This window comes from Chryseobacterium sp. L12 (assembly GCF_056133985.1).
Window position 1 is genome coordinate 57,672 of the sequence record NZ_JBVYOF010000001.1, and the last position, 230,686, is coordinate 288,357.

A 230,686-nucleotide genomic window follows, 5' to 3' on the forward strand; every position below is an offset into this window, starting at 1 on the left:
AAAAATAGCAGAAGTAGAGTAGTTAACCTGAAATTCATTTTTGGTGTTGTATTAAATTTAAACAAAAATAAAGTTTCTCAACGAAAGAGAAACTTTTTTGATGTAATTAAATGGTTAAATCATCCCGATCTTCTTCAATACTTATACAGAATTTTTTGAAATCTTTTGGATTTAGTTTTTTATCACTTTGTATTTTAAACACTCGCAGGGCTTTATAGTAATCAAGAATTTTTATTTTTTTAAGATTTAAAAATTCCCTGAATTCTTCGGAGTCAACATCGCTTTTCAAAACGGCGAGATAGGTTTTCATGCCTAGATGATTTGGATTAAACCACTTCCTATATCCCTATATTTCAATCCTTCAATAGGTTTTGCCTGAGTTTCAATCAGTTTCCATATCTCTTTCGCTGTTTTTTCCGGAAACTGTTCAATCAGTAGGGCTGCAAGACCTGAGACATGAGGTGTTGCCATACTGGTTCCGCTTAACGGTGCATAATAGTTTTTATTTTTAATATTTTTGGAGTAACTGCTGAAAATATCCACTCCTGGAGCGCAGACATCAATGTTTCCGCCTTCCAAAGGATTGATGCCTGCGTTGGAAAATCTTGCAATTTTCATTTGTCCGTCAATCGCTGCAACTGCCATAATAGAAGGCGAATTTGCCGGTGCAGAAACCGGTTTTGGAAGAGAAGGTCTGCTGCTGTCATTTCCCGCTGCCGCAATAATGAGACAGTTGTTTTCCAAAGCTCTGTTTCCTACTGTTTCAAAAAGTACGGACGGTTTTTCGTTGATTCCGACCGGAGCAGCAAGTGAAAGTGAAAGTATTCTGAATTTTTTTGTAATAGCCCAGTCGATGGCATCAATCACGCTGCTTGTTGTTCCTTTTCCCTGATTTGAAAGTACTTTGGCAACTTTCAGATTACAGTCTTTTGCGATCCCGTAGCGTTTTCCGGTATCAGATCGTAAATTTCCGGCAGCAATTCCTGCGCAGTGAGTTCCGTGACCATTCGGATCAGAATTCCAGTCTTCGCCTTCAATGAAAGATTTTCCTTCAACGGTTCTCGCTGAAAAGTCAGGATGGGTCATTTCCAGTCCGGTATCCAGAATGCAGATATCGATTCCTTTTCCGGTAAATGATGTTTTGTCAATGCCAATTGCTTTAAGTCCCCATTCCAGTTCAATTAAGCTTTTTGGAGGAATCGGTTTGTTGTTGATGAAATTTTCCAGTTCACTGATTTTATCGGAAAGCTCAGCCGTTTTTTTCTTGAGTTCGGCAATAATTTTCATTTCATCTGCCGGAAAAAAATCCCTTTCTTTCTCAAAATACATGATAGGATTAGATTCGTTTTTCACGGCTTTTTTCAGCTGGTCTTCATCCATGTTTTCTACTACCATTACTCCGAGATTTTTGTATAAAACTCCGTTGTCCTCATCAATCACTTCGTAAGAACGGTTGTCTTTCGACAGAAATTCTGATGAGGTAATGCTTACTTCCAGTTCTTTTTCCACTTTTTTGATGGAACTTTTCGCCTGATCCTTCAAAAGGACGATGTATCTTTCGTTTTCCATGGCTGATGTATGTTTATGTGATCTTGGTTAGTATTTTTTCAATAATGAGATAAATGTCTTCTGATAAAAGGCTCAGTCTCAGTTTTTTGTTGATTCCTGCAATAGATGTATTCTGTGAAAGCAGCTGTTCCCAAAACTGACCTATTTTTATAACAGAATTCAGCTCTTTAATTGTAGCATCATCCAGAATATTGTTTTGATAAAGCGAAATCATCAAGCCTGAAAGTAATTCTTCCGATTCATCAATTTTTTTCTGTTCTTTTGCGAGCAGCTCAGTAAGAAACCCGTGAATCATTTCAATTCCGTTAAAAGAAAAACCGTACAACAAATTTCGTTTTCCGGAGCTGATATTTTCAAGTTTCACTGGATTAAAGCCACGTTTTACTGTTTCAATCATGCTCATTATTTTCAGAACTTCAGATTCGCGAGTCGTATTTCCTTTGGCTTTAAAATAATCAAGCAATTGATGAAGAAAAGCATCAAACTGGCTGTCAAAATCAAAGGATTTCGCAAGATATACTTCCTGAACTTTATTAAGTTGATCCAGATGAAACTCCAAAGTCTGCGTCGTATGATGAATCAGTTCCTGCATTACTCAAATGTTATTTGTTCTACTTCTTTACCGTCTTTATCTTTGTAAGACACGATGCGGATTCCTTCCGCTTCCATCGAAACCTGAAGATTTATAAATAATTTGTCTTTATCTTCTGCGGATGTTGTGTTAGGATCAATATAGATATTATTCAGTTTGGAGTTCACAAGCTTATATTTATTCAGTAACACACTAGAGAAGATTTCCTTTAGCTCGTTGACTTCTGTATCTGAACTTCCGTCCTGTGGCCGGAAAATTCCAGTATTTAAAGTTTTTATCTGTGATTTTAAATCTAATTTCACCACCTCTGTTGTGGGAAGCTTTCCAAACTTCTGATCGGTAGACTCCAGTTTTTTAAATATTGATTTAAAGTCTTCAGTCTGAATCTGCTTTTTAGAAATTTCTGTGATATTAAGCCTTTTTTCTCTGTTGACGAGACGGATTCTTTCATTTACTTCACCAATCAGCTGATCTTCATTTATTTTAAAATTATACTTTTCATCTGCATCAATATCAGTAATTTTTAGAGGGATTTCCATTTTTACGCTGGGTAAAGCATATCTCGGAGCTGTAAAATATTTCAGATATTCATGTTTGGCGTATTCTTTTGCGATGGCAATAGCGTTTTCGTCTGCTCTTTTACGAGCCTGAATTATCTCATTGTTGAGATAATCCAGGTAATCTGATAATTTTATCATAGTCGTAAAATTTAAAATTTACTGAGCGAGCAAACCTAAAACTTTTTCCAGTCCTGCAGGCATTTCATCGTTGGTTGCCCGTACTTTTACTCCTAAAGAATATTCTTTTTCCACTTTAATTCCTGTGCTTGAAGAACGTTTGTAAGAAACATTTACACTGAATTTTACCGGACCCCATCCTCCCGAAGCACCTGCATCAATCCCAAAATTGCTGCTTACATCTTTGGTGTATGTAGAATTGAGCTTCACATTAAAATCTACTTCACAGGATTCTATTCTGAAGCACGGAACATTCAGTAACGCAATAAACGGAACCGAAAGTTCAACATCCTGCTGAATTGTTTTTGGATTAGAATTGCTTTCAGGTTTTGTGTCATCAAAATCAGGGTTAGGCACATTTTTTTTGTATTTAAAATCTGCCATTCTCAGTTTCTTAGGACTATTGGGATTGTTGGGATCAGTAGCTTCAAAACCAACCTCATTAATAAAACTTACTGTAGAAACTGAAGCATTGGATTGTGCTTTCACACAAGCATCAAGCGGACCTCCGATTACGGTAGCAAAGTCTATACTCCCCAGTTCGGCAGCAAAATCTGCATTGGAGGCATCAGAAGTTCTGAAAATTTCATCATCTGCAGCCATTCTCATAGAAATCATTTTTAAGACTTGTGATGATGCGCTGGCTAAAGATTTTTCCCATTTTTCGTCATAAGCAGATTTGAACTGATCAATGATCGAAAGAATTTCTTTTGTTGAAAGATCTTTCAGTTCAGAGATTTCCACTCCTGAAATTTTATCATACACATTCGGAGAAATTATTTGCTGTACTCCGGATAAAAGTTCAATTAATTCGTTTTTTGATTTTTTGGTGTGATTGGCTTCCAGCACCGATTTCAATGTTTCCATTTTGATTTTGTTTTGGTTAATACTAATTTGTAGTACAAATGTATCTCGCTAAAAAAGAAAACATTGCAGGTAAATCACCGAAATTGAAAGGGTGTTTTTCCCTAACGGAAAATGTATTGTTAAGTAAATGTTAGTGGTAACTAATAAAAAACTCTTTTAAAAATTTTTAAAAGAGTTTAATGGTATTAATAAAGTTAGAAATTATAGTTAATTCGATTTTTTTGCTTTAATCATTGCTTCCAGCGCATCCCACATTTCCTGCGGAATATCTTCCAGCATGTTAAATTCTCCTGCACCCTGAAGCCATTCTCCACCGTCGATGGTTACTACTTCGCCATTCATATAAGCAGAATAGTCAGAAACCAGATATGCTGCAAGGTTTGCCAGTTCCTGATGTTCACCGACTCTTCTCAGCGGCACTTTTTTTCTCATATCAAATTTCTCCTGCAAATCTCCCGGAAGCAGTCGGTCCCATGCTCCTTTTGTAGGAAAAGGACCGGGCGCAATCGCGTTGAAACGGATTCCGTATTTTGCCCATTCAACAGCTAAAGATCTTGTCATTGCCAAAACTCCTGCCTTTGCACAAGCAGACGGAACAACGTATGCTGAACCCGTCCAAGCGTAAGTTGTAACAATATTCAATACTGTTCCAGGAGTTTTAGAATCAATCCAATGTTTTCCTACAGAAAGCGTACAGTTTTTGGTTCCTTTCAATACAATATCCAAAATAGAATCAAAGGCAGAATGCGTTAATCTTTCTGTTGGTGAAATAAAATTTCCGGCAGCATTATTCAGAAGAATGTCAATTTTTCCGAATTCCTTTAAGGCAGCCTCTTTCATGGCTTCTACTTCATCCCAGTTTCGTACATCGCATGCTACGCAAAGTACTCTTCCTCCGGTTTGTTCTTCAAGCTCTTTGGCGGTAATTTGTAATTTTTCCAGATTTCTGGATGTGATAACTACTTTTGCGCCCAGTTCAAGAAAGTATTTGGTCATTGCTTTGCCAAGTCCGCTTCCGCCTCCTGTAACAATGGCAACTTTATCTTGTAATGCGCCTTCACGCAGCATAGGTTGTGTGTACAAATTCATATTTTGAATATTTTAACGATAATCAGATAATGTGTGTTTTGTAAATTTAGCATAAAAATTTCTTTTAGCGGTTCGGAAAAGCTATGCTCAAGATATTAACCCTAAAAAACATAAAAGCCTGATAAATAATTATCAGACTTTTTACAACTATAAAACTAAATTAATGTTATTTATCAGCAATTACAACTCCTTTGAATGCAAGTGTTTTAGGTGTTTTGCTGTCACTTGTAGTTACATTGACGGTTTTGGTAAAAGCTCCCGGATTTGCAGCATTATAACTTGCTTCTACAAAGCCTTTTTTGCCGGGTTTAATTTCTGTTTTGGTATAATCGGCAGTAGTGCAGCCGCAAGATGGCGCAACATTTTCTATCATAATTGGCTTTCCGGAAGTATTGGTAAATTCAAATCTGATCAGTTTTGGTTTTCCCTGCGGGATATTTCCCACATCAATAGTCTCTGCTTTCCATTTGATGGCATCAGCTATAACTTTAATAACAGAAGAGCTCTCAACAGGAAATACATTAGCATAAATAGGTGAAAATGCTAAAGCCGCCAAAAGCGCAGAAATGGTAAATTTTTTCATAGTATTTCGATTTTTAAATTAATAATTATTCTAAATATTTTATTTTGATATGACAAATATATATCTCATAAAGGATTAATTTTGTTAATTGCTCTCTAATGTTTGTTAATAAGTTGTTAATGATGTATTTCTCATTATTTTTTTAAATAATATTGTTTCATAATATGGAAATAAAAAAACTTAATATCATTATCAGTTTAGGTATTGTGGCGATTATCGGAATTTTGATTGCCCAGCTTTTGTGGACGAGACAAGCCTATCATCTGGAGGATAAAAAGTTTAATCAGAAAGTTAATATTGCATTGTTGGAAGTTGTAAAAAAACTCTACGGCTCCAAAGCGTCGTTTACGGAAAATCCGGTACAGAATATAGCAAATGACTATTATGTAGTAGATATTAACAACGAATTTGACCCTACAATTCTGGAGCATTATTTAAAAACGGAATTTACCAGATTTCAGATCAACACAGATTATGTTTATGCGGTTTACAACTGCCACAGTGATCGCATGGTGTACGGAAGATATATCTCAACTAAAGATCAGGAGCCGGAAAGAAAGATGATCAGCTTTCCGAAACATGAAAATCTGGTGTATTATTTTTCAATACGGTTTCCTGATAAAACAACTTATCTTGTAAGCTCACTGAAATTCTGGTATGTATTGACGATTGCTCTCATTGTGATACTTTTTGTTTATGTGTATTCTATTTACACCATTATTCAGCAGAAAAAATTCTCCGAACTTCAACGTGATTTTATCAACAATATGACTCATGAGTTCAAGACGCCATTGTCATCTATTCTTTTGGCAGCAGAAGCTTTGGGTAAGCAGGAAACAATTCAAAGCAGCCAAAAATTAAAGACTTATACAGCCATCATTGCCAATCAGGGAAATAAGCTGAATCATCATATCGAAAAAATTTTGAATATTGCTAAAAATGATGCTTCCGGACTAAAATTAAATCTTCAGGAAATAAATATTTCATCTTTTCTGAATGATATTAAACAACAGATCAGTCAAAAAAATGAAAACGTAAGGATTGATATAAAAATTGAAAATGAAACAACTATACTGGCAGACGAATTCCATTTCAGCAATGTGGTGCATAATATCATAGATAATTCAATAAAATACTGTGACAGAAAACCTCATATTGAAATTTCTGAAACCAAAGATTCAAAAGGATTTTATTTAAAATTCAAAGACAACGGAATAGGAATTCCGGATAAAAATATTTCATCTGTTTTTGATCAGTTTTACAGAATAAATACCAGAAAATCTGATGAAGTCAGTGGGTTTGGGCTTGGATTATTTTACGTGAAAAAAATTGTACAGCAGCACCGGTGGAAAATCTCGGTTGAGAATAATCCAGATCAGGGTATTACTATTATGATCTTTATTCCCTTTCAAAATTAACAGATATGGAGAAATCTAAAATTTTATATGCCGAAGATGATCAGACGATTGCATTTCTGATTCAGGACAGTCTGGAAAATCATTATGACATTCACTATTGTGCGGACGGAAAAACTGCATTGGAAGCCTTTCGCAATTACGATTTTGATATTTGTCTTCTGGATATCACGATGCCCGGAATGGACGGTTTTGAACTTGCAGAACACATCAGAAATGCAGATTCTGAAATTCCTATTATTTTTATTTCTGCCAAATCTTTAAAGGAAGACCGGATTAAAGGTCTAAGGCTTGGAGCCGATGATTATCTGGTAAAACCTTTCAGTATTGAAGAACTCATTCTCAAAATTGAAATTTTTCTGAAAAGATCAAAAAAGGCACAACCCGTCTCTCTAAATTACGGAGTAGGCAATTTTTCTTTCGATCCTCAAAACTATATATTAAAAGATCAATCAGGCAAAATGGTTTCTCTTACTCAGAGAGAATCAGAATTATTACTTTTTTTTATTAAAAATAAAAATAAGGTTCTGAAAAGACAGGAAATACTTAAAGCAATCTGGGGAGATGACGATTATTTCATGGGACGGAGTTTAGATGTTTTTATTTCCAGGCTGCGAAAGATTTTTTCTTTTGAAGAAAATATAAGAATAGAAAACATTCATGGAATCGGCTTCCGGTTTTCAGAGAAATAATCTTTTTCTGGCTTTATATGATTGTTTCTAATTGAAACTTAGGCTAAAACCAGAAATTTAAAAAAAATAATTCAACAATCTTTTAATATTTTCAGATTTCAAATTATTAGATTATTGGTTTTGGCTACAATAATCTTTGATTTGGTCACATTGTTCTGTTTATCAATCATCAACTTTGTACTGTAAATAATTAACCCCATTAAAAACAATCAAAATGAGTACAAAAAAAGTATGGTTTGTAACAGGCGCTTCAAAAGGTTTAGGACTAACATTAGTAAAAAAATTAATAGCTGAAGGTTATTTCGTTGCGGCAACTTCAAGAAATATTTCAGAATTACAGAAAGTCATCAGCGCAGAAAATTCTGAATTTCTTCCACTGGAAGTGGATCTGGTGAATGAAAATTCTGTTTCAGAAGCGATTTCTAAAACAGTTGAGAAATTCGGGAAGTTAGATGTAATTGTGAATAATGCCGGTTACGGACAATTGGGAACTTTGGAGGAGCTGACCGACAAAGAAAGCCGCCAGAATTTCGATACCAATGTCTTTGGTTCTCTTAATGTTATCAGAAAATCAATGCCATATCTTAGAGCACAGAAAAGCGGTCTTGTTATCAACATTGCATCCATTGGCGGATTGACCGGAGATTTTCCTGGTTGGGGAATCTATTGCGCAACCAAGTTTGCAGTCGTAGGCTTCACGGAAGGTTTGGCTGCTGAGGCGAAAGAATTTGGCGTGAATGCTACGGTGGTTTATCCCGGATATTTCAGAACTGAATTTCTTACCGGAGGTTCACTTCGCACTCCTGAAAATGAAATTGATGCGTATACGATGACAAGACAAATCCAAAAAGCACACGAGCAGGACATCAATGGCAATCAGCCCGGCGACCCGGAAAAAGCAGCGGTGGCGCTTGTAGAATTAGCAGCAATGGAAAATCCGCCGGTTCATTTAGTTTTAGGTTCCGATGCTTTTCAAATGGCAAACAATAAATTAAGCACACTTCAGAATGAAATTTCTGATTTCAAAACATTAAGTATTTCAACAGATTATTAATTTTGTAAGGCAGCAGTTGACGGACTGTTGCCTTTAATTCTTCAGGTTATGACTAACAGAAAATTATACACTATAGATACCGTTGCTGAATTTCACAGGATTTGCGGATTGTCTCAGCCTCAGCATCCGCTGGTTAGTCTGGTGGATTACAGCCAGGTAGAATATCAAATTGATGAGCCTGAAATCAGCTGGGTTCAGGAGTTGTATTTTATGGGATTCAAGCGGAATCTGCAAGGTAAGTTGCATTACGGACAGAGCCAGTATGATTTCGATGGCGGTCTAATGTGCTTCATTGCGCCCAGACAATTGGTTAGGATGATTATTGACAAGTACGACACAAAACCTTCGGGATTTCTTTTGGCTTTTCATCCAGATTTCATTTGGAATACCCCTTTGGCAAAGACCATTCACAATTATAAATTCTTCGGTTACGATGTGAATGAAGCTTTGTTTCTTTCCGAAAAAGAAGAGGAAACTTTAATCGGTCTTTTTAAAGGCATTGAAAGAGAATACCAATCTGGAATTGATGAATTCACTCAGAATATCATCATTTCCCAAATTGAAGTGATTTTGAATTACTGCGAACGGTTTTATCAAAGACAATTCATCACCAGAAAAAAGAGCAATCACCAGATTTTGGATAAATTGGAAAATATTCTGGAAGATTATTTCAATAATAAAGTCATCAAAAAAGGTTTGCCAACCGCCAATTATATTGCTGAATCACTAAATATTTCCACTAATTATTTAGGAAGTCTTTTGAAGTCTTTGACGGGGCAAACGACGCAGCAACACATTCACGAAAAACTGATTGAAAAAGCAAAAGTAAAGCTTTCCACGACTGAACTTTCAGTGAGCGAGATTGCTTATGAATTGGGATTTGAGCATTCGCAGTCTTTCAGCAAATTATTTAAAGCTAAAACAGATATTTCACCTTTGGAGTTTCGGAAGTCGTTTAACTGACATCAGTAATTCTCATACAACATTCGTCATTTTGCATACATCCGATTTTAGATTTCTCATCAACTTTGTCTTATTAAAAATCAAGATAAATGAAAAAAGTAAAATTAGGAAACCAAGGATTAATTATCCCGAATATCGGTTTGGGATGTATGGGAATGACAGGTTTTGGCGATGCTGATATGTATGGAAAATCTGATGAGAAAGAATCAATTGCAACCATTCACCGTTCTTTGGAATTGGGCGGAAATTTTCTCGACACGGCTGATTTGTACGGTCCTTTTAAAAATGAACAGCTGATTGCAAAGGCCATCGAAGGAAATCGTGACCAATACATTATTGCGACGAAATTCGGATGGGAAATTGATGACAATGAACAAGTCACCTGGAAAATCAACGGTCAAAAAGATTATGTAAAAAAATCGGTTGAACGTTCTTTGAAAAATCTGAAAACTGATTACATCGACCTTTATTATATGCATCGTCTCGATAAAAATGTTCCGATTGAAGAGACCGTTGGAGCGATGAGCGATTTGGTAAAGGAAGGGAAAATCGGTTATATTGGTTTGTCGGAAGTTGGTTCGGAAACCGTGAGAAGAGCAAACGCTGTTCATCCGATTTCCGCAGTACAAAGTGAATATTCTTTATTTGAAAGAACAGTTGAAGAAAAAGGGGTAATTAAAACTCTGAATGATTTGGGAATTGGCTTTGTGGCGTATTCTCCTTTAGGAAGAGGATTTTTATCAGGAAACATTAAAACCATTGACGATTTGCCGGAAAATGATTTCCGACGAGGAATTCCTCGTTTTCAGGAAGAACATTTTTATAAAAATATTGAACTAGTAAAAGCGATTGAAATTATGGCGAAAGAAAAAGATATTACATTTTCACAATTGGCTTTGGCATGGATTATCAGCAAAGAAATTGTTCCGATTCCGGGAACGAAACGCAGAAAATATCTTGAACAGAATATTGAAGCGACAAATATCCAATTGAATGAATCTGATTTACAAAAGTTGGAAAGTATTGTACCTTTAGGAACGGACACAGGAGCGACTTATGATGAGTTTGGAATGGGACTTTTGGATTATTGATTTTTTGCCACGAATGCACGAATTTTATTTAAATATGAACACCATAAAATCTATTTCACAGTTTCATCGGTTATTATCACTTCCCGAACCGAAACATCCGATGGTAAGCGTCATCAATCTTTCGGAAAGTGTTTTCATTGAAGATGATGTGTGGAAAGGATTTGTAAGCCATTATTATTGTGTTGCCTTAAAACGGAAAGCGACCGGAAAAATAAAATACGGACAACAACATTACGATTATGACAAAGGAGTTTTGAGTTTTACGGCGCCGAATCAGGTACAATATCTGGATTTAAAGACGATGGATTGTGAAAATACAGGTTATCTTTTGATTTTTCACGAGGATTTTCTGTTGAAACATTCTTTAGCAAAAACGATTCCATCTTACGGATTTTTCTCTTATGCTGTGAATGAAGCGTTGCATCTGTCTGAAGATGAGGAAAATAATCTGTTGGAAATTTTGAATAAAATTGATAAGGAATGTGAACGTATCGACCAGCATACGCAGGAAATTATTCTGTCACAGATAGAGTTGCTGCTAAATTACTCAAAGCGGTTTTATGAGAGACAATTTATTACCAGAAAAAGCGGAAATCATCAGATTTTGGCGAAGTTTGAGACGTTTCTGAATAATTATTTTGCTCAAGAGTCGGCTCAAAAAGGTTTACTGACTGTCCATCAGATTGCCGAAGCAATGAATCTTTCTCCTAATTATCTGAGTGACCTTTTGCGGGTTCACACCGGACAAAACACGCAGCAACATATTCACGAAAAGCTTATCGGTAAGGCGAAAGAAAAACTTTCTACGACTGAGTTATCAATAAGTGAGATTGCTTATGAACTGGGATTCGAGCATTCACAGTCTTTTTCTACACTTTTCAAAAAGAAAACAAGTATGTCACCACTGGAATTTCGGCAGTCATTTAATTGAGGTTTTTCTTGCAGAATGAACAGGTTTTTCAGTTTAATCTTCGGGAGATCAGAATAAAAAATGCAAATCTGCAGTTGTGCAAATTTGCATTTTAAAATTATTCTTCTACTTCAAAAAGCAACCGCTCCCCGAATTTTTCTTCATTGATTATTCCGTTATCGTAAACTAAATTTCCATTAACGAAAGTATGGGTGACTTTTGAACGAAAACTCATCCCTTCCATTGGGCTCCAGCCGCATTTATACAATATGTTTTCTTTTTCAACAGTCCAGTTGGTATCCAAATCTACCAAAGCCAGATCAGCTTTGTAGTCTTCTCTGATGAAGCCTCTTTTTTCAATTCTGAATAAAACTGCAGGATTGTGACACATTTTTTCGACAATTCTTTCCAAAGAAATTTTGCCTGTATGGAAATTTTCTAGCATTGCAGCTAAAGAATGCTGTACTAAAGGTGCACCGGAAGGACATTTTGTATAGACATTCTGTTTTTCTTCCCAGGTATGTGGTGCGTGATCAGTAGCAATTACATCAATTCTGTCGTCCAGCAACGCCTCCCAAAGTCCGTCTTTATCTTTTTGCGTCTTTACAGCAGGATTCCATTTGATAAGTCCGCCTCGTGTTTCGTAATCTTCATTGGTGAAAGTCAAATGATGAACACAAACTTCCGCCGTAATTTTTTTATCCTTTAATGGAATGTCATTTCTGAAAAGTTCCATTTCTTTTGCGGTTGAAAGATGAAATACGTGCAGTCTCGCCCCGGTTTTTTTGGCAAGTTCAATAGCTTTTGATGATGATATGTAGCAGGCTTCTTCGCTTCTTATTAAATGATGAAAATTAACCGGAATATCTTCACCGTACTCTTCAAGATACTTTTCGGTATTGGCTCTGATGGTCGCTTCATCTTCACAATGAACGGCAATCAGCATTTTGGTGTTGCTGAATATTTTTTCCAGTGTTTCAGGATTATCAACGAGCATATTTCCTGTAGATGAGCCTAAAAATAATTTTATTCCCGGAACATTTCTGGGGTTGGTTTTCAGAATTTCTTCCAGATTATCATTGGTTCCGCCCATCATAAAGCCGTAATTGGCGAAAGATTTTTGCGCAGCAATCTCATATTTATCCGCCAATAATTCCTGAGTAACGGCATTAGGAACCGTATTTGGCTGTTCAATAAAACTTGTGGTTCCGCCCGCAATGGCAGCACGGGATTCAGATTCAATATCGCCTTTGTGGGTTAAACCCGGCTCGCGAAAATGTACCTGATCGTCAATCACTCCGGGTAAAAGATATTTTCCGGAAGCGTCGATAATCTGATCTACATTGTCTTCAGAAATATTGTTGGAAATTCTGGAAATCAAATCGTTTTCGATAAGGATGTCGTTTAGAGAAACAATTCCTTCATTTACGATCTTTGCATTTTTGATGAGCGTTTTCATTTTACTTCAGTTAAATTGATATTTCACAAATTTAATCTTTTCAGAAGTTATTTTTAAGACATCAATCAGAAAATTGTGAATTCTAATATTTACATTTGCATTTTAAAAAACAAGTTTTGTATAAGAAATTATTCGGACAGACCGCTGTATATGGTTTAAGCTCAGTTTTGATAAGGGTTTTCCCGTTTTTAATTGCTCCGATTGTTACCAATGCATACGGTCCGGCTGCATCCTCTCCGTTTGTAGACTGGTATTCTGTTGCAGGGGTGATTACGGTTTTTCTTACTCACGGAATGGAAACTTCCTTTTTCCGTTTTGCTCAAGAAGATAAGATTGATAAAAAAACGCTTGTATCTACCTGCGCAATGAGTATTCTTACAGCAGGTTTCATATACCTTATTTTAGGGTATGTTTTCAGGCAGGATCTGGCAAATGCTTTTGAAACGCCCGATCAGGTCAATTATCTGGTGATTTTCCTTTTTATTCTTTCCTTTGACGCATTTTCAACGATTCCTTCTGCTGTTTTAAGGCTTGAAGGAAAGCCGATTTTGTATATGTTATCAAAAGTCATCGGTTCTTTGGTTTACTATTTTCTTGTTGTTTTCTTCATAGAATGGCTACCAAATTATCCTAATGGAATTTTAGGAATAAAATACGATCCTGAAATAGGGGTAGGATATGTATTCATTGCCAATTTGGTGCAGAGTATTATTACATTAGCAATTGTAGGAAAAGAATTTGTGAATTTCAGTTTCAGAAAATTTGATTTTAAGCTCTGGAAAAGAATTATGAATTATTCATGGCCGGTAATGATTGCTGGTTTGGCAGGAATCGTTAATCAAACCTTAGATCGGCAGTTCCTTAAGTTTTTACTACCGAAAGAAGAGGCTAAGCATCAGATAGGAGTATACGGAGCGGTGTATAAAATCGCAACCTTCATCACAGTTTTTAGACAGGCTTATCAACTGGGAATTGAGCCTTATTTTTTCTCAAGTTTCAAAGATAAAAACAATCATAAAACCTATGCTGTTCTGATGGATGTTTTTGTAATCTGCAACTGCCTGATCTATATCGGGCTGATGGTGAATCTGCAATGGATATCAGAAAAATACTTAAAAAACCCTTTGTACTATGAAGGTATTGAAATTATTCCTTTTGTAATGTTGGGTGCATTGTTTTTAGGAATTTATCTGAATCTTTCAATTTGGTACAAACTTTCTGACCAAACCAGAGTAGGACTGTATATTTCCTTAATTGGTGCGGCAATTACAATTCTCATCAACTTTATTTTCATTCCGAAATACGGTTATTGGGCAAGTGCATTTGCCACTTTAATTACTTATTCAAGCATGATGATTATTTCATATATTTGGGGAAAAATACAATATCCTATTCATTATAATATCAAGAAAATACTTATTTATTTATCATTATCTGTTGTCATTTCAATGATCTCGTTCTACTATTTCAGAGAAAACTATTTTGTAGGAAACGGATTGTTTCTTTTGTTCATAGCCTTTTTAGCTTACAATGAAAGATTGATGATTAATAAAATACTCAGGAAAAATTAAACTATTAAATTAACTATAAAAAAAATAAGCATATGAGAATAATCGTTCCTATGGCGGGGAAAGGCTCCCGACTAAGACCACATACTTTAACTGTTCCTAAGCCGCTGATTCCAATTGCAGGAAAACCTATTGTGCAGAGACTGGTAGAAGATATTGCTAAGGTAGCGGGAGAGAAAATTGATGAAGTTGCTTTTATTATCGGAGATTTTGGAGCTGAAGTTGAAAGCTCTCTGATTAAAATTGCAGAAAATTTAGGAGCAAAAGCGAGTATTTATGTGCAAAACGAAGCTTTGGGAACAGCGCATGCTATAAAATGTGCAGAACAATCTATGCAGGGGAATGTGGTAATTGCGTTTGCAGATACGCTTTTCAGAGCAGATTTTACTTTGGATACCAATGCAGACGGTGTAATCTGGGTAAAGAAAGTAGATGATCCTTCTGCTTTCGGTGTTGTGAAGTTGGATGATTATGGTTTTATTACAGATTTTATCGAAAAACCGCAGACTTTTGTTTCTGATCTTGCCATTATCGGGATTTATTATTTCAATTCTGCGGAAAAACTGATGGCTGAAATTAATTATATCATGGATAACGATATCAAAGTAAGTGGAGAATATCAGTTGACAACAGCATTGGAAAACCTTCGTCAAAAAGATGCCAAGTTTTCTTTAGGAAAAGTAGATGATTGGATGGATTGCGGAAATAAAAACGCAACTGTAGAAACCAATGGTAAGATTCTGGAATATGAGAAAAATCTTTTTACACAATATCCTGAGTCGGCAAATATTCAGAATTCTTTGATCATTCAGCCGTGTTATATAGGAGAGGGAGTTGAAATTTCAAACTCGAAAATTGGTCCTTATGTTTCTTTGGGTAAAGGAACAAAAGTAATTAATTCGAATATTGACAATTCTTTAATTCAGGAGAAAACAGTGATTGATCACGGGAATCTTTCCAACTCAATGATCGGAAGTTCAGCGCAGTACTTTGGAGTAGCCAGAGAAATTTCTTTAGGAGACTTCTCGGTTCTGGATTTTTTATCTAAATAAACTAAAATAAATGATGTCTAAAAACCACACAATACTATTTTGTGTGGTTTGGCGTTAATATTGCAAAAAAATCATTGAATCTGAGTATAATGCAAGTTTTGAATCAGGTTAAAAAATGTTTCTTATGAAAAAATGGACTCTTTTACTCATTATAATATTAACGGTACTTTCGTGCAAGTCTAAAAAGGGATTGACTCAGAACTCCTCAGAAACCGACAGTACTCAAATATCAACCGATCAAAACCTGCCTAAAGACGCAAAGAATATTCAGGACAGACTTACTTTTTACGAGAAAATTTTTATTCATCCAAAATTTGAATCGGTAAAGATCAATAGTAAAATCACGGCAGATCAGTTAAGGGTAAGTCCACTTGACGCAACCATCTATATAGAGAATGATAAAAAAATATGGTCAAACATTAGTTTTCTCGTATTTCCTGCTGCAAGAGCTTTGATAACACCTGAAGGAATTAAGGCAATTGACAGATACAACAAAAATTATATTGATTCTGATTTTGATTATCTCAACAACCTTCTGAATGTAAATTTTATTGATTACAAAACTTTGGAAAAAATACTGATGGGACGCACTTTTATGCATATTACCAACAGTAATTCCAATATTGTGAAAAACTCTCTGGGTTATCAGCTTACTTCTATTGCCAATCAGAAAATAGTAACGAATGATGTTGTAAGAGAATATAAAATGGAAATGCAGTACACAGATGATTTTAATTTATATTGGGTCAAATTGAATGATGTGAAATCCAATGATGCAATTGAAATCGTATATGAAAACTGGGAGACCTTTCCGAATGAAGTAAAGCTTCCGAAAAATGTTAAAATAATTATAAAAGGATCAAAATCAAGTCAGATTTTACTGGAAAATACGAAATTTGAATTTTCCAGAATGGAGACACCTTATTCCGTTCCGGGCAGCTATAAGAAAATTGATATTAAATGATTAAAAGAATTAGCATTTTAATAGGCATTTTGACGTTCGGATTGCAGTTTGGTCAGCAAAATAAGGAGCAATTGCAAAAGCAGAATGCAGATCTGAAAAAACAGATCGCCCAGATAAATTCAGAACTGGCGAAAACCAGAAATGAATCAAAATTATCACTATCATATCTTAATAATGTTAATCAGAAATTAGCACTAAGAGAAAAAGTTTACAATAATACACAGAAAGAAAAAAGATTCATTGAAGATGAAATTTATCTTCGTCAGTTAGAAATAAACAGGCAAAACCGGGAGCTGGCTGTTCTGAGAAAAAATTATGCTCAGGTTTTGGTAAATGCTTACAAAAACAAAGGAGTGCAGAATAAAGTTACCTTTATTCTTTCATCAAAAAGTCTGGGAGAAGCGCTCAGAAGAGTACAGTATTTAAAGGAATATTCTGAGTATCAGGATAAAAAAGCGGCAGAAATTACTACCGCAGCACAAGAACTCAAAAAATCTGTTGAGCAAAAGAAAAAATCAGCAGTAGAGAAGGAGGTTTTGCTGGTTAATCAACAAAAAGATCTTACAACGATCAATGTTGAGAGACAGCAGAAAGAGCAATTGGTGAATGAGTTTAAGAAAAATGAAAATAAGCTAACTGCCGAACTGAAGCAGAAGCAGGCTCAGTCTAAAGCTCTGGAAGGAAAAATAAGATCTATTATTGCTGAAGAAATCAGAATTGCAAAAGCTGAAGAAGAAAGCCGAAAGAAGGCTGAAGCAGAAAAGATACGTTTGGCAAGGCTTGCTGCAGAGCGGGAGAAAGCAAGAATTGATGCAGAGAATAAAGCAAAAGCAGAAGCATTAGAAAGAGAAAGAAAGCTTGCTGAGGCAGAAGCAAAAAAAGCAGCTGATTTGGCCGCTAAAAGAGCAGAAGAAGAAAGAAAAAGAAATGAAGATGCGGCAAGAAATGAAGCTACAGCTAAAGATGAGGCCAGAAAGCTGGCTGCCAAAAAAGCGTCAGATGAAGCCGCATTGAAGTCAAAAGAAGCAAATGATAAGCTGATTGCGGCTAAAGCTGCGGAATCTGATCTGGCGAAGAAAAAAGATGCTGAGAAAAAAGCAGCAGAGACAAAAGCAATGACCAATTTTGGGGTGTCAACTGCTGCCGGAAACAATTTTGCTGCCAATAAAGGGAGAATAGCAATGCCGGTATCAGGAACAATTACCCACAGATTCGGAAGACAGCAACACCCTGTTTTCAAATCTATCTGGGAAGAAAATAATGGGATTAAAATAGCAGTGTCAAAAGGAACTTCTGCAAGGGCTGTTTTTCCCGGAACCGTAGCACAGGTAATTCCTTCTGCTGATGGCACAAAGACGGTAATGGTAAAACATGGTGATTATTTTACGATTTACTCAAACTTAAAAGACAATACTGTTTCTAAAAATCAGCAGGTGTCTGCAGGAACCATAGTAGGAACTGTCGCTGAAGATTTTGACGGTACATATACTTTAGATTTCCAGATTTGGAACGGAAATAATGCAGTAGATCCATTAGGTTGGGTTACATATTAAAAAAAGATTAACTTTGTAAAAAATATAGCGATGCATACATTAACAATATTAGCTTTATCTTGGCAGCATATTCTTATCGTTGCGGTACTTTTACTGATTCTTTTCGGAGGTAAAAAAATTCCGGAAATGATGAGAGGAATGGGATCCGGGATCAAAGAATTTAAAGATGCAATAAAAGAGGACGAAAAACCGGAATCAAAAACGGAAAATACCTCTTCGAGTACAACAACAAACAGTAATTAAAATTCTTTTATTAAATGAATTTTTCGGATACTGCCTGGAAAGTCTTCAATCTATCAGTTGAAGACTATCATATTTTAGACAATATAGAAACATCAATAACCAATCCTTTTCCGGAAGGAAGTTTGGAACGGATTTTGTATGCTAAAAACTGGATTGATACCGTTCAGTGGCATTTAGAAGATATTATCAGAGATGAGAATATCAATCCTGTGGAGGCGCTTCAGCTGAAGAGAATGATTGATGCTTCCAATCAGAAAAGAACAGATTTGGTAGAGTTTATAGATGGTTGGTTTTTGGATCATTATAAAGATGTACATCCTAAAAAAGATGCTAAAATCAATACTGAAACGCCTGCATGGGCTGTAGACAGGTTGTCTATTTTATCGCTTAAAGTTTTTCATATGGCTTTGGAAGCAAATCGAGAAACTGCAAGTGAAGAACATAGAATAAAATGTCAGGAAAAACTGGATGTTCTGCTTTCCCAAAAAGAAGACCTGTCAGTTTCAATAGATCAGCTGCTGAAAGATATAGAAAACGGTGATGTTAAGATGAAGGTGTACAAACAGATGAAAATGTACAATGATGAAAGTCTTAACCCAATCCTTTATCAAAAGGAGCAAAAATGAAAAGACTTTTTATTGTCGGAATAATTTCAGTATTTATTACTTCATGTGCCACCGAAAAGCTTAATCTGTCACCTCTTTCAGATAGTGCATCAGGAAGTAATTCGGAAGGCTCTAAAGGAGTAGGGATTAATATTACTGAAAATATAAATGCTTCTGAAATTACCAATCTTATTTCTTCATTTCCCAGATTTTCCAATTCAGCCTTAAACGAAGAGGTTACGGTGTTGAAATATACATTGCAGAACTATCTGTATGCTGTGGAATCTGGAAATGTTTCAGGAAAGAGCAAGGCAATAAAAAACTTAGAAAAATCTTACAAAAGCATTCAAAAGCTTAGAAGATTCCTTAAAAAAGATGATGACGAGGTATTAAACCGATATCTGGTAAGACTTAAGACCAATATCTCCGTTATCGAAGATTCTGTAAACGGAAAAAAATAAACACAATTATATTCAATGATCAAAATTCAGGCGGAAGCTAATGTTCCTACGGAGCACGGTAATTTCCGGATGATAGCCTTTTCGGAAGATGAAAATGACTGGATGCCTCACTTGGCGATAGTTTCCGAAACTACAGATTTTTCAAAGCCCGTTAATGTTCGTTTTCATTCGGAATGTATAACAGGAGAAGTCTTTCATTCTAAAAAATGCGAATGCGGTCAGCAGCTTGATTCAGCAATGAAATTTATGCATGAAAATGGCGGGGTAATCATTTATCTTCGTCAGGAAGGACGAAATATAGGGATTATCAACAAACTCAAGGCGTATTCGCTACAGGAAAAAGGATTAGATACAGTACAGGCAAATCTCGAATTGGGACTTCCAGCCGATGATCGAAACTTTTGGATTGCTATTGAAATTCTCAATCAGCTTAATATTAAGGATGTTAATCTTTTAACCAATAATCCTGAAAAAGTGAAGTTTGTAGAAGAGAGTAACATTAATCTCAACTCAAGAATTCCTCTTCAGATTCCGGCAAACGATATAAGCCGGAGTTATCTGCAGACGAAGAAAACCTTTTTCGGTCACTTTTTAGATGACTGAAACAAATTAAAAGCTCCAAATTACATAGTAATCCGGAGCTTTTTTATTATTACAGGTCTTTTAACTTTAAAAATTAGTAGAGTAATTCCATGATTATTTTTTTATAGTTTACCTTATTTTAGATAAATTGCTTCAGCCTCTAATAAAATCGTTTAAATTTTAATGAAAACAATTGTCATATTTTTAATTTTAACTTTAGTTTCATGTGAAAAACTTTGCATAATGAAATTAAGATCTATCCTGTAATCAATAAGAAGGACTCTCTGCTTATCTTAACCATTAAGAATGATACAGATTCTAATGTAATGATTGAATTTCCTGCTCTAGATAATTTTAATTATAAGGACGAATTTGAGGAGAGTACGCCGGAGGTATTGTATTTTCAACAATCTGTTGAAGGTTTAGATGACGAAAACGATTTGATGATTTATAAAAATAATCAGTGCAAAACAGTATCGAAAATAATGAATTCAAATTCCATTATCATTCCTAAGTTCATTAAAAAAAATAGTAAAAAAAAATATTACCTTAAAATAGACCGATATAGAAAAGGTGAAACTTTGGTTTTTAGCGATGCTGGCTTTGATGAGCTAAATATACCTAAGAAAAAACCAACGCTCAATAATATTAAAACCTATAGCTGTGCCGGATATAAATATTTTACAGGTAAGTTTTCTTTTTATCCGAATAAAATTGTTTTAGAATAAAAAGCTATTCAAAATATTAAAGCTCCGGATAATTATTCATCCGGAGCTTTTTCATTATAAAAATTTGAAAAGATTCTTAATTGAGTTTTGTTTTAGTAACATTGGAATCATTAATGTTATAATATTTTATCACGGCATTGTAATCATCATGATTTACAGGATTTGAAGTTTTACCAGCAATACCTGGAATTAAAACAATTCTAAAAGTCTGATTTACAAGAAAGCTTGACGTTTCAACATTAGTCATTTGAGTTGCCTGATCAAAATTTGCTTCTGTTCTAATTTCTACATCTCCCGTAGTAAAATCAAAATTATAATCTAATTCTCTGTTTGCTGGAAAGGCAAGATTATCATCCAAATAAAAAGTCTTAGGAATTAATTGCCAAATAGGGTTATTAGATGCGCCTACATTTCTGTAAACTAAGACTACTGTTGTATTGGATATACTTAGTCCTTGAGTTAGTTTATAACCATTAGATGAACTAAATGTTCCGGTAACATCCTTTACTTGTGCGTATACTGTATTGTCAACAACTGCAACCTCATCGTTCCCATTATCACAACTGAAGATGAAAAGACTTGAAAATGCAAGTGCGGCTATTGGAAATAGTTTTTTCATTAAAAAAGTTTTAAATTAATTAAATGAGATCAAAACATATACCAAAAATTATAAAAACTTTAGTACTGATCTTTTTTTTAATTGTATTTTTGTTCATATTCAAAATCTCATGAGGAAATTTGTTTTTAGCTGCCTTTCGGTGATGATCATTTTCACTTCAACGGTTTCGGCTCAATATCAGCCTAAAAACCTGTCTAAAGCAGATTTGAGAAAAGCTCAGGATTGGGTAAACCAAACCTATAACAGCCTTTCGCAGGAAGAAAAACTAGGGCAGCTTTTTATTGTTGCTTTGTATACCAATAAAGGTGATGATCATATCAATCAGGTAAGAAATATTGTTCTGAATGATAAGATAGGAGGTTTAATTTTAATGCAGGATGATGCAGCAAAGGAAATTACTTTGGTGAATGAATTTCAGCAAAAATCAAAAGTTCCGCTCATGATCGGAATGGATGCCGAATGGGGGCTTTATCAAAGAATTGCAAAAGCACATAAATTCCCATGGGCAATGACTTTAGGAGCCATTCAGGATAAAGAGCTGATCTACGAAATGGCAGCCAAAATAGCAGAAGACTGTAAAAGAATGGGCATCAACTGGGATTTTGCTCCTGTTGTAGATGTAAATACCAATCCGAATAATCCTATTATCGGAAACCGAAGTTTCGGATCTGAGGTTTCCAATGTTACCAAATCTGCACTGTCTTATGCCAATGGTCTACAGGATCATCATATTCTTGCCGCTATCAAACATTTCCCAGGGCATGGCGATACCAGCACAGATTCTCATCTGGATCTGCCTGTAGTTTCGCATGATCTAGACAGATTAAACAAAGTAGAGCTGGCTCCATTTAAATCATTGATGAATAAAGGAATCGGGGGCGTCATGGTGGCTCACTTGTATGTTCCGAGTCTTGAACCCGAAAAAGGTATTCCTGCATCTGTTTCTAAAAAAATTATCACAGGGCTATTAAAAGAAAAATTGGATTATAAAGGTTTGATTATTACTGATGCTCTCAATATGGGCGCGGTGGCTAATAAATACAAACCTGGAGAATTAGATGCTTTGGCTTTTAAAGCGGGCAACGATATTATGCTGTTTTCTCAGGGGGTCGCAGAAGGCAAAAAACTCATTCAGAAAGCGATAGATATTGGAGAAATTTCTCAGAACAGAGTAGAGGAAAGTGTGAAAAAGATATTGCTCACCAAATATTTTTTAGGGTTAAATGAATACATACCAAGAAATCCTGAAAATATTAACCATGATCTCAATAACGATTTCCACAAAAAGCTGGTTCAGAATCTTTATTCAAATGCTTTAACTTTATTAAAAGACGAAAAGAAGCTGCTTCCTCTAAAGCATGAAAATACTTACTATTACATTCCATTGGAAGAAGCTCCTTATCAAACTTTTGCTGATAGACTAAATGTAAATTCAAATATTATTATTAAGAAAGCTTCAGAAATATCTTCCATTCCTGCAAATTCTACGGTAATTGTTGGTTTTCACAAAGATAATTCTACGGCATATAAACCGTATAAAATCTCAGCAGAATCTAAAAAACTGCTTACACAGTTAGAGAAAAATCAAAATGTTATTTTAAATGTGTTTGGAAGTGCGTATGCTTTGAAAGACATTAATCTTTCTAAAACGTCTACGGTTCTCGTTTCATACGAAAATAATGAAGATTCTATGAATGCAACTGCCGATGCACTTAATGGTAAAACAAAAATATCAGGAAGGCTACCTGTTTTGGTTAATGAAAGTTTAAAAGCCGGAATGGGAATGGACTTAAAATCCTGTTCAAAATAAATAATAAAAAAGAAAAATGAAAATAGGAATACTTTGCTACCCGACTTACGGTGGAAGCGGAATTGTAGCTACAGAACTCGGGATGTCTCTAGCTAATAAAGGGTATGAGGTACACTTTATCAGTTCGGCACTTCCGGCAAGATTAGATATTACCAATCCTAATATTTTTTTTCATAAAGTAAATGTACAGACATATCCGCTTTTTCAATATCAGCCTTATGATATTGCGCTGAGCTCCATGATTTACCGCGTTGTGAATCTTTATAAGCTGGATCTGCTTCATGCCCATTACGCAATTCCTTATGCGTATGCTGCTTTCACTGCAAAGCAGATGCTGAAAGAAGACGGAAATGATATTCCTCTGGTAACTACACTTCACGGAACAGATATAACTTTGGTAGGTCAGCATCCAAGCTATAAACATGCGGTGGAATTTTCAATCAATCAATCGGATGCCATTACATCGGTTTCTGAAAGTCTTAAAAAAGACACACTGCAGTTTTTTAATATTAAAAAAGAAATTCAGGTGATTACCAATTTTATTGATAATTCTGAATTTAATGTAATTAATGAATGTCAGCGAACACAATTCGCTGGTCCGGATGAAAAAATCCTTATCCATGTTTCCAATCTCCGTCCGGTAAAAAGGGTAGAAGAAGTTCTGAATATTTTTAAAAATGTTGAAAAGAAAGTTAAGTCTAAGCTGATTATCATTGGTGAAGGTCCTGAAATGGAAAAAGTAAACCAATTTCTGGAAGAAAATCCGCACTTGATTTCAAAAATAAGACTCTTAGGGAAAGTCAATGATCTGTATAGGATTTTGCAGCTTTCAGATGTGTTTCTGCTTCCGTCTGAGCAGGAAAGCTTTGGTTTGGCGGCTTTGGAAGCTATGGCGGCAAATACCCCGGTAATCAGTTCGAATGCAGGAGGGATTCCTGAAGTTAATATTCAGGGTGAAACAGGTTATCTGGCTGAAATAGGAAACGTGGAAGCCATGAGTAATTACTGTATTAAATTGCTGAGCAATGACGAGCTTTTAGCCCAAATGAAACTGAATGCTAAAGAACAGGCAATAAAATTTGACCTTAAAAATATTCTCCCGATTTACGAGCAAATGTATAAAGCAACAATCGAAAAGTTCAGAGGAGCGCTTGCTTTGTAGCAATATTTGTATTGGATGTAAATTTATCCAGAATTGAAATTTTTAGAACAAATAATCCACTGCTTTTGCTGTGGGTTTCATAACCGTGTTTTTTTAATAGTTTATTTTTGAATTTTTCAAATATAAATGATTTTTTTAATGTATAATTCACCCATGTTCTTTATTGGTTTAAGATTTTTTCACGCAAAGATTTATTTTGAAAATGTTTTATTTTAAGATGCAAAGGCAATCAATTGTTTCGCAAAGTCAAATATAGCTTCATCAAATCAACCTGTTGATTCAATTTTGCTCCTTGTATATAAGATTATTTTGATAAAACTTTGCGTTAAATATGCGTGAAATTTTCCTGTAATAAGTTTGTTGTAAATTTTCACGCAAAGATTTACTTTCAAAATGTTTTATTTTAAGTTGCAAAGGCAATCAATTGCTTCGCAAAACGTGAAAATATTGCTTCATCAAATCAAACTGTTGATTCAACTTTGCTCCTTATATATAAGATTATTTTAATAAAACTTTGCGTTTAAAATATGTATTGAATGTCCATAGAATAAGTTTTTTGTTATTTCTGCAAAACTAAATCGCTAATGCGACAAAACTTAAAGTATTTGGAATCAATATCGTTTTTAATTTCTATTAATCTTTTTGATATTACTTAAGAAATACAATAATTATTAAATCGCAATAATTTTAAAAATAAATGGAACTTATAAAATAGTTTTAATAATTTAGTGTTGATTACAAAAACACCCGATGAACGAAAAACTTTTACAGTACCTCTGGAATTACAAGATTTTTACGGACTATAATTTTAAAGACATAGATGGTAATTCTATTGAAATTATAGACTACGGGAAGTGGAACTCAGATTCCGGGCCGGATTTTTTGATGGCAAAAATTAAAATCAATGACTTAATCCTGGTGGGAAATATAGAGCTTCATATCAAGTCTTCTGACTGGATTTTTCATCAGCATTCCCAAAATCCCGATTATAAAAATATTATCCTTCATGTTGTTTTTCAGAATGATGCAGATATTCAGGAACATAAAAGTAGAAATATTCCCACACTTGAACTCAGACATTATGTGGATGAAAATGTCTTCAGAAAATATGAGCATTTGATGGATGAAAATCAATTTATTCCATGTGAAAAGATTTTCAGTCCTGATAAAATCCCCGTAAACTTCCATGAGGAAAATTTACTTAGAAGGCTGGAAGAGAAATCTCTAACGATAGAACAGGATCTTAAAATTCATAAAAACAATTATGAAGCAGTGTTGTTTCAGCACTTGGCTTATGCCTTTGGTCTGAAAATAAATGCAGCTGTTTTTAAGCAATTGGCGGAAACCATAGATTTTGTGGTTGTTAATAAAATCAGGCAAAATAAAACGCAGTTGGAGGCCTTGTTTTTCGGAATTGCAGGCTGGCTTCAAAATCCTGGAGATGAGCGATGAGAATATGGAAAAGAGAGTTTGATTTTTTAAAAGCTAAATATAATCTTCCAGAAATTACAGTTGCTCCGAAATTTCTCAGGCTTCGTCCTCCAAATTTTCCTACGATTCGTTTGTCACAGTTGGCAGATTTATATTTCAGGCATCAGAATTTATTTTCAAAAATTATTTCGGCTGAAAGTATAGATGAGATACTTCTTATTTTCGGCGATGTACAGGCTTCTGAATATTGGAATAATCACTTCAGTTTCGGAAAATTATCTACCATAAATCATCCAAAAATTCTGACGTCTGAGTTTATTGAGATTGTTATTCTTAATGCTGTTTTACCGGTAAAATTCACGTATGAAAAACATCTAAATGAAAGCATTACAGATCATATTCTTAGTTTTTATACGGGGATTCCGGCAGAAAAAAATTCCATAGTGCAGCAATGGAAAAATTTAGGCTTAAAAATTGATCATTCTTTAATAAGCCAAAGCCTGATTTATCACCACAAACATTTTTGTGAAGTGAAAAATTGCTTAAATTGCGGGATCGGATTTAAAATTTTAAAAGATTCTTATCATGTTTGATAATCTTCGTCATAAAATGGAGCGCGAATGGTTCGGGGTTCTTACCAGAATGGGAGCCAAATTGGGAATTCCTGTATCCAAACTCAGGGTATTTTTTATTTATTCCACATTTGCAACGGCAGGATTTTTCTTTTTAATCTATCTGGGTCTGGCTTTCACGCTTTGGGTAAAAGATATTTTTATAACAAGAAGACCAAGTGTTTTTGACCTTTAAAAAAGATGGAGTTTTTACAAGTTACTTCGGCTGATGATTACAGAATCAAAAAAATATTTGATTCTTATTCTTCCACTTTTCCGGAGGATGAGAGGAGAGAGTGGTTTCAGTTTGTGAGGCTATTTGTACATCCCAAAGTAAAGGTATTCTCTGTTTTGGATGAAGCTCAAAATATAGGCTACCTTATTATCTGGGAACTTTCCCAATTTACTTTTGTTGAGCATTTTGAAGTTTTTGATGAGTTCAGAAGTCGTAACATGGGGTCTCAGATTACAGCATTTTTACTAAAAAGCTACCCGAGAATCATTCTGGAAATAGAGCCGGAAAGCCTGAATGAAAATGCCAGACGAAGGTTTTCCTTTTATCAGCGGAACGGTTTTAGTCTTATTGATGAAATGTATATTCAGCCCAGTTACGGAGAGGGTAAAAAAAATATTCAGCTATGGCTTTTAGCCAATTATAAACCAGAAAATATTCAGCAGATAAAAGACGAAATTTATGATGTAGTTTATCATTAAAATACTTCCGTCTGCAAAATTACAATGTTGATTGTTATTTCTGAGCCTGCGGAGTTTTATAAGACATAATTCTGGTTAATACCGCTCTCTGGAATCTCATCAGATCACCATCAGTCATATAACCGTACTTCAAAATGTTTTTTCTTTCAAATCCTCCCTGGAGAACGTAGGTCACGAAATGATGGATAAACGGCTGCTCAATCTGTAAATCAGTAAAGTACTGAGTTCCCAATGCAGCAACAATATAGATTGTCATATCCAGATCATCCCATTTATTTTTTACTTTTCCAATAGAGAAACCCTGTCCTTTTGGCTGTACAAATTCCCCGGGTCTTGCAGCTAAAATTCTTGGATCTGACTTTTGAGAGATGTACTGAGCTATATCTTTTTTCAGTTTTGCTACTTTTTTAGATTCATTGAGCGAGTTGGCGTCACTCTTTAGATCTCCGGTAATGCCTTTTTTGATTTCAACTTCTTCAATTAAAATTGCAGATCGTATCATATTAATATTTAAAGAAGACTTTGCATTTTCCGGAATGACTTTATGATCCAGTCTGTCGAAGCCTATTTTTATAAATCTAAGAATGTCTCCTGCTTTTCCGGAAATCATGAAATGCCCGTCTTTATTGCTGAAAACCCTCTCATCAGTCCGGATATTGATCACGGTAACATCAGAGATTTGCAGATTTTGTTCACCCACAATTTTACCGAAAATATATTCCTGAGCTTGGGCGTTCAAAGCGAAAAAACAAAGAAGAATAAAAAATAGTTTAATTTTCACAGATTATTGTTTTGATAGACAAAGCTAAAATTATTTTTCATTTTAAATTGAAGTTTAACCAGACTTAACGGCATTTAGGACTTTTTTTGATTGTTGGCATATAACTGTTAAAATATTGAGCCTTAAATGTTAAAATTATCAGCTAAATTTTATTTAAATTGCACAAAATCCTTTAGTTCGAAATGTCAAATTCTTATACAGTCATTAATGCTTCTGCCGGATCAGGGAAAACCTATGCTCTTGTACAGAGATTGTTGATGATTTGTCTCAGGTATCCCAATCAGCAGCAGATCATCAGAAATATTCTGGCTCTTACCTTTACAAATAAGGCTGCCAACGAAATGAAAGAAAGAATTCTTTCGTGGCTAGGAAAATTCACAGCAGAAAACTATACGGATAATAATGATCTTAAAAACATTCAGAAAGCATTTGAAAACGAAGGTTTAAAGATAACACTGGATGAGCTTCACCATCGCTCAAAAAAACTTCTGGATTATATTCTTCATAATTATTCCACATTAAACATTGGAACAATAGACCGTTTTAACTCCAGATTAGTACGCAGTTTTTCTTACGAACTCGGTTTGGCAAAAAATTTTAATCTGGAAATTGATGCAGAACCTTTTTTGATTGAAGCGGTAGATAAAATGCTGGATCAGATTGGTGAAAATGATAAAATTTCAGATTCTTTTATGGATTATGTAGATTACAGTCTTGATAATAATGAAAGAATCAATCTCAATAAAAGCCTGTACGATTCTGCAAAGGAATTTGTGAAAGATATTCATTATGAACATCTTAAAAATAATAATGAGTTTGATGACCATAATTATGAAAATATCAAAAACAGTTTACGGACTGAGATTTCTGATAATAAAAAAAGATCTTTAGCACTCGCTCTGGAATCCATACAGCTCTATAAGAACAGGAATATTGAAATAGAAGATTTTGCACAGGGTAAAAACGGATTGGGCGGTTTTTTTGTAAAAGCTGTAGAATTTTATGAGAAAAAGAGAATAGGATTTCCCTTTCCAAGCTCAACCGAAGAATCTGTCGTAGAAAAATACAGGAAAGGCTGTTCTGCAAAATCAAAACATAAAGAAGCCGATATTTCAGAAATTCTGGAACAGCTTCTGGAAAACCGGATGAAGCTCATTTTACTCTACATTGAAACTCAAAAAAAAGAAAAAATTCTTTCGGCACTGCTTCCTTTGAAGGTGAATAAAGATATTCAGGATCAACTCAGACAAATTGAGAGTGAAAATGATCTGGTTCTATTGTCTAAGTTTAATATTTTAATCAATGAAAATCTGAAAAACGAGCCGTCTGCATTTATTTATGAAAAGGTGGGATCTCAGTTTCAGCATTATTTTTTTGATGAGTTTCAGGATACTTCAGAATTGCAATGGCAGAATTTTGTTCCGTTGAGAGATCACAGTATTTCAACAGAAAACACTTCTTTTACTTTAGTGGGCGATCCCAAACAGAGTATTTACCGCTTTCGGGGCGGCGAAAGTAAACTGATGCTTGATATTATTAATAACACCGAGATTTCTCCAAAGCAGGCAGATTTACTTGTACTGAAAGATAACTGGCGCAGCGCAAAAAATATTGTGAAATTTAATAATGAATTGTATCATTTTCATTCTCAGAATCTTCATGATGAGCATCGGCAGATTTTTGGATCTGATGGAGAACAAAACCCCAAATCGTCTATTGATGGAAGGGTAAAGGTGAATTTGGTTGAGAATTTAACCAATGAAGAATTTTATGATGATGTTTCAGTGAAAATGCAGAAAGATATACAGGAATGTCTGGATAATGGATTTCGATTTTCTGATATCACTATTCTGTGCCGCGGAAATTTTGATATATTTTCATATTCACAGAAGCTTGGAAACCTTAAAGTTACTTACAACGGAACAGAAAATAATATTAAAACCATTTCAGACAAAGGTCTTACTCTCGAATTATCAGATACTATACAAGCGGTGGTTCAATATCTTAAATGGGAAGCCAATCCCAAAAACAAACCGCATCTGATGATGATGATGTTTTATCTCAACAGGTTGGGAAGAATTACGATGCTTGATTTTACTTTTGGGATGAAAGAAATTCTTTCTTTAGATGCACACGAGGAAATTCTTGATTTTATAGAAAAGAAATACAGTCTGCATCTCAGACAGGATAAATTTCCCAAATTTAACCTGTATAATTTTATAGAATATTACATCAACGAATTTTCTTTTGAAAATAAGGAAACTGATTTTCTCCTGAATTTTTTGGAAATGCTTTTTAATTTTACCCAAAATGCAGGAGCAAGTACCAAAGAATTTTTGAAATACTGGGACGAAGAAGCTTCTAAGCATACCATTCAGGCATCAGAAAATATTGATGCTATTCAGATCATGACAATTCATAAAGCAAAAGGACTTGAATTCCCTGTCGTTTTTATTCCTATGATGAACAAAAACAGGGACTCTGAATTTAGCAATTGGTTTGAGACTGACACAGAAAGTGCTTTGAAATCGGTTAATATTAATCAGTTCAGCAAAAATCTGGAAGCGTATGATGAGGGGATCGAAAAATTTAATCTGGAAAACTCATATAAAAATCTGGTTGACAGGCTGTGTCTGCAATACGTAGCAACTACAAGACCTGTAGAACAGTTGTTTTTTTATCTTCAGAAACAAAACAAAACATCCAATAATCTGGAAATTCTGGAATTTGTTCAATCTAAAAATCCTCAGGATCTTGATGAGTTTGATCTGTACGAAACTTCTCCTGAAATGCTGAAAAAGCAAATTGCTCATCCTTATTCCGAATTCAAAACCCAGAATATTCAGAAACTACGTAACAAGCACGAAGAAACAGATTCCGTAAAAATAGCAACGCCGTCAAAAAATTATCAGGTAAGAAATGAAAAAGTGAGAATCGGACTTTTTGTGCATGAGTTGCTGTCAAAAATAAATACTGAAAAAGATATAGATAAAGTTTTGGAAGCTTATGTTTTGGAAGGTCAGATTACACTTGACGAAAAAACTGAAATTAATTCGGATTTAATGAAAATCATTACAGAGCATTCTGAATTTTTTGATGAAAAATGGAAAGTCATCAATGAAAAAGACATCATGATTACTGAAAACGGAATCAGCCAGATTTACCGTCCCGACCGTATCCTGCAAAATGATGAAGGCTACGTTATTTTAGATTTTAAAACGGGTCAGCCAACGGAGAAAGACGAAAGGCAGATTCAGACTTATAAAAATGTTCTTGAAAAACTTGGCAGGAAAGTTTTGAAAACGAAGCTGATATATTTGTAGTTATGATATTCTAAATTTTCGGCGGAGCCAAAGGCTCCGCCGAAATAGATTTTTAAATTTTTTTACGCTGTTGCATCAGGAGAAAAAACTCTTTTTGCCAATTCCTGATCAAAAAGATACAGAGCAGAAGGGTTGTCAGAAACCATTTTGATTTTAGTCACCAATTGTGATGCGCTCGCTTCTTCTTCTACCTGCTCATTGATAAACCACTGCAAAAATGACGTTGTAGCAAAATCTCCTTCTTCGTTGGCGTTTTTAACGATGTTGAAAATACTTCTCGTCACTTTTTTCTCATGTTCCAGCGCTTTTTCGAAAATATCGGTCGCATTTTCAAAGCTATGCGGAGGTTTCGGAATCTCGCCTAAAATAATTTCACCGCCTACATCATTCAGATAATCAAACATTTTGTCCGCATGCATGAGTTCTTCTTTGCTTTGCACGCGGAAATAATTGGCAATGCCATCCAGATCTTTTGCTGAAAACCATGCAGACATTGAAAGATAATATTGTGCTGCGTATTGCTCGTGAGCAATCTGCTCGTTGATGAGCTGTGCAATTTTTTCACTTACCATAATATAAATTTATATTCAAAATTACTGATTAAAAGGCAAAATCAAAAGTTTTGACCTAAATTTAGGTTTAGAATGAATACAAAAAAGGACAGGAAAAAATCCTGCCCTCCAACATTAAAAATCAAAAATTATAAACTCTTTTCTTCAATTACATCGCTGTTCCAGACTGGCGTTTCTGCATCATTCTTCTTTCACTATTGGCTCTTTTTTCTTTCATCATTGCTCTTCTTTCTTTCATTTTTGCTTCTCTGGAAGCCTGCCACTTTTCGTATTGCTCAGTAGAAAGAATGTTTTTCATCTCACTGTCCATCTGCTGCTGTCTCGCTTTCATGCGCTCCATTTTTGCCTGTCTTTCTCCTTTGTTTTTTTCAAACTCGGCTTTCATTTCAGCTCTCCGCTTCTCGTGAAGATTTTTTATTTTATCTACTTGTGCCTGATTCAGGTTCAGTTCTTTCTGCATTTCAGCCATTCTTTCCTGTTCCTTCATCTGCATCTTTTGCTGCATTTCCTCTTTATTAAATTTTCTTCCATCCTGCTTTGTCTGCGCTATGGCTAAAGTTCCTGTAGCAATAAATAACGCTAATACTAATTTTTTCATGTGTTATGATTTATTTGTTTGTTATATCTTTTTGATAAAGTTTTTTAGAAAAAGTTAAAAATTAAATTCATAAAATAAGTTAAATTTTATTATCATATTTTTAATATATTATTTGAATTAAAAGAGAGTGAATAAAAATATTCACTCTCAACACCACTCAAATATAATATATGAAAAACTAAAAAAACTAATTTCTTACTAAACTGCCTCTAAAACCTGAACCTCTTCCTTCACCTCTGTTATTTTCCTGTCTCGGAGCATTATTCTGAATTCTCGGACTCGAATTTTCTCTTTTCGGCTGATTTCTGAAACCTTCATTATTCCTTGGAGGAGTAGTATTGCTTTCAGATCTCATACCGCCATTGTTTCTAGGTTCGTTATTTCTAAACCCTCCGTTGTTTCTTACGCCGTTGTCAGCTTTATTTCTTGATCCGCCATTATCAGAATTTCTGAATCCGTTATTAGGTCTTGTGTTTCCATTGTCATTTCTGAATCCTGAAGAATTACCGTTTCCATTTCGGAACCCTGAATTTCTTACCACATTCAGCGTAGGATTATCTGCACGTCTGAAACTGTTTCTGTCAACACGGTAAACATTGATGTTTACATTTCTGTAACGCGGCATTACTCTGAATCTCGGTACATAATATGTTCTTCTGTAATTCTGAAAATAGACAATCGGATGAGCACCCTGAAAATAATTGTTTTGGAAAATTACAAAGACTCTAGGTCCCAAAATCCTTTCCATTGCATAGTATCTGTCATAATACCATCTGTCCGGATTAAATCTGTAAAAATTATTCCATGCTGCAAAACTGGAGTATAAATTATTCAGATACAGAATCTGGTCTATTTGCCAGCGGTTGAGTCTGTGCTGTACAAAAAAACGATTCCAGTTGATATTTATAATGCTTTGTCTGTAATCATTATAATAACTTTGGTAATAATCCTGAGGATAATAATCTTGCGGATAATTGTAATAATAATCGTCCGGGAAAAAATTTCGGTCATCCTCATCACTATAATATCCGTCATTATTTCCGTAATATCCATCGTTGCCCCATCCGTTGTTCGGATATTGCTGAGCAAAGGTTAAAGTTGCTAAGCTGAGTGCAAATCCTATAAATATTCTTTTCATTTTTTCAGTAATTAATTGGTTAAATAAAAACTTTCGTTCTTGTCTTTTTGATGCAGATAAAAAAAAGAAGTTAAATCCTAAGATAAAACTTCAATATAATAAATTTTTAAGTTATTGATAATCAGTATTAATATTTTTCTAGTTTCTTCCGCTGTCTTTCACCCAATCTAATATTTTATGATTAAATTCTGAATAATTAATAATGTTTTCCAGTTTTATGTGCATTCTGTAACGCCAATAGTGTGGAAATACTGCGGGATTATTAATTCGTTCATTATCTGTTTTTCTGTTAATGAGATTCTCATCTGTTGCAAAAAACTCCTGAATAGGAAAAATAGCCAGCATTGCATCATTGTAAAGATGTTGTTTCATAATAATTTCTGCCAGATACGGTTCCAGATTTTCCGGTGCTTTTCCAAACTGACCAAGCTGCTGATTAAAATATTTTTGAATTAATGACGGGTTTTCTTTCCACCATTGTCTGAGTGTTGAGCTGTCGTGAGAAGAAGCCGTCACAACATTCATATAATCAGCTGTTTTAGGATTGTAAAACGGAATGTTTTCCGAAGGCATTCTCTGTACTTTAAGTGCAACTATAGCAAGTTCATCCATTACTTCAGGAACACAGTCCGGAACCAATCCCAAATCTTCACCGCAAATCAGCATATCGGTTGCATTCAGAATAACAGGGAGTTTTTCCATTGCACTTTGTTTCCATAAATAATCCTGACGTTTAAAGAAGTAGTCCTGATATAGTTCGTATACCGAAGTTTTTTCCCAGTCAGACAGAAAATGATAAGATTCTGTTTTGAATGCGTTAAATCTAGGATGATAAACCGTTTCTCCATTTCTCTCTTCAGTAAGAAACAATACATTGGCACACAGTGTAATCAGTTGATCGGAAAAATCATCAATTTTCCCCTGAAAGTGTTCTGATATTTTTCTTTGGGTATTAAAATTTTCTTTAAACTGATAAGTACCATCTGATTTTCTTTCTAAAAAATCAAGTGCTTTGCCGGTCTGGTCTCCAAAATATTTCCATAAAATTTCGTCATTAATGTAAGGCTTGCAGTATCTTTCGAAATCAAAAGGAATGTGACGGGCTTTGAACTCATCCCAAGTAACAGGAATTGCAGGATAAAAATAGCCTAAAATGCCTTGTGTTGCTGAAACAGGCATTCTCCAGATTCTGAAAAAACCGAGAATATGATCTATTCTCATAGCATCAAAATACTGCTCAAGGGCTTTGAAACGGTTTTTCCACCATTGGTAGCCATCGGCTTTCATGGCTTCCCAGTTATAAGTAGGAAATTCCCAGTTCTGACCAATTTCTGTGAACTGATCTGGTGGTGCTCCAGCCTGAAAATCCATTCCGAAAAGTTCAGGTTCAGTCCATGCTTCTACAGAATACCGGTAGATTCCTATCGGCAAGTCTCCTTTTAGAGAAATTCCGAGACTGTGAATATATTCAACAGAATTTTTCAGCTGTTTATCAAGTTGATACTGTACCCACGAGTGCAGCATTGCAGCGTCATAATCTTTGTTTTTTGCATTAAAGAAAGGTGCAATTTTTCCTGCAATATATTTTTTGTGAGTTTTCCAGAGATTGTAATTCGGTGATTTGTATTTATCTCTCAATACACAAAAAGCAGAGTAGGGAAGAAGCCAGCTTTCGTTATCTTTAAGAAATTTTTTAAAATTTCTGTCTTTATAGATTTTCTCTTTTTCGGTAGTAAAAATAGCTTTCAGATATTTCCACTTAGAAGCAATCATTTTTTCGTAGTCAATGAGTTCTAACGAATTTAGATGTTCCTTTTCCTGAGCAAAACTCTCTTCTAAATTTTTTGGTATTTTAAAATCAAGATTTTCCAGCGAAATATATTGCGGATGCAATGCATATACAGAAACGGCAGCGTAGGGATAAGAATCTGTCCATGTATAGTTTGCAGTTGTATCGTTGATCGGCAGAATCTGTATAATTTCAAGCGAAGTATTTTTAGCCCAGTCTGCAAGCTTTTTTAAATCTAAAAATTCCCCGACTCCAAAACCGTCTTCTGTCCGCAATGAAAAAACTGGTACAGCGACTCCGGCTGCATGATACATCTGATAAGACTTAAATCTGAAATAATGATCAGATATAATCTGCAGTACCTCTTTCTGACTATTTGGAAAAGCAGATCTGTTATCACCTGTTTCTACATCAATTATTTTCTGAATTTTTTTGTCAAAAATAGAATATTTGTATTCAATAACATAGTTTTCGGGTACTTCAACAGCTGCTTCCCAAATACCGGGATCGGTTTGTGTTAAGCGAATTGCATCTTCATAATTCCAGTTTCCTAGAGAAGGCGTGCTTCCAATAAGTGCAATTTCCCAGTCGGGATTATAAATTGGAGCTTCTATTTTGAAAAGATGAGTATGTTTTTTTAAAATAGAAATTTTCTGTGACCCTTTTTGTTGAAGTTTATTCTTTAAAATTTTGTTGTTGAGATAATTTTCCGGAAGATTTTTAGAATTCCATTCGTCAAAAATCAAAAATTCTTTATAGTTGTGAGGGAAAGTATGATGATGCTTTACTGGCTCTTTTCTAAGAACTTTTCCATGGTCATCGCATAGCTGATAATGGTATTCTATGTTTTTAGAAAAAAAATCTATTTCGCATTTCCATTCACCATTTCCGGTATGAAACATTTTATGAACTCTTTCTGTATGGTCGCTTTCATGGGTGATAAGCTCTAAATTTTCGCCCGGTTTTGTGTAATAATTAAGGTTAAAATACAATTTCATCTCATATATTTTTGTCTAAAAATACGGTTTAAATTTTAAAAATAAATACTTGATGAATCAAATTTAAGATAAGAAGCCTTTTCCTGAGAGTGGAAAAGGCTTCAATATACTGAATATAGTTCAGATTTTATTTTGTAACTAAAATCTTTTTTGTAAGTAAAGTTTTTCCGGATTCTTCGGTGATATTCACAATATAAGCACCTATTGAGAAATTTCTCAGCTGAATCTGCTGATTGAGGTTGCCGTCTTTTACTGAAAGACTGATATTGAAAACAGATTTTCCTGAAATATCAAATAAAGTTACTTTGATATTTCCTTTAATGTTTTTGTCGTTTACATTTACGGTAATTGTCTGATCTTCCACTTTTGTAGGATAAACATCAATGTTTGCCATTGTATTTGCCTGCGTAACTTTGTCATTGGCAAAATATCGGCTCGCCAAATCATAAATGTGGAGGTTTTGTTCACCGGAAAGTTGTTTTGCCTCAAGATTTTTCAGGCTAAACTCGTACATGGGAGCACCTTTTGCGCTTGCTACAACTATATTTCCTTTAGAGTTTACCGCAGCACCGTTTACGGAGTAGTTTTCCGGCAGCCCCGTGATTTTTCCTGCAAATTTTGCAGTTAATTCTTTTGTTGAAATTTTAAAAACATTTCCTGTCACAGAAAAAACGTAGAAATTATTGTCGGCATCAGCAATCATATCTCCGCCAAAACCTGTTTCCATTGCAGTAAAAGAGTTTTTACCATTAGACTCGTCGTCTTTGATGATGCCAAGATCTTTTACGGTAAACTGATCATTCTTTTTGCTGATCTCAATAAACTGCGTTCCTGAATTGTTGATCGCATAAATATTTCCGTTGTATCCTGTCGCCATTCTTGTAATGTGTGAATTGATATCACACGGTGTTACTCTTGCTACATTATTTTCAACTAACGTTATTTCTTTGGTTTTTTGGTTTAATACATAAATGTTTGAAGAGAACATCGGCATATAAACCAGATTGTTTCCTGAAGAATCGTATGCTAAAGCAGCAAGATTCATCGCCTGAGAGTTATGATAAGAATTTTTATCTTCCGAAACGGCAGATTTTCGTGCCTGCGATATGACACTGGCAGAAGAAGAAACTCCGAAAACGGTTTCGCCGGATGTTCCGTCTGCATTCATTGTGCGGAAATCATTAAATTCAATTCTTGGGGAATTTTTACCGGTAAGTGCAAAAAAATCCTGCTGTGCATTTACGGTATTTCCAAGTAAAACCAAAAGAATAGGAAATAAATGTTTTTTCATAGTTTATATATTTTATAATTAATCATTTTAGTATGACTAAGTTACATATTTTTTAGATTGAATGAAATAAATGAAAAAATTTAAATGGAATTTTTTAAAATTGATCACAACTCCTGAAATTTTCAAATCTTCATTTAATAGAAAAAGCATCCAAATCATTGAATGCTTTTAAAATTTATTTAATAAAACCTCTGTTCCTTAGTAAAGGTTTAATGTCAGGGTCATGACCCGTGAAATCTCTGAATGCCTGATTAAGATCGACAGAATTTCCTACAGAAAGAATATATTTTCTAAATCGGTCGCCATTTTCCCGGGTAAGCCCGCCATTTTTTTCAATCCATTCCCAGGCATCGCTGTCTAAAGTTTCAGACCACAGATAAGCATAATATCCTGCTGAATAACCGCCGCCCCAAATGTGCGCAAAGTATGGAGTGTGGTATCTTGGCGGAACAGTTCCTAATGTGAAACCGTGTTTTGCTAAAGATTGTTTTTCAAAATCCAACACAGGAAGAAGCTGTGTTTCGCTGGTTACGGAATGCCAATCCATATCCACAGAAGCTGCAGAAACAAGTTCTGTTGTCATATATCCCTGATTAAAAGTTGAAGCTTTTTTAATTTTATCAACTAGACTTTGAGGAATGGGCTGTTTTGTTTCGTAATGAATAGCATAATTTTTCAGTACGACAGGATCTAAAGCCCAATGTTCGTTGATTTGTGAAGGGAATTCAACAAAATCTCTCGGAACATTTGTTCCTGAAAGAGATGGATATTTCTGGCTCGCAAACATCCCGTGAATAGAGTGTCCAAATTCATGGAAGATGGTTTCTACATCGTCAAAACTGATTAGTGACGGTTTTCCTTCTGCTGGTTTCTGATAGTTGTAGCAGTTGACAATCACTGGTTTTGTTCCTAAAAGGTAGGATTGCTCAACAAAGTTACTCATCCACGCGCCGCCATTTTTAGAATCTCTGGTATAAAAATCAAGGTAATAGATCGCCAGAGATTTTCCGTCATGATCAAAAACTTCATAAGTGACCACATCAGGATGATAAACAGGAAGATCTGTTCTTTTTTTGAAAGTGAGCCCGTAGAATTTTTCAGCAGCAAAGAAAACGCCTTTTTCCAGAACCGTTGTGATTTCAAAATAAGGTTTAATTTCGCTTTCATCAAGATCAAATTTTGCTTTTCTTACCTGCTCTGCGTAATAATTCCAGTCCCATGGCTGTACTTTAAAGCCTCCTTTTTGCTTATCAATGAGATCCTGAATATCTTTAGCTTCACGCTTTGCGGTTTCCACAGCCGGGATAGCCAGCTGATTCATAAGTTTAACTGCAGCTTCAGGGTTTTTTGCCATCTGATCCTGCAGCTTCCATTCTGCGAAGCTTTTATTTCCTAAAATCTGCGCTTTTTTGAGTCTTAAAGCAGCCAGTTTTTCAATGGTCTCTCTTGTGTCATTTCCATCGTTTCTCTCTGCTCTTTCCCATGATGCTTTGAAAAGTTTTTCTCTGGTTGCTCTGTTGTTGAGATTTTGCAGAAGAGGCTGCTGAGTGGTGTTAAGTAAAGTAAGAAGATATTGTCCAGGTTTACCTGCATTTTTCGCATCATTTGCAGCAGCTGCAATTTCGTCAGAAGAAAGTCCGTCAAGTTCTTTTACATCAGTAAAGAAAACTCCGCCCTGTTTTCTTGCTTCCAGTAGTTTGTTGGAATATTGTGTGGAAAGAGAAGCCAGTTCCTGGTTGATTTGTTTTAGTTTCTCTTTATCAGCAGCAGAAAGATTAGCTCCTGCAATTTCAAAATTTTGTTTGTAATACTGAAGCAGTCTTTTACTTTCTGAATCTAATCCATTTTCTGAAATTGATTTTATTCTTTGATAAAGATTTTCATTCAAATACATCTTGTCAGAATGGGCTGCAAAAACAGGTGCATATTCTTCGTCTAAAGCCTGCAATGTAGGATTGGTATTCGCACTTGTAAGATTTGAGAAGACAATCACAGCTCTCTTTAAAACCTCGCCGCTTTTTTCAAGTGCAACAAGGGTATTCTCGAAAGTTGGCTTTTCAGGATTATTGGCAATTTTCAAAATCTCTGCATCATGCTGTTTTAGTCCAAATTCAAAAGCAGGTTTAAAATGTTCATCTTTAATTTTGTCAAATTCCGGAGCTTCGTATTGAAGTTTGCTTTTTTTCATCAAAGGGTTTGAGGAAAGCGAAGCATCAGGAACGGGAATTTCTTTTTGAGTGTCGGGTGTTTTCATTGTGGTGCATGAATAGTTAAATGCTAAAGCAGAAATTAGCAGTGCCGAGGAAATGTTTTTTATATACATCTACTTTATTTTTTAGAATAATATATGAAATCAGGTATTTTTTAATTTACATTTCGCTGTCAATTGTAACAGATTTCATATTTTAGTTGTTATTAAAGTATAAAGATATTAAAAACTAAACTTTTAAACATCATATCATGAAATCTAGTACAATTTTAATTTTTTCAGGACTTGTTTTGCTGGCTTCCTGTAATAAGAATGACAAGAGAGAGCAAAAAAACGAATGGCTTCCTAATGCCACCAATTCTGATCATGGACCTGTAAAGCAAAAAGAATTTGCAGGAGATTTTGATAAGGTTGAAGTTTCGCAGGCTATTGAAGCTGAAATCATAAAATCAGACGTGGAAAAAGTAGTGATTTCTGCTCCTGAAAATATCATTGATGAGGTTTTGGTAGAAAATAATGGGGGAGAACTCCATATTCATTATAAAAGAGGATTTCGCGTAATAAACAGCTCTAAAGTAAAGGCTAAAATTTATGCAAAGGATTTTACAAAACTTGCGGCTAATTCAGCAGCTGTTATTGCGGTTAAAGATCAGTTTACTCAGGATAAAACAGATCTGGAGATGTCAAGTTCGGGAGAAATATCAGGAAAGCTTGAAGCCAATGAATTTACCATTAATGCAGGAAGCAGTGGTAACTTTACAGGAAAGATCTGGGCAGTAAATCTTTCTGTGGAAGCTTCTTCAGGCGCAACTGTTGAAGTTTCAGGAAAAGCTAAGACTGCTGATTTGAAAGCATCTTCCGGAAGTGATATTGCGGCAAAAGAAATGATTGCAGATTTTGTGAAGGCAGAATCTTCCAGCGGAGCAGGAATAGAAGTATGAGTAGCATCAAGGTTTGAAGCCCATGCTTCGTCTGGCGGAAGTGTGAACGGCATTAAAAAAGGAAATGTGACGACAGTTTCCAAAGAAGAAAGCAGTGGCGGTAGCGTCAGTCTGCAGTAATTTAAAGCTGAATATCAGTTTCTTCATCTTCTGAAGCTAATGTTTCCCAATCTTTTCGGTCAAAATTCAAATTATCAAAAGCTAATAAATCCTCCTCTATCTGGAGGATTTCTTTTGTGGTAAAAAGATGCATTTCTTCGTCTTTATCTGTTTTTGCCAGTCTTCGTACCGATGCTTTGTCAATAGCCATAAATCTTTGTCCCAATCTTCTGGCAGCGTATTTTCTCATTCCTGTTTCGTGGAGCACATCTACTGCCATATCTACCGCAGTTCCCAGTGTTTCACGGTAAATATTTTCTATTCCGTTATCCAGATAATCATAGGCGTCAATTCTGTTTTTAGCACGAACAAATATTTTTACATTAGGATATTGTTCTCTTACCAAATCGGCGACAAATTTATTCATTTCGGGGTCATCCAGACAGAGGACGAGAATTTTTGCATCTTCAATTCCGGCAGCTCTCAAAACAGGAAGACGGGTTGCATCACCATAATAAACTTTAAAACCGTAGCTTCTCAGCATTTTTACACGATCCGAATCTCTGTCCAGAACAGTAGCTGTTACCTTATTTGCTTTTAAAAGCCGTCCTACAGTGCTTCCGAAATGTCCGAAACCTACGATGATAATTTTCTTCTGATCAATATTTTTCTCAAGAATATTAAAGTCAGAATCAGAATCCGGAACTTCTTTGATGAATCTTGGTGTGATAATTTTGTCATTAATAATTAAAAGAATCGGAGTAATACACATGGTAATTGCCGACACAGCCATTAACTGTGCATTGAGCTCTGCTCCGAATAAATACAGATCTGAAGCATAGTTGATCAGTACAAAAGCAAATTCTCCTACCTGTGAAAGTGCAAAGGCATAAAACAAAGTCTGTGGATTATCAAGCTTAAAAAATTTTCCAATCGCAAACAGCACGAGAAATTTTACAGCCAGAACTACAAAAACAGTACTGAAAATAAAGACTGCGCCATTCTGAATAACATTAAAATTCATCGTAGAGCCTACACTTACGAAAAAGACGGCAAGCAACAATCCTTTGAACGGGTTGATCTGTGCTTCAAGCTCATGACGAAATTCACTGTTTGCCAGCATCACACCTGCTAAAAAGGCTCCTAAAGCCGGAGAAATACCAATCGCAATCATTAATTCTGAAACGCCGATAACCAGAAAAAGCGATGAAGCGGTAAGAAGCTCGGGCATTCCTGCTTTGGAAACATACCTTAAGAAAGGAACAAAAACATACCTGCCTAATAAAATTAAAATGATAACCCCAAAAATTACGGTACCTGCCTGAAGCCATTCCGGGAGTTTCTGAATGAGAATCTGCACTTCATTATCCTGATGTCTGGCTTTATAATTGGCAATTATCGGCAAAATTGCCAGAATGGGAATCACGGCAATATCCTGAAACAGCAGAGTGGAAAAAGATGCTTCACCTGCTGTAGTTTTCAGATTGTTTTTTTCCTGTAAGGTCTGAAGTACAATGGCAGTAGAGGAAAGTGCAAAACACATGGCAATCGCAATAGATTTATCAACCTTCCAGCCAGCCCAGATGAAAATCAGAAAAAGTATGGAAATGGTTAACGCCATCTGAGTGAGTCCCAAACCAATAATTTTTTTCCTCATCTCCCAGAATTTCCTGGGTTCTAATTCGAGTCCGACTAAAAAAAGCAGCATGATTACCCCGAATTCACTGGCGTGCATGATGTCGTTTACATCATTTCCGGTCAGTTTTAAAACATAGGGACCAATGATAATACCTCCTAAAATATATCCGATAACCGAGCTTAAACCCAATTTCCTTGCGAGTGGAACCATAATGATGGCTACACCTAAGAATAAAAGGGTGTTCATCGCTAGAGTGTTTTCCATATTATTGATTCAGGATTTCTACAAATTTCTTTTTCTGTAAAATAATTTCTTTTTTAGATAATTTGTTGGCTTCGTAAACGATGGTAATATCTTTTATGTTAGCTTTAAAAACATTCAGTGATACAATAAGTCCGCTGATTATTTCGTCGATTGTATATTTATAGGTTCCTTCTTTAGAGAAGGATCTTTCTTTGCCACCTGTTGTAACGACAATATAGACTTCTTTATTTTCTAATGGATTGATTTCCCCTTCGTTCAGCCAGTTGCGGTCAAAAACCTCATCAATCCACAATTTCAGCAAAGGCGGAACTCCAAACCAAATGATCGGAAACTGAAAAATAAAACGGTCATAATTTTGAAGTCTTTTTCTTTCTCTGAAAGCGGCAATATGAAAGTCGGGATATTCTTCGTATAAATCGCGAAGTGTAAAATGCTGATGACGCACGTAGAAATTGATGAGTTCTACGTTTGAATTAGAATGTTCAAGATAAGGATGAGCAAAAATAACTAGCGTTTTCTTCATACAACCCGTTTTTCGTAAATATAATGAAAAATGAGTAAAATAGGAATGGATGAGGTAAGTTTAATCATTTTTAATTAAAAAAAAGATAAGAAGTTATTTGAATTTATTTACCGTCAGTAAGCTTGAATATTTTTTTGTTTTGGATTTTTTGATTATGAATATCCGTTATTGATCATAATGCTTTTTTTAACACAAAGGAACATAAAAGTTTTTTAAACGGTTCGCCGATTTAAGCTCGCAAAGGCGTTTGACTTCGTCGAATCTTCGATTTCACTTAGCAAAGTTCTCGTAGTTTTTTCAAATACGATAAAATGCTTAAAATCATATGGTTAACAGTTATCTTCTGCAAACACTCCTTCATAATTTTATTATCGAAGATTTTCTCTGATGTATTATATCTAATTAAATCGAAGGTTATTCTTAAATTAAAATTTTAAACAAACCATTTCCAAAAGCCAATAATTATTGAAGACGTTCCAAGTAAGAAAATAAACATTGCAGAGTACAAAAACTTTTCTGATTCTTTATTCTTAAAAGCTGATATTAAAAAAAACAATGAAACGAATGAAATAATTAAATAGTAATATTTATAAGAGTATTTCAACTCTAAAAATCCATATAATATCTGAGTTTTTCCATCAGTAGACCAATAATCTTTTAGAATATGTGTATTGATTTTAACAGTAGCAGTAAAGTTAAAAATACTCAGAAGAATTGATATAATTGAAAATTTCATGTAACACGTAATTACCATCCTCCTGAAGCACCGCCACCGCCAAAACTTCCTCCGCCGCCGAAGCCTCCAAATCCGCCACCGCCACCACGGGAACTTCCGCCACCGAAACCACCACCGCCAAAACTTCCAGGAAAAGGAAAGAATCCTCCGGGATAATTTCTGCGTCCTCTTCTGCTGAGAATAATGTCTCCGTCGTCATTATTTCCTCCGCCTTTGCTCGTAATGATAACAATAATAATGAAGATAATAAATGCGATAATAATCAGTTTAGCTTCTCCGGAATTGGACTTCCGATCTTTCTGCAAAGGTTTAAATTTCCCCTGAACTGCCTCCATAATGGCAGACGTTCCGCCATCAATACCTTCGTACCATTTTCCTTTTTTAAATTGTGGAGTTACAATATAGTCTAAAATCTGTCCGGCAACAGAAGCGGTAAGATATTGTTCAACGGCTCTTCCTTGCTGGATAGACATAGTTCGGTCTTCTTTTGCAATTAGAAAAACCACTCCGTTATCAACATCTTTTTGTCCGATTCCCCATTTTTCACCGAAAGTTGCAGCCAGAAAATTAATGTCTTCACCTTTTGTTGAAGGTATAATGATGACCTCAATTTCTGTAGAAGTAGAATCTGCAAAACGGATGAGTTTGTTGTTTAATGCATCTTTTTCCTGTTGGGTAAGAAGATTAGCTTCATCATACACAGGATACAAAACAGCAGGTTTTTCGGGAATTGTATATTGTGCTGAAATAATATTAAAACAGCAGGAAATAAAAAAAGTAAAAAATATTTTAAGAGAATGTAATCTCATCGGGTAGTTCGTTATGATTTTTTCCGTTGGCTGGAAAATGTTTTTTCAGTTTTTTTCCGGTTTCCAGAATAGCACTTTTTAAAGCCTGATAAAAGTGTCCTTTTGCAAATTCTGAAGTAATATAGTCGTGAAGGTGATCCCAGAAAGACTGATGTACTTTTTCATGAATTCCTGTATCACCAATTATGGTGAGATATTTCTGCTCAAAATTAACATGAAAAAGTACTGCGTTTTTTTCTGCTGTTTTGTCTTTACAGAGTTCTTTAAAAACTTCAAAAGCCGCTTCGGCAACCTTGTCATCAGTTGTAGAATCTATATGTACGCGGATTTCTCCGGTAGAAAGACTTTCTGCCGATTGAATAGCTTCCACAAGGGAAGCTATTTGATGGTCTGTTAAAAAGCGATTCATTACTCGGTAAATACGCTTGGTGCATTTTCAGCTCCTGCCTGTGCTTTGAATAATGGCTTTTCTTTAAAATTGGTAAAATTTGCCAGAATATTGTTCGGGAACTGTTTGATCAAAATATTATAATCTCTTGCAGCATCATTATAATTTACCGTTTCCATTCTGATGCTGTTTTCAATCGCAATATATTCTCTCTGGAAATTAATGTACTGCTGGTCCGCTTTCAGATTAGGATAAGATTCTACTACTGCCATCAATCTGTTCAGAGCTCCGGTCAATTCACCTTGTGCAGCCTGGAATCTCGCCATGTCTTCTTCCGTAAGGTTGGTAGGATTGATATTGATTGAAGTTGCTTTAGAGCGGGCTTCAATTACTTTTGTTAAAGTTTCCTGCTCAAATTTGGCATAAGATTTTACGGTTCTTTCCAGATTCGGAATGAGGTTGGCTCTTTTTTGATATACGGTTTGTACATTAGACCACTTTGCATCTACCGTTTGTTCCTGAGCTACAAAATTGTTGTAACCGCTTTTACCCCAGAAAAATACTAATACTAAAATAATAAGTAATGCAATGCCGATGGTTCCGGCACTGAAACAGCCTTTGTTTTTCATGTTTGAATTTTGTTTAATTTTTTTAATGCTTTTTGTGCTACTCAAATATACAAATTAAGTGCTAATTTTGCATAAAATTTAATAAATGACAACAATTGTGGTTGCAATGGGGGAAAATAATGAAATTGGTTCTGATAATCAATTGTTATGGCATCTTCCCAAAGATTTAAAACATTTTAAAGAAATTACTTCCGGACATCCCGTGATTATGGGAAGAAAAACATACGAAAGTATCGGAAAACCTCTTCCCAACCGTACCAACATTGTTATTTCCAGAAAAAAAGACTGGTTTGAAGAAGGAATTTTAATTATAGGAAGCATCAAAGAGGCTGTAAAGTTTGCAAAAAAGATAGATGAAGACATTTTTATCATTGGTGGTGGTACTATTTATGACCAGACAATGGAAATTGTTGATAAGCTGGAAGTAACTTTGGTAGAGGCAAACCTTGAAGCTGATACCTATTTTCCTAAAATTGATTCTAAAATATGGAAAAAAACAAACGAAGTATGCCACGAAAAAGACGAGAAAAATCAATATGATTTTTGCTTTCAGACTTTTGAAAAAATTTTAAAAGAATAGTTGCCGTAATTCTAAGGCTTAACTTTTAGCATCTAACCTTTAAATGTTTTATCTTTGCACTTCTAAAATTTAATCATGAATAAAAACATAAAAATCATAGTGGCTGCGCTTCTTATTTTAGGCGGTCTTTACATGATGTTTTATACCAGAAGTTTGGGATGGGGAATTGTTGTTTTTCTTCTTTCTGCTTTGCCAATTTTCTTATTTTTCAAAAATGAAAATATCTTGCTTGCTTTCTGGCAATTGAGAAAACAGAATATGGTAAAGGCTTCCAAATTTTTAGGTAATATCAAAAATTACAGAACAGAGCTTCACAAAAACCAATATGGATATTATCATTATCTGCAAGGTTTGATTTTGGCACAGGATCATCCAACCAAAGTAGAACCTTTGATGAAAAAAGCTTTAGATTATGGTCTGAATATGAAACACGACCGTGCAATGGCTACCTTAAACCTCGCAGCGGGTGCAATTTCTAAAGGCAGGAGACAGGAAGGTCAAAAGCTTTTGGAAGAAGCTAAAAGATTGGATTCTGCAGGAATGATGGCTGATCAGATCAAAATGCTGAAAGATCAGCTGAAAATGCCGACCATGCAAAAGCATATGCATAATCCCAATATGAGAAACAGAGGAAAATTCTTTTAATATTTTAGGAATAAAGATTAAGCACTTGAGAAATCAGGTGCTTTTTTGTTTAAATGGTGATGATTTTATTACGATATTCAATTAGGGTATTTTGTTTAAACAAATTGGTGGTAGTTTTGATAAAATTCAGTAATACTGGGGGCTTGTGCATGTATTCTGTAAAAATCTAATTTATTTGATTTTTAAATTTACAATATAGCCTATGAAATAGCTTGGTTCTCTCTCGTTGTCAATTGTGGTTCATAATATTTACATTTCTGAGTTTTGTTCGTATCCGTAAAATTTAGGCATTTGCCAATGGTATTTTACAGCCAGAGTTCTTACTGAAACAATAAGAAGAATAGTGAAAATCTGGATGAATGTATAAGAAAGATTGGTGAAACTGGTAAGGAGCAAAAAAACTGATCCGCCAATAATACATGCACTTGCATAGATTTCTTTCCTGAAAATTAAAGGAATTCGATTGAGCAGAATATCCCGGATGATTCCGCCAAAACAGCCTGTAATTGTTCCTAAAGCAATACAAATTAATGGATGAATTTCTGCATTGAGCCCTTTCTGAACGCCAATAATGGTAAATAAACCTAATCCGAAACTGTCGAAAATAAATAAGGTTACTTTAAAATTCTTTTCGATGGATTTGAAAACCATTGCGAAAATGCTTGTTGCCAGAATCAATCCACACATCAATAAATCATGCATCCAAAAGACAGGAATGCCAAGCAGTAAATCTCTTACCGTTCCTCCACCCACTGAAGTCACAAAAGCAATAATCAGAACTCCGAAAGGATCTAATCTTTTCTGCATCGCAGCAAAACTTCCCGACATCGAAAAAGAGATCGTTCCAAGAATTTCTATAATAAGGCTGAAGTTTTCGTGCATTTATGATTGGTGCTGATAAAGACTCAAGTTAAATTTTGTATATTTTGATCTTACCTATTATTTATTTTCAATTCTCACCGCTTCAGGAACCAAAAGTTCATATTCTCCTTTATGATTGATGATTTCTCTTACGATGCTGCTGCTGATAAAAGATTTTCCTGATGAAGTTAAAAGAAAAACGGTTTCCAGCTTTTTGTGAGCCAGAGTCCTGTTGGTATGAGCAATAGCTTTCTCAAATTCAAAATCGGCAGGGTTTCTGAGTCCGCGGATGATGTACTGTGCATTTTTTTCAAAACAATAATCAACAGTGAGTGCTTCAAAAAAATCGACTTCCACATTTGGAAATTCCGCTACAGAATTCCGGATAAATTCCATTCTTTTTTCAAGAGGAAACATATATTTCTTCTGAGAGTTCTGCCCGATAGCAATGATTAATTTATCAAAAAGAGGTGCTGCTCTTTCAATGATGTCGTAATGTCCTAATGTAATTGGGTCAAAAGATCCCGGGAAAACGGCAATTTTCATGCGTAAGAATTTTGTTTTTTTATTTTTGAATTCATCATTAGGTTTTTTAAGAAAAGTTAGTTTTGCATAACTTCTAACTTCTAACTTCTAACTTCTAACTTTATCTAAAGCCTTCTCAACTTCATTCCCACAAAGATCTTTAATAGAAATTCCGTAATGTTTTGCCTGTTGCGGAAGAATGCTTGCCGGAGAAAATCCAGGATTGGTATTCATTTCCAGCATATATGGAATTCCGTCCATCAGAATAAATTCGCTTCGGGAAAATCCGCTCATTCCGAGAGAGTTGTAAGCTCTTTTTGCAATTTCTTCCACACGGATTCTGGTTGCGTCGTTTATTCTTGCTGGGGTAATTTCTTCTGAAGCCCCTTCATATTTAGCCTCGTAATCAAAAAACTCGTTTTTAGGAACAATCTCAGTAATTCCGAGTACGATAGTTTCCCCTTTAAAGTCTATAACTCCCACCGAAACTTCCATTCCGTTGAGGAAACTTTCAATTAAAATCTCATCATCTTCTTTAAAAGCAAGCTCTGTAGCAGCAATTAATTCAGATTTTTCTTTCACTTTAGAAATTCCCAGAGAAGAACCGGATTGGTTGGGTTTAACGAAAACAGGAAGCCCCAGATTTTCTATAATCTCATCCGTTTTAATTTCTTCACCTTTTCTCAGGTAAACACTTTTCGCAGAAGGAATTCCGTATTTTGAAAGTACGGCTAATGTATCTTTTTTATTAAATGTTAAAGCGCTCTGATAAAAGTCACAACCGGTATATTTTTGTCCGATAGCGTCCCAATACGCCTGAAGGACACCGTTTTCTCCCGGAGTTCCGTGGATGATATTGAAGCAGACATCAAATTTTAGATTTCCGTTATCTGTATTTACAGAAAAATCTCCTTTGTTGATGGTTTTTTTCTCGTTGTTTTCATTTAAATAATACCATTCGTCTTTCAGGATAATTACTTTATAAACATCGTAAAGATCACGATCAAGCGACTCGTATATCAATTGTCCGCTTTTTAGAGAAACTTTATATTCATCAGAATAACCGCCCATAACCACGGCGACTTGCTTTTTGCTCATATATAATTGTCAATAAAGGCAAAATTAAACAATTTATGTGTGCAAATACACAAGTTTTCAATTTTAAAATGTAAACTGACCGGTTAAAAAATTAAATGGCTTACTCAAAAAATGATGATTTTATATAAGATTGCTCATTTTCTATTATTGTTTGTTTTGCAGAAGAATCAGGTCTCTGTCCGGAATTCTTTTTCAAGAATGAAATCAGTTTTGACGATTAAATTAAAACATCAATAAATTTCTTTCCTGCTTTGTTCATTTTTAGTAAATTTGTCAACCTTTAAATTTTAAAAAATTAAATACTAAAAATAATATGAATCTTCACGAGTATCAATCAAAAGAGATTTTATCAAAGTATGGAGTAGCTATCCAACGTGGTTTCGTTGCAAACAACGTAGATGAAGCTGTAGCAGCTGCTGAAAAACTAACTGCCGAAACCGGAGCTCAGGGATGGGTAGTAAAGGCTCAGATCCATGCAGGTGGACGTGGAAAAGGAGGCGGTGTAAAGTTTTCTCCAAACATGGATAAACTTAAAGAAAACGCTCAGAACATCATCGGAATGCAGTTGGTAACTCCACAAACTTCTGCTGAAGGTAAAAAAGTAAATTCTGTTTTGGTTGCAGAAGATGTATATTATCCGGGGGAAACTGAAACTAAAGAATTTTATGTTTCTATTCTTTTAGACAGAGCTGAAGGTAAAAACGTAATCGTGTATTCTACTGAGGGTGGGATGGATATTGAGCATGTTGCTGAAGTAACTCCTCATTTGATCCATAATGAATTAATTGATCCTGCAATCGGTCTTCAAGGTTTCCAGGCTAGAAAAATTGCTTTCAATTTAGGTCTTGAAGGAAATGCTTTCAAAGAATTTACGAAGTTTATTTCTAATCTTTATGCAGCTTATACAGGAATTGATGCTTCTCTTTTTGAGATCAACCCTGTTTTGAAGACTTCTGATAATAAAATTATTGCTGTAGATGCTAAAGTAACTTTAGATGACAACTCATTGTTCCGTCACAAAGATTTAGCTGAATTGAGAGATACAAGAGAAGAAGATCCTATGGATGTAGAAGCTGGTGAAGCAGGTCTTAACTTCGTGAAACTAGACGGTAATGTTGCTTGTATGGTAAACGGAGCAGGTCTTGCAATGGCTACTATGGATATCATCAAATTATCAGGTGGTAATCCTGCAAACTTCCTTGATGTAGGTGGTACAGCAGATGCTCAGAGAGTTCAGACTGCTTTCGGGATTATCTTGAGAGATCCAAACGTAAAAGCAATCTTGATTAATATCTTCGGAGGTATCGTAAGATGCGACAGAGTTGCGCAAGGTGTTGTAGATGCTTACAAAGCAATGGGAAGTCTTCCTGTTCCTTTGATCGTGAGATTGCAGGGAACGAATGCTGTTGAAGCTAAAAAATTAATTGATGAGTCTGGTCTTCCGGTTCACTCTGCAATTACTTTGGAAGAAGCTGCAAATAAAGTAAAAGAAGTTTTAGCTTAAGACTAAGATTTTTTCAGATAAAACAAAACCGTTTCATTTTTGAAGCGGTTTTTTTGTAATAACTCATAAAGTAATGAAAGCCGTTTTCTGAAGTAAAATTGTTATTACCGTCCACACTCATTAAAAATGCTTATTTTTGCAAAAATTTCGGAGTAGTATCCGGAATTAAATTTTTTAAAACTTCCCTATGGAATTGATACACAGAAACCTTGCAATCGGTATTCACGATGCTTTACAGGAAACTTTTTTCGAAAAAAACAAATACGCAGATAAAGTTATTGAAAGACTTTTAAAAGCCCACAAAAAATGGGGCAGCCAAGACAGAGCCGTTGTATCTGAGATTTTCTACAATATTATCCGCTGGAAAAAGCGTCTGGAATATTATATGGGAGAAGGCGTAAAGCCGAACAATGTTTATAAACTGATGCTCGCATATCTTCTTTGGAGCAAAACCAATTATAAAAAGTTTGAAGAATTTGACGGAATAAAAATCGCAGATATTCTTACAAAACTGAAGAAAGGAACAGTTCCTACCAAAGCTATTGAACATTCTATCCCCGAATGGCTTGCTGAAACTCTGGAAAAAGAGCTGGGCTCAAGATGGGAAAGAGAAATGCAGGCTCTTAATGAGCAGGCTCCTACAGTTTTAAGAGCAAATTCTCTGAAAACGACCACAAAAGAGCTGATTTCTGATCTTGCTGATGAAAATGTAGTGTCTTATCCGGTGAGAAACTATCCCGATGCGGTACAGCTGGAAGAGAAAAAAAATGTTTTTCTTACTACCGCTTTCAAAGAAGGTTTGTTTGAAGTGCAGGATGCGTCTTCACAAAAAATCGCTTACTTTTTGGATGTGAAAGAAGGACAGCGTGTCGTGGATGCATGTGCAGGAGCGGGCGGGAAAACACTTCATTTAGCAGCTTTGATGGGCAATAAAGGACAGATTATCGCTTTAGATATCTTCGAATGGAAGCTTGCCGAGCTTAAACGCCGGGCAAAAAGAGCAGGAGCCCACAATATTGAGACAAGAGTTATTACAGACAATAAAGTAATTAAACGTCTTCATGAGAAAGCAGACCGTCTTTTGATTGATGCGCCTTGTTCAGGATTGGGTGTTTTAAAAAGAAATCCCGACAGCAAGTGGAAAATAGATCAGGATTTTATCGACAGAATAAAAAAAGAACAGCAGCAGATTATTCAGGATTATTCTAAAATGCTGAAAGTAGGCGGAAAAATGGTCTATGCAACATGTTCCGTTCTTCCTTCTGAAAATAACGAACAGGTAACAGAATTCATCAAAAATAATCCGAATTTTAAGCTCATAAAAGACGAAAAAGTAATGCCGAGTGAAGGTTACGATGGTTTTTATATGGCTTTAATTGAGAGAATGTCTTAATTGTTTCAATAAAATATCAAAAATGCAAACTACTTTATCCTGTATGAAGTAGTTTTTTATTTCATAAAACAAGAACAATTCATCATCAGCAGAATTTTTGTTGCAGTAATTCGTTTCAATAAAAACTTCAATATAAAATTATTATTTATCTTTGCCTTAATATTAAAGTATTTTAAAGTATGCTTAAATCACTTTTCAACTGGAAAGTTTTACTTAATTTAGTTCTTGCTGTAGGCGTTTTTATAGGATTGGTTTATCTTACTTTCCGTTGGCTGGAGCACCATACCAATCATGGGCAGGAAGTTCCTGTGCCGAATGTGATCAATAAATCAGTACATGATGCTGTAAAGATATTAGAGGATGCAGGACTTGATTATGAAGTTGACAGTGCAGCTTATAATCCCAAATACAGACCGCTTCAGGTTTTGAAAGTTTATCCTTCGCCCGGCTCACGTGTAAAAGACGGAAGAGCAATTCAGCTCATGGTAAATCCTAAAAGCTGGGCTCCGGTCGCAATTCCGGATGTAATTAATAAATATTCAGGTTTAGCTTTTCAAAGGCTGGAACAGGTAGGGCTGAAAGTTTCTGATACTATCTATGAGCCGAGCATTCAGAAAGATGCTGTTCTTAGAATTTTATTTAAAGGAAATCCGATAAAACCGGGAACCAAAATTCCGAGATTCTCTTTGGTGGATGTTGTAGTAGGTTCCGGTCCTTTGCGAAATATTTCTGTACCGAATGTTGTAGGTTTAACTGTAAAAGAGGCAAAAATGGTTATTGCAAGAAATCTTTTTGAATTGGGATCAGTTAATCATGAAGATGGAGGTAATGATGATTCGGATATTGTATATTATCAGGATCCTGCTTCAGGAGATATTCGTGATCAGGGAATGCAGATTGATCTTTGGGCGAGTAAGAAAATTCCTGCTGAATTACGTAGTAAAATTGAAGAGCTTAATTCTATGTATCGAATGAAAATAGATACCACTTTGCCGCCAATCAGGTACGAGGAAGTACCGTATGTTGATGAACCGGTGATTACAGAACCTGCTCCTGCTCCCGTAGTTCCTCAAAGGAAAGAAGTTCCTAAACAGGATCCGGCAAAATCTGGAACATCTGCTGCAAAAGCTTCCACAGATAAACCTAAAGCTGCAACTACACCAGCTTCACAACCACAGGATAAGCCAAAAGCTAAAAAAGTAATTAATTAATATAATTAAAATATAATAATGGCTTCAACTGTAATAATGTTGAAGCTTTTTATATAAGGAAAGTAATGACAGACGATAACGAAGATTTTTTGGACGAAGAATTTTTAGATTCTCATGCAACGGATATTGATGATGAAAACAAAGGTCTCTACGAGCACTTTAACATCACAGCCGATAATAAACAGGAGCCTCTGAGAATTGATAAATATCTTCTTATTTTCAGGCAGAATTCTTCACGGAATAAGATTTCCCAAACTTGTCGTGCCGGAAATGTAGTAGTCAACGGTGTTCCTGTAAAGCAAAACTACAGAGTAAAGCCGGGCGATAAAATTTCTGTTTTGCTTGCTCATCCTCCACGTCAGAATGTCATTATTCCACAGGATATTCCCATTAATATTGTATATGAAGATGATGATTTAATTGTTGTAGACAAAGATGCAGGAATGGTGGTGCATCCCGGATTTGGAAATTGGGACGGAACACTGGTAAATGCATTGGCTTTTCATTTTCAGAAAAAAGGTGAAAAATCTGACCTTGACAGAGTAGGATTGGTTCACAGAATTGATAAAGATACTTCCGGGCTTTTGGTGATTGCGAAGAATGAATACGCTTTAAGCTTTCTAGCCAAACAGTTTTTTGAAAGAAAAACCCGAAGATTATACTGGGCTTTTGTCTGGGGAAATGTACAGGATGATGAAGGTACAATTACAGGACATATAGGCAGACATCCGAAGAACCGCATGCAGATGCACACTTACGTTGACGGAAGCCAAGGTAAACACGCAGTTACCCATTACAAAGTCCTAGAACGTTTCAGGTATATGACATGGGTAGAGTGCAAGCTTGAAACGGGTAGAACGCATCAGATCAGGGCGCATTTTAAGCACATTGGTCATACTTTGTTCAATGATGAGAGATATGAAGGAAATATCGCTTTGAGAGGAGTTAATCTTCCAAAATACAAACAATTTATAAAGAATGTTTTTGAAATTTTACCAAGACATGCTTTGCACGCTCATACTCTCGGTTTTATACACCCCACAACTAAAAAGGAATTGTATTTTGAGAGTCCGATGCCGAAAGATATGGCGGATGCCGTAAAAAAATGGAGAAATTATTTAGAAAACTAAAAATATATTGAGAATTTTTTTATATTTGTTGAATTGAAATCAAGATTTGTTATGAGAAAACTATATGCTATCGTATGTTTAGCTCTTTTGTCGAATGCATACAAAGCACAAGAATCATTACCATACTATCAGCAATATCTTTTGGATGGTGAGTTCCTGTTCAACCCTGCACAATACGGTAAAACGGACTATGTACAGCTTAATCTAAACTATCAACAGCAATTTTCAAAATTCAGCGAATCTCCAAACGTACAGTCTGTGGGGATCAACGCTAATATTTTTGACAGAGTTGGAGCGGGTATTTCCGTTTTTAGAGACAGCAATGGTCCTATTTCTGCGGGTGGTATCACAGCAGGAGCATCTTACTTTATTCCGCTAAGCAGTGAAGGAGAGAGAAAAGATCAGTTTTCTTTTGGTACGAGTGTTAATTTTTACAATATGAATTTTGATTATTCTAAAATTAATACAGAAGACGGTTTTGACCCTTTGTTACAAGGTAACGAGAGCAACATCTTTATGGTATATGCCAACTTTGGTTTAGCTGCTACGTACAGAGGAATCTTCGGAGGCGTATCAGTAAATGATATTGCTTTGAGTAACGACGAATCTATTGTAAATAATTATGAGCCTTCTCCAATCAAATTCTTTTTAAATTTAGGATACGACTGGAAGCTTGCAGACAATATTGCACTTACGCCTTCTGTTTTGGTTAATTTGAATACCAACTCTACAAGAATGACAGATTTCAACCTGATGGCAACTTTTTCAAATGACATCAATGCATTCTCTATCGGAGCAAGTTACAGAGCTGTTCAAAACAGATTTGATAATCAGCAGTTGAGTATTTCACCAATTGTAAAAGTTAGATTCAACAAATTTATGGTGGGAGCTACTTATAACCTTGGAATGTCTGACATCCAGACTTATGGAGGAAACAGCTTTATGATCGGACTTGGTTATAACTTCGATAACTTTATCAACCATAGAGGATTTAGATACTAATATCAATTTAATTTGAATAAATTTGAGCTCTGAATTTTTTTCGGAGCTTTTTTTATGATTTACATTCACATTCCCTTTTGCAAACAGAAATGCAGCTACTGCAATTTCCATTTTTCAACATCTTTACAGTTTAAAGATGAAATGATTGCTGCGATAAAGAATGAAATAAGGCTTCGAAAAGATGAACTCCAAAACAAAAGTTTGAAGTCACTGTATTTTGGAGGTGGAACACCTTCAATTCTTTCAGCTAATGAAATTAATTCTTTAATTGATGAAATTTTAAAATATTTCAGCTTTGATAAAGACATAGAGGTAACATTGGAAGCAAATCCGGATGATTTAGACAAAAACTTCTTAAAAGCACTATCAGGATCACCTGTAAACCGTCTGTCTATAGGGACACAAAGTTTTTTTGAAGAAGATCTCAAGCTTATGAACCGCGCACATGACGCTTCACAAGCAGAAAGTTCAATCAAAAGAGCTCAGGATTTCGGATTTGAAAATTTAAGTATTGATTTGATCTACGGTTCGCCAACTTCCAACTTAGAAATTTGGAAGCAAAATTTAAGTAAAACCATTGCCCTTGAAATTCCTCATATTTCTTCTTATGCTCTAACTGTAGAACCCAAAACAGCTTTGGAAAACTGGGTAGCAAAAGGGAAAGTTGCTACTCCAAAAGAAGAAGAACAGAACCATGAATTTTATTATATGAAAGACTTTCTGAGAGAAAATGGTTTTGAGCATTATGAAATTTCCAACTTTGCCAAACCTGGTTTTCATTCAAAACATAATTCTGCGTATTGGAAGTATCAGGAATACCTCGGCATTGGTCCTTCAGCGCATTCATATAACGGAAATGACGTTCGAAGCTGGAATGTAGCTAATAATCAGCAATATATTAAGAAGCTGAATTCCGGGTTACTGGCTGCAGAAACGGAAATTCTTTCTCAGAAAGATCAGTTTAACGAAATGATCATGATTGGTGTCAGAACAATTTGGGGAGTAAATATCAATCATTTGAAACAGAAATTTTCTGATGATATATTATATCATTTTCATAAAGAAATTCAAGATAAATTAGCAGAAGAAATTCTGAAAATTGAAGATGATCATCTTAAAATTCCTGAAAAGCATTGGTTTATGGCAGACGGAATTGCTTCTGATTTGTTTATTGTTTAGTCTTAAATCTTGAAACCCCGATCTGGAAAACGGTATTTGAAAAACTTGTGATATCCATCTTCCTGCATCCAACAAATTGTTTATTTTTGTATAAAATTTCAGTTCAGTTTTGAAAAATAAAAAGCCGGATTATTCGCATCTCTCCCCTGATCAGCCTATCGGAATTTTCGACAGCGGTGTGGGAGGGCTTACTGTAGCCAAAGAGATCAAAAGATTGCTGCCCAATGAGAATCTTATCTACTTTGGCGATACCAAACACCTTCCTTATGGTGAGAAGTCAAAAGAAGCGATTATTGGGTACTCTACAAAAATTTCAAACTTCCTTTTAGAACAAAATTGCAAAGCGATTGTTATTGCCTGTAATACAGCTACAGCAAATGCTTTAAATGAAGTAATGGATTCTGTACAGGGAAAAGTTCCCGTGATCGACGTAATCAATCCGGTTGCTGAAAAAGTTTCGTACGAAATTCACAATAACGTAGGGGTAATTGCTACCAAAGCAACTGTAAATTCCGGACTTTACAAAAAATCAATACGGAAACACAACAAATTTATCAAAGTTGATGAACTGGCAACGCCGCTTTTGGTTCCTGCTATTGAGGAAGGGTTTAAAAATCATCCCATCACTCATTCAATTATTTATAATTATCTCAGCAATAGCAAGCTGAAAAATATTGAAACTTTAATTTTAGGATGTACACATTATCCTTTATTGATAGATGAAATCAAGCAGTATTACGGCAATCGTGTGCGCGTTATAGATTCTCCTAATATTGTTGCCAATCAGCTGAAGATTATTTTAGATAAATATCATTTGCTGAACGAAAACAATTCCAGACCAACTTATCAGTTTTATCTTTCAGATATCACCAAAAATTTTGAAAAAATTTCTAAGAAGTTCTTTGGGAAAACAATAGATTTGGAACTTCGGGTTCTATAAATAATAAAAGACTCATTTCAGAGTCTTTTTGCTTTATTCAGGTTGAATGTCTGTGCTTTCTTCCTGGTTTGGTTCATAGAAGCTGAAGCTCACATTACCGTATTTTCTTGTAGACTTAAAATTCGGATGATCCAGTTTTAATCTGCTTTGGTGTTCTACAATCAGAATTCCGTTCGTTTTCAGGTATTTATTATTCAAGACTAAGGAAATTAATTCCTGATATTTCTTTTCATCCGTTTCAAAAGGAGCATCCGCAAAAACAATCTCATAGGATTTCTTATGACGGAATTTTTTGAGCCAGTCGTAAACATCGCCACGCTGCGTATTGATTTGCAAACTCATATCCAACTCTGAAGCAGTTGAATTTATAAAAGCAGTGTGTTTGGGATTCATTTCCACAGAAGTCACGTCCTGACAGCCTCTTGAAGCAAATTCAAGACTTATTGAACCAATTCCTGCAAATAAATCAAGCACAGAAATCGACTGCATATCGTATGTATTTTCCAAAATACTGAATAGAGCTTCTTTCGCAAAATCCGTCGTAGGTCTTACGTCAAAATGTTTTGGGGCGGCTATTTTTTTAGCTTTCCATCTGCCGGAAATGATTCTGTACATAGTTTATTTTTGTAAATAATAATTACCTTTCAATATTTTCATCGTACTTCATAATAAATGTCTTTATTTTTTCCTCATCCAACTTACAATTATTTAAAACTTTACTTTCTAATAATTTTTCAATAAGTAACTTTTTGCCAAAAATATAGGACTGTGATGTAAGTGTAAGACTTTGATCTAAAAATGTAATTTTATTATATAATGAACCATATCTTGAGTTATGAACAAATTTCAAGAAAATTATCTCATTTCCATTTAAATCAATAAAAGATACGTTATTAGAATCTCCAGTAATTTTTAAACACTCTTTTGCATCTAAATATACAATATCCTTTTTAATTGTTACTTTTTGAGAAAATATAAGTATACCTAGTGTAAGGAATAATAAAGATAAAAGTTTTGTATTCATAAAATGATTAAGTATTTATAATAAAGTTTTTATTCGGAATATTATCAAAAACAATCTTTATATTCTTCACAAACTTCTGAAGCTCTGAGATAAATGTTTCATTTTCCGTAGTCTCACCATACACATAAAATTGAGTCTCATTGATTCCGAAGCCGATTTTGCTTAATGTAAACATCACAAAATAAAGAAAATCTACTTCCGAATTTACATCCAGATTGTTGTATAAAATCACTTTCTTGCTATCAATGGCAAAAAACTCACACTGATTATGATAAAGATTGATATGAATTTCCTTTTTATTCTTATGATGAATAGAATTTAAAAACTTTTCTCCCGAAAAATTAAACTTCACAGGGATTGAAAGATCTTTAATTTTATGATAAAAATCTTTGGGAAAAGTATAATAAAACTGAACTTTGAACTTTTTATTCACAGAAAGCATCAGTTCTTCATTTTCCTTATCAACGGGAGCGTTGTATGCAATCAGGTCATATCCGGATTCATGGTCGTTAAAACCTTCAGGCATCAATGTAAAATGATTCAGTGCAGAAATGACGGAAATCTCATCATATCTCTGTTTTAGTAAAACCTCTTCCAGTTTACCGGAAATAAAATTTTCGGGAGATTCTTCGTTGACGAAAAAAGATTTTTCCTCCAGAATGCTTTTATTTTTAGCAATCTGGTAAATCAATCCGTCTTTTGTAAAAAGTAAATGTAGTACGTTCATATTGCAATTGATGCAAATTTAGTGAAATTCTACCATTATTGCCCCCGATTGATGATGCAGAATCTCTTTATTGTAAAAATCCAGACTGGTCTGGCTTTCAAGAACGTCCCACACCATTTTCTGCAAGACACCGTCACCGATTCCGTGTACAATTTCCAGTCTTTTCAAATGATTTTTCCGGCAGAAATTAATGGTTTCAATTAATTTTTCTTTCTGAATGAAAAGTCTCTCAAAACTGTCATAATCATTGGGGTTTTTAACCAGATTATGGAAGTGCAGATCAAGAATTAATGGATTTTTGTCATGCTTTTTAGAAATCACTTTTCTTGGTTCAGCTTTTCTTACGACTTCTATGTTTTCGTAGATAGAAGCATTTTTCGGCACCAGCTTTTCTTTCGGATATTGATAGGTGAAACCATATTCGTCTTTAAAAGTCACGATATTTCCATTCACGGAAGTAATGATTCCGCTCAAATCTTCATCCAATACAGATATTTGATCTCCAATTCTCACACGATAATTTTTTAGAAGCCGGGAACCTGCTTTCCGCTCATACTCCTCACTCCAAGCTTTTTCCTTCGCTTGTTGCGGGGTAACCGCTGCAATCAGGGCTAATTTTATCCTGACAAATTATATTACATCAATAATTATTTAAACCTTCATTCCGAGTTCAATAATAGCCAGATCTTTTATTTCTTCGCCGTCAATCACAAACTGCATCATGGTTCTCATTTTATGCCATCCCTGTTTTCCACAAGCTCCGGGATTGAGATGCATTAATTTGTTTTTATCATCATACATTGCCTTTAAAATATGAGAATGTCCGGAAATAAATAATCTTGGGGCACTTTCCGATAGTTCTTTTTGGGCTAAAGGAGAATATTTTCCTGGGTAACCGCCGATGTGAATCATCATTACTTCCGTATTTTCACACATAAATCGGTTCACTTCAGGAAATTCCGAACGGATTTTTGCGCCGTCAATATTTCCGTAAACACCTCTTAAAGGTTTTATTTTCTCAAGCTGCTCAATGATTTCAAAACTGCCAAAATCGCCGCAATGCCATATTTCATCAGCTTGCTGGGCGTATTCTAAAATTCTGTCATCAATATAAGAATGAGAATCGGAAAGGAGAAGAATTTTGGTCATTTTCAATTTTTTATACAGCAAAAGTTACATAAGATAATGGATAGTATTTCAAAAGATTACAAGATCGTTCACATAGGTTTTTTGGGAACTTTGGAACCTTTAACAAATAAAATCTTTTTTGTTTCTTTTGCGGTTTAAACAAGTCACAAATTTACTCAATAATCCCGAATTGATTAACTTTGGAAAAATTAAAAATAATGAAGCAAAATTTCTCTTTCTTCTTTCTTCTTGTATCTCTTATTTGTTTTGGGCAGATCGAAGAAAAAAAACTGGACGAACTCATTCAAAATACAATAAAAACATTTGATGTTCCGGGAATGTCGGTTGGTGTCATCAAAGATGGCAAAATTATATATTCCAAAGGTTTCGGAGTTCGTTCTTTAACAACCAGACAGCCGATGGATGATAATACTCTGGTGGGAATTGCTTCTAATTCAAAAGCTTTTACCTGTGTTGCTCTGGCAATTCTGGCTGATGAAGGGAAGTTGAATTGGGATGATAAAGTTTCAAAATATATTCCTGAATTTCAGATGTATGATCCGTATGTTTCACAAAATGTTACCATCAAAGATTTGGTTACTCATAGAGCAGGATTGGGTCTGGGACAGGGAGATCTCATGTTTTTTCCGGAAGGCGGAAGTTTAACGGTAAATGATATTGTACATAATGTGAGATATTTGAAGCCTGAGAATCCTTTCAGAACGACTTTAGATTACAACAATATCATGTTTATCGTTGCCGGAGAAGTAATTACCAGAATTTCCGGATTAAGCTGGGCTGATTTTATTGAGCAAAAAATTATGAAACCTGTCGGAATGACATCAAGTTTCGGAAGTTACAACAGAGCAAAATCAGTTACCAACAAAATTGATGCGCATGCTCCGGTAGACGGAAAAGCGATTGCTGTTCCGCACGACTGGAACGAAACAGCCAATGCAGCAGGAGGGATTATGAGCAACATCAAAGACATGACGACATGGGCAGAATGTCTTCTGAATAATTTTACAACAAAAGACGGAAAGAAACTGGTTTCCGATAAAAATATTCAGCAGCTGTGGAGCCTGCAGATTCCGAGTGGAGTTGCAATGAAAAATCCTTATGACACAAGTTTCTACGGATACGGTTTGGGCTGGTTTCTAAGTGATGTAAAAGGTCATAAGCAAATTCAGCATACAGGCGGACTGATCGGAACCGTAACGCAGTTTACCCTGATTCCGGATATGAAATTGGGAATTGTTGTTTTAACCAATCAACAGTCGGGTGCAGCATTCAACACGATTACAAATACAGTGAAAGATTCTTATCTGAACATTGCCGACAGAAACTGGCTGAAAACTTACAGCGAAAGAATGAAAAAACTGGAGGAAGAATTTAATAAGCAGAAGAAAGAAGCATTTGCCAAATCTGAAGCATTCAGAAAAGAGAAGCATCTTCATCCAAAACCTGAACAGTTTACAGGAACTTATAACGACCAATGGTTCGGAGATGTTGAAATTTCTCAAACGGGAAATACTTACAGGATTTTTTGTAAAAACTCACCAAGATTAAAAGGTGAAATGCTGCCTTATTCAAACAACACGTTCATCATCAAATGGGATGACAGAAGTTATGATGCCGATGCTTATCTGATTTTTAACTATAATGAAAATGGTAAAGCCGAATCAGCAAAAATGAAAGCGATTTCTGATGTTACAGATTTCAGTTTTGATTTTGATGATCTGGATCTGAAAAGGAAGTAGTTTTTTTGTAATATTTATCAATAGAAAACGGACTTGTAGTCCGTTTTTTATTTGTATAAATTGGCTTAAATTTAGTCTTAGAATAGAAAATATTTAACCACCCCGTCAAAAATTCTGTCGAATTTTCGCCACCCCTCCAAAGGAAGGGAATTTTTTCTTTAAACTTTTATCTTCCCGGGTTCGTAGAAAAAAAGAAGTTTCTTTTTTGCTCCGTCAAACTGTGACCAGGAGTCACATTCAATCTCAAAACCGGCAACTCCGCAGGTAGGAAAATGAAAAATATCTTCAGAAATAGAATTGGCAAAATTAGAAATTCCGTTATTGTGAGAGAATAAAGCAACAGAATTCAGGCTGTCATCAAGATCATAAATTACAGACAAAAAATTACTTTCAGATGGATGATAAAGCTTGTCATTGGTGGTTAATTCCAGATGATAAGTCTGATTAAAAATTTTACACGTATTTAAAGCTCTTACAGCAGGACTGGAAATTAAATAATCTATATCAATATTGTTGGTCTTTAGGAATTTAGACATTTTCAAAGCATCCTGCAAACCTTTATCAGCCAAAGGTCTGTCAAAATCATCAGTTTCTTCCGGCCAGTCACTTTTTGCATGTCTTACGAGTATAAGTTTTTTCATATATAGTTTTTTATTGTTTATTTGCCATGTATTTTGCTGTATTCTATGGTGCTAATGACTCAAATAGGATTATGACAGTTTCATAGCATTGATTTTGAGGAACATAAAATTAAAGAAAAATTAATTAAAAAAAATATGATTTCACAAAAAAAACTGTGTAATAAATAAAATCAGTAAATTTTATTAAATTTGCAGACTTATGGGACAAATCCTTGCGATTGATTACGGAAAAGCCCGTTGCGGCATTGCAGCAACAGATGATTTGCAGATTATTGCAAGCGGACTTGATACCGTAGAAACCAAATTCTTAATGGAATTTTTTACGGAATATCTCAGTAAAAATAAAGTAGAAACTCTCGTAGTAGGACTTCCTGTAGATTTGAAAGGTCAGCTATCTGAAGTAGAAAAGGATATTTTAAGTTTCATTGAAAAATTTAAAACAGAATATCCTCATATTGAAGTAGAAAGATTCGATGAGCGCTTCACTTCAAAAATGGCATCATTTTTTATATCCCAAAGCGGAAAAAGTAAAAAGCAGCGACAACAGAAAGGTTTGATAGATAAAGTAAGCGCAACAATTATATTGCAGAATTTTTTAGAACAGAAAACAAGATGATTTTACCAATAAGAGCTTTTGGAGATCCGGTTTTAAGGAAAACAGGAAAAGAAATAGATAAAAATTACCCTGACCTTCAGGAGCTGATTGATAATATGTTTGAAACCATGTACAGTGCCAACGGAATTGGTCTGGCTGCGCCGCAGATTGGTTTGGATATCAGATTATTCATCGTAGATGTAACTCCTTTGGCAGAAGATGAAGATTATGAAGATATTGCAGATGAGCTGAAGGAATTCAGAAAAGTTTTCATCAATGCAAAAATTCTTGAAGAATCCGGGGAAGAATGGAAGTTTAATGAAGGCTGCCTTTCCATTCCGGATGTGCGGGAAGATATCAAAAGAAAAAGTACAATTCTGATCGAATATTTTGATGAAAATTTTGTGAAGCATACAGAAACTTTTTCCGATATTAGAGCCCGCGTAATTCAGCATGAATATGATCACATAGAAGGTACGCTTTTTACAGATCATCTGAGTGCCCTCAAAAAGAAGCTTGTAAAGGGTAAGCTTACAAAAATTACGCAGGGAGATGTCTCTATCAATTATAAAATGAGATTCCCAAAATAGATATATAACTAAGTAAATTATAAAATAGAAAGCCGAAAGCTTTTGTTGAAATTAAAAAATAAAAAAAAATTATGCTGTTAGAAAAAATAATTTCAATTTCCGGAAAACCAGGACTTTACAAGTTGGTTTCGCAATTGAGAAACGGATTTATTATTGAAGATGTTACTTCAAAAAAGAAAGTAAGCATCGGTAACTCCAGTCAGGTAAGTCTTTTGGATAATATTGCCATGTTTACATTCGACAAAGAAGTGCCTTTGTTTGAAGTTTTTGAAAATATTGCGAAAAATACCGATTACAAAGAAACTATTTCTCATAAAGCATCAGAAGCAGAGCTTACTGAGTTTATGTCGGTTTCTCTTCCTAATTATGATACGGAAAGAGTGTATACATCAGATATTAAAAAACTCGCTCAATGGTATAATATTCTTCACAAAGCAGGATATATCACTCCTGAAAGCTTTGTAAAAGCAGAACCTGAAACTACAGACGGAGAAAAAGCTGAAGAAGTAAGTCTTGATCAGGAAGCTCCGAAGAAGGCCGCTCCAAAAGCTGAAAAACCTGCAGCTCCAAAAGTAAAAGCAAGTACAGGAGCAAAAGCAGCTGCAAAAAGCACACATAGAAAAATGGGATAATTTATTTATCTTTAACTAATATAAGCCTCGTCAGAAATGATGAGGTTTTTTGTTTGAGGGGTTACCGATTATTTTTAATAAATACGATTTAAAATCTTTTCTGTCTCTGCTAAGTGCAACGGCTTTGCGAGCTTAAAATAGGTAATAATAAAAATCTTGTTGACTTTGCGTTAAATTTAGGATTATCAATAAAAAATATTTAATTTTTAACATAAGTTTTAAGTCCTGAAGTTTTGTTCTTTGTTTGACTTCGTTGAATCTTTTATTTCACGTCAAAAGCACTTTCACAAAGATTTCCCGTAAATTTGCAATACTTTGAATTCTCAATTTATGAATACCAAACAGGAAAAACTGGAAGCTTTCGGAAGATTATTGGACATTATGGACGATCTGCGTGAAAAATGTCCGTGGGATCAGAAACAGACGCTGGAATCGCTTCGTCATTTAACACTGGAGGAAACCTACGAGCTTTCGGATGCCATTTTGCAGAATGATCTGCAGGAAATAAAAAAGGAGTTGGGAGATGTACTGCTTCATCTGGTTTTTTATGCTAAAATAGGCTCTGAGAAAGGAAGTTTCGATATTGCGGATGTCATTAATTCTTTAAATGAGAAATTAATTTTCCGCCATCCTCATATTTACGGGGACACAGAAGTGAAAGACGAAGAAGAGGTAAAACAGAACTGGGAAAAACTAAAACTGAAAGAAGGAAACAAGTCCATTTTGGGCGGCGTACCGAAAAATCTGCCGAGTCTGGTAAAAGCCTACAGAATTCAGGATAAAGTGAAAGGAATAGGTTTTGAATTTCATGATGCGGAAGATGCGTGGAAAAAAGTAGATGAAGAGATTCAGGAGTTTCATGCAGAAACAGATTTGGATAAAAAAGAACAGGAATTGGGTGATGTATTTTTCTCATTAATCAATTATGCCCGAATTTCGGGAATCAACCCCGATTCTGCACTCGAAAGAACCAATCTTAAATTCATTTCAAGGTTTCAGAAGATGGAAACCTTAGCTTTGGAACAGGATCTGAAACTTGCCGATCTTTCTTTGGAAGAAATGGATGTTTTGTGGGAAAAAGCTAAACGTCTACAATAAATGAAAGTACAGAACCCCACACAGAACAGATTTCAGTATTTATTGGAGTTCAAACAAACGGAAAGGAAATGGCATTTTCCTTTTCTTGCTGCGCTTTGCATCGGGAGCTGTCTTTTTATAGGATACTTTTCAGGAAAACCCAATTACGGTGCGCTTTCAAGTTTAGGAGCTTTAACGATTTTATATTTTACTTCAGCTCCGATCACGCAGAGGATGATTCATCTCGCCATCTGTGCTTTCGGAATTGTTTTCTCTTTTACGGTAAGTTCTTTTTTCGGGTTTAATATTTATTTTGCAGCTTTATCGGTCGGAATTATTTCTTTTCTGGCACATTTCATTTCCTCTTATTTTAAAATCCCGCCGCCGGGAAACTTTTTCTTCATCATGGTCGCCGCAATGGCGAGTACATATAAATTTAATCTTGAAATGATTCCCACAAGAGTCGGACTGGTTGCAATTGGAGCTATATTATCGTGTTCTTTTGCCTTTCTGTACTCGGTTTTCATAGAGAAAAGCAAAGTGGTAACAGTTCCGAGAAGAAGCTTTAACAAACGAAGGTATACAAAATTTGTTGAAAGTACGATCATCGGATTTTTTATGGCTCTTACTTTGGTTATCGGTCATCTTTTGGAATTTAAAAACACTTACTGGATTTCCATTGCAACGGTTGCCATCATTCAGGGAAGGAATTTTGAGCATGTCCGACAAAGAAATATGCACAGGATTCTAGGAACATTCATAGGAATTGGTTTTGTATGGCTGATTCTTTTGTTTAATCCCGAAAAGCTTGAAATAATTTTTATGATTACGGTTTTACAGTTCATTATTGAATTGCTGATTGTAAGAAATTATGGCTTTGCGGTAATTTTTATTACTCCTTTAACCATTCTTTTGGCAGAAACTGCAAGTGAAACTTATCATGATGTGGAAACGTTAATGACGGCAAGACTCATTGATACCGTTATTGGAAGCCTTATTGGCTTAGCGGCAGGATTTTTCCTGCATCATCAGCAGATTATTAATAACTTAGAGAAAAATATCAGATTCTCTTATTTTCAGTTTAAAAAATTAAAAAAATAGATATGTTGCGTGTTGTAGTTTTATCATCATTCTTACTGTTGAGCTGTAATCCCAAAGCTCAGGATTCTTCAAAAGCAGATGAGTTGAAGGTTGAATTTTCTCTTCCTAAAAAACTGAAGGAAGTTTCCGGAATTGCTTTGTCTAAAAATAAAAAAACGATTTGGGCAATTGAAGATGCAGGTAATAAGAATGTAGTCTACGGTTTGGATCCGGAAGGAAACCAAATTGCAGATGTTTTGGTAGAAAATGCTGAAAACCATGACTGGGAAGATATTACGACAGATTCAGCAGGAAATATATATATTGGTGATTTTGGGAATAATGATAATGACCGACAAAATCTTTCGATCATTAAAATTGATCTGAATAACGAAAATCAGACATCCACGAAAGTTATCCAAACTACAACATTTCATTACGAAGGTCAGACTGAATTTCCACCAAAAAAATCCAACTGGCTGTATGATTGTGAAGCTTTTATAGAAAAAGACGGCTACTTTTATTTGTTTACAAAAAACAGAAGCAAAGGCTTTGACGGAACTTTTCTGGTGTTTAAAATCCCGAATCAGCAGGGTGATTTTGAGGCAAAACTTGTTGGCAGATTAAAACTTGAAGGAGGATATAATGATGCTGCGATTACTTCGGCAGCGATCAATTCAAAAAATCAGATTGTTCTTTTAACCCACAAAAACATTCATGTGGTAACAGGTTTTACCAAAGATGATTTCAATGCGGCTACTATTCAGAAAATATCTTTAGATCATAATTCCCAAAAAGAAGCTGTTGTATTTATTGATGATAAAACACTGATGATTGCCGATGAAAAGGATAAAAAGGAAGGCGGAAATGTGTATCGGTTTGGATTGTAAGATATAAATAGTTTATTTTCACAACTCTTAAAGCGAATCATGAAACAGCTATTCTATTTTTTATTTATTTTCAGTCTAATTTCCTGTGGTGGAAATGATTCTTTGAACGAAGATATTCCACAAAATAATCCTTCAGATTTAGAACCGAAAAAGATTCTTACCTATCTTGCAGAACTGCCAGTTTCAACAAATTTTAATCCTGATTGGTATTATGAGTTTTTTTACGAGAACGGACGACTAAGAAGAATGAATGGACGATTGAGTAAAGTCGATACAGGATCTTCCAGTTTTTACCTTTTTTATAATGATAAGCAAACTAATATTACTTATACCGCTAACCAAGCTACAGTTCAGTATGATGAGCCTCAAAACGGAATCAAGAAAATTGTTTACAGCTTTCAAAATAGTAAACTTATAAAAGCTGAAATCTATAATACTCAGGATGAAGTTTATAAGGTTAAAAACTATTCATACCAAAACAATAAGATTTTAATCCATACGAAATGGTATACATGGGATACTTATGAAACCTATTTTTTTGATGCAAATCAGAATTTGGAAAAAAGTGAAAAACTAGATCTTTCAAATAGTATTGAAACAAAACTAACGACGACTTACTATATGAACTTCGATCAGTCTGAAAATCCTTACAAAAAGCTTTACTTAATGAATGATAATTTCTTCGTCAAGAGTTTATCAAAAAATAATTACAGAAAAATTAGTTATTTGGTTCAGGATCTCCAGAATCCTCAGTATACTCCAGGTTCAGGGCATAGTGAATGGACGTATCAGTATAGCTCTACTGGACAGGTTATTTTGTATTAAATAAATCATAAATAAAGAGGAAATCAAATCTTGATTTCCTCTTTATTTATTCTAAAAATTCATTCCAAGACCACCGGAAATTCTTCCGCCATCTTCTCCTACAAAGTACTGAATTTTGGCGGAAAAAGATTCCAGAATATTTAGCCAGAAACCTGCACCTGCACCCTGATGCCACTTTCGGGAATATTCATTGTCGATCCAGACTCTTCCAATATCATATCCTACTAAAATTCCCATATTTACCGGAACGATATTATTTTTTACCCTTCCAAAATCCCATCGTATTTCCGAATTATTGGCAAGGTAAGATTTACCTGCAAATCTTTCGTTTCTGTAGGCTCTCATCGCATTATTACCACCAATTGCAGCTGCCTGAAAAAACTCAAATTGATTATTGTTGATCATCATGGCATGAGTAGAATTGGCAAAAACAAATTTTCCTTTCTTGTCAATTCTGTGAAAGAGGCTCATTTTCCCGGAGAGTGCAGCAAAATTTCTGTCGAGTTCCTGAAGATTGGTTTTCCATCCTGCATTGATAAAAAATTCCATTCCCAATGTTGGAAAAGCATTGTTATCAAAATTTTTGAAACTGAAGGTATAATTGGCTCCTCCAAATTGCTGGTCGTTAAAAACTTCGGGTCTTACCTCATCGGAAACAGCAATAAACCGGTCATCATTTCTCTGCACTTTGGAGTTTTCAAAACTGAGCTGAAACTGGTGTCTGAAACTCAGCCAGCTGGTTGTAGAAACAGAAGGCGCAAATCTGAACTGCGAAATTCTCACCCTGTTATAATTTCTGTCATCTTCGTCAGTGTTATTAATGCTTTCATTTCCTAAGCCAAAAAATGTTCTGGCAAAATATGGCGTGGTGTAGGAAGCATCAATCCCCGCATCCCATCCAAAAACAGCTTTTTTGAAAATCCCTTTGTATTTGAGATTAAACCCTCCTGTTGCAGTATAAAAATTGGCACTGAGACTATGTTTCTGAGTAAAAGGATCTCTGATAAAATTATTGACGGTATAATTGGCTACAAATCCCAGAATTACTCCGTCGTCGGGATTAAAATTAGCATTAGGATATCCTGCCACAAAATTGTATTTCGGATGTTTCCAGTTATAAGTATTGATGTTATAATCGTCTGTTATTCTTTTAGAAGTGTTTTTGGTGTTGTATGTATTCTTTTGTGATTTAAAATCATAGATCTTCACTTTGCTTCCGTTGGAAACCTGGTAAGTATCATGATTATAGCCGCCGATGAGACGAATGGTGGTTTTAGACTTTCCGTTTCCGGAAACTTCATAGATATCATCTTCTTCAAGCCCGTAAATCCAGAGTTCTTTTGTCTGCTTTGAGTGATAAACTTTTTCAAAAACCAGCTCTTCAGATTGATCTTTATTGAATTTGAATTGCTTTACTTCTACAGAATCTTTATGCTTTATAATGACAAATTTGTCACGGTTCACAGTTCCTGCTAAAGGAACTTTTTCCTGGAGAATGTGATAGTAGTCATTGGCATACACGTGTACTTTTTCCTTTCTGAGCTTTAGTTTTCTTTTAATATCAGCAAGAGTTTCATCATGCACTTCTTTGGGAAGGTTATTGAACGCTTCATCAATATCTTTATCAGAAAGGTTTTGCTGAATGTATTTTGCCTGATTTTCCCAGTCTTTTTCATAAGAGTCTTTCAGGAAGATTAAATCTAAAGGATAAGGCTCCATATTCATCCACCGTACATTTTTGATGTCATCTTTAAAAGACTTCATGTGGCGGATCATCGGGATATTCATGATGATTTTGAAAGCTGCTCCATCGTAATTGCTGAACGCCTGATCCCGGTCTTTAGGAATCGGTTTGTAGATGATCTGGTCACCTTTTTTATATTCTGCCCATTTCCATTGATCTTCGTGACGGTCCCAGTCACCGATCAGCATATCAAAAATTCTTGCACGGATATACGTCTCTTTATCTACAGAATATTTGCTGTCTTTACGCATGTTTTTCAGTACATCTGCCGTAGAAAGTATATCTGAAGCGTTGTCTAAATACTGCAGCGTCTTTTGGTCGGAAGAAAACCGCTCTTCAATCATATAAAGCTCATCACCGTAATGCTCGTTATACCTTCCGAGAGTTTTTTGTTTCGGAATAAAATACAGTTTCGGATTGCTGTGAAAAAGCCCGATTTTATCAGCCATATTATTGACCGCAAAACCGGTGAACGGATGATTGGTCGTATAAAAGTCAAGAAGAAATCTCTCAGGGAAAGTATTGGTAAGTTCGTTTCCGAAAGTGTTTTTCTTGAAAGCCTGTGCGTTGAGAAAACGGACAGCACTTTTTTTAATTCCGCGCATCACAAATTCCTGCCCGTCATGAGCTTTAAGACGAAGACTGTTTGATTGGTTTCCTCCGCCTTCTCTGAAAGGCGTAAAACCGTCATTTAAAGCAGAAAGATCTCCAACCTCAGCTTCAATGGGCATTGCGTAGTATTTTCTGTAATGATTTCCCCAAAGCCAACGGTAAACCCCACCTCTTTGAGTAAGCTTTTCAGGATAAAGGGTTGAGATCTTACTGTCGGGAAGTTTGTCAGGAAAATTGTTTTCAAAATCTTTAGGTTTTTCGATCACCGAAATTTTGGTAAGTTTTTCAAGTGTATTATTTCTTGTAGAGAAAAATTCGACTTCGGAGCTGCGATCTTTTTTTAGATTCAACACCGCAAAACCACTTCCTCCATAAGAAAAGTCGGTGTTTTTTACAATTGTGGAAGGATCTGTTTTTGAGCCGGCGCCGCTGATAATCTGGCGGATGTTCCTGTCCTGATGATACTGCAGATTGTGATCGTGCCCGGAAACCAGAATGACATTATCCTTATCCTGAATAATGCTTTTGATCCTGTTGGCAAAATCAGTATAATGTCTGTTGCTGAGATCTTCCATGCTAACTCCGGAAGAACTTCTCAGAATATTGATTAATGTAGTAATTCCCGGAATTGGAATCTTCCCTCTGAGCGGAAAAAGTTGAGATTTTGCCGAATTGAAACCTGCATGAACTCCCGAGCTGATTACCGGATGATGAAGCGCAACAATAATTCTTTTATCCTGATTTTTTATAATTAAATCTTTAAACTCTGTGTAAAAATCTTCCTGTGTTTTGATGTCGCAGTTTTTATTGATTCCCGGATATTTGTCCCAGTCAACTAACGACCATTCAGAATCTATGACGATAAGCTTGATGTCTTTTGTTAAGCTGATATCATCAATAGGGCAGGAGTTTTTAGGGAGAAAAGATTTCTTGTCTTTCAGGTAAGACTTTACAAAATCTTCCTGTGCCTTCAGACCTTCCAGACCGTGATACCAATCGTGATTTCCGGGAATTACCAGTGTTTTTCCCTTAAAATCTTTAGTAATGGCAAGCTGGTTTTCCATTTTCTGCTTTGCCAAAGCATATCCTTTATCTGATTCTTTTGGCATTCCCAAAGGATAGATATTATCGCCTAAAAAAATGACCATAGCATTCTGATCTGCTGAATCTAATTTGTTTTTGAGAAGCTGCAATGTCTGCTGAGCCTGAATTTCTTCTGCATTTCCGGCATCACCAATGAGAAAAATTTGAAAGTCATTGGCAATTTCTGCGCTGTTATTTTGTATCTCCGGCAAGTTTTTTCCCTTTTTTACGTTATAGGTAGCGCAGGATATAACAAGTGCCGAGAACAGGGTGAGTTTTACAAGTGCAGAAAGATTTTTGAGAATATATTTAGAAGATAAATTCATACATTTACAATTAGAAAAATTTGGTGATGAACATATTAGACAAGGCTAAAAATTATGTTGAAAATTTATTCAAAGATAAGTTATCTTCAGTATACTTTTATCACAATTTTATCCATACCTCTTTTGCGGTCAGCAAAGCGGAAGAAATTATAAAACATACCGGAATTTCTGATGCAGAAAGAGAAAAAATAATTCTTGCGCTTTGGTTTCATGATGTAGGATTTACCGACTGCAATGCAGAAGGACACGAGAAAAGAAGCGCAGAACTCATGAAAGATTTTCTCCTGAAAGAGCATTATCCGCAGGATTATATTGAAGAGGTTTATCAGCTTATTCTTTCCACCGAAAAATATTATCAGCCTCAGAATATATCTGAAAAAATAATGAAAGATGCAGATTTCAGTCATTTTGCAAGTCCGTCTTATCATGATACTTCCGAAGCCTTACGAAAAGAGTGGGAACTTACGGGCGAAACCTGCTTTTCTAATGATGAATGGAATGAGCTAAATATTGATTTCTTGAAAAATAAGCACCAGTATTTTACCGATTACGCTAAAGAACACTGGGAACCGCTGAAGATGAAGAATGTAAAAAAACTTGAAAAAAAGCTGAACAAAGAAGAGAAGCAGAATAAAGATAAAGAAGCAGATAAGAAAGATCCTAAATCTGACAGAAGTATTGATACCTTATTCAGAGTTACTCTCAACAATCACACCCGCCTGAGCGATATTGCCGACAGCAAAGCCAATATATTACTTTCAGTAAATGCCATTATTATCTCGGTCTGTCTTTCTGTATTGGTTCCGAAGCTGGATACTCCTAAAAATGTGCACCTGATTATCCCCACATTTTTATTGCTTTTTTCGAGTGTGCTTACCATTGTTTTTGCCATACTTTCCACAAAACCGAATGTCACCAAAACTCAATTTACACAGGACGATGTTGCCCAGCGAAAAGTAAATCTTTTGTTTTTCGGAAATTTTCATCAGATGCTTTTTGATGATTACCAGAATTCTATGCGCGATATGCTGAAAGACCGTGAGTATATCTACGATTCTATGATCAAAGATCTGTATTTTCTGGGCAAGGTTTTAGACAGAAAATATAAATTGCTTTCGATAACCTATACTATTTTCATGGCAGGAATTATTATTTCTGTGCTGGCTTTTGGGTATGCGTTTCTGAGCTTATAATTCAGGTTTTAAACAAAAAAACATGGCTCTTCGCCATTTTGTGTGGAAATTATTTTATTTTTATAATGGCAATTTTACTCAATTTTAGAAAATATTCTTGTATTTCTTTTTTAAACGAAGTGCCTTTGTTTAACTTTAAATAATACGAGTGTATTTCAAAAATACTTTGTTTATCCTTGCGATATTTATTAATCGCAATGGTAAACAAAGATTAGTATTGGTGAATGTTTAAAATAATTTTAGGATAAACAAAGGCGTAAACTTATCAATGGAATACCAAAATTGAAGAACACAGAAAACAAAATCCATAGTTTTTGGCGAAGAACAAAAAACATCCGCATTAATTTTTAACTAATGCGGATGTTTTGTATATAGAAGCCTGTTCCTTTTTATGCCTGTGGATTTTCGGGAGCAGGATTAGTTGAACTGTCGGTTCTGTTGACCAGCAGCCTGTTGTACTGATCGGTAAGAGCATTGAGCTGATTGATCACTTTCTCATAAGGAGAAGGCGGAGTTTCTACCAGAAGATGAAGTGCATCAATTCGGTCACGCAGGGCGTAATAGGCAGCATTGGTTTCTTCTCTTTTCATTTTGATGGTTTCCGGACTGGCGTCACCATATTCCTGCGTTCGTGAAAGGTATTGGGTGTTGAATTCTTCATTGGCGGCTTTCAATTCGCTTACCCATGATGCAAGACCGAAAGACGTAACGGCAGCAGCAAGCTCGGGTTTGTTTTCCCAGTCGCGCAGGAGATTGTTGAGGGTTGCGGTTTCTGCCATATAATTCAATCTTGCGATACCGCTGCCGTACAGCTCCATATTAGAGAGGAGCAGCTTTGCATTTTGCTGCTTTTCGGTTTCAAAATGGTAGGTATTGCCGAGCAGGAAATAATAGATACCGTTGATGGCGCTGTCCCTTCTTTCATCAAGCTTTAGCAGCTCCTGTGTTTTTTCGCTGGCAAGGGCTTTTTTGTACAAGGCTTCAAGCTCAGAGATTTTTGCCGTAAAGGCAGAGAGTTTTGTGTCAATCCCAAGCTGTGTAGGGTTATTCAGGTTAATGATTCCCAGATAGTCTTTTACATACTGCAGATATTCTGCGTTGCGGAGTAATTTTAATTCAATTGCATTCATATTTTTAAAATATTATGTTTTGTAGTTGAGGGAGAAATGTTGTTACGCGGGTGGGTCAGCCTTTCCCGATTACCGGAAAGTCTGCCGCAGGGGTGCGTGGAACTTTCCCGGTTTCCGGAAAACCTGTTGCACGGGTGCAGGATCCTCTCCGGAAGGGTGTTTTATGATTTGCTGTCCTGCGACCGGCTTTTCCAGAATTCTACCTGCTCTTTCAGCTCTTTGATGCGCTCTTCGTATTGCTCGACCAGTTTTTCAGGAAATTGATTTTGATAGATGAAGCCATTATTTCCTCCTTGAGTGTTATCATAATTAAATGAAATAGAATCGCCACTCAGAAAATCGAGTACACTGGTCTGCAGTGCCTGTGCAATGCTTTCTACCTGCTGAAAATCGGGCTTGCTTTTATCGTTCTCGAAATTGGAGTAGGTCTTTTGCGAAACCTGCAGCAGATCGGCAAGATATTCCTGCGTAAAGTTTTTGCTGATTCTCGCTTTTTTCAGTTTTTCCCCTAATGTCATAGCACCGTGTATTTTTTTCAAAAGTACATAAATTTTCTTTTAGTAAAATAATACGGAAACCAGTAATTTTCTTCCGTTTGTTTTTTAGATTTTTGTCACATATTTGCAGCGTAATAAAAAAATTATATCTTTAACCATTCAATTTTTCAGCACATGATGAAAAAACATTTATTTCTCAGGCTCTGCCTGATGCTCTCAGTCGGTTTCTCGGTGTTCTCCTGCCGCACAGACCTGCTTCCTGAAGCAGATACTTATGAAAACGGAGCGAAGTTCCATCTCACCTCGAAAAGAATTTCCCTCAGTGAATCCGTACACCGGGAACAGCTTTCAGCCGGTCTGGAAGAGGCGCAAGCCAGATTCAAAGAAATCGGAAAGGTAAATCTGAGCGGGCGGACGGTAAACTATGCCAACGGAGTTTCTATCAATACCAAAAGCGTGATCTATATAGAGAATGGAGCCAACTTCCATACCTATACCTTTCATATCGAAAGACAGAACGCACCTGCCGATGCGCCATTAGAAAATCTTTTGCTGGTGCCGGAAACCGATGGCAGCTATAAAGAGTTTCTGGTGACCTATGCCCTTACTGCACAGGAAAAAGAAAAAGTAAAAAACAGGGAGCCTGTAAACACGAAAGGAAAAACCACGATTACAGAACTGGCAAAAGGTAGTTTTAACCCGGGAGGTTCTCTTCTGAATGCAAGAACTACCTGCAGCTGGACTGATGTAACCATTGTTTATGGCTGCAGCCAGATCAATAAATCTACAGGTCAGTCTGTACACAACGAAACCAATATGTCTGACTGGCACAACTGTACAGCAGAGACCAAACCAATGGCAGTTACTGCAGGGGTATGGAACTGTGTGCCGGAGAAGGAAGACAACTACCTCAGCCCGGGGAGCGGAAGCGGAAGTGGCGGTCCTGGTGGCGGAGAAAATACAGATGCCGGAACGCCACCCAATCAATGTACTTCTATAGCCACAGATCCTACACAGATAGGTTTGGTAGACGCTGACGGTTGTATTATCGGTATGCCGAGCCAGCCGAATAATCCTGACCAGCAGGATGATAGAACTCCTTGCCAGATATTAAAGGATAATGCTGAAAATCCTGAGATACAGTCTAAAATAGATACGCTAAAGAAATATGTAGATCCCACAAATCCTAAAAAACATACACATGAAACAGGGATTACCATCACCAAAAGAGGAGAACTTTTAATACATAATGTGTTTGATAAGCCCATTGATATTGGTGTAGCGGGTGCCGTAACGGTGGAAATAATGCATAATACCTGGGATATTCTTGTAGCGCACAATCATTACGAAAATACTTTCCCGGTTCCGCAGTTTGGCGATATACAGGATCTGTATGTGGGATATAAAAGATTGGCTCCGCCAAGAAGAAATACTTATGTTGCCTACACCGTTAATTTTAATGGTACGGAATATGCGTTCAGGATGAATGATACAACGGCATTGGATGCACTGTTTGCCGGTCTTCATCAGGGGCAATCCTCTACAACAGATGAAGATAAAGTAGCTCGTGGGAAAGTTTATAAAATTTTTAAAGCCAATGGATTTAATCCCAAAAAAGATTATTCTGAGTCTAATGCATTAAAAATACTAATGAATGTATTAAAGGATCCTGATTTAGGCAGCGGAAACAGTGTACATTTGTATCGAAAAGATAAGAATACTAAGCGTTGGGCAAAACTTAAATTAAACCCTGATGGAACAGTAGGGCAAGATGATTGTCCGCTATAATCATTAACAGATAAAATCAACAATATGAAAATGATAAATAAATTAATATTAATAATAATTACAATATTTGCCATCTCTTGTAAAAGCCAAAGTAATATCATAGATCTTGTAAATAGATGTAATTATCTTCCATTAGATAGAAAAAGTGGTAATACGTACTTAAAAGATATAAGCAATATTTACATTCCATACGTAGGAACTTGGAAATGGTCATCAGGAAACAAGGAAATGACCTTAGTTTTAATAAAACAAACTAAATATCATTATTACAACAATACAGATAATTACTATGAAGACCGCTTGGTAGGCTATTACATTTATAAAGAAAATGGAATCATAATAGTAGATACCTCAACGGATAATCTTGAGAGCGATTTTGACTTAAATGTTTCATTTGATATTACTTGCGATTCAACAGTAAACACTGCCATGTTTATAGATGTGAAAAAAGAGAAAATGATTTCTGTAGGATTAGAAATATTATCCCCAACCCAAATGAAATTTGATGGTGAGATAGACCAGCATAGTTCATACATTAATGGAGATAAGCAAAGGACTTTGTACAGCGGTTCTACTTTTCCTTTACAGATGATTTTTACGAAGCAATAGATTAAAAAGCAAGCTAGAATTTTTAACCGTAAGATTTTATATTTTACGGTTTTATATTGTTTAATGATTACCAAATAGGAAATGGAAACGGTGTACATTTGTATCGGAAAAAGAAAGACAGTAACCAATGGGCAAAATTAAAACTGGAAACCAACGGAGAAATTGGAGAAGATAAATGTCCTTTATAACTTTAAAACAGAAAAATAATGAATAAAATAATTTTAATACTAATAACTATTGTGTCTTTATCCTGCAAGGGGCAAACAAATATTATCAATCTCGTAGAGAGATGTAATTATACTGATTACAATAGTTCTGATGGTAGTACTTATCTAAAAGATGAAAGTAATATATTTAATCAGTATACAGGAACCTGGAAATGGGTTTCTGGAAACAAAGAAATGACTTTAGTTCTAATGAAACAGACAAAGTTTCATTATACACAACATACATTTAACGTTTATGAAGACCGTTTGGTAGGGTACTATATCTATAAAGAAAACGGGGTTTTAATAGCAGATACTTCGGGAGATGATCTCCAAAGTGATTTTGGTCTGAATGTCTCATTTAGTACAGAATGTGATACTCAATTGGTAGGTACAGCTATGTTCATAGATGTGAAAAAAGAAAAAATGTATACCGTGATGCTAGAAAAGTTGTCCCCCACTCAAATGAAGTTTAGAGGTAAAATAGACCAGCACAGCTCATACATTAATGGGGATAAACAAAGGACTTTGTACAGTGGTTCTACTTTTCCTTTACAGATGGTTTTTACGAAGCAGTAATGAGTAAATTAATTTTAATGCTAATCACTATTGTGTCTTTATCCTGCAAGGGGCAAACAAATATTATAGATATTGCTGATCGATGCAATCATCTTCCCTTGGAAAGAAATAACGGAAGTACCTATATGAAAGATATAAGCAACGTCTATGCTCCTTATGTAGGAACCTGGAAATGGTCATCTGGAAATAAGGAGATGACTTTAGTACTAATTAAACAAACAAAGTTTCACTATACACAACACACTCACAATTATTATGAAGACCGTTTAGTTGGGTATTATATTTATAAAGAAAATGGAGTAGTTTTAGCTGATACTTCAGGAGATAATTTACAAGATGATGTCGGTATAGCTGTTTCTTTTGATATTTCTTGCGACTCGACAGTAGACACAGGTTTTTTTGTGGATAGAAAAAAAGAGAAAGTAATTTCTGTAGTTTTAGAAATATTATCTCCTACTCAAATGAAGTTTAAAGGCAAAATAGATCAGCATAGTTCTTATGTAAGCCCTACAAAGCCGAGAACTTTGTATACTGGTTCTACTTTTCCGTTGGATATGGTTTTTACAAAGCAATAGATTAAATTAAGCTTAAATTATTAACCGTAAAATTTTATATTTTACGGTTTTATATTGTTTAATGATCCCCAAATAGGAAGTGGAAATGGAGTACATTTGTATCGAAGATATAAAATCACTAAACGTTGGGCAAAGCTTAAATTAAATGCAGATGGGACAGTGGGACAAGATGATTGTCCTTTATAACTTTAAAATTAAAAAAAATGAATAAAATTGTTTTAGTATTTTTAATAGTATTTTGTTTTTCTTGTAAAAGTCAGACAAATATAATTGACATTGTGAATAGATGTGATCATACACCTATAAATAGAACAAACGGTAATACATATCTCAAAGATATAAGTGGTTTATATTCCCCATTTGTTGGCAGCTGGAAATGGTCGTCTGGAAATAAGGAGATGACATTAGTACTTATAAAGCAGATAAAATTTCATTATAACACAACTTCTGAAAATTATTATGAAGATCGTTTAGTTGGATATTATATTTATAAAGAAAATGGTGTAGTGGTAGCCGATACTTCTGGAGATAACTTGAACTCACCCTTTATTAATGCTATGTTTAGTGCTGACTGCTTTTCTCAAGTAGGAACAGCCATGTTTATAGATGTTAAAAAAGAAAAAATGATCACCGTAATGCTGGAAAAACTTTCTCCAACACAGATGAAGTTTAGAGGGAAGATAGACCAGCATAGTTCTTATGTAAGCCCCACAAAACCGAGAACTTTGTATAGTGGTTCTACTTTCCCGCTGGAGATGATTTTTACGAAGCAATAGATTAAAAAGCAAGCTTAAATTTTAACCGTAAGATTTTAAATTTTACGGTTTTTTATATTGTTCAATGATTCCAAAATAGGAAATGGAAACGGCGTACATTTGTATAGGAAAAAGAAAAACAGCAACCAATGGGCAAAATTAAAACTGGAAACCAACGGCGAAATTGGAGAAGACAAATGCTCTTTATAACTTAAAAATAGAAAAATGAATAAGATAGTTTTATTAATAATAGCAATTTTCACATTGTCTTGTAAAGCGCAAACAAATATTATAAATTTTGTTGAAAGATGTAATCACAATTCGATAAATACGAGTGATGGAAATACATATTTGAAAGATATAAGCAACGTCTATGCTCCTTATGTAGGAACCTGGAAATGGTCATCTGGAAATAAGGAGATGACTTTAGTTTTGTTAAAGCAAACAAAACATCATATGAATGAATCTCCGTTCAATTATTATAAGGATCGTTTAGTTGGCTACTATATTTATAAGGAAAATAGAGTTGTGATAGCCGATACATCTGGAGATGACCTTCAAAGTGATTTTGGAATAAGTGTCTACTTTGGAATTTCTTGTAGTTCAAAAGTAAATACAGGAGTTTTTACAGATGTCAAAAAAGAAAAGATGATTTCTGTAGGATTAGAAATATTATCCCCAACCCAAATGAAATTTGATGGTGGGATAGACCAACATAGTTCATACATTAATGGAGATAAGCAAAGAACTTTGTACAGTGGTTCTACTTTTCCTTTACAGATGATTTTTACGAAGCAGTAATGAATATGAAATCACTCATTCTTATTTTTCTTTTTCAGTGTATATTTTTGTTCGGTCAAAAGTATGAGCAATATGATCAGATTTTTTTCATAGGTGAAAAGATTAAAACTAAACACTTAGAAATCAAGAGAAGTTATAAGCTTTATCAATCAAACAGAAAAGATTGTGTAATCGATAAAGATGATAATTGTTATCCAGAATCTACCCAAAGTAATTATTTCAGAATGGCAACAGAATCGTATTCTACTTATAAAATTATCAAACTGATTAAAGGTAAGTATGATAAAGATACCATTGAGTATAGGAGTATAAGGTATCATGAAGAACTTCCTATTTTTGAAAGTCAGGAAGCAAACAAAAGCAAATATGCACTAATTGGCGTATATTGGTCAGGAGGTAAATGGTTCCAGTCTTTTGCAGAGAAAGTATATCCAACAAAAAACAATCGGTGGATCTTACCATATAAAGATACTTACCCTTTTATCAATTATGAAAAATTATTTCCCGAGAAGTTAAAAAGATCAGAAAGGGTTAAAATTATAACTGACGATACCTTTTATAATACAGAACATTATTCCAAACCCAATTTAGTAAAGCCATACTATAAGAAGAAAGAAAAATATGCAGTAGTAACTAATGCCTTTGTTTTCTAGAGAAAGTTATATATAACTTTTACATGAATTTATTTTTCCCAGTAGAAAAGATTTTCATAAAGCATAAAGTAAGCTTAAATTATTAACCGTAAGATTTTATATTTTACGGTTTTTATGTTGTTTATAATACCTAAATTATTTTGTGTATTACGTATAAAATCTACTGACAACTTCTTTAGTTCAACGAAACCCTCAAAGCAAGCAGTCCTGAAATTCCTTGCAGATCTTCTACCTTCAGAAATTCGACATCATTTTTCAGAATGTTTTGTTTTTGAAGGGCATTGATGTATTGAAGGTATTCTTTTTGGTTTTCCATTCCGAAATATACAATGACGATTTTCCCTGGTGCGGTGATTCTTTCCTCGCTGCCTTTGATGTGGGCTTTGTCAAGTCTTTTTTTTATGATTTCGTAGTAAGAATTATAAGCGCCGTCTACATCAAATCGTTTTTCGTCCATTCGGAAACGGATGTCTATTTTTTCGTTATAAACAAAAACCAATGATGCAATATCCAGCGAAATCGGAAGAGATGATTTGAATTTTCTGAACTCGGCTTCCATTTTGCAAATGGTTTCCAGCTGCCAGAAACGGAGCTGATTCAGATATTTTTGTGAATAGTCCAGATTGGGTGCAATATTTTGACCGATGTACAGATTATGCTCAATTCCGTCAGACTTAAAACGCTCGTAATAATGCGGAAAAATCTCCTGAGCTGTAGTTTGCCTATTGTCTAAAATGTCCGCAAGCTTCCGGTTGACTAGTGTTATTGATTCATCAAGATTTTTTCGTTGGTGATAAAAAAGCTGATTCTGAGTGTTGATCTGCTTAAAATAAGTTTTGATATTTTCTTTAATTTCTGCTCTTGGATCAGTTTCTACTTTTGCCTGTAGATAGGGGTGGATTTCATCCTGAAGAAGACGTTGAAATCTTTGTTCAGTATCGGCTTTAATTTCATTATTCAGTTCGTTTTCAAAAATTTCAATTGCTAGAAGGTATTTTTCAGAATCTGAATTGATCGTTGTAAACAATGCATACAGTACATCAAGCTGTGCATTGAGATCTTCTTTCATCAGGTTAAAACGTTTTTCAGAAGAAGAACGAATGTCTGAGAATCCAAAAAGAGGCGACAGATTTTTGAACGAAATTTCTTTGAGTGTATAGATTTTTCTAGACAAAACAGCATTGAAGTATTTCTCTGCTTCATTTCTGAACTTCCAAACGACACTGTCATGAATGGTCGTGTATTCTCGCTGAATAATAGCTTCAATCTGGTTATTTCTTTCAGAGTTGAAACGGGAAACCGAAAACAGAATCATTTCGGTAAAAAATTCAATTTTTTTAAGTTTTAAACCATTCAGGCTATTCGGCTGTGATGAGGTAAACTCCATAATTGCCATCAGTTCGCCGTTTTTCATAATCGGAATGATGATAAAACTGTTTACATTCGCCTGCTTCAATAGCTGAAAAGACGGCAGTTTTTTGATTTCTTCATCCATCTTGTCAACGTTGGCAACCACGATAGGCTTCGAGTTATAGCTTATGTTTTCAAGAGTAGTTTGTCTTATTTCTTCATTGAATGTTTTCAGCCAGAAATCGAGAATGTAACTCGTAAATACATTTTCGTAAATAGGAACGTTTTCGAGTTTCCTATCTTTTTTATTGTAAATCATCAATCCGAAATTAAGATCGGGAACATCAAAGTAAGATTTGAAGATTTCCAGCAGATTTTCGTTAGGTTGAGGATTTTCAATATCAATCTCAATCATGGTTGATTTCAGATCTGATAAGGCTACTTCTGATGTGCAGTCTACAAGTGAAATAATCGCAAAACCGCACATAACCCAAGACTTCGGAGGAAAATGTTTTTTCCAGAGAGAAATATCATCCATGTTTTCCAGAAGCATTTCTACAGTATCCAAATCAGGAATCTGTGTATCTTCCTGAGGATAAATATCCGTAAAATCTGAATTGACTGTTATTTTATAATGCTTCATGATCCCGTACTTATTGGGAATGTCATAATACAGCGGAAGACTGGCTTTGAAATCTGTATTGTAATGAACCTGAAGAATAATGCAGCAGCAGAAAATATAAAATTCGTTTTGGTTAATATCTCTTAGCTTTATCTCAAAATCTGTTCCTGCATCGGCAAGTATATTTTTAAATCTCTCCGTATAATTGAAGGTTATATCAGCCAAAGGAATACTTGCAGCTTTAATTTCGTTATGAGTAAGACCGGTAGGAAAGAGATCTGCAAGAAGAAGCCTTATCAGTTCAGAATGTTTTTCCAGGAGGGAAAGATCCTGAAAACCCTCTCTCAGTTCCGGAAATTTTTTAGTTTTTTCGATTAAAGATTCGGCATAGTTGGCTCTGTATTCCAAACGGTCATTGTACCTGATATGTTCCAGAACATCCAAATATTTTTTGAATGAAATGAAAATCTGAAACGGAGTATCTTCTGTGTACAGTTCTGCCAAACCTGATTGTTTTTGTGGCACAAAGTTATAAAAAAAGCACAACCCGATGGCTGTGCTTTTGTTTATTTTAAAGGATTTCTATAATCCGAACTGCTTGGCAAACAGATCAGGGAAGATACCCAGGATAACCAGTGAAGCAATAATTACAACGGCTACAATATTGTACGTAATGGTGACTCTTTCTGTTGTTTTAAAACTGGATTCTTTGTAGAAAAACATAGCAATAATCAGTCTTAAATAATAAGCAATAGAAATCGCCGAGCCTAGAACAGCTACAATAACCAAAAAAGTATTATCGTCTTTTGCTAAAGCCTGTGCAAATAATGAAAACTTACCCATGAACCCTGCAGTTAATGGTATTCCTGCCATTGACAATAAAGAAATGGTAGCAACCACAGCTAAAAGCGGTTCAGATTTAGCCAAGCCTTTAAAGGCTCCGTAAGATGTTTCTCTTTTAAGTTTTTCAACCCAGATTAGACACATGAAAACTCCAACGGTAGCTAATGAATAAGCGAATAGATAAAAAGCTAAAGTATAGGTTGATAATGCATTCATTCCAAAAAATACCAAACCAATGTAACCGGCATGAGAAACAGAAGAATATGCCAGCATTCTTTTAGCATTAGTCTGTGCAAGACCCATTACGTTTGCCAACAATAAAGTGATGATTAGAAAAACGCCTAAAATATGGATCCATTCGTGGGTAATGCCGGAGAAACCGATGGTCATTAATCTGAATAATGCGAAAAAACCAGAAATTTTTACCACACTTGCCATGAAAGCCGTAATCAGTGAAGGTGAACCCTGATAAACATCCGGACTCCACATGTGGAAAGGTGCTAAAGCTACTTTGAAAGCCATTGCGCATAGCATTAATACTGCACCAAGAATCAGCATTCCGTTTTTAGGATTTACTGTACTGAAATCCTGTATTCTGTATAAATCAAATGTTCCTGTGCTTCCGTAGATAAATGCAATTCCCAGCAATAAAAAACCTGTGGCAAACGCTCCCATCAGGAAATATTTTAAAGAAGCTTCGTTTGATCTTAGGTCTGTTTTGTTAGCTCCCGCCATTACGTATAAAGGTATAGACAGGATCTCAACTCCGATGAACAAAGTAACTAAATTTTGAAACCCGAATAATACGAAACCTCCGCAAAGTGCAAAAAGCATCAGCGCATACAATTCTGACTGGTGATTTCTGTGGTTGCTGAATGCAAATCCTCCAAGGAAGAATAACAGCAAAGTTGTTACAATAGAAATTTTTGTAAATAAAGCTGTATTAGCTCCGTATTCATACATTAATCTGTATTTTTCAAAGAAAGAAGCTTCCGGTAAAAAACTTACATACAAGGCGATGATTAATCCAAAAATCCCGATGTATCTTGCGAATTTTCCTTTTTCAAAAACTCCCGAGAATAGTGCAGCAACCGCTGTAAGGAAAACAATAATTAAAACACTCATAATTTATATTTGAGATTTGAGATGCGAAATTTGAAGTTCAAGGTTCAGAGTTTAAGGTTTGATACCTTTTACTTTTATCTTGATTCTTTAATTCCTCTCTCTTAATTCTTTACTCTTTAAAATTAATTAACCATTGATGAATATACAAACTTCAACGAACTTCCTACCATATCAATAATCGGCTGAGGAAATATTCCCAGAAGAATTACAAATACTGCAATACTTGCCAGTACAGAAAATTCTACAGCTGACAAATCTTTAGCCGTGCTTAAAACTGCTGCATCACCTTCACCAAACATTGCTTTACCATAAAATCTCAAAAGATAAACTGCACAAAGAATGATCGTTAAACCAGCAATTACTGAAGCTAAAACATTAAAATCAAAAACAGACTTAATGAGGATAAATTCACCAATGAATCCATTAGTCAACGGAACTCCCATTGATCCCAAAATAATCAAAAGGAAAAGTACAGCAAATTTAGGAGCTACTTTTGCAAGACCTCCCATTTGTCTGATATCTCTCGTTTTAAATCTTTTGTATAAAATATCAGCACAGAAAAACAATCCTGCTACGTTTACACCGTGAGCAAATGTCTGTACCAAAGCTCCTTCAGCACCTTCAATGGTAAATGTTCCTCTTAATGTAAGAACAGCTGAAGCAAAAATACCGGCAACCATCAATCCAACGTGTGAAAAAGAAGAATACGCAATGATTCTTTTCATATCATTCTGAATGATGGCAATTAAAGCTCCATGTACGATTCCGATAATAGCCAGAATAATTACAATTTGTCCGGAAATTCCTAATATCGCTGTTGGAGTGATAGGCAATAAATATCTTATTACTCCATAGATCGCCATTTTCAGCATAATTCCTGATAAAAGCATAGATCCCTGAGTAGGAGAGTAAGTATAGGTATCCGGCTGCCATGTATGGAAAGGGAAAACCGGAAGTTTTACTGCGAATGCAAAGAAAATAAACCAGAATACTACAATCTGTTGAGTTTCGTTAAGATCCGCATTGTAAAGATCTGTCAAACCAAAAGAAGCGGAATGAATTCCTACATATATAATTCCAGCCAGCATAAACAAAGATCCTACAAATGTATACACAAAGAATTTTGTAGTAAATTCAAATCTTTTGTTTTCTTGTCCCCAAAGTGCTGCAATGAACCAGATCGGAATTAATGTTACTTCCCAGAAAATATAAAATAACAAACCATCTAAAGCTGTAAATACTCCGACAAGACCAAATTGCATCATCAGAATCAGCCCGTAAAATGAGTTTTTGTAGCCAGTGTTTTCGTTAAATGATGATAAAATAATTAGAGGCGAAAGAATGTTGGTCAGCAGCAAAAGAAGCATACTCATTCCGTCTATTCCGAAACGAAGGCTGCTTTTTATAAATTGTGACCAGGGATAATTGATTTCGTGCTGCAAAGTACTATCAACTGTCGGTTCAAAACTGAAATCCGAAAGCACATAAAATGTAAGCAGCATCTGTATCAAAGCAATTCCCAACGCCAAATATTTGCTGGAAGCATTTTTCCAAGCAAAAACTAATCCCGAACCTACAAGAGGTAATAGTAATAATGTTAATAGTAAATAAGACATTATTGTAGTATAAAGTTAACAATCAGTATAATTCCCACAGCTAAAGTCATGATAAGAACATAGTTCTCAACATTTCCGTTCTGAATACGCTTCATAGATCTACCGCTGTCTTCAGCACCTTCTCCTATGTAATCTACAAAACGGTCTAGAACGCCTTTATCAAACATTTTTCCGCCACGCCCAAGTCCTTCAAAAGTTTTTACAATCAAAGCATTGTAAAGCTCATCCACATATAATTTCTTGGCAGAAAGTTTTTCCCAGCCGGTGTAATCTTCTTCTGCTTTTGCTACTTTCTTTTTGTTGACATAAATGTTTTTAACAATAAACCAAACGGTAAAGAACATTAAAACTGTAGCTCCTAAAAGAATCATTTCGGTATTAAAATCAACACCCGAAAGAGTTGCTTCCATTTGTTTGAAGCTTTCTTCTGTTAAAACAGGTTTCAGCCATTCCATCAATTTAGCATAATGACCGTGACCTATAAAGTGAGGAAGATTAATAAAACCTCCTACTACGGAAAGTACTGCCAGAATAATCAGAGGTAAAGTCATGTTCAACGGACTTTCATGCAAATGATGTTTTTGCTCTTCTGTTCCTCTGAATTCTCCGTGAAAAGTTAAATAATACAGCCTGAACATATAGGTTGCCGTAACAGCAGCTAAAATAAATAACATAACCCAGTAAATTGGATTTTTAGCAAAAGCCGCTACTAAAATTTCATCTTTAGAAATCATCCCTGATAATAATGGGAAACCTGAAATTGCCAATGTTCCGATAAGGAAAGTAATGTGTGTAAGAGGAATATATTTCTTTAAACCTCCCATGAAACGCATATCCTGTTCGTTACTCATCGCATGGATTACAGAACCAGCTCCCAAGAATAATAGTGCCTTAAAGAAAGCATGCGTCATTACGTGAAACATTGCTGTTGCGTAAGCACCAAGACCTAAGGCGATAAACATAAAACCAAGCTGCGAAACGGTAGAATATGCCAAAACTTTTTTGATGTCGTTCTGACGAAGAGCGTAGAATCCCGCCAAAGCTGCGGTTAAAAATCCTATGAGTAAAATTCCGTCCTGAACAGTTGGTGCTAAAGTAAATAAGAAGTTTGATCTTACAACCAAATAAATACCAGCGGTAACCATCGTCGCTGCGTGAATCAACGCAGAAACAGGAGTAGGACCCGCCATCGCATCCGGTAACCATGTATATAATGGAACCTGAGCTGATTTACCGATTGCTCCGATAAATAAACTTGCAGTAATAAAAATAATGATATTGCCGTCCAATTCAAATTTAGCAGCGTTTTGTGCTACCGAAATATAGTCTACAGAGTTGGTCTGAGACGCGATCATAAAGATTCCAATCAATAGACCAAGGTCACCAATTCTGTTCATGATAAAAGCCTTTCTTGCTGCCTTACCATATTCCTGATTAGTATACCAGAATCCGATTAATAAATAAGAACAAAGACCTACACCTTCCCAACCGATGAATAAGATCATGTAATTGCTTCCCATTACCAAAAGCAACATTGAGAAGATAAAAAGATTCAGATAAGTAAAAAACTTATAAAAACCTTTGTCATGGCTCATATATCCGATAGAGTAGAGGTGAATTAACGACCCGATTCCTGTGATAATCATGACCATCATTAATGACAGCTGATCAATCTGAAAACCAAAATTAATCTGAACTCCGTTTACTCTGAACCATTCAAAAGCTTTAACGACAACTGCCGGACTTTCTGAGTCAAAATTTAAAAATAAGCTTACCGCAATACAAAAAGAAGCAAAAACTGCTGCTGTTGCCAAACTTCCGACTACGATCTTTGGAAGATTTTTGCCAAAAAGTCCGTTGATAAGAAAACCTATAAGTGGTAAAAGTACTATTGCATAAATTAAATTCTCCATTCTTTCTTATCCTTTTAATTTATTAAAAATTCCTACATCTACAGAACGGGTATTTCTATACAACATCGCAATAATTGCAAGACCAACCGCAACTTCGGCTGCAGCAACGACCATGATGAAGAAAACCAGCAGCTGTCCGTCGCTGTTCCCGTTGTATGCCGCAAATGCAGCCAATAAAAGGTTTACAGAATTAAGCATAAGCTCTACACAACCCAAAATTACAATCGCATTTTTTCTGAGCAATACTCCCAAAACTCCCAGACAGAATAAAACTGAGCAAAGAGTGATGAAATATTCCAAAGGGATGCTTTGCATAAATGTATTAACTTCTCCCATAATTTTATAAATCTTTTTTACCGATTAGTACCGCACCTACAATACCTGCCAAAATCAGGATGGAAGCAAGCTCAAACGGTAAAACATATTCATTGAATAAAAGTCTCCCGAGATTTTTCGTAAGACCTACACCCTGATCAACATTTTCAACCAAAATGTGTTTTTCCTGAACTCCTCTGAAGACTCCCAGAACACCTACTAATAAAATACCGGCAGTAAAAACTCCAATAAATTTTAAAGTATTGTTCTTCTTACTTTCGTCTTCCTTATTGAGATTAAGCATCATTAAGATATAGAGGAATAAAACCATGATGGCTCCTGCATAAACGATGATCTGGATAATAGCAAGAAATTGTGCATTCAAAAGAATATACATTCCGGCAATTGAAAACATTGTAACAATTAATGACAAAATAGCATATAAAGCATTTTTTGCAAATACAAAATAAACGGCACTTGCCACTGCTAAAAACGCCACCAAGAAAAATAAAAACTGATCCATTATTTTACCGCATTTTTTTGTTTCTCGGATTGTCTTTCAGTGATATCAATCCTTTCATTTATTTTTTCAACCAATTTATCTTTTCCGTAGATGAAAGAACCTCTGTTGGTTTCTACGTCTACCAGTCTGTCTGTAAGATAAATTGCAGATTTAGGACAAGCTTCTTCGCACATACCGCAGAAAATACATCTCAGCATATTGATTTCATATACTGATGCATATTTTTCTTCTCTGTAAAGATGTTTTTCTTCCTTCGTTCTTTCTGCTGCAGTCATGGTAATTGCTTCAGCAGGACAGGCTACAGCACACAATCCGCAGGCTGTACATCTTTCTCTTCCCTCTTCATCTCTTTTCAGAACGTGCTGACCTCTCCAGATTTCAGTTCTTGGTTTTTGTACTTCAGGATATGAGTAAACTGCAGGAGCACCTTTCATCACTGTTCTTACAGCATGTTTGAAGGTAATCCCCATTCCTTTGAAAATCGCCGGAAGGTAGATTTTCTCAGAAAAGGTCATCTCCTTATTTGAAACAACTTTAGATCTGTTTGTAAGTTTCATTTAATTATAGATATTAGATGTTAGACATTAGATTTAGACTAATCTTGTCTGTTATCTTAATTATTTACTATTATATTTTAAAATGATGATAATGTTAACTTTTTAAATTATCTTATCATCAGATTTCAAATACTTTCTTAATTACCGAACGCTAAAATTACAGCTCCTGTAATCATCAGATTTAATAATGCAAGCGGAATTAAAGTTTTCCATCCTAAATGCATCAACTGATCGTATCTGAATCTTGGTAACGTCCATCTGATCCACATGAAGATCAAAATTCCGACAACCGTCTTCGTTAAAAATGCTACAATGCTTAATATTCCTGCTGTATTTTCTCCCCAGTTTTGAGTTACCCATTCAATTCCAGGATAATTGTAGCCCCCGAAGAAAAGTACAACTAAAAATGCGTTGGCAATAAACATATTCACATATTCACCAAACATATATAAACCTAATTTCATAGATGAATATTCTGTTGAGTAACCTGTTACCAATTCAGATTCACATTCAGGTAAATCGAAAGGGTGACGGTTGGTTTCTGCCAAAGCAGCCACGAAGAAAATCAGAAATGCTAAAGGTTGGTAGAAAATATTCCAGTTAAGACCGGAACCAATAGGTATAATTCCCCAAAGTTTTCCTTCTGCTTGATTTTCGGTTATAACTTTTAAATCTAAGCTTCCACTCATCATAATGATTGCTAAAAGAGATAAACCCATTGCTAGTTCATAGGAAATCATTTGCGAAGATGCGCGGATAGCTCCTAATAAAGAATATTTGTTGTTTGAAGCCCATCCTCCGATCATCATTCCATAAACACTTATAGAAGCCATTCCGATAATAAATAGTACACCTATATCAATATCTGCAATTTGCAGATCGAAAGAAGTGCCTCCAATATTAAGTGTTTTCCCCCAAGGAATAACAGCTCCGGTAATTAATGAAATGAACATCACCAATGCAGGTCCCAATACGAAAAGAAACTTTTCAGCATTAGCAGGTGTAAAATCTTCTTTAAAGAAAAATTTACCACCATCTGCAAGAGGCTGCAGCAAACCGAATGGTCCTGATCTGTTGGGTCCTATTCTGTCCTGCATGATTGCTGCCACTTTTCTTTCTGCCCAGGTAGAGTAGGCGGCTATCGTTAATGATAACAGGAAAAGCGCAAATACAAGTATTAATTTAAATGTAATTAAATCCATTTTATTTTTATAGATATTAGAAATTAGAAGTTAGAAATTAGAATTACAAAAGTCTGTTATCTAATGTCTGAAATCTGAAATCTTATTAATTATTTTTCGTCTTTTTCGCTGATTTCTTTAGCCATCGGATTGTCTAAAACTCGTAATTCGTCTTTTGGCTTTTCATAATGGTTTAAAGAAATTACCGAGTGTCTGTCGATATGTCTTGGCCCTTCAATATTCCAGTCGCTCAGATTTTTTCTTTCAAAACGGCAGGTATCACAGATAAACTCTTCAACTTCTCCCCACTGATCTTTTCTTGCAGTTACTCTTACGATCTCGTCACCTTTCATCCAAACCGTGGTTTTTCCTGAACATTTATCGCATTTACAAGAAGCATTCATAGGCTTTGTAAACCAAACTCTGCTTGCAAAACGTGCAGTTCTGTCTGTTAATGCTCCCACAGGACAAACGTCGATTACGTTTCCGATGAAATCATTATCCAAAGCTTTATTCAGATAAGTAGAAATTTCAGCATGATCTCCTCTGAAAAGGATTCCGTGTTCGCGTTCTCCTGTTAATTGGTTTGCTGCTAATACACATCTCGCACACAAGATGCAACGGTTCATATTTAATTTGATGTTCGGACCTAAGTCGTCTGCATCATAAGTGTTTCTTTCAAATTCGGTTCTGGTTTCCAGATTTCCATGCTCGTAACCCAAATCCTGAAGATGACATTCTCCTGCCTGATCACAAACAGGACAATCTAAAGGATGGTTTACCAATAGAAATTCGGTAACTGCCTTTCTGCCTTCCTGTGCTTTTTCAGAAGAAAGGTTTTTCACTTCCATGCCATCCATCACATTGGTTCTGCAGCTTGCTACCAATTTGGGCATAGGACGCGGGTCTGCTTCAGATCCTTTAGAAACTTCCACAAGACAAGTTCTGCATCTGCCTCCACTGGTTTCCAGCTTGCTGTAGTAGCACATTGCAGGAGGAACAGATTTTCCGCCGATTTGTCTTGCAGCTTCCAAAATAGAAGTTCCAGGTAAGACCTCGGTAGTCTGTCCGTCTATAGTTATTTTGAATTTTTTAACCTCTTCGCTCATATTCTATGCTTTTCGCTTATGCTGTTAAAAGCTTTTAAGCTCTATTTAATTATACTTTTTCGTATTAAATGTATATCCTATTCCGAAATTAAACTGTGCAAAGACAAAATCCTGCATGGCTTTATCTGGCTTATTGTTCAGCGTAGTTTTTATATCAGGCATATTAATGTATCCTAATTTACCTTCTGCCTGTACAACAATATGTCTTAAGGCAACCACACTTACCGCAGCTCTTGCATCCAGTCCGAAGCCTGCGAGATGAAATCTGTCACTTCTTTCATTCCCCATCAGTCTCACATTAGATTTAGGCAGTAAAGCTCCTAATCCTGCTCCGTAACTCAAAAATATATCAACATTTTTTTTGTTTAAAACATTGTGATATTTCTGTGCTCCAATATTGATATAATTAAGACCGTCTGTATGCTCGAATGTTAAAAATTCTGCATCACTAAGGTCTACTTTACCATTATTTACCATTTCCGCATATTTAGGATCATCAATATGTCCTTGAAAGTTTACGGTCTGGTTTTGATCCATCACATATTTCATGTGATCCATCCCTAGGCTAATTCCGAAATTATCTTTCGGGAAAAAGGTAATCCTGTAATTTACCTGAGGAATGGTAAGGTTTGCCGGATTAAAATATACATTCCATTCAAACTTTGTCTGTCTGTCATTAGCAACCACATTGTCAAGCTGAAAATCATATCCTTTTCCCTTAAAATGAATATCAGAGTTTGAATATTTTGCATTGTTCCAACCCCAGAAAATCATTACAGATCCTTTTTTGAAGGGCTCTGTTTGTGCGCTTGCAAATGAAGCTACTGCTAATAACAGCAGTAATGAAAACCTCTTTTTCAATTTTGTGCTTAAACTAAAATTATAACTAAACGGCAGGTGATGGAATTGGATCTGCATAATTTGCCAATCCGTAGTTTTGTGTTAAACACAATTCCGGATTTTTGATATGCCATTCAAATTCATCTCTGAAATGACGGATCGCCGCTGCAACAGGCCATGCTGCTGCATCACCCAACGGACAAATGGTGTTTCCTTCAATTTTTCTCTGGATGTCCCAAAGAAGATCAATATCTTCCATTTTACCCTGGCCATTTTCTATTTTCTTTAAAATTTTGTACATCCATCCAGTTCCTTCACGGCAAGGAGTACATTGTCCGCAACTTTCGTGATTATAAAATCTCGCCAAAGTCATTGTATGTTCTACGATACACTGATCCTCATCTAAAACAATAAAACCTCCCGAACCCATCATAGTTCCGGTAGCAAAACCACCATCAGCAAGAGATTCATAGTTCATGTATCTTGGTTCACCGTTTACGGTTTTTAATAACAAGTTAGCCGGAACGATCGGAACTGAGCTTCCTCCGGGAATACAGGCTTTTAATTTTTTTCCGTCCTTAATTCCACCGCAATATTCGTCAGAGTAAATGAATTCTTCAACGGTAATCGTCATATCAATTTCATAAACTCCAGGTTTATTGATGTTTCCACAGGCAGAAATTAATTTAGTACCTGTAGATTTCCCAACTCCTATTTTAGCATATTCACCTCCTGTAATATCTATGATAGGAACAACTGCTGCAATAGATTCTACATTATTCACAACCGTTGGTCTTTCCCAAAGCCCTTTTACAGCCGGGAATGGTGGTTTTAGTCTTGGGTTGCCTCTTTTACCTTCAAGAGATTCAAGCAATGCAGTTTCTTCACCGCATATATATGCTCCACCACCTCTTTGAACGTAAATTTCACAATCAAAACCGCTTCCCAAAATATTTTTCCCTAAAAATCCTGCTGCTTTAGCCTCTTCAATGGCTTCTTCTAAAATATCAGGAATCCATGAGTATTCTCCACGGATATAGATATAAGAAACATTTGAGCCTAAACAGTAAGATGAAATCAGCATTCCTTCGATCAACAAATGAGGAAGAAATTCCATTAGGTATCTGTCTTTGAAAGTTCCCGGTTCAGATTCATCAGCATTTACTACCAAGTGTCTTGGAACGCCTTCCGGTTTAGCCAAAAAGCTCCATTTCATACCGGTTGGGAAACCTGCACCACCACGTCCACGAAGTCCGGAAGCTTTTACTTCTTCCAGAATTTCGTCCGGAGTCATCTTCAAAGCTTTTTCTGCCGCTCCGTAACCTCCCTGTTTGCGGTAAGTTTCAAAGTAGCGGATACCTTCTATGTGTGCGTCTTTAAGTAAAAGTTTTTTACTCATTGTTATATGCTTTTAGCGAATGGCTTTACACTTCGATGAACTTAGTGTGATAGCTGTACGCCTTTTTAATTAATTTAAAATTTATTTTTAGTCTAAAGCGATTTGTCCTTCTCTGCATAGATCAAGGATTTCATCTACTTTCTCTATCGTTAAATTTTCATGATAGAATTTTCCTAACTGCAGCATTGGAGCATATCCACATGCACCTAAACATTCAGCTGGCTTCAGAGTAAACATTCCGTCTTCAGTAGTCTGTCCGTCTTTGATGTTGAGCTTGGTTCTGATATGGTTAAGAATTTTTTCACTTCCTGAAACCATACAAGGTCCTGTTCTGCAGACTTCCAAAACATATTTGCCGACTGGTTTCATGTTAAACATAGTATAAAAAGTAGCCACTTCGTATACTTCAATTGGCTTAATGCTTAATAATTCTGCAACATAATCCATGACAGGAACATCCAGCCAGCCTCCGAACTCCTTTTGTGCTAAATGCAGTACAGGAAGAAGAGCAGATTTTTGTTTCCCTTCCGGATATCTTGCAATAATTTTGTGAACCTGTGCTAAACTTTCCGGTTTAAAAGCTATTGTTTCGCTCATTTTTTATCTAAGATTTCAGATGCCAGATTTCAGACATCAGATTTTAAATTTTATATATAAGGTAAAGAGTCTAACATCTAAAATCTGATGTCTGACGTCTTCTTTTTATGCATCTAATTCTCCGGCAATAATATTCATGCTGCACATCGTAACGATAGCATCAGATATTACAGAACCCGTAATCATTTCAGGATATGCCTGATAATATATAAAACAAGGTCTTCTGAAATGTAACCTGTAAGGGCTTCTTCCTCCATCACTAACAAGATAAAAACCTAATTCTCCGTTTCCACCTTCTACAGCATGATACACTTCACCTTTTGGTACATCTGTTTCTCCCATTACAATTTTGAAATGATAGATTAATGCTTCCATTTTTTGATAAACATCCGCTTTTTCAGGAAGGTAAAAATCAGGAACTTCAGCGTGGAAATCTCCTTCAGGAAGATTTTCGTAAGCCTGTTTAATAATTTTGATGGATTCCCAGACTTCCTGTTGGCGAACCATAAAGCGATCATACGTGTCACCCGCTGTTCCTACAGGAATAATAAAGTCAAAATCCTGATAAGATGAATATGGCTGCGCAACTCTTACATCGTAATCAACTCCCGCTGCACGTAAATTTGGTCCCGTAAAACCATAGCTCAAAGCTCTTTCTGCTGAAATTGCTCCAGTTCCAATGGTTCTGTCCATAAAAATTCTGTTTCTTTCTAAAAGGTTACAGAATTCCTGAAATCTTGGTGGGAAGGTTTTAAGAAAATCTTTGATCAGCTCATGGAATTTTGGAGTAAAATCTCTTTCAAAACCTCCGATTCTTCCCATATTGGTTGTCATTCTTGCTCCACATATCTGCTCGTACATATCATAGATACGCTCTCTTTCGATAAACATATAGGTAAGACCAGTAATTGCTCCTGAATCCATTCCAGTTACACCGTTGCAAATCAGGTGATCTCCGATTCTCGCCAATTCCATTAGGATGACACGCATGTAATCTACACGTTTAGGAACCTCCACTCCGATAAGTTTCTCTACCGTCATGTGCCATCCGAGATTATTGATTGGGGCAGAACAATAATTCATACGATCTGTAAGGGTAGTGATCTGAGAATAGTTTCTTCTTTCAGAAATTTTCTCAAATGCTCTGTGAATATACCCAACAGTTTGCTCAGAATGCAGAATTCTCTCTCCGTCCATCGTAAGTACGTTCTGGAAAATTCCGTGTGTTGCAGGGTGGGTAGGTCCCAGATTCAGGGTATATAACTGCCCGTCAATCTGCTCCTTACTGTCGTAATGATTAAGTATATTAGATAATGAGTTGTCTTTCATATTTAAATGCTTTAGGCTTTAGGCTTTAAGCTTATTGCTTACTGCTTATTGCATTATTTTTATCTTCCGAACATGGCATCGTCCTTATCTGTTCTTGTTCCGTCTTCCAAACGGTATTCTTTCAACATTGGATGATAACCAAGATCTTCCATATTCAGAATAGGTCTCAGATCCGGATGACCTTTAAATTTAATTCCAAAGAAATCATAAGTTTCCCTTTCCATCCAGTTGGCTCCTGCATATAGTTCAGTCATAGAGTCAACTTCAATGTTTTCTCTGGACATGAATATTTTCAGACGTATTCTGAAATTGGTCATCATATTATGAAGATGATAAACTACACCTATTTCTTTTTCCGGAAACTCCGGATAATGAATTCCACAGATATCTGTAAGGAAATTGATTTCTAAAGAAGAATCTCTAAGATAATGAATTACTTTTTTGATGTCATCTTTTTTAATTTCAAGAGTTAGCATTCCGTAAGGTTCCGAACTGGAAATTACAGATTCAGGAAATTCTCTTGTGATGGCTTCTAATACAAATTCGTTAGTCATTTCTTAGTTGCTTATGTTGTAAGAATCTAAAAGTTTCTGATATTCGGGGGTGTCTCTTCTTCTGATGCTTTCACTTTCTGCCAAAGCCTGTACCTGCATTACACCTTCTATTATCTGCTCTGGTCTTGGAGGACATCCCGGAACATATACATCAACCGGAATAATCTTATCTATTCCCTGTAAAACGGAGTATGTATCAAAGATACCGCCACTGGAAGCACAAGCACCAACAGCAACCACCCACTTCGGTTCTGCCATCTGTGTATATACTTCTTTCAATACAGGTCCCAGCTTTTTAGAAATGGTTCCGCAGACCATCAGCATATCTGCCTGTCTCGGCGAGAAAGAGTTTCTTTCCATTCCGAATCTTGATGCATCGTAAGTTGGGTTTAATGTTGCCATAAACTCAATTCCGCAGCATGAGGTAGCAAAAGGCAAGGGCCAAAGCGAAAATTTTCTCGCCATTCCTATTACGCTGCTTAATTTAGTTGCGAAAAATCCTTCTCCTTCATAACCTTCCGGAGCTGGTGCATCTGTTCTTATTATTGGTTTTTGATCTGACATTTTTGATTGTTTTAAGATTTTAATTTAGATCAGAAATCACTGTTAATGTTAACCTGAAATTCAATTGAGTTGATCTAAATGTCTTATTTAAAATTATAATTGATATTATTTATCCCAGTCTAGTGCACCACGTTTCCAAACATAAAAAAATGCCAGGAAAAAGATTGCAACAAATGTGAGGACAGCAAAAAAACCTTCAAGACCAAATTCTCTGAAGTTTACTGCATATGGATAAAAAAATACGATTTCGATATCAAAAAGTACAAATAATACTGCTGTAAGGAAATATTTGATGGAAAAAGGAGTTCTTGCGTTTCCTTCAACTGCGACACCACATTCCCAGCTCTGGTTTTTTACAGAATTTCCTTTTTTCTGCTTTGGCCCTAAAAAGTGAGCGCCAAGTAAAGAAATGGCTACAAAGCCCACTGCCACACCAGCTTGTATGAGTATCGGAATATAACTTTCAGGTAAATTCATTTTTACATTATTATCTCAAGTTGCAAATTTAGGGAATAAACCATAAAGCATAAAATTAATCAACTTAAAAGTCTGATTAAATTAGGAAAAAGCGATAATTTAGAATCAATAAAAATAACTTTATTTCTTCATTTTTTTCAGCAGCATAAAAGCCATAAAAGAAATATAGCCGAAGAGAATACTTGCATAAATGATGTTAATTATAGTATTAAGTCTGTCATCATTTACTGCAAAAAATAAATTGTAAATTACAAAACCAGCAATAAGCAAAGCAAAAATGAAAAGATGTATTTTCATACTAAAATTTTAAGGAATATGTTCTTCTTCTTTTATGATTTACCGGATTGTAATCCTGCCAAAGCAGTTGGATGCTTTTATTTTCTTCTAATTCAGGATTGGTCTCAAGGTATTTTACTCCTTTTTTTCTGAAAATTTTCCAGATTTCTTTAAAAATAATTGAGGTTACACCACGTCTTTGATAATCTGGATGAATTCCTATTAAATAAAAATTTGCCCTGTCATTTTTTCTTCCTGCCTGCAAAAAATACCACCATCCGAAAGGTAGCAGCTTTCCTTTTGATTTTTGTAAAGCTTTGGAGTAAGAAGGCATTGTAATGGCAAAAGAGATAAGATTGTTGTTTTCATCTGCAATACATACAATAAAATCTTTATCAATCAGTTTGAAGTACTTTTCTTTATATGTTTTTCTTTGCTCATCTGAAATAGGAGTGTAAGTAGAAAGATGTTTGTAGGTCTCGTCTAATAGATCAAACATAGGATCTACATACTGTAATATTTCTTCTTTATTTTTAAAATTCAGGACTTTCAGTTTGTATTTCTGAGAAATTAATTCATTGAATTTATGAATTTTTTCCGGCAGAATTTCAGGAAACATCAATTCAAATTCCACCCATTCCTTTTCTTTTGTAAGACCTAGCTTTTCTAGATGTTTTGGATAGTATTCATGATTATAAATACCGATCATTGTTGCAAGTTTGTCAAAACCCAACGTAAGCATGCCGGCTTTGTCGAGATTAGTAAATCCCATAGGACCTTCAATCATGCTGATTTGCTTTTCCTTTGCAAAATTAATGGCAGTATCAATCAGCGCTTTTGAAACCTCTATATCATCAATAAAATCAATCCAGCCAAAACGCACTTTTTTTATACCCAGTTCTTTTTCTTCTTTATGATTGATGATAACTGCAATTCTTCCAACTGTTTTTCCGTTTCTCTGAGCTAAAAATTTTTTGGCTTCAGAATACTTAAGTGCAGGGTTTTCGTCAGGATTCCAGATGTTTTTTTCATCATTGATAAAGGATGGTACAAAAAAAGGGTTATTTTTGTACAAATCCATAGGGAATTTCACAAACTGATTAAGTTCATCTTGCGTTTTTACTTCAAAAATTGAAATTTCTGACATGATATTCAGGTAATTTGAATGACAAATATAATTAATAATACCTAATGTTTTGGCACAATTTTTACTTGGATTAAAAGATTATTATTATTTAAAATTTATAAGAAAATGGGAGGTTATTATCTTATTATAGGAATTATCATGCTGGTAAGCTGGCTGGTTTCCTCAAGATTAAAATCTAAATTTGAGTATTACTCCAACGTTCATCTAAGAAACGGAATGTCCGGAAAAGAAGTTGCCGAAAAAATGCTTAGAGACAACAATATACATGATGTACAAGTGATTTCGGTTCCCGGTCAGTTAACAGATCATTATAACCCCGCAGATAAAACTGTTAACTTGTCCGAAGCTGTTTATATGCAGAGAAACGCTGCGGCGGCTGCGGTTGCCGCACACGAATGTGGTCATGCGGTACAGCATGCAGTTGGTTATTCTATGCTTCAATTAAGATCTAAGCTTGTGCCGGTTGTAAGCATCAGTTCCAATCTCATGCAGTTTGTAATTTTTGCAGGAATTGCGGTAATGATTGCAAGCGGAAGTAAATTATTATTAGCAATCGGAGTTATTATGTTTGCAGTAACTACATTGTTTGCTTTTATAACATTACCTGTAGAATATGATGCAAGCAACAGAGCGATGAAATGGCTGAGAGATACCGGAACGGTTACTTCGGAAGAGTTTGTTGGAGTAAAAGACAGTTTAAAATGGGCAGCAAGAACTTATGTAGTTGCGGCTATCGGGTCTTTAGTTCAGCTTCTTTATTTTGCATCATTGCTGATGGGAGGAAGAAGAGATTAGTTTTTAAATTCAAAAGAAATATGCTGCATCTCAGACAATTTGTCTGAGATGTTTTCTTGTAATAAAGTTTTGACAGATGCGGTAAGAGTACAGTGTTCTTCAGCTTCAAAGCTCAGAATTTTTGCATCAAATTTAGAAAGCAAAGTAAAAATGATGTTTTGCTGACTAAAATTAAATTGAATTTCTATCTCTGTTTCCAGTTCTTTTGTAATAACATCAGCTTCTTCCAGAGTAATTTTCGCAGTTTCTTTGTATGCTTTGACAAGACCTGAAACACCTAATTTTGTTCCGCCGTAATATCGTACAACGATCACAAGGATATTGGTAAGTTCATTCCCTAAAAGCTGATTATAAATTGGTAATCCCGCACTTCCGGATGGTTCGCCGTCATCATTAGCGCGGTAGTTTTCTCCGTTTAAACCTATTCTGAAAGCGTAACAGTGATGAGTTGCTTTCGGATGCTCAGATTTTATTTTGTCTAAAGCTGTTTTGAGTTCTGTATCATTAATTACGGGAAACGCGAATCCGATAAACTTGCTGCCTTTTTCTTTTAACAGAATGTTTTCAACAGGCGTGTTGATTGTTTTGTATTCGTACAGCATTTGTATTAGTTTGAATTTTTATAAAATTCAATACAGTTGTCTCTGAAATCCCCTGTTTCAACAGGAATTTCATGGAATTTCGGAGCTTTTGTTCCGTTCTCCAGAATAAGATTATTATTTCTTATAATCAAAGTTTCATCCCACAAACCGGCATCTATAAATTGTTGTAAAACATGTCCGCCTCCTTCAATAATAACAGATTGTATCTGCATTTCGTGAAGTTTTTTTAAAAGATTAAGGATAAAGTTTTCTCTTGATGTTTTGATGAATTTAACATTTCCTTCCTCTGAGTCTTTAATAGAATTAAATATAAGAGTTTCAGCTTCATGATTGAATATGTGATAATCAGTGGGAACTTTCAGATCAATATCTATCAGAATTCTTACGGGGTTTCTTCCGATAATTTCTCTTGTCGTAAGGCTTGGGTTGTCTCGCAAAGCCGTCATTGTTCCTATTAAAATCGAATGCTCGTTATTTCTCAGCTGGTGTACAAACTGTTTGGTAAGAGAATTACTGATTTGTGTAGGCCTAAAATCTTTATCCATAAAATGATCTTTAGATTCTGCCCATTTCAGTATAATGTACGGACGCTTTTTATTATGGTAAGTAAAAAATCTCTTATTCAGCGCAATGCATTCATCTTCAAGTATTCCGGAGATTACTTCAATACCTGCATCCTGAATTATTTTTTTTCCTTTTCCGTTTACCTTGTCATGAGAATCCATTGCACCTATCACTACCTTTTTAAATCCCATTTCTACAATTTTTAAAGCGCAGGGTGGTGTTTTCCCGTAGTGTGCACAAGGCTCAAGTGAAACATAAATGGTAGATTCAGGAATAAGGCTTTTATCTTCAACAGAATGAATGGCATTGATTTCTGCATGGTTATCTCCGGCTTTCTGATGATAACCTTCACCAATAATTTTTCCGTTGTGGACAATCACACTTCCTACTAAAGGATTTGGGTAAGTATTTCCTGTGGCTTTCTGAGCCAGCTCAATACATCTTCTGATAAAAATTTCGTGCTGCATAAGACAAAAAAAGCGAATACAAAAATTTTGCTTCGCCTTATAAGATCAATATTTTATTTTAATTATTCACCGGAAATAATACTGTGAAGATTCTGTTTTAAGGTCTCGAGGTGAGCTTTCTTGTCATCTATAGTATTATAAGTATCTCTAAGGAGCGGGTTTTCTCTTGTTGGTTTGTTGAAGAAGGCTAAGTTATTTTCAAGCTTTGCAATTTCTGATTCCAGATCGGCAATCTGGCTTTTAATTTTTCTGGCTTTATCAGTTAACTGATTTTCAGATAATCCTTCTTCTTTAAGCTCCAGTTCATTCGTTTTATTAAGCTTAAGCTTTTCTCTTAATGTACGGTTGAATTCTGAATTGATAGCCATCTTGTCTCTTGGTACTTTACCGATATTGTTCCAGGAAGTTTTGATTGCCTCAATTTTTTCGATACTGCCTTCATCATTGGAGATTGCTTTCAACTCTTCAAGAAGATCTTTTTTGAGCTTGTAGTTTTCTTTCCAATTATCGGTAGAAGCACTGCTTTTTTCGCGATAATTATTAAAGAATATATTACACGCATCACGAAATTCATCCCAGATTTTGTTGGTCATGCTTTTTGGGACGTGTCCTATTTTCTTCCAGTCTTCCTGAAGTTTTTTAAACAAAGCAACGGCAATATCCCAGTCCTCAGAATGCATATTATCCTTAGCAGTCTGAATGAGCTTCATTTTTTCTTCCAGATTTTGCTGCTGTGAACCTTTCAGGGATTTATAATAATTGTTTTTTGTAGTATTAAAACTTCTTAAAGTAGTTTTAAAATCGGTCCAGTTAGTATTAGAAAGCTTTCTCGGAACGCTGCCGGTCTTCAGAAATTCTGTGCGGAGTTCTTCAACCTTTTTAATAGCATTCTGCCAATAGTTATGATTAGGATTTTCCTGCGGTTCAGAAAGTTTTTTTATTTCGGCTATAATTTCGTTTTTCTTCTCAAGATTAGCATTTTGCTCAGTCTCAATTGCGGCTGAAAGTTCAGTTTTTCTTTCGTGAATTTTGTTTGAAATTTCCTTAAATTCTTCCCATGTTTTTTCACGGAACTCTTCTGCCACAGGTTCTGCTTCTTCTTTCCAGAGCTTGTGAAGATATTGAAGCTCATTTAATGCTTTTTGTACCACCGGTTCGTTTTCCAGTTCTTTAGCACGGGCAATAATATGCTGTCTTTTTTCTAAATTGTGGCTGTATTCCTGCTCCAGAAACTCTTTATTCATATCCAGCATCTGATAAAACTGATTCAGATGATGGAAATAATTGTTGTTCAGGATTTTGAATTCAGATTTGGCAACCTGACCTGCGTTGGTCCACTCTTCTTTAATCTCTCGGATTGATTTGAATAAATTGATACCGGGCTCAGAATTAGTGTAAAGATTTTTAAGTCTCTCAATAATTCCCTGACGGTGTTCAAGATTCTTTTTATGCTCTTCCTCCTGACTTTTCTGAAAGTTGTCGTGTTTCTCTCTGAAAATATTAATCAGCGCAGAAAGTTTTGACTGTAGCGGATGTTCGTAGCTGAAATCTTCTAGCGCATTTCCAGCATCAGTATATTCGTGTTTTTTGTCTTCTATCTCATCATGGATAGAGTGATTTGCTTTTTCTTTTAGTGCATTAAACTCGCGGAATCTTTCCCCGGCATTGCTGGAATTGATGATTTTTTCCATTTCCTTTAATGTGTCGGAAAGAGACAGTTCGGCAACAGGATCATGTTCATTATCGCCATGATCATCATGATGATTTTCCTGGTTGTCGATGTTTTGTTCGTTTTCCTGAACTTCTACAGAAGGTTTGTTTTCTTCGTTTTCAGAAAGATTATTTTCTGTTGTCATAGCAAATCTTTTATGATAATGGCATTAAATTTCTTAAAAATGAGTTGATACAGCCAATTAAGTTACTAATTTATGTTATTTTTTTTGAAATGACCAAATTTCCCATGCTTTTTCTGCCTGTTGTTCCAGCATATAAAATCCGTTGACTGTTTTTGCGCCTTTTTCGGCTGCATTGAGAATAAATTTTGAACATTCAGGATTGTAGATAAGATCAATTACTAAATGTTGCTCTGTAAGTGCTTCAAAAGGAAATTTCAGGCAGTCTTGTGTGTTGGGAAAAGTTCCTACAGGTGTACACTGAATGATCATTTTATTCTGAGAAACAATATCAGTATCTAAATTTTCAAAATTGATTTCAGATTTTCTGGATACTGTTTGAAATGGAATCTGATGTTTGTTTAATACGTATTGTACCGCTTTTGCTGCACCGCCATTTCCCAAAACAAGCGCAGACTGATGATGATGTTTCTTATGGGCAATTAATGTCTTCTCAAAACCATATGCATCTGTGTTATATCCTGTTGTTTTACCGTTTTCAAACAAAATACAGTTTACTGCCCCAATTTTTTCGGCTTCGTCGCTTATATCATCCAAATATGATATAATTGCCTCTTTATATGGAATGGTAACATTCAGCCCGGAAATAGTTGGATCTGAGAAAATTTTTTCTATCTCATCAATGTTCTGAACATCAAAAATGTCATAAGAAAAATCTGTCAGTTTTTTCTTTTTGAATTTATCCTCAAAATATTTTTTTGAAAAAGAATAGGAGATATTCCTGCCGATTAATCCCAGTTTATGTGTTGTTTCCATAATTCAAAATTAGTAAAAAGGCTGATAAGATTGTAATTTTCAAGAATAATTATTCATTATCTTAAAGGTGAAATTTATCAACCTTAAATGACTGAAAAAAAGTTTGGTTTCTGGATTATTAGGATTTAACTATTTCATTGACAAGCAATATGTTGGTGCGAAATTTGATTTTGTACTGATTGAAATCACCAAATCATTTAGTTATGAAATTTAAAGCTAATTATCTTCTGCTTGCTTCGGCATTTTTTTTTGTAAGCTGTTCAGACAGTCTTGAGCAGGTTATTGAGGAACCTATTAATGAAGCAATTTATCCGCCGGTGGAGAGCAATCCGGCAAATACGAATTATCCTCCCGCTTTTGCCGGACAAACAAGAGCAAACGGCGTCAAAACTACAACTCCTTTTACGAGTGCAATCATTACATCCTCATTAAACTCGCCTTGGGGAATCACAGCTCTGCCGGATGGGCGGCTTTTAGTTACTCAAAAAGGCGGAACCATGAGAATTGTTACCAATACAGGATCTGTAGGAAATCCTATCACAGGAATTCCTTCTGTAAATTCAAACGGACAGGGTGGCTTGCTTGGAGTCTGTATTGATCCCCAATTTTCTTCTAACAGAATGATCTATTGGCTTTTTTCTGAAAATGTTGCAGGAGGAACTGTAACTTCCGTTGCTAAAGGAACGCTTTCAAGTTCTGAAGCAGCCATACAGAATCCTACTGTTATTTACAGAGCAAACCCTTCTTCCTCAGCTGGGAATCTGCATTATGGCGGAAGAATTTTATTTGATCCTACCGGAAACCTTATGATAAGTGTTGGTGAAAGATCAGATTTATCTACAAGACCTTTGGCGCAATCTGTTACAGCAGCAATTGGAAAGATTATAAGAATTACTAAAGACGGAAATCCTGCGCCGGGAAATCCTGCATTTTCTCAATCTGGAGCATTACCAGAATTATACAGTATAGGACACAGGAATCCGCAAGGTATTGCATTGCATCCTGTAACTGGAGAGTTGTGGCAGGGAGAGCATGGGCCGAGAGGCGGCGATGAGATCAACAGGGTCTTACCGGGAAAAAATTACGGGTGGCCTACGATTACGTACGGTATTGAATATAGCGGAGCGGTTATTGGAAGCGGAATTCAGCAGCAGAGCGGAATGGAGCAGCCAGTGTATTACTGGGATCCGGTTATTTCGCCAAGCGGAATGACTTTTTATCGTGGAAACAACATTCCTGAATGGCAGAATAATCTTTTCGTAGGAGCTTTGAGCGGTCAACATATTGTAAGATTGGTAATTAAAGATAATAAAGTAATGGGAGAAGAGCGTCTGCTTGAAAACGAAGGACAGCGTTTTAGAGATATTGTTCAGGGGACAGACAATGCTTTATATGCAATTACCGACGGAGGGAGACTGTACAAAATTCAGAGACAATAAAGCTTGGAAATATATTATAATTAAAAGAGAGCCTTTCAAATAAAGGTTCTTTTATTTTTTTGGATCTCTCTAATATTTATATAAGCTCAATTTATTTTCTTCAAGAAAGCAAAAGTTTGTTGAACTTGATATTTTCTAAGTTTTTAAGTAACTTTAGAAAAAATAAAAATATGCAGATAGAAACACGAACGCTGAAAGTGGAAGACTATGATGAGCTGGTAGACACCATGAGAAGAGCCTACCCTCAAATGTCAGAGTACGTCTGGTCAAAAAAAAGTATTGCAAAACTCAATAAAATCTTCGAAGCAGGACAGATCTGTATTACTGTAGATGATAAAATTGCTGCGGTTGCTCTATCTATCATTGTGAATTATGATGAATTTGGTGATGATCATACCTATAGTGATATTACCGGTAATTACACATTCAATACACATATTTCAACAGGAAATGTTTTATATGGAATCGAAATATTTGTAGATCCTCAGTATCGGGAACTGAGATTGGGAAGAAGGTTATATGATGCCAGAAAAGAGCTTTGTGAGCAGCTCAACCTCAAATCCATTATTCTGGGCGGTAGAATTCCTCATTATCATAAATACAGTCATGAGCTTTCACCCAGAGAATACATTAGAAAAGTGAGAGATAAAGAAATGTATGACCCTGTGCTTTCATTCCAGCTTTCCAATAATTTTTTGCCGATAAAAGTTCTTAAAAAATATCTTCCAGAAGATGAAGCTTCCCGTGAAAATGCGGTTTTAATGCAGTGGAATAATATCTATTACAGCAAAAAACCCAACACGATGCAGGATAGTGTTGTGAGACTTGGGTTGGTGCAATGGCAAATGAGGCATTTCAAAGATATTAATGAATTTTATGAGCAGGTAGAGTTTTTTGTTAATGTAATGGGAGATTATAAATCAGATTTTGTACTTTTTCCGGAGCTATTCAATACACCTTTGCTTGCACCTTTCAATAAGCTTTCGGAGAGAGACAGTATGATTGAGCTGGCAAAGCTGACAGAACAGATTAAAAATAAAATCTCAGAATTAGCGATCAGTTATAATGTCAATATTATTTCAGGAAGCATGCCGATTTATGAAAATAACGAATTGTATAACATCAGTTACCTGCTGCATCGTGACGGAAGAATAGATGAATACAGAAAAGTGCACATCACACCCAACGAAAGGAAATATTATGGGATGAAAGGCGGAAGCGAAATCAGAGTTTTCGATACCGACTGCGGGAAAATAGGTTTGGTAATCTGTTACGATGTGGAGTTTCCGGAACTGCCGAGAATTCTCGCCGATCAGGGAATGAAAATTCTTTTTGTTCCTTATCTAACTGATACGCAGAATGCATATACCAGAGTTCGTCATTGTGCTGCGGCAAGAGCCATAGAAAACGAATGTTATGTTGCTATTGCAGGATGTGTAGGAAATTTACCGGGAGTAAATAATATGGATATTCAGTTTGGTCAGGCGGCGGTTTTCACGCCTTCAGATTTTGCCTTTCCGTCAAATGCCATAAAGGGAGAAGCAACACCCAATACAGAAATGACCTTAATTGTTGATGTTGATTTGAATTTGCTGAAAGATCTTCACTATAATGGTTCAGTTCAGATTTTGAATGATCGTAGGAAAGATTTGTACGAAACATATTTAAGGTAAATTATAATTCTAAAATGAAAAAAATAGGAATAATCGGTTGCGGCTGGCTGGGTTTAAGATTAGCCGAAAAATGGAATTCGGTTTTTGAAATATTTACTACGACGACAAATAGCGAAAAAGCAGAAGTCTTAAAGGTGAAAAATCTCAATCCCACAACCGTAAGTTTTCCGGATGATAAAATCATTGACAATATCAATCAATGGAAAAATATTTCAGATCTGGATGCTGTAATTATTACTGTTCCGTTTTCTCATAAAAGATATTCAGAAGAAACTTTACAAAATCGGTTTCAGAATTTATTTTCATTCATTGGAGATTATGACGGACAAATGTTTTTCATGAATTCTACGGGAGTCTATCCAGATCAGCTAAAAGAATTTTCAGAAGAAGATTTGCCTTCCCGACAAGTTACGGAAGAAAGAATAATTAAAGCAAAATATCCGCAGATCAATATTTTGAGATTGGCTGGTTTAATGGGAGACAACAGATTGTTGAGCAATTATAATGTATCAGATACAAATGCACGAGTCAATCACATCCATTACGAAGATATTGCTTTGGTGATAGAATTGATGATCAATCAGAGGCTGCATTCAAAATTATACAATGTGGTAGCTCCCATCCATCCGACTAAAGCTGAAGTAATTTCCAGCCAGAAAAATCTTCCTTTGCCCGATGAATTCAATCCTGAAAACAGAATTATTTCTTCAGAAAAAATCATTTCAGAGCTTGGATATAGCTTTAAGTATCCTGATCCGAAATTTTTTCATCTCAAAAAAAATGATTAAAATACAAAAAGCTCACTTCAAAAACGAGGTGAGCTTTATATTTTATATGTTTTTCAGATTAAATTACCTTTAATGCAGATTCCAGAGCCAATTCTATCATGGGTTTTAAAGCTCTTTCTCTTTCGTCAGCAGAAATTTGTTCATGAGTAGGGATAATATCCGAAACGGTGAGAATAGTCGCTGCATTTTTCCCTAATTGTTTAGCATTGGCAAACAAACCAAAAGCTTCCATTTCTACAGCAGGACAGTTGTATTTTGTAGCAATTTCAGGAACGGCAGGGTCTTTTCTGTAAAAAATATCACTGCTGTGAATATTGATAGGTCTTGATGCTAATCCCAGTTCTTTTGAAGTCTCATTGATAATATCAAAAATATTTCCCTGGTGCGAAAGGATATCTTCCTCAAATCCCCATGCAAATTTTGCATACGTACTCTCGCTTGCTGCATTTTCCACGTTCAGGAGATCAAATAATTTCACATCATTAGAATATCCGCCGCAAGTTCCGATTCTGATGATTGTATCTACCTCGTATTCCGTAAAAAGCTCAAAAGAATAAATTCCGATGCTTGGAAAACCCATTCCGCTTGCTCCGATAGAGATTTCTTTACCTTTATAAGTTCCTGTGTAATAAAAAATGCCTCTCGTCTGACTAACCAATTTTGCATTTTCAAGGAAATTTTCTGCGATATATTTTGCTCTTAAAGGATCTCCCGGCTGTAAAACTACTTTTGCGATTTCTCCTTTTTTGGCACTGATGTGAATGCTCATTTTTTTAATTTAAAAATTTTCACAAAGATAATAATTAACTGAATTATCAGACTTATGTATTTTTAATGTATTTTCATAGTAAGACTTTTATAAGAAGTTTTTTGATAAGATCGAATATTTTTTTAGAAGCTTTTTCCCGCTTTCCGCTGTATCTTTTTTGCGGCAGCTCCGTTTCACTTCGCCGCCACAAAAAAGGATGCCGCTGCAATCGGGGCTAGAATTCAGGATTTTTCATCAAAAGACATCTTTAAAAGATGATAAAATCAACATGTTAAAATTCAGATAATTCGGAAAAAATTTTAAATTTGTTCAGCAATGCAAAATAAATCTCCATTTTTAGATACAATTTTACAACTCAGAAAAGACGGCTCACTGATCGTCTATTCAGATCTTCACCAAACTTCTGCAAAAGAAGAACAGGATGCAGCAGATTATCTTCAATCAGAATTTGAAAGAGAAAGACTCAATTTTCTTGCAGATACAATATCATTTAGCAAAAATGCAGCAATTTGGGCGGCAAAAGTTGTTTATCATAGTGCACAGTTGTACCTTATAAGAAAAGATACGACAAAAGATTTGCAGAAATTAATTGTAGATTTTCAGAGTGAAAAAGATATTTCGGCAATTATTTCGGCAGATTTAACTTTAAGATTTTTATCGCAAATTTATGATGCATTACAGGTTGCAGATTCCGAAGATCCATTGATTAAAATGCTGGAAAATATTTTAAAACAGTTTCACTATTCAGCGGTTGGATGTGATCTGGATCTTGAAGAAATCAACTGGGAAGAAGAGTTAAAAGACAAAATTTACCGAAAACTATATCTCGAAAGAATCGTTGAGAAAAAAGATTATAAACTTGCTGAAATTCCATACATCAATCAATTACTGATTGCGGAATTTGGCATTTATAAAGATATTTATTGGAAAGAACTGAAAACAACAGAAAATTAAGCTTTATTTTTTGCTAAGTGAACGCCTTTGCGAAATTAAAAACAGTTAGTAGTCAAAAGAAACTTTGCGGACTTTGCGTCTAAAAAACAGTTCAGAAAAGAAATAATTTTTATCAAAAAAGAAAAATAACTATAAATGTAGAACTTTGCTCGCTTTCTTAAGTGAAATCGAAGATTCGACGTAGTCAAACGCCTTGGCGAACTTAAAAACCATTAGTAGTCAAAAAAAAAACTTTGCTGACTTTGCGTCAAAAAAAACAGTTGCAATTAAAAATGAAGTCAAAAATTATTATATAAAAACACATGACTCAAAATATAGAAAAATTAAACAAGGTTTTAACCTTCGTAAAAGATACATTTGTCGGAAAAAATGACGTCGTCGATTTATTGGGAATCTGCCTTTTGGCAAGAGAAAACGCATTTTTGTACGGACCTCCCGGAACCGCAAAATCTGCCATTGTAAGAACGTTGGCAAAAACAGTAAAAGACGGAAAAAATTTCGAATATTTATTAACCCGTTTTACCGAGCCGAACGAAATTTTCGGTCCTTTTGATATCAGAAAATTAAAAGAAGGAGAATTATTAACCAACACAGAAGGAATGATGCCCGAAGCATCCATGGTTTTTCTGGACGAAATCTTCAATGCTAATTCAGCCATTCTGAATTCCCTGTTGATGGCTTTAAATGAAAAGATTTTTAAAAGAGGAAAAGAAACCAAACATCTTCCTGCGCTCATGTTCGTGGGAGCGAGCAACGTTCTTCCTGAAGACGAAGCATTGAATGCGTTGTTCGATCGTTTTCTGATCAGAATTAATGTAGATTATGTTCATCCTGATCTTCTTCAGCAGGTACTTTTAGCCGGAAGAAAACTGGAAAACAATACCGAAACAGAAACTCCGGAAATTCTCTCCCACGAAATAAAAGAACTTCAGAATTTGTGTAAAACAGTCGATCTGAGACCGATTTACGAAGTATATTTAAATACAATCATCAATCTCCGAAATACAGGAATTGCTATTTCTGATCGTAGAGCCGTAAAATTACAGAACCTCATCGCAGCAAGTGCTTTAATTTGTGGCAGAAACGAAGCCATTTTGTCAGATTTGTGGGTGCTGAAACATATTTGGGATACCGAAGAACAGATTGAGATTTTAGAAGGCATCATCAACAGAACGATTGAAATAGATGACAACCCCAAATCTCATCCTCAGGCAATGCAAAACAAAACGCCGAATCCGGAAGAAGTGATGAAAGATGTAAAAATCCTGATTGAAAGATGGAATCAGGGTTCTTTAAGTTTTGAAGAGCAGAACGTGATCAAAGATAAACTAAGATATCTTCAGACGCGATGCGAGTGGATCAGAAATCCTGAACAGAAACAGTACATTCAACAGGAAATTGAAAGTCTATGGCAAAAGATCCTTCAAACAGTCTAAAAGAGTTCTGGGCAGAAATTCCGCGTGCAGATGAAGATTTTCTGGGTTCCATCCGTGACTGGAAAAATGTTCAGATTGCCTTGGAGGAAGACGTAGTTTGGCTGAAAGGTTTTACCGACGAACAGGCTGTTTCATCTGAAATTCAGCAGTTGCCTAATTTTCTGCTTTATGAATTAAGAGACGGACTTTTATTCAGGAAAGAGGCTCTGGTTCCAAGCAAAAAAATGAGAACGGCTTTGCTCTGGACTCCTATTGATAAAGCTTTAAGGCTAAAATTTCCTATTTCCAACAATAATTTTTTTGGAATTGATGGAAAAATTGAAGTCAAACTGAAACCCAGCGAAGAAGAGCATCCTGCAACGGTTTTATTATGTTCGATTGCTGAAATTAAGGATGTAATGATAACCTTGCCTAAATTTAAATTAGAAAAAATCAACTGGATTGTGGTTGGAAATAAGGCACTGTTTACCGGAATACCATTACTTAGTTTCCCTGGAAAAACATTTTGGGAGAAGGACGGGCATTTTTTGCCAACCGGTTTTGATTTTGAATTTAAAAATCTGAGTGTTTTATTGCAGAAAAAGTACAATGAATGTGATGAAAAATGGCTTTTATGGAACGAAAGCGGAAATGTTTTGCATCTTAATAAAGATGATTTCCGGAAGTTATCTGTAAGTTCATTTCGTTTAACAGAAAAATCTTTGGAATGGATGTAAAAGAGTATTTTCAGTCGTACGAGGATTTTATTTGGGAATGGACAACCGATGATGATATTCAGGATGATAGCGGATATAACGAAAATAATCTCATCTCTATTCCTAATATTGGCGTTATTGCCTATCGTTCTTATATTATAGAAGTTCTCAATACTTTGGAGAACGGGCTGCCTTTGTTTAGTCCTTTTTTGTTGGTTCTTTATGCTACAAACGAGGGATATATTGATTTAATAAGTCTTGAGAATCTGCTTAGGAAAAATCCCATGAGCTCAGTAAAGTATATTGGAGATTTTATTGATCCTTCGGTAAGATTTTTAAATAATCTCAATCATCTGCCTTCAAATTATAAAAAAGGACAAAACCGGATTTTATTAATTCAGACTTTGTTTACTGATGATTTCAATTCAATTAGCGTTCGTACCTCTAAAGAAATTCTGTCAGAACTTAAAAAATCTCCTTTTTTAATAGGTGCTTCGGCAAATAAAATCGAAATAACGATTGCTAAATTTTCCAGAGACTTAAGGGTTTTGAACAGTTTAAATAGTAAATTTCCAACAACAGAATCTATTATTAATGCAATGAAAGGCATTATTGATATTCAGGAACTGGAAGATGAAGTGGTGGAAGAAGAAACCACCGTTGAAACTGATAAAGATTTTATTCAGGAACTCATTGAAGAGCCGAAAACATTTCAGATCGGAAGCTTAATTAAAAGAATCTGGAGCGGTCTGAAAGTCCCGATGCGCCATCTTTCGCCGGGAGAACAGCCGATTGGAGGAATCTCGGATATAACCAACAAGGGTGATTTCAACAAAATGCTTTTGTCCGAATTTGCCAATGAGGATGAGGTTTTCATGAACCGTATTGCGAACAATGAAGCGTTGTTTATTCAAAGGGAAATTCCACCTGATGAAAATATTTTTGAAAGAATTATTTTAATTGATACTTCTTTGAAAAACTGGGGAACCCCGAAAATTTTAGCGTTTGCATCGGCAATTGCAGTTATCAAGCATCCAAAAGCGCATTCAGAATGTAAAGTTTTTGCATTAGGAAATGATATTTTCCCGATTTCTCTTAACAGGGTAGAAGAGGTAATAGAAAACCAAAATCATGTAAGTCCGGTTCTGGAAGTTTCAGAAACACTCGAAAAGTTTTTTAGCGAAGAGCATACAGAGAACGATCTGGAAGTATTTTTCATCACTAATCAGGAGAACTTAAATCATCAAAAAATTCAGAAAGTTATTCATGAAAACAGAGACCGTCTGAAATTTTTGGTGACGACTTCCGCAAATGGTGAATTGAACTTTTACAAGCACCATAAAGGGACGAGAAAACACATTCAGAAAATCATGCTGCCATTGCAGGAATTGTGGGCAAATCCGCCGAAGAAGACCCATAAAAATGAGGATCTGCATAGAAGAAGCTTAAAAGCAACTGATGTTCCGATAAATTACCCGATTTTGTTTCCGATACCAATAAACAAGATTGCTGCATTTTTATATGAAGGTGAATTTTTCATTTTAAGTGCTAAAAAACAGCTTTTGAAAACTTATCTTTCAGATAATTATTACAATCGGGAATATTATGACCAATATAGAATTCATCGTGGATGTGAGGTTTTGATCGAAAATATTTCGGTAAAGCCGAGAGGTCAGTTTGCATTGGCAAAAAATAAACAGCAGCATTTCATTTTGTGCCAATATCAACCGGACAAAAAACTGATTTCTAAACTCAATCTGAATACAAAAGAATATTCTGAACTAAACTTATCTGAACATAAAATTCCGTTAAATTTTGAAGTAAATTATTTCAACAGAAAATTTTATCTGAGAAATGATGATTCACCATGGATTTTTGAAATAAATATTGACGGACAGATATCTTTAGAATCGGTAAAGAATGATCCTGAAATAACCAAAAGCAACACAAAAGTAAAAACGGAATTGGAAAGATTGCAATATGGTTCTAATAAAGTGCTGAGTAATTTTAATTTCATAGGAATCAATGGTGCAAAAGATTTGGTTATATCTAAATATGCATTGGAACCTGATTACAACGAAGCATTAATTTTAACAAAAAACAAATCAAAGGTTGAAATATTTGCAACAAAAAATAAGAACAAATTTACTTTTTCTGAAGGCAGTGAAATTATCACAGACTCTCGTGGAATGATGACTTTCAATAGCAGTAACAAAAATATTCCTGCTTTTTACATCCCGACTTCCATTCAACGATATTTGGCAATCGGAACCAAAACTGAATTTTCAGGCTCAGAATATTTTCTTCCGCAGGAAAATCTGCTGAAAATGAAAACAACAGAGCAAATGTATGAGGAATATCTAGCACCTTTTATAGATCAAATTTTGGATTATGGAATTTAGAATTAAACCTTTTCCGAAAAATTCTTATCCGAAAAGAGGACTTTTAATCAAAGGTTCTGCACCGTATTTATGGCTTCGGGAAATGGATCTTTTAAATATTGATCTGGATGAAGTCAGTTCATTCCCGGTTCCTTCAGATGAGCCGAATGTTTTGTACGGATGTTTCCTGATTTTCAAAAATCTGGTTCCGAATGAAATCGGAAAAAATTCTTACTTTCAATGCGTTGAAAACAAATTTTTCATTCCGGAAAACACCATTTTTTATCCTAAAGTAAATCCTGAAGAATGGCAGAATATTGAAGCACAATACCTCATCATGCATCCCGAATTTGGTTTGGTGAAGTTAAATGAAGAAATCAACTGGCTTTCTCTCATTCAGGATCCGGAATTATCAGCCGAGACAATTCGTAAACCTTTGAACGGTGTGGAAATTCCTTCTGAAATCAGGAGTTTTATAGTTGAAATGGATGACGAAAAAGTTCTGGAGTCGCTGGAAAAGCCGCAAGCTGAAGAAGAATGGATGAAAAACCTGCCTTTTGATATGAAAAAGGTGATGGCAGGTAACAAAAAAGAAATCGAAAAATATTTAAAATATATTGAAAAATATCCCGACAGAGCAGTTGAACTTGGCGTTCCGCTTGATATTATGGGAACTTCAAGAGGAGATGGTTTCAGCAAATTCAGATTTGGAAATTCGTGGTGGAATAAAATTTTTGGAGAAAGCAATTCTTCAAAAAGTTCAGGTTCAGAAAAATACCGCTGGGTTTTTTGGATGTTTTTGATTGTACTGGCTTTAGCAAGAATCGGGTTTTATTTTAATAAAGATGAAAATCAAGCCGGAGAGAAGAAATTTGTAGGCAATGTTGAAAGTCAGAAAGAAGCCGAAAATATTTTAGCATTCAAATCGGGAGTTACAGAAATCAACCAGAAAATAGATTCTCTATACAGAAAAAGGAGAGGAAAGCTGATGAATGATTTTACAATGGCTCAATCTGAATCTTTCCGTGGGAAATCAATGAAAGAAGTAGAAAAAGACATTCAAAAATACAGGGAAGACGAAAAAAAATCAAAAGATTCGCTGAAAGGAATTTACAGCCTGAAAATAGAGGAAGTTGTTGTCAGAAAAATGCAGAAAGTTCAGGATGAAGTTTTAGATTCACTTAAAAAGTCCGGCACCGGAAATCAGGCAGATGAAGGCATATTGAAATCTGTTCTTACGAAAAAACAAAAAATGATGGAAGATTCTCTGGGGAGATTTTACGGAACCATTGAGCCTGTATTTGAGATTCCGGAAAATCCTCAGTCTTATCTGGAAGGAAATAATGTGTCGTCAGATGATCAACCTGAAAGCGTTTCGCTTTCTGAAATTTTAGGACTGATTGTTTTGATAGCAGGAGGAATTGCGCTGTATTTCAGGCTCTTCAAAAAGAAACAGATTCATTTGGGAGGTGATAATCTTTCTCAGGGAATGAAAATATTTCTTATGGTTCTGCTTGTGGGGATGCTGGTTTATATTTTTTATCCTTTGGTAGAAATGTTCGGCTACAACTGGCTGTTCTGGATACTCGTGATTGCAGTTATACTGGTGCTCTATCGTCTTTTCAGTGAAGACAAAACTATTTTAAATACCGATAAAGATGAATAAGCAGAAGTATATAGACAAATTTATGGCTGCATTTTTTATTCTGGCAATCTTCAAACTGATCGGAATATTTGCGCAGCTTTTTCACAAAAGTTTCTGGAGTGTAGTGGGAACTTTGGTGCTGTTTCTCGTAATTGCATTCATTGTTTTTTTAGTTTTAACATCTTTAAAAGATAAAGAAAAAAACTCTTCAGGAAGAAAAAGATCAGGCAATGGCAGTTTTTATCTGGAATCAGCATTATTTGATAAACTGAGAAATAAGTATGAAGAACTGGCGCAGAAATATATTGATGAAAAAGAATATACCCGTGCGGCAAAAGTATATATGAATTTGCTTCAGGATAATTATCGGAGCGCTAAAACGCTGGAAGAAGGCGACTTGTATAATGAGGCAGCAGTTATTTATCTTAAAAAGCTAAAAAATAAATCTGAAGCTGCCTATTGCTACGAAAAAGCAAAACAGTTTCATAAATCTATAGATTTATACAAAGATTTAGGGCAGAAAGAAAAAGTAGGAGATTTGTATAAGCAGCTGAATGATATGAAAAATGCCAATACTTATTATCAGATGATGGTGGATGATTATGTAAATAATAACCAAATGTTGAAAGGCTCTCTTATTTATCGAAAGAAAATGGAAATGCCTGAAAAGGCACAGGAAATTCTTTTGAAAGGCTGGAATGAAAATAAAGATGCCTTCAATTGCCTGAATAATTATTTTATGAATATTAATGATGTGGATATGTTGAATGATAAAATTCAGGAATTATATAAAGTTACTCCCGCAGAAAAGAAACTGATTTATCTGGAAGCGATGAAACATAAGTTTAAAAAAGATCATAAGCTTCAGTCTGTAACGAGGGATATTGCTTACGAAATTATTGCTGAAAATGCAGATGAAAATTCTTCTATTGTTAATGAGCTGAAATATTTTAATCCGTCTGATGAGGTTATTCTGAAAGATATTTCAAGGTATAAAACCGGAAAGAATAGAATTTTTAGAAATTAAAGGGATTGCCTTTTATGCAATAAAAAAAAACCGCCGGTTGGCGGTTTTTTCATGGTTATCAGAGTTTAGATTATTCTCTGTTTTTTACTAATACCCAACCGGAGTATTTCATTAGGGTGCTGTTTTTATCATTTTCATTCCATGTTACAGAAAACCAATAGTTTCCGGTAGGCACTTTTTTGTTTCCGGAAGTTCCGTCCCATTTATAATTTTTAGATTGATCAGCATGAAAAATCATATTTCCGTATCTGTCATATACATCAAAAACCAGATTTTTCTTATTGGCTAATGCAGAATAATCTATTGAGTCGTTATATCCGTCACCGTTTGGAGTAATAACATTGATGATATTAGGAACCACTATAGAAATTTCAATCGGAGTACAATCATACAGGTCTTTTACATAAATTTTATGATCACCTCTTTTCAGATTACTAAAGACATTAGAATCCTGCCAATTAATGTTGTCTATTGAATATTGGTAAGGTGATGTCCCTCCGTTTACATTGATGGTAACAGTGGTATTTGAAATACTTACACTGGTAATTACAGGATTTTCAGCCGGATAAATTCTCACCGTCTGCATAGAAATACAGTCTCCTGTTTTTAGTTTTACCCAATAAGTTCCCACTCCTACATTCGAAATAGTTTGTGTAGTAGCTCCCGTGCTCCATTCGTATCCGCTGAATCCTGCTCCTGCATCCAGTGTGGTTCTGTCTTCCATGCATATTGTTTTATCTTTCAATACGGTAGAATAAACCGGTGGAATAACTTCCAGAGTAATTTTTGCAATATTATAACATCCGTTATTATCTGTTACTCTTGCGTATACAAATGAGTTGGGCGCAATAAAATTTAGAGGATTTAAAATTTCATTGGTTTGATTAACAGCATCAGTCACAGAAGGATAAAACTTTTTGGTTGTTCCCGATTGTGATGTTACATTGGCGATGGTAAGATTAAAAGATGCAGTTTTTGATTCGGGATCTAAAGTACAAACTCTTAAAGTAGTATCGTTTACTGCAAATGAGGGGTAAAAACTTAAGGTAATCGCTGCGGAGTCAGAACATCCCTCTGTGGTAGTCACCAAGGCATAAATTGTTCCTTGAGCAGAAAGATATTGTGCCGGATTTGAGATCTGAGATGTTCCCGCATTAAGATCTGACATAGACAGATAATATTTAATCGTCACATTTGTACCGGAAAATACATTGGCAGTAGTAAGATTAAAAGTAGCCTGTCCGCTTTGATTATTGTTGCAGGCATAAATAGTTACATCATTAGCAACAATATTACCTTGTTTAAATTTAAATGTACCAATTTGTCTGCAAGAATTAAGAGGGTTATTTGGATTAGCAGGATCCTGATAATGAATACTGTAATAATAAACTGTAGTTGTATTTACCGTTTGCGGAGTGGTAATTGGGTTTGCCCCTGTCAGCGCATCATTTTGAGAAGTATGATACGAAATCGTAAAATTTGGATTTGAATTTAAAATTCCTGTAGAAAGTGTACTGAAATTAAAAACTGCAGGGCTTACACAGATAAGAATTTCTCTCGGATCATTAGGATTTGTTGCAGCAACTCCGGGAGGTGCAAAAGGATTGGGCTGAAGCGCAGGATTGGTAAACGGTGAAGCTAAGGTTGCGGTTCCGCCCCAGGTTAATGAAAAAGGTGCTGTAGTTGAGCTTCCCGCACCTACCCAGTTATCAATATACAGGTAATAGGTTTGTCCAGCAGTCACATCAAGATATTGGCAGTAAGGTGTGAGCGAACCTCCGGCTGCATTGGTTATTGTACTGTTCATATTCAGTCCTGTCGATGCGCCTACTCCAATAACTGTTGCTGCGTTACAGCGAATGGGAGATCCGAGTGCTCCGCAGGAAGCATTGGGTCCGTAAATAGCCCAGTCGTAATCCGCATTTGGATCTGTTGGTACGAGATCAAACGTCAGTGTTCCGCTTGTAGCAATGGTAAGTTTATACCAGATCGAATTGTGTTCACCACTGGTGAGACAGCCTCCCAACGATTCATTAACGTTTCCAATTCCGGAAGGACTGTAGGTTATGGTAGAATTTCCGCAGACTGATAATGCAGTAGAGCAATCTGCCTGAGCGGAAAAAGATGATGAAACACAAAAAAGAATAAATAGTAGAATTTTTTTCATATTTAATTGATTTTAAGGTTAAAAGGTATTTCAAATATAATGAATTTTAATTAAAAATCACTTTTTTAGGATAAATAATATCATTTAAATAAGAAAAAATACTTTCTGTTATTAATCTTTTAGTAATATGTGGTATTATTTGATGCTTGTAATATTTCCATATAAGTTTTCAAGATGCAGTATCTTGTGAAACGGACTTTTTACTGAGTCTAAATGTTCCCGATCCTGAATAAAAGTATATCTTGAGGCAATAGAATTCATATCCGATACAATCACAAGCCAGCATTCATCAACAGTATTGTCGTAGTAGGGGAATTTCTCATTTTTCTTTTCAATCAGTTCTACAATTTTTTCAGAACACAGCTCATCAAACAAATTCATATTGTATTCATGGGTAATAAACACGTTTCTTCGGTGGGATGATTTGCGCAGACTTTTTACGTTCCCGAAAGGTTTTTCTTTTTTGATGCTTTTATAAATGTTTACAATCATTTCCTGTTGTTTTTCGAGACTCTCAAGCCGGAGATGCGGATGAAATTCCAAAAAATAAACGCCACGATATTTCGCAGCGTTTTCCTGTTCCAGTAATATTTCAGCCTGACGGAAAATTTTATTCAGATTGCTTTCAATTTTTTTCATTTCGAGATGATTGATCACTTCTGTAAGTTCAATTCCGATTTTTTTATCATTCAATTTAGCAATGAAATCAGGGCTTTCGCAAGTCAGGTTTTCAAAAGTGATTTCGGGAAAATGATGCATAAATGAATTCAGCAAAAGAATTTCTGTCTTTTTCTTATATTTTTCACGCTCGTGAAGCTGCGACTCATCTATGGTACGATGATATTTTTCAATAGGCTTTTTTTTCAAATGCTTATTGAGATAATACAAACTGAGATTTTTTACCAAATCTTCTTCAGAAAACGCTCTTTTCATGGTGCTGTATTTAAAATGAATACTTACACAAAATCTGGAAATTAGTTTTGAAGGTTTTGATTATCAAAAAATTACATTTAAAGGTAAAGAAAATTATTATTCTGTACAGCTTTTTAAAATAATTTATTAAATAATTAATACAGAGTTTATTTTCTTATTCAATACCTTTGTTTCTTTTTAACACAAACAAATGATTTATGGATTTTAAAAATTATACAGTACCTTACAGCATCAACCCTAAATATTCTACGAAAGTTGCTTATTTCTCCATGGAATTTGGCATCGAACAGGTCTTGAAAATCTACTCCGGCGGATTGGGATTTTTGGCAGGTTCTCACATGAGAAGCGCTTATAATCTTAATCAGGATCTTGTGGGAATAGGAATTTTGTGGAAGTTCGGCTATTATGATCAGGCAAGAAATCACGATCAGACTTTACAGCCGGTCTGGACAAAAAAAATGTATAGTTTTCTGGAAGATACCGGGATAAAATTTCAGATTGAGATTCACAGTGCTCCGGTTTGGGTAAAAGTCTGGTATCTGGATCCTGAAATTTTCAATACTGCACCGATGTTTTTCCTTTCTACAGATGTTCCGGAAAATGATCATATCTCAAAAACTATTTGTCACAGATTATATGACGCCAACGAATCTACAAAACTGGCTCAGTACATCTTGTTGGGTAAAGGTGGTGCTAAGCTTCTGGATGAAATGAATATTGAAAGGGATGTTTATCATCTCAACGAGGCACACGGATTACCGGCTGCTTTTCATCTCCTCAAAAAATATAATGGAAATTTAAAAAAGGTAAAACAGAAATTAGTTTTTACCACTCATACTCCCGAAGAAGCCGGAAACGAAAAGCATAACCTGAAATTATGCTATGATATGTCTTATTTTTCAGGATTAAGCATTGATGAAGTGAAGGAGCTTGAAGGTAGTGAAGGGGAAATGTTCAATCATTCACTTTGTGCTTTGAAAATGGCAAGAATTGCCAACGGTGTTTCTAAACTTCATGGTGAAGTTTCCAGAGCAATGTGGAGCAAATACAGAGGAATCTGCGAAATTACCTCAATTACCAATGCACAGGAATTCAAATACTGGGGCGATAAGGAATTGTATATTGCTAAAGACGAAAACAATCACACAATCTTTGATTACCGCAAAAAATTGCTGAAAAAAAGGTTATTTAAAATTGTAGCAGATCAGACGGGAGATTTATTTGATCCGAATATTTTTACCATTGTATGGGCAAGAAGATTTGCAGGTTACAAAAGAGCAGATTTGCTTCTTCATGATAAAGAAAGATTCAGAAAGCTGCTGAATAACTCGAAATATCCTGTACAGATCATTTGGGCAGGTAAACCATATCCGATGGATTATACCTCTATTTCCACCTTTAATACGTTGGTGGAAGAAAGCAGTAATCATAAGAATATGGCTGTACTTACGGGTTATGAGCTGGCTTTAAGCAAATCTTTGAAACAAGGTTCGGATCTGTGGCTCAACAATCCCAGAGTTCCGAGGGAAGCTTCGGGAACTTCAGGAATGACGGCCGCAATGAACGGTTCTGTGAATCTTTCTACCGATGACGGCTGGATTCCAGAGTTTGCTAAACATGGCGTAAATTCTTTTGTTGTTCCAAAGGCAGATTACATGAATATGAGCATTTATGAACAGGATAATTATGATCTCAACAGATTATATGACATTCTGGAGAACGAAGTACTGCCGATATATTATGATAAGCCAGATCAATGGAGAAAAATTCAGCATAATTCAATGAAAGATGTAAAGAATTATTTCAACAGCGATAGAATGGCAGACGAATACTACAGTAGTTTATACAACCATAAATCGTAGTGATCTAATATTTAAACTAAAAAAAATCGGTCTGAATACTTTCAAACCGATTTTTTATTGAAGTTGTTTAAAGTAAATTAAAATTCACTTTGTTGCAAACTCCTTTAGAGTTTTATCTGTGTAGAAATAATGTTCAAAACCATTCTGCGTTCCGTAGGAACGCTATCTATTTTAGACAAGTTCATTAAGATTTTTTAGTAGAAACACCTATTTCATATACGCTCGCATGTTTCAGATATTTTGATCGTTCCCGTGATGTCACCGACTCAAATTGATCATTTTTTAAAACAATAATCGGATCTTCTGCATTTTCCAGCTCAAAGTTGGCCAAATATCTTTCATCGGGCGGTGATTCTTCCAGTTTAGCTTTTATTTTTTGCAGTTCATCAGCATATTGTCTGAAAGCTTCATCTGATGAATGAATAAATTTATATTCGGGACCTGCTTTTACAGAGTAATGAAGTTTCTTTTCCAATAAGTCAGCTTCATTGCTGACCTCCGGATTGTCATTTCCGTCTTTGAAGGCTACCTCAACCAATTCACCGTTTTCGGTCTGAGCATAGTTTTCGGCATCATCGAAATTTGAAAAACCGGTGTATAAAATCTGATCTTCCAGATCATAACGATTTAGTTTTCTTTCGTTGTCTTTAGTTTCCATAATTATTGACTTTAATACTTACAGTTATTCAATTTTTTTGCCAAAACCTGATGCTTGAGATTTATCATGGATTTAATAAAATGTTTATCTTTGGAATTCAGTACAATTTTACAATGAAAAAACTCATCCTCACACTTAGTCTTGCAGTTGTATTTCACAATTTTGCAGCTCAGGAAATTACATTAGATAAAATATATTCTGGATATTACCGCGGAAAAGGAATTGCCGGAATTACCTCCATGAAAAATGGCGAAAATTATCTCGTCATTGAAAAGGGAGGAATTGCTAAATATTCCTACAAAAATTCTCAAAAAGAAGGAAATCTTGTTGATGGTAATTTTGAAAGCTATGAATTTTCTGATGATGAATCTAAAATTCTTTTGTTGAAAGAAAGCCAGCCGATTTACAGGCATTCATTTTTAGGAATGTATGATGTAAAAGATTTGAAAACAGGAAAAACAATCACTCTGAATGAGGGAAAACCTGTTCAGGAACCCAGATTTTCTCCTGATGCTTCTAAAGTAGCGTTTGTAGCTGAAAATAATTTGTATTATCAGGATCTTTCTTCAGGCAAAATTACACAGATTACTCAGGATGGCAAGAAAAATGAAATTCTCAACGGATTAGCAGACTGGGTTTACGAAGAGGAATTTGGTCATGCAAGATTATATGAATGGACCAAAAATTCTGATGCTGTCGTTTTTGTAAAGTCTGACGAAAAAGAGGTTCCGGAAATTTACATTCCGATCTATGGAAAAATGCTTTATCCTGCAGAGATAAGGTATAAATATCCTAAAGCCGGAGAAAAAAATTCAGTAGTTTCTGCCCATATTTTTAGTCTTAGCAGCGGAAAACTGAGCAAAATAAACCTTAACAGTTTCAAAAATTATTATATCCCTAATGTAATACAGACTTCTGCTGCCGACGAGATAGTTCTTGTGACTTCTCAAAGAACGCAGAATGCATCAGATGTTTTGAAAGTAAATACCAAAACCGGAGAAGTGAAAAAACTTTTTACGGAAACAGATGATAAGTGGATTGATACAGATAATATTACCTTAGAATTTTTGGATGACAATTCGTTCTTGTGGGGATCTGAAAGAGATGGTTTCCGACATTTATACTGGTATGACAAAGACGGTAAACTTAAAAAACAGGTTACCAAAGGAAATTGGGAAGTGACAGATTATTATGGTTTTAATCCTAAATCTAAAGAAATCTACGTTCAGTCTACAGAAAAAGGAAGTATTAATAAAGTAGTTTCAAAAATCAGTATTGAAAACGGGAAAGCTCAGCTGATTTCCAATGCTGAAGGAAATAATTCTGCCAATTTCAGCAAAAATTACAATTATTTCATTGAGACTTCTTCTACAGCATCAAAGCCTTATACTTTTGTTTTGAAAGACGGAAACGGAAAAGTAGTAAAAGAGCTTCAGAATAATGACGAACAGCTTAAAAAACTACAGTCTGATAATTTTTCGGTAAAAGAGTTTATCACAATTCCCAACTCAGCGGGAGATCAGATGAATGCGTGGATCATTAAGCCGAAAAATTTTGATCCTAAGAAAAAATATCCGCTTTTCATGTTTCAGTATTCGGGACCGGGATCGCAGCAGGTTGCCAATTCCTGGGATAACGGGAATGCGCTTTGGTTTGAAATGCTTGCGCAGAAAGGCTATATTGTTGCCTGTGTAGACGGAAGAGGAACAGGTTATAAAGGAGCAAGATTTAAAAAAGTAACCTATAAAAATCTTGGAAAATACGAAATAGAAGATCAGATTACCGCAGCAAAATGGTTCGGAAATCAAAGTTACATCGACAAAACGAGAATCGGAATTTTCGGATGGAGTTTTGGCGGATATATGGCAAGTCTTGCGATGACGAAAGGGGCAGATGTTTTCAAGATGGGAATTGCAGTAGCTCCTGTAACCAACTGGAGATATTATGATTCGGTATATACTGAAAGATTTTTGCTGACTCCTCAGGAAAATCCGGAAGGATATGATGATAATTCTCCGACAACGCACGCAAAATTGTTGAAAGGAAAATTTTTATTGATCCACGGAACTGCAGATGATAACGTACATTTTCAAAATTCAATGGAGTTTTCTGAAGCTTTGATTCAAAATAAAAAACAGTTTGATTTTATGGCATATCCTGACAAAAATCACGGCATTTATGGCGGACAGACCAGACCTCAGCTTTACCAGAAAATGACAGATTTTATTTTAGAAAATCTTTAAGTCGGATCTTTAAAAAAAACATTAATAATTAAGCTGCCTCATAGAATTGAAGCAGCTTAATTGTTTTTTTACTATAAATACAATTGTAAAGGTAGTAGATATTCACTCTGATTATATTCATATTAAATTGATTATCTTTGCACCCAGAAAATTCAGTGTCAAAAAAATGTCAACAATTCAGAAAACTGCCGCATTTCATACTCTTGGCTGCAAACTCAATTTTGCAGAAACTTCTACGATCGCCCGTCAATTGACGGATGCCGGGTATGAAAAGGTGAGTTTTGACGAAAAAGCTGATATTTATGTCATCAATACCTGTTCTGTGACTGAAAATGCAGACCGAGAATGCAAACTTCACGTAAAAAGGGCAATGAAAGCCAATGCCGAGGGTTTGGTGGTGATTGTTGGATGTTATGCACAACTGAAACCGGAAGAAATTTCACAGATTGAGGGAGTGGATTTGGTTTTAGGAGCAAAGGAGAAATTCAATATTCTGAGTTATCTTGATGATCTGCAAAAATCTCAGAACGAAGGCATCGTGCATTCATGTGAAATTGAAGAGACAGATTTTTTCATTGGAAGTTATTCTATTGGTGACAGAACGAGAGCTTTTCTGAAAGTTCAGGATGGATGTGATTATAAATGTACTTATTGCACAATTCCTTTAGCCAGAGGGATTTCCCGTTCTGATACTATCGGAAATGTTCTGAAAAATGCCAGAGAAATTGCTGAAAAGGGAATTAAAGAAATTGTTTTAACCGGCGTAAACATCGGAGATTACGGAAAAGGAGAATTCGGAAATAAAAAACATGAGCATACTTTTCTGGATCTCATTTCTGAACTGGATCAGGTTGAAGGTATCGAGAGAATCCGTATTTCTTCTATTGAGCCTAATCTTCTGAAAGATGAAAGTATAGACCTGGTTTCTAAAAGTAAGAGTTTTGTTCCGCATTTTCATATTCCGTTGCAGTCTGGAAGTGATGATCTGCTGAAAAAAATGAAACGTCGTTACCTGACCAAATTATACAGCGACAGAGTTTCAAAAATCCGTGAAGTGATGCCTCATGCGGCGATAGGAGTAGATGTGATTGTAGGATTTCCGGGAGAGACGGAAGAAAAATTTATGGAAACATATCAGTTTCTGAACGAACTTCCGATTACCTACCTCCATGTTTTTACATATTCTGAAAGAGAAAATACAGAAGCAGCAGAAATGGAAGGTGTTGTTCCAATTTCTGAACGGAAAAAACGTAATAAAATGCTCAGAATTTTATCTGAAAAGAAAAAGATGGCATTCTATCAAACCCAGCTAGGGAAGACTCTTCCGGTGCTTTGGGAACACGAAAATAAAGATGGTAAAATGTTTGGTTTCACAGAAAATTATGTGAGAGTGCAAAAAGATTTTGATGAGAAATCTGTTAACACAATCGAATTTTTAAAGCTTGATACAATAGAAGCCGACGGCACTGTTTCTGTTTTAAATTCTTTTGAAACTTTTCTGGAAAAGGTGTAATTGAAGTATTGAATAAATCTCTGGTAAGTATTAATTAACTGGAAATTGCAATCAGTATTTTATTGAAAATTATATTTCCAAATTGTTGGTAGTTGTTAGTTTGTCTCAATATCATATATTTTCTGTCCGTTTTTACCTAGATAATACTTCAGGAAATCTCCGAAAACACTTCCGCCGGTGTCAGAATTAGTAAAGATTACAATTCCATTTTTATTTTTAGGAAAAATAAAAAAGATTGTCTGGACACCGTTGTCTGAACCACTGTGTGATAATGCCAATTCTCCGTTTCCAAGATCATATATTTCAAAACCTAATCCGAAGTGCTTTCCTTTAGTAGTTGCAACCTGATTAAATGTTATTTCTTTAAAGACTTCTTTTGTGAGCCCATCACCATTGATAATGCTTGTCAGAAAGTTTCCGTAATCTTCTATTGTGGTCAATAAATCATCAGCAGCATTTGGTATTTTATTTTTAACGGTTTCATACGCTTTCCCGTTTTTGTCATAGCCTGTTGCCAATCGTGACATATCTATGTTTTTGTCCCAGATATATCTTGTATCGGTCATTTTTAAAGGCTGAAAAATCAACTCGTCTGCTAGCTGCTGTAAAGATTTTTTAAATTTTTTTTCCAGTGCTTTCCGTAAAAATTCCATTCCTTCCCCGGAATAATGATACTGCGTTCCTGGATCAAATTGAAAGCTGAGTTTTTTATCTTGATTCATCCATCGCCAATTGGGAAAACCTGTTTGATGGCTTAGAATTAATCTTGTAGTGATCTTTTTGCTTCGGGGATCATCGGCTATATCCGGATCATTCCAGAATTTGTAAAGAGGTTCGTCTAAATTCCATTTTCCGGCACTTACTAATTTTAACGCAACTATTGCAGTTACAGGTTTGGTTAACGATGCTACATTAAAAATAGTATTGTAAGGTGCAGCAATTCCTTCTGTAATTTCTCCAAAAACTTTTATTTGGTTTAGTCTTCCATTTTTGATGACGCCAATACCCAATGTCGGAATTTTCTTTTCGTTTAACCACTTTTCGATTTCAGAATCATTGTCAAAAATTGGGTTGGCTGATTTATTATCTTCAAAAGGATGATGGTCAAAACTAAATGAAGTTACTAATTTCCAATCTCCGTTCTCTAATTGCCAGACATTGGTAAATTTAGCAATTCCGCTTTGCGTTTCACGTTTTTCAGAAAATAGATGTTCTCCATTATGCACCGCACCATAAAGAACTGCATTTTTGTAAAGCGGGAAAATTTCGGTACTTTCTTTTACCAAAAACCTCTTCACCTGTCTTGTTTCCGGATTTTTGCAAAGACCATTCTTTAAATCATAGAGAAATTTTGCCTTGTCGGAAATCCCGTCTTTATCATGGTAGAATTTTAAATTTTCACTCAACAGAATTTCAAATTGTTTGATGTTACAATGATTAAAGCCCACATCAAAAAGTAAGCTGTCATTTGAAAGAATGGTTTTGTACAAATCATCATTTTTGTCAACCTGCGAAAAAGCTGTAAATGACAGGAAAAATATTACGAAAGCTATTTGTTTTTTCATTTTGTGAACCGCCAACTACGGGTTATTGATAAGATTATTATGAATGTTGTCTAAAAGGTTTAATTTATACCTCAATTTTTCCATCTTTCGGAATTACAAATAGTAAAACTAATGCCCATATTTGTAAAGCTGTCTGTACAATATTGATTACTCCGACAATAGGTTCGTTTTTAAGATTGATAATAATAAGAGGAAGTCCAATCAATCCCAGAATCAAAAGTATCAAAAGCACATACTTTATCCATTCAGTTCCTTTACTTACCAAATAACCGATTCCAAAAATAATGGCTAGAGAAATAACTGCAATGAAGATTTTTATTCCACTATTTAAAATGTCATAAGTCCAGATTAAATTTCCAATTCCCAGCGTTGCAGAAATGTAAATTAAATCAGCAGATTTTTTATAATTTGGATGAATAATAATCTCTGTATTCTTTTGAGCTTTTTTATTATTTAATGAAATGATCCGCTCTTTTTCTTCTGTGGTAAATTCTCTGCCCCGAGCTTTTAAAATCTCATAAGCAAGCAAATTTGCTTCAGGAACAAATTTGCTGTCAGGTGCAATATATTTCTCTAGCTCTTGATTTGATTTGCCTTCTAAAATCTTCTTGCTTACGCTCATATTTTGTTATAATGTTAAAGCTCAAATATACAAAAGCTTTCAGTTGATGCAGAATTATTGTGTTTGCAAAAGAGATATTTTTTTCTTAATTCAAATCAAAGTCTGTGGAATTTTTAGCAAAATAAGACAGCTTAATTGTTTTTCAATCTTTATCTTTGATGTAAATAATGATAGAATGAGAGATAAATTTTTACTGTGGGGAAGTATTCTTGTTATATTTACGTGGATTGTTGCGTTGCTGATCAGGGCGCATTACTGGATTCCGATTCTTCTTACCGCAATTTATGTATTAGGTATTTACAACGCCAATCAAAGCAAACATGCTATTTTAAGAAATTTTCCGGTATTGGGCTACTTTAGATATTTTTTTGAAAGTATTTCGCCGGAAATGCAGCAATATTTTATAGAAAGAGAAACAGACGGGAAACCTTTTCCGCGAAATCAGAGAGCCGCTGCTTACAGACGTTCTAAAAATCTGAGTGATACCGTTCCGTTTGGAACTCAGCTTGAAATTAATCACAGAAAATATGAAGGAATAAAACACTCTATTTATGCAAAAAGTCCCAAAGAAGACTTGCCAAGAGTATGGATTGGCGGTGAAGATTGTACCCAGCGTTATCATGCCTCTTTGTTTAATATATCGGCAATGAGTTTCGGAGCATTAAGCGACAGAGCACATATTTCTTTAAACCGAGGAGCCAAGAAAGGGAAATTCTATCATAATACAGGAGAGGGCGGTATCTCTCCTTACCATTTGGAAGGTGGCGATCTTTGCTGGCAAATAGGTACGGGATATTTTGGATGCAGAGATGAGGAAGGAAAATTCAATCCTGAGTTATTTGCTAAATACGCCTCACTTCCGAATGTTAAAATGATAGAAATAAAATTATCTCAAGGTGCAAAACCCGGTCATGGAGGTGTTTTGCCCGCAGTGAAAAATACACCGGAAATTGCAAAGATCCGCCATGTCATGCCGGGAATGACCATTATTTCACCTCCTTCTCATTCCGCTTTTTCTGATGCAGCCGGTTTGCTTCATTTTGTAAAGCAGCTTAGAGAACTTTCAGATGGAAAGCCGGTCGGCTTTAAACTGTGTATAGGTGATACCAAAGAGTTTGAAGATATCTGTGTTCAGATGAATGCTTTAAAAATTTATCCGGATTTTATAACAGTTGATGGAGCTGAGGGTGGAACCGGAGCTGCTCCTCCAGAATTTTCTGATGGAGTAGGAATGCCTTTGGAACCGGCCTTGATTTTTGTAAACCGGACGTTGAAAAATTACAATCTAAGAGATAAACTGAAAATTATTGCAAGCGGAAAAGTGCTTACCAGTCTGGATATTTTGAGGGCTGTAGCGATGGGAGCTGATGTTTGCAACAATGCAAGAGGTTTTATGTTTGCTTTGGGCTGCATTCAGGCACTGAGATGTAACAATAATAACTGTCCTACAGGTGTAGCAACACAGGATAAAATGCTGATAAAAGGACTGGATGTTACCGATAAAGCAGAACGGGTATACCATTTTCACAAAAATACACTTCATACGTGTAACGAACTTATTGCAGCAGCAGGAAGAGAAAGCTATGACGAGGTAGATGCCTCAATGTTTATGAGAGGGGATGAGTTTGAACATCTTTCAGATCATTACTTTCCGGATATTTTAGGGAATGTAAAATAGATTATTTAAACATAAAAATAAAAGCGCATCAAAAGTAATGATGCGCTTTGTTTTTTTATAATAAAATTATTTATTGCTGATCCGCAGGTCTTACTTTTGTATCGTAAATCTGAAAATTAAATATAAAAGTGGCATTCTGAAGACCATAAAAATTATTGTCTCTTGCAAAAGCTGCTTTAGAAGGTACAATAATAACACCCTGAAGATTGTAATTAGCTTCATTACCCATCCCCTGAAAACCATTAAAATACGAAAGACCTTCCTGTAATCCTTCTATTTCGTAGTAACTTCTTTGTTTTGCTGCATCTGTCGAAGCACCGTCCAAAACAGATTTTTTCACATAGTAAAATCTAGGATCGGTTACAGGTGAGGCATTACCGTCAATAGTATTTACAAGTGCACCGTAATAGCTTAAAGAAACATTTCCATCTGTATCAGTAGCTACGTAATAGTTGGCTCTCATCATGGTTTTAATAAGACTTGCCGTATTTGAACTGGAATCAGTATTGATTGCAACTCCCGGATCAGGCTGTGCTCCTTGTCTTTTAATGTAGATTACGCCGGAAGGAAGTTTTACAGGGTTCAGTTCAGAAAGTTTTTTTTCATTATCATCTGCAGCATCTGTTGCACTGAATGCTTTTATATTTCCCTGACTGTCGAGATAATTATTCTCCATAAACTTCATAATTGCTTGCTCATCATAGGAATTTCTCACATTGATGTCTTCAGGCTCTACAAATCTCTCTACTTCATCATCCTTTTTACAAGCAGTGAAGCAAAGAGATCCTGCAAGGATATATAAAAATATTTTTTTCATTTCAAAAAACTTTAATTACTTTACAAATAATATAACGGCAAAAGTATAAAAAATTATGAGAATAGATAAATTTTTGTGGAGCATTCGTTTTTATAAGACCAGATCAATTGCTGCAGAAGAAATTAAAAAGAACAGAGTTTCGATCGGAACTTCTGCAGTAAAATCTTCAAAAGAAGTGAAGGAAGGGGATGTTATTAAAATTCGTAAAAACCAAATTGATTATAAAATAAAAGTAATTCAGATTCCCAAAAGCAGGATTGGAGCCAAGCTGGTTTCCCTGCACATAAAAGACGTGACTGATAAAGAGCAGCTGGAACTGCTTAAAATGCGCAAGCTAAGTCAGGATTACTACCGTAACCGCGGAGAAGGAAGACCTACCAAAAAAGACAGACGTGATATGGATGATTACGTTGAAGGTGATTTGTCTTCAGATTTTACCGATTGGGACGATTTCTTTGGTGAAACCGATAATAATGATAAAGACGAAGATTAAAGCTCTAGAGATAGAGCTTTTCTATAATTTCCCGGATAATATTTTCAGGAGTTTTTTGATTGGTTTTAATGCTGAATTGTGCTTTAGAATAAAAAGCATTTCTTTCGAATAGATGTTTGGCAATAAATTCTGGTAAGTCTTCGTCAGGTATTTTAGCAATAAGCGGTCTTTTTTCTTTTTGTTTTGAAAGTCTTTCAGATAGAACAGGCACAGATGTCATAAGAAAGATGCTTTTAGAATTATGGTTGATGATCTCCATATTATTGTAATAAGCAGGAGTTCCTCCACCAAGACTCAAAACAGTGTTTTCCCTTGTTGCAAGGATTTCTTCCAAAACTTCTCTTTCCAGCTTCCTAAAGTAGATTTCGCCTTTTTTTTCGAAAATTTCCGGAATGGTAAGCTTTTGACGTCTGGAAATCTCTTTATCAAGATCAATTAATTTGTAATTTATTTCGTCGCTTAATATTTTGGAAATGTGAGATTTGCCGCTCCCCATGTATCCGAGTAGTGAAATTATCATGAATTTATTTTAAACAAATTTGCGAAAAAGTTTTGAGATAATGAAAAAAGTCCTATCTTTGCACCACTAAAAACAAGGGACATTATTTATAGTGAAAACTTGATAATAAGTGGCCGACTCGGTAGCTCAGCTGGTAGAGCAATACACTTTTAATGTATGGGTCCTGGGTTCGAATCCCAGCCGGGTCACTAAGGAAAAATTCGCATAGATAATGCGTTTTTTAGCCTGCGTGGTGAAATTGGTAGACACGCCATCTTGAGGGGGTGGTTTCCTAAGGATGTGCTGGTTCGAGTCCAGTCGCAGGCACTGCAAAAAAAATATTGAAAAAATTGCTGGTAATTCTGAAATAAATTTTTATATTTATCGCAATTAATTTGATGACCGACTCGGTAGCTCAGCTGGTAGAGCAATACACTTTTAATGTATGGGTCCTGGGTTCGAATCCCAGCCGGGTCACAAGTTTACTGAAAAGTAAATTTTTTTCATATTAATATTTTGTGATTTGGTGTTCAAAGGCTTCCCATAGGAAGCCTTTGATTTTTTTACTCCAAATGCATATTATCAATAAGTCTTACTCCGTCAACATTTACTACAATAAACGCACGGTAAGAACTTCCGTTTTCTTTTTGGTCGGCTTCTTTCAGTGTTTGTTCGTCTGCGATAAGGAAATATTCTAACACCATGTTGTGCTTATTCTCAAAAATTGTGCCTACTTTTTCTTTTATATCCGAAATGGTTAAAGTTTTAAACCAGTCTTTCGCTTTTAAGAGACTTTCATAGATGATCTTGGAGTCGTTTCGTCTTTCTTCTGTCAGTCGCTGGTTTCTGGAGCTTAAAGCAAGTCCGTTTTCTGCTCTGTAGATAGGTACTCCTATAATTCTTATCGGCAATTGTTTTTTTTCTGTCATTTTCTTAATAATAGCCAACTGCTGAAAATCTTTTTCACCAAAATAAGCGTTATTTGGTTTTACCTGATTAAACAGCTCTTCTACTACTGTGCCTACACCGTCAAAATGTCCCGGTCGTGATTTGCCTTCCATTTCATCTTCAAGACCGTCATAGTTATATTTTCTGCTTTCGGTTTTTTTGGGATAGATATCCTCTACCTGTGGAAGATAAACAGCATCTACCAATCCGGATTTTTCGAGAATATCCAGATCTTTTTGGGTGTCACGAGGGTATTTTTCCAGATCTTCAGAATTGTTGAATTGTGTGGGATTTACAAATATAGAGGAGATTACCAGATCGTTTTCCTGTCTAGCGGCTTTGTATAGTGAAAGATGCCCTTCGTGCAAAGCTCCCATTGTGGGTGCGAAGCCAATTCTCTTGCCCATTTCTTTCTGTCTTTCTATAAAATCCTGCAGTACCTTCTTATTTTTTAGAATTTCCATGTTTATCATTATATATTTCAAAAATACTAAATATTGGGAGATTCATTTTTACTTTATTATAATATTGTTCACAACTATCGTAAAAAAATGTTAATTACCATAATGTTGAATGTTTTTTCGTAATTTTGCGAATTAAAGCGTTATTTAAATTATATAAAGATTATATGCCCAATCAGAAAATACTGTACATTACCACAGAGATGTACCCTTATCAGGAAGATACAAATTTAGCAGCGGTGGTAAACAAAATGGCACTTAAAATGCACCAAGAAGGCAATGATGTAAGAGTTTTTATGCCAAGATTTGGACAGATAAGTGAAAGGAAATTTCAGCTTCATGAGGTGATCCGCCTCTCCGGAATGAATATTATTATCAATGATCTCGATCAGCCTCTTATTATAAAAGTAGCTTCTCTGCCTGGAGAAAGGCTTCAGGTTTATTTTATTGATAATGAAGAATATTTTAAAAGAAAGCAATATTATTTTGATGACGAAGGAAAAGCTTTTGAGGATAATGATGAACGCGCTATCTTCTTTGCAAGAGGAGTAATTGAAACGATTAAAAAACTCAACTGGGTTCCTGATGTGATCCATCTGAACGGATGGATGTCTTCTTTTGTTCCAATTTATCTTAAGACTTATTACCAATCTGATTCTTACTTTAAAGATGCCAAAATAGTTCTTTCTTTATACAATGAGAAAGATGCTCCTTTGGCTTCTAACGTTGGTGAAAAGCTTCAGTTTGATAATATTTCAGGTTTAAAAGCGTTAGATAATCCAAGCTTTGAAAGTTTTGTCATTGAAAGCATGAACTATGTGGATGAAGTAGTAAAAGGGGATGAGTTTTTAAATGGAGAACTTGATAAAGCATTTAATGAAACTTCTGCGTCTAAGTCAGAATATCTGGACGTAGATTCTATCAGTAAACTATATTAATATACATTTTGATGATTTATAATTTAAAAAAAACTTTCACCATTCTTTCGATGATGGTTTTAGGAAGTGTTATACTTTATAATTGTGAGCCCGATCCGGATTCTTTGGGCGAACAGCTTTTTTTGGATGGTGCAGCCAACGGAACTGAGTCTTCGTTTGATGTTATAGCATACAATATTAGTAATAGTGATACCATAAGAGCGGATGCCAATACATTTGTCAATCTTTTTGGGAGTAATGCGGCAACCTCTTCTACAGCGGTTTTGGGAGCTTTTACAGAAAATCAGTTTGGGATGCAGAAGGCAACCTACTTTACCCAGTTAAGACTCCCATCTTATGATCCTGATTTTGGAACCAACCCAACAGTAGATTCTGTTGTGATGGTGATTAAACCTACCTATGCTATAGATTCTATCAAAACAACAACCAATGAAGACTACGTTTATCCCGACGGAAATGTTGCAGCAAAAAAGGTGGTGAATAATTTTCCTATTACTAAATTCGGAAAAGCAAAATTAAACGGTGGTAAACTTACGCTTAAGGTTCACGAAGTAACAGAGTTTATGAATGGAGTGAATGATGCTGTTTATTCCAACAAAAAATTTGCAGTTGATGAAGCCAATATTTTGGGATCAAAAGAAATTTTCGGAGATGTAAATTCTGTAGTAATTACCAAAGATGCTGATAATACTGAAATTCTAAGAACGCCGGTTGGTATAAGAATACCTCTTAGTGCAGATTTTTTCAAGCAGAAGATTATTGATAAAAAAGGTCAGATGGAGCTGAAAGATGCAGCTAATTTTATCAGACATTTTAGAGGTTTAAGAGTTTCGGTAGCAGAAAGCGACGGGTATTTGTTTCAGTTTACACCAAATGATATAGAACTCATTATGTACTATAAGAACGAAAAAGTCGAAAATGGTATAACAACCAGACCTCAGTCTAAATATAATTTTGCTTTAGGCAGTGCTAATGTTCATACAGGTTATTATGAATATAGTAGAGCGGGAGCTGCAATTCAGACTTATGCACTCGGAAATTCAGTGAACGGAGATCTGAAACTGTATGCTCAAGGCATGGGAGGAAATTCTATCGGAGTGAAATTTCCTGCTTCTACAATTAATCAGCTTAAGGAATTATATAAAACCAACAAAGCGGCAATTATTACTGCAAAAATAAGACTTTATACAGATGCTTCTGTCTGGTCTAATAAATATCCTAAACCTACTGTATTTACCATTCTTCAAAGAGATAAAGATTCCGCTGGAAAGGAAACGACTGCGTTTACTACAGATTACTCTGTTTTAGGAAGTGCATCCACTTTCCTTCCTATAAGAGTTTACGATTTAGATAAAAACCCTGCTTATTACGATTTTACTGTAACACAGTCTCTAAAAGATATTGTAGAATCCGGAAAAGATTATAGTGATAAATATTTTAAAATAGATTTAGCTCAGTTTTTAAGTACCAGTGCAGGAAGTCTTGCAGGGTATAAATACACTTCAAGACCATTTTCTATGGCAAGAGCCGTATTTGTAGGTTCTGATCCTTCAAATACAAATAAAATTCAGTTAAGAGTTACTTACGGTACAAAATAATAAAAAATACGCTTGATAAAATTATGTGTGGAATAGTTGGTTATACAGGTTTTCAGGATGCTTATGATATTGTTATCAATGGTCTTAGAAGATTAGAATACAGAGGATATGACAGTGCAGGAATTGTTTTAGAAAATACAGACAGTAAGTTTAGTGTCGAGAAAACTAAAGGTAAAGTTGATGATTTGGTTACGATTTCAAATCAACTGAAAGGAACTGCTAAAGTAGGAATGGGGCATACAAGATGGGCGACACATGGTGTGCCGAGTGACCGTAATTCACATCCTCATATTTCAAATAACGGAAAATTAGCGATTGTACATAATGGTATTATTGAAAATTATGATACTATTAAAACAATGCTTATTGATAAAGGTTTTAATTTTAAATCTGAAACAGATACCGAAGTGTTGGTCAACCTGATTCAGTATTTTATGGATGTCAATTCCGAAACCGATTTTCCAACGGCAGTACGGTATGCATTAAATGAAGTGTACGGTGCGTATGCTATTACAGTAATGCATGATGATTATCCTGGGTTATTGGTCGTAGCAAGATTAGGTTCTCCATTAGCAATAGGGATCGGTGAAAACGAATTCTTTATTGCTTCTGATGCATCTCCTTTTGTTGAATTTACAAAAGAAGCCATTTATCTTGAAGAAGGACACATGGCAACAATTTCTCTTGAAGGAGGAGTTGATATCCGCACGATTGTTGAGAATTCAAAAATTACTCCGGAAATTCAGGAACTTAAACTTAATTTGGAGCAGATAGAAAAAGGTGGTTACGAACATTTTATGCTGAAAGAAATTTTCGAACAGCCTAAATCAATCCATGACACCATGAGAGGAAGACTTCTTGTGAATGAAGGAATTATTAAAATGGCAGGAATCTGGGATCATTTGGAGAAATTTAAAAATGCAAACAGAATTATCATCATTGCATGTGGTACTTCTTGGCATGCAGGTCTTATTGGTGAGTATCTGATTGAAGAATTTGCAAGAATTCCTGTTGAAGTAGAATATGCTTCAGAATTTAGGTACAGAAATCCAATTATCACAGATAAAGATGTGGTAATAGCTATTTCTCAGTCCGGAGAAACGGCAGATACAATGGCTGCTCTTAAATTAGCTAAAGAGAAAGGAGCTTTCATCTACGGTATCTGTAATGTTGTTGATTCTTCTATTGCAAGAATTACAGATGCAGGTTCTTATACTCACGCAGGTCCGGAAATCGGAGTTGCTTCTACTAAAGCGTTTACTGCTCAGCTTACTATTTTGTCTTTAATAGCACTGAAGCTAGGAAAACACAACGGAAACTTAGGCAATGCAGAATTTATGAGTCTTATCTCTGAACTTGATGCTATTCCTAAAAAAATTGAAGAAGTTCTGGATGCAACACACGAGCTTACACAAAATATCGCTAAAGATTTTATTAATGCATCCAATTTTCTTTATTTGGGAAGAGGATATAATTATCCTGCAGCATTAGAAGGAGCTTTGAAGCTTAAAGAAATTTCTTACATTCATGCAGAAGGGTATCCGGCTGCGGAAATGAAACATGGTCCTATTGCTTTAATAGACGAGAATATGCCAATTGTAATTATTGCTCCTAAAAAAGGACATTATGATAAAATTGTAAGCAATGTTCAGGAAATTAAAGCCAGAAAAGGAAAAGTAATCGCTGTAGTAAATAAAGGAGATCAGCAGGTAAGCGCAATGGCAGACTATGTAATTGAAATTCCGGAAACCTCAGAGTGTTTCTCACCAATCGTTGCATCAGTTCCGTTACAGTTATTGGCTTATTATATAGCAGTGTACAGAGGAGCAAATGTTGACCAGCCAAGAAATCTTGCAAAATCGGTTACAGTAGAATAAAAAGTACTTGCAAATAAAATAAGTTCAGATTTTTTTCGTTATTCTAAAAAAAATCTTAAAAGTTTCTTAAAAAAATTATATATTTACGGCTTAATTATAAAAATTAACATGAAAAGGATATTTCTTTTATTATTGTCTGCGTCGGTAGCATCGGTATCTTGTTCAGGTGGTGGAACTTCTTCGGTAGGAAAACCAGGAACAAAAGGAGAATTGATACCTAGAGAAAAAACAAAATCATTTGTTGCGGAAAGACCTTATGGTATGGTGGCAATTCCTGGCGGTTCTTTTATTGCGGGTATGGCTGATGAATCATTTACCAATAATGGTGAAACTGCACCCTTGAAAACTGTAACTGTTGCTCCTTTCTTTATGGATGAGGCAGAAACTACAAATGCGGAATACAGGGTTTTTATTAATTATGTAAGAGATTCTATTGCCAGAACCATGCTTGCAGAAGCTGCAGGAGAAGGTGGTGACGGTAGTGGAAGAGGCAGAGGTACCAGTATTGGTGACTATGCATATCTTGCTAAAAAAGAAGATGATTTAACACCTTATCAGGAGTATCTTGAAGGAGCAGGAGGAAGAGATGGATTTGATGATAGCAAAAGATTAGACTGGAAAATCCCATTGCATTGGAATACTTCAAAATATCCTGATGTAGAATATGCAGAAGTGCTTGAGTCTATGTATTTGCCGGCTTCATCAAGAGTAGGTAATGAAAGAATCATTGATGTTAGCAAATTAAAATATACATATAAGTGGGGTGATATGGATGCTGCAATCGCTGATAACGAAAGAGGAATCAATTTCCTTAGAAGTGAAAGTATTGCAATTTATCCTGATACAACTGTTTGGGTAAACGATTTCCATTTTACTTATAACGAGCCTTTATTTGAGCAGTATTTCTGGCACAAGGCTTATAAAGATTATCCTGTAGTAGGAGTTACCTGGGATCAGGCAAGAGCTTACTGTAATTTCAGATCTAAATTAAAGTCTGATTATAATGAAAGTCTGAAAAGAAGCAAGCAAAGACCTTTAAGATTCCGTCTTCCAACTGAAATAGAGTGGGAATATGCATCAAGAGGAGGGAAGCAAAACGCGACTTATCCTTGGGGTGGTCCTTATTTAATGGACGACAGAGGATGCTATTTGGCAAACTTCAAACCAAAAAGAGGAAGCTATATGGAAGATGAGAAAAAAGGAACATATACTTATACAGCTCCTGTAAAGAAATTCAGAAAAAATTCTTTCGGATTATTTGATATGGCAGGAAACGTTTCTGAATGGACAGTTTCTGCATATAATAACTCAGACTATGGTTTTTCATCTACTCTTAATCCTGCAGTAAAAGACAAATCAGACAATAAAAAGTCTGTTAGAGGGGGTTCTTGGAAAGATGTAGGTTATATGTTGATGACTGGTGCAAGAGACTGGGAGCACAAAGATTCTGCAAGAAGTTATATCGGATTCAGAACAGTTCAGGATATTCCTGAAGCATCTGTTAAAGCAAAAAGAGTTAACAGATAATATTTTGCTTAAATTATTTATATCAATTTATTTTAAAACTAAAAAAAACTAACTTATATGTTTAAGACTAAAGATGCTTGGATGAACTTCTTTTATTCATTCGGTGCTGCAATTGTAATTCTTGGAGCTTGGCTTAAAATTACTCACATTACCTTGGGACCTATCAATGGAAACATTGCTCTTACAGTAGGATTGATCACTGAGGCAATTATTTTCATCATCTTTGCTTTTGACCCTCCAAAAAACGAAGAGTCTTATGCTTGGGAAAATGTTTATCCTGAATTGTTGGATAAGCATGCAAATCCAAATCCTTTACACTCAAATATCAGCGCAAAAAGTGCTAATGCTCAGTTTGCAGAATTAGAAAACTCTCTTTCAAACAAGTTGGATAAAATGCTTCAGGATGCAAAACTTGATGTGCAGTTGTTCGACAGATTAAGAACTGGTATTGATAAGTTTTCAAACTCTGTAGATCAGATCAACCAGACTGTTGATGTATCTGCTTCTACTCATAAATATAATGATCAGTTAAATAAAGCTGCTCAGCACATGGAAAGTATGAATGCTCTTTATGCAATGCAGTTGGAAAACGGTCAGAGACAAGCAGAATTTGCTAAACAATATGTAGCAGATATGCAAAAATCTGCAGAACAGTCTGAGAAGTTTAATCAAGAATTACAAGGTTTAACAGCTAACTTAAACAATTTAAACAGAGTTTACGGTGGTATGTTAACTGCTATGAAGTCATAATCCTGAACCATTAATTAAACAAAACTAAAGAAAAGAGAATGGCAAAAGGAAAACAGACTCCACGTCAGAAGATGATCAACCTAATGTATTTGGTGTTCATCGCAATGATGGCCCTAAATATTGACGTTGAAATCATTAGGTCATATTATGATTCTACAAAAGCACTAAAAGAAACCAGATTTCTGACAGAACAAAAGAATGAAGATATCTTTGAAAAAACTTTGGAAGCTAAAGCACAGCAGGTTCCTGATACCTATGCACAGCCTTGGGAAGATTACAAAGGTCTAAAGAAGATTATTGATGATTTGGTAAGTTCTACAGAAGATGTTAAGACAAAACTTAAAAAACAATCTGAGTTTGTAGATAAAGATCCTGTAACAGGAAAAGAAATTGATGTTCAGGAAAACTTTGCAGCATTGAACAACAATGAGGCAACAACTGAGTATTTTTTCAAGGAAGGTGATGAGAATACTCCTTCTTCAAATGCTTTGGAATTGAAGAAAAAACTGGATGAAGTAAGAAATTACATTAATACTAAATTCGGTGGGAATCAACAGTTGAAAAAGTTGGTTGATAGAGCGAATACATCTTTAATCGCAGAATATCCGAACGGAAAATCTCCAAATGGAAAAACTTGGTTTCAAAATAAATTCTACAATCAGCCATTAATAGCCGCAATCTCTAATTTGGAGATTATTCAGAATGATGCAAGAAACGTACAGTCTGATGCTTTAGCCATGATGCTTCAGGAAAAAGTTGATGCAAGCATTAAATTTTCTAGCTACGAAGCTATTGTTTCTGCACCTACGGATGTAATAGTTGGTAAAAAAGCAGAAGCTGTTGTAATGTTGGGTAATTACTCCAACAGCAACAAAATCAGTATGAGCGGCGTAAGCAGACAGGAAAATGGTAAAGGGTATTTGCCTTTGAACACTGGTGGTCTTGGTGAAAAGAAAATTGGTGGAGTAATTACTTTGTTAGATGCTTCTGGAAAAGCTCAGCAGTTTCCTTTTACGCACACTTATAATGTAATTGCTGGTCCACAGGAAGTAAAACTAGAGAAAGGTTTATTGCTTTCAGCTGATAAAATGAATGTAATGTATAGAGGATTACAAAATCCTGTATCAGGATCAATTTTAGGGGCTGATAACTCCAAACTCTCTCTTACAGCTTCTAGTGGAATTGTTTCTAGTACTGGAAAAGGTAAATGGAATATCAAACCTACGACCGGTAATACAATTAATTTGACATTGTCAGGTACAGATCCAAGTGGAAAGAGAGTTTCTCAGGTATTTGAATATAGAATAAAAAATGTACCACCACCGCAAGGTCAGATTAGAGGACAAAATTTCTTACCTATGCCTGCTGCTTCAATCAAGAATCAGACAGTACAAGCAGCAATACCTGATTTTGATTTTCCTGTTACCTTTACAGTTACTGAGTTTATGGTAAGAATACCTGGTAAAGCGGCAATGTTAGTAAAAGGAAATAGCTTGGAACCAGCTGAAGGTTTATTGAAAAATGTTCGATCTGGGGATGTTGTATCAATTATTGAAATAAAAGCAACAGCTCAAGGATTAGAAGGACCTATTAAGAGAATTACTCCAATAGTTATTAATGTTCCATAAAGTAAAAGCAATTATTATGAAAAAATATATTAGCAGTCTTTTAGTATTAGCTTCTGGGTTTGCGTTTTCTCAGACTATTCTAAATGCTTCTTCTCCGGAAGAATTCAGACAGATGAGAGCTGAAAATATGAGAAAGGTGGGTGACACAATGGTTAGCAATAAAGTTACTCCATTGGAATATGGCTTTGTGGATGAAAAAGATATCCTTAAAAGCATGATGGTTTGGGAAGTAATTGATCTTAATGATAAAATTAATCAGCCATTTTATTATGATAATCCAGATGGTCTCTTATCAAAACAAACGAGATCTTTATACCAAATATTATTAGATGCTGCTCTAAGTGGTAAGATTGAGGAAGTATATGATGATGAAAATTTCTCTGTTAAGTTAACTCCAGAAGCAATTAAAGCGAGATTAGAGAAAGTTGTTCTAAATGATGCGGCTATTGATATTATGGCTACTGGAGCTCAATTAACTGAGCAACAAAGAAAAGAATACACGGATATTTTTCAGACTACAACTGATAAGGTTAAAGTTTTAAAAATAATGGGAATGTGGTTCATTGACAAAAGAGATGGTCAAATGAAATATCGTCCTTTAGGTATTGCTGCTATGGGACCAGATCCTGCTGTAATGGGTGTATACGATGCAGAGGGAAAACCTATTGCTGGAAAAGATGAATTGATTGACTTATTTTGGGTTTATTATCCAAAAGCTAGAGAGATTTTAGCAAACAATTATGTGTTCAATAGAGCTAATTCCTCTGCCGATTTGTCTTTCGATGATGTAATCAACGCTAGAAGATTCTCTTCAATTATTTATAAATCTTCAACGGGTCTTGGTGATGGGACAATCAAAGATTACATCCCGAGAAATGCAGAAGAGCAGTTAGAAGAAAGCGACAGAATCAAAGAACAGATTCTTCAAATGGAAAATGATATGTGGAATTACTAAAATTTCGCTTGATATTTATAAAAAACCTGAGTACTTTTACTCAGGTTTTTTTATTATGCAAAATGTAGATTATATTATTGTTGGTGACGGTTATGCGGCACTCTTTTTTGCGCATCAGCTTATTTTGAATGATAAATCATTTATTATTTATTCGGAAGGTAAAAAAAGTGCGTCTCAAATTTCGGCAGGGATCATCAATCCTGTTGTGCTTAAAAAATTTACTACCTTTTGGAAAGCTCAGGAGCAAATTGATTTTCTACAGAAAACACTAAGTGAAATCGCTGAATATACCGGAGAAAACTATTTGATTGATGCACCTATTCATCGTATTTTCCATGATGAAAACGAACAAAAATTATGGCTGAAAAAGTCTGACCATACCGATCTTAATAACTTTCTTGATAAAAAATTCATTCCTTTAAATACCGTTAAAAATGATTTTAGCACGGGGAAAGTAAATCAATCTGCAAGACTTAATGTAGAAGGCTTTTTTCATGGAATGATAAACTTCTTATCTCACAATAATAATCTTATTACCGAATGTTTTGATTATAATATTGTGGATACTTCAGAAAACACTTATAAAGAATTTAAATTTAAGCATATTGTATTTTGTGAAGGAATGGGAGTAAGATTAAACCCTTATTTTTCTGATATTCCCGTAAATCCTAATAAAGGGCATCATATTAGGGTGAAACTTTCACACTCGCTTAAACACAATATAACCATTAAGAAAAAGCATTTTCTGTTTCAATTAAATAGTGAACTTTATTTTTACGGAGGAACTTATGATCGCGATCAGCTCCACGAAAGTATAGATGACTCTGCCGTTGAGCAGTTAAAGAATGGATTATCCGAATTTTATCAGAATAAATTTGATGTTAAAGAGGTATATTTTGGTTTCAGACCTACTGTAAAAGACCGCCGTCCTATTATAGGAAAGCATCCTGAACTTGATGATCTGTATGTTTTTAACGGACTGGGAGCGAGAGGCATTTTAAACGGCTGCTATTTTTCAAAAGCGTTATTCGATTTTATTGAAAATGATATTTCTTTACATGAAGAAATTTCTTTGAATAGATTTTAACAGAAAACGGTGCTATGGAAGCACCGTTTTTTTATTGTGAAGCTATTTTTTCATTGTTGGGAGCTTTCTCTCCGTGAAACAAAACCATATCTGCGTCTTTTTTCAGAAATGTAACGTCTTTTTTATTTTCTGTAAATTGATATTTACTGTCAGATGTAGAATAACCGGGGTTTTCCTGATTCTTATACAGCTCGTACGATGTTCCGCTCAGTCTTATAACTATGGTGTTTTTGGTTTGATTTCTAATGATCTCCATTTGCTCACCATGACGATCAGTAATGGTTTCTCTTATAATTTCATCATCATTAGTATTAACTTCTGTTTGTACAGTTGTTTTAGCATCTGCATCTTTTGCGGAATGTGTGCAGGCAATCAGAGAATATAAAATTCCTAAAGTAAATAGTTTTGTTTTCATTGCAGTTGTGAATTTTAATAGGTTTCATATTAATATTTAGTGTGATGCAAATTTACATAATTATTTTTTTATAACTGTTAAATTTTATTAAAATAATATGTATATGGTAATTTTATGAGTTTTGATAATGAAATTAATAATTATAATATTGTGTTTTATATTTAAAGAAAGAACTCATAACTCTATTGACATCATTATAGTAATCAAAATACTTACCAACTAATAATTTAAATTCTTTAAAAAATAATCAATATTCAATTTAAACACGACAAGTTTTGTCGCATTACGCATTTACATTTGCTTCATTAATATATAGCTATTGAATCATTAATTCTGGTTGCAATAGTAAAATACGGTAATAAATAACCATTAACAATAAATATTGACCAATGAAAGTGCCTTTTTATTTGAATTTTAAAGATTTTGAAAATAGTTATTACGATAACCTTGAAAAATGGTTTGAGAATAATATCAATAGCTCTGAAACTGACTTTCTTCTTTACTTGAAGAATATGTATAAAGAATATGTTTGTTATAGTTTTCTGGATGATAAGCTTGTTACGGATGCTGCAATGGAAATACGTAGTTTGTCGTTTCCGAAGTATGAAAATTTTGGATTGTCATTTAGCCATTATGATATGAAATTTAAACCTGTTTCCGAAATAAAGATAATATCAATGATGGAGTATGCGCAGATTATTTTAGACCGAATTAATCTTTATTTCTGCAAAAATAAAATTGTGAAAGAAAATGAAAACATCCTTAATTACATTAATCATCATACAATTCTGGAAATGTCGGAAAAAACCGGATTTTGTATGGATTATGCCAACCATCAAAAAAAGCTTCCTTTTCTAAAAGCTTTTTTGCCAAAATCAGGAAACACTGTAGATATATCTTTGTACACAACATTTTATCATTCAGTAACAAAAATTGCAGATTTTATTGACTATAAGCTTAAAGAGGTTGAGACATTCGAACAGAGTATGTACTATGAGCTAAAGTCAAAGGCTTTGGTTAAAATTCACTTGAGAAATCAGAACTATCTTACAATTTGCAATTGATTTTGGAATTTATATTTTACTTGAATAATTATTTTAAAACAGTTTCACATTGATATATTTTTAAGTAGGAGATTTTATTATTCCTGAATACTCAATTTTTATCGCTCATTGCAGAGATTCAAATACTGTAATATAAAAAAAGTTAAAACTTAAATTTACTGGAATTGTTAAGTTTAAATTATATTTTAATGTGTTTAGTCAAGATAATTCTATAGACTACTTTCAATATTGGATATGATGAATTTTATAAATCATTGTATAGAGAAAAGAGGGAAAAATATGAAATTTTAACTCATAAAATTTTCTTAAAATGTTTATATTTTTACACAAAGAGTTTTGAAATTAGAAAAATAATTGTAATTTTACATCGCCTTGAATGAGGGAACAAGTCAAGGTAATAAATTTTTTTTCATCATTTGTGTTTTTAGAATCGTATCGCCTGATACGATTCTTTTTTTATTTGAGATTCTTATAACGAACTAGAAGATCAACAAAATAAGAATAGGTAACCGAGCCTTCCTGCTGATTGCTTTTTAAAAAGAGATTATTAGTAAAGCCAAAAAAATCATTCATCAGACCCTGATGCTGCATGACGAATTGCTTTTCATACATTCTGTCTCTCTTCATTCCTTCAGAATAATTATCCAAGACAATTTTTACAAATTCTTCGTCTTCCTGAATGATTGAGTTCAGAAGGCTTTTTAAAGTGAAATACTCTGTGCTGTACCGTAAATCTGTATTCTGAGAAGATACACCAATTAGATATCCCACAAAATTAGCTTCCTGTTCACGCGCAAATCCCATTTGATGTGAACTTTCGTGTGAAATGGTGAAGGGCAGATAAGAAGATGGTAAATTGTTGTTATATTGTGCTTCAGCCGTGAATGGATTATAATAACCCAAAATTCCCGTAAAACTCATGAATTCTGAGAACAAACTGCTCTTAATAGAATTGACATTGTAACTTTTTTTGTCTGTAATAAACGCTGGAAGCTTATTTTGATTACTTAAAATTTCATTTTGAACCGCAGCAATATCATTTAAAATAAAAACTCCGTTTTGGTCTTCCCGAACAAGCTCTCGGGTTGCTTTTGCCTTTTCAAGATATTCCAGCGCAAGGCTTTTCCTTTTATCAATGGTAATTTCTGTTTCAGGAAATTCCGTGATTAAAGGTGTCTGAAAATACAACATTCCCCAGAAAATCTGATATATGAAATAAAATGAGTTAACGAAAATCAGCATTCTCAGCAATGCGCTGTTTCGGGTTCTTTTTTTTAAAATTTTAATGAATAAAAAAAGGATGAATATTCCGGCTGAAACATACATTGCATCTCCTATAGAAAACGGCAGCCAGGCAAATAATAGAAGATGAATTTTTTTTTGAAACTCAAAAAAGTTTTCGAAAAAAGAAATTGCTGTCTGTATTTTAGATAAAACATAAAATAAAAGAATTTGGACAACCAATATAGCTGCCCAAAATCTTTTTTTATGATATGTTTTTGTATTCTTAGTGTGCACCTTCAGATTCTAAAACGTCAACATCAATTCCCTGTCTGCTAAGGGTTTGCTTGGCAAGATAAGCAAATAGAGTAATATAAGCAAAACAGATTACAGGAATGATATATGAGCTGTGAATTCCTATAATATCGGAAAGTTTTCCCTGAAGCGGAGGAATGATTCCACCACCTAAAATCATCATAACTAAAAATGCAGATCCTTGAGCAGTATATTTTCCTAAACCGGTAATGGCAAGCGTGAAAATTGACGGCCACATAATACTACAGGCTAATCCTCCGGATAAGAAAGCATAAATGGCAAAATTTCCTGTTGTCATTAAACCTACAATCATGGCAATTACTCCAAAAAGACCGAAAATAATCAGTGTAAGCGCAGGTTTGTTTTTGCTGACAAGGAATAAAATTACCTGAATGACAATACAGATAGCATAGAAATAAAGATTAGACATATCCTTTTGTGCAATTACATTAATTCCGATAATTACTAAAAATGCAATAAAAGGTACAATGATTGTCGCAAGCATTTGCTGCTGCTTGTTTAGGTTGAAAACGGTAATAGCACCCGTCCATCTTCCGATCATTAAACTCCCCCAATACATCGAAATATACGGAGCAAGATCTGAGGACTGATGTCCGCCAAATTCCGGTAGACTTAATAATTCTCCCAGATTACTTCCAATAGCAACTTCTACACCTACGTAAGCAAGAATGGCAAGCATACCCAATACTAGTTGAGGATATTTCATTGCTCCCCATCCTTCAGGGTTTTTCTTCGAGCTTGTATTGGCGTATACCAGACAAAGAACTACTGATAGTAAAGCAGCTCCCAAATAATACATTCTTGTTTTTTCTAAAGGATGTTTTATTTCCTGCAGCTCTGCCTTTTTAGCATCAATATCTTTCTGAATATTTTCTATTACAACGGCATTAGTCTCAGTTTTTTTGCTGTTGTCTAAAACGGTTATTTCATCATTAAAAGTTACAATTTTTTTAGCGGCATCAGAATTATAGCTTGCAAAAACAGGGATGAAGCAAATAATAACAAGAATAGTCATCACAATGAGGTTTACTCTTGCTTTTCCTGCTTTTTCCATTGGTTCGGTAGAAATTCCTGCAGGCAGTTTTTTAGAAAAATGAAAAATTCCAGCAGCAATTAGAAATAAGGCTCCGACAGCAGTATACAGCAAAATAACTTTATCTAATGCTAAATGTTTAATCTGATCATCATCTACGGTAGCTGTAGTTCCGAAAAGAGCCAAACCAACAATAATTGGTCCTATAGAGGTTCCGAAAGAGTTCACACCTCCGGCAAGGTTTTGACGACTGGTTCCTGTTTTTGGATCTCCCAACAAAACGGCAAAAGGGTTTGCGGCAGTCTGCTGGATAGAGAAGCCAAGTGCTACTACAAACAAACCGATCAGCATTCCGTAATATACATTGCTTTTAACAGCAATAATCATAATTGCGGCTCCTATGGCGGAAAGTAAGAGACCATAAACGATACTTTTCTTGTATCCCCATTTTCCGATTATGTCTATTCCTTTTATTGTACTAAAAATAAAAAGTAATAACGCACCAAGAAAATATGCTGTGTAAAAAGCAAAATCAATGAGCTGCGACTGAAATTGGTCGAGAGAAAAATAATTTTTACAAAACGGAATAAAAATACTGTTTCCTGCAGCAATAAAACCCCAGAAGAAAAACACCAAAATTAATGTGTAAAGAGCTGGGTAATTAGTTGGTTGAGTTGTTTTAGACATATACTATTATAAATTTCATAACAAATATAATTTTTTTCTTTGATTAACTGTGTTCTGCCAATGTTTTTTTTATTGTCTCAAAAGCTGACAATTTTAAGTCTTTCGGTGAATCTGCTGGTTCAAGAATGTCATTAAAGTATACTTTTACCTTCCCAGGGTAGCCTTTTGAATTATCAAAAGGAAACATTTCTTTCAAGCCAATAAAAGTAAAAACGGCAATCGGAGAATGATGTTTATATGATAATGTAAAAGCTCCGTCTTTAAAATCGTCCAAAACAATTGATGTGTCGTCAGGAACACCGCCTTCAGGAAAAATAACAATGCTGTTTCCTTCTTCCATTTTTTCGGCGCACCTTCTGTAGACGTCGGCGCGGCTTCTTGCACTGCTTCTGTCTACCATTACACAGATTCTTTTGTAGATAGTTCCGAAAATCGGAATTTTTACCAGCTCTTTTTTGCCAACGTAGCAAAGCGGATGATTGGGAAACAGAATGCATGGCAACATAATGTCCATAATAGAGGTATGGTTGGAGATCACAACGTACTGTTTGTTCTTATCAATTTTTTTATCGGTAAGGTTAATGAGCTCATATCGGAGTCCCATTCCGAAAAACATACCGAAACACCATAATCTGATGAGCTGATAAGCATATTTGTAATTCTTTTTATTAAAAGACAGCAGATAAACTGGTATTCCCAGAATAATCGTCAGTACAAATGCAAGAATGAAAAGCCATCCTCTCCAGAGGTAATTTAAAATTTTAGTCACAAATCAGCCGTTAAATATTATTTTTTTTTTCACCGAATAATTAAGAATAGAAACCAGCAAAATTGCGGCAATTTTACTGATCATTTCCGGACTCAAGGTATAAAAAATTAAATTGATATTATCTTTGAAAATATAGCTGTAAAATACCTGAAAAAAGCTTAAGCTTAAAATTGTGGAAATAAAAGATACTACCATAAAATATAAAAACTCTTTTTTTTTAGAGTGTTTTCCTCTCTCAAAAACAAACCATATACTCAGAAAATAATTGAATAAAATTCCGCATGTTGTAGACAGGATATTGCTGAAAGGATAGTGTATGCCATGAAAATTCTGCTCCTGAGCAAGCATTTGTGGAAGGTAAATACTGAAAAGTTTGAAGCTTCCAATTTCTACTACCGCACTCAGTCCGCCGGCAACAATAAATAAAAACACCTGTTTTTGGCGCAGAAGTAATGCTCTCATTGTTTTTTATAATACGCAAATTTATAACTATATGTTAAACAGTGAAAAAACTTGTTAATTTTTTTTTTAGGATGAAAATAATTTCTAATTTTAATTTTCAGAACTGAGGAAACTAAACCTGATAAAAAATTCATTTTCAACTTTTTCTGTTGATGGTCTTTCTATCTTGTAATGAATGATTGAGAAATATTTTCATAATTTTTCACACAACACAATAATCAATCTTTGTATGAAATCTCAAAACAAATACAGAAAATTTCAGCTTCACCAAAAAAATATTGAAGCTCTTGGAAAGGAAAATTCACGTTTTAAAAGGGTATATTCCGAATACGAAAATATGTCTGATGATCTCTGGAATTTAGAAAACTCAGACAGCAGTTCTGTTCCTGATGATTTTTTAGAAGCCATTCATTTGCAGACTTCTTATCTGGAAGAAGAGATAGAAGACTGGCTCATTCAATTTGGTCATCATGATCATGAAGTAAAAAGCTGAAGTTAATCATAAATATATTTGCAGAGTCTGTTTGTAGGGTTTAATTAAAGATAAATTCATAATTTAGCCCTCTTAAAAAAACAGAAATATGGTTGCTATTGTTGATGGAGGCTCTACCAAATGCGATTGGGTAATTTTAGATGATTTCAATAAAATTTTTCTTAAAACAGAAACCATAGGCTTCAATCCTAATAATATTGCAGCAGATCTTATTGTACCTGAGATTGAAAAAAACATCAATCTGAGTTCTGTAAAAAATTCTATTACCAAAGTTTTTTTCTACGGATCGGGTTGTGGTGTAGCAGAAAATTGCGCAACTATAGAAAGAGAGCTCAAAAAATTCTTTCACAAAGCAGAAGATATTGTTGTAAAAGAAGATCTTACTGCGGCGGCGTATGCAGCGTACAATGGTAAGCCTGCAATTGTCTGTATTTTGGGAACGGGTTCCAATTCTTGTTTTTTTGATGGTGAAAAAGTAAAGATAAAGCTTCCTTCGCTCGGTTTTCTAATGGGCGATGAAGGCAGCGGAAGTGCAATTGGAAAGCAGCTCGTCAGAAGATTTTTCATGCAGAAGCTGCCGCAGGATCTTCATGCGGAGTTTGAAAATACTTATCATTTAACAATAGAAGAAGCACTCAAAAATATGTATCACAGCTCCAGACCCAATGCATATTTGGCTGATTTTAATAAATTTGTGGTCGAAAGAAAAGAGCATCCGTATTTCAGCCGGATGGTTTCGGAAGAGATGAAAAATTTCTTTGATTATCAGGTGCTTCCTTACGAAGAATCACAAAATGCCGAAATCAACTTTATCGGCTCCATCGCTTATTATTATGAAAATATTTTACGTTCTGCAGCAGCAGAACTCAATCTCAATGTGGGACATATCGTTCAGAAACCCATCGAAAGTCTCGTGAATTACCACATTAAATATATACTTTAAAAAAAAGAAAAAATTTATGTCAAGCAAAACCAATCGTGACGAAGCAAAATTCAATCAGGCAGCGTTAGATTATCATAAAGCGGAGCCCAAAGGAAAAATAGAAGTTATCCCTTCAAAGCCACACTCTTCTCAAAGAGATTTATCACTGGCGTATTCTCCGGGTGTTGCAGTACCATGTATGGAAATTCATGATAAGCCTGAAACGGTGTATGATTATACAGGAAAAGGAAATTTGGTAGCCGTAATTTCAAACGGAACAGCAGTTCTTGGTTTGGGAGACATTGGAGCCGAAGCTTCAAAACCGGTAATGGAAGGAAAGGGACTTTTGTTTAAAATTTTTGCCGACATCAATGTTTTTGATATTGAGATTAACGAGAAAGATCCTGAGAAATTTATTCAGATTGTTAAAGGAATTGCTCCTACTTTCGGCGGAATCAATCTGGAAGATATCAAAGCTCCGGAAGCTTTTTATATTGAACAGAAACTTAAAGAAGAGCTTGATATCCCTTTAATGCATGATGATCAGCACGGAACGGCAATTATTTCTGCAGCTGCCCTGATCAATTCTCTTCAGATTGCCAACAAAAAAATTGAAGATGTAAAAATGGTCGTTAACGGAGCAGGAGCTGCGGCAATAGCTTGCACCAATCTCTACATTTCTTTAGGTCTAAAGAGAGAAAACATCCTGATGTGTGACAGCAAAGGAGTGATCAATCACAAAAGAGAAAACCTTACTCCGGAGAAAATAGATTTCGTTGCCAATACCGATATTGATACGCTGGAAGATGCGTTAAAGGGTTCTGATGTTTTTGTCGGACTTTCTAAAGGAAATGTAATGACGGCAGAAATGCTGAGCAGCATGAATGAAAATCCTATCGTTTTTGCATTGGCAAATCCAGATCCGGAAATTGCATATGATTTGGCTATTGCTACCAGAAAAGACGTGATTATGGCAACAGGACGAAGCGACTTTCCTAATCAGGTCAACAATGTTTTGGGTTTCCCTTATATTTTCCGCGGAGCTTTGGATGTTCAGGCAAAGGGCATCAATGAAGAAATGAAACTGGCAGCCGTTCATGCGATTGCAGATTTGGCAAAAGAACCTGTTCCTGAAGCTGTTATTTTAGCTTATAATTTAAAAAGTCTTCAGTTTGGAAGAGAATATTTTATTCCGAAACCATTTGATAACCGTTTGATTACCAAAGTTTCCTGTGCAGTGGCAAAAGCAGCTATCGAAAGCGGTATTGCAAGAAAGACAATTGCTGACTTTGATGAATATGAAAACCAGCTTCTCGACAGAATGGGAAGAGATGAAAAACTGGTAAGAATGATGCAAAACCGCGCTAAAGCCAATCCGAAAAGAATCACTTTAGGGAATGCAGAAGAATATAATGTGCTGAAAGCAGCCCAGATTTTGTATGAAGAAGGAATTGCGCATCCTATTCTTTTAGGAGACAAGAAATATATTAAAGAACAGATGGAGCGTTTCGGGATTCAGCTTGATTTGCCGATTGTAGATCCGAGTGATGATGATCAGAAAGAAAACCGCAAAAAGTACAGAGAAACCCTTTGGAAACTTCGTCAGAGAAAAGGAATGAACGAATATAAAGCGAAAAGATATGTTCGTCAGAGAGATTATTTTGGACCTTTGATGCTGAAACATGGTGATACCGACGGATTGATTATCGGATTTTCCAAAAACTACACTTCAGTTTTACGCCCTGTACTTGAGATCATCGAAAAAGACAAAGGAGTAGATAAGGTGGCTGCCATGATGATGATCTTATCTGAAAAGAAGCCGATTTTCTTTGCAGATACTTCTATCAATCAGAATCCCTCTGCGGAAGATCTGGTGAATATTGCTAAAATGGCTGAGTTTACGGTGAAATCTTTTGCTATTGAACCAAGAATTGCGATGTTGGGATTTGAAAACTTTGCAGCGATTTCCGAAACTTCCAAAAAAGTGGCAAAAGCGGTAAATATCCTTCATGAAAAATATCCGAAAATGGTTGTTGATGGTGAAATTCAGCCTGACTTTGCGATGAATGCAGATCACCTCAGCGATTATCCGTTTTCAAAGCTTGGAACCACTCCGGCAAATACCTTTATTTTCCCAAATCTGGAGTCTGCCAATCTTTCTTATAAAATCATCAGAGGAATGAAAGTTGCTCAGGTGATCGGACCTATCTTGATGGGACTTAAACAGCCGGTTCACGTTCTTCAGATGCGCTCAAGCGTAGATGAGATTGTGAATTTGGCTACGGTTGCTGTGTTGGATGCTCAGAGAAGAGAAGCGAAAAAATAGTTTCTTTTAATTATAAATAAAATGCGTATGTTTTAATAATCATACGCATTTTTTATTTTCCGGCTTTTTTCAGGATTTTACACTTGCTAAATTTATTTTAAAACGGTTTTCGGAGTTTAATGTTTTTGTGCTCTTTTGTTGAAGGAGTTGTTTAAAAAAAAGTTAAATACTATTCTTGTTTTAAATGAATCTATAACTTAGTTTAAATTACTATATTTGGGAGTTATAAAAATAGATAATGATATTTTCTTTACAGGGCATCGTACAGGAGCTTACTCCTACCTATGCAGTAATCAACGTAAATGGGGTTGGCTACTATGCAGGAATCAGCCTGATGACTTCACAAAAACTGACTTTACATAAAGAAACCTTCCTTTTTATCCAGCAAATCATCCGTGAAGATGCGCACTTGCTTTTCGGTTTTCATTCACGAGCTGAAAAAGAAATGTTCAATCTTTTGATCAGCGTAAACGGAGTAGGAGCGGTGTCAGCTTTAATATTGCTTTCAACTTTAAGTCTTCACGAAATTGCGACGGCAATCCTTTCCGGAAACAGCGCAGTGATTCAGAAAGCCAAAGGAATAGGTGCAAAAACAGCAGAGAGAATCATTGTTGATCTGAAAGATAAAGTGCAGAAATTCAGCAATGCAGAGGATAATATTTCTTCGGTGGCAAATAATAAAATCAAGGATGAGTCGTTATCTGCTTTAGAAGTTTTAGGTATTCCTAAAAGAGCCAGTGAGAAAATTGCAGATCGTATTTTAAAGCAAGATCCGGAAATTTCTGTGGAAGAATTGGTGAAACAAATTTTAAAAAATATTTAAATTCTTGGTGAAAAATAATAAATTTCTCAGCATATATATATTCTTGTCTCTTTTATTTTATTCTGTAGATCTATTGGGACAGGAACCAAACCAACAGGGTTTTTCTATCCGGAAAAACTACGAAGTGACAGATCCTACTTATTACGAAGGTTACTATGACATCAAAACCGGGATGTATTACGTATATCCAAAGGTTGGGAATACGGTAACGGGTCCGCCTACTGCTATGTCACCGGAAGAATACAAAGAATTTATGCTTGCAGAGCAATCCAGAGCATTTTATAAAGATAAATCTGACCGCTATAATCTGATGTTCAGAAAAGACAAATCTGATGCGGCAAAAAAAGGTTTAATTCCGTCCCTTACAATCAATAATAAACTTTTTGAATCTATTTTCGGAAGCAATAAGATTGAAATTATTCCTTCGGGGTATGCTTCGTTTGATTTTGGAGGATTGTATCAGAAGATTGACAATCCAATGATTCTTCCTCAAAACAGGACAAGCTTTACGTTTGATATTGACCAGAGAATTCAGTTGGGTTTACTCGGGAAAGTGGGAGAAAACTTACAGTTAAAAGCCAATTATGATACGCAGAGCGGTTTTGCATTTGAAAACCGGATGAATCTTGTCTGGCAGTCTAAAGGAACATGGAAAGATCTTCAGACAAAAGGTTTGGGAGATGTCAATAAACCCAATGCGGGCGGAGAAGATAAAATTATTAAAAGAATTGAGTTCGGTAACGTCAATATGCCTCTTGCAACCAGCTTAATCCGGGGTTCGGAATCTTTGTTCGGGATTAAATCCGAATTTCAGCTTGGTAAAACTTTCGGAACAGTAGTACTTTCCCAGCAACAGGGTGAAGCAAGAAATATTGTAGTACAGGGAGGAGGTACAATGAGTACTTTCAAGATCAATGCTTTGGATTATGAAGAAAATCAGCACTTTTTTATCGGACAGTATTTTCTGAATAATTATGATAATGCTTTACTCAATTATCCGCAGATCAATTCAAGAATTAATATTTCCAGAATGGAAGTGTGGGTTTTGGATCAGGGAAATTCTAATCTTGCCTATCAGAAAAGTATCATAGGGATCAGAGATTTGGGAGAGGGTGCATCCGGCTTACCAGATAATTCGCAGAACGGATTATATCAACAGGTAAATTCTGCTATTGGAACTCCAAGAGAACAGGGCAAAAATTATCTGCCGAATTTTCAGGGACAGACCTTTCCGGGAAGTGCCCAACCTTATGATAACGGAGAGCATTTTGTCTTCAATACTAAAGCAAGAAGGCTTGATGCTAATGAGTTTACGTTTCATCCGCAGTTAGGATATATATCTCTTAACCAAAGACTTAATGAGAACCAGCTTCTAGCAGTTTCTTATTCATTTACAGTAAACGGAACCAATCAGGTGTACAAAGTAGGTGAGTTTTCAGAAGAAAGTCCGGTCTTGGTTACCAAATTATTGAGACCTAACAATAAAATCAACGTTGAATCTCCGATGTGGGATTTGATGATGAAAAACTTTTATTCTTTAGATGCTGTACAGGTTGACCGTGACGGATTTATTTTAAATGTTTTTTACCGTGATCCTCAAACAGGAGGTAAGGTTAATTATTTACCAAATACTCCGGTTCAGGAAACCAATTTACTGAAACTTCTAAACTGGGATCGTCTCAACGTCAATGGCGATTTGCAAAGCAATAACGGAGTTTTAGGAGATGGAGTGTTTGATTTTGTAGAAGGTATTACGATTCGCCAGTCACAGGGAAGAGTGATGTTTACCAAAGTTCAGCCTTTCGGTTCGTACATGGCAGGTTTGGTTGGCAATAATCCGCAATATGTATTTGCCGATTTATATAATCAGCAGAAGCAGGTGGCAAGCCAAAGTAATCTTGCGCAGCGATATACTATTGAAGGTCGTTACAAAGGAGCACAGGGACAGGGTATTTCGCTTGGTGCGGTAAATGTTCCTCAAGGTTCGGTAAAAGTTTCTGCAAACGGCGTGCAGCTTACAGAAGGAATAGATTATACTGTAGATTATATGCTGGGAACGGTAAATATTATCAATGAAACAGTAAAACAGTCAGGTCAGGCAATCAATATTTCACTGGAAAATCAGCTGACGTTTAATACTCAGAGAAAAAGATTTTTAGGATTAAATTTAGAAAGAAGGGTAAGTGAAAACTTTATCTTTGGCGGAACGGTGGTCAATTACTCAGAATCTCCGCTTACTCAAAAAGTAAATTATGGTCAGGAAGCTGTAAACAATACAATGGCAGGAATCAATATGATGTATAACAATCAGCTGCCATTCCTGACGAGGCTTACCGATAAAATTCCCGGAATCAATACTGAAGCTCCATCCAACCTGAATTTCAAGATGGAAGGTGCCTATCTTATTCCTGGATTGAATAAAGGAACGAACAATCAGTCTTATATTGATGATTTTGAACAAACAACATCAAAAATTTCTTTAAAAGAACCTACAGCATGGAGTTTAGCTTCAAAACCTGAAAAGAATCAGGCAAATCCTATTTTTGCTGGAGCAGGAGCCAATGACAATCTTACCAACGGATACGGAAGAGGTTTGCTATCATGGTATAATATAGATCCGAGATTTTGGGGAGTAGGAGGAAGACCACCGCAGGGAATTACTCCGCAGTCGGTTTCTAATCACGCTTCAAGACGTGTGCAGTTTTCTGAGATTTTCAACAACAGAGATTTTGTTGCTGGTGAACAGACTTTTACCAATACGTTTGATATTTCTTATTATCCGCAGGAAAAAGGACCTTATAATGCCAATCCAAATACAGAAAGTACAGCTCAGCGATGGGCGGGAATTATGAGACCTATAAGTGTTTCCAATTTCATTAATTCCAACATTGAATACGTAGAATTCTGGATGATGGATCCGTATGCTGACGGTAATACATTGGGTGCGAATCCAAGATTATTGCTTCATTTAGGAAATGTTTCGGAAGATGTTTTGAAAGATGGATTAATGCAGTACGAAAATGGTTTGCCAACGGCAGGAAATCCTTCAAGCACGAGTTCTTCAAATTGGGGAGTACAGCCAAAGCAGCCGCCTATTTTGTATGCATTTTCTACAGAAGGAGCAGACAGAACCGCTCAGGATTTAGGTTATGACGGGTTAAGCTCAGAACAGGAAGCAGCAAGATTCGGAAACACATTTGTAAATCCGGTAACCAATCTTTCTGATCCGGCATTGGATGATTTTGTATTTTACATGTCAGATCAGTTTACAGGTAATCAATCATCTTCGTTAATTCAGCGATACAAATATTTCAGAGGACCGGAAGGAAACTCAAGAAGCAATTCTTTGGAAGTGGCAACACAGACCCCGGATGCAGAAGATATTAATAAAGATTATAATCTCGACCAAAGCGAAAGCTATAATGAGTATGTTGTAAAGTTGGATCCTGCGAATTTGGTACTGGGACAAAATAATATTGTTGATGTTAAGACTGTTCAGGCAACATTTCAAAACGGTGCTACGGATGATGTGAAATGGTATTTATTCAGGATTCCTGTATCTAAATATGCTGAAGCTGATGCAGAAGGAGAAAAAAGTCCATCTATTCTTAACAATGTTCGTTTTGCAAGAATGTTACTTACTGGTTTTGACCAGACTTCAACGTTGAGATTTGGTACAATGGATTTGATAAGATCTGACTGGAGAAGGTATACTAACCAAATTGCGAGTCCCTCTGTAACATCCGAGCAAGAAGGTATTGCCGGTGCATCTACTGCCGAACTTGAAGTGGGAAGTGTAAATATTGAAGAAAATGCCTTCAACCAGCCACCTTATGTACTTCCTCCAGGAATTGACAGACAGGTTTTGAGCGGCAATGCAGGGGTGCAAAGACAAAATGAGTCATCATTATATTTAAAAGCAACAAATATATTAAATCAGGCAAAGGGAGTGTTTAAAAATACCACTTTGGATATGAGAAGATATAAAAAGCTTAAATTGTTTGTACATGCACAAAATATTGATAATCCCGAAAGATCAAATTACGACCCTAATACAAAGTTTTTCATAAGATTTGGTAGCGATGCAACAGATAATTATTACGAATATGAATCTTCGCTAAAGTTTACTGCTAATACTGCAACGACTCCTTTAGAGATTTGGCCTATAGAAAATGACGTTGATTTTGATATTCAAGATTTTGTTGATGCCAAAATAAGAAGGGATCGTGATTTTCCTACAGGAATTATTCAAAGAAGAGAGGATATGAGTTTTGGAGACAATAATAAACGTATTTTCATAAAAGGTAGACCGTCTTTAGGAAATATTACTACAATAATGATTGGAGTTAGAAATAAAGGTGGTGGTACTGATGGTAGAGCTAATAATGTTGTACTTTGGGTCAACGAAATCCGCCTTTCTGAGATTGAAAACGATGGCGGTTATGCAGGAAATGCAAGTTTAAACTTTAATCTTGGAGATTTTGCAACAGTCAACACCAGTGCTTCCTATACCTCTGTTGGATTTGGTAATATTGATTCTAAGCCTGCCGAACGAAATCAGTCTACACAGTCTGCGTTTAGCATCAATACAGCAGTAAATGTAGATAAATTCTTACCCGAAAAAACAGGAATGAAAATTCCGGTTAACTATTCTTATTCACAAACTATTGAAGATCCTAAGTATAATCCTTTGGATACCGATGTGGAATTCAGCAAAGCTGCTAACAGGGAAGAGCTGAAAAAAGTTGCAAGAACATATACTCAGCAAAGAAGCATCGGGGTCGTTAATATGCATAAAGAAAGGGTAAAGCCAGACAGTAAGCCGAAATTTTATGACGTTGAAAACCTTTCTTTAACAACTGTTTATAACGATGACCATTATCGTGATATTTATACGAAGAAAAACTACCGACAGTATCTGAGAGGTTATCTGGATTATAACTACACCTTCAAACCGTGGGTAGTGAAGCCATTCAACAAAATGATCAGTGATACGGCAAAATCTACCAAATATCTGAGATGGATTAAGGAGTTCAATTTCAATCCAATTCCTACAAGATTATCTTTCCGTACAGAATTAGACAGAAATTATAATGAACTTGAGTTCAGAAATATTGATGCTATTCTCAGTGGAAACCTTAATGATGATTTTGCAGCATTAAAAAACAGAAATTTCTTCTTCGGATGGCAGTATGGATTAGGATTTAATTTTACTAAATCCTTAAAAATGGAAATCAACTCTGCTACAAGAACGCTTAATGATCATATAGACGTTAATACAATGGATAATTCATCCATATTTGGCAATATTTTCAGAGCAGGGAGACCAGTTTTATACAAACATAATGTTCAGCTTAATTACAGATTACCATTCCAACATCTTCCTTATTTAGATTTTATTGACGCTGAGATAGGATACGGATTCACGTATAACTGGAACGCCAGATCTACTGCACTTCTTACGAGCCCGGAAGGCAGTTTGGGGTCAATAGGTCAGAATACCAATATTATTTCGGCAAATGCTTCTGCAGATATTCCGAAGTTTTTTGGTCAGTTTAGTTATTTCAAAAAAATATCAACAACACTGCAAAAAAGAAAGCAGGAACAGGATTCTTTGAATAATGCTTATACGCAGGCGTGGGAGAAAAACAGATATGCTTATAAAAAGTATAAGTTCAAAAATAAACTCTCCCTCTTTCAAAGCGCTGCTTATCTTCTAACTTCCATGAAGCAGCTGAATGTGAATTATAACGAAAATAACGGAAGTGTAATTCCGGGATTGCTTTCTGCTCCAAACGGATACGGGTATGGTCAGACTTTAGGTGGTCCGTCTATTGGTTTTCTTTTTGGTTCGCAGGCAGACATCAGAAGACTGGTAATGGAAAGAGGCTGGGTAAGCGATTCTCCTTTTATGATTGATCCTTACGTAAAATTATCCACCCGTGAACTTCGGGCAGATTTACAGGTATCCCCAATCAATGATTTTAGAATAGACTTTAATGTACTGAGTACCTACAATAGGAATTTCTCGCATACAGGATTCAACTACAGAGATGATTTTGGCAATCCTAATCCTAATCTCACTTTCGCAAGTGATATGGTGGCATATTCCAATACGGTAGTTCTTTTAAATTCGTCCTTTAAAGAAAGCACTTATCTTTATCAGGCATTAAGAGCCAATGCTCAGATTATTTCGCAGCAGCTGGGAGGAAATCTTAATCAGAACGGATTTACAGACGGACACGATATTTCCAATGCTTATGTCTTGATTCCGGCTTTCCGTGCTGCAGTAGAAGGCAAGAGTCCCGAAAGAATAGGAAATCCTAAAAAAGCAGGGCTTCCGATTCCGAACTGGAGAATTATTTATTCGGGATTAAGAAATATTCCAATCATCAACGGACAGTTTAGTAAGTTTGATATTCTTCACAGCTACAGTGCAACGTATACTGCAACTGGTATTCAGTCAAATATTGATTATTTCAACAGCATTAATGATGTCAACAGTTCTCAGCGAGATGTAAACAATAATTTCATCAACCCTTATACCTTTGCACAGGTAGGTTATACTGAAGCATTTTCACCGCTTATCGGCGTAGATGTTACCATGAGAAACAATATGCAGTTTGGGGTGCAGTATAACAAAATAAGATCATTGATCCTTGGTTTGGTCAATCAGACACTTACTGAAGATTCCAACACAGAATATGTTGTAAGACTTGGATATATTGTGAGAAATTTCAGATTGGGCACCAATAATCAGCGAGGTGCAAGAGCGAAAGGGTCTGACCTCAACATCCGTGGTGATATTTCGTTAAGAGACAGCCGAACAAGTATTATGAATATTCTGTTGAATGATTCTCAGGTTACAGGAGGGCAGAGACTGATGAATATTAAGCTTTCAGCAGATTATAATGTTTCTGAAAACCTGAATTTAAGACTTTTCTATGAACAGATGACCTCAAGATACAAAATATCAACAGCGTTTCCGCTTTCCACGATACGCGCCGGAATTTCCGCAACATTTACGTTCGGTGATTCAGGAGGCTTCTAACAACTTCAAAATTCCTTTCCTTATAAGAAAGGAATTTTTTATATTTAAACTTGACAAAGAATAATATCTAAACGAATTTTCGTTATTTTGGAAAAAAAACAGCAATGCAAATTTCATCTACATCTATAGAAGATTATGTATCGAAGCTGCCTGAAGAAAGACAGGAAGTTTTTAAAAAGCTTTTCGATACAATCAAAAATCATTTACCGGAAGGTTTTGAAGAAAATATCAGTTATGGCATGATCGGATGGGGCGTTCCTTTAGAAAAATATCCTGCAGGTTATCATTGCACTCCCGGGTCCCCGCTTCCTTTTATTTCGGTAGCTTCACAAAAGAATTTTATTGCAGTTTATCACATGGGAATGTATGCAAAACCAGAACTTTTAAACTGGTTTACGGAAGAGTTTCCAAAACACTCTAAAAGAAAATTAGATATGGGCAAATCCTGCATACGGTTCAAAAAAATGGATGAAATTCCTTTTGAACTAATCTCCGAATTAAGTAAAAAAATGACTGTTGATGAATGGATCAGTTTGTATGAAGCCAATTATAAAAAATAAAATATTTAGCATTTTTTTTCTTTTCTGTTTATTGATTCTTTTTGCCGGATGCAAAAATTCGGTAAAATCAGGATTAAAAAATGGCGACCTTCTTTTCGTAACAGCAAAAGACAGCGGACTTTCGGGTGCAATCAACAATGTTACGCAAAAATCCGAAAATGCTTCTTTCGATCACATCGGAATTATACAAAAAGACAAAGGTGATATTTTTGTTCTTCATGCAGCACCGAAAGGAGGTTCGCAAAAGCAAAAACTGACAGCGTTTTTAGCTGATCAGAAAAATGACGGACAGAAAGTGATTCTTTACCGATTAAAGCCGCAATTTCAAAGAAGTATTCCTGATGCTATTGAGGCTGCCAATTCTATGTTGGGAAAACCTTACAACTTCAATTATATTTTAGATGAAAATTCCTTTTACTGCTCAGACTTTGTGGAAAGATCATTCAGGAAAGATCATGTTTTCAAGCTCGAACCTATGACTTTTATTGATCCTAAAACAGGTGAAACCAATTTGTTTTGGGAAAAATTTTATACCGAGAAAAACCTGAAAGTACCTGAAGGAGAGCCGGGATGCAATCCCAACGGATTGGCAGCTTCAGATAAAATTGAAAGAATAAAAGAACTTTAATTTAAAAAGGCTGTATCACAATTGAAAACAGCCTTTTTAAAATTTTCTATTTTGATTTTGAGGATTTCTCTAAATCTTCAAAATGTTTCTGATCATCCTCCATATTCCTTTTTCCATTCTTCAGCAACATCGCTCAGTGTATTGTAAAAATCTTCTCCGTACTTTCGGGTAATCGGATTTTTAAGAAACTTATATACCGGAACCTGAAGCTCTTTTCCTAAAGTGCAGGCATCGCTGCAAATCGGCCATTCATGGTAATTCAAAGCGGTGAAGGTAGAGTATTCGGTAACTCTTATCGGATAAAGATGACAGGAGATCGGCTTTTGCCAGTCAACAGCACCGTCTTCGTAAGCTTTTTCTATTCCGCATTTGGTAATTCCGTTTTTATCAAAGGTTACATAAGCGCATTCAGCTCCCTCAATCATCGGAGTTACGTACATTCCGTCCGAAGGATCTGTTGTCCATGTTCCCTGTTCGTCCAGAGCCTGAATTCCGGCTTCTGTCAGATATGGTTTTATTTTGTCATAAATGTTATCAAGAATTATCAGCTCATCTTTATCCAAAGGGGCTCCAACATCACCTTCTACACAGCAGGCTCCTTTGCATTTGGTAAGATTACACACAAATTCTTCAGCAAAAATATCTTCAGAAATTAATTTATCGTCTATTTGAATCATAATTTTAAATTTAAAATAAGTTGTTAAAATGATTTACAGCCTTAAAGGCAATTAAGCAAACAATGGTAAGCCACAGACAGCCTTCCTGCATCCAGTATTTTGGCAGAAATCTCATCATTCTGCTTAGGATAATCGTTGCCGGAAAAGCAAGAAGCAGGAGGTACTCATAGCTCTTGTCCATATATAAAATAATGCTGATAAGCTGTGCGAGCGAAAACACCAGAAGAAATGTGTATTTGTATCTGCTTACGGGGCTTTTGCTGTTATAATGTTTAAAGTGGTCATATACGGAGAAAATCAGCATCAGCAGAATAGGGATCAGAGGAAATAATTCTGTATAGTGTGTTACCATTTTCATTTTTCCAAATGGTATATAAGCGTTATTCCATTCATTAAAATGAAGAAAAAACATCACCGAAAAATAGCTCAGCGCAATCAGGATGATTCCGAGTAAAAATCTGAAAATATTTAATCCCACTCTTTCAGAGGTTACGATGAGGTGAATGAGTACAAAAAACATCATTGGCCAGGTTGTAGGAAGAAAAACAAAATTGAGCGCAACAATAGATCCTACCAAAACGTATGATTTTTTTCTTATATCTTCGTCTGTACTGGTTAGAAGAAGCAAAATAAAAGAATTGGTAAGCAGCGCAACGGCAATTCCCAGATCCAGACTGCCATCATAAAGTCCGAAAACGAAAAATGTGTACAGGAAAAGAGGAAGATGTGTCTGGTAATTCAGTTTTATAGCATTGAAACAGAAATATCCCAAAGCAATTCCAATAAAAGTAATTCCGGCAATAACAGCTTCGGAAGTATTGAAATTCAATATGTTAAATAGTATTACGATTAAAAGAAGAAACCCAATATAAACAGGAATTGAAAAAATATTGCTTTCTTTTGAAAGTAATCTAAACATTTTTTATAAATTTGTGCAAAGTTAAATTAAAAAAGGAAAATAATGACGTCTTTCTTTCTATTCTTAAGCAGAGTTTTCAAATGGTCTTTCGGTTTTTTCGATACTTTTGGAAATGTACTAAACTGGATTTTATTCATCGTATGCTGTGTGCTTTTTACATACTGGTGTTATGTGCTTGTGGTAACGCTTGGAGGCGACAAAGACAAAGAATATTATTCTCCAACAGAAGGAAAGCATCCTTATTACGATCCTAAGATCTTTAAAAACGAAGGTTAATTAATTGGTTATATAGAAAAAGACCGGTCAATATTTCTTTGATCGGTCTTTTTTATGCGGCTTTTATTATTCTCTTCAGTTTCAGTCGTGGATAGGAAGCACCAACACCGGTATTTTTGAACTCTTGGTCAAACCTTTGGTAAGACTTCCTACAAAAACATCGTAAATTCCGCTTCTGCCGTGAGATCCCATCACAATATAATGTGCGTTTTTCATTTCAGCATATTCCAGAATAATATCTTTTGCAATACCTTGTTTCAGAATATGCTCACAATCAACATTCTGAGCCAGAATTCTTTGGTTTAATTTATTAAGAAGCACCAGTTCTTCACGGATTTCATTTTCCTCAATTTCCGGAAAATACTGATATCCCATGTCGCCAATTGCAAAGCCGATATCGGTAGGAGCTACATGAATAAGGCAGATTTTACCATTTACTTCTTTAGCAAATTTTACAGCTCCGTCAATAAGCTGATCGGTTTTGTCACCAAAATCTACAGGTAATACAATATTTATCATAATCTTTGATTTGTAATTTTGTTCCTTTAAAGATAACAAAAAAACGGCCAAAAAAGAAATTTTACAGGTTATAAAATTCTTATATCCAAAGTTTTTTCATCTTCCAGATAGGCTTCAAGAATATCATTTTCAGAGACTTTTCCTACACCTTCAGGAGTTCCCGTGAAAATAAGATCACCTACCCTGAGAGTAAAATACTGCGAAACAAAGGCAATGATGTCATCAATCGCAAACATCATGTTTTTGGTATTACCGTTCTGCGCTTTTTCTTTGTTTTTCAAAAGAGAAAAATTGAGATTCTGTAGATCATAATTATCTTTTTTAAAGAAATTTCCTACCACTGCAGAACCATCAAAGCCTTTCGCCAGTTCCCACGGAAGCCCTTTAGATTTTAAGTCGCTCTGCAAATCTCTCGCTGTAAAATCTATACCCAGACCAATTTCTTCATAATGCTTGTGAGCAGTTTCTTTTTGGATGTATTTTCCTCCTTTTGATATTTTTACGACTACTTCCAGTTCGTAATGTACATCGTTTGAAAATTCCGGGATATAAAAATCATTTCCTTTTAAAACCGCTGTATCAGGCTTCATAAAAATTACCGGTTTGTCAGGAATGGCATTTCCCAGTTCTTTTGCGTGTTCGCTGTAATTTCTTCCTATACAGATTATTTTCATATGCAGATTTTATTTTGTTTTAAATACAGTATGTAAAATTATATTATCTTATGAGAGTTATTATCCAAATCAAGTGTTTTTTTCGGGAGCTGTTTCCCGCTTTCCGCTATATCTTTTGTTCCGCTTTGCTCCACAAAAGGATGCCGCTGCAATCGGGGCTATGAAGAGAGGAGTGCATAATTTTAAATTGTACATTTCAATATTTAAATGGGAAAAAAAATTATAGCAATTCACTTTCTAACCACCCCGTCAAAAATTTCAGAGAAATTTTGCCACCCCTCCAAAGGAGGGGAATTTTATCATCCAATCTTAAACTTATTTCCGCAATAATAGCACACGTAATTTTCGCTTGATAAAATAGAAATTCCAAAAAAACTGGTTGAGCTGTCGTCTTTGTAAAGGTGATTGGAGCCGCATTCCGGACAGACAAAATCAAAATCGGGATTCTCAATGGTATGTTCTACTTCAAGAGCAAAGTTTTCGTTTTCTTTATATTCACTCAGAATCTTTTCAGCTTCGTCAAAATCATTTTCAAAAACCTGCAGCTGAATTCCGCCAACAGCCTGGGAAAGCAGCCAATCCGACTGAATAAGCTGTTCGTTGGCAATAAAACTGTTGATGCCGTTTTCAGCCAGAATCTGCTTATCACGGTTGGCTTGCAGCGCAGTTTCGTAGAATTTAAACTTAACTAAATTATTCATGTTGAAATTTTTACTTTATTGCAGATCTTCGATTTGCAGAAGAATCATCTAAAATTTATTGGAAAGTTGTATTTTAGTGAAAACTTTTTTGGTGTATAAAGGGAAGTCAGCATTTTGCAACCATCCGAAATATCCGAGATCTTTTTGGAAAACTTCTTTCACCACCTGTCCTTTGTATTTTCCGAAAGCAAAAATTTCCTGATTTTTTGCGTTATAATGTATCATTCCCGCTAAATCGGCAAATTTATTCTGAGTCGAAAATTCGCTCAGTTCAGCAACTTCATTAGAAAGGTCGTCATATTTTCCGACCTGTGCGTCTAATACTTCAAAAGTTGCCAATACATCCGCTTCGGCAGAGTGTGCATTTTCTAATGTTTTTCCGCAATAAAACTGGTATGCCGCACTCAGATTTCTTGGTTCTTTTTTATGGAAAATCGTTTGTGCATCAACCAGTTTGAATTTGTTTAGGTCAAAATCAAAATCTGCGCGAAGCAATTCTTCAGCCAATAAAGGAACATCAAAACGGTTAGAATTGAACCCTGCCAAATCTGCGCCTGAAATCATTTCAACTATTTTGGGAGCAATTTCCTTGAAAGTTGGTGCATCTTTTACATCTTCATCATAAATTCCGTGAATTTCGCTGCATTCTTTTGGGATGGGAACTCCCGGATTTACCTTCCACGTTTTGCTTTCTCTGGAAGAATCAGGATTCACTTTTAAGATGCATATTTCAACAATTCGGTCTTTTCCGATGTTGGTTCCTGTGGTTTCAAGATCAAAAATGCAAAGAGGTTTATGTAGTTTTAAGTTCATTTGTTTGTAAGTTATAAATGATGAGTTATGAATGATGAGTTTTAGAAGTGATTAATTTATCAGACTCAAAATTGATAATTATTTAAGTTGTTTCTGGAATATTAAAGAAATTACGATATAATAGACAATTACTAACGGAATCCCAACAAATTTAAATATAAATAAAATTAGAATTGCTCCGATTAACAAAGCCAGTTTGGGATAATTATCCTGCAGTTTCATTGATTTGAATTTCATGGCAATCATTTTTATTGGACTGACCAAGAGCCAAGAACTTATAGCTGTTATTGCTGTTAGAATTAAAACTGAAGCTGAATTTTTATCAAAGGCATAGTTGGTAAATGGGAAATATGGAGTTGTTAAAATGTAAATTCCAAAAATCAAAATCGTATTTGAAGGTGTATTCAGACCTTTAAAATAATACTTCTGATCTTCATCCAGATTAAAAATAGCGAGCCTTAAACAGGAAAATAATGTGATAAAAAATCCGAAATATTTAATGTCAAAAGGAAGCGAGGTTCCGAAAACTTCATTTCCGAACGGTTCAAGCATTTTAAACATCGCCAATCCGGGAATCAATCCGAAACTTACCATATCTGCCAAAGAATCAAGCTGGGTTCCCAAATTGGAATTGGCTTTTAAAGCCCGGGCTACAAATCCGTCAAAAAAATCCAAAACCAGAGATAAAACAATGCAGACAGCGGTTGTCTGATAATCACCTGTCATCAAATGTACAGCACCAACACAGCCTGAAAAAAGATTTCCCAGCGTGAGTGCATTTGCCAGATTATTTTTAATAAAATTCATGGGAACAAAATTACAGTTTTTAAAAACTTTAACCTTAATTAATGTGAAGTAAAAATTAACTTGCGATGAATTTAACTTAAATTTGCACAGCGAAAATCATTCATCAGCTAAAATTAAGTTTCTGATGTTTTCGTCTTTAAAAATAACGATGTATTTAATGAAATTTTTTAAAGAATTCAGAAAAGAGGAAATCCTGATCCTATGTTACAGGATTTTTCTGGCATTTGTCTTTTATCAGGCAGCAAGAATTTTGTTTTGGTTTTTCAATAAAAATTTAATCAAAGTAGAAAGTGTTTCAGATTATCTGAGTCTGGCTTTTCACGGGATTGCATTTGATCTGACTGCAATTTTGTACGTCAATTCATTATTTATTTTTCTAAGCCTAATTCCTGTAATTATTAATACTGAAAGAGGGTATCAGAAATTGCTTATCTGGCTGTATTTTATTACCAACGGAATCGCTTATGCCATGAATTTCGGCGATTTTGTGTATTATAAATTTTCTCAGGCAAGATTGACATCGGCGGCTTTTCAGGTGGCAAAAAACGAGACTAATATCCTTAAAGTTTTTACTGTTTCAGTCGCAGAACATCCTTTTGTGATCATTTGGTTTGTTATTTTGATGTTTTTATGGATTTTCCTTTACAAAAAGTTCAAAATAAGCGAGCAGAAACCTGTGAAGCTTGTTCCTTACTTTGTTTGGTCTGTGGTGACTTTGTGTATTTCTGCGGTTCTGATTGTTGGCGGAATCAGAGGAGATTTCAAACACAGCACAAGACCAATCAACCTTGTGGATGCCAATAAGTTTGTGAAAAATCCTTTGCAGGGAAACATTGTTCTTAATTCTACTTTTTCGTTTTTCAGAACATTGGGAAGTAACAATTTTAAAGAAGTGTATTTTGTTGATCAGCAATTTATTGATGAAAATATCAATCCCTACAAAACTTATAATAGAGAAGTTCAGGACAAACCTAATATTGTTATTTTCATTGTTGAATCTTTTGGAAGAGAATATTCGGGAGCATTTAACAGGGATAAAAACATAAAAGAGTATGTTTCTTACACTCCTTTTATTGACAGCTTAGCGAATGAAAGCCTTATTTTCCCCAATACTTTTGCCAATGGAAGGCAGTCGATACACGGGATGAGCAGTATTTTAGCAGGAATTCCGAGTTTAACAGATGCTTTTACAAGTTCACCTTATTCCAATCAGAAAATTCAGTCGATTGTATCGGTATGTAACGATCTGGGATATGATACTTCTTTTTATCACGGCGCACCCAATGGTTCAATGGGTTTTATGGGTTTTGGAAATATTCTGGGCTTCAAGCATTATTTCGGAAAAGACGAGTATCATGGTGATCAGGATTTTGACGGAATGTGGGCAATCTGGGACGAACCATTTCTGCAGTATTTTGCCAAAAATGTAGGGAAAAAGCAGCCATTTATGGCTACCGTTTTTACAGCTTCATCACATCATCCTTTTAAAATTCCTGAAAAGTACAACGGTAAATTTAAAAAAGGAAACATTCAAATGCATGAGCCAATGCAATATACGGATTATGCCATCAGACAGTATTTTGAAACCGCTAAGAAACAGCCGTGGTTCAAAAACACCATTTTTGTTTTTACAGGAGATCATACCAATCAGGTTTTTTATCCGGAATATGAAAAAGCGATGAACCGTTTTGCTGTTCCGCTGATGTTTTATTCTCCTGATCCTGAATATCAGCTGAAAGGTATTAATGAAGAATTAGCACAGCAGATTGATATTTATCCTACTTTGGCAGATCTGATTGGATATAATAAGAAAATCAGAAGCTGGGGAAGAAGCCTTGTAAGCGAAAATAAGTACGTTCCTATTATTGTAAATTCAGACGGGAGTTCTGAACAGTTTATTTATGGTAATTATATCTATCGTTTTGATGGAAAAGAAATCACCGGGATTTATCATAAAACTGATTTAGGCTTTGAAAAGAATTTAGCAGATCAGATAAAAACTCCTGAAACTGAAAAGGGTAAACAAGTGGCTAAAGCGTGGTATCAGGATTATATGAGCCGTGTGATTAACAGAAAATTAAATTGATTACAAAATAGAGCATCAATAGATTTTTTTTTATTGAAAAAGCGGTATATCTATTGTTATTTATGTAAAGAATAGCAAAATTGTTTGTCTCTTTAAAAATTATTTCTATTTTTAACTAATCAATCATTTATTAATCTATAATTAAAATTAAACAGAACTTATATGAAAAAATTATTAGCAACCTTAGTATTTTCTTTATTCGGCGTAATGTCTTTCGCACAGATTGAAGGAAAGTGGAAAACTATAGATGACGAAACTAAACAAGCTAAATCTATAGTAGAAATCTATAAAAAGTCCGACGGGAAATATTACGGTAAGGTTTCCCAGTTACTGATAAAGCCTGCAGATCCCAACTGCTCAGGATGTAAAGATGACAGAAAAGGAAAACCGATCTTGGGAATGGAAATCATCAGAGGTTTAGCAAAAGACGGAAGTGAATTTACAGGAGGTACCATTACTGATCCTAAAACCGGAAAAACATATAAATGTACTATTACAAAAGATGGTGATAAACTTAATGTAAGAGGATATATGGGCTTTTCTCTTTTAGGTAGAACTCAGGTTTGGCAGAAAGTGAACTAAAAACTTTAAAATCCTTATTAAAATACAAGGCAATTCAGTAATGAGTTGTCTTTTTTTGTAATATAAATAATAAAAATACTATTTTTGTACTCTAAATTTTTCAAATAACTATGGCAGAATATACTTTTCGTGAGGTAATTGCACAGGCAATGAGCGAGGAAATGCGTAAAGACGAATCCATTTTTCTAATGGGAGAGGAAGTAGCAGAATACAACGGTGCTTACAAAGCTTCAAAAGGAATGCTGGATGAGTTTGGTGCTAAAAGAGTGATAGATACACCCATTGCTGAGCTTGGTTTCACAGGTATTGCAGTAGGAGCAGCGATGAACGGCAACAGACCGATCGTAGAATTTATGACTTTCAATTTCTCTTTGGTAGGTATAGATCAAATTATTAATAATGCTGCAAAAATCCGTCAGATGAGTGGCGGTCAGTGGAATTGTCCTATTGTTTTCCGCGGACCTACAGCTTCAGCGGGTCAGCTTGGAGCAACGCATTCTCAGGCTTTTGAAAACTGGTTTGCCAACTGTCCCGGTCTGAAAGTGGTGGTTCCTTCTAATCCTTATGATGCAAAAGGTTTACTTAAAACAGCTATTCAGGATAATGATCCGGTAATTTTTATGGAATCTGAGCAGATGTACGGAGATAAAATGGAAATTCCTGAAGAAGAATATTACTTACCTATCGGAAAAGCAGACATCAAAAGAGAAGGTACAGATGTAACATTGGTTTCTTTTGGTAAAATCATGAAACTGGCAATTCAGGCAGCTGAAGATATGGCTAAAGAGGGTATTTCTGTTGAAGTTATTGATTTAAGAACGGTTCGTCCGTTAGATTTTGATACCGTTTTGACTTCTGTTAAGAAAACAAACAGACTTGTGATTTTGGAAGAAGCCTGGCCTTTTGGTTCTGTATCTTCTGAGATTACTTATATGGTACAGCAGAAAGCATTTGATTATTTGGATGCTCCGATCAAAAGAATTACAACTCCGGACGCTCCGGCACCTTATTCTGCAGCATTATTCGCAGAGTGGTTTCCGAAACTTGAAAAAGTAAAAGAAGAAATCAAAAAAGCAATGTACGTTATATAATTACCGCAAGATTATAGAGAAAAACTTCCGAAAGGAAGTTTTTTCATTTATACTATTCATAACTAATATGAGGAAGGGTCATAATTTTGATATAAATTTGCGCCTTTAAATAATTAGCTGAAATGTCAGAAGTTACAGAAGGAGGTCACCATTTTGATCTTAAAAAGCTTTCATTTGTTGGAGTTATAGTTTCTCTGGGAATTGTATTTGGAGATATTGGTACTTCACCGCTTTACGTAATGAAAGCTATAGTAAATGCAAGAAAAGAAGGTGCACTTATGCCTTTTGATGAATATATTGAAGGAGCTTTATCCTGTATCATCTGGACATTAACATTGCAGACAACCGTAAAGTATGTTATTATTGCTTTAAGAGCTGATAACAAAGGAGAAGGCGGAATCTTATCTTTATACTCTCTGGTAAAAAGACTTAAGAAAAAATGGCTGTATGTCATCGCAATTATAGGAGCCTCTACATTGGTTGCAGATAGTGTCATTACTCCTTCATTAACGGTAATGTCTGCTATTGAAGGCTTAAAGATCTACAATCCCAATACGCCGGTAGTTTACATTACATTAGTCATTCTATTTGTTGTTTTTCTGGTTCAGCAATTTGGAACCGCATCTATCGGGAAATTTTTTGGTCCTATCATGGTTACCTGGTTTGTGGTATTAGGCGGATTTGGAGCCATGCATATTTTTGATCATTTAGAAATATTAAAAGCATTCAACCCGATGTATGCGTACAACCTTATTACTCATTCTCCAAGTGCAATTGTAATCATGGGGGCGGTTTTCCTTTGTACGACTGGAGCGGAAGCTTTATATTCTGATTTAGGACATTGCGGAGCAAAAAATATTCGGGTAAGCTGGATTTTCGTGAAAGTAATGTTGATTCTTAATTATTTAGGTCAGGGAGCGTGGCTTCTGGATAATTATCAGAAAGTTTTTACAGGAGTGAATCCGTTTTTTGGAATTATGCCTGAATGGGCGGTTTTGCCTGGGGTTGTTTTAGCTACAGCAGCGGCAATTATTGCAAGTCAGGCCGTTATTACCGGTTCATTTACCATGTTTTCCGAGGCAATGTCTATTTCATTCTGGCCCAATCAGCATATTGAATATCCTTCGGGAATAAAAGGTCAGATGTATATCCCAAGAATTAACTGGGGATTGATGTTTCTGTGTTTTATAGTTGTTCTTTACTTCCAGAAGTCAGAACACATGGAAGCGGCTTATGGTTTAACGATTACCATTACAATGCTGATGACGACAATTTTGCTGACGTACTGGCTAAGCCGAACCAGACTCAATAAAATTTTTATTTTTGGATTTGTTGCGGTATACCTTACAATAGAATCAGGTTTTTTCTATGCTAATGTTCTGAAGTTTTTTGACGGCGGATGGCTTACAATTGTTCTGGGAGGATTCATAGCAGTATGTATGTATGCATGGTACAACGGAAGACTACTGAAAGCAAACTTTACCAACTATGTTAAAATTGATAAATATGTCTCTATCATAAAAGATATGAAACTAGATGAGACAATTCCGAAATATTGTACCAATCTAGCCTACTTAAGCAGAGCAAAACGTCATGATGAGATTGAATCTAAAATCATATATTCTATCATCAAAAAACAGCCGAAAAGAGCAGATCATTATTTTATTTTAAGTATTGTAAATCAGGAAGATCCTTATACATTCAAATACAGTATTGATGAAATTCTGCCGGGAACGATCTATAAAATCAATTTTCTTTTAGGATTTAAAGTAGACAGAAGAATCAATGATTATTTTAATATGGTGCTGAAAGACATGATGGCGGAAGGAACCATTCCGTCTAGAAGCAGCCACCCGTCATTAAGAGCTCACAATATTCCGCCAGATCTTAAGTATGTAATTATTGACAATACTTACATCAATGATATTCTTTTGACGGTTAAGCAAAAAATTACACTTAATATTTACAATTTTGTGAAATATATCGGAAGTGATGATTTTAAATCCTGGGGTGTAACCTCGCATAATGTCGTTGTTGAATCTGCACCGCTGACGGAAGAGACTATTTCCTCAAATAAGATACAGCAATCTGAATTTTTCAGATGTAAGTCATAGTTTTTAGGTTAAAAGAGAGGTAGCTTTCATTTAAATAAAAATCAATAAATTTGTAGTATAAATTTTTTAATGGATACTATACAAAAAGAAAAAAATATAACACTGATTAAGGATGTTTTACGTAATTACCTTTTGGAAAAGGGGTTTCGGAATACGCCGGAAAGGTATACAATTTTAGAAGAAATCTATAATATGGATCATCACTTCAACGTGGATGATCTGTATCTACTGATGATGCAGAAGAAATATCATGTGTCGAAAGCTACAATTTACAATACGATAGAAATTTTCCTTGATGCAGGTTTGATTCGTAAGCATCAGTTTGGTGAAAAAACGCTTACTTCTTCTTCGTACGAAAAATCTTACTTTGACAAACAGCATGATCATCTTGTGATTTACAAGAAAGACTCAGATAAAGAGATTGAGGAAATTATAGAATTCTGTGATCCCAGAATTCAGGGGATTAAAGAATCAATAGAAGCCGCTTTTGGTGTGAAAATTGATTCCCATTCGCTGTATTTTTATGGTACAAAGAATGACTGATCAATGAAAATTTTCCTTTTCACTTTTTTGCTGATAAGTTCAGCAATTTTTGCGCAGAACACAAAACCCGCAAAGCGGGATCCTTATTTGCAGAATCCTGTAAAAAATCAGCCTCCGAAAAGCAGTCCTGAAAACAGGATTCATATCATCAACGCAGATGAAATCAAAAAAGATACAAAGTACGACGGAAACAGATACTTTGTTGGAAATGTACAGATTGAGCATCAGGGTTCAATATTGTATGCAGACGAAGTCGTAGTTTATGATGCCGAAAATTTTGTAAGAGCAATAGGGAACACAAAACTTCAGAATTCTGACGGCTCGGTAATTACTGCTGCCGAAATGGAGTATGACGGCAATTCCCAGAAAGGAGTTGCTAAAAAAAACGTTGTTCTTACAGATCCGAAAGGAACTGTCATCAAAACTCAGACAATGTACTACGACAAGATGGCAAATCAGGCATATTTTAATACAGGAGGTACCATCTTTGACGGAAAAAGCACAACCTATACAAAATCTGCAACTTATTATTTGACGACAAGAGTGGTAGATCTTTCCGGAGATGTAAAAATTGTGGATAATGATTATACGCTGGAAGGAAGAAATGTTGTTCAGAATCAGAATACCAATATCGTAGATATCAATGGGTATACTGTAATAACGAATAATAAAAATCCTAAAAACAGAATTGTTACTGAAAAAGGAACACATAATCTGAATACCAAAGAGTCATTTCTTACAAAAAACTCCAAGATTTTTTATAATGATAAAATTCTTACAGGAGACGAAATGTACTACAATCAGCTGACAGGATTTGGCAAAGCGACCGGAAATGTAACCTTAGATGATCCTCTGGAAAAAAGGTATCTGAAAGGAGGGTATGGTGAGATCTTCGAAAAGAAGGATTCTGCAATGATGACCAAAAGTCCGTATGCGGTGAAAATCTTAGAAAAAGATTCTATTTATTATGCTTCAGAAAAAATTCTTTCTTATCAAAAGCCAGATTCTGCAGATATTACCAAAAAGAAAAGCTTTTTAAGAGCATTCCGAAAAGCAAGAATTTACAAATCCAATGCACAGGGAAGAGCAGATTCTATTGCTTTTAATGAAACTGATGGTATCATGCATATGTACACCGAACCTATTCTCTGGAGCGGTGAAAAACAGGTAACCGGAGATAAAATTGAAGCATATTTCAATACTGAAACCGAAAACATAGATTCTTTAAAAGTGATTGGAAATGCTTTGGCAATCAGCAAAGTGGATTCTCTTAATCTGGTTGATGAATTTAATCAGGTGAAAGGAAAGCTGATGACTGTTTATTATGAAGGGCGTGATATTAAAGAAGTAAAGGTTATCGGAAATGCACAGGCAATTACCTTCGCAGACGAAGAAAACAAAACGACAAAGAGGCAGGAAAGAATAGGAGTTGCTTTAACAGCCTGCGGAATTATTGGTTCTTTATTTGATGAACAAAAGCTTCAGATTATCTCATGCAGTATTGGTGCTACATCTACAATCTACCCAATGAGCAAAATAGAGCCTGAGAAAAGAAAGTTTTCTGACTTCAACTGGAATACCAAAGACCGCATCAGAAAATGGCAGGATATTCTTGTAGATACTCCAAATTATGAAGAGATACAATATATTCCAAATGACGGACTTTATAACAAAGCGAAAGAAGCAATAGACCGCGAAAAAGCGAAGGAAGAAGCTAAAAAACCGAAACGGGTAAGAAAATAATAGAAGAGATCAGTTTTACACTGATCTTTTTTAATGCCTATAATTTCCTTATTCCTCAAATCTTCTTTAGCTTTGCCTAAATTTTTCAGACAATGGAAATTCAAAAAGATTTTTTTAAATATCAGGCGCAGACAACGCCGTTTGCTGCTGGTTTTGAGGTAGAAAAAGCAGAAGGAAGCTATATTTACGGTAAGGATGGTAAAAAATATCTTGATTTTGTAGCGGGAGTTTCTGCCAATACATTAGGTCATTCACATCCAAAAGTGGTCAATGCTATTAAAGATCAGGCAGACCAATATCTTCATGTGATGGTTTACGGGGAATATGCTCAGGAAAAACCTGTTGAATTGTGCAGGTTATTGGCTGAATCTACACCAGATCCGCTGGAAGTAACATATCTCGTCAACAGCGGAGCAGAAGCGATTGACGGAAGTCTGAAACTAGCCAAAAGATATACGGGAAGAGAGGAGATTGTGTCATTTAAAAATTCCTATCACGGAAATACACATGGAGCATTAAGTGTTTCGGGAAATGAGTTTCATAAGAGGGAATTCCGTCCTTTACTGCCGATGGTTTCTTTTATTGAGTTTAATAATGAACATGATTTGGATAAAATCACTGAAAAAACAGCAGGTGTCATTCTTGAAACCATTCAGGGGGCAGCAGGTTTTTTAGTTCCGGATCAAAATTATTTAATTAAACTTAAGAAGAGATGTGAGGAAGTAGGTGCTTTGCTGATCTTAGATGAAATTCAGCCCGGATTTGGAAGAACGGGTAAGCTATTCGCATTTGAACATTTTGGAATTGTTCCTGATATTCTCGTTATGGGAAAAGGAATGGGAGGCGGAGTTCCGGTCGGCGCTTTTATGAGTTCAAAAAAAATCATGGAAACTCTTTCGCATTCTCCTAAATTGGGGCATATTACAACTTTCGGTGGAAATCCTCTTATTGCTGCTGCTTCACATGCTACTCTCAAAGAGATTCTTGAAAGCGGATTGATGAATGAAATTGATGAAAAAGAGAAGTTGTACAGAGAACTTCTGGTACATCCGAAAATTAAAAATATCAACGGAAAAGGATTGATGCTTGCTGTGAATCTGGGTACTCCGGAATATACATTGGAAGTGGCAAAAAAATGCATGCAAAAAGGACTTGTCGTTTTCTGGCAGCTCTACAGAAACGAATACCTTAGGATTTCTCCTCCGCTCACTATTTCAAAGGAAGAAATTACAGAAGGATGCAAAATAATTTTGGAAGTACTCAGCGAAAATTAATGAAATTTTAAGGTTATTTTACTTCCTGTTTCAATCATAATTTGATAGAAATACAATTTAAAATATTTCTGATAAATATCATGAAGATTATATAAAAAAGTAATAAGAATTTTGCGTAATAAAAAAATTAATTTATATATTGCGTGACGTTAAAAATATAGATATATGGCGAAACACAAAGTCCATTATGAGTTTCCAATGCATTGTTTGTCAGAGATTTTGTACGAATATCTTGCAAGCGCAGAAGGTCTGTCAGAATGGTTTGCAGATGAGGTAGTAGAAAAAGGCGATGATTTCTTTTTCAGCTGGAACGGAGGACCTGCTGAGAAAGCAACTTTAATCAGATATAAGCCTGAAAGTTTCGTGAGATTCAGATGGGAAGAAGACGAAGGAACGAAGCATTTTTTTGAAATGACCATTACAATTGATGATATTACTGAAGATTTGGCTTTAAATATTACAGACTTTTGTGAAGAAGGCGATGAAGAAGAAAATGCGCTTTACTGGGAAAACCTTATTGAAAATCTTAGAATAAAATTGGGAGCGGCTTAAGAAATAGCTGCGTTATATTGAACTGATAAAACTGATGGACGATTTATCGTTCATTATTTTTTTATAAAAAATTGTTATTTTGGAAAATTTATATTTCACATCAGAAAAGCCGGAACAGATCAACCGTGCTTTTCTTTCCGGGGACGCTGTTGAAGTTTCTTTTTTTGTAAGAAATTCTAAACTGGTTATGGAAGAAGAATGTTACTTCTTTCTGATGGCATCTATGAGAAAGATGAGACTGAATATTCCTTTAAGCTATACGCTGGAGTTTTTTCAGAATCTTTTTACTTCAAAAGTAATTGATGAAAGTGAAATTAAGAATGGTATCATCAATTTTATGGTGTACAGAAATTCTAATGGAATTACTCTTTCAAAATCTTCTGTTTCTTATTACTTTCAGGTAATTGAAACCGATGATGTTTTAGATATTCAGAAAAGACCTTTGGAGCTCGATTTAATTAAAGAAATCAACGTCAATAACAATCTTTTGAGCAATATAAGAGTACATTGCCCGGAGAATATTTATGCTGAAATCTATGCGCAGGAAAATGATTTGGATGATGTGATACTTTTAAATCCTAACAAACGAATTGCGCGTTCCACAAAAGGAAATCTTCTTTTTATGGAAGGAGATGTAATCAAAATACCAAAGCAGTCTGAAGGAGCTTATATCTCTCCGCTAATGGAAAATTTTGTAACCTATCTTCATAAAAATAATCTGGCGGATGTTCAGGAACATGAGATTATTGCCTTTGAATCTCAAAAAGCTGAAGAAATTCTCTTAATTTCTGATGAAAAAGGTCTTTTTTCTGTAAAGAAAATCAGGAACAAAACATTCGGAAGTGACCGTTTTTCAGAGCTTGTTGGCAGCTGGAAAAACAGTTTTCAATAAAATTGACAAACCCGGTAAACAACTTTTAGTCCTTTACCGGGTTTTATTCTGATAGACTCAGAAAAATGTATTTTAATTCTTTTTGGTGAAATCAATAATGCACCAATCCAGAATTTGTGTCAACGTGTCTCTTGTCAGAATAATTTCATTTGTTGAGCAATATTCAACCAACTATATCTATTTGCCCCTTGAAAAGTGATCAAATATCTTCATCATTATTTCTGCATCAATCAAAATTTTTTTGCTTTCTAGAGAAATAAATCAAGAATGCTCTTTAGTAGTAATACCGCTATTTAGCTTTATCAAAGAACGTGAAAAATTTCTTAAAAATTTGATAACAAAAATTTAAAATTTGTTAAATTTATATCGCTTGATTGTGAGGATGCCTATCAGTTGAGAGAAATATCTTCAGGTGCATTTGCCCATAGAAGAAATTCTCCGCCAAGATTCTGCATGATAGATTTCCATAATGTCTGATCGTTGGGTAAAGTATAATCCAGATTATACACTTCAACTACTGTCCATAGTTTTTTCTGTATTTCCTGTTCGAGCTGCGAAGATGACCAACCGGAATATCCGGAAAATATTTTAACATCCTGAATGCTGATTTCACTTTGCAAAACAGCATTGATGACATTTTCAATATCTTCAGTTAGATAAAACTCTTTGTTTATTTCGGTAAATTCTTCGGTGATTTTTTTTCCTTTAATAATAAAAAAGACTTTATCGTTTTCAACAGGGCCGCCATCATACACTTCAATAGGAAAATCAAAAAAACTTCTGAAACGGCTACTCATTGTACTGTTTTTCTTGTTAAGAATCAAGCCAAACGCCCCGTTTTCGGAATGATCAATAATCAGTACTACCGAACGGGAAAAAATATCTCCCGAAATATCAGGTGTGGAAATTAATATTTTACCTTTGTATGAGTAATTCATATTCAAATTTAATAAAAATAATTTATGGAAAACCTTCACGATAAAAGAAAAATCTATGAAAAATCTCAACTTATTGAAAGTGAGATTAAAGAGAATCCTATTGAGCAATTCAGAGACTGGTTTTTGGAGGCTTCTGATAATACTTCCATTTCAGAAGCTAATGCAATGGCAGTTTCTACAATAGAAGAAGACGGATGTCCCCGCACAAGAATGGTACTCCTGAAAGAATATACTTATGAAGGTTTTATATTTTATACCAACTACCAAAGCAGAAAAGGGACAGCGATAGAAAAAACACATAAAGCATGTCTTCATTTTTTCTGGCCGGCTTTAGAAAGACAGATTATCATAAAAGCTGATTTGGAAAGAATTGCTGAAAATTTGAGTGACGGATATTTTCATTCCAGACCTAAAGGCAGTCAGCTCGGAGCGGTAGTTTCGCCTCAAAGCCAGAAAATTCCGGACAGAAGTTTTTTAGAAGAAAAGCTGAAAGCATTGGAAAAGGAATTTGAAAGTTCTGAAGTTCCAAGACCTGAAAACTGGGGTGGATATATTGCCAAACCATACGAAATAGAATTTTGGCAGGGCAGACCCAACAGGCTTCACGACCGAATTATTTATACACTGGAAGGCATTGACTGGAAGACGGCACGCCTAGCTCCATAAAACGAAAAACCCCATCTTTTGATGAGGTTTTTTTTATAATCGTGAGATTATTTTTTCTTTTTTCCTGAAGCCGGCATGTTGGCAGCAGCAACAGCGTTAGATAAATCTGCACCAGCTTTGAATTTGGCAACAGTTTTAGCTTCGATGTTGATCGGTTTTTTTGTTGCCGGGTTGATTCCCTGTCTTGCAGCTCTTTCAGATACCGAAAAAGTACCAAAACCTACTAAAGATACTTTACCTTCTTTAGTTTTCAATGTATTGGTTACATTAGAAATAAATGATTCTAAAGCAGCCTTTGCAGCAACTTTTGTAATACCGGCATCTTTAGCCATTGCGTCGATTAGTTCAGACTTGTTCATAATTTTTAATATTAAAAGTTAGTTAGTTATAAAAGCAAATTTAAAACAATTTTCAAATTGTGCAAATAAATTATAAAAAAATTATTTTTTATTTTACGTTTACATAAAATTGATTAAAAATTGATAATTCGGATGTTGGCGAAAAATCAATGTTTCCACGAACTAAAATCATGCCAAGTGCTTATGTATATTGATGTTGTTGGTTTTAAAGCTCTTAATTATTAAATTATTAAATCCTTAATTATGTATTAAGTCTTTATTCATTTGTAGATATACTTTATAAATTCACTAAAATAATTTTGAATACGTTGATTTTAAATAAATTATTGCTGTTTGCCTGAATTGGGCGTATTTTCTTTTTTAAACCTTGTTTATTAAATATTATTAATAAATTTGCACCATGTTAATAGAAGTTTTTAAATCTAAAATTCACAGGGTCAGAGTTACGGCTTCAGACCTTAATTATATAGGAAGTATTACCATAGATGAAGACCTTATAGATGCCGCCGGTCTGGTTGTAGGAGAGAGGGTTTATATCGTAAATGTAAATAATGGTGAACGTTTTGACACCTATGTTATCAAAGGAAAAAGAAAATCCGGTGAAGTCTGTCTTAATGGTCCTGCTGCAAGGAAAGTTCAGCGTGACGACATCATTATTATTATTGCTTATGCGCAAATGAGTCCTGAAGAAGCAAAAGATTTTCAGCCTAAAATAGTATTTCCGGACGAAAAAACTAACCTTCTTACCTAAATAATGGAGAATAAATCAAACAAAACTATAAAATCTGTTCTAACAGTTATTATTTCGCTTGCTTTCGCAGGCTTTTTTTTGTGGCTTGCTCTTAAAGGTCTTGATTTTAAAGTTATAAAACAGTCTTTGGCAAAAGCCAATTATATGTGGGTTGCTTTCTCGGCAGTTTTTGCTTTTGCAGCCTATTGGTTCAGAGCAATTCGCTGGAATCTTTTACTGGAGCCGATGGGACATCAAATTTCAACTTCTAATTCATTATGGTCTTTATCCTTTGGTTATCTGATGAATCTTACTATTCCCCGAAGTGGTGAGTTGGCGAGAGCCACAGCGCTTTATGGTGTGGAAAAAGTTCCGGTAGATAAGTCTTTCGGAACGATTATTCTTGAAAGGGTTGTTGACTTGATCTGTATGATCATCTTTTTAATTCTTACTTTGATTTTTAAGTTTGATGCTATTATGTCTTTTTATGATTTTGTAATTGCTAAAAAAGATGAGAAAGAAGTATTTGTACCAAATTATTTTGAAAAAATAATGATTGATATAGGAGTTGTGAATTTTGACGATTTTTATTTCTATCTTAAAATGGGAATTGGTATAATAGTTTTGTTTGCAATTTTTATATTTTATAAGTTAAAAAAAGACTTACTGATTAAGATTGGTCGGGGTATTCTTCAAGGTTTATTATCAATATTCAAGTTAAAGCAAAAAGGTAAATTTATACTATATACAGTAGGAATCTGGATTTCTTATTACTTTGCCGCATATCTCGTTTGTTTTTCTCTGCCTGAAACTTCAGATTTTACTTTTGCTGACGGATTTTTCATTATTGTAGTGGGTACATTAGGAATGATTATCCCTGCAAGCGGAGGAATCGGAGCCTTTAATCTTGCTATGAAATATGGTTTTATGGCATTGTTTCTTTCTATGGGGAAAAGTGCAGAACTGGGCGGTGAAATGGGTTTGATCTATTCGTTTATTTCTCTTCCGCTTCAAATTGTCGTCATGCTGATAATGGGACTGATCTCTATTCCGATGCTGGCGAAGGCCAGAGCTAAGGTAACAGTATAAACCATTTGCCAGTAAAATAATAAAAACCGAAAAGTTCTACTTTTCGGTTTTTTATGTATGTAATATTTGATTACTTATTTTTGGGTTTTTCAACACCAATCCAAGTTTCTCCTTCTCTTTTTATCTGGCTCAAAGTAAATGTTTCAAAGTCATCGGTTTTATACTCAATATTATCTTTGTTTTCTTCAAACGGCATGATATAGAAGAAGTTTTTATCTGTTTTATCAGCTTTTGTACCCTTCTTTACGGTAGGCATGAATTTTTTCTTGAATGTATACTTTGGAAGATACTGTTTCAAAGACGCATAAAATTTTTTGTTGTCCTTCTCGTTAGGGATGATATCAACAATCTTATACTTGTCATTTTTCTTATCTACCCAAAGGTAATAATTGGTCTCTTCTCCTGTTTTTCTGTTTAAGGAAGCAAATCCGAAAAATTCCTTAGGAACCAGCTCTTTTATTCTTTCAGCATCAACTTTAGTGAAATATTCTCCTTGTGAAGGATCAACATAGGTTTCAAGATTGTAAAGAAGAATTTCGTTGTTTTGGAAATTTTTGTTTTTGAAATACTGATCCAGAGATAATTCTGCGGTTTTGCGAAGCTCTTTTCCTCTTTCATCCAGTTTTTTTGTTGGGTTTTGAGGGTTTACTTTTTTTACGAAATTATAAAGAACAACTGGTTTTACATCTGCCAAATGCGGGTAGGTCTTCAGCTTCTCAGCTTTTACAAGCCAGTAATACTGCTGATAATAATCGTCTTTTTCAGCTGGTTTTACGTTTTTATAAGTTAAAGCAAGTTTTTTAGAGCTGAGATATTTTCCGTATTTACCTTGTCCGAAAGCGAAGCTTACCGATAATAGAGCAAATAAAATAGTAATGTTTCTTTTCATTTTTAGGAGTAAAGATTTTTTATTTTTCAAATATAATTATTTATTAGATAATAAGTTTAATTGTTAGTTAAATTATCAAAATATTATTGCTTTTATTCAATAAAAAATCCTGTAAAGCTACAGGATTAATAAATATTTGGTTTTAATAAGAAGTTTCATGTACTTTTACGGCTCTTCCGCTTGGGTCATTCATCTTTTTAAAAGCCTCATCCCATTCCAGAGCAATAGGAGTAGAACACGCTACGGATGGAACAGAAGGAACAGTAGCTGCTGCAGCTTCACTCGGAAAATGTTCTTCAAAAATATTACGGTATCTGTACTCTTCTTTATTTTGTGGAGTATTTACAGGAAATCTGAATTTTGCATTAGTCATCATTTCATCAGTTACGTATTTTTCCGCAACATCTTTCAAAGTATCAATCCAGGAATAGCCTACACCGTCAGAAAACTGCTCTTTCTGTCTCCATGCAATAGATTCAGGAAGAAGATCTTCAAAGGCTTTTCTCAGAACCCATTTTTCAATTTTACCTTCTTCTTTTTTTATCATTTTATCTTCAGGATTTACATTCATGGCAATATCCATAAACTCCTTATCCAAAAACGGAACTCTTCCTTCAATTCCCCAGCTCATTAAAGCTTTGTTGGCTCTTAAACAATCATACAAATGAAGTTTTCCTAGTTTTCTGACTGTTTCATCATGAAATTCTCTTGCATTCGGAGCTTTATGGAAATAAAGATATCCACCGAATAATTCGTCAGAACCTTCTCCGGAAAGAACCATTTTTATCCCCATAGATTTGATGACTCTTGCAAGGAGGTACATTGGGGTAGAAGCACGAATGGTGGTAACATCGTAGGTCTCCAGATGATAGATCACATCACGGATTGCATCTAAACCTTCCTGTACGGTAAAGTTAACCTCATGATGAACCGAGCCGATGTGTTCTGCTGCTTTTTTTGCTGCTGCCAAATCCGGAGAACCTGCTAAGCCAACAGCAAAACTATGCAATCTTGGATACCAGGCTTCCTGAGTATCGCCACTTTCGATTCTTTGTCTTGCAAATTTTGCCGTTACCGCAGAAATGATGGAAGAATCCAGACCTCCTGAAAGCAAAACTCCGTAAGGAACATCGCTCATCAACTGTCTGTGAACTGCTTCTTCCAGCCCCTTTCTGATTAATGCAATATCTGTTACATTGTTTTTTACGGCATCAAAATTTTCCCAGTCTCTTTTGTACCATTGCTGAAGTTCGCTGCTTTCCGGGCTGTAAACAAAATGTCCCGGCAAAAAAGTTTCTATTTTTTTACAGATTCCTTCCAGTGCTTTGAGTTCGGAAGCTATATAATAATTGCCTTCTCTGTCCCAACCCTGATAGAGCGGACAGATTCCCATGTGATCTCTTGCTATCAGGTATTCATTTTTTTCTATGTCATACAGAGAAAACGCAAAAATTCCGTTGAGCTTTTCAATAAAATTTTTACCGTCTCTTTCATATAAAGCCAGAATAACCTCGCAGTCTGACTGGGTCTGAAATTCATAATCAGGAAATTCTTTTTTCAGTTCACGATGATTGTATATTTCCCCATTCACGGCAAGAACTTTTTTTCCGTCTTTTGAAAATAAAGGCTGTTTGCCTGAAGTAGGATCTACAATTGCCAGTCTTTCGTGAGAAAAAACTACTTTGTCATTTTGGAAAACGCCGCTCCAGTCGGGACCTCGATGACGAATTTTTTTGGACATTTCAAGAACTTGTGGTCTTAATATTTCGGTTGACTGTTTTGCGTCAAATAAGCAAACGATTCCGCACATAATTTATTTATTTGAAAGCAAAACTATATATACAATTTATAATATAAAATAAAAATTATATTTAAGTTTAATATTTTAATCAAATTAAAATATTATATTTAATTTTTTAATTTAAACAGATTTTAAATGGAGTGTTGGTTAAATTTTTTCACTTAAGCAGATTAAATAATTACGTGATTTTAAAATCCGGATTATTTGCCGTTAAAATTGTAATAAAAAAGCTAATTTCTCAAAAAAATAAAGGCGTGGTATTGACTTGTAAATTTTTTTTTATTTACTTTGTGGCTCGAAATAATTTTTTTTCATCATTTGTGTTTTTACCTCCTTGTAATAATATTGCAAGGAGGTTTTGTTTTTATTCGCTGCCTAATAATACCCCCGAAACATTCCAGGAACTGAAGCTTGTTCCTTCCTGTTTTCCTTGAGGAATTTTGATCTGAAGAGTGTGTTTTCCGGCTTTTAAATCACCTAAAGAAATAAATGCGGGATTGGTAACTGTTCCGGGACACCAGTTTGATCTGCTGAGATCTGAAGAAGAAAGTCCGTTAGCAAAATTTCCGGATGCAGGATTATAGAGACGGTAGGAACCGCATTCTGTACGCCATGGAATGAAAGAATGGGATAATTTTCCGTCTAAATAAATAGAATTCGATTTAGGAATAAATTCATCACCATTTTCCCATCCGCCATGACCTGTTGTTATGTATCTGAGCTGGGCGTTTTTTAAATCTTTTTCCAGGTTAAACTCTACAAATAAGCCTTTTTCATGATCAAACATCGTTGCATAGTCCTGTCCTGCCATTTCCATAATATTGGTTGTGTTGAATAACGGGATTACCTTATTATTATCATGAACAATCTGGTCACTGTGATGAATGGTCAGTTCCAGGCTTACTTTGTGACCGCCTTTGTCGTAGTTTCCGATGAAAGTACCAACCCAAAGTTCTTTCCCTGAAAGGGATGGCTTTAATTCTGTAATATCCTGCCTGAAAGGACTTACGGTCTGCCAAACTTTGTCTTTAAGCAGGATGTGATTAAATTTATTGATTCCAAAAGCGGTAAAAAACCTCATCAATTCTACAGTAGGCTGATAATTTTCAGTTGAAACAACTCCGAAATATTGTTTCCCATTACCATTTTCGTAGGAAGGAAGTGTTTTGACTCCATTTTCTAAACCGTTAAAAAACGATTGTGCTTTTTCTTCGGGAATGAAGAATACAGTTCCGGTTCTGTCATACGCATCACCATCAGATTGTTGCTTTAGTTCCACAAAAATATTATCGCCTTTAGTTATTTGGGGAAATTTTATTTTTTTAAGAATAATGGTTCCATTGGCAAATCTTTTAATTTTCTCATCAGATTTAGATTCGTCGGAGAAATTGATGGTTTCATTTTCAAAAACTGGTAAAGTAGTTAACCTGCTTTTCCACAGCAAATCCCGATAGCTTAAAAGATCTGTCGCAGATACTTTTTTGTTAAGAATTTTTTCTATTGCGGTACTTTTAACTTTTCTCAAGGATATTGCTGTCGTTGATGAATTTCCGTTTCTTTCAATCTGTAATACCAAACCTAATTTCTGACCGAGACTTGATGGTCCGCCGCTTATTGTCAGATCATTAGTGTACCAGATTTCAATCGTGTTTGAATTGATTTTTGTGACTGCCTTTTTACAGTTGTAACCAAGAATTTTTTTTGTTTCTGAGGTAAATTCAAATTCTTGTTTTGCTACAGATTCTGCATCAGAAGTTGAAATAACTTCATCCGGCGCTAAAAAAGCATAAGAAATAATACTGTTGGAAGGCTTTTCAATTTTGGTAATTTCAAACGGATAATCGCTTTTCAATTCTTTTATTTTTGAGTTTAAAATAAAATTTTCCTGAGCGTTTACCCAGACAATCACAGGATTCTGATTGGGCTGAACTTTTCCGTTGTATGAACTTTCATATTGAATCTCGTACGTTTGTGAGAAATGCAAACCCGAAATAAAAGTGAAGATAATAATGACAAAGCTTTTTAGCATAATAAAAGTATGTTGATGTGATTTTAAAATGATTATTTGTTTAGTTGTGGAAGTAATATTAATTGATGATAAATATGGTTTTAAAAACTGAATGTATACAAAACCGCATTAAAAGCTGGCTTTTACCTGCATGCTTCCGATATGTATGGTTCTTTCACCGGAATTTCTTCCCTCATAATTCAGGTTGAGCTGAAGAAAGGAGTTAATTGCCTGCTGAATAAAAACGCTCCAGACCTGATTTTTTCCTGGTTTTAAACCGTCAAGCATTTGATTTCCGACAATACTGAAATTGTTTCCTGTAAAGTCATTATTGATAAAAGAAAAGTTTCCTCTTATGGAAGTTTTTTTGCGCTCCCACTGTATGGTTCCTGTAAGGTCAAAAGCCTTCAGCATTTCTTCGCCATCCACTCTCTTTTTTTCACGGTAAGCAGAGGAAAATTCTGCCTGAATAGAATCTGTAAACCGGTAGGTTGCTTTAGGCTTTGTTTCAAAATTATTGAGACGGTAATCTCTCGTTGCAAAAAGCTGCGAAGAATTTTCAATATCGTGAACCGAGTTTTCCCAGTCGATCCTGAATTCTTTATTAAACCAATATCCTAAATTCACAAAATGGGAAGTCTGATTTCTTTCTTCGTTGCTGAAATTGGCATTCAGGAGATTGTCGTTGGAAATAAACCGGTAATTTCCGTTCCAGCCGGATTTTTCAGTTGGATTAAACTGAGCAGACATCAGAATATTCTGATTCTTTAAAATTAAGTTTTCTCCGGTTTCAAATGGGTTTAAAACCAGAACTTTATCTCTTTTATAAAAAGAATTTTGAGAATTTAATGAAATGTTGAAATTCCAGCGTTTTAAAAATTTGTTTTCGGAGCTGAAAACAACAGACGGATTTACAAACAAAGCAAGCTGTAGTTTGTTTTTATTGGAAGGAATATATCTTACAGAATTGGTGTAAACCCTGATGTATTGCGCAAGATCAGAATATTCTGCGATTTCAAACTCATCCAGCTGCTGAATACCGTCACCGTTGTAATCTGTCCATTTGTAAACTCCCTGTCCATCAGTTACTTTTATATACTGAAATTCACGCTGAGCTTCCTGTCCGTTTCCTAATTCGTAGAAAGCCTGAAGGCGCATTCCGTTTTTGAAAAGCTGTTGGTTGTATAAAATATTTCCGACTACAAAATCCTTATTCTGATTGATGTCAACATCATCGTTTTTATAGAAAAATTTCCTGTAGTGAAGTAATGCATTCAGTGTAGTTTTTTCGGTTTTGATGATTTGGCTTTCTGCCATTAAACCTAAAATTCTGTTCATGTTTTGAAGTCGGTTATCACGCACAGAATCATTATCTCTCACATACATTCTTGATAAAAGCTTGGTTCTTGCGCTGTCGCCGATTTTTTTCTGAACAAAAAGCTCTTTCCAGCTAAAACTGGTGACATCCATCAATCCTGTTTCGTTGAATTTCTTTTCGTTGTGTTCCATGCTTCCGCCAAGTGCCCAACTTCCTTTTGTTCCGGTATATTCTGTTCCTGCTGCTCCACGGATAAATTTGGTGTTTTGAAGTGTTGCTTTTGTGTCCAGATAAGAAAAATTTCCTTTGGTTGTAAATTTGCCCCTGATCCAGCCAAAATCAAGATCGTTTTTAAGCCCTTTATAGGAGTCCTGTTCATCAAGATAATTTACTCTGTAATTCAGAACAGATTTATTATTCCATTTATTTAAAAAGCTGAAAATGAATCGGTTTTGTGTAAGGTTGTTAAATTCCTGTGCAAGGTTGAAGTCGCGCGAAAATTCTACATCATTGATGCGGTCTAAGATATGAAACTGTCTGTCAATGTATTGGTATTCAAAGCTTGGAGTTCCTTTCCAGTTGTTTTTGGTGAAGGTTTTATTTCCGAATATTCTTGCTGCGTAACCAATGTTCTGATCTGAATCTTTTGATGAAAATAAATTAATATCGTAATTGCTGAGTGAAACATCTGCTCCAATTTTACCCTCCTTAAGCAAATATTCCGAATTTAAAGTATATACCTGAGCTTTTTGTGGTGAAGGCAGCTTTCTTACGGCACGGTAATCTCCTAAGTTGGGACCTACATATTCGAAAACCCGTCCGTTATTGGTGGTTTGTTTCAGTCTGTAGTCTCCGAGATTAGCTCCGAAATAGGTAAACGATACCTGATATAAAGTTTGTGAGGCGTCGGTAGAGAATTCATAATAACTTCCGCTGGGATTTTGAACAAGGCTGTATAAGATTTTATTTACATCATATTCTGCAACTACACCGGATGGTGCATACATCAGATTTTGGTCGTTTCCGGCATCAGCTAAAATCTGTTCATCTTCCTTGGATAAATTTAAAGCTAAAGGAGCGTTTTTATTGTCGTTTTCCATGAACCAGTTGAGTCCGACCCTGAATTTTTCTCTCTGATGCTCCAGTTTTCCGGTAAATAAATATCTTGAATAATTTCTGTTGGCATAATTGAAAGAAATTGTAATAAAGTTTTGCTGAAAAATAGGTCTGAAACTGGTGAAAGTAACTTCACCGGTATTGTAATTGATCACATAGTCCTGATTTTCGCCACGTTTCATTAAAATTCCGTCAATAAAAACCTGTTCTGATCCTGAAATCAAAGTAATAAACTGTTCACCGTTTCTTCCTGTAAGCCGATATGGTCCTTGGTTTCCTTCAATTCCCTGAAAACGAATTCTGTGAAACTCACTTCGTGCCACACCAGCGGAAATATCTATAAATGTTTTATTGTCATTTCCGAGCTGAGTCTGAAACTGAAGACCCATGCTTCTTCTCTGATATTTTGAAAAGTAATTTTTGGCGTCTACCAGATCTAAATGTCCGGCTCTGAGAATAGATTTTTCTTTGATATTGAGCTGCATATAGATTCTGTCAAACTCTTCCAGTGTTTGCGTGTATCCATCTGCCTGTATAGGTAAGTTGTGATCTGAAATACTTGCCAAAACCGTTACATCCTTAGAAAGTCTCCCTGAAATCTGTAAATCCATAGAGCTTTGTACTGACTGCCCCTGATTATTACCAAAAGTAATTCCTCTGATGATAGAACCTTTTGAATTAAGTTCTCCTAAGAATCTTTTGGTATTATTTTTAGCAAGAACGGCTTCATCTACAATGATTTTATTACTGGTTCTGACAAAATCCATTGTGTCTTTCGCAAAAAGATCTCTTTCAAGCCTTAAAGCAATAATGCTGTCTTTTTTTATACTATCTTTTGGTATGTTTGGGTTTTTCCATGAGAATATTTGGGCATTATAGCAAGATAAGCCCATAAACAACAGTAAGAATATCAGAATAAAATTCCGCAAGTCTTTAAAAATAATTGGTAAAAATAGCTAAAAATTACGAACACTAAAGGTTTTAACAGTATTAACAGAAATTTAACCTTATTATTATATTATGTGAAAAAATAAAAGTAATTTTGCCCTATAAATTATTGATATAAAAATTTAAGTTATGAAAAAAATCTTTACAATTTTAGGAATTTCAGTTATGACAAGCCTTGCAGCTCAAACAACCGTGCTTACTGAAAACTTTAATACAAACGGTGTTCTTAGTACATTAGGTTGGACTACCCACAGCGGTACAGCGGGTCAAATGATGGTTTCTGGTAATGCGGCTCAATTAGTTGCTGGTAATGGTGAGGATGTTAATAAAGAATTCTCTACTGTTTATGCATTGCCAAACGGAATGACAAGTAAGGTTGTTCTTACTGCTTCGATAAATGTTTTAAACTCAACAGGATTATCTACTAACGGAGATTACTTTATGAGTTTAGGGGGAACGGCGGGAACTACCGTGACAATTTTACCAGCAAGAGTATACGTAAAAGCGGGAACTAATGGTTATCTTTTAGGTGTTTTGAATACTAGTGGTGGTACAGTAACACCAACTTATGCAACAAATGAAGTGGCTTATGGTACTGCTTCTAATATCACTCTTACTTATACTGTTACCAAAGACGCTTCTGGGGCAACTACCATGCAGGTTGCGGAGTTGTCGTATGCGGGAACAGGATTGTTGACTAATAGTACTGGGACAGGAAATGCTTCTGCAAATATTGCTTCTGTGGCTTTAAGACAAGCAGGGAGTGCAACATCAGGAACGGGTAATATAAGCATTGACGATATTGTTGTGACTACCTTTACTCCAGCAACACTTTCTGTTTCAGATTTTAATAAAACAAAATCTAGCTTTGTAAAAAATACTTTTATTAAAAACGATGAAATCTCTTTCGGTTCTGAAGTAAAAGATGTAAAAGTTTATACTTTATCAGGACAGTTGGTAAAAACTTCTTCGGTAAAAGCTAATGAGACTTTAAATGTTGCTGAATTGGCAAAAGGTAATTATATCGTTACCGGAACGGTTAATAATCAACCTGTTTCTCAGAAAATCTTGAAGGACTAATTTTACTAAAATATTATAAAAAACCACTTCTTATGAAGTGGTTTTTTTATGTCTGTATAATTAGATGTGGTATTTATTATTCAAAAAAAATTGATATATATTGTGTATTTGGTATTGTTTTTGGACTTTTTATGACAATCACCAAAATAAAATATTATGAAAAAAGTATTTACTTTTATCGGGCTTGTATCGATATCAGCATTTTCTAATGCTCAGATTGTAATTAATGAAATCTATACCGGAGGCGGACTTTTAGGAGCCGCAATTACCAATGATTTTATAGAACTGAAAAATATAGGTAATTCTACAGCTTCTCTAAATGGTGCAACTATCCAGTATGCATCTTCAACAGGAGCTTTTACCCAATACAATAATTTACCGAATATTAGTCTCGCTCCCGGACAAACTTATCTTATTCAGCAAGGATCTGACGGATTAGGAGGACTGATTAACTTAATAAACCCTAATCTAATTGTAAGTGTTCTTTTGAATTTTAATGGTTCTCCAGCTGTAGGGGTAGGTGTTGGTCTTGCACTTACTTCAGGAAAAGTGGCTTTAGCCAGCAATGCAACACAGGTGACCGGACCTACAGCAGCGAATGTATTAGATTTCGTAGGTTACGGTCTTGCCAACCAGTATGAAGGAGCAGGAGCAGCACCATCACCAACGATTTTAAATTCTATTACAAGAACAAATGGTGATACCAATAACAATAATGTTGATTTTACGATCACACTTCCAACTCCTCAGTCATCAGGAACTTTAGCAGTAAATGATCTGCAAAATACTTCAATGAAGAATATGTTTGTGCAGAATACTTTTGTTAAAAATGATGAAATTGTATTCGGAACAGAAGTAAAAGATATTAAAATCTATACGCTATCAGGTCAGTTAGTAAAAACTTCTTCGGTAAGAAATAACCTCTCTTTAAATGTTGCTGAACTGCAAAAAGGGAATTATATTGTAACAGGTATGATTAATGACCAGCCGGTGTCACAAAAAATTATAAAAGACTAATTCAGTTTTATTTTAAACATTATATAAGCAGTAATCTCAGATTGCTGCTTCTTTTTTAATACCATCCTCTTCTCGCAGCATTAATAATTGTACTCAGATTCAGGATTAGTGTGTAGCGTATTCTTTTTCCATAGTCCTTGAATGCGGGTTCAAATCCCAAAGAAGACTGTACCGGTAAAAATACTTCAAGAAAATCAGGAATAACACGTACTTTTAACCCACTGTCCCAAATAAATTGGGTCGGCTGATTTTTATTTTTGTATAAACCCGCATCGGCATAAACGTGAAAAATTTTCCATACACTGGAGTCTACATTGAATGTCGTAATCCACTGGTTTACACTTCCCGGGATAAAAGATTTGAAACCGCCTTCCGCCAATATAAACTGTTGTGATAAAATTCCTTCTGTTGCGCTTTGTCCTAATAGATTATAGGAAAATGAGTAATCTGAGACTCTCGAAATTCCATAATTAAAAGTATTGTTTCTGGTTTCGTTTCTTGCAAAATAACCTGCAAAAAGTCTCAGGCTGAGCTTTTGTCTGGGAGCAAATTCCCATCGGTAAAAGCCTTCTGCGGTAATTTTGTTGTAGTCTTCCATTCCCTGCGTACTGATGCTGAAACTTTTCTCATGAATCATCTGATTATCAGTGTATCCGTAACCAATCGTCCATAAGTTATATTTGCCGTAGTCATTTTCTGCAATCATTTTCGGACTTAGATCACGTTGAAAATAGGTATAAGAGATTCCTAATCCGCGACTTACAGTGCTTCTCGGATTTTTTCTGAAGCTGATATTGGAATACAAAGAATTCTTCTGATAAGCTAAATCAAAATCATAGTGGAAATATGATCCTGAAACCCCAAAAGTCAGTCTCTGTATCACGCTTTCAGCAGGAAGAAAAGAGTAGGAGACCGCGCCCGAACCTGTAAGTTTTCCTGTCCCGGTACTGTATGACGGCGTAATGGAATATAAAAATTTCTGATCAAAAAGTGATTGGTTTTTAAAATTCATCCCGATGAGAAACTTATCATAAGTGTTGGTAAAACGGATTCTCGGGTTGAGATAAATTTCATTAAATTCAGGATTCGGAATATCCTTAATCAGCTTAAATTTAATTTTTTTTGCATTGGAAAAAAGTCCTTTTGTGTAAAGGAAATTATCACGGTAATTGGCTTCCGGGAAAATGTAATCATTGTTTAAAGTGATTTTATAAACATCTTCGGCGGGAAGCTGTACTGTTTTCAGGCGTTCATTTTTTTCTGTTTCAATCCAATAGGGAGTTCTGGTGCCTTCTTTGGTCTGGGTTTCCAGCTTTACAGGAATATTTTCGTCTGTGTTTTTAACAATTTTAATATTCAGGGAATCATTTTCAATTCTGAAATTTTTCAGTCTGAAATTTACCCGATGCTTTCTGTCTATGAAACTTTTGAGGTATTCGGAAGAAGTTTCTTCTTTTGCCAGCTGATCCAGGAAGTCGTCAGGATTTATCTGTCTGTCGGTGTTTTCTGCAATATAATTTTTGACAAGCGTATTGAATTTTTCTTCTCCCATTTTATCGGCAGTATAGCTGAAAAGGGTTCCTGTTTCAAAGCTGCTGATCGCCATATCATTAAAGTTACTCAATACAGTAAAAGGTTCGTCAATTTTCTGATCAAGGTTTTGCGAAAGAATGTATTGGTAAGCCAACCCGTATCTGTCTAAAAGTTTTACTCTCGAGGCATGAAATAATTTTAGCGGTTTTACTCCCAAAATTTTTGTTTCCGGAAGTTTCCCCAGAAGTTTTGCCTCGCTGTAAAATTTTTTAAGATACTGAATTTCAAGATAAGACTTTAAACCATTCTTGAACCAGTGATTTTCCTGTTTGGATGTGATGATGTTTTCGTCAAGAATTTTTTTGCTGATGATCCCAAAATAATCCAGATCTGCATTTTCTGCATCTGAAAAAAGTTTAAACCTGAATTTCCAAAATTTGATATCGTTATTTCCGAAGAAATCTTCTTTTGCTCTGAATTTATCTGAAATGAACAGTTTTTCCGGAATAATCCCCACTCTTTCTTTAATAAATTTTAGTTGTAGCGGAAGATAAAATTCAAGATTTTCAATTTCCTGAGGACTAAGAGGATAGCCAAACTGTATTTCGGTTTTTATATCATTTGTGCTAATTTTAATGGACGGAAATTCATTCTTAGTCAGAAGAAACTCCGGATCAGAATCAAGGTATCCCTGAAATGAATTGGGTTCGTTCTCAGAGAGATTACTTTCGATAAAAAAGTTGCCATTATTTCTAAATTTTACCTTCCAATAAGTATTAAAATTTACCGATTCTTCTATATCGTGGTAATTTCTTCGGGTATTATTCTCAGCATCAAAATGATCCGGTACTATGAAGAAATATTTTAAAGCAATGTCCTGTGCAGAAGTTCCGTATCCGGTAAATTTTTTGTCGGGAAGCTGTATTATGTAATGTAGGTTTAGCTTGATTTTTTCTCCGGGATGCAGAGGCTGGTTCAGTGCCAGAAAAAGATTTTCTTCTGATGTCTTATTCATAAGAACAGGGTTGTTGTCTGTACTGTTGATTTCTAGATTTAAGACTTTTCCCAGCTCCTGTTTTTTTGCGAAATGAAGACTGTAGTTCCTGTCTTCAAGTTTTCTGTATACCAGAGATGTTCCGCGTTTGTTGTAAGCTGCCGTCCAGTTGAGCAGTTTTATACTGTTGAGATCTTTATCAGAATGATTATGATAAACGATCTGCTGGCTTATTTCGAAGGTTTTTTTGTCTGACGATAGTTGCGCATCAATAGAAATGCTGTCTTTTTGAGCATCCACCTGCACAACCCACAAAAATAAAATACTACTTAGGAAAAATTTTTTCAATGTTTTGATAAAGCTTCAAATATAGCGTATTTTATATCAAATCAAATACCTTTTTATTCAGGATTATTGTTAAAATTTTAAATATTCAGATACAAAAAATCCTGAAAATGACTTTGAGAATAAAGACCACTTTCAGGATATAATATAGACTGTTTTCTTATTACAAAGAGTTCAGATAAGCATTCCAGCCTGCATTTTTGTATGTCGCTGCGGCTGTTTCAGGATTGTCAGATTTGTAGATTCCTCTTCCTACGATAATGAAATCGGTGTGCAGTGTTTTAAAAACGTGTTCAGGAGTATTGTACTGTTGTCCTTTTCCGTCACCCGAATCTGCAAGGTTTACTCCGGGAGTAAACAGCAAAATATCTTCAGGAACTGGATTTTGTGAAACTCCGCCAATCACATTAGGATGAGAAAGTGCAACTTTCAGTGCCTCTTCGCGGTAGTTATTTGAAGTTAAAGTTCCTTTGGAAGACATTCCGATAATAGCAACTACACCAACATTTTTGAAGCAGTCTAAAGATTCAAAACCGCCAATTACCTGAGATGTAACAAAATCTGCCCAGTCGGTGATCCTGAAAACTCCGCTGGTAAACTGCAGTTCCTGTGTATTTCCAATGTCAGCAAATTTTCGGTCTTCCATCAATAGGAATTTATGCCTTGAAGCAATTTCTTTTAAAGGAAGAATCGTATTCTGATAATCAAAATCGGAGATGATATCAATATGCGTTTTTAGAGCAATAATATGAGGTCCTACTTTGTCTGCGAGCTCAAGAAGTTCCTGAGTTGTCGTTACATCGGCAGAAGCAATAAGATTTGATTCTTTTGCCAAAGCAGTTTCTAATAATTTTTTTGAAACGGAATGTTGTGCAAGTTCAAATTTCTGCTGATAAGAGAGTCTGGTTTTTTCTTCGAACTGAATATGATTTCCCTTAAGAAAATCGTTAATTCTCTGTACCTCATCATCACAAAGATCACCGTTTTCCTGTAAAATACTACAAACTTCAGAAATGTTGAATAAAGTGTGAACTCTGTAACCTCTGCTTTCCAGCAATTGCTTACCGCCTTGTTCTCTGTCAAGAACGACAACAATATCGGCTACTTTTATATCTTCCTGCTCAATTTCAGCGATGGTTTCTATCAAAGATTTTCCGGAGGTGATAACGTCTTCTACCAAAAGACAGTTTTGTCCTTTTTGATAAATACCCTCTATCATTTTTTTTGTTCCGTATTCCTTCGCTTCTTTTCTTTTAATAATTAATGGAATGTAGCTTTCCAGAGACATTGCAGTTGCCATCGGAAGTGCTGCATAAGGAACACCGCAGATCAGATCAAAATTATCTAATGGAAGCATATCCAAAAGGTAATTGGCAAGATTTTTTAAAATTTTAGGATCTGAAGCAAGTGGTCTTAGATCTACATAAAAAGGACTTTCGATGCCGCTTTTCAGCGTAAATCTTCCGAATTTGATAATGCCGAGTTTGTAGCACTCCAAAAAGAATTCTTTTTTACTTTCCATTATTTTTTATTAGATGTTGCAAATTTAAGGATTTGATGTTAAACGTCACTTGATAATTATGCTTTACAACTTAAAATATAGTTTTTTAAGCTATGGTCAGTTTTAAATTGTTGGTTCTTAGTGTTTTTAATACTTTAAAAACAGATTACGGTTTTTTAGGTATATGATAGTAAAAGTTGTTGCATTGTCGCTTTCTAGTATATTTTGTGTGAAATATTATGAAATATAACCATTTGGTTAGATAGGGATTAATTATTTTAATATAACTTTTATATCAAAACAGGATGATTTTTTTAATATTATGTTTAATTTTACACCTATAAGTACCACACAGAAACTTTCAACTACCTGTCAATATGAATAAAAAAGATAATTCATCGCAATCATTTGGATTCCGGTACAGAAAAATCGTTCATTATTCCCTTATTGTATGTATCTTGCTGATCCAGCTTATTATTGCCGCGTTTTTTTACAATGAATTTATCAAAAGTAAAAATTTATCTTTCATAAAAAAGCAGCTGGAGGAGATTCATTCTCTTGAAAATCTCACAGATAATTCAAAAAACGAATTGCTCACAGCACAGGAATATCTTCAGAAATATATGGAGACTAAAGATGAATCTTATCTTGATTCCTATTTCAGATCTCTTAATACTTTAGATAAAAATTTAGATGTCATCAATAATTACGAAAATAAATTTCCGAAAATAAAAGAAATTTCAAAACCTGCCCCAAACTCATCTTCAAATGTAAGTGAACTGAAGCAGCTTATAGATTCAACTTATCAATATTCTGCTCAGCCTGATTTTAGAATAAACAATTCTGATCTTCCTCCATTTAGAAAATATTCTTTAAATTATGATTTTGACAAGTTTGATTTTGTACTAGATACAAAGGTTTTTAAAGATACAATCCGGAAGAAAGGGCTTTTCGGACGTTTGGGAGATGCAATTTCAGGTAAAGGTGAAAGAGAAAAAGACAGCGTTGTCGTCACTGTAAAACAAGGAGTAATGCCTACTTCAAGAAGCATTAAGGCAGATTTTGACAGTATTTTGAAAGTCGTTAACAATCATTATTTAGTAGAAGATAAAAAGATAAAAGTAAGAGTAAATAATTCCAGAAATAATAACGATAAATTTTATAAGGTATTTAATAATCTATTTGTCTACAGTACAGGATTGATGAGTATGTATGAGCAGGCAATAAAAAGTTCAAAAACTGATCTTGAAAAAGAATACGAGAAACAAAATTCAAAAAACAATAAAATCAGGACCAATCTCATTTTCGGAGCAATGATACTCATGTTTATTGTATCTGTTCTTATCATGCTTCTTACAAGAATTGCATTTGTTTACGAGCAAAGATTAAGTGCCGCAAATCTTCAGATCAAAGAGAACCTTAATTTTAAAAACAGAATTTTGGGTATGCTGAGCCATGAACTGAGATCACCTTTGAAAATTATCGGGCTTTTTATCAACAGAATCAATAAGAAAACAAATGATGAAAGCATTAAAGAATATCTGAAATCTATTAGTTTTACAAACAATACACTGCTTATGCAGGCAAATCAGATTTTGGAATATACCAAAAACCAGCATGTTGAAAATAAAATCATTCCTGTAGTTTTTAATCTCAATCATGAGATTTGGTCTATTATGAATTCGATGGAGCCGTACATTGAAACGAGAAATAATCAATTTGTTGTTAATCAGGAAATTGATAAAAATATTGAGGTGTTTTCAGATAATACCAAGATTAATCAGATTTTTATGAATATATTGGGGAATGCCAATAAGTTTACTGAAAACGGAAAAATCACAGTTAATACAAAATCAGAGTTTTTAGATGATCACACAGTTGTTCTTACCGCAAAGATAAGTGATACTGGAGTAGGGATTTCTCAGACTGATTTGAAAAATATTTTTGAACCTTATTATCAGGGCGTTTTATCTACGGAAGTTGAAAATCTGGGAGCAGGTTTAGGATTGAGTCTTTGCAAAGAACTTGTAGAACTCTACAATGGAAGTATTTCAGTTGAAAGTGAGCAAAACCAAGGCACTACAGTTTCTTTCAGTATTAATTTAGAGGTTAAACATTAGCTTGAAATCATGTATTCAGAAAACGATCATATCAATTTTTTATTAGCAGACGATCATAGCCTTATAAGACAGGGGATGGAATTTGTCATTGAAGATATAGGATGGGAGGGAAATATTTTTCATGCATCAAATCTCAAGCAGGTTTTGAACACAATCGAAAATGAAGAGATTGATATTGTTATTATAGATGCTGTTTTTCCCGACGGAAACAGTTTAAGTATTATTCCTGAAATAAAAAAGCTAAGCCCCAAAACCAAAATTCTGGTTTTTTCAGGACTTGATGAACAGTCAAATTCCCTAAGATATATTAATGCAGGAGCCAACGGCTTCCTGAGTAAAATGAGTGAAGAGGAAGAAACTAAAAATGCTGTTTTGAAAATATATAAAGAAGGAAAGTATTTATCATCAGTTACACAAACGGTATTGTTGGAGTCAATAAACAATCCCGGTGCTGTAAATCCTTTGCAAAGACTTACACAAAGAGAGTTTCAAATCGCTGAAATGTATGCAAAAGGATTAGGAAATCTGGAAATAGCCAATATTCTTGATGTAAAACAAAACACGATAAGTACTATCAAAAAAAGAATTTTTGAAAAACTGGAAATTGATAATATTGTTGAACTCATAGAGCTGCTCAAATCAAGTCATTAGTTTTATTTAATAGTCTTGATTTTCAATAGTTTAATTAGTTTTAATTTTGTGTTTTATTCTTTGTAGATAAATATCTACAACCGTATCGAATTCTATCTATTGTTTTTTTTTGCCCAGACTTGCTGATGTTGGTAATTTTACAACATCAAAATTGATCATACGAAAATCAATGATGGGTTTAATAAAGACACAAATTTAATCTGGTTATTTAATCAAATTAAAAAAGAAAGAAAAATTTTTTGGTGGTAGTTTAAAACACAAATGCGAAAAAAAATTAAATCTTCTCTACAGAGCCAAAAACTCTGTAGAGATATTTTCGAAATCAGATACGGTTCTATAAACACAAATTAATTACCACTTTTCTATTGCAGAACATCCCACTCTGTAATAGATATTAAAACTAAATAGTTTTCAAGTATTCACAAATGACTGAAAAATGCCTTAGTATAATTACAGAGCTTTAAGCTCTGTAATCAATACAGGTGATACTAACTCTTCGGCTATAAGCAAATTTTAGATAATTTAAAATGCTGTTTCGTAAACTATGAAACAGCATTTTTGTTTTATATTATACTTAGATAATTTAGTCTTTATTCAGAAGTATTAATCGTATGCCATGTTATTTTGTAAATTTCAAAGGATATTTTACATTCTTAAACTCATCAATACTCGCTTTTAAAGATCCCACGGCAAGCTCTGCCTTCAAAAGAATCGGGATGTGATTATAATCGTTACTCACCCACATAGTAACACCTTCTTTTTCTTTGAAAACTCTGCCGCTTTTTACTGACGGAATTATTTTCAGACAATTAATAGTTCCGAATTTTGTTTTCAGGTTTTCAGTTCCGGTAACTTTCAACTGAAATGGAAACATTTCGTCGTCAATCCATACATTCATGTTGATGACAGTTCCAATCTTAAGTTCAGCAGGTGTTTTGCTTCTCAGATAATAGAAACACGATAGCATATCCTGAACTCCCTTTACGGATTTTATGGTTTTTGAACCATTAGCAGGAGTTTTCTTATCCGTTAATATCAATGTGTTGTTATTGTGGTTAAACACCGTCTGCAAATGTTGTGTGTAACTACCTTCCCGTACATTTCTCACATAGAAACTTGGGAGTTCTGTGGCAATATTAATGTAACTTTCATATAAATCTTCTACTTTGAAAAAAGCTCTCACGGCTCCGGTTGTTTGTCCGGTACCTTTTACATAAAGATGAGGTGAGCCGTTATAATTAACTTTTTTAGTGGTAAGATTAGCGTAGCCTGCGTTGAGAAAACCATAATGAATTCTTAAACTTAAAGATTCGCCGTCTGAAATATTGGTAAGTTGGGAGTAGCCTAAAAATGATATAATAGTGGTTACAATAATGAGTATTTTCTTCATAATCTACATTTTACAAAAACATTGCCAATTTTCCGGACATGTTTTTGTGTCTTTGATAAATCTCAGTTTTTTATTTAGGCAATCCTAAATATGCTTCGCATTAAAATTAGTAAATTTGCGAATACAAATTATTAAATAATCGTCAAATTATGATTACTACGGATATATTAATTATCGGAGCAGGACCAACGGGACTTTTTGCTGTATTTGAAGCAGGATTGCTTAAAATGAAATGCCATATTATTGATGCGCTTCCACAGCCGGGAGGTCAGTTGGCAGAGTTGTATCCTAAAAAACCGATTTTTGATATTCCTGGTTATCCTTCTGTAAATGCAGGAGAGTTGATTGATAATTTAATGGAACAGATCAAGCAGTTTCAGCCAGGTTTTACTTTGGGAGAAACAGCTGTTTCTTATACAAAAGTTGATGATGAATGGTTTGAAGTAATAACGAATAAAGGCACAGTTCACAGATCAAAAGCTATTGCTATTGCAGGAGGACTTGGGACTTTCGAGCCTAGAAAGCCAACCATTGAAAATGTTGCAGACTATGAGGAGAAGGGTTTAGAATATTTTGTAAAAGAACCTGAGCAATTCAGAAATAAAAAAGTAGTGATTGCAGGTGGAGGAGATTCTGCACTTGACTGGAGTATTTTCCTTTCCAACGTAGCAAGTGAGGTAACACTGATCCACAGAAGAAATGAATTTCGTGGGGCTTTGGATTCTGTTGAAAAAGTACAGGATCTTAAAAATCAGGGTAAAATAAAACTTATTACACCGGCTGAAGTAACGGGAATCAAAGGAGACGGAAAAGTAGAAGCAATCACGGTACAGATTGACGGGAAGGAAGCAGAAGATATTGAAACAGATTATTTTATCCCTCTGTTCGGGCTAACTCCAAAATTAGGTGAAATTGGAAACTGGGGACTCAATATTGAGAAAAATGCTATCGTTGTGAATAATGCTTTAGATTATCAGACCAATATTGACGGGATCTATGCAATTGGTGACATCAATACTTATCCTGGAAAATTAAAGTTGATTCTGTGCGGATTCCATGAAGCGACATTGATGTGCCAAAGTGCTTACAACAGATTGAATCCCGGAAAAAAATTTGTTTTAAAATATACAACGGTAAGCGGAGTTGACGGATTTGACGGCAGCAGAAAAGAAGCTGAAAAAGCGGTTGTCAAAAAAATTGACTAATTTTGTTGAATTATGTCAGATATAAACATCAAAATTACGGATAGGGAAGGCGTTACGCATGATATTGTAGCACCTACGGATATGTCAATGAATTTAATGGAGATCATCCGTTCTTACGAATTGGCAGAAGAAGGAACTATAGGAGTGTGCGGAGGAATGGCAATGTGTGCTTCTTGTCAGGTATATGTCATTAATAACCCCGGTCTTCAAGAAATGGGTGCAGAAGAAGATGCTATGTTGGGCGAAGCTTTTCATGTGCAGGACAACAGCAGATTGGGCTGTCAGCTTCATATATGTTCAGAGATGGAAGGTTTAGAAGTAGAAATTGCCCCGTATCCATAAGATAAATACATTTATGAAATAAGAAGCCGCATCATATACAATGGTGCGGCTTTTTTAAGGAAATAGCCAATGGGTTTTTTCGTCATAATGAGCTGATAATTATTGCTTTAAACAAGATTAAATTTTATATCTCTAAAAGTTTTAAAATTATCAGTGTTTTTATTTGTTTGTGTTGGAAAAAATGCGTTATTTTGCACCCACAAAAAACAAGTTGATTGTTTACAAGATGACCTCAATTCGGGGCGTAGCGTAGTCCGGTCATCGCGCCTGGTTTGGGACCAGGAGGTCGCAGGTTCGAATCCTGCCGCCCCGACAGTTTTCGATAATTTTCTCAAAATTACAAATGGGTGCGTAGCTCAGCTGGATAGAGCATCTGCCTTCTAAGCAGACGGTCAAAGGTTCGAATCCTTTCGCGCTCACAGAACCTTACAATTATTTGTAAGGTTTTTTTATTTTTACATGAGTTTTAAAAATTCTTATAAATTTAAGCTTAAAATTGAAGGTATTGTATTTCTTAGTAATTTAGGTCTAATATTTGCAAATTACATCGCAGATTCAAAATGAATTTTTATTTATATGACAAAATATACCTTGACTAAATCTTTCTTTTATACTTTGCTTTTTGCAATATTTATAATTTCATGTAAAAAAGAAGAAGTTAATAATACTGACAATCAAACAACTACGGCATCAGAAGCAATTGCCCAAAGTGAATCTGATCCGGATTCTATAAAAACAGAGCAGGCACAGGAGTCTTCTCCGCCGGTAATTCAGGAAAATGGCTTTTATAATGCATTGGCAATTCCAAACGATAAGAAAAAGCGTGATTCTGTATATGCAGCTTTCAGCAAAAAATATAATGAAAAAGAACGATACGCTATTTTAGCTTTGAACAGGCTTGATTCTAAAAGCAAGTGGAATTCTGATACATTAGTTGTTCCTGCAAAAATTGATACTACATTAATGGCATATTCGCCATTTCCTCTTCAGCTTGATGTATTAAACGAGGTGAAAAAGTTTGTTGTTTTTTCCTATCCAATTCAAGCGTATGCAGTTTATTCTAACGGAACTTTAGTAAAATGGGGACCTACAAGTATGGGCAAGAAAACGGCACAAACCGATAGAGGTCTCATGTTTGCCAACTGGAAAAAAAAGCTGGCAATTTCTACTGTGAAAAGTGAGTGGAAACTTCCTTATAACTTTAATATCCACAATACGCACGGAATTGGCTGGCATCAGTATGATCTTCCGGGATATCCTGCTTCCCACTCTTGTCTAAGATTGTTGATGAATGATGCGATCTGGCTTTACAGCTATGCTGATACATGGATTTTGAATCCGGGTGGCGCAACTACAAAAGCGAAAGGAACACCGGTGTTGGTTTTTGGAGACTATCCTTGGGGGGAAAGAAAGCCATGGAGAAAACTTCTGGATGATCCGAACGCTAATAATATTTCTGTGGAAGAAATGACAAAAATTGTTCAGCCGCATGTAGAAAAAATGATCAATGAACAAAGCAACAGGGAAAAAGTAGCAGATTCGATCAAAGCTGCAAAAGCATCTGAAGCTATTCTGAAAGAATCCGAACCTGCTGAAAATTAATTATTTTTCTCAAACTTAAGAGTAGATTCCTCTGCGAAATTTCTGAGCTTTTGCATTTCATCTTTTGCTTTATGCTGACCAAATCTGGCTGCTGCATAGGTAGCTGCAATCAGTAAAAGCATCACAAATGAGGCATTCAGTGCCCAAGGAAATTCATGGCTGTTGATCTGTGATTCTACATAGTACATCGTGAAAAAAGTCATCCACATAATAGAAAACAGGAAATACAGAAACATAAAGAAAGTCCAGACAGCAGAACTGGGACCGAAGACGCCTCTTATAACCGTAACTCCTTCATCCATTTCGGTTCTCAGAGAAAGACAGGGTTTCCAATAATTGTCTTCTTTTGTAGAAACAGTAATTGTTGCCATTTCTTTATTGACATTGCCTCGGAATTCATTTCTATGTTCCGTTAAATATTTTTTCAGATTATCAGCATATTCTTCTTTGCTGAGATGAGTAAACATTTTAAATCTGGGACGATTCCGGATTTTGTCTAAGGTTGATTCTTGTGTTTCCATGTTATTCTTGATAAGGGATTGGGTCTTCTAGAACGAAAGAGAATTCCCGCTGCAATCCTTTTCGTGTAATAATCATTTTGATCGTTTTTCCTTCCTCGGATTTCATCATTTCGATGATTTTGTGTAAGGTCATATCTACGGTCTTTTTTCCGTTGATGGAAATAAGCTGATCATCTTTCATCAGACCTGCTTTGTAAGCGGGAGAATCTTTTCTCACTCCGGCGATTGAAAAAAGAGGTTTTAATATAAATTTGTATTGAAGATTACTATTAAAGGTCTGTATTTCTCCAAATTTATTTTTATTATTGGTTTCCAATGTAATATAATCTTTTTCCCACTGCATTCCGTCTTGTTTAAAATCTAATCCACTCATGTTAAAATGAAAAGGATCATCAAAATTTCTGTTTTTACGGAGATAAATTTTTTCTTTTCTGTAATCAAATGCTACGGTAAATCTGCTCATGATATCACCACCAACAGAGCCTTTCCGGTCTTTTACCAGATTGATGTGCTGAATTGAAAATTCATCCGGCATTGCCGTTAATGGTTTTGAAAATTTGTAATTCCCAAGATAGAAATTATGAATTCTGCTTCGTTTGCCATAAATATCCCCGTTAAATCCTCGTCCTAAATAGTCTTCAATATTCGGACGGTTATACACAAAATCTTTGATAAGTGTTGGGAAAAGCCAAATCGGGTCACTATTTCCCAGATCAATCAGAAGCTTTGAATCTTTTTTTTCATTGGTCATTTCTACACCAGCAATAATGTGTGGTTTATCTTTTTCAATAGAAATTTCCAGTTCATTACAATTTCTTATTTTTTTCTTAAATAGATTTTCATCATTATAAACCGTGATTTTCTTTGATATATAATCAATCAAAACAGGATGATTTTTAAAAAAATGATATCCGATTATGCCATTTACCGGAATTCCCACATGAGGTGAAATATTGAATTCCTCATCCAGAATAACATAAAGTAAAAGAGAGTCATTAATGTAGTTTTTCCCTATTTTCCCAATATTATGATCAGATTTGAACCCGTCAATAACTTTTGTTCCGCCTAATCCGGAAAACCTCGCTTTTTCCATAGATGAAAGCTGCATTTCTTTATTGTCTAAGCTAAAGATTGTAGTTTCTACAACGCCGGTATCCAGCAAGAATGTAAGTTCAACTCCATTTACATTAATAGGAATGAAAATAAGATTGTTGATCAGTTTAAAAGGAATGACAACTTTTTTTGCGTCTTTTATTTCGAAGTTGTTTTGGGCATTGATAAAAATACCCATAACTAATAACGATATAATAAACCTCAATTTCATATAATGAAATTAATGAATTATTCATTACAAATAAAAAAAACATTCTTTTCAGAATGTTTTAAAATTATTTAGAAAAAAAGGCCATCAGATCCATATAGTTTTTCTGATTCACTCCATGACCACTCATATATTCTCTGAAAGAAAAATAACAGCTTAAATCATAAAGGAGTTCAGCTGCCTTTCTGCCCCAGTCTAAAGGAATAATTGCATCATCAGTACCATGAGAAATAAAAAACCTTAAGTTTTCCAGTTTCTTTTTATTCCTTACAATATCAGTCAATAACTTCTCCTCAGGATAACAGCTGAGACAAGCCACAAGGTTAAATAATTCAGGGTATCTGAGAGCTAGTGCATAACATAAAATTCCACCCTGACTAAAACCGCAAAGATGAGTTTTGCTGTCGGTAAGCCCATAATTGTTGATGATCGTCATGATGTGCTCCGTAACTGCCTCAAGAGCTTCATTTGCCTGTTGTACATCTATAAATTTATCAGGATTGTTAAAGTCTATATCATACCATGAAAATCCTTCAAACTCTGTGGAGAGCGGAGCTCTGAAACTTACAATGATCCAGTCTTCAGGAAGACTTTCTCTGAAACTGAAAAGATCCTGCTCATTGCTGCCGTAGCCATGAAGCATAAATAAAATTGGTGTATTGGAAGTGATATTTTGCGGTTCTCTTACGATGTAATTCAAATTCATAGAACAAAGATAAATATAATTATATTTGAGGAAAGATTTTAAAACCGACTTTATATAAATCAGCAATAATTAATGCAAAAACCTTTTATTGATTTGATATTAATTACAAATCATTATTGGAAATTTTTCATAAAAGCTATTTTTATATTGATAAAAAACCTATATTTGAAACATTAAAAATCTATTTGGAGAAATGAAGAAATTTTACAAATCAAAAAATTTACTTAGACTTTCATTTTTAGCAGTATTATTACTTTCTGTAGTTACTGTATTTAATTCTTGTAAAGATGATGACGAAGACCAGTTTCAGGATCACCTTGTGCAGTTTGAAGCCAAAATAGTTCCGGGCGGAACCACTCCTCCCACTCCTCCTATTGAGCTTTTCAAAACAGTTGTTACTCAGGTAGGAACGAAACAGGAAACTATATTTGCCCCTAAAGGTCTTACATGGACGAGTGGAGACTTTTTCGTAAATTCAAGCCAGTCTCAATTGAATTTTTCTGCCAATGCAACACTTCTTCATCCTGATGCAACACTTACGGTTACTATTTATGTTGACGGAGAAGTAGCAAAAACAGCTACAGTTACCGGTACCGGAGAAAAAAGTGCAGCTGTGGCTCACAGTTTCTTAGAATTGTAAAAATATTAACATACAACTATATAAAAAAACCGCCAAAAAGGCGGTTTTTTTAGTGTGTTATGTTTCTTAAATTAGATTGCTTTTACGATAAAATAGTTTTTCTTTCCTTTTTGAAGGAGCAAAAATTTACCGTCGATAAGATCGCTTTCATTAGCAGTATATACTTCGTTCACTTTTTCTTTGTTTACAGAAATAGAATTACCTTTCAACTCTCTTGTTGCCTCGCTTTTAGATTTCAAAAAGCCGGTTTTTTCGGATAGTAAATCAACAATATTTACTCCTAAAACTTCACTTTTTATTACTTCTTTTTGAGGAACTCCATCAAACACATCAAGAAAGGTTTGCTCATCTAATTCCATTAAATCTTCAGCAGTAGATTTCCCAAAAAGGATTTCAGAAGCCTTCAATGCTTTTTCATATTCTTCTCTGCCGTGAACCCAAACAGTAACTTCTTCAGCCAGTCTTTTCTGAAGTTTTCTTTCGTGAGGAGCCGTTTTGTGATCTTCAGTTAAAGCTTCGATCTCTTCTTTTGGTAAAAAGGTGTAAAACTTTATAAATCTTTCAGCATCTGTATCGGTTGCATTTCTCCAAAACTGGTAAAACTTGTATGGAGAAGTTTTCTTTTTATCAAGCCAGTAATTTTCTCCGCTCTCAGACTTTCCGAATTTTGAGCCGTCTGCTTTTGTGATCAAAGGAACAGTCAATGCAAATGCTTCTCCCTGCGCTTTTCTTCTGATCAGTTCAGTTCCTGTGGTAATGTTTCCCCATTGATCTGAACCTCCCATCTGAAGTTTTACATTATTATTTTGGTATAAATGTAAAAAATCGTATCCCTGAATCAGCTGGTAAGTAAACTCGGTAAAGCTCATTCCGTCTGCTCCTGCTTCTCCGGAAAATCTTTTCTTTACAGAATCTTTGGCCATCATGTAGTTTACCGTAATGTTTTTACCCACATTTTTAGCAAAATCAAGAAAAGATATATTTTTCATCCAGTCATAATTATTGACCAGTTCGGCTTTATTCGTTTCATTTCCTTCAAAATTTAAAAACCTTGAAAGCTGATTTTTAAGGCAATCAACGTAATATAGGAGTGTCTCCTCATCCAGAAGATTTCTTTCCGAAGATTTCCCTGATGGATCACCGATCATTCCTGTAGCACCACCTACCAACGCAATTGGTTTGTGACCGTGCTGCTGAAAATGAGCAAGAATTTTTATCTGAATGAGACTTCCGATATGCAAAGAATCTGCAGTAGGATCAAACCCGATATAGGCAGTTGTCATTTCCTTATCCAGTTGTTCGTCCGTTCCGGGCATCATGTCGGCAAAAAGACCACGCCATTTCAGTTCTTCAATAAAAGAGTTCATTATTTTTCAGTTTAAAAATTAATGTGCAAAGATAGCAAACCTTTAAGAAAGTGAAGGCATTAAGATTCTATGAGCAGATTTTTTAGTGAAATATTTGATTAAATTCAGTAATGAGCTTTTTAAAATAATTTTCACATTTTGCAATATGCGTTCCGTACCATGAAAATGCCTCACCGTCCACAATGATTATTTTTTTATCAGGATAAATTTCTTTTAGTTCCAGAATATGTTTTTCTTTAAAAGGAAATGGCTCGGAAGAAAGCATAATAACATCGGCTTCGCTAAGATCAGCAATTTCTATTTCGGGATATCGTGTTTTGTTTTTAAAAACATTTTCAAAGCCAATTTCTGATAAGACATGATGAATAAAGGTGTCGGAACCGACTGTCATATAAGGGTTTTTCCAAATCAGATAAGCTGCTTTTACTTTGGATTTTAATTGAACCTGATTGAAAATTTCATAAATTTTAAGATTGAAAATCTGCGCTTTTTCTTCTTTATTAAAAATCAGTCCCAGATTTTTCAAAAGGTAGTAATTGTCTTCAATGGTTTCCGTATTGTTAACAATTATTTTGAAATCTTTCATCAGTTCTTCTACCTGTTCTTTAACGTTTTCTTCCTTATTGGCGATTATCAAATCAGGCTTAAGACTTTTAATCTTATCAGTATTAAGATTTTTTGTACCGCCTATAATCTCAATATTTTTAACCTTTTCTGCAGGATGAACGCAAAATTTTGTCCGTCCAATGACTTCGTTTTCAGTTAAACCCAAATCAAATAAAGCTTCTGTAATAGAAGGAACCAGAGAAATCACTTTCATAATTTATAAGACTTGGTCTAAAATTACAAAAGTTTTCCGGTTAAAAACATTGCTGCAATCGTAAAATAAATAATTAGCCCTGTAACATCTACCAAAGTAGCCACAAAAGGAGCAGAAGAAGTTGCGGGATCAAGACTGAATTTTTTAAGAATAAACGGAACCATAGAACCCGAAATGGTTCCCCAAAGTACAATCATTGCCAAAGAAATTCCTGCACTGATTCCTATAAATAGCCAGTAAGTTCCGTAATCAAACCAACCGAGTTTGTGCCATATCATGATTCGTAAAAATCCGATAACACCGAGGAAAGTTCCCAAAACCAATCCTGTGACAATTTCTTTTTTCATTACTGTCCACCAGTCTTTCAGGGTGATTTCCTGTAACGCCATTGCACGGATAATCAACGTTGCTGCCTGTGAACCCGAATTTCCGCCGCTGGAAATGATTAAGGGGATAAATAATGCTAAAACAACTGCTTTTTCAATTTCATTTTCATAAAATCCCATTACGGACGCAGTAATCAGCTGTAAAAAGAAAAGAACAATCAGCCAAAGTCCGCGTTTTTTGATCATTTCAAACCAATGTGTCTGAATATATGGATCATCAAGTGCTTCAACACCCCCGAATTTCTGAATATCTTCGGTATTCTGCTGCTCAATTTGGTCAAGAATATCATCTATGGTTACAATTCCCACCAAAACTCCGGCTTCTGTGATGATAGGAAGAGCTGTTCTGTCATACTTTTCAAAATATTGTACGGCATCCTCTTTTGTTGTCGTTGTGGTGATGGCTACAAAATGATTGTCAGTAAGTTCAGAAACCAGTGTGTCTTCTTCCACCAAGAGCAGACTTCCCAGCTGTAAATCATCTATTAAACGGTTTCTTTCATCTACAACATATAAATGATTGATGGTTTCTACCCGCTTACCCACTTTTTTTATCTGCTGTAGACATCTTTTTACAGTCCATTCTTTTCTGATCTGGATGTAATAAGGTGTCATCAGACGGGCAATAGAGTCAGAATCATAGCCTAAAAGCTTTAAAGCGATTCTTCTTTCCTGAGGATTAAGATGATTGATGGAGTATTTGATAAGCTCGTCCGGGAAATCCTCAAAAAGAGCCGTTCTGTCGTCCGGAGTCATCTCATTTAGAATTTCAGAAACCTCGTCACTTCCTATGCTTCGGATGGTTTCTTCCTGAAAGTCAGGATCAAGATGTGAAAAAACTTCGGCTTTATACTGCTTTGGAACTTTCAAAAATGCCAAAAGCCTTTCATCAGCAGGAAGTTCACTGAGTCTTTCGGCAATATCGGCGGGATTAAAGATAAGTTCGTCTGTAGAATTCAAAACCGGAATTTTTTGCTATGCAAAAATAATTCAAATTTTTAGAATAGGAGAATGAAGGACTAAATTTAAGGTTTATTTAAAATCCTGCTTCAGAAGACGGTTTTATTTTTCTCAGTTCTTTGAGTATGCTTTTCATTGCGCCATTGGTTCCTATTTTAATGGAATTTTCTGCGGAGCCTAGAAGTCGCATGTTTTTACGATAGGTATCATAATCGGATGAAGAGATAAGATTTCCTTCAGCATCAAACAGCTTCATGCTTACCACAACCTGATTAGAAAAGACATATTTCCCGAGACCAACCTTAAAATATTTAACTTTCGGCACAATTGCGAAATCTGCATCATTGTTTTTGCAGTATTCTGAAATGGTTTTGCTGTCTATACTGTCGTATGAAATGCGGGTTTCGGATCTCAGCATTTTGTTTTTGCGAAAAGTGCTGATTTTGTCTGAAACAGCCGTGAAAAAAGCAAGATTAGTAGGCTCTTTGATTTCTTCAATATCCGGATCTACTTCAGGATCAAAGTATAAGATATTTTTGGTTTTGTCATGACCAGAAGGTTTCTGTGCTTTTACAGAATTGATACCGATAATAAAAACAGCAGAAGCTGCCGCAAATAATAAAATTTTCTTCATCTCTATTGAAGGTGTAAAATTACTGTCTTTTAATGAAGTAACATAATTTAAAGAATACTTTTTTAATACAACACAAACTATATTATCAAATTATTGTCCAAAACAAAAAATAGTTGTACTTTTGCAGCCGTTACATAATAATCATTAAACAATATTGGAATGTACTTAACATCAGAAAAAAAGGCAGAAATTTTCGCAAAGCACGGAAAATCTGCACAAGACACAGGGAGCGCTGAAGGACAGGTAGCTCTATTCACTTACAGAATCAACCATTTATCTCAGCATTTAAAAGCAAATCGTCACGATTTCAATACTGAAAGATCTTTGGTGAAACTGGTAGGTAAAAGAAAAAGCTTATTAGATTATCTTAAAAAGAAAGATATTACAAGATACAGAGCAATTATTGCTGAACTTGGTCTAAGAAAATAATCTGAAAAGATTACAAAATCAAGCAACTTCGAGAGAGGTTGCTTTTTTTATTTGCATTAAAGCAAAATGGGTGCAGTGCTATTCATTATAAATTTTTATTTTTGTTTTCCTTAAAAAAATATTCTACCTATTTGAAATCCATTTACTTATATATTGCCGTTTTTATCTCTTCTTTTGCTTGTCTGAAGGCGCAGGACAGTATTCAGAAGTCTAATCTTCAGGCATCATTCAGCTTACAGTATGGAAAATTTTTAGGAACTAATGATTATCTGAAAAACCTTAAGCATAGAGATTTTGTCGGAGCTTCTGCAGAAATTACTGTTCAGACCGATGGAAGCAAAGAATGGCACAGAAGATTCGGAAGACCTTATTACGGAGGAGGTATTGTAGCATATGATTTTCTAAAAAACAGCGCGATGGGAGAGCCTTTTGCTGTCTACGGAACTTTTGGGGGAAGAATTAAAGAAACGCCAACTCATTCATTGAATTATGAGACTCGTGCAGGATTTGCATTTAACTGGACGCCTTTTGATCTGGAAAAAGGTTATCTCAATCAGACTTTTGGCTCATCAGCGAGTATTTACATTAACTTTGGAGCAAATTATAAATATTATCTTACTAAAAATGTAGATCTGGGATTAGGGTTAAATTTTAATCATTTTTCAAATGGTGCATTAAAGCATCCGAATAAAGGTCTGAATGCATTTACTTCTAATCTTTCTCTTACCTACCGTTTTGCTGAAAGAGAATTTGCCCCGAAAGATACTCTGTCAGCATTTGATAAATATTCAACTTTGGATGTGAATGTATTTGGCGGAATAAGACATTCTATTTTTTTTGGAAAGGATGAAGGATTTGAATACGAAGATGTAGATTTAGTAGAAAAGTTTAAAGGAAGATATTATCAAAACTGGGGTATGGAGACTGTTTATCACAGGCAGGTTACTTATAAATCTTCTCTCGGATTAGGAATCGGCTTGATGTATGACGAAGATTATAACAATAAGTTTTATCAGGACGAAAATGGAGTGATTCAAAGTACAAAAAGATTTAAGCGAGAACAGCTTTTACTGAATGTTTTTCCTTCTTATCGACTTTCGATTTCGAAATTTGATATTCATTTACAGCCGGGATTTTATCTGTTTAAAAAATCTGGAGACCGCCGTTATGATAAGACAATTTTTTATCAGAGAGTTGGCTTTCAATACACTATTGGAAAAAATTTCCTAATAGGAATCGGTTTAAGATCATTTAAATTTCATAAAGCAGACTATATAGAATGGCGGTTAGGATACCGTATTTTCAATAAAAAGATGAATAATTTTTAATTCATAATGATATTATTATTTATAAAATATCATTTAAAACAAAAACACTAAATTTGCAACGAAATTTAGACGAAATATATTAATTTAAAAGCACTCAATACGGAGTGCGTCACAAAAATTTATGAGTGTACCTCAAGCAATTACAGAGATGATTACTCTTGCAGACGGCAGAGAAATCACAATTGAAACAGGGAAACTGGCGAAACAAGCCGATGGATCTGTAGTCGTAAAAATGGGCGGAACTATGCTTTTAGCAACGGTTGTAGCCAATAAAGAAGCCAATCCGGGTGTAGATTTTCTGCCATTAACGGTAGATTACAGAGAAAAGTTCTACGCAGGCGGTAAAATTCCCGGAAATTTTTTCAGAAGAGAAGCGAGACCATCTGATCAAGAAATCCTGACCATGCGTTTGGTAGACAGAGTTCTAAGACCTTTGTTTCCTGAAGATTTTCACGCAGAAGTTCAGGTTATGATTTCATTAATCTCTTATGACGGACAGTCTATTCCTGATGATTTGGCAGGTCTTGCTGCATCTTCGGCAATTGCCATTACCGATATTCCTTTCAACGGACCCATGTCTGAAGTAAGAGTTGTAAGAATTGACGGAAAACTTTCTATCAATCCTAATTTTGAAGATCTTAAAAACTCTGACCTGGATATTATGGTGGGAGCAACCAAAGATTCTATCGTGATGGTAGAAGGTGAGATGAAAGAAATTACTGAAGCAGAAATGCTTGAAGCGATTAATTTTGCTCACGCTGAAATCAAAAAACAGGTTGAAGCTCAGGAAAGATTAGCGGAAAAAGTAGGAAAAGCTTTCCCAAAAAGAGAATACAGCCACGAAGTTCATGATGAGGACATTCGTGAAAAAGTGTGGAAAGAAACCTATGATAAAGTTTATGAGGTAGCAAAAACACCTTCAGGAAAAGAAGAACGACATGAGAAATTCAAAGCTGTTTTAGACGAGTTTCTTTCTCAGTATGTAGATAATCCTGAAGAGCTGGAAAGGGTAACGCCTTTCGCAAAAGTATATTACCACGATGTGGAAAAAGAAGCGATGCGTCAGATGATTTTGAATGACAAAATCCGTCTTGACGGTCGTGATCCGGAAACAATCCGTCCGATCTGGAGCGAGATTGATTATCTTCCGGGAGCTCACGGATCTGCTATCTTTACAAGAGGAGAAACGCAGTCATTAACTGCTGTAACACTTGGTTCTATTAAGGATGCCAATATGGTAGACAGCGTAATGACTCAGCATGATGAGAGATTTTTCCTGCATTATAATTTCCCGCCATTCTCAACAGGTGAGGCAAGACCTTTAAGAGGAACTTCCAGAAGAGAAGTAGGTCACGGAAACCTGGCTCAAAGAGCTTTGGCAAATATGATCCCTGAAGAAAATCCTTATACTATCCGTATTGTTTCTGATATTTTAGAGTCAAACGGTTCGTCTTCTATGGCAACAGTTTGTGCAGGAACTCTGGCGTTAATGGATGCTGGAATTCAAATTGCAAAGCCTGTTTCCGGAATTGCGATGGGATTGGTAACAGATGTGAAAACAGGAAAGTATACTGTTCTTTCTGATATTCTTGGAGATGAAGATCACCTTGGAGATATGGACTTCAAAGTAACCGGAACAGCAGACGGAATTACCGCTTGTCAGATGGATATCAAAATTCAGGGGCTTTCTATGGATATCATGGAAAAGGCTCTTCTGCAGGCAAGAGAAGGAAGAATTCATATTTTAAATAAAATCACTGAAACAATTGCTGAACCAAGAGAAGATGTGAAACCGCACGCTCCTAAAATGGTGATGATGGAAATCCCTAAAGATTTCATTGGCGCAGTGATAGGACCTGGAGGTAAAATCATCCAGCAGATGCAGAAAGATACCGATACGGTAATTGCTATTGAGGAAGTCGGTGAAATCGGAAGAATTGAAATTTCCGGGGTAAGCAGAGAAAAAATCAACGAAGCAATTGCAAAAATCAACGAAATTACTTTTGTACCGGTTGTAGGCGAAGTTTACAAAGGGAAAGTAGTAAAAGTGATGGATTTTGGTGCTTTTGTAGCCATTGCTAAAGGAACGGAAGGATTACTTCACATTTCGGAAATAGAGTGGAAGCGTCTGGATAAAGTTCCTTATGCTGAAGGTGACGAGGTTGAAGTGAAGTTTATGGGTTACGATGATCGTAAGAAAATGAAACTTTCAAGAAAAGTTTTATTACCGAGACCACCAAGACCTGAAAAGAAAGAAGGTGAGCAGAGAGGTCCGAAACCGGAGGGAAAAGTAAACCCTGAAGGAAAGGGTAATCCAGGAGAGCACAAACCTTTGAACGAAGCTTAAGATTAGTTTAATCAATCATATAGAACCACCATAATTTGGTGGTTTTTTATTGTTTGATGAAATTGCAAATAGTTATATGATAATATATCGTCGCAGGTGCAAACATCTTGCTCACGTACATCTTAAGTAGCAAGTTAATTTTAAAATATCTTCAAGAGTATTAAAATAATTTATTGCACCCAGTGTCTCACATACGACAGGCAAAAGTTAAATTTAGAAATATTAAAAATAAAGTAAAAAAAAATTTTACAATTGGGAATAATTTATTTTTTGTAAAAATAATTGTACTAAATGTTCACGGGATAAGTTGCTGAAATTTAAAAACTTATTACATAATACGATTTCCAAAAATATTTGTCGTATATTTGCAGAAGCAATTAATAGAAAGGTTTTCAGCTTTTACTTAAGGTTAAGTTCAAAACAATTATTTTTCTCTCAGTTTTCACATTTCAGATGTCGCTGTTTATTTCATAAAAATACCTGTGCCGGCAATCTTTTATTCATTACTGAAAAACAATAGACTACCTTTCTGATTTAATCGGGAAATGTATTTGGGTATAATGAGGTAAACTTCAGCGTGGAGTTTTATCTTTTACATCAACACGTAACTAATAAATTTTTACATATATATGGCGGATTCTTTCTCTAAAAAAGAAAATTTTAAGAAAAAAGTACAAAAAGCAAAAGAAAAAGCTCAGAAAAGAGAAGAGCGTAAAACAAGCAACAACAAAGGCAAAAGCCTTGATGACATGATTATGTATGTGGATGCAAACGGTCAGCTGACCAGCACTCCACCAGATAGAAATAATGATGAGGATTTTGACATCAACAATATTCAGCTGGGAGCAGCTCCTATTGAAGCTGAAGAAACCATTAAAACCGGAATTGTAACATTTTTCAGTGAAAAAGGTTATGGTTTTATCACAGAAGATAATTCAAAAGAAAATGTATTTTTTCATAGCAATAACTGCTTAGAACTTATCAAAAAAGGTAACAAAGTTTCTTTTGAAAAAGAAAAATCTCCGAAAGGTTTTGTTGCTGTTAATATAAAGATGGTAAAATAAAAAATACTTAAGACAGATTTATCTTTGGATAAATTTGAGCTAATAAAAAAAAGCCATGATTTTTAGTAAATCATGGCTTTTGTATTTTGCAGAAGTTATATGTTATTTTTAAGATAAAATGTAGAATGTTTTGAAAACAAAAAAACCTTACAAATAATTGTAAGGTTCTGTGAGCGCGAAAGGATTCGAACCTTTGACCGTCTGCTTAGAAGGCAGATGCTCTATCCAGCTGAGCTACGCACCCATTTGTAATTTTGAGAAAATTATCGAAAACTGTCGGGGCGGCAGGATTCGAACCTGCGACCTCCTGGTCCCAAACCAGGCGCGATGACCGGACTACGCTACGCCCCGAGTAAATAAAATGCGGAGGGTAAGGGATTCGAACCCTTGCGACACTTTCGCGTCGACAGTTTAGCAAACTGCTCCGTTAACCACTCCGGCAACCCTCCTTTTTATTTATATTTTAAAGATCTTTGTTCTGTTATTGCGAGTGCAAATATAGAATAGATTTCTTTATTTACCAAATAAATTACAAGAAAAAATTGCGTATTTTTACGCTAATAAACAATTGAAATTTTAGACAAATGCGTAAAACATTATATATCATCGGCTTAAGTGTTTTTGTGTTTTCGTGTGCTCCTCAGAAAAGTACCAAAAAAACGACTTATCGTCCGAAAACCGCAGTGGCACAAGCTAAACCCATCAATAATGCGGCGGCTGAACAAAAGGAGAAACCTAAGATTACAAAAGATCACGGAATAGAGTTTTATACCACCAATATTGCAGATATTACCAAGAATGATAATACCGCAAGCTACGGATCAATTGTATCTGCCAAACCTGCAGGTTACAACGTTGTAAAAACATATTTTCCTGCTGTTGCGCAAAATTTCAGACAGAAATATTTGATTCTTCATTATACTGTTTTACCGGATGATAAATCCATCGAAGTACTTACCAAGCAAAATGTAAGTGCGCATTATCTTGTGAATAATCTGGGTGACAACGAAATTTATCAGCTGGTGGATGAGAATAAACGTTCTTATCACGCGGGAGTGAGTGCGTGGAGATCAGATAAGAATCTTAATGACACTTCTATTGGAATTGAGATTGTAAATTCTGGCTACAAGAGCGATGCAACTGGAAAAAAAATATTTCAGCCTTTTAGTGAGGAGCAAATCAAAAAAGTTGCTGCTTTAGCTAAAGATATTGTGGTAAGATATAATATTGCTCCAACCAATGTGCTGGCTCATTCTGATATTGCTCCTACAAGAAAGCAGGATCCTGGTCCTCTTTTCCCTTGGAAAAAGCTTTATGATGAATATCAGATCGGAATGTGGTATGATGAAGCGGTAAAGCAGACCTTCATGGTTTCTGCCGAAGCAGATCTTCCTGCACGATACAATGATACTGCTTTCATTTTCCTGGTTCAGACTGCACTTCAGAAATTCGGGTACGATATTTTTCCGAACGGAAGATGGGATGATGCAACCAAAAAAACAATTGAGGCATTTCAATATCATTTCCGTCCTCAAAATTATGATAGAATAATGGATGCTGAAACGTGGGCAATTCTTCAGGCATTAAATCAAAAATATTCAAAATAAGGGTAAGACAGAGAGTGAAAGTTAAGCTGATGCTTTTTAACCTCAATCTCAAATCTAACTTTAATTCAATTTTATTGACATGGGAAATTTCAGAAAAGAAAGTGATCTTTTAGGAGAATTAAATGTTCCTTCAGATGCTTATTTCGGAGTTCAGACTCAAAGAGCTATAGATAATTTTAAAATTTCGGGACAGCTTCTGTCTTCTTATCCTGAATTCATCAGAGGACTTGCTTTTGTAAAGAAAGCAGCAGCAAAAACCAACTATGAATTAGGTCTTTTAAGTGAAGATTTATACTTCAACATTGCCGAAACCTGTGATGAATTGATAGCCGGTTTATTGCACAGTGAATTCCCGATAGACATGATTCAGGGAGGAGCAGGAACTTCAATCAATATGAATGCGAATGAAGTCATCGCAAACCGAGTTTTGGAAAAGCTTGGGAAAAATAAAGGTCAATATGAATTTTGCTCGCCCAATGATCATATCAATCTTTCGCAGTCAACCAACGATGCATATCCAACGGCAATCAAGCTGGGATTATTGCAGATGAATGAGAATTTGGTGAAAAAACTGCAGAATATTGTAGATGCATTCCGGGAAAAAGGAAAGGAATTCCGTAATGTTATAAAGATGGGACGAACTCAGCTTCAGGATGCGGTTCCGATGACGATGGGACAGGAGTTTGAAGCATTTGCAGCTACTCTGGAAGAAGATATCTCAAAATTGAATAACAATGCTAATCTTTTTGTAGAAGTCAATATGGGGGCAACTGCAATCGGCACGGGAATTAATGCTCCCATTGGTTATGCGCAGCTTTGTGCAGCAAATCTTGCAGCAATTACAGGATACCCTATTGTTTCCGCTCCTGATTTGGTAGAAGCTACTCCAGATACAGGTTCGTATGTAATTTATTCTTCTGCGATGAAGCGTTTGGCTGTTAAATTATCAAAAATCTGCAACGATCTGAGATTGCTTGCTTCGGGTCCGAGAGCGGGTCTTTCAGAAATCAATCTTCCGCCGATGCAGCCGGGTTCTTCCATTATGCCCGGGAAAGTAAATCCGGTAATACCGGAAGTAGTTAATCAGGTTTGTTTTAAAATTATAGGAAATGATCTGACCGTAACTTTTGCAGCAGAAGCAGGACAGCTGCAGCTGAATGTCATGGAGCCGGTTCTTTCTCACGCAATTATGGAAAATATCCAGTTTTTGTGTAATGCGCTGGATACACTTCGTGAAAAATGCGTAGTAGGAATCACCGCAAATAAAGAAGTTTGCCTGAATATGGTAAGACACAGTATTGGAATTGTAACTGCCCTCAATCCTTATATTGGATATAAACAATCCACAGAAATTGCAAAAGAAGCCCTTGAAACTGGTAAAAGTGTTTATAATCTTGTTCTGGAACATGGGTTGCTTTCACAGGAGAAATTAGACGAAATCCTTGATCCTAGAAATATGCTTACTCCTCATTATAAATAATACTAACGGTAATTGATCAATGATTATTGATGAAGTTCAAGTGCTGAATTTTTATCATTTATCAATTATTATTCATCATTCATTTTGTCTTGAAGTTTTTAATCATAATTCCGGCACACAACGAAGAAAAAAACCTTCCGTTTACTTTAAATTCCTTACAACAGCAAAGTTATAAGGATTTTAGAACAGTGATTGTAAATGATGGTTCAACTGACAGAACATCTGATGTTATCAAAAATTATACTGAAAATGACAACAGATTTTACAGTATTAGTCTTGAAAAATCAGCTCATCAGCCTGGCTCAAAAGTGGTTGCTGCTTTCAAAAAAGGTCTGGAAACACAAAATCCGGACGATTTCGATATAATCTGTAAGTTCGATTCAGATGTAATTCTTTCGGAGGATTATCTGGAAACAGTAAAACAGGCTTTTCATAAAAATCCTGATTATGGTTTGGTTGGAGGATTGTTATATGTGGAAAAAAATGGAGAATGGATATATGAGGGAAACTCAAATAAGCATCATGTACGCGGTCCGATGAAAGCTTATCGCAAAAAATGTTTTCAGCAAATGGGCGGTCTGCGCGAAACGCTCGGTTGGGATAATATTGATGCCATTCTGCTGAAAAACTTAGGCTGGAAAGAAGTAGTGATTCCTGAATTACATGTAAAACTTATTAAAGTAAAAGGTGCAGATTACACCATAAAACCCGCCGATTATTATGGGAAGTACTTTTATTTTTTAGGTCTAAACCGTTTTCTGACGTATGTCGCAGCAGCAAAAGAGGCAGTAAAAATTAAATCGCCATCATTTTTAATGAAAATTATCAGCTCTTACGAGAGATGTAAATCTCAGAATCTTGAGCTAAGAATTTCCAAAGATGAACAGAAAATAATTAATCAGGAACGGTGGAATCAGTTTAAAAAGAAATGGTTGAAATTTTGAAAAAAATAGCCTATATAGAAATTGATACCCACGCTGAAATTGCTGAAGATTTTATGGATTTAATGGAAGATTCAAAAGAATTTTCTGTAGATTATTATTTTTCAGAAAAGATCAAAAACAGAATTTCAAGAACTTCTGATAGTGTTTTTTTATCAGATCAGTCAATGATTCTTAATCAGCTGAAACGAAATAAATATGATCTGGTTATTATTGGAACTGCTCACCGTTATTTCAATACTTTTTTGTCCATTACCAAAAAATACAAAACCGCTGTCATTGTTCATAATCTCAATTTTTCAAAAATTTCTACATTAGCTTTGTTTAGAAATATCTTTAAAGAAGATGTTGTGTATAGGCTTAAGCTTTTGTTAAAAGAAGGTTTGCTGAGTGCGGCAAAAGTGTACAGTAGTGCAAATTGTCTTTTCGTTTTAGACGAAAATCTATTGTTAAAAAATCATCAGTTTCTGCCTCTATTTTATACCAGAAGATATGCCAAGACTGAAAATAAAGCTTTAACGATTGTGATTCCGGGAGGAGTTTCACAAAAAAGAAGAGATTATCATCATATTATTAGCGTTATTAAAAACTCAAAAGAAGCAAAAAAAATAGAATTTGTTTTTCTGGGTAAAGCTTCGGGCGCGGAATTGAAGGAAATTCTTGATTTAAAACGTGAGGTTGAAGATGTTAATATCACATTCTTTACCGAACGCATTTCTCAGCAGGAATTTGAAATCTGGATGAAAAAAGCTGATCTTATCTGGTGTCCTATTCAGCAGGAAACAGAGTTTTTCAGTCAGAAGGAGAGATATGGGCAAACCAAAATGACCGGTAATATTGGCGATGCCATTAAGTTTGGTAAAGCTGCCGTTTTCCCTCAAAATTATTCTTCAGATTTAGAATTTATTTTTCCTGAAAAAGAAAATGTAATTCAACAGTTTTATGACCTGAGAAAAATTCAGTTTGATTTTCAGGAAAAATTTAGCAAAAATCAGATTCTTAAGAAATTGGAGGGAAAACTCTCCCGAATTATTTGAATTTAAGGATACTTCTTATAAATTTCATATTCACATATTGTTCTACCGGGAAAATTTTAGTAAAATAATTTCCGATGAAGATGAGCAATAAAACTACCGCTGGTTTGTATACCATGTTGATGAAATTGTTCTCAAAAACGGGCAAAACGATCGCAACTGTAATTGCCAATGTACAAATTATCGAAACAAAGATCATTTCAATGGAAAAAGGTGAAACCTTGAATACAAAATAATTAAAAATAACTTTTATCAGATTATAAAGACTTACCGAAATCGCGGTCGACAAAGCAATTCCGATCAGTGAAAGCGCAGTGTAGTTGATGAAATACCAGTTAAGTCCAATGGTTAGTCCTGCTAACAGTAGCATTACGATAATATTAAATTTATAATATTTGGAAAGCGAGATAATGTTTCCGTTGAAACCGGTCGCCAAATCCATCAAAACTGCAGAACCCCAAATCCAGATTACAGGTTCATACATTCTGAGTGCATCTCCTTTATTGGGCATAAAGTGAGTGAGATACGGAAACCCGACCATGATACAGCCAAATAAAACTGCTCCCAGAAAGTAAATTGTCAGTGAGGTTTTTTTGTGAAATCTGTCAAGCTCTTCCATGTCTCCATCCGCTAAATTTTTTCTGATAAGAGGTGCGGAAATATTAAATAAACCCAGCTGCGGAATAGAAATCAGAGAGATTAAAGCTAATAAAATACTGTAAATCGCAATTTCTTCTTCACCAATAAATTCACCAATCATATAATTATTAATCGCCATGTGATTGCCGAAAGTTCCAAGGAAACCAAAAAAACTGTAAGACGCAAATTCTTTATAGAAGTTATCTTTTTTGAAATAATCCCTGTTGAAATCAAGATGTACTTTTTCAAGTTTGTTGGTGTAATAAATATATCCTGAAAGCATTAAAGCAAACATGCCGAAGAAAAATGCCAGTGCAGCCTGTTCAGAAAACTGAAAGTAAAAGAAAAGGCAAAATGCACCCAGATTCGCCAGTTTAGGCAAAAGATTATCAAAAATATTAGAAACAACAATTCGCTTATAGTTGGAAATATATTTATTGAAGACCGCACACAAAGAGAGTATTAAAACAAGAGGAAGAATGTATTTCTTACTCTCCCAGATTTTCATCTTAGTAAACTCAGGGAAAAATTGCGGGATAAGAAAAAAAACAGCAAGAAAAACCACAAAATTTACAGATACTAAACCCAGGGAAAGGGATAGCATATTTTGATGTTTTCCATCTTCGTGAGCTTTTCCGAAAAACTTTACATTGGAATACGAAATGCCTAAAACAACAAAAGGAACCAGCATTTCTGCTGCCGACATAATGTATCTTAAAGTTCCGTAAAAAAAGAGATCATTGGTGAAAATGAAAATAGAAAACATCCCGATAAGGGTTGCTGTATATCCAATGAGTGAATATTTAAAACCTTGTCTTGCAACTACACTCATATTCAGGATTGTTGTTTTGGAATGAAAATGATGTTGTTGATGTATTCGGTTTTGTTTTTTTCGTCCTGAATATTTCTGAGCAGGATTTCTTCCGTCAGTAATTCAGGTGTGAATGTTTTTCGGTTTAAGTAATGCGCTTCAAATCCCCAGCTTTTAACTTCTTCAATTTCTTTCCAGATGGGGTTTTGGTGATGTCGCTGTTCCATTTCCACCATCAGAACGGGCTTAAACTTCCGAATCGTATTTTTTCCTCCGATTAATGTTTTCATTTCATTGCCTTCTACATCAATTTTAATAAAATCTAATCTTTCTACGGGGTTTGATTTTATCCAATCATCCAGTTTTACCACGTCAACGATTTCGGTGTAGCTTTTTTCTTCGCCTTTTTCTTTATAGGAAGTGTTAAGTGTTCCTCTGGAAGCAACTGTTTTTCCTTTAATAACCGGAACTTTAAATTGGGCAGTTGTATTTTCATCAGAAAGTGCAGCCGAAGAAATTTTCATTTTAGGAAAAAGTCTTTTCAGTCTGATGTTTAATTTTTTGTTAGGCTCAAAACCGTAAATATTCTTGTGGTTCAGCTTATTTTCAAACTGATAAAGAAAAGTTCCCACATTGGCTCCAATATCGAAAACAACAGCGTCTTTGCTTAGAAAGTCTTTTATCCATACCAGTTCAGGTTCTACATTTCTATCCGAAAAGTTCTCTTTACTGAGGTTTTTTAAATTCTTAAAATATCTCTGCTTATAGAAACTGGGACTTATATATTGCAGATTTTCTGCTAATTGCTGATATAAAGACATTCGATGGAATTTAAGCTTGCAAAATTAAGGAAAAATGATGGTCTGTTTGTAGAGGTGGTTAATTTTTATCCGTTTTCGATTGCATTTTCCAGAAAATCGTTCAGAGGCTTTGCAGCTGAAAATACCGTGGAGAATTTTTGAACAGCATCAGGATGAGACACTTCTGTGTCGGATAATCGGTGAATACCAATGAAGCTTTTTAACTTTAGATATTCCGACATAGGATCTTCTTTTTCAAAACCCTGCGGCACTTTTTTTAGTTTGTCTTCCTGATCCAGTTCGCCAAAATGTTTTTTAAAGTCATTGTTTTCTATAGCTTTTAAAAAATCATCTTTAAACAGAGATATTTCTTTTCTTATTGATTTTAAAACGGGTGATTCCGGAAGATAGATTCCGCTTGCCAGAAAAGATTTTCCTGGTTCTATATGAATGTAATGTCCGGATTTGCTCCCGTTTTTTCCCATTCCGAAAGAAGCTCCGAAATTGGTCTTGTACGGAGTTTTATCTTTTGAAAATCTTGTATCACGGTAAATTCTGAATAGGGATTTTTTAGGATCTGCCTTTAGGATATTTTTATCAAATTTTCCCAACTCGTTCATCAGCGCTTCTATAAAATCCTGAAAATCAGATAAGGCTTCTGTATAAAGTGTTTTGTTTTCGTTGAACCATTCACGGTTGTTGTTTTTTTCGAGATGACGCAGAAAATCAATTATTTTAGCAGAAATAAAAGTTGCCATTGGTTTTTTAATCAAAGATAGATAATAAATATGAAATGATTGGATGATGTTTTTATCAATTCATAATTCATAAGGAAATTTTGATTCTCATTTAGACGGCAATTATTGTTGAAAAATTTTTAAATTTAAAATAAAAAAATTGTGGTTTTTCTCTATTATTTTGAAAATGATTATGGTTTTACAAATTAAAATTATCAATTCGTTAATATTATATAATCTAATATTCAAATAAATATTGTATCTTTGCAAAAATTTTATAATATTTAATGAATTTATTTACGGAGACCAATTTAAGTCCTGATTTACTTAAGGCAATTGGCGAACTGGGTTACGAAAGCCCGACAGAAATCCAAAAACAGACTATCCCTTTTATTCTTTCAGATATTCGCGACTTGATCGCACTTGCGCAGACAGGGACAGGCAAAACAGCAGCGTTTTCGCTTCCGATTTTGGATATGATTGACGATACGAGTCGCAAAATCCAACTTTTGGTGCTTTGTCCGACACGGGAATTATGTCTTCAGATTACGAAAGACATCAAAAATTATTCAAAATACATGCAGAACATCAAAACTACAGCAGTTTATGGTGGTAGCAGTATTATGGATCAGATTCGTTCTTTAAAGGAAAAACCGCAGATTATTGTAGGAACTCCGGGAAGAGTGATTGATTTGATTAACAGAAAAGCTTTAGATTTTTCTGCAATTCACTGGCTGGTTTTAGACGAAGCAGATGAGATGCTTTCAATGGGTTTCAAAGACGAATTGGAAACGATCATGAGTGAAACTCCTGAAACTAAACAGACTTTCTTATTCTCTGCTACGATGAGCAAAGAAGTAGAAAGAATTTCTAAGAACTATCTTACAAAACCTCACAGAATCTCAGTAGGTTCTATTAACGAGGTTAAAAAGAACATTAAGCATGAATATTATGTTGCAGGTTACCGTCAGAAAAAAGAAGCTCTGAAGAGACTTATTGACGCTAATCCTAACCAGTATTCTATCATTTTCTGCAGAACAAGAATGGAAACTCAGGAAGTTGCCGATTTCTTGATGCAGAATGGTTATGCAGCAGATGCGCTTCATGGCGATCTTTCTCAGGCGCAGAGAGATACGGTGATGAAGAAATTCAGACTGAAAAATATTGATATTCTGGTTGCTACCGATGTTGCGGCAAGAGGTTTAGATGTAAATTCTCTTACGCACGTAGTGCATTATTCTTTACCAGATGATCCGGAAGTTTTCGTACACAGAAGCGGAAGGACAGGAAGAGCAGGTAAAGACGGTATTTCAATTGCATTGATAAAGCCTGAAGAAAGCAGAAAATTGAAGCAGATAAAATCTGTTACAAAAATAGAAATCAACGAAGGTAAAATTCCTACCGGTGAAGATATCATAAAAGCACAGGTTGGAGGAGTTTTTGAAAGTCTTTTTGAAGTACACGAAGATTTCTTTGAGTTTGATGATTCATTGATTCCTGATTTGTCGGCTTTTTCAAAAGAAGAATTGGTGCACAAATTACTTCAGTTCCAGCTAAAAGAACTTGCTTTGTACTATAAAGACAGACATGATCTGATAGAGCAAAAACTAAGCAGCAGAGATGATGACAGAGGTGGAAGAGGGGACAGAAGAGATCGTGACAGAGGCAGAGACCGTGACAGAGGAAGGGATCGTGAACGTGGCGAAAGAAGAGGCGGTAAGCCAAGACAGCGCGACGAAAATATGACGAGATTTTTCTTCAATCTTGGTAAAAAAGACCAGCTGAAGAAAATTGATGTTCTTGAAATTATCAATAAAGCGACTTCAAGCAAAGGAAATAAGCGTGCTGAAATCGGAAATATTGAGATTCTTGAAAAATTTTCATTCTTTGAAGTGGAGAAATCATTTAAAGGAGAACTTTTAGGAAATATTTCTTCTATGAAGTTTAAAGGAAAGGAAATGAGAGCTGAAGAGGCTAACTAAACATTTCTGAAGATATATGAAAACCGGCATCACTGCCGGTTTTTTGTTTTCGGGGATAATATCATTTCAATATTAACAAAAATTAATGTTGGAAGCTTCATTCAACAATCCTTTTTTAAGAAATTTGCACTCGAAATTTATAAACACTATATATGGGAATTGGTAATATTTTCCACGCTTTTCAACCTAAAGATAAAATTTTCTTTGTGCTTTTCGAGAAAGTTACTGATAATCTGGTTGCTATGTCTAATGAGTTTAATCACGGAATCAAAGATTTTGATCTGAACGATGATTCTATGCTTAAGCTGATGAGCGATTATGAGCACAAAAATGATGAGCTTACCCACGAGATTTTCGTTGAGCTTGGAAAAAATTTCATTACACCTTTTGATCGTGAAGATATTCACACTCTGGCTACAGGTCTTGATGATATTGCAGACTATATCTATGCTTCGGCAAAATATATTTTCCTTTACAAGTCTCCGAGAATGAAGGCTTATGCTGATTTCTCTTTGCTGATCCACAAAGCATGTCTGGAAATTCAGAATGCTATGAAAAATCTGAAAGGATTCAAAAATATGGAGCAGGTAAAAGAAGCTTGTATCAAAGTAAATTCTATTGAAAATATTGCGGATGATCTTCTTTCTAATTCTATGGTAGAATTGTTTGAAACCAACGATGCGATCAACATTATTAAAGTTTCATCTGTATTGAATTATCTTGAAATAGTAACCGATAAAGCAGAAGATGTTGCCAACACGATTGAGAACATCATGATTAAGTACGCATAAAACAAGATAACAAAAATGGAATTTCCTATTTTACTTACGGTTATTATTGCTTTAGCCTTAATCTTCGATTATATCAATGGTTTTCACGATGCGGCAAACTCTATTGCAACCATTGTTTCTACAAAAGTTCTTACGCCATTTCAGGCGGTACTTTGGGCGGCTGTATGGAATTTTGCGGCATTTTTTATCGCAGCTTATGTTATCGGAGAGTTTAAAATCGGTAATACGATTGCCAAAACCGTCAACGAAAATTTTATTACGCTGGAAGTGATATTTTCCGGACTGATTGCTGCAATTGCATGGAATCTTCTCACATGGTGGTTTGGTATTCCTTCATCATCTTCCCATACTTTAATTGGCGGATTTTTGGGAGCAGCTTTAATGCATGCTTTTATGATGGACTATCATGACGTAGCTTCTGCATCACCAGAGCTTGGTTTTTTTGAAACGGTTAAAGAAGCTTTCACTCAGTTAGCTCAGCAGAATGTTGTGAAATTTAACAAGGTAATACCTATTTTCCTCTTTATATTTCTTGCTCCGATTATCGGGATGGTAATTTCTATCATCATTACCCTGATTATTGTGCATATTTATAAGAAATCTAATCCTCATAAAGCTGATAAAGCCTTCAAAAGAATGCAGTTGGCGTCTTCGGCTTTGTTCAGTTTAGGGCATGGTCTTAACGACGCACAGAAGGTAATGGGTATTATTGGTGCTGCATTGATCTATTATCACGTTAATATGCTTCAGGATCCTGTTTATCTTCAGATTCCTACTGCAGAGCGTTTCAATTATTTTTCAGAACATTATATGTGGGTACCTTTGGTTTCCTTTATTGCAATTGCATTGGGAACGATGAGCGGAGGCTGGAAAATTATTAAAACCATGGGAACTAAAATTACCAAAGTAACTCCATTGGAAGGGGTGAGCGCGGAAACTGCGGGAGCGATTACACTTTTTATTACCGATCACTTTGGGATTCCGGTTTCTACTACCCACACGATTACAGGTTCTATTATCGGGGTTGGTCTTACTAAAAGAATTTCAGCGGTACGTTGGGGAATCACGGTAAGCTTGCTTTGGGCATGGGTTCTTACCATTCCAATCTCGGCAATTGTTGCAGGGCTTACTTATCTTGCTGTGACGATGTTCTAAGTTGGCTCTTTATGTAAAAAAACTAAATCCTCCCGAATTTTTCAGGAGGATTATTTGTTGGTTTATGCTTTCTTTTTAAACTCGGCGAGCTTCAGGGCATCTTTAATCATCTTACCCGGTCGGAAGATGGTTTTTACCGTTTTGATACTAGAAGCGTTTACTTCTTCTGCTGTGTCTTTTCCTTCGCTGGAACCGCCTGCCTGTAGAGTGAAATACTCACCTACATACACAATCTTACCGTCGGCTACATCGTCGGCAATTTTAGAAAATGTGCTTTCGAGTACGGCAAGAATATCGGCTTTGGATACGGTAGAAACGGTAGAAGCATATTTGGCAAGATCTTCGAGGGTAGTCTGCCCATTGCCTACAATGTCAGCGTAGAATTTTTGGGGAGCTGTGGGATTCTGAGGATTTCTCTTCTGGATAACATTAAATGTAATTGGCATTTTTTTTTCGTTTATAGTGTTAAACATTTGTTATTGTATATACTAATGTAACAAAAAATAACCTCCTATTATTGCCCTGTAGATAAAAATCTACACCATACGAATGATACTTAAAAAAATAAGACGTGTCATTGTAGAAAATGATACGTCTCATTTAAACAAATTAGACGTGTAAATTTATCGGTTTACACGTCTTATTTTAAAAAGATCAAAAGATCATTTTATTTATTTCTTCAAAAGGCTTTCTATGAGCTTGTTTTGAGATTCTATCAAAAGCGTAATCTGCTGTTGCTGTAAAGTAATCTGTTCCTGATTTTTCAAAACGCTTTCCATAAGCTCCGGCGGAGCCATATTATTAATTGTAGGATAGTACTGCTGTTGTACTGAACTATTATCATTAAAAACAGGATTATGATTTACAATATTTTGATCCTTATTATCTAATAAACTATAAAGATCTAAATTGTAAATCTCAGAAATTTTAACAAGATTATCGGTCGTGGGTTTTGCCTGATCGGTTTCCCAAAGATGATAGGCAGGCTGGGA

Annotated in this window: 210 protein-coding genes, 8 tRNA genes and 1 pseudogene (2 of these 219 only partly in view); 117 read left to right on the plus strand and 102 right to left on the minus strand. The window is 35.1% G+C overall.

Features of this window, described 5'->3' with window-relative positions; genetic code table 11:
* From AC0NBN_RS00275 to AC0NBN_RS00310, 8 genes are all read right to left on the minus strand, one after another.
* Positions 1-38, minus strand: partial view of an endonuclease/exonuclease/phosphatase family protein gene (locus AC0NBN_RS00275; RefSeq protein WP_160812476.1) — the 5' end (the start) only. Its footprint begins 790 nt before the window's first position; 38 of the gene's 828 nt are visible here — the first part of the coding sequence; its start codon is at positions 36-38; its stop codon lies beyond the left edge, outside the window.
* 68 nt (positions 39-106) lie between these two features.
* Positions 107-310, minus strand: a complete 204-nt coding sequence (locus AC0NBN_RS00280) for a hypothetical protein (protein WP_160812475.1) — start codon at positions 308-310, stop codon at positions 107-109.
* A 2-nt stretch (positions 311-312) separates the two neighbouring features.
* On the minus strand, positions 313-1,569 hold the full coding sequence (locus tag AC0NBN_RS00285) for a S8 family serine peptidase (protein ID WP_160812474.1): 1,257 nt from the start codon (positions 1,567-1,569) through the stop codon (positions 313-315).
* A gap of 13 nt (positions 1,570-1,582) precedes the next feature.
* Entirely contained in the window at positions 1,583-2,161 is a 579-nt protein-coding gene (locus tag AC0NBN_RS00290; protein ID WP_160812473.1) for a hypothetical protein, read from the minus strand.
* Complete coding sequence (locus AC0NBN_RS00295; RefSeq protein ID WP_143884849.1) at positions 2,161-2,859, minus strand: hypothetical protein; 699 nt, start codon at positions 2,857-2,859, stop codon at positions 2,161-2,163. Before AC0NBN_RS00295 ends, AC0NBN_RS00290 begins: the two co-directional genes overlap by 1 nt.
* A gap of 18 nt (positions 2,860-2,877) precedes the next feature.
* The gene (locus tag AC0NBN_RS00300; protein ID WP_143884848.1) at positions 2,878-3,765 is read right to left on the minus strand and encodes a DUF2589 domain-containing protein; all 888 of its coding nucleotides are present in this window, start codon (positions 3,763-3,765) and stop codon (positions 2,878-2,880) included.
* A 207-nt stretch (positions 3,766-3,972) separates the two neighbouring features.
* Positions 3,973-4,854: an SDR family oxidoreductase gene (locus AC0NBN_RS00305; RefSeq protein WP_160812472.1), complete on the minus strand. Its 882-nt coding sequence runs from the start codon at positions 4,852-4,854 to the stop codon at positions 3,973-3,975.
* Between the two features lie 166 nt (positions 4,855-5,020).
* A complete protein-coding gene (locus AC0NBN_RS00310; RefSeq protein WP_160812471.1) occupies positions 5,021-5,437 on the minus strand; it encodes a DUF1573 domain-containing protein in 417 nt (138 codons plus the stop codon).
* A gap of 164 nt (positions 5,438-5,601) precedes the next feature.
* On the opposite strand from AC0NBN_RS00310, the gene AC0NBN_RS00315 reads away from it, so the two are divergent.
* The 6 genes from AC0NBN_RS00315 (at position 5,602) to AC0NBN_RS00340 (ending at position 11,583) form a co-directional block, all read left to right on the plus strand.
* On the plus strand, positions 5,602-6,855 hold the full coding sequence (locus AC0NBN_RS00315; protein ID WP_160812470.1) for a sensor histidine kinase: 1,254 nt from the start codon (positions 5,602-5,604) through the stop codon (positions 6,853-6,855).
* Between the two features lie 5 nt (positions 6,856-6,860).
* A complete protein-coding gene (locus tag AC0NBN_RS00320; RefSeq protein ID WP_160812469.1) occupies positions 6,861-7,544 on the plus strand; it encodes a response regulator transcription factor in 684 nt (227 codons plus the stop codon).
* A gap of 214 nt (positions 7,545-7,758) precedes the next feature.
* Positions 7,759-8,598, plus strand: coding sequence for an SDR family oxidoreductase (locus AC0NBN_RS00325; RefSeq protein ID WP_143884843.1), 840 nt, complete (start codon positions 7,759-7,761; stop codon positions 8,596-8,598).
* Between the two features lie 48 nt (positions 8,599-8,646).
* Positions 8,647-9,561, plus strand: a complete 915-nt coding sequence (locus AC0NBN_RS00330) for a response regulator transcription factor (protein WP_160812468.1) — start codon at positions 8,647-8,649, stop codon at positions 9,559-9,561.
* An 89-nt stretch (positions 9,562-9,650) separates the two neighbouring features.
* On the plus strand, positions 9,651-10,652 hold the full coding sequence (locus AC0NBN_RS00335; protein ID WP_160812467.1) for an aldo/keto reductase: 1,002 nt from the start codon (positions 9,651-9,653) through the stop codon (positions 10,650-10,652).
* A 34-nt stretch (positions 10,653-10,686) separates the two neighbouring features.
* Positions 10,687-11,583 carry a helix-turn-helix transcriptional regulator gene (locus AC0NBN_RS00340; RefSeq protein WP_160812466.1) on the plus strand — a complete coding sequence of 299 codons (897 nt, stop codon included), beginning with the start codon at positions 10,687-10,689 and terminating at the stop codon, positions 11,581-11,583.
* 97 nt (positions 11,584-11,680) lie between these two features.
* Here the strand turns inward: AC0NBN_RS00340 and AC0NBN_RS00345 are convergent, their stop codons facing one another.
* Positions 11,681-13,021, minus strand: a complete 1,341-nt coding sequence (locus AC0NBN_RS00345; RefSeq protein ID WP_160812465.1) for a dihydroorotase — start codon at positions 13,019-13,021, stop codon at positions 11,681-11,683.
* Between the two features lie 116 nt (positions 13,022-13,137).
* Here AC0NBN_RS00345 and AC0NBN_RS00350 point away from each other — a divergent pair, with 116 nt between their 5' ends.
* The 9 genes from AC0NBN_RS00350 (at position 13,138) to AC0NBN_RS00390 (ending at position 20,777) form a co-directional block, all read left to right on the plus strand.
* Positions 13,138-14,592, plus strand: coding sequence for an oligosaccharide flippase family protein (locus AC0NBN_RS00350; protein ID WP_160812464.1), 1,455 nt, complete (start codon positions 13,138-13,140; stop codon positions 14,590-14,592).
* A gap of 32 nt (positions 14,593-14,624) precedes the next feature.
* Positions 14,625-15,641 (plus strand): sugar phosphate nucleotidyltransferase, encoded by a 1,017-nt coding sequence (locus AC0NBN_RS00355; RefSeq protein WP_160812463.1) that lies wholly within the window; start codon positions 14,625-14,627, stop codon positions 15,639-15,641.
* A 124-nt stretch (positions 15,642-15,765) separates the two neighbouring features.
* Entirely contained in the window at positions 15,766-16,605 is an 840-nt protein-coding gene (gene lolB1 / locus AC0NBN_RS00360; RefSeq protein ID WP_160812462.1) for a lipoprotein insertase outer membrane protein LolB1, read from the plus strand.
* Positions 16,602-18,158 (plus strand): murein hydrolase activator EnvC family protein, encoded by a 1,557-nt coding sequence (locus AC0NBN_RS00365; protein ID WP_143884835.1) that lies wholly within the window; start codon positions 16,602-16,604, stop codon positions 18,156-18,158. The genes lolB1 and AC0NBN_RS00365 overlap by 4 nt, the downstream gene beginning before the upstream one ends.
* Before the next feature lie 30 nt (positions 18,159-18,188).
* Positions 18,189-18,401, plus strand: coding sequence for a twin-arginine translocase TatA/TatE family subunit (locus tag AC0NBN_RS00370; RefSeq protein WP_143884834.1), 213 nt, complete (start codon positions 18,189-18,191; stop codon positions 18,399-18,401).
* 14 nt (positions 18,402-18,415) lie between these two features.
* On the plus strand, positions 18,416-19,027 hold the full coding sequence (locus AC0NBN_RS00375) for a DUF4254 domain-containing protein (protein ID WP_160812461.1): 612 nt from the start codon (positions 18,416-18,418) through the stop codon (positions 19,025-19,027).
* Positions 19,024-19,467, plus strand: coding sequence for a hypothetical protein (locus AC0NBN_RS00380; RefSeq protein ID WP_143884832.1), 444 nt, complete (start codon positions 19,024-19,026; stop codon positions 19,465-19,467). Before AC0NBN_RS00375 ends, AC0NBN_RS00380 begins: the two co-directional genes overlap by 4 nt.
* 15 nt (positions 19,468-19,482) lie before the next feature.
* Positions 19,483-20,070: a GTP cyclohydrolase II gene (gene ribA / locus AC0NBN_RS00385; RefSeq protein WP_160812460.1), complete on the plus strand. Its 588-nt coding sequence runs from the start codon at positions 19,483-19,485 to the stop codon at positions 20,068-20,070.
* Positions 20,071-20,285: 215 nt separating this feature from the next.
* Positions 20,286-20,777, plus strand: coding sequence for a hypothetical protein (locus AC0NBN_RS00390; protein WP_160812459.1), 492 nt, complete (start codon positions 20,286-20,288; stop codon positions 20,775-20,777).
* 76 nt (positions 20,778-20,853) lie between these two features.
* On the opposite strand, the gene AC0NBN_RS00395 is transcribed toward AC0NBN_RS00390, so the two are convergent.
* Positions 20,854-21,396 carry a hypothetical protein gene (locus AC0NBN_RS00395; protein WP_143884829.1) on the minus strand — a complete coding sequence of 181 codons (543 nt, stop codon included), beginning with the start codon at positions 21,394-21,396 and terminating at the stop codon, positions 20,854-20,856.
* Between the two features lie 109 nt (positions 21,397-21,505).
* Between AC0NBN_RS00395 and AC0NBN_RS00400 the strand changes: the two genes are divergently transcribed.
* The 6 genes from AC0NBN_RS00400 (at position 21,506) to AC0NBN_RS00425 (ending at position 27,124) form a co-directional block, all read left to right on the plus strand.
* The gene (locus tag AC0NBN_RS00400; protein ID WP_160812458.1) at positions 21,506-23,206 is read left to right on the plus strand and encodes a glycoside hydrolase family 3 N-terminal domain-containing protein; all 1,701 of its coding nucleotides are present in this window, start codon (positions 21,506-21,508) and stop codon (positions 23,204-23,206) included.
* A 16-nt stretch (positions 23,207-23,222) separates the two neighbouring features.
* Complete coding sequence (gene bshA, locus AC0NBN_RS00405; protein ID WP_160812457.1) at positions 23,223-24,368, plus strand: N-acetyl-alpha-D-glucosaminyl L-malate synthase BshA; 1,146 nt, start codon at positions 23,223-23,225, stop codon at positions 24,366-24,368.
* A 750-nt stretch (positions 24,369-25,118) separates the two neighbouring features.
* Positions 25,119-25,820, plus strand: coding sequence for a DUF2851 family protein (locus AC0NBN_RS00410; protein WP_474466408.1), 702 nt, complete (start codon positions 25,119-25,121; stop codon positions 25,818-25,820).
* Positions 25,817-26,392 (plus strand): DUF2851 family protein, encoded by a 576-nt coding sequence (locus AC0NBN_RS00415; RefSeq protein ID WP_474466409.1) that lies wholly within the window; start codon positions 25,817-25,819, stop codon positions 26,390-26,392. Before AC0NBN_RS00410 ends, AC0NBN_RS00415 begins: the two co-directional genes overlap by 4 nt.
* Complete coding sequence (locus AC0NBN_RS00420; protein WP_076449725.1) at positions 26,385-26,606, plus strand: PspC family transcriptional regulator; 222 nt, start codon at positions 26,385-26,387, stop codon at positions 26,604-26,606. The genes AC0NBN_RS00415 and AC0NBN_RS00420 overlap by 8 nt, the downstream gene beginning before the upstream one ends.
* A gap of 5 nt (positions 26,607-26,611) precedes the next feature.
* A complete protein-coding gene (locus AC0NBN_RS00425; protein ID WP_160812456.1) occupies positions 26,612-27,124 on the plus strand; it encodes a GNAT family N-acetyltransferase in 513 nt (170 codons plus the stop codon).
* A 34-nt stretch (positions 27,125-27,158) separates the two neighbouring features.
* On the opposite strand, the gene AC0NBN_RS00430 is transcribed toward AC0NBN_RS00425, so the two are convergent.
* Positions 27,159-27,905 carry a hypothetical protein gene (locus AC0NBN_RS00430; protein WP_143884824.1) on the minus strand — a complete coding sequence of 249 codons (747 nt, stop codon included), beginning with the start codon at positions 27,903-27,905 and terminating at the stop codon, positions 27,159-27,161.
* A 182-nt stretch (positions 27,906-28,087) separates the two neighbouring features.
* On the opposite strand from AC0NBN_RS00430, the gene AC0NBN_RS00435 reads away from it, so the two are divergent.
* On the plus strand, positions 28,088-31,228 hold the full coding sequence (locus AC0NBN_RS00435; protein WP_160812455.1) for a UvrD-helicase domain-containing protein: 3,141 nt from the start codon (positions 28,088-28,090) through the stop codon (positions 31,226-31,228).
* Positions 31,229-31,290: 62 nt separating this feature from the next.
* On the opposite strand, the gene AC0NBN_RS00440 is transcribed toward AC0NBN_RS00435, so the two are convergent.
* The 6 genes from AC0NBN_RS00440 to AC0NBN_RS00465 form a co-directional block, all read right to left on the minus strand.
* Entirely contained in the window at positions 31,291-31,800 is a 510-nt protein-coding gene (locus AC0NBN_RS00440; protein WP_143884822.1) for a ferritin, read from the minus strand.
* A gap of 148 nt (positions 31,801-31,948) precedes the next feature.
* Positions 31,949-32,398, minus strand: coding sequence for a DUF342 domain-containing protein (locus AC0NBN_RS00445; RefSeq protein WP_160812454.1), 450 nt, complete (start codon positions 32,396-32,398; stop codon positions 31,949-31,951).
* Between the two features lie 187 nt (positions 32,399-32,585).
* Positions 32,586-33,536: a hypothetical protein gene (locus AC0NBN_RS00450; RefSeq protein ID WP_160812453.1), complete on the minus strand. Its 951-nt coding sequence runs from the start codon at positions 33,534-33,536 to the stop codon at positions 32,586-32,588.
* Positions 33,537-33,674: 138 nt separating this feature from the next.
* A complete protein-coding gene (locus AC0NBN_RS00455) occupies positions 33,675-36,323 on the minus strand; it encodes a 4-alpha-glucanotransferase (protein ID WP_160812452.1) in 2,649 nt (882 codons plus the stop codon).
* Positions 36,324-36,450: 127 nt separating this feature from the next.
* Positions 36,451-37,614, minus strand: coding sequence for a T9SS type A sorting domain-containing protein (locus AC0NBN_RS00460; RefSeq protein WP_160812451.1), 1,164 nt, complete (start codon positions 37,612-37,614; stop codon positions 36,451-36,453).
* A 175-nt stretch (positions 37,615-37,789) separates the two neighbouring features.
* A complete protein-coding gene (locus AC0NBN_RS00465; protein ID WP_160812512.1) occupies positions 37,790-39,931 on the minus strand; it encodes a M3 family metallopeptidase in 2,142 nt (713 codons plus the stop codon).
* A 143-nt stretch (positions 39,932-40,074) separates the two neighbouring features.
* On the opposite strand from AC0NBN_RS00465, the gene AC0NBN_RS00470 reads away from it, so the two are divergent.
* A complete protein-coding gene (locus tag AC0NBN_RS00470) occupies positions 40,075-40,764 on the plus strand; it encodes a head GIN domain-containing protein (RefSeq protein WP_474466422.1) in 690 nt (229 codons plus the stop codon).
* A gap of 121 nt (positions 40,765-40,885) precedes the next feature.
* On the opposite strand, the gene AC0NBN_RS00475 is transcribed toward AC0NBN_RS00470, so the two are convergent.
* The 5 genes from AC0NBN_RS00475 to AC0NBN_RS00495 form a co-directional block, all read right to left on the minus strand.
* On the minus strand, positions 40,886-42,766 hold the full coding sequence (locus AC0NBN_RS00475) for a monovalent cation:proton antiporter-2 (CPA2) family protein (RefSeq protein WP_143884816.1): 1,881 nt from the start codon (positions 42,764-42,766) through the stop codon (positions 40,886-40,888).
* A 1-nt stretch (position 42,767) separates the two neighbouring features.
* Entirely contained in the window at positions 42,768-43,289 is a 522-nt protein-coding gene (locus AC0NBN_RS00480; RefSeq protein WP_143884815.1) for an NAD(P)H-dependent oxidoreductase, read from the minus strand.
* A 747-nt stretch (positions 43,290-44,036) separates the two neighbouring features.
* Positions 44,037-44,834: a TPM domain-containing protein gene (locus AC0NBN_RS00485; protein ID WP_160812450.1), complete on the minus strand. Its 798-nt coding sequence runs from the start codon at positions 44,832-44,834 to the stop codon at positions 44,037-44,039.
* Complete coding sequence (locus AC0NBN_RS00490; RefSeq protein WP_160812449.1) at positions 44,815-45,243, minus strand: TPM domain-containing protein; 429 nt, start codon at positions 45,241-45,243, stop codon at positions 44,815-44,817. Before AC0NBN_RS00490 ends, AC0NBN_RS00485 begins: the two co-directional genes overlap by 20 nt.
* A complete protein-coding gene (locus tag AC0NBN_RS00495; protein WP_160812448.1) occupies positions 45,243-45,851 on the minus strand; it encodes a LemA family protein in 609 nt (202 codons plus the stop codon). Before AC0NBN_RS00495 ends, AC0NBN_RS00490 begins: the two co-directional genes overlap by 1 nt.
* 85 nt (positions 45,852-45,936) lie before the next feature.
* Between AC0NBN_RS00495 and AC0NBN_RS00500 the strand changes: the two genes are divergently transcribed.
* On the plus strand, positions 45,937-46,431 hold the full coding sequence (locus tag AC0NBN_RS00500; RefSeq protein ID WP_160812447.1) for a dihydrofolate reductase: 495 nt from the start codon (positions 45,937-45,939) through the stop codon (positions 46,429-46,431).
* A gap of 75 nt (positions 46,432-46,506) precedes the next feature.
* Complete coding sequence (locus AC0NBN_RS00505) at positions 46,507-47,076, plus strand: DUF2892 domain-containing protein (RefSeq protein WP_143884810.1); 570 nt, start codon at positions 46,507-46,509, stop codon at positions 47,074-47,076.
* 249 nt (positions 47,077-47,325) lie between these two features.
* Here AC0NBN_RS00505 and AC0NBN_RS00510 read toward each other — a convergent pair whose 3' ends face one another.
* The 3 genes from AC0NBN_RS00510 to AC0NBN_RS00520 all read right to left on the minus strand — a co-directional run bounded on the left by AC0NBN_RS00510 (position 47,326) and on the right by AC0NBN_RS00520 (position 49,560).
* Positions 47,326-47,958 (minus strand): trimeric intracellular cation channel family protein, encoded by a 633-nt coding sequence (locus tag AC0NBN_RS00510; RefSeq protein ID WP_143884809.1) that lies wholly within the window; start codon positions 47,956-47,958, stop codon positions 47,326-47,328.
* Between the two features lie 57 nt (positions 47,959-48,015).
* A complete protein-coding gene (gene coaD, locus AC0NBN_RS00515) occupies positions 48,016-48,483 on the minus strand; it encodes a pantetheine-phosphate adenylyltransferase (RefSeq protein WP_143884808.1) in 468 nt (155 codons plus the stop codon).
* An 87-nt stretch (positions 48,484-48,570) separates the two neighbouring features.
* A complete protein-coding gene (locus tag AC0NBN_RS00520) occupies positions 48,571-49,560 on the minus strand; it encodes a D-alanine--D-alanine ligase (protein ID WP_160812446.1) in 990 nt (329 codons plus the stop codon).
* A 313-nt stretch (positions 49,561-49,873) separates the two neighbouring features.
* Between AC0NBN_RS00520 and sucC the strand changes: the two genes are divergently transcribed.
* The 7 genes from sucC (at position 49,874) to murI (ending at position 57,919) form a co-directional block, all read left to right on the plus strand.
* A complete protein-coding gene (gene sucC, locus AC0NBN_RS00525; protein WP_089745341.1) occupies positions 49,874-51,064 on the plus strand; it encodes an ADP-forming succinate--CoA ligase subunit beta in 1,191 nt (396 codons plus the stop codon).
* Positions 51,065-51,251: 187 nt separating this feature from the next.
* Positions 51,252-52,457 carry an RsmB/NOP family class I SAM-dependent RNA methyltransferase gene (locus AC0NBN_RS00530; protein WP_160812445.1) on the plus strand — a complete coding sequence of 402 codons (1,206 nt, stop codon included), beginning with the start codon at positions 51,252-51,254 and terminating at the stop codon, positions 52,455-52,457.
* Positions 52,458-52,636: 179 nt separating this feature from the next.
* A complete protein-coding gene (locus tag AC0NBN_RS00535; RefSeq protein ID WP_160812444.1) occupies positions 52,637-53,668 on the plus strand; it encodes a PASTA domain-containing protein in 1,032 nt (343 codons plus the stop codon).
* Between the two features lie 65 nt (positions 53,669-53,733).
* Positions 53,734-54,798, plus strand: coding sequence for an RluA family pseudouridine synthase (locus tag AC0NBN_RS00540; RefSeq protein ID WP_160812443.1), 1,065 nt, complete (start codon positions 53,734-53,736; stop codon positions 54,796-54,798).
* 51 nt (positions 54,799-54,849) lie between these two features.
* Complete coding sequence (locus tag AC0NBN_RS00545) at positions 54,850-55,800, plus strand: PorP/SprF family type IX secretion system membrane protein (RefSeq protein ID WP_143884803.1); 951 nt, start codon at positions 54,850-54,852, stop codon at positions 55,798-55,800.
* Between the two features lie 54 nt (positions 55,801-55,854).
* Positions 55,855-56,979 carry a radical SAM family heme chaperone HemW gene (gene hemW, locus AC0NBN_RS00550; RefSeq protein ID WP_160812442.1) on the plus strand — a complete coding sequence of 375 codons (1,125 nt, stop codon included), beginning with the start codon at positions 55,855-55,857 and terminating at the stop codon, positions 56,977-56,979.
* Positions 56,980-57,088: 109 nt separating this feature from the next.
* Complete coding sequence (gene murI / locus AC0NBN_RS00555; protein ID WP_160812441.1) at positions 57,089-57,919, plus strand: glutamate racemase; 831 nt, start codon at positions 57,089-57,091, stop codon at positions 57,917-57,919.
* Positions 57,920-57,952: 33 nt separating this feature from the next.
* On the opposite strand, the gene AC0NBN_RS00560 is transcribed toward murI, so the two are convergent.
* The 5 genes from AC0NBN_RS00560 to AC0NBN_RS00580 form a co-directional block, all read right to left on the minus strand.
* Positions 57,953-58,534 (minus strand): RsmD family RNA methyltransferase, encoded by a 582-nt coding sequence (locus AC0NBN_RS00560; RefSeq protein ID WP_160812440.1) that lies wholly within the window; start codon positions 58,532-58,534, stop codon positions 57,953-57,955.
* A 22-nt stretch (positions 58,535-58,556) separates the two neighbouring features.
* Positions 58,557-58,943 carry a hypothetical protein gene (locus tag AC0NBN_RS00565; RefSeq protein WP_160812439.1) on the minus strand — a complete coding sequence of 129 codons (387 nt, stop codon included), beginning with the start codon at positions 58,941-58,943 and terminating at the stop codon, positions 58,557-58,559.
* A 7-nt stretch (positions 58,944-58,950) separates the two neighbouring features.
* The gene (locus AC0NBN_RS00570; protein WP_160812438.1) at positions 58,951-59,670 is read right to left on the minus strand and encodes a DUF3822 family protein; all 720 of its coding nucleotides are present in this window, start codon (positions 59,668-59,670) and stop codon (positions 58,951-58,953) included.
* A gap of 18 nt (positions 59,671-59,688) precedes the next feature.
* The gene (locus AC0NBN_RS00575) at positions 59,689-60,183 is read right to left on the minus strand and encodes a Smr/MutS family protein (RefSeq protein ID WP_144283532.1); all 495 of its coding nucleotides are present in this window, start codon (positions 60,181-60,183) and stop codon (positions 59,689-59,691) included.
* 138 nt (positions 60,184-60,321) lie between these two features.
* Complete coding sequence (locus tag AC0NBN_RS00580; protein ID WP_160812437.1) at positions 60,322-60,819, minus strand: metallophosphoesterase family protein; 498 nt, start codon at positions 60,817-60,819, stop codon at positions 60,322-60,324.
* Positions 60,820-61,016: 197 nt separating this feature from the next.
* Between AC0NBN_RS00580 and AC0NBN_RS00585 the strand changes: the two genes are divergently transcribed.
* Positions 61,017-62,558 (plus strand): serine hydrolase, encoded by a 1,542-nt coding sequence (locus AC0NBN_RS00585; protein WP_160812436.1) that lies wholly within the window; start codon positions 61,017-61,019, stop codon positions 62,556-62,558.
* A 158-nt stretch (positions 62,559-62,716) separates the two neighbouring features.
* Here AC0NBN_RS00585 and AC0NBN_RS00590 read toward each other — a convergent pair whose 3' ends face one another.
* Complete coding sequence (locus AC0NBN_RS00590) at positions 62,717-63,199, minus strand: SixA phosphatase family protein (RefSeq protein WP_143884795.1); 483 nt, start codon at positions 63,197-63,199, stop codon at positions 62,717-62,719.
* A 199-nt stretch (positions 63,200-63,398) separates the two neighbouring features.
* Here AC0NBN_RS00590 and ruvX point away from each other — a divergent pair, with 199 nt between their 5' ends.
* The 7 genes from ruvX to AC0NBN_RS00625 all read left to right on the plus strand — a co-directional run bounded on the left by ruvX (position 63,399) and on the right by AC0NBN_RS00625 (position 68,888).
* Entirely contained in the window at positions 63,399-63,815 is a 417-nt protein-coding gene (ruvX, locus tag AC0NBN_RS00595; RefSeq protein ID WP_160812435.1) for a Holliday junction resolvase RuvX, read from the plus strand.
* Positions 63,812-64,384, plus strand: coding sequence for a peptide deformylase (gene def, locus AC0NBN_RS00600; protein ID WP_160812434.1), 573 nt, complete (start codon positions 63,812-63,814; stop codon positions 64,382-64,384). The genes ruvX and def overlap by 4 nt, the downstream gene beginning before the upstream one ends.
* Positions 64,385-64,455: 71 nt before the next feature.
* Positions 64,456-65,016, plus strand: coding sequence for a DUF5606 family protein (locus tag AC0NBN_RS00605; RefSeq protein ID WP_160812433.1), 561 nt, complete (start codon positions 64,456-64,458; stop codon positions 65,014-65,016).
* A gap of 330 nt (positions 65,017-65,346) precedes the next feature.
* Positions 65,347-66,114 carry a nucleoside triphosphate pyrophosphohydrolase gene (gene mazG, locus AC0NBN_RS00610; protein WP_160812432.1) on the plus strand — a complete coding sequence of 256 codons (768 nt, stop codon included), beginning with the start codon at positions 65,347-65,349 and terminating at the stop codon, positions 66,112-66,114.
* The gene (locus AC0NBN_RS00615; RefSeq protein ID WP_160812431.1) at positions 66,115-67,194 is read left to right on the plus strand and encodes an FUSC family protein; all 1,080 of its coding nucleotides are present in this window, start codon (positions 66,115-66,117) and stop codon (positions 67,192-67,194) included. It begins immediately after the preceding gene.
* Between the two features lie 2 nt (positions 67,195-67,196).
* On the plus strand, positions 67,197-68,063 hold the full coding sequence (locus AC0NBN_RS00620; RefSeq protein ID WP_160812430.1) for an NHL repeat-containing protein: 867 nt from the start codon (positions 67,197-67,199) through the stop codon (positions 68,061-68,063).
* A gap of 39 nt (positions 68,064-68,102) precedes the next feature.
* Positions 68,103-68,888, plus strand: a complete 786-nt coding sequence (locus tag AC0NBN_RS00625) for a hypothetical protein (protein ID WP_160812429.1) — start codon at positions 68,103-68,105, stop codon at positions 68,886-68,888.
* A gap of 51 nt (positions 68,889-68,939) precedes the next feature.
* Here the strand turns inward: AC0NBN_RS00625 and AC0NBN_RS00630 are convergent, their stop codons facing one another.
* On the minus strand, positions 68,940-72,653 hold the full coding sequence (locus tag AC0NBN_RS00630) for a metallophosphoesterase (RefSeq protein ID WP_160812428.1): 3,714 nt from the start codon (positions 72,651-72,653) through the stop codon (positions 68,940-68,942).
* 26 nt (positions 72,654-72,679) lie between these two features.
* On the opposite strand from AC0NBN_RS00630, the gene AC0NBN_RS00635 reads away from it, so the two are divergent.
* Positions 72,680-73,846 (plus strand): Pycsar system effector family protein, encoded by a 1,167-nt coding sequence (locus AC0NBN_RS00635; protein ID WP_160812427.1) that lies wholly within the window; start codon positions 72,680-72,682, stop codon positions 73,844-73,846.
* 389 nt (positions 73,847-74,235) lie between these two features.
* Here the strand turns inward: AC0NBN_RS00635 and AC0NBN_RS00640 are convergent, their stop codons facing one another.
* Positions 74,236-74,976, minus strand: coding sequence for a DUF6261 family protein (locus tag AC0NBN_RS00640; RefSeq protein WP_160812426.1), 741 nt, complete (start codon positions 74,974-74,976; stop codon positions 74,236-74,238).
* Between the two features lie 161 nt (positions 74,977-75,137).
* The gene (locus AC0NBN_RS00645) at positions 75,138-75,515 is read right to left on the minus strand and encodes a helix-turn-helix domain-containing protein (protein WP_474466449.1); all 378 of its coding nucleotides are present in this window, start codon (positions 75,513-75,515) and stop codon (positions 75,138-75,140) included.
* 132 nt (positions 75,516-75,647) lie between these two features.
* Here AC0NBN_RS00645 and AC0NBN_RS00650 point away from each other — a divergent pair, with 132 nt between their 5' ends.
* The 8 genes from AC0NBN_RS00650 to AC0NBN_RS00685 all read left to right on the plus strand — a co-directional run bounded on the left by AC0NBN_RS00650 (position 75,648) and on the right by AC0NBN_RS00685 (position 81,439).
* On the plus strand, positions 75,648-77,261 hold the full coding sequence (locus AC0NBN_RS00650; protein WP_160812425.1) for a hypothetical protein: 1,614 nt from the start codon (positions 75,648-75,650) through the stop codon (positions 77,259-77,261).
* A gap of 30 nt (positions 77,262-77,291) precedes the next feature.
* Complete coding sequence (locus AC0NBN_RS00655) at positions 77,292-77,870, plus strand: DUF6705 family protein (RefSeq protein WP_474466451.1); 579 nt, start codon at positions 77,292-77,294, stop codon at positions 77,868-77,870.
* A 56-nt stretch (positions 77,871-77,926) separates the two neighbouring features.
* Complete coding sequence (locus tag AC0NBN_RS00660) at positions 77,927-78,058, plus strand: hypothetical protein (RefSeq protein ID WP_474466453.1); 132 nt, start codon at positions 77,927-77,929, stop codon at positions 78,056-78,058.
* 18 nt (positions 78,059-78,076) lie between these two features.
* Positions 78,077-78,655: a DUF6705 family protein gene (locus AC0NBN_RS00665; RefSeq protein WP_474466456.1), complete on the plus strand. Its 579-nt coding sequence runs from the start codon at positions 78,077-78,079 to the stop codon at positions 78,653-78,655.
* Positions 78,656-78,672: 17 nt separating this feature from the next.
* A complete protein-coding gene (locus AC0NBN_RS00670; RefSeq protein WP_160812422.1) occupies positions 78,673-79,230 on the plus strand; it encodes a DUF6705 family protein in 558 nt (185 codons plus the stop codon).
* A gap of 203 nt (positions 79,231-79,433) precedes the next feature.
* Positions 79,434-80,006: a DUF6705 family protein gene (locus tag AC0NBN_RS00675; RefSeq protein ID WP_474466459.1), complete on the plus strand. Its 573-nt coding sequence runs from the start codon at positions 79,434-79,436 to the stop codon at positions 80,004-80,006.
* A 204-nt stretch (positions 80,007-80,210) separates the two neighbouring features.
* Positions 80,211-80,786 carry a DUF6705 family protein gene (locus AC0NBN_RS00680; protein WP_474466461.1) on the plus strand — a complete coding sequence of 192 codons (576 nt, stop codon included), beginning with the start codon at positions 80,211-80,213 and terminating at the stop codon, positions 80,784-80,786.
* A 5-nt stretch (positions 80,787-80,791) separates the two neighbouring features.
* Entirely contained in the window at positions 80,792-81,439 is a 648-nt protein-coding gene (locus tag AC0NBN_RS00685) for a hypothetical protein (protein ID WP_160812419.1), read from the plus strand.
* A 175-nt stretch (positions 81,440-81,614) separates the two neighbouring features.
* On the opposite strand, the gene AC0NBN_RS00690 is transcribed toward AC0NBN_RS00685, so the two are convergent.
* From AC0NBN_RS00690 to AC0NBN_RS00775, 18 genes are all read right to left on the minus strand, one after another.
* Entirely contained in the window at positions 81,615-83,915 is a 2,301-nt protein-coding gene (locus AC0NBN_RS00690; protein WP_160812418.1) for a GAF domain-containing protein, read from the minus strand.
* A gap of 78 nt (positions 83,916-83,993) precedes the next feature.
* Positions 83,994-85,379 carry an NADH-quinone oxidoreductase subunit N gene (locus AC0NBN_RS00695; protein WP_143884780.1) on the minus strand — a complete coding sequence of 462 codons (1,386 nt, stop codon included), beginning with the start codon at positions 85,377-85,379 and terminating at the stop codon, positions 83,994-83,996.
* A 122-nt stretch (positions 85,380-85,501) separates the two neighbouring features.
* Positions 85,502-86,995, minus strand: coding sequence for an NADH-quinone oxidoreductase subunit M (locus tag AC0NBN_RS00700; protein ID WP_160812417.1), 1,494 nt, complete (start codon positions 86,993-86,995; stop codon positions 85,502-85,504).
* Positions 86,995-88,908 carry an NADH-quinone oxidoreductase subunit L gene (nuoL, locus tag AC0NBN_RS00705; protein WP_160812416.1) on the minus strand — a complete coding sequence of 638 codons (1,914 nt, stop codon included), beginning with the start codon at positions 88,906-88,908 and terminating at the stop codon, positions 86,995-86,997. The genes AC0NBN_RS00700 and nuoL overlap by 1 nt, the downstream gene beginning before the upstream one ends.
* Before the next feature lie 6 nt (positions 88,909-88,914).
* Positions 88,915-89,244, minus strand: a complete 330-nt coding sequence (gene nuoK, locus AC0NBN_RS00710; protein WP_047482656.1) for an NADH-quinone oxidoreductase subunit NuoK — start codon at positions 89,242-89,244, stop codon at positions 88,915-88,917.
* A gap of 4 nt (positions 89,245-89,248) precedes the next feature.
* A complete protein-coding gene (locus AC0NBN_RS00715) occupies positions 89,249-89,746 on the minus strand; it encodes an NADH-quinone oxidoreductase subunit J family protein (RefSeq protein ID WP_089744949.1) in 498 nt (165 codons plus the stop codon).
* On the minus strand, positions 89,746-90,303 hold the full coding sequence (locus AC0NBN_RS00720; RefSeq protein ID WP_089744950.1) for a NuoI/complex I 23 kDa subunit family protein: 558 nt from the start codon (positions 90,301-90,303) through the stop codon (positions 89,746-89,748). Before AC0NBN_RS00720 ends, AC0NBN_RS00715 begins: the two co-directional genes overlap by 1 nt.
* Positions 90,304-90,440: 137 nt before the next feature.
* Positions 90,441-91,505, minus strand: a complete 1,065-nt coding sequence (gene nuoH / locus AC0NBN_RS00725; protein ID WP_143884776.1) for an NADH-quinone oxidoreductase subunit NuoH — start codon at positions 91,503-91,505, stop codon at positions 90,441-90,443.
* Positions 91,506-91,594: 89 nt separating this feature from the next.
* A complete protein-coding gene (locus tag AC0NBN_RS00730; RefSeq protein ID WP_143884775.1) occupies positions 91,595-92,593 on the minus strand; it encodes an NADH-quinone oxidoreductase subunit G in 999 nt (332 codons plus the stop codon).
* A gap of 45 nt (positions 92,594-92,638) precedes the next feature.
* Positions 92,639-93,454, minus strand: a complete 816-nt coding sequence (locus AC0NBN_RS00735) for a hypothetical protein (protein WP_160812415.1) — start codon at positions 93,452-93,454, stop codon at positions 92,639-92,641.
* Positions 93,455-93,479: 25 nt separating this feature from the next.
* Entirely contained in the window at positions 93,480-94,832 is a 1,353-nt protein-coding gene (gene nuoF, locus AC0NBN_RS00740; protein ID WP_160812414.1) for an NADH-quinone oxidoreductase subunit NuoF, read from the minus strand.
* Positions 94,833-94,919: 87 nt separating this feature from the next.
* Positions 94,920-95,429: an NADH-quinone oxidoreductase subunit NuoE family protein gene (locus AC0NBN_RS00745; protein WP_143884772.1), complete on the minus strand. Its 510-nt coding sequence runs from the start codon at positions 95,427-95,429 to the stop codon at positions 94,920-94,922.
* A gap of 105 nt (positions 95,430-95,534) precedes the next feature.
* The gene (locus AC0NBN_RS00750) at positions 95,535-96,758 is read right to left on the minus strand and encodes an NADH-quinone oxidoreductase subunit D (RefSeq protein WP_143884771.1); all 1,224 of its coding nucleotides are present in this window, start codon (positions 96,756-96,758) and stop codon (positions 95,535-95,537) included.
* Positions 96,759-96,817: 59 nt separating this feature from the next.
* A complete protein-coding gene (locus AC0NBN_RS00755) occupies positions 96,818-97,312 on the minus strand; it encodes an NADH-quinone oxidoreductase subunit C (protein ID WP_130914061.1) in 495 nt (164 codons plus the stop codon).
* A 3-nt stretch (positions 97,313-97,315) separates the two neighbouring features.
* Entirely contained in the window at positions 97,316-97,876 is a 561-nt protein-coding gene (locus AC0NBN_RS00760; RefSeq protein ID WP_089744958.1) for an NADH-quinone oxidoreductase subunit B, read from the minus strand.
* 105 nt (positions 97,877-97,981) lie between these two features.
* On the minus strand, positions 97,982-98,353 hold the full coding sequence (locus AC0NBN_RS00765; RefSeq protein ID WP_034673742.1) for an NADH-quinone oxidoreductase subunit A: 372 nt from the start codon (positions 98,351-98,353) through the stop codon (positions 97,982-97,984).
* 120 nt (positions 98,354-98,473) lie between these two features.
* Positions 98,474-98,650: a hypothetical protein gene (locus AC0NBN_RS00770; protein ID WP_474466472.1), complete on the minus strand. Its 177-nt coding sequence runs from the start codon at positions 98,648-98,650 to the stop codon at positions 98,474-98,476.
* A gap of 1 nt (position 98,651) precedes the next feature.
* Positions 98,652-99,776 carry a GNAT family N-acetyltransferase gene (locus AC0NBN_RS00775; protein WP_160812413.1) on the minus strand — a complete coding sequence of 375 codons (1,125 nt, stop codon included), beginning with the start codon at positions 99,774-99,776 and terminating at the stop codon, positions 98,652-98,654.
* A gap of 105 nt (positions 99,777-99,881) precedes the next feature.
* On the opposite strand from AC0NBN_RS00775, the gene AC0NBN_RS00780 reads away from it, so the two are divergent.
* Positions 99,882-100,571 carry a zinc metallopeptidase gene (locus AC0NBN_RS00780; RefSeq protein ID WP_089744960.1) on the plus strand — a complete coding sequence of 230 codons (690 nt, stop codon included), beginning with the start codon at positions 99,882-99,884 and terminating at the stop codon, positions 100,569-100,571.
* Here the strand turns inward: AC0NBN_RS00780 and AC0NBN_RS00785 are convergent.
* The 4 genes from AC0NBN_RS00785 to AC0NBN_RS00800 form a co-directional block, all read right to left on the minus strand.
* Entirely contained in the window at positions 100,568-101,173 is a 606-nt protein-coding gene (locus AC0NBN_RS00785; protein WP_160812412.1) for an IMPACT family protein, read from the minus strand. The genes AC0NBN_RS00780 and AC0NBN_RS00785 overlap by 4 nt on opposite strands.
* A 5-nt stretch (positions 101,174-101,178) precedes the next feature.
* Entirely contained in the window at positions 101,179-102,204 is a 1,026-nt protein-coding gene (gene ribD / locus AC0NBN_RS00790) for a bifunctional diaminohydroxyphosphoribosylaminopyrimidine deaminase/5-amino-6-(5-phosphoribosylamino)uracil reductase RibD (protein ID WP_143884768.1), read from the minus strand.
* Between the two features lie 62 nt (positions 102,205-102,266).
* Positions 102,267-104,060, minus strand: coding sequence for a DUF349 domain-containing protein (locus AC0NBN_RS00795; protein ID WP_160812411.1), 1,794 nt, complete (start codon positions 104,058-104,060; stop codon positions 102,267-102,269).
* 75 nt (positions 104,061-104,135) lie between these two features.
* On the minus strand, positions 104,136-104,873 hold the full coding sequence (locus AC0NBN_RS00800) for a shikimate dehydrogenase family protein (RefSeq protein WP_160812410.1): 738 nt from the start codon (positions 104,871-104,873) through the stop codon (positions 104,136-104,138).
* Between the two features lie 203 nt (positions 104,874-105,076).
* On the opposite strand from AC0NBN_RS00800, the gene AC0NBN_RS00805 reads away from it, so the two are divergent.
* From AC0NBN_RS00805 to AC0NBN_RS00815, 3 genes are all read left to right on the plus strand, one after another.
* The gene (locus AC0NBN_RS00805) at positions 105,077-106,312 is read left to right on the plus strand and encodes a PQQ-dependent sugar dehydrogenase (protein ID WP_160812409.1); all 1,236 of its coding nucleotides are present in this window, start codon (positions 105,077-105,079) and stop codon (positions 106,310-106,312) included.
* A gap of 170 nt (positions 106,313-106,482) precedes the next feature.
* On the plus strand, positions 106,483-107,985 hold the full coding sequence (locus AC0NBN_RS00810; RefSeq protein ID WP_160812408.1) for a carbon-nitrogen hydrolase family protein: 1,503 nt from the start codon (positions 106,483-106,485) through the stop codon (positions 107,983-107,985).
* Positions 107,986-107,999: 14 nt separating this feature from the next.
* Positions 108,000-108,773 (plus strand): Rossmann-fold NAD(P)-binding domain-containing protein, encoded by a 774-nt coding sequence (locus AC0NBN_RS00815; RefSeq protein ID WP_160812407.1) that lies wholly within the window; start codon positions 108,000-108,002, stop codon positions 108,771-108,773.
* A gap of 58 nt (positions 108,774-108,831) precedes the next feature.
* Here the strand turns inward: AC0NBN_RS00815 and deoD are convergent, their stop codons facing one another.
* Positions 108,832-109,542 carry a purine-nucleoside phosphorylase gene (deoD, locus tag AC0NBN_RS00820; RefSeq protein WP_160812406.1) on the minus strand — a complete coding sequence of 237 codons (711 nt, stop codon included), beginning with the start codon at positions 109,540-109,542 and terminating at the stop codon, positions 108,832-108,834.
* A 315-nt stretch (positions 109,543-109,857) separates the two neighbouring features.
* Between deoD and AC0NBN_RS00825 the strand changes: the two genes are divergently transcribed.
* The 6 genes from AC0NBN_RS00825 (at position 109,858) to AC0NBN_RS00850 (ending at position 117,680) form a co-directional block, all read left to right on the plus strand.
* Positions 109,858-110,496: a hypothetical protein gene (locus AC0NBN_RS00825; protein WP_160812405.1), complete on the plus strand. Its 639-nt coding sequence runs from the start codon at positions 109,858-109,860 to the stop codon at positions 110,494-110,496.
* Between the two features lie 302 nt (positions 110,497-110,798).
* Entirely contained in the window at positions 110,799-111,932 is a 1,134-nt protein-coding gene (locus AC0NBN_RS00830) for an AAA family ATPase (RefSeq protein WP_160812404.1), read from the plus strand.
* Positions 111,905-112,648, plus strand: coding sequence for a hypothetical protein (locus AC0NBN_RS00835; protein ID WP_143884759.1), 744 nt, complete (start codon positions 111,905-111,907; stop codon positions 112,646-112,648). The genes AC0NBN_RS00830 and AC0NBN_RS00835 overlap by 28 nt, the downstream gene beginning before the upstream one ends.
* Positions 112,639-115,029: a hypothetical protein gene (locus AC0NBN_RS00840; RefSeq protein WP_160812403.1), complete on the plus strand. Its 2,391-nt coding sequence runs from the start codon at positions 112,639-112,641 to the stop codon at positions 115,027-115,029. Before AC0NBN_RS00835 ends, AC0NBN_RS00840 begins: the two co-directional genes overlap by 10 nt.
* Positions 115,019-116,674, plus strand: coding sequence for a voltage-gated chloride channel family protein (locus AC0NBN_RS00845; RefSeq protein WP_160812402.1), 1,656 nt, complete (start codon positions 115,019-115,021; stop codon positions 116,672-116,674). The genes AC0NBN_RS00840 and AC0NBN_RS00845 overlap by 11 nt, the downstream gene beginning before the upstream one ends.
* A complete protein-coding gene (locus tag AC0NBN_RS00850; RefSeq protein WP_160812401.1) occupies positions 116,667-117,680 on the plus strand; it encodes a cation:proton antiporter family protein in 1,014 nt (337 codons plus the stop codon). The genes AC0NBN_RS00845 and AC0NBN_RS00850 overlap by 8 nt, the downstream gene beginning before the upstream one ends.
* Before the next feature lie 70 nt (positions 117,681-117,750).
* On the opposite strand, the gene AC0NBN_RS00855 is transcribed toward AC0NBN_RS00850, so the two are convergent.
* Together AC0NBN_RS00855 and AC0NBN_RS00860 are read right to left on the minus strand one after the other, a co-directional pair.
* Positions 117,751-119,847, minus strand: a complete 2,097-nt coding sequence (locus AC0NBN_RS00855; RefSeq protein ID WP_160812400.1) for a T9SS type B sorting domain-containing protein — start codon at positions 119,845-119,847, stop codon at positions 117,751-117,753.
* A gap of 135 nt (positions 119,848-119,982) precedes the next feature.
* Positions 119,983-120,780 carry a hypothetical protein gene (locus AC0NBN_RS00860; RefSeq protein ID WP_143884754.1) on the minus strand — a complete coding sequence of 266 codons (798 nt, stop codon included), beginning with the start codon at positions 120,778-120,780 and terminating at the stop codon, positions 119,983-119,985.
* Between the two features lie 197 nt (positions 120,781-120,977).
* Here AC0NBN_RS00860 and glgP point away from each other — a divergent pair, with 197 nt between their 5' ends.
* Positions 120,978-122,642 carry an alpha-glucan family phosphorylase gene (glgP, locus tag AC0NBN_RS00865; RefSeq protein ID WP_160812399.1) on the plus strand — a complete coding sequence of 555 codons (1,665 nt, stop codon included), beginning with the start codon at positions 120,978-120,980 and terminating at the stop codon, positions 122,640-122,642.
* 184 nt (positions 122,643-122,826) lie between these two features.
* On the opposite strand, the gene AC0NBN_RS00870 is transcribed toward glgP, so the two are convergent.
* Complete coding sequence (locus AC0NBN_RS00870) at positions 122,827-123,300, minus strand: hypothetical protein (RefSeq protein ID WP_143884752.1); 474 nt, start codon at positions 123,298-123,300, stop codon at positions 122,827-122,829.
* Positions 123,301-123,413: 113 nt separating this feature from the next.
* Between AC0NBN_RS00870 and AC0NBN_RS00875 the strand changes: the two genes are divergently transcribed.
* Together AC0NBN_RS00875 and mtaB are read left to right on the plus strand one after the other, a co-directional pair.
* On the plus strand, positions 123,414-125,543 hold the full coding sequence (locus tag AC0NBN_RS00875; RefSeq protein ID WP_160812398.1) for a S9 family peptidase: 2,130 nt from the start codon (positions 123,414-123,416) through the stop codon (positions 125,541-125,543).
* Between the two features lie 166 nt (positions 125,544-125,709).
* The gene (gene mtaB, locus AC0NBN_RS00880) at positions 125,710-127,056 is read left to right on the plus strand and encodes a tRNA (N(6)-L-threonylcarbamoyladenosine(37)-C(2))-methylthiotransferase MtaB (protein ID WP_160812397.1); all 1,347 of its coding nucleotides are present in this window, start codon (positions 125,710-125,712) and stop codon (positions 127,054-127,056) included.
* A 95-nt stretch (positions 127,057-127,151) separates the two neighbouring features.
* On the opposite strand, the gene AC0NBN_RS00885 is transcribed toward mtaB, so the two are convergent.
* A complete protein-coding gene (locus AC0NBN_RS00885) occupies positions 127,152-128,621 on the minus strand; it encodes a serine hydrolase (protein WP_160812396.1) in 1,470 nt (489 codons plus the stop codon).
* A gap of 64 nt (positions 128,622-128,685) precedes the next feature.
* Positions 128,686-129,243 carry a hypothetical protein gene (locus AC0NBN_RS00890; protein WP_160812395.1) on the minus strand — a complete coding sequence of 186 codons (558 nt, stop codon included), beginning with the start codon at positions 129,241-129,243 and terminating at the stop codon, positions 128,686-128,688.
* A gap of 175 nt (positions 129,244-129,418) precedes the next feature.
* On the opposite strand from AC0NBN_RS00890, the gene AC0NBN_RS00895 reads away from it, so the two are divergent.
* Positions 129,419-130,921 (plus strand): FMN-binding glutamate synthase family protein, encoded by a 1,503-nt coding sequence (locus tag AC0NBN_RS00895; protein ID WP_160812394.1) that lies wholly within the window; start codon positions 129,419-129,421, stop codon positions 130,919-130,921.
* Between the two features lie 70 nt (positions 130,922-130,991).
* Here the strand turns inward: AC0NBN_RS00895 and AC0NBN_RS00900 are convergent, their stop codons facing one another.
* Positions 130,992-131,738 carry a hypothetical protein gene (locus AC0NBN_RS00900; RefSeq protein WP_160812393.1) on the minus strand — a complete coding sequence of 249 codons (747 nt, stop codon included), beginning with the start codon at positions 131,736-131,738 and terminating at the stop codon, positions 130,992-130,994.
* A gap of 55 nt (positions 131,739-131,793) precedes the next feature.
* On the opposite strand from AC0NBN_RS00900, the gene AC0NBN_RS00905 reads away from it, so the two are divergent.
* Complete coding sequence (locus AC0NBN_RS00905; protein WP_143884745.1) at positions 131,794-132,231, plus strand: RNA-binding S4 domain-containing protein; 438 nt, start codon at positions 131,794-131,796, stop codon at positions 132,229-132,231.
* A gap of 4 nt (positions 132,232-132,235) precedes the next feature.
* Here the strand turns inward: AC0NBN_RS00905 and AC0NBN_RS00910 are convergent, their stop codons facing one another.
* On the minus strand, positions 132,236-132,751 hold the full coding sequence (locus AC0NBN_RS00910; protein WP_160812392.1) for a shikimate kinase: 516 nt from the start codon (positions 132,749-132,751) through the stop codon (positions 132,236-132,238).
* 115 nt (positions 132,752-132,866) lie between these two features.
* Between AC0NBN_RS00910 and AC0NBN_RS00915 the strand changes: the two genes are divergently transcribed.
* From AC0NBN_RS00915 to AC0NBN_RS00925, 3 genes are all read left to right on the plus strand, one after another.
* Positions 132,867-132,939 (plus strand) — tRNA-Lys (locus tag AC0NBN_RS00915).
* 35 nt (positions 132,940-132,974) lie between these two features.
* Positions 132,975-133,057: transfer RNA gene (locus AC0NBN_RS00920), tRNA-Leu, on the plus strand.
* 77 nt (positions 133,058-133,134) lie between these two features.
* Positions 133,135-133,207: transfer RNA gene (locus AC0NBN_RS00925), tRNA-Lys, on the plus strand.
* 86 nt (positions 133,208-133,293) lie between these two features.
* On the opposite strand, the gene panC is transcribed toward AC0NBN_RS00925, so the two are convergent.
* On the minus strand, positions 133,294-134,142 hold the full coding sequence (panC, locus tag AC0NBN_RS00930; protein ID WP_160812369.1) for a pantoate--beta-alanine ligase: 849 nt from the start codon (positions 134,140-134,142) through the stop codon (positions 133,294-133,296).
* A 164-nt stretch (positions 134,143-134,306) separates the two neighbouring features.
* On the opposite strand from panC, the gene AC0NBN_RS00935 reads away from it, so the two are divergent.
* From AC0NBN_RS00935 to AC0NBN_RS00970, 8 genes are all read left to right on the plus strand, one after another.
* Positions 134,307-135,077, plus strand: a complete 771-nt coding sequence (locus AC0NBN_RS00935; RefSeq protein ID WP_089744987.1) for a glycogen/starch synthase — start codon at positions 134,307-134,309, stop codon at positions 135,075-135,077.
* Positions 135,078-135,088: 11 nt separating this feature from the next.
* Positions 135,089-136,675 carry a DUF4270 family protein gene (locus AC0NBN_RS00940; protein ID WP_474466521.1) on the plus strand — a complete coding sequence of 529 codons (1,587 nt, stop codon included), beginning with the start codon at positions 135,089-135,091 and terminating at the stop codon, positions 136,673-136,675.
* A gap of 23 nt (positions 136,676-136,698) precedes the next feature.
* Positions 136,699-138,552, plus strand: coding sequence for a glutamine--fructose-6-phosphate transaminase (isomerizing) (glmS, locus tag AC0NBN_RS00945; protein ID WP_160812368.1), 1,854 nt, complete (start codon positions 136,699-136,701; stop codon positions 138,550-138,552).
* 108 nt (positions 138,553-138,660) lie between these two features.
* On the plus strand, positions 138,661-140,079 hold the full coding sequence (gene porK / locus AC0NBN_RS00950) for a T9SS ring complex lipoprotein PorK/GldK (protein WP_160812367.1): 1,419 nt from the start codon (positions 138,661-138,663) through the stop codon (positions 140,077-140,079).
* Positions 140,080-140,136: 57 nt separating this feature from the next.
* Complete coding sequence (gene porL / locus AC0NBN_RS00955; RefSeq protein WP_143884739.1) at positions 140,137-140,829, plus strand: type IX secretion system motor protein PorL/GldL; 693 nt, start codon at positions 140,137-140,139, stop codon at positions 140,827-140,829.
* Between the two features lie 38 nt (positions 140,830-140,867).
* Positions 140,868-142,457: a type IX secretion system motor protein PorM/GldM gene (porM, locus tag AC0NBN_RS00960; RefSeq protein WP_160812366.1), complete on the plus strand. Its 1,590-nt coding sequence runs from the start codon at positions 140,868-140,870 to the stop codon at positions 142,455-142,457.
* A gap of 16 nt (positions 142,458-142,473) precedes the next feature.
* Entirely contained in the window at positions 142,474-143,412 is a 939-nt protein-coding gene (gene porN, locus AC0NBN_RS00965) for a type IX secretion system ring subunit PorN/GldN (protein WP_160812365.1), read from the plus strand.
* Positions 143,413-143,467: 55 nt separating this feature from the next.
* On the plus strand, positions 143,468-144,499 hold the full coding sequence (locus AC0NBN_RS00970; protein ID WP_160812364.1) for an FAD-dependent oxidoreductase: 1,032 nt from the start codon (positions 143,468-143,470) through the stop codon (positions 144,497-144,499).
* A 31-nt stretch (positions 144,500-144,530) separates the two neighbouring features.
* Here AC0NBN_RS00970 and AC0NBN_RS00975 read toward each other — a convergent pair whose 3' ends face one another.
* Positions 144,531-144,914, minus strand: a complete 384-nt coding sequence (locus AC0NBN_RS00975; protein WP_160812363.1) for a hypothetical protein — start codon at positions 144,912-144,914, stop codon at positions 144,531-144,533.
* 389 nt (positions 144,915-145,303) lie between these two features.
* Here AC0NBN_RS00975 and AC0NBN_RS00980 point away from each other — a divergent pair, with 389 nt between their 5' ends.
* Entirely contained in the window at positions 145,304-145,978 is a 675-nt protein-coding gene (locus tag AC0NBN_RS00980; RefSeq protein ID WP_160812362.1) for a hypothetical protein, read from the plus strand.
* A gap of 456 nt (positions 145,979-146,434) precedes the next feature.
* On the opposite strand, the gene AC0NBN_RS00985 is transcribed toward AC0NBN_RS00980, so the two are convergent.
* From AC0NBN_RS00985 to AC0NBN_RS01000, 4 genes are read right to left on the minus strand one after another with little or no spacing between them, the layout of a single operon-like run.
* Positions 146,435-147,496, minus strand: coding sequence for a DUF3810 domain-containing protein (locus tag AC0NBN_RS00985; RefSeq protein WP_160812361.1), 1,062 nt, complete (start codon positions 147,494-147,496; stop codon positions 146,435-146,437).
* A complete protein-coding gene (locus AC0NBN_RS00990; protein WP_143884733.1) occupies positions 147,486-149,255 on the minus strand; it encodes an MFS transporter in 1,770 nt (589 codons plus the stop codon). Before AC0NBN_RS00990 ends, AC0NBN_RS00985 begins: the two co-directional genes overlap by 11 nt.
* Before the next feature lie 43 nt (positions 149,256-149,298).
* Positions 149,299-150,024 carry a lysophospholipid acyltransferase family protein gene (locus tag AC0NBN_RS00995; RefSeq protein WP_143884732.1) on the minus strand — a complete coding sequence of 242 codons (726 nt, stop codon included), beginning with the start codon at positions 150,022-150,024 and terminating at the stop codon, positions 149,299-149,301.
* A gap of 3 nt (positions 150,025-150,027) precedes the next feature.
* Positions 150,028-150,486, minus strand: coding sequence for a GtrA family protein (locus AC0NBN_RS01000; RefSeq protein ID WP_160812360.1), 459 nt, complete (start codon positions 150,484-150,486; stop codon positions 150,028-150,030).
* Positions 150,487-150,715: 229 nt separating this feature from the next.
* Between AC0NBN_RS01000 and AC0NBN_RS01005 the strand changes: the two genes are divergently transcribed.
* The 7 genes from AC0NBN_RS01005 to AC0NBN_RS01035 all read left to right on the plus strand — a co-directional run bounded on the left by AC0NBN_RS01005 (position 150,716) and on the right by AC0NBN_RS01035 (position 163,289).
* Positions 150,716-150,979, plus strand: coding sequence for a hypothetical protein (locus AC0NBN_RS01005; protein WP_143884730.1), 264 nt, complete (start codon positions 150,716-150,718; stop codon positions 150,977-150,979).
* 88 nt (positions 150,980-151,067) lie between these two features.
* A complete protein-coding gene (locus AC0NBN_RS01010) occupies positions 151,068-151,922 on the plus strand; it encodes a BadF/BadG/BcrA/BcrD ATPase family protein (protein WP_160812359.1) in 855 nt (284 codons plus the stop codon).
* 16 nt (positions 151,923-151,938) lie between these two features.
* Positions 151,939-154,227: an NADP-dependent malic enzyme gene (locus tag AC0NBN_RS01015; protein WP_160812358.1), complete on the plus strand. Its 2,289-nt coding sequence runs from the start codon at positions 151,939-151,941 to the stop codon at positions 154,225-154,227.
* Between the two features lie 238 nt (positions 154,228-154,465).
* On the plus strand, positions 154,466-155,050 hold the full coding sequence (ruvA, locus tag AC0NBN_RS01020) for a Holliday junction branch migration protein RuvA (protein WP_160812357.1): 585 nt from the start codon (positions 154,466-154,468) through the stop codon (positions 155,048-155,050).
* Between the two features lie 7 nt (positions 155,051-155,057).
* Positions 155,058-162,101, plus strand: coding sequence for a T9SS outer membrane translocon Sov/SprA (sov, locus tag AC0NBN_RS01025; RefSeq protein ID WP_160812356.1), 7,044 nt, complete (start codon positions 155,058-155,060; stop codon positions 162,099-162,101).
* 104 nt (positions 162,102-162,205) lie between these two features.
* Positions 162,206-162,661 (plus strand): DUF1801 domain-containing protein, encoded by a 456-nt coding sequence (locus tag AC0NBN_RS01030; protein WP_160812355.1) that lies wholly within the window; start codon positions 162,206-162,208, stop codon positions 162,659-162,661.
* Positions 162,639-163,289 (plus strand): YiiX/YebB-like N1pC/P60 family cysteine hydrolase, encoded by a 651-nt coding sequence (locus AC0NBN_RS01035; RefSeq protein ID WP_474466542.1) that lies wholly within the window; start codon positions 162,639-162,641, stop codon positions 163,287-163,289. The genes AC0NBN_RS01030 and AC0NBN_RS01035 overlap by 23 nt, the downstream gene beginning before the upstream one ends.
* Before the next feature lie 92 nt (positions 163,290-163,381).
* On the opposite strand, the gene AC0NBN_RS01040 is transcribed toward AC0NBN_RS01035, so the two are convergent.
* A complete protein-coding gene (locus AC0NBN_RS01040; protein WP_143884723.1) occupies positions 163,382-163,966 on the minus strand; it encodes a DUF3109 family protein in 585 nt (194 codons plus the stop codon).
* 10 nt (positions 163,967-163,976) lie between these two features.
* Complete coding sequence (locus AC0NBN_RS01045; RefSeq protein WP_160812353.1) at positions 163,977-164,885, minus strand: DUF6427 family protein; 909 nt, start codon at positions 164,883-164,885, stop codon at positions 163,977-163,979.
* Positions 164,886-164,927: 42 nt separating this feature from the next.
* On the opposite strand from AC0NBN_RS01045, the gene AC0NBN_RS01050 reads away from it, so the two are divergent.
* Complete coding sequence (locus AC0NBN_RS01050) at positions 164,928-165,161, plus strand: DUF6341 family protein (protein WP_143884721.1); 234 nt, start codon at positions 164,928-164,930, stop codon at positions 165,159-165,161.
* An 81-nt stretch (positions 165,162-165,242) separates the two neighbouring features.
* Here AC0NBN_RS01050 and AC0NBN_RS01055 read toward each other — a convergent pair whose 3' ends face one another.
* The 5 genes from AC0NBN_RS01055 to AC0NBN_RS01075 form a co-directional block, all read right to left on the minus strand.
* Positions 165,243-165,680: a universal stress protein gene (locus AC0NBN_RS01055; protein ID WP_143884720.1), complete on the minus strand. Its 438-nt coding sequence runs from the start codon at positions 165,678-165,680 to the stop codon at positions 165,243-165,245.
* Between the two features lie 68 nt (positions 165,681-165,748).
* Positions 165,749-166,354 carry a fumarylacetoacetate hydrolase family protein gene (locus AC0NBN_RS01060; protein WP_160812352.1) on the minus strand — a complete coding sequence of 202 codons (606 nt, stop codon included), beginning with the start codon at positions 166,352-166,354 and terminating at the stop codon, positions 165,749-165,751.
* Between the two features lie 299 nt (positions 166,355-166,653).
* Complete coding sequence (locus tag AC0NBN_RS01065) at positions 166,654-167,055, minus strand: putative signal transducing protein (RefSeq protein ID WP_143884718.1); 402 nt, start codon at positions 167,053-167,055, stop codon at positions 166,654-166,656.
* 48 nt (positions 167,056-167,103) lie between these two features.
* The gene (locus AC0NBN_RS01070; RefSeq protein ID WP_143884717.1) at positions 167,104-167,868 is read right to left on the minus strand and encodes a 3'-5' exonuclease; all 765 of its coding nucleotides are present in this window, start codon (positions 167,866-167,868) and stop codon (positions 167,104-167,106) included.
* A 78-nt stretch (positions 167,869-167,946) separates the two neighbouring features.
* Positions 167,947-168,675, minus strand: a complete 729-nt coding sequence (locus AC0NBN_RS01075; RefSeq protein ID WP_160812351.1) for a CDP-alcohol phosphatidyltransferase family protein — start codon at positions 168,673-168,675, stop codon at positions 167,947-167,949.
* Positions 168,676-168,832: 157 nt separating this feature from the next.
* Here AC0NBN_RS01075 and AC0NBN_RS01080 point away from each other — a divergent pair, with 157 nt between their 5' ends.
* The 9 genes from AC0NBN_RS01080 to AC0NBN_RS01120 all read left to right on the plus strand — a co-directional run bounded on the left by AC0NBN_RS01080 (position 168,833) and on the right by AC0NBN_RS01120 (position 179,552).
* Positions 168,833-170,761, plus strand: a complete 1,929-nt coding sequence (locus tag AC0NBN_RS01080; RefSeq protein ID WP_160812350.1) for an LTA synthase family protein — start codon at positions 168,833-168,835, stop codon at positions 170,759-170,761.
* Positions 170,762-170,923: 162 nt separating this feature from the next.
* Positions 170,924-171,343 (plus strand): DUF2147 domain-containing protein, encoded by a 420-nt coding sequence (locus AC0NBN_RS01085; RefSeq protein WP_160812349.1) that lies wholly within the window; start codon positions 170,924-170,926, stop codon positions 171,341-171,343.
* A gap of 110 nt (positions 171,344-171,453) precedes the next feature.
* The gene (locus AC0NBN_RS01090; protein WP_160812348.1) at positions 171,454-172,434 is read left to right on the plus strand and encodes a pyruvate dehydrogenase complex E1 component subunit beta; all 981 of its coding nucleotides are present in this window, start codon (positions 171,454-171,456) and stop codon (positions 172,432-172,434) included.
* Positions 172,435-172,556: 122 nt separating this feature from the next.
* On the plus strand, positions 172,557-174,548 hold the full coding sequence (locus tag AC0NBN_RS01095) for a KUP/HAK/KT family potassium transporter (RefSeq protein ID WP_143884713.1): 1,992 nt from the start codon (positions 172,557-172,559) through the stop codon (positions 174,546-174,548).
* A 69-nt stretch (positions 174,549-174,617) separates the two neighbouring features.
* Positions 174,618-175,091: a Fur family transcriptional regulator gene (locus AC0NBN_RS01100; protein WP_143884712.1), complete on the plus strand. Its 474-nt coding sequence runs from the start codon at positions 174,618-174,620 to the stop codon at positions 175,089-175,091.
* Between the two features lie 3 nt (positions 175,092-175,094).
* Entirely contained in the window at positions 175,095-176,834 is a 1,740-nt protein-coding gene (locus tag AC0NBN_RS01105) for an OstA-like protein (protein ID WP_160812347.1), read from the plus strand.
* A 98-nt stretch (positions 176,835-176,932) separates the two neighbouring features.
* A complete protein-coding gene (locus AC0NBN_RS01110) occupies positions 176,933-178,108 on the plus strand; it encodes a class-III pyridoxal-phosphate-dependent aminotransferase (protein WP_160812372.1) in 1,176 nt (391 codons plus the stop codon).
* Between the two features lie 165 nt (positions 178,109-178,273).
* Positions 178,274-178,660, plus strand: coding sequence for an START-like domain-containing protein (locus AC0NBN_RS01115; protein ID WP_089745767.1), 387 nt, complete (start codon positions 178,274-178,276; stop codon positions 178,658-178,660).
* Between the two features lie 70 nt (positions 178,661-178,730).
* Positions 178,731-179,552, plus strand: coding sequence for an aminotransferase class IV (locus AC0NBN_RS01120; protein WP_474466908.1), 822 nt, complete (start codon positions 178,731-178,733; stop codon positions 179,550-179,552).
* 389 nt (positions 179,553-179,941) lie between these two features.
* On the opposite strand, the gene AC0NBN_RS01125 is transcribed toward AC0NBN_RS01120, so the two are convergent.
* Positions 179,942-180,490 (minus strand): YqgE/AlgH family protein, encoded by a 549-nt coding sequence (locus AC0NBN_RS01125; protein WP_143884710.1) that lies wholly within the window; start codon positions 180,488-180,490, stop codon positions 179,942-179,944.
* 24 nt (positions 180,491-180,514) lie between these two features.
* Between AC0NBN_RS01125 and pdxH the strand changes: the two genes are divergently transcribed.
* Positions 180,515-181,156, plus strand: coding sequence for a pyridoxamine 5'-phosphate oxidase (gene pdxH / locus AC0NBN_RS01130; RefSeq protein ID WP_160812346.1), 642 nt, complete (start codon positions 180,515-180,517; stop codon positions 181,154-181,156).
* Positions 181,157-181,203: 47 nt separating this feature from the next.
* Here pdxH and AC0NBN_RS01135 read toward each other — a convergent pair whose 3' ends face one another.
* Complete coding sequence (locus tag AC0NBN_RS01135; RefSeq protein WP_089745773.1) at positions 181,204-181,515, minus strand: HU family DNA-binding protein; 312 nt, start codon at positions 181,513-181,515, stop codon at positions 181,204-181,206.
* A gap of 400 nt (positions 181,516-181,915) precedes the next feature.
* Here AC0NBN_RS01135 and panD point away from each other — a divergent pair, with 400 nt between their 5' ends.
* Complete coding sequence (gene panD / locus AC0NBN_RS01140; RefSeq protein ID WP_089745775.1) at positions 181,916-182,266, plus strand: aspartate 1-decarboxylase; 351 nt, start codon at positions 181,916-181,918, stop codon at positions 182,264-182,266.
* A 3-nt stretch (positions 182,267-182,269) separates the two neighbouring features.
* Positions 182,270-183,334, plus strand: coding sequence for a lysylphosphatidylglycerol synthase transmembrane domain-containing protein (locus tag AC0NBN_RS01145; RefSeq protein ID WP_160812345.1), 1,065 nt, complete (start codon positions 182,270-182,272; stop codon positions 183,332-183,334).
* 70 nt (positions 183,335-183,404) lie between these two features.
* Here AC0NBN_RS01145 and AC0NBN_RS01150 read toward each other — a convergent pair whose 3' ends face one another.
* The 4 genes from AC0NBN_RS01150 to AC0NBN_RS01165 form a co-directional block, all read right to left on the minus strand.
* The gene (locus AC0NBN_RS01150) at positions 183,405-184,223 is read right to left on the minus strand and encodes a hypothetical protein (RefSeq protein WP_143884706.1); all 819 of its coding nucleotides are present in this window, start codon (positions 184,221-184,223) and stop codon (positions 183,405-183,407) included.
* Positions 184,224-184,365: 142 nt separating this feature from the next.
* Positions 184,366-186,033: an asparagine synthase B gene (asnB, locus tag AC0NBN_RS01155; RefSeq protein ID WP_160812344.1), complete on the minus strand. Its 1,668-nt coding sequence runs from the start codon at positions 186,031-186,033 to the stop codon at positions 184,366-184,368.
* Between the two features lie 355 nt (positions 186,034-186,388).
* A complete protein-coding gene (locus AC0NBN_RS01160) occupies positions 186,389-188,053 on the minus strand; it encodes a GLPGLI family protein (RefSeq protein ID WP_160812343.1) in 1,665 nt (554 codons plus the stop codon).
* A 108-nt stretch (positions 188,054-188,161) separates the two neighbouring features.
* Positions 188,162-191,359 (minus strand): hypothetical protein, encoded by a 3,198-nt coding sequence (locus AC0NBN_RS01165; RefSeq protein ID WP_160812342.1) that lies wholly within the window; start codon positions 191,357-191,359, stop codon positions 188,162-188,164.
* Between the two features lie 184 nt (positions 191,360-191,543).
* Between AC0NBN_RS01165 and AC0NBN_RS01170 the strand changes: the two genes are divergently transcribed.
* Complete coding sequence (locus AC0NBN_RS01170; RefSeq protein ID WP_160812341.1) at positions 191,544-192,494, plus strand: T9SS type A sorting domain-containing protein; 951 nt, start codon at positions 191,544-191,546, stop codon at positions 192,492-192,494.
* A gap of 156 nt (positions 192,495-192,650) precedes the next feature.
* Entirely contained in the window at positions 192,651-193,511 is an 861-nt protein-coding gene (locus AC0NBN_RS01175; RefSeq protein WP_160812340.1) for a lamin tail domain-containing protein, read from the plus strand.
* A gap of 55 nt (positions 193,512-193,566) precedes the next feature.
* On the opposite strand, the gene AC0NBN_RS01180 is transcribed toward AC0NBN_RS01175, so the two are convergent.
* Together AC0NBN_RS01180 and pyrF are read right to left on the minus strand one after the other, a co-directional pair.
* Positions 193,567-196,386, minus strand: coding sequence for a gluzincin family metallopeptidase (locus AC0NBN_RS01180; RefSeq protein ID WP_474466580.1), 2,820 nt, complete (start codon positions 196,384-196,386; stop codon positions 193,567-193,569).
* 160 nt (positions 196,387-196,546) lie between these two features.
* A complete protein-coding gene (gene pyrF / locus AC0NBN_RS01185; RefSeq protein ID WP_143884699.1) occupies positions 196,547-197,905 on the minus strand; it encodes an orotidine-5'-phosphate decarboxylase in 1,359 nt (452 codons plus the stop codon).
* A 356-nt stretch (positions 197,906-198,261) separates the two neighbouring features.
* Here pyrF and AC0NBN_RS01190 point away from each other — a divergent pair, with 356 nt between their 5' ends.
* Both AC0NBN_RS01190 and AC0NBN_RS01195 read left to right on the plus strand, forming a co-directional pair.
* On the plus strand, positions 198,262-200,004 hold the full coding sequence (locus tag AC0NBN_RS01190; RefSeq protein WP_160812339.1) for a sensor histidine kinase: 1,743 nt from the start codon (positions 198,262-198,264) through the stop codon (positions 200,002-200,004).
* Between the two features lie 9 nt (positions 200,005-200,013).
* Positions 200,014-200,655, plus strand: coding sequence for a response regulator transcription factor (locus AC0NBN_RS01195; RefSeq protein WP_160812338.1), 642 nt, complete (start codon positions 200,014-200,016; stop codon positions 200,653-200,655).
* Positions 200,656-201,274: 619 nt separating this feature from the next.
* On the opposite strand, the gene AC0NBN_RS01200 is transcribed toward AC0NBN_RS01195, so the two are convergent.
* A complete protein-coding gene (locus tag AC0NBN_RS01200; RefSeq protein ID WP_143884696.1) occupies positions 201,275-202,045 on the minus strand; it encodes a DUF3108 domain-containing protein in 771 nt (256 codons plus the stop codon).
* Between the two features lie 149 nt (positions 202,046-202,194).
* Between AC0NBN_RS01200 and AC0NBN_RS01205 the strand changes: the two genes are divergently transcribed.
* The 5 genes from AC0NBN_RS01205 (at position 202,195) to AC0NBN_RS01225 (ending at position 205,194) form a co-directional block, all read left to right on the plus strand.
* Positions 202,195-203,250 (plus strand): NAD(P)/FAD-dependent oxidoreductase, encoded by a 1,056-nt coding sequence (locus AC0NBN_RS01205; RefSeq protein WP_160812337.1) that lies wholly within the window; start codon positions 202,195-202,197, stop codon positions 203,248-203,250.
* A 12-nt stretch (positions 203,251-203,262) separates the two neighbouring features.
* Complete coding sequence (locus tag AC0NBN_RS01210) at positions 203,263-203,592, plus strand: 2Fe-2S iron-sulfur cluster-binding family protein (protein WP_143884694.1); 330 nt, start codon at positions 203,263-203,265, stop codon at positions 203,590-203,592.
* A gap of 238 nt (positions 203,593-203,830) precedes the next feature.
* Positions 203,831-203,905: transfer RNA gene (locus tag AC0NBN_RS01215), tRNA-Pro, on the plus strand.
* 32 nt (positions 203,906-203,937) lie between these two features.
* Positions 203,938-204,011, plus strand: a tRNA-Arg gene (locus tag AC0NBN_RS01220).
* Positions 204,012-204,168: 157 nt separating this feature from the next.
* On the plus strand, positions 204,169-205,194 hold the full coding sequence (locus AC0NBN_RS01225) for a L,D-transpeptidase (protein WP_160812336.1): 1,026 nt from the start codon (positions 204,169-204,171) through the stop codon (positions 205,192-205,194).
* Here the strand turns inward: AC0NBN_RS01225 and AC0NBN_RS01230 are convergent.
* The 3 genes from AC0NBN_RS01230 to AC0NBN_RS01240 form a co-directional block, all read right to left on the minus strand.
* Positions 205,191-205,715: a hypothetical protein gene (locus AC0NBN_RS01230; protein ID WP_160812335.1), complete on the minus strand. Its 525-nt coding sequence runs from the start codon at positions 205,713-205,715 to the stop codon at positions 205,191-205,193. The genes AC0NBN_RS01225 and AC0NBN_RS01230 overlap by 4 nt on opposite strands.
* A 1-nt stretch (position 205,716) precedes the next feature.
* Complete coding sequence (locus tag AC0NBN_RS01235) at positions 205,717-207,039, minus strand: PDZ domain-containing protein (protein WP_160812334.1); 1,323 nt, start codon at positions 207,037-207,039, stop codon at positions 205,717-205,719.
* A gap of 64 nt (positions 207,040-207,103) precedes the next feature.
* Entirely contained in the window at positions 207,104-207,742 is a 639-nt protein-coding gene (locus AC0NBN_RS01240) for an alpha/beta hydrolase-fold protein (protein ID WP_160812333.1), read from the minus strand.
* 193 nt (positions 207,743-207,935) lie between these two features.
* Between AC0NBN_RS01240 and AC0NBN_RS01245 the strand changes: the two genes are divergently transcribed.
* Positions 207,936-208,382 carry a hypothetical protein gene (locus AC0NBN_RS01245; RefSeq protein ID WP_143884689.1) on the plus strand — a complete coding sequence of 149 codons (447 nt, stop codon included), beginning with the start codon at positions 207,936-207,938 and terminating at the stop codon, positions 208,380-208,382.
* Positions 208,383-208,453: 71 nt separating this feature from the next.
* Here AC0NBN_RS01245 and tyrS read toward each other — a convergent pair whose 3' ends face one another.
* From tyrS to AC0NBN_RS01265, 4 genes are all read right to left on the minus strand, one after another.
* Positions 208,454-209,749, minus strand: coding sequence for a tyrosine--tRNA ligase (tyrS, locus tag AC0NBN_RS01250; protein ID WP_143884688.1), 1,296 nt, complete (start codon positions 209,747-209,749; stop codon positions 208,454-208,456).
* A gap of 82 nt (positions 209,750-209,831) precedes the next feature.
* Entirely contained in the window at positions 209,832-210,569 is a 738-nt protein-coding gene (locus tag AC0NBN_RS01255; RefSeq protein WP_143884687.1) for an ABC transporter substrate-binding protein, read from the minus strand.
* Positions 210,570-210,592: 23 nt separating this feature from the next.
* Positions 210,593-211,915 (minus strand): magnesium transporter, encoded by a 1,323-nt coding sequence (mgtE, locus tag AC0NBN_RS01260; protein WP_160812332.1) that lies wholly within the window; start codon positions 211,913-211,915, stop codon positions 210,593-210,595.
* Between the two features lie 76 nt (positions 211,916-211,991).
* Complete coding sequence (locus AC0NBN_RS01265; RefSeq protein WP_160812331.1) at positions 211,992-212,549, minus strand: pyruvate decarboxylase; 558 nt, start codon at positions 212,547-212,549, stop codon at positions 211,992-211,994.
* A gap of 159 nt (positions 212,550-212,708) precedes the next feature.
* Here AC0NBN_RS01265 and rpsO point away from each other — a divergent pair, with 159 nt between their 5' ends.
* From rpsO to AC0NBN_RS01285, 4 genes are all read left to right on the plus strand, one after another.
* Positions 212,709-212,978 carry a 30S ribosomal protein S15 gene (gene rpsO / locus AC0NBN_RS01270; protein ID WP_089745669.1) on the plus strand — a complete coding sequence of 90 codons (270 nt, stop codon included), beginning with the start codon at positions 212,709-212,711 and terminating at the stop codon, positions 212,976-212,978.
* Positions 212,979-213,109: 131 nt separating this feature from the next.
* Entirely contained in the window at positions 213,110-214,306 is a 1,197-nt protein-coding gene (locus tag AC0NBN_RS01275) for an acyloxyacyl hydrolase (protein ID WP_474466597.1), read from the plus strand.
* A 121-nt stretch (positions 214,307-214,427) separates the two neighbouring features.
* On the plus strand, positions 214,428-216,653 hold the full coding sequence (locus tag AC0NBN_RS01280; RefSeq protein ID WP_160811504.1) for a polyribonucleotide nucleotidyltransferase: 2,226 nt from the start codon (positions 214,428-214,430) through the stop codon (positions 216,651-216,653).
* A gap of 629 nt (positions 216,654-217,282) precedes the next feature.
* Positions 217,283-217,717, plus strand: a complete 435-nt coding sequence (locus tag AC0NBN_RS01285; protein WP_143884682.1) for a cold-shock protein — start codon at positions 217,283-217,285, stop codon at positions 217,715-217,717.
* 170 nt (positions 217,718-217,887) lie between these two features.
* Here AC0NBN_RS01285 and AC0NBN_RS01290 read toward each other — a convergent pair.
* From AC0NBN_RS01290 to AC0NBN_RS01300, 3 genes are all read right to left on the minus strand, one after another.
* Positions 217,888-217,961, minus strand: a tRNA-Arg gene (locus tag AC0NBN_RS01290).
* 32 nt (positions 217,962-217,993) lie between these two features.
* Positions 217,994-218,068: transfer RNA gene (locus AC0NBN_RS01295), tRNA-Pro, on the minus strand.
* 13 nt (positions 218,069-218,081) lie between these two features.
* A tRNA-Ser gene (locus tag AC0NBN_RS01300) sits at positions 218,082-218,166 on the minus strand.
* Between the two features lie 135 nt (positions 218,167-218,301).
* On the opposite strand from AC0NBN_RS01300, the gene AC0NBN_RS01305 reads away from it, so the two are divergent.
* From AC0NBN_RS01305 to AC0NBN_RS01320, 4 genes are all read left to right on the plus strand, one after another.
* On the plus strand, positions 218,302-219,324 hold the full coding sequence (locus AC0NBN_RS01305; RefSeq protein ID WP_160811503.1) for an N-acetylmuramoyl-L-alanine amidase: 1,023 nt from the start codon (positions 218,302-218,304) through the stop codon (positions 219,322-219,324).
* Between the two features lie 79 nt (positions 219,325-219,403).
* A complete protein-coding gene (gene aspA, locus AC0NBN_RS01310; protein ID WP_160811502.1) occupies positions 219,404-220,804 on the plus strand; it encodes an aspartate ammonia-lyase in 1,401 nt (466 codons plus the stop codon).
* Positions 220,805-220,893: 89 nt separating this feature from the next.
* The gene (locus AC0NBN_RS01315; protein WP_160811501.1) at positions 220,894-221,748 is read left to right on the plus strand and encodes a glycosyltransferase family 2 protein; all 855 of its coding nucleotides are present in this window, start codon (positions 220,894-220,896) and stop codon (positions 221,746-221,748) included.
* Positions 221,745-222,782 (plus strand): hypothetical protein, encoded by a 1,038-nt coding sequence (locus AC0NBN_RS01320; protein WP_160811500.1) that lies wholly within the window; start codon positions 221,745-221,747, stop codon positions 222,780-222,782. The genes AC0NBN_RS01315 and AC0NBN_RS01320 overlap by 4 nt, the downstream gene beginning before the upstream one ends.
* On the opposite strand, the gene AC0NBN_RS01325 is transcribed toward AC0NBN_RS01320, so the two are convergent.
* From AC0NBN_RS01325 to AC0NBN_RS01335, 3 genes are all read right to left on the minus strand, one after another.
* Positions 222,775-224,250, minus strand: a complete 1,476-nt coding sequence (locus tag AC0NBN_RS01325) for a lipopolysaccharide biosynthesis protein (protein ID WP_143884008.1) — start codon at positions 224,248-224,250, stop codon at positions 222,775-222,777. The genes AC0NBN_RS01320 and AC0NBN_RS01325 overlap by 8 nt on opposite strands.
* Positions 224,251-224,252: 2 nt before the next feature.
* Positions 224,253-225,050 (minus strand): FkbM family methyltransferase, encoded by a 798-nt coding sequence (locus AC0NBN_RS01330; protein ID WP_143884007.1) that lies wholly within the window; start codon positions 225,048-225,050, stop codon positions 224,253-224,255.
* A 65-nt stretch (positions 225,051-225,115) separates the two neighbouring features.
* Positions 225,116-225,787 carry a DUF2461 domain-containing protein gene (locus AC0NBN_RS01335; protein ID WP_160811499.1) on the minus strand — a complete coding sequence of 224 codons (672 nt, stop codon included), beginning with the start codon at positions 225,785-225,787 and terminating at the stop codon, positions 225,116-225,118.
* Between the two features lie 266 nt (positions 225,788-226,053).
* Here AC0NBN_RS01335 and AC0NBN_RS01340 point away from each other — a divergent pair, with 266 nt between their 5' ends.
* From AC0NBN_RS01340 to AC0NBN_RS01350, 3 genes are all read left to right on the plus strand, one after another.
* Positions 226,054-227,748 (plus strand): DEAD/DEAH box helicase, encoded by a 1,695-nt coding sequence (locus tag AC0NBN_RS01340; protein WP_143884005.1) that lies wholly within the window; start codon positions 226,054-226,056, stop codon positions 227,746-227,748.
* A gap of 152 nt (positions 227,749-227,900) precedes the next feature.
* A complete protein-coding gene (locus AC0NBN_RS01345; RefSeq protein ID WP_143884004.1) occupies positions 227,901-228,539 on the plus strand; it encodes a DUF47 domain-containing protein in 639 nt (212 codons plus the stop codon).
* Between the two features lie 15 nt (positions 228,540-228,554).
* Positions 228,555-229,694 (plus strand): inorganic phosphate transporter, encoded by a 1,140-nt coding sequence (locus tag AC0NBN_RS01350; RefSeq protein WP_143884003.1) that lies wholly within the window; start codon positions 228,555-228,557, stop codon positions 229,692-229,694.
* Positions 229,695-229,756: 62 nt separating this feature from the next.
* On the opposite strand, the gene AC0NBN_RS01355 is transcribed toward AC0NBN_RS01350, so the two are convergent.
* The 3 genes and pseudogenes from AC0NBN_RS01355 to AC0NBN_RS01365 all read right to left on the minus strand — a co-directional run.
* Positions 229,757-230,140: an HU family DNA-binding protein gene (locus tag AC0NBN_RS01355; protein WP_130913976.1), complete on the minus strand. Its 384-nt coding sequence runs from the start codon at positions 230,138-230,140 to the stop codon at positions 229,757-229,759.
* Positions 230,141-230,365: 225 nt separating this feature from the next.
* On the minus strand, positions 230,366-230,491 hold the full coding sequence (locus AC0NBN_RS01360) for a hypothetical protein (protein WP_262484129.1): 126 nt from the start codon (positions 230,489-230,491) through the stop codon (positions 230,366-230,368).
* 90 nt (positions 230,492-230,581) lie between these two features.
* Positions 230,582-230,686: pseudogene (locus AC0NBN_RS01365) on the minus strand (helix-turn-helix domain-containing protein); its annotated part runs 108 nt beyond the window's last position; the annotation flags it as partial.

Coding starts and splice junctions, on each gene's coding strand:
- AC0NBN_RS00795 (WP_160812411.1), bottom strand. CDS start 104,060: ATGACAACAGAAAATAATCTTTCTGAAAACGAAGAAAACAAACCTTCT.
- AC0NBN_RS00335 (WP_160812467.1), top strand. CDS start 9,651: ATGAAAAAAGTAAAATTAGGAAACCAAGGATTAATTATCCCGAATATC.
- AC0NBN_RS00365 (WP_143884835.1), top strand. CDS start 16,602: ATGATTAAAAGAATTAGCATTTTAATAGGCATTTTGACGTTCGGATTG.
- AC0NBN_RS01225 (WP_160812336.1), top strand. CDS start 204,169: ATGACAAAATATACCTTGACTAAATCTTTCTTTTATACTTTGCTTTTT.
- AC0NBN_RS01195 (WP_160812338.1), top strand. CDS start 200,014: ATGTATTCAGAAAACGATCATATCAATTTTTTATTAGCAGACGATCAT.
- glgP (WP_160812399.1), top strand. CDS start 120,978: ATGGATTTTAAAAATTATACAGTACCTTACAGCATCAACCCTAAATAT.
- AC0NBN_RS00495 (WP_160812448.1), bottom strand. CDS start 45,851: ATGAAAAACAAAGGCTGTTTCAGTGCCGGAACCATCGGCATTGCATTA.
- AC0NBN_RS00310 (WP_160812471.1), bottom strand. CDS start 5,437: ATGAAAAAATTTACCATTTCTGCGCTTTTGGCGGCTTTAGCATTTTCA.
- AC0NBN_RS01230 (WP_160812335.1), bottom strand. CDS start 205,715: ATGGAAACACAAGAATCAACCTTAGACAAAATCCGGAATCGTCCCAGA.
- AC0NBN_RS01105 (WP_160812347.1), top strand. CDS start 175,095: ATGAAAATTTTCCTTTTCACTTTTTTGCTGATAAGTTCAGCAATTTTT.
- AC0NBN_RS01095 (WP_143884713.1), top strand. CDS start 172,557: ATGTCAGAAGTTACAGAAGGAGGTCACCATTTTGATCTTAAAAAGCTT.
- AC0NBN_RS00640 (WP_160812426.1), bottom strand. CDS start 74,976: ATGAATGCAATTGAATTAAAATTACTCCGCAACGCAGAATATCTGCAG.
- AC0NBN_RS01305 (WP_160811503.1), top strand. CDS start 218,302: ATGCGTAAAACATTATATATCATCGGCTTAAGTGTTTTTGTGTTTTCG.
- AC0NBN_RS01355 (WP_130913976.1), bottom strand. CDS start 230,140: ATGCCAATTACATTTAATGTTATCCAGAAGAGAAATCCTCAGAATCCC.
- pyrF (WP_143884699.1), bottom strand. CDS start 197,905: ATGGAAAGTAAAAAAGAATTCTTTTTGGAGTGCTACAAACTCGGCATT.
- AC0NBN_RS00970 (WP_160812364.1), top strand. CDS start 143,468: ATGCAAAATGTAGATTATATTATTGTTGGTGACGGTTATGCGGCACTC.
- AC0NBN_RS00800 (WP_160812410.1), bottom strand. CDS start 104,873: ATGGAAACAACACATAAACTGGGATTAATCGGCAGGAATATCTCCTAT.
- AC0NBN_RS00860 (WP_143884754.1), bottom strand. CDS start 120,780: ATGAAAAGAGCGTTTTCTGAAGAAGATTTGGTAAAAAATCTCAGTTTG.
- AC0NBN_RS00445 (WP_160812454.1), bottom strand. CDS start 32,398: ATGAAAAAATTAGTATTAGCGTTATTTATTGCTACAGGAACTTTAGCC.
- AC0NBN_RS00570 (WP_160812438.1), bottom strand. CDS start 59,670: ATGAACGTACTACATTTACTTTTTACAAAAGACGGATTGATTTACCAG.
- AC0NBN_RS01050 (WP_143884721.1), top strand. CDS start 164,928: ATGACGTCTTTCTTTCTATTCTTAAGCAGAGTTTTCAAATGGTCTTTC.
- AC0NBN_RS00380 (WP_143884832.1), top strand. CDS start 19,024: ATGAAAAGACTTTTTATTGTCGGAATAATTTCAGTATTTATTACTTCA.
- panD (WP_089745775.1), top strand. CDS start 181,916: ATGTTAATAGAAGTTTTTAAATCTAAAATTCACAGGGTCAGAGTTACG.
- AC0NBN_RS00580 (WP_160812437.1), bottom strand. CDS start 60,819: ATGACCAAAATTCTTCTCCTTTCCGATTCTCATTCTTATATTGATGAC.
- AC0NBN_RS01280 (WP_160811504.1), top strand. CDS start 214,428: ATGAGTGTACCTCAAGCAATTACAGAGATGATTACTCTTGCAGACGGC.
- AC0NBN_RS01065 (WP_143884718.1), bottom strand. CDS start 167,055: ATGAATAATTTAGTTAAGTTTAAATTCTACGAAACTGCGCTGCAAGCC.
- coaD (WP_143884808.1), bottom strand. CDS start 48,483: ATGAAAATTGCCGTTTTCCCGGGATCTTTTGACCCAATTACATTAGGA.
- AC0NBN_RS01170 (WP_160812341.1), top strand. CDS start 191,544: ATGAAAAAAATCTTTACAATTTTAGGAATTTCAGTTATGACAAGCCTT.
- AC0NBN_RS00565 (WP_160812439.1), bottom strand. CDS start 58,943: ATGAATACAAAACTTTTATCTTTATTATTCCTTACACTAGGTATACTT.
- AC0NBN_RS01245 (WP_143884689.1), top strand. CDS start 207,936: ATGAAGAAATTTTACAAATCAAAAAATTTACTTAGACTTTCATTTTTA.
- AC0NBN_RS01205 (WP_160812337.1), top strand. CDS start 202,195: ATGATTACTACGGATATATTAATTATCGGAGCAGGACCAACGGGACTT.
- AC0NBN_RS00780 (WP_089744960.1), top strand. CDS start 99,882: ATGGGAGGTTATTATCTTATTATAGGAATTATCATGCTGGTAAGCTGG.
- AC0NBN_RS01090 (WP_160812348.1), top strand. CDS start 171,454: ATGGCAGAATATACTTTTCGTGAGGTAATTGCACAGGCAATGAGCGAG.
- AC0NBN_RS00785 (WP_160812412.1), bottom strand. CDS start 101,173: ATGCTGTACGAATACAAAACAATCAACACGCCTGTTGAAAACATTCTG.
- AC0NBN_RS00765 (WP_034673742.1), bottom strand. CDS start 98,353: ATGAATTTACCTGAAAGTTATATTCCGATACTCATACAAGCTGGTGTG.
- AC0NBN_RS00835 (WP_143884759.1), top strand. CDS start 111,905: ATGGCAAAAGATCCTTCAAACAGTCTAAAAGAGTTCTGGGCAGAAATT.
- nuoH (WP_143884776.1), bottom strand. CDS start 91,505: ATGGATTTAATTACATTTAAATTAATACTTGTATTTGCGCTTTTCCTG.
- AC0NBN_RS01145 (WP_160812345.1), top strand. CDS start 182,270: ATGGAGAATAAATCAAACAAAACTATAAAATCTGTTCTAACAGTTATT.
- AC0NBN_RS00825 (WP_160812405.1), top strand. CDS start 109,858: ATGCAAAATAAATCTCCATTTTTAGATACAATTTTACAACTCAGAAAA.
- deoD (WP_160812406.1), bottom strand. CDS start 109,542: ATGAGCATTCACATCAGTGCCAAAAAAGGAGAAATCGCAAAAGTAGTT.
- AC0NBN_RS01010 (WP_160812359.1), top strand. CDS start 151,068: ATGGTTGCTATTGTTGATGGAGGCTCTACCAAATGCGATTGGGTAATT.
- lolB1 (WP_160812462.1), top strand. CDS start 15,766: ATGAAAAAATGGACTCTTTTACTCATTATAATATTAACGGTACTTTCG.
- AC0NBN_RS01075 (WP_160812351.1), bottom strand. CDS start 168,675: ATGAATTTTATTAAAAATAATCTGGCAAATGCACTCACGCTGGGAAAT.
- AC0NBN_RS01160 (WP_160812343.1), bottom strand. CDS start 188,053: ATGCTAAAAAGCTTTGTCATTATTATCTTCACTTTTATTTCGGGTTTG.
- aspA (WP_160811502.1), top strand. CDS start 219,404: ATGGGAAATTTCAGAAAAGAAAGTGATCTTTTAGGAGAATTAAATGTT.
- AC0NBN_RS00685 (WP_160812419.1), top strand. CDS start 80,792: ATGAAATCACTCATTCTTATTTTTCTTTTTCAGTGTATATTTTTGTTC.
- AC0NBN_RS00450 (WP_160812453.1), bottom strand. CDS start 33,536: ATGAAAAGAATATTTATAGGATTTGCACTCAGCTTAGCAACTTTAACC.
- AC0NBN_RS00885 (WP_160812396.1), bottom strand. CDS start 128,621: ATGAAAAAACAAATAGCTTTCGTAATATTTTTCCTGTCATTTACAGCT.
- AC0NBN_RS01085 (WP_160812349.1), top strand. CDS start 170,924: ATGAAAAAATTATTAGCAACCTTAGTATTTTCTTTATTCGGCGTAATG.
- ruvX (WP_160812435.1), top strand. CDS start 63,399: ATGGGACAAATCCTTGCGATTGATTACGGAAAAGCCCGTTGCGGCATT.
- AC0NBN_RS00755 (WP_130914061.1), bottom strand. CDS start 97,312: ATGACTAACGAATTTGTATTAGAAGCCATCACAAGAGAATTTCCTGAA.
- AC0NBN_RS00815 (WP_160812407.1), top strand. CDS start 108,000: ATGAAAAAAATAGGAATAATCGGTTGCGGCTGGCTGGGTTTAAGATTA.
- AC0NBN_RS00330 (WP_160812468.1), top strand. CDS start 8,647: ATGACTAACAGAAAATTATACACTATAGATACCGTTGCTGAATTTCAC.
- AC0NBN_RS00980 (WP_160812362.1), top strand. CDS start 145,304: ATGAAAGTGCCTTTTTATTTGAATTTTAAAGATTTTGAAAATAGTTAT.
- AC0NBN_RS00890 (WP_160812395.1), bottom strand. CDS start 129,243: ATGAGCGTAAGCAAGAAGATTTTAGAAGGCAAATCAAATCAAGAGCTA.
- AC0NBN_RS00395 (WP_143884829.1), bottom strand. CDS start 21,396: ATGAAAAAACTATTTCCAATAGCCGCACTTGCATTTTCAAGTCTTTTC.
- AC0NBN_RS00320 (WP_160812469.1), top strand. CDS start 6,861: ATGGAGAAATCTAAAATTTTATATGCCGAAGATGATCAGACGATTGCA.
- AC0NBN_RS00375 (WP_160812461.1), top strand. CDS start 18,416: ATGAATTTTTCGGATACTGCCTGGAAAGTCTTCAATCTATCAGTTGAA.
- AC0NBN_RS01135 (WP_089745773.1), bottom strand. CDS start 181,515: ATGAACAAGTCTGAACTAATCGACGCAATGGCTAAAGATGCCGGTATT.
- AC0NBN_RS00680 (WP_474466461.1), top strand. CDS start 80,211: ATGAATAAGATAGTTTTATTAATAATAGCAATTTTCACATTGTCTTGT.
- AC0NBN_RS00905 (WP_143884745.1), top strand. CDS start 131,794: ATGAGAATAGATAAATTTTTGTGGAGCATTCGTTTTTATAAGACCAGA.
- AC0NBN_RS01080 (WP_160812350.1), top strand. CDS start 168,833: ATGAAATTTTTTAAAGAATTCAGAAAAGAGGAAATCCTGATCCTATGT.
- AC0NBN_RS00585 (WP_160812436.1), top strand. CDS start 61,017: ATGAAGCAAAATTTCTCTTTCTTCTTTCTTCTTGTATCTCTTATTTGT.
- AC0NBN_RS01070 (WP_143884717.1), bottom strand. CDS start 167,868: ATGAACTTAAAACTACATAAACCTCTTTGCATTTTTGATCTTGAAACC.
- AC0NBN_RS00415 (WP_474466409.1), top strand. CDS start 25,817: ATGAGAATATGGAAAAGAGAGTTTGATTTTTTAAAAGCTAAATATAAT.
- AC0NBN_RS00855 (WP_160812400.1), bottom strand. CDS start 119,847: ATGAAAAAAATTCTACTATTTATTCTTTTTTGTGTTTCATCATCTTTT.
- AC0NBN_RS00460 (WP_160812451.1), bottom strand. CDS start 37,614: ATGAAAAAACATTTATTTCCTATTCTTTTGGTTTTACTTGGAAATACC.
- AC0NBN_RS01165 (WP_160812342.1), bottom strand. CDS start 191,359: ATGGGCTTATCTTGCTATAATGCCCAAATATTCTCATGGAAAAACCCA.
- AC0NBN_RS00340 (WP_160812466.1), top strand. CDS start 10,687: ATGAACACCATAAAATCTATTTCACAGTTTCATCGGTTATTATCACTT.
- AC0NBN_RS01325 (WP_143884008.1), bottom strand. CDS start 224,250: ATGAGTGTAGTTGCAAGACAAGGTTTTAAATATTCACTCATTGGATAT.
- AC0NBN_RS01150 (WP_143884706.1), bottom strand. CDS start 184,223: ATGAAAAGAAACATTACTATTTTATTTGCTCTATTATCGGTAAGCTTC.
- nuoL (WP_160812416.1), bottom strand. CDS start 88,908: ATGGAGAATTTAATTTATGCAATAGTACTTTTACCACTTATAGGTTTT.
- AC0NBN_RS01100 (WP_143884712.1), top strand. CDS start 174,618: ATGGATACTATACAAAAAGAAAAAAATATAACACTGATTAAGGATGTT.
- AC0NBN_RS01200 (WP_143884696.1), bottom strand. CDS start 202,045: ATGAAGAAAATACTCATTATTGTAACCACTATTATATCATTTTTAGGC.
- AC0NBN_RS00370 (WP_143884834.1), top strand. CDS start 18,189: ATGCATACATTAACAATATTAGCTTTATCTTGGCAGCATATTCTTATC.
- bshA (WP_160812457.1), top strand. CDS start 23,223: ATGAAAATAGGAATACTTTGCTACCCGACTTACGGTGGAAGCGGAATT.
- AC0NBN_RS00475 (WP_143884816.1), bottom strand. CDS start 42,766: ATGGAAAACACTCTAGCGATGAACACCCTTTTATTCTTAGGTGTAGCC.
- porN (WP_160812365.1), top strand. CDS start 142,474: ATGAAAAAATATATTAGCAGTCTTTTAGTATTAGCTTCTGGGTTTGCG.
- pdxH (WP_160812346.1), top strand. CDS start 180,515: ATGGAAAACCTTCACGATAAAAGAAAAATCTATGAAAAATCTCAACTT.
- AC0NBN_RS00910 (WP_160812392.1), bottom strand. CDS start 132,751: ATGATAATTTCACTACTCGGATACATGGGGAGCGGCAAATCTCACATT.
- AC0NBN_RS00650 (WP_160812425.1), top strand. CDS start 75,648: ATGATGAAAAAACATTTATTTCTCAGGCTCTGCCTGATGCTCTCAGTC.
- AC0NBN_RS00400 (WP_160812458.1), top strand. CDS start 21,506: ATGAGGAAATTTGTTTTTAGCTGCCTTTCGGTGATGATCATTTTCACT.
- AC0NBN_RS00715 (WP_089744949.1), bottom strand. CDS start 89,746: ATGGATCAGTTTTTATTTTTCTTGGTGGCGTTTTTAGCAGTGGCAAGT.
- ribA (WP_160812460.1), top strand. CDS start 19,483: ATGATCAAAATTCAGGCGGAAGCTAATGTTCCTACGGAGCACGGTAAT.
- AC0NBN_RS00590 (WP_143884795.1), bottom strand. CDS start 63,199: ATGAAAAAACTTATACTCGTAAGACATGCAAAAAGTGACTGGCCGGAA.
- AC0NBN_RS00410 (WP_474466408.1), top strand. CDS start 25,119: ATGAACGAAAAACTTTTACAGTACCTCTGGAATTACAAGATTTTTACG.
- AC0NBN_RS00420 (WP_076449725.1), top strand. CDS start 26,385: ATGTTTGATAATCTTCGTCATAAAATGGAGCGCGAATGGTTCGGGGTT.
- AC0NBN_RS00290 (WP_160812473.1), bottom strand. CDS start 2,161: ATGCAGGAACTGATTCATCATACGACGCAGACTTTGGAGTTTCATCTG.
- AC0NBN_RS00840 (WP_160812403.1), top strand. CDS start 112,639: ATGGATGTAAAAGAGTATTTTCAGTCGTACGAGGATTTTATTTGGGAA.
- AC0NBN_RS01235 (WP_160812334.1), bottom strand. CDS start 207,039: ATGAAATTGAGGTTTATTATATCGTTATTAGTTATGGGTATTTTTATC.
- AC0NBN_RS00895 (WP_160812394.1), top strand. CDS start 129,419: ATGAGAGATAAATTTTTACTGTGGGGAAGTATTCTTGTTATATTTACG.
- AC0NBN_RS00935 (WP_089744987.1), top strand. CDS start 134,307: ATGCCCAATCAGAAAATACTGTACATTACCACAGAGATGTACCCTTAT.
- AC0NBN_RS01125 (WP_143884710.1), bottom strand. CDS start 180,490: ATGAATTACTCATACAAAGGTAAAATATTAATTTCCACACCTGATATT.
- AC0NBN_RS01045 (WP_160812353.1), bottom strand. CDS start 164,885: ATGTTTAGATTACTTTCAAAAGAAAGCAATATTTTTTCAATTCCTGTT.
- AC0NBN_RS00440 (WP_143884822.1), bottom strand. CDS start 31,800: ATGGTAAGTGAAAAAATTGCACAGCTCATCAACGAGCAGATTGCTCAC.
- AC0NBN_RS00560 (WP_160812440.1), bottom strand. CDS start 58,534: ATGTACAGAATCATTTCCGGCAGATGGAAAGCTAAAAAAATAGCCGCC.
- nuoF (WP_160812414.1), bottom strand. CDS start 94,832: ATGAGTAAAAAACTTTTACTTAAAGACGCACACATAGAAGGTATCCGC.
- AC0NBN_RS01000 (WP_160812360.1), bottom strand. CDS start 150,486: ATGAGAGCATTACTTCTGCGCCAAAAACAGGTGTTTTTATTTATTGTT.
- AC0NBN_RS00480 (WP_143884815.1), bottom strand. CDS start 43,289: ATGAAGAAAACGCTAGTTATTTTTGCTCATCCTTATCTTGAACATTCT.
- AC0NBN_RS01330 (WP_143884007.1), bottom strand. CDS start 225,050: ATGTCTTTATATCAGCAATTAGCAGAAAATCTGCAATATATAAGTCCC.
- AC0NBN_RS01210 (WP_143884694.1), top strand. CDS start 203,263: ATGTCAGATATAAACATCAAAATTACGGATAGGGAAGGCGTTACGCAT.
- AC0NBN_RS01240 (WP_160812333.1), bottom strand. CDS start 207,742: ATGAATTTGAATTACATCGTAAGAGAACCGCAAAATATCACTTCCAAT.
- AC0NBN_RS01055 (WP_143884720.1), bottom strand. CDS start 165,680: ATGATAAATATTGTATTACCTGTAGATTTTGGTGACAAAACCGATCAG.
- AC0NBN_RS00655 (WP_474466451.1), top strand. CDS start 77,292: ATGATAAATAAATTAATATTAATAATAATTACAATATTTGCCATCTCT.
- AC0NBN_RS00940 (WP_474466521.1), top strand. CDS start 135,089: ATGATTTATAATTTAAAAAAAACTTTCACCATTCTTTCGATGATGGTT.
- AC0NBN_RS01350 (WP_143884003.1), top strand. CDS start 228,555: ATGGAATTTCCTATTTTACTTACGGTTATTATTGCTTTAGCCTTAATC.
- AC0NBN_RS00305 (WP_160812472.1), bottom strand. CDS start 4,854: ATGAATTTGTACACACAACCTATGCTGCGTGAAGGCGCATTACAAGAT.
- mazG (WP_160812432.1), top strand. CDS start 65,347: ATGAATACCAAACAGGAAAAACTGGAAGCTTTCGGAAGATTATTGGAC.
- AC0NBN_RS00845 (WP_160812402.1), top strand. CDS start 115,019: ATGGAATTTAGAATTAAACCTTTTCCGAAAAATTCTTATCCGAAAAGA.
- AC0NBN_RS01335 (WP_160811499.1), bottom strand. CDS start 225,787: ATGGCAACTTTTATTTCTGCTAAAATAATTGATTTTCTGCGTCATCTC.
- AC0NBN_RS01040 (WP_143884723.1), bottom strand. CDS start 163,966: ATGATTCAAATAGACGATAAATTAATTTCTGAAGATATTTTTGCTGAA.
- AC0NBN_RS01285 (WP_143884682.1), top strand. CDS start 217,283: ATGGCGGATTCTTTCTCTAAAAAAGAAAATTTTAAGAAAAAAGTACAA.
- AC0NBN_RS00730 (WP_143884775.1), bottom strand. CDS start 92,593: ATGAGCGAAGAGGTTAAAAAATTCAAAATAACTATAGACGGACAGACT.
- AC0NBN_RS00490 (WP_160812449.1), bottom strand. CDS start 45,243: ATGAATCGCTTTTTAACAGACCATCAAATAGCTTCCCTTGTGGAAGCT.
- AC0NBN_RS00435 (WP_160812455.1), top strand. CDS start 28,088: ATGTCAAATTCTTATACAGTCATTAATGCTTCTGCCGGATCAGGGAAA.
- AC0NBN_RS01360 (WP_262484129.1), bottom strand. CDS start 230,491: ATGGCTCCGCCGGAGCTTATGGAAAGCGTTTTGAAAAATCAGGAACAG.
- AC0NBN_RS00315 (WP_160812470.1), top strand. CDS start 5,602: ATGGAAATAAAAAAACTTAATATCATTATCAGTTTAGGTATTGTGGCG.
- AC0NBN_RS00535 (WP_160812444.1), top strand. CDS start 52,637: ATGCTTAAATCACTTTTCAACTGGAAAGTTTTACTTAATTTAGTTCTT.
- AC0NBN_RS00635 (WP_160812427.1), top strand. CDS start 72,680: ATGAACATATTAGACAAGGCTAAAAATTATGTTGAAAATTTATTCAAA.
- ribD (WP_143884768.1), bottom strand. CDS start 102,204: ATGCAGCACGAAATTTTTATCAGAAGATGTATTGAGCTGGCTCAGAAA.
- porL (WP_143884739.1), top strand. CDS start 140,137: ATGTTTAAGACTAAAGATGCTTGGATGAACTTCTTTTATTCATTCGGT.
- AC0NBN_RS00485 (WP_160812450.1), bottom strand. CDS start 44,834: ATGAGATTACATTCTCTTAAAATATTTTTTACTTTTTTTATTTCCTGC.
- AC0NBN_RS00510 (WP_143884809.1), bottom strand. CDS start 47,958: ATGCACGAAAACTTCAGCCTTATTATAGAAATTCTTGGAACGATCTCT.
- AC0NBN_RS00605 (WP_160812433.1), top strand. CDS start 64,456: ATGCTGTTAGAAAAAATAATTTCAATTTCCGGAAAACCAGGACTTTAC.
- AC0NBN_RS00295 (WP_143884849.1), bottom strand. CDS start 2,859: ATGATAAAATTATCAGATTACCTGGATTATCTCAACAATGAGATAATT.
- AC0NBN_RS00520 (WP_160812446.1), bottom strand. CDS start 49,560: ATGAGCAAAAAGCAAGTCGCCGTGGTTATGGGCGGTTATTCTGATGAA.
- AC0NBN_RS00470 (WP_474466422.1), top strand. CDS start 40,075: ATGAAATCTAGTACAATTTTAATTTTTTCAGGACTTGTTTTGCTGGCT.
- hemW (WP_160812442.1), top strand. CDS start 55,855: ATGATTTACATTCACATTCCCTTTTGCAAACAGAAATGCAGCTACTGC.
- AC0NBN_RS00285 (WP_160812474.1), bottom strand. CDS start 1,569: ATGGAAAACGAAAGATACATCGTCCTTTTGAAGGATCAGGCGAAAAGT.
- AC0NBN_RS00760 (WP_089744958.1), bottom strand. CDS start 97,876: ATGTCAGATCAAAAACCAATAATAAGAACAGATGCACCAGCTCCGGAA.
- AC0NBN_RS00990 (WP_143884733.1), bottom strand. CDS start 149,255: ATGTCTAAAACAACTCAACCAACTAATTACCCAGCTCTTTACACATTA.
- AC0NBN_RS00675 (WP_474466459.1), top strand. CDS start 79,434: ATGAATAAAATTGTTTTAGTATTTTTAATAGTATTTTGTTTTTCTTGT.
- AC0NBN_RS01030 (WP_160812355.1), top strand. CDS start 162,206: ATGCAAATTTCATCTACATCTATAGAAGATTATGTATCGAAGCTGCCT.
- AC0NBN_RS01340 (WP_143884005.1), top strand. CDS start 226,054: ATGAATTTATTTACGGAGACCAATTTAAGTCCTGATTTACTTAAGGCA.
- AC0NBN_RS01005 (WP_143884730.1), top strand. CDS start 150,716: ATGAAATCTCAAAACAAATACAGAAAATTTCAGCTTCACCAAAAAAAT.
- AC0NBN_RS00875 (WP_160812398.1), top strand. CDS start 123,414: ATGAAAAAACTCATCCTCACACTTAGTCTTGCAGTTGTATTTCACAAT.
- AC0NBN_RS01255 (WP_143884687.1), bottom strand. CDS start 210,569: ATGAAAGTGATTTCTCTGGTTCCTTCTATTACAGAAGCTTTATTTGAT.
- AC0NBN_RS00775 (WP_160812413.1), bottom strand. CDS start 99,776: ATGTCAGAAATTTCAATTTTTGAAGTAAAAACGCAAGATGAACTTAAT.
- AC0NBN_RS00750 (WP_143884771.1), bottom strand. CDS start 96,758: ATGAAAGACAACTCATTATCTAATATACTTAATCATTACGACAGTAAG.
- AC0NBN_RS00745 (WP_143884772.1), bottom strand. CDS start 95,429: ATGAGCGAAACAATAGCTTTTAAACCGGAAAGTTTAGCACAGGTTCAC.
- AC0NBN_RS00545 (WP_143884803.1), top strand. CDS start 54,850: ATGAGAAAACTATATGCTATCGTATGTTTAGCTCTTTTGTCGAATGCA.
- AC0NBN_RS00625 (WP_160812429.1), top strand. CDS start 68,103: ATGAAACAGCTATTCTATTTTTTATTTATTTTCAGTCTAATTTCCTGT.
- AC0NBN_RS00630 (WP_160812428.1), bottom strand. CDS start 72,653: ATGAATTTATCTTCTAAATATATTCTCAAAAATCTTTCTGCACTTGTA.
- AC0NBN_RS00620 (WP_160812430.1), top strand. CDS start 67,197: ATGTTGCGTGTTGTAGTTTTATCATCATTCTTACTGTTGAGCTGTAAT.
- AC0NBN_RS00830 (WP_160812404.1), top strand. CDS start 110,799: ATGACTCAAAATATAGAAAAATTAAACAAGGTTTTAACCTTCGTAAAA.
- panC (WP_160812369.1), bottom strand. CDS start 134,142: ATGGAAATTCTAAAAAATAAGAAGGTACTGCAGGATTTTATAGAAAGA.
- AC0NBN_RS01265 (WP_160812331.1), bottom strand. CDS start 212,549: ATGAAGAAAATTTTATTATTTGCGGCAGCTTCTGCTGTTTTTATTATC.
- AC0NBN_RS00300 (WP_143884848.1), bottom strand. CDS start 3,765: ATGGAAACATTGAAATCGGTGCTGGAAGCCAATCACACCAAAAAATCA.
- glmS (WP_160812368.1), top strand. CDS start 136,699: ATGTGTGGAATAGTTGGTTATACAGGTTTTCAGGATGCTTATGATATT.
- AC0NBN_RS00900 (WP_160812393.1), bottom strand. CDS start 131,738: ATGAAAAAAATATTTTTATATATCCTTGCAGGATCTCTTTGCTTCACT.
- AC0NBN_RS01190 (WP_160812339.1), top strand. CDS start 198,262: ATGAATAAAAAAGATAATTCATCGCAATCATTTGGATTCCGGTACAGA.
- AC0NBN_RS00695 (WP_143884780.1), bottom strand. CDS start 85,379: ATGAGTGTTTTAATTATTGTTTTCCTTACAGCGGTTGCTGCACTATTC.
- asnB (WP_160812344.1), bottom strand. CDS start 186,033: ATGTGCGGAATCGTTTGCTTATTTGACGCAAAACAGTCAACCGAAATA.
- AC0NBN_RS01345 (WP_143884004.1), top strand. CDS start 227,901: ATGGGAATTGGTAATATTTTCCACGCTTTTCAACCTAAAGATAAAATT.
- porK (WP_160812367.1), top strand. CDS start 138,661: ATGAAAAGGATATTTCTTTTATTATTGTCTGCGTCGGTAGCATCGGTA.
- AC0NBN_RS00530 (WP_160812445.1), top strand. CDS start 51,252: ATGGAATTGATACACAGAAACCTTGCAATCGGTATTCACGATGCTTTA.
- AC0NBN_RS01035 (WP_474466542.1), top strand. CDS start 162,639: ATGAAGCCAATTATAAAAAATAAAATATTTAGCATTTTTTTTCTTTTC.
- AC0NBN_RS00425 (WP_160812456.1), top strand. CDS start 26,612: ATGGAGTTTTTACAAGTTACTTCGGCTGATGATTACAGAATCAAAAAA.
- AC0NBN_RS00720 (WP_089744950.1), bottom strand. CDS start 90,303: ATGAAACTTACAAACAGATCTAAAGTTGTTTCAAATAAGGAGATGACC.
- AC0NBN_RS00355 (WP_160812463.1), top strand. CDS start 14,625: ATGAGAATAATCGTTCCTATGGCGGGGAAAGGCTCCCGACTAAGACCA.
- AC0NBN_RS00345 (WP_160812465.1), bottom strand. CDS start 13,021: ATGAAAACGCTCATCAAAAATGCAAAGATCGTAAATGAAGGAATTGTT.
- def (WP_160812434.1), top strand. CDS start 63,812: ATGATTTTACCAATAAGAGCTTTTGGAGATCCGGTTTTAAGGAAAACA.
- AC0NBN_RS00670 (WP_160812422.1), top strand. CDS start 78,673: ATGCTAATCACTATTGTGTCTTTATCCTGCAAGGGGCAAACAAATATT.
- AC0NBN_RS00850 (WP_160812401.1), top strand. CDS start 116,667: ATGAATAAGCAGAAGTATATAGACAAATTTATGGCTGCATTTTTTATT.
- sucC (WP_089745341.1), top strand. CDS start 49,874: ATGAATCTTCACGAGTATCAATCAAAAGAGATTTTATCAAAGTATGGA.
- rpsO (WP_089745669.1), top strand. CDS start 212,709: ATGTACTTAACATCAGAAAAAAAGGCAGAAATTTTCGCAAAGCACGGA.
- AC0NBN_RS00975 (WP_160812363.1), bottom strand. CDS start 144,914: ATGAAAACAAAACTATTTACTTTAGGAATTTTATATTCTCTGATTGCC.
- mtaB (WP_160812397.1), top strand. CDS start 125,710: ATGTCAACAATTCAGAAAACTGCCGCATTTCATACTCTTGGCTGCAAA.
- AC0NBN_RS00870 (WP_143884752.1), bottom strand. CDS start 123,300: ATGGAAACTAAAGACAACGAAAGAAAACTAAATCGTTATGATCTGGAA.
- AC0NBN_RS00810 (WP_160812408.1), top strand. CDS start 106,483: ATGCAGATAGAAACACGAACGCTGAAAGTGGAAGACTATGATGAGCTG.
- AC0NBN_RS00325 (WP_143884843.1), top strand. CDS start 7,759: ATGAGTACAAAAAAAGTATGGTTTGTAACAGGCGCTTCAAAAGGTTTA.
- AC0NBN_RS00615 (WP_160812431.1), top strand. CDS start 66,115: ATGAAAGTACAGAACCCCACACAGAACAGATTTCAGTATTTATTGGAG.
- AC0NBN_RS00280 (WP_160812475.1), bottom strand. CDS start 310: ATGAAAACCTATCTCGCCGTTTTGAAAAGCGATGTTGACTCCGAAGAA.
- AC0NBN_RS00505 (WP_143884810.1), top strand. CDS start 46,507: ATGAATAAAAACATAAAAATCATAGTGGCTGCGCTTCTTATTTTAGGC.
- AC0NBN_RS00805 (WP_160812409.1), top strand. CDS start 105,077: ATGAAATTTAAAGCTAATTATCTTCTGCTTGCTTCGGCATTTTTTTTT.
- AC0NBN_RS00770 (WP_474466472.1), bottom strand. CDS start 98,650: ATGAAAATACATCTTTTCATTTTTGCTTTGCTTATTGCTGGTTTTGTA.
- AC0NBN_RS01060 (WP_160812352.1), bottom strand. CDS start 166,354: ATGAAAATAATCTGTATAGGAAGAAATTACAGCGAACACGCAAAAGAA.
- AC0NBN_RS00455 (WP_160812452.1), bottom strand. CDS start 36,323: ATGAAATTGTATTTTAACCTTAATTATTACACAAAACCGGGCGAAAAT.
- AC0NBN_RS00665 (WP_474466456.1), top strand. CDS start 78,077: ATGAATAAAATAATTTTAATACTAATAACTATTGTGTCTTTATCCTGC.
- AC0NBN_RS00700 (WP_160812417.1), bottom strand. CDS start 86,995: ATGTCTTATTTACTATTAACATTATTACTATTACCTCTTGTAGGTTCG.
- AC0NBN_RS01175 (WP_160812340.1), top strand. CDS start 192,651: ATGAAAAAAGTATTTACTTTTATCGGGCTTGTATCGATATCAGCATTT.
- AC0NBN_RS00500 (WP_160812447.1), top strand. CDS start 45,937: ATGACAACAATTGTGGTTGCAATGGGGGAAAATAATGAAATTGGTTCT.
- nuoK (WP_047482656.1), bottom strand. CDS start 89,244: ATGGGAGAAGTTAATACATTTATGCAAAGCATCCCTTTGGAATATTTC.
- AC0NBN_RS00540 (WP_160812443.1), top strand. CDS start 53,734: ATGACAGACGATAACGAAGATTTTTTGGACGAAGAATTTTTAGATTCT.
- tyrS (WP_143884688.1), bottom strand. CDS start 209,749: ATGAACTCTTTTATTGAAGAACTGAAATGGCGTGGTCTTTTTGCCGAC.
- porM (WP_160812366.1), top strand. CDS start 140,868: ATGGCAAAAGGAAAACAGACTCCACGTCAGAAGATGATCAACCTAATG.
- AC0NBN_RS01115 (WP_089745767.1), top strand. CDS start 178,274: ATGGCGAAACACAAAGTCCATTATGAGTTTCCAATGCATTGTTTGTCA.
- AC0NBN_RS01015 (WP_160812358.1), top strand. CDS start 151,939: ATGTCAAGCAAAACCAATCGTGACGAAGCAAAATTCAATCAGGCAGCG.
- ruvA (WP_160812357.1), top strand. CDS start 154,466: ATGATATTTTCTTTACAGGGCATCGTACAGGAGCTTACTCCTACCTAT.